Annotated in this window: 230 protein-coding genes, 5 tRNA genes, 3 pseudogenes and 1 riboswitch (2 of these 239 cut by a window edge); of the genes and pseudogenes, 143 read left to right on the top strand and 95 right to left on the bottom strand. The window is 59.4% G+C overall.

The genetic code is table 11. From position 1 onward, the window contains the following. Positions 1–286, bottom strand: the 5' portion of a protein-coding gene (locus CHH27_RS08795; RefSeq protein ID WP_094074613.1) for a putative quinol monooxygenase. It extends 23 nt beyond the left edge of the window; 286 of the gene's 309 nt are visible here — the first part of the coding sequence; the start codon lies at positions 284–286; its stop codon lies off the left edge, out of view. A 98-nt stretch (positions 287–384) separates the two neighbouring features. Here CHH27_RS08795 and CHH27_RS08790 point away from each other — a divergent pair, with 98 nt between their 5' ends. Beyond that, positions 385–1,305 (top strand): LysR family transcriptional regulator, encoded by a 921-nt coding sequence (locus CHH27_RS08790; protein ID WP_094071251.1) that lies wholly within the window; start codon positions 385–387, stop codon positions 1,303–1,305. Here the strand turns inward: CHH27_RS08790 and CHH27_RS08785 are convergent. From CHH27_RS08785 to CHH27_RS08755, 7 genes are all read right to left on the bottom strand, one after another. Beyond that, complete coding sequence (locus CHH27_RS08785; RefSeq protein WP_157738814.1) at positions 1,302–1,688, bottom strand: hypothetical protein; 387 nt, start codon at positions 1,686–1,688, stop codon at positions 1,302–1,304. The genes CHH27_RS08790 and CHH27_RS08785 overlap by 4 nt on opposite strands. A 192-nt stretch (positions 1,689–1,880) precedes the next feature. Continuing rightward, positions 1,881–2,960, bottom strand: coding sequence for a hypothetical protein (locus tag CHH27_RS08780; protein ID WP_094071249.1), 1,080 nt, complete (start codon positions 2,958–2,960; stop codon positions 1,881–1,883). A gap of 282 nt (positions 2,961–3,242) precedes the next feature. Beyond that, on the bottom strand, positions 3,243–4,835 hold the full coding sequence (locus tag CHH27_RS08775) for an ABC transporter substrate-binding protein (protein WP_094071248.1): 1,593 nt from the start codon (positions 4,833–4,835) through the stop codon (positions 3,243–3,245). 124 nt (positions 4,836–4,959) lie between these two features. Beyond that, positions 4,960–7,044, bottom strand: coding sequence for a S9 family peptidase (locus CHH27_RS08770; protein WP_094071247.1), 2,085 nt, complete (start codon positions 7,042–7,044; stop codon positions 4,960–4,962). Between the two features lie 65 nt (positions 7,045–7,109). After that, positions 7,110–7,925, bottom strand: coding sequence for an RNA polymerase sigma factor (locus CHH27_RS08765; RefSeq protein WP_094071246.1), 816 nt, complete (start codon positions 7,923–7,925; stop codon positions 7,110–7,112). A 4-nt stretch (positions 7,926–7,929) separates the two neighbouring features. Then, entirely contained in the window at positions 7,930–8,232 is a 303-nt protein-coding gene (locus CHH27_RS08760) for a hypothetical protein (protein ID WP_094071245.1), read from the bottom strand. A 134-nt stretch (positions 8,233–8,366) separates the two neighbouring features. Beyond that, a complete protein-coding gene (locus CHH27_RS08755) occupies positions 8,367–9,236 on the bottom strand; it encodes an ABC transporter substrate binding protein (protein WP_094071244.1) in 870 nt (289 codons plus the stop codon). 310 nt (positions 9,237–9,546) lie between these two features. On the opposite strand from CHH27_RS08755, the gene CHH27_RS08750 reads away from it, so the two are divergent. Next, positions 9,547–10,305 (top strand): hypothetical protein, encoded by a 759-nt coding sequence (locus CHH27_RS08750; protein ID WP_198338381.1) that lies wholly within the window; start codon positions 9,547–9,549, stop codon positions 10,303–10,305. Positions 10,306–10,339: 34 nt separating this feature from the next. On the opposite strand, the gene CHH27_RS08745 is transcribed toward CHH27_RS08750, so the two are convergent. Further along, positions 10,340–11,380, bottom strand: coding sequence for a cytochrome d ubiquinol oxidase subunit II (locus CHH27_RS08745; protein WP_256386439.1), 1,041 nt, complete (start codon positions 11,378–11,380; stop codon positions 10,340–10,342). Positions 11,381–11,398: 18 nt separating this feature from the next. Continuing rightward, positions 11,399–11,611: riboswitch (cobalamin riboswitch) on the top strand. Positions 11,612–11,717: 106 nt separating this feature from the next. Here CHH27_RS08745 and CHH27_RS27595 point away from each other — a divergent pair. From CHH27_RS27595 to CHH27_RS08725, 5 genes are all read left to right on the top strand, one after another. Beyond that, a complete protein-coding gene (locus CHH27_RS27595; protein ID WP_157738810.1) occupies positions 11,718–11,996 on the top strand; it encodes a hypothetical protein in 279 nt (92 codons plus the stop codon). After that, a complete protein-coding gene (locus CHH27_RS08740) occupies positions 11,986–12,390 on the top strand; it encodes a DUF1636 domain-containing protein (protein ID WP_094071242.1) in 405 nt (134 codons plus the stop codon). The genes CHH27_RS27595 and CHH27_RS08740 overlap by 11 nt, the downstream gene beginning before the upstream one ends. Continuing rightward, positions 12,387–13,160 (top strand): ABC transporter ATP-binding protein, encoded by a 774-nt coding sequence (locus tag CHH27_RS08735; RefSeq protein WP_094071241.1) that lies wholly within the window; start codon positions 12,387–12,389, stop codon positions 13,158–13,160. Before CHH27_RS08740 ends, CHH27_RS08735 begins: the two co-directional genes overlap by 4 nt. A gap of 15 nt (positions 13,161–13,175) precedes the next feature. After that, positions 13,176–14,111 (top strand): ABC transporter substrate-binding protein, encoded by a 936-nt coding sequence (locus CHH27_RS08730; RefSeq protein ID WP_094071240.1) that lies wholly within the window; start codon positions 13,176–13,178, stop codon positions 14,109–14,111. A 133-nt stretch (positions 14,112–14,244) separates the two neighbouring features. Continuing rightward, on the top strand, positions 14,245–15,210 hold the full coding sequence (locus tag CHH27_RS08725) for an iron ABC transporter permease (RefSeq protein ID WP_094074611.1): 966 nt from the start codon (positions 14,245–14,247) through the stop codon (positions 15,208–15,210). On the opposite strand, the gene CHH27_RS08720 is transcribed toward CHH27_RS08725, so the two are convergent. From CHH27_RS08720 to CHH27_RS08710, 3 genes are all read right to left on the bottom strand, one after another. Beyond that, entirely contained in the window at positions 15,170–16,408 is a 1,239-nt protein-coding gene (locus CHH27_RS08720; RefSeq protein WP_094071239.1) for an MFS transporter, read from the bottom strand. The two genes, CHH27_RS08725 and CHH27_RS08720, sit on opposite strands and share 41 nt — an antisense overlap. A 119-nt stretch (positions 16,409–16,527) precedes the next feature. Continuing rightward, positions 16,528–17,544, bottom strand: coding sequence for a prenyltransferase/squalene oxidase repeat-containing protein (locus tag CHH27_RS08715; RefSeq protein WP_157738808.1), 1,017 nt, complete (start codon positions 17,542–17,544; stop codon positions 16,528–16,530). A 54-nt stretch (positions 17,545–17,598) separates the two neighbouring features. Beyond that, the gene (locus CHH27_RS08710; RefSeq protein WP_094071237.1) at positions 17,599–18,474 is read right to left on the bottom strand and encodes an SDR family oxidoreductase; all 876 of its coding nucleotides are present in this window, start codon (positions 18,472–18,474) and stop codon (positions 17,599–17,601) included. Positions 18,475–18,606: 132 nt separating this feature from the next. On the opposite strand from CHH27_RS08710, the pseudogene CHH27_RS08705 reads away from it, so the two are divergent. Further along, positions 18,607–19,025, top strand: a pseudogene (locus CHH27_RS08705) (winged helix-turn-helix transcriptional regulator). A 22-nt stretch (positions 19,026–19,047) separates the two neighbouring features. On the opposite strand, the gene CHH27_RS08700 reads toward CHH27_RS08705, so the two are convergent. After that, positions 19,048–19,947: a hypothetical protein gene (locus tag CHH27_RS08700; RefSeq protein ID WP_094071236.1), complete on the bottom strand. Its 900-nt coding sequence runs from the start codon at positions 19,945–19,947 to the stop codon at positions 19,048–19,050. Continuing rightward, positions 19,944–20,762, bottom strand: coding sequence for a helix-turn-helix domain-containing protein (locus CHH27_RS08695; RefSeq protein WP_157738806.1), 819 nt, complete (start codon positions 20,760–20,762; stop codon positions 19,944–19,946). Before CHH27_RS08695 ends, CHH27_RS08700 begins: the two co-directional genes overlap by 4 nt. A gap of 150 nt (positions 20,763–20,912) precedes the next feature. Between CHH27_RS08695 and CHH27_RS08690 the strand changes: the two genes are divergently transcribed. Next, positions 20,913–21,299 carry an MAPEG family protein gene (locus CHH27_RS08690; RefSeq protein WP_094071234.1) on the top strand — a complete coding sequence of 129 codons (387 nt, stop codon included), beginning with the start codon at positions 20,913–20,915 and terminating at the stop codon, positions 21,297–21,299. On the opposite strand, the gene CHH27_RS08685 is transcribed toward CHH27_RS08690, so the two are convergent. From CHH27_RS08685 to CHH27_RS08675, 3 genes are all read right to left on the bottom strand, one after another. Next, positions 21,242–22,099: an ABC transporter substrate-binding protein gene (locus CHH27_RS08685; protein WP_208988719.1), complete on the bottom strand. Its 858-nt coding sequence runs from the start codon at positions 22,097–22,099 to the stop codon at positions 21,242–21,244. The genes CHH27_RS08690 and CHH27_RS08685 overlap by 58 nt on opposite strands. Before the next feature lie 160 nt (positions 22,100–22,259). Then, positions 22,260–22,718, bottom strand: a complete 459-nt coding sequence (gene msrB / locus CHH27_RS08680; protein WP_094071233.1) for a peptide-methionine (R)-S-oxide reductase MsrB — start codon at positions 22,716–22,718, stop codon at positions 22,260–22,262. Between the two features lie 85 nt (positions 22,719–22,803). Continuing rightward, a complete protein-coding gene (locus CHH27_RS08675; protein WP_208988717.1) occupies positions 22,804–23,739 on the bottom strand; it encodes a diguanylate cyclase domain-containing protein in 936 nt (311 codons plus the stop codon). A 447-nt stretch (positions 23,740–24,186) separates the two neighbouring features. Here CHH27_RS08675 and CHH27_RS08670 point away from each other — a divergent pair. The 8 genes and pseudogenes from CHH27_RS08670 (at position 24,187) to CHH27_RS08635 (ending at position 30,872) form a co-directional block, all read left to right on the top strand. After that, positions 24,187–26,579, top strand: a pseudogene (locus CHH27_RS08670) (putative monovalent cation/H+ antiporter subunit A). After that, positions 26,579–26,998 (top strand): Na(+)/H(+) antiporter subunit B, encoded by a 420-nt coding sequence (locus CHH27_RS08665; protein ID WP_094071231.1) that lies wholly within the window; start codon positions 26,579–26,581, stop codon positions 26,996–26,998. Before CHH27_RS08670 ends, CHH27_RS08665 begins: the two are co-directional and overlap by 1 nt. After that, positions 26,998–27,375, top strand: a complete 378-nt coding sequence (locus CHH27_RS08660; RefSeq protein WP_094071230.1) for a Na+/H+ antiporter subunit C — start codon at positions 26,998–27,000, stop codon at positions 27,373–27,375. The genes CHH27_RS08665 and CHH27_RS08660 overlap by 1 nt, the downstream gene beginning before the upstream one ends. Before the next feature lie 5 nt (positions 27,376–27,380). Continuing rightward, positions 27,381–28,970, top strand: coding sequence for a Na+/H+ antiporter subunit D (locus tag CHH27_RS08655; RefSeq protein ID WP_094071229.1), 1,590 nt, complete (start codon positions 27,381–27,383; stop codon positions 28,968–28,970). After that, entirely contained in the window at positions 28,967–29,443 is a 477-nt protein-coding gene (locus CHH27_RS08650) for a Na+/H+ antiporter subunit E (protein ID WP_094071228.1), read from the top strand. The genes CHH27_RS08655 and CHH27_RS08650 overlap by 4 nt, the downstream gene beginning before the upstream one ends. Next, positions 29,440–29,796: a cation:proton antiporter gene (locus tag CHH27_RS08645; RefSeq protein ID WP_094071227.1), complete on the top strand. Its 357-nt coding sequence runs from the start codon at positions 29,440–29,442 to the stop codon at positions 29,794–29,796. Before CHH27_RS08650 ends, CHH27_RS08645 begins: the two co-directional genes overlap by 4 nt. Continuing rightward, entirely contained in the window at positions 29,793–30,137 is a 345-nt protein-coding gene (gene mnhG / locus CHH27_RS08640) for a monovalent cation/H(+) antiporter subunit G (protein ID WP_094071226.1), read from the top strand. The genes CHH27_RS08645 and mnhG overlap by 4 nt, the downstream gene beginning before the upstream one ends. Before the next feature lie 318 nt (positions 30,138–30,455). Then, positions 30,456–30,872: a MucR family transcriptional regulator gene (locus tag CHH27_RS08635; RefSeq protein WP_094071225.1), complete on the top strand. Its 417-nt coding sequence runs from the start codon at positions 30,456–30,458 to the stop codon at positions 30,870–30,872. A gap of 81 nt (positions 30,873–30,953) precedes the next feature. Here the strand turns inward: CHH27_RS08635 and CHH27_RS08630 are convergent, their stop codons facing one another. Further along, entirely contained in the window at positions 30,954–31,385 is a 432-nt protein-coding gene (locus CHH27_RS08630; RefSeq protein WP_094071224.1) for a SufE family protein, read from the bottom strand. A gap of 303 nt (positions 31,386–31,688) precedes the next feature. Then, complete coding sequence (locus CHH27_RS08625; protein ID WP_208988707.1) at positions 31,689–32,360, bottom strand: DUF5330 domain-containing protein; 672 nt, start codon at positions 32,358–32,360, stop codon at positions 31,689–31,691. A gap of 163 nt (positions 32,361–32,523) precedes the next feature. Between CHH27_RS08625 and CHH27_RS08620 the strand changes: the two genes are divergently transcribed. From CHH27_RS08620 to CHH27_RS08610, 3 genes are all read left to right on the top strand, one after another. Further along, a complete protein-coding gene (locus CHH27_RS08620; protein WP_094071222.1) occupies positions 32,524–34,086 on the top strand; it encodes a hypothetical protein in 1,563 nt (520 codons plus the stop codon). A 9-nt stretch (positions 34,087–34,095) separates the two neighbouring features. Further along, positions 34,096–34,860: a peptidoglycan-binding protein gene (locus tag CHH27_RS08615; RefSeq protein WP_094074609.1), complete on the top strand. Its 765-nt coding sequence runs from the start codon at positions 34,096–34,098 to the stop codon at positions 34,858–34,860. 109 nt (positions 34,861–34,969) lie between these two features. Beyond that, positions 34,970–35,344 (top strand): DUF1491 family protein, encoded by a 375-nt coding sequence (locus CHH27_RS08610; protein WP_094071221.1) that lies wholly within the window; start codon positions 34,970–34,972, stop codon positions 35,342–35,344. Positions 35,345–35,411: 67 nt separating this feature from the next. On the opposite strand, the gene CHH27_RS08605 is transcribed toward CHH27_RS08610, so the two are convergent. Continuing rightward, a complete protein-coding gene (locus tag CHH27_RS08605; RefSeq protein ID WP_094071220.1) occupies positions 35,412–36,569 on the bottom strand; it encodes a DUF2336 domain-containing protein in 1,158 nt (385 codons plus the stop codon). 466 nt (positions 36,570–37,035) lie between these two features. On the opposite strand from CHH27_RS08605, the gene CHH27_RS08595 reads away from it, so the two are divergent. Further along, positions 37,036–37,899, top strand: a complete 864-nt coding sequence (locus CHH27_RS08595; RefSeq protein ID WP_094071218.1) for a hypothetical protein — start codon at positions 37,036–37,038, stop codon at positions 37,897–37,899. Positions 37,900–37,927: 28 nt separating this feature from the next. On the opposite strand, the gene CHH27_RS08590 is transcribed toward CHH27_RS08595, so the two are convergent. The 4 genes from CHH27_RS08590 to CHH27_RS08575 are packed head-to-tail and all read right to left on the bottom strand — an operon-like array spanning position 37,928 to position 41,768. Further along, entirely contained in the window at positions 37,928–38,239 is a 312-nt protein-coding gene (locus CHH27_RS08590; protein WP_094071217.1) for a hypothetical protein, read from the bottom strand. A gap of 60 nt (positions 38,240–38,299) precedes the next feature. Then, positions 38,300–38,860, bottom strand: a complete 561-nt coding sequence (locus tag CHH27_RS08585; protein ID WP_094071216.1) for a hypothetical protein — start codon at positions 38,858–38,860, stop codon at positions 38,300–38,302. Further along, positions 38,857–39,540, bottom strand: coding sequence for a DUF1214 domain-containing protein (locus CHH27_RS08580; RefSeq protein ID WP_094071215.1), 684 nt, complete (start codon positions 39,538–39,540; stop codon positions 38,857–38,859). Before CHH27_RS08580 ends, CHH27_RS08585 begins: the two co-directional genes overlap by 4 nt. Further along, positions 39,537–41,768 (bottom strand): transglycosylase domain-containing protein, encoded by a 2,232-nt coding sequence (locus CHH27_RS08575; RefSeq protein ID WP_094071214.1) that lies wholly within the window; start codon positions 41,766–41,768, stop codon positions 39,537–39,539. The genes CHH27_RS08580 and CHH27_RS08575 overlap by 4 nt, the downstream gene beginning before the upstream one ends. A gap of 217 nt (positions 41,769–41,985) precedes the next feature. Between CHH27_RS08575 and CHH27_RS08570 the strand changes: the two genes are divergently transcribed. Together CHH27_RS08570 and CHH27_RS08565 are read left to right on the top strand one after the other, a co-directional pair. Beyond that, entirely contained in the window at positions 41,986–42,468 is a 483-nt protein-coding gene (locus tag CHH27_RS08570; RefSeq protein ID WP_094071213.1) for a YcgN family cysteine cluster protein, read from the top strand. A gap of 141 nt (positions 42,469–42,609) precedes the next feature. After that, entirely contained in the window at positions 42,610–43,419 is an 810-nt protein-coding gene (locus CHH27_RS08565; protein WP_094071212.1) for a hypothetical protein, read from the top strand. Positions 43,420–43,440: 21 nt separating this feature from the next. Here the strand turns inward: CHH27_RS08565 and CHH27_RS08560 are convergent, their stop codons facing one another. Continuing rightward, positions 43,441–44,064, bottom strand: a complete 624-nt coding sequence (locus CHH27_RS08560) for a TetR/AcrR family transcriptional regulator (protein ID WP_094071211.1) — start codon at positions 44,062–44,064, stop codon at positions 43,441–43,443. 105 nt (positions 44,065–44,169) lie between these two features. Between CHH27_RS08560 and CHH27_RS08555 the strand changes: the two genes are divergently transcribed. After that, on the top strand, positions 44,170–44,763 hold the full coding sequence (locus CHH27_RS08555) for an NAD(P)H-dependent oxidoreductase (protein WP_371681838.1): 594 nt from the start codon (positions 44,170–44,172) through the stop codon (positions 44,761–44,763). Positions 44,764–44,776: 13 nt separating this feature from the next. On the opposite strand, the gene CHH27_RS08550 is transcribed toward CHH27_RS08555, so the two are convergent. The 4 genes from CHH27_RS08550 to CHH27_RS08535 all read right to left on the bottom strand — a co-directional run bounded on the left by CHH27_RS08550 (position 44,777) and on the right by CHH27_RS08535 (position 48,504). Beyond that, positions 44,777–46,249, bottom strand: a complete 1,473-nt coding sequence (locus CHH27_RS08550; RefSeq protein WP_094071210.1) for a transglycosylase SLT domain-containing protein — start codon at positions 46,247–46,249, stop codon at positions 44,777–44,779. Positions 46,250–46,342: 93 nt separating this feature from the next. Then, positions 46,343–46,852: a DUF3833 family protein gene (locus tag CHH27_RS08545; RefSeq protein ID WP_094071209.1), complete on the bottom strand. Its 510-nt coding sequence runs from the start codon at positions 46,850–46,852 to the stop codon at positions 46,343–46,345. A 66-nt stretch (positions 46,853–46,918) separates the two neighbouring features. Then, the gene (locus CHH27_RS08540) at positions 46,919–47,923 is read right to left on the bottom strand and encodes a P1 family peptidase (RefSeq protein ID WP_094071208.1); all 1,005 of its coding nucleotides are present in this window, start codon (positions 47,921–47,923) and stop codon (positions 46,919–46,921) included. Positions 47,924–47,976: 53 nt separating this feature from the next. Continuing rightward, positions 47,977–48,504, bottom strand: coding sequence for a flavin reductase (locus CHH27_RS08535; RefSeq protein ID WP_094071207.1), 528 nt, complete (start codon positions 48,502–48,504; stop codon positions 47,977–47,979). 235 nt (positions 48,505–48,739) lie between these two features. On the opposite strand from CHH27_RS08535, the gene CHH27_RS08530 reads away from it, so the two are divergent. Beyond that, positions 48,740–49,846 (top strand): branched-chain amino acid ABC transporter substrate-binding protein, encoded by a 1,107-nt coding sequence (locus CHH27_RS08530; protein ID WP_094074607.1) that lies wholly within the window; start codon positions 48,740–48,742, stop codon positions 49,844–49,846. 80 nt (positions 49,847–49,926) lie between these two features. Here the strand turns inward: CHH27_RS08530 and CHH27_RS08525 are convergent, their stop codons facing one another. Continuing rightward, a complete protein-coding gene (locus CHH27_RS08525; RefSeq protein WP_094071206.1) occupies positions 49,927–50,538 on the bottom strand; it encodes a YceI family protein in 612 nt (203 codons plus the stop codon). A 292-nt stretch (positions 50,539–50,830) separates the two neighbouring features. On the opposite strand from CHH27_RS08525, the gene CHH27_RS08520 reads away from it, so the two are divergent. From CHH27_RS08520 to CHH27_RS08510, 3 genes are all read left to right on the top strand, one after another. Next, positions 50,831–51,355: a L,D-transpeptidase gene (locus CHH27_RS08520; protein WP_094071205.1), complete on the top strand. Its 525-nt coding sequence runs from the start codon at positions 50,831–50,833 to the stop codon at positions 51,353–51,355. Positions 51,356–51,620: 265 nt separating this feature from the next. After that, positions 51,621–52,235 carry a sulfite oxidase heme-binding subunit YedZ gene (locus CHH27_RS08515; protein ID WP_094071204.1) on the top strand — a complete coding sequence of 205 codons (615 nt, stop codon included), beginning with the start codon at positions 51,621–51,623 and terminating at the stop codon, positions 52,233–52,235. A 22-nt stretch (positions 52,236–52,257) separates the two neighbouring features. Continuing rightward, the gene (locus CHH27_RS08510; protein ID WP_198338380.1) at positions 52,258–52,563 is read left to right on the top strand and encodes a PepSY domain-containing protein; all 306 of its coding nucleotides are present in this window, start codon (positions 52,258–52,260) and stop codon (positions 52,561–52,563) included. 12 nt (positions 52,564–52,575) lie between these two features. Here the strand turns inward: CHH27_RS08510 and CHH27_RS08505 are convergent, their stop codons facing one another. From CHH27_RS08505 to CHH27_RS08495, 3 genes are read right to left on the bottom strand one after another with little or no spacing between them, the layout of a single operon-like run. Beyond that, complete coding sequence (locus CHH27_RS08505; RefSeq protein WP_247646207.1) at positions 52,576–52,908, bottom strand: pyrophosphatase; 333 nt, start codon at positions 52,906–52,908, stop codon at positions 52,576–52,578. An 11-nt stretch (positions 52,909–52,919) separates the two neighbouring features. Continuing rightward, complete coding sequence (locus tag CHH27_RS08500) at positions 52,920–54,134, bottom strand: VWA domain-containing protein (protein WP_094071203.1); 1,215 nt, start codon at positions 54,132–54,134, stop codon at positions 52,920–52,922. 55 nt (positions 54,135–54,189) lie between these two features. After that, positions 54,190–55,128 (bottom strand): MoxR family ATPase, encoded by a 939-nt coding sequence (locus tag CHH27_RS08495; RefSeq protein WP_094071202.1) that lies wholly within the window; start codon positions 55,126–55,128, stop codon positions 54,190–54,192. Positions 55,129–55,286: 158 nt separating this feature from the next. Between CHH27_RS08495 and CHH27_RS08490 the strand changes: the two genes are divergently transcribed. Together CHH27_RS08490 and CHH27_RS08485 are read left to right on the top strand one after the other, a co-directional pair. Then, a complete protein-coding gene (locus tag CHH27_RS08490; protein WP_208988698.1) occupies positions 55,287–55,631 on the top strand; it encodes a c-type cytochrome in 345 nt (114 codons plus the stop codon). Between the two features lie 149 nt (positions 55,632–55,780). Beyond that, positions 55,781–56,053 carry an usg protein gene (locus CHH27_RS08485; protein WP_094071200.1) on the top strand — a complete coding sequence of 91 codons (273 nt, stop codon included), beginning with the start codon at positions 55,781–55,783 and terminating at the stop codon, positions 56,051–56,053. 17 nt (positions 56,054–56,070) lie between these two features. Here the strand turns inward: CHH27_RS08485 and CHH27_RS08480 are convergent, their stop codons facing one another. Together CHH27_RS08480 and CHH27_RS08475 are read right to left on the bottom strand one after the other, a co-directional pair. Then, complete coding sequence (locus CHH27_RS08480) at positions 56,071–56,871, bottom strand: tRNA1(Val) (adenine(37)-N6)-methyltransferase (RefSeq protein ID WP_094071199.1); 801 nt, start codon at positions 56,869–56,871, stop codon at positions 56,071–56,073. 1 nt (position 56,872) lies between these two features. Next, on the bottom strand, positions 56,873–57,109 hold the full coding sequence (locus CHH27_RS08475; RefSeq protein ID WP_094071198.1) for a DUF2007 domain-containing protein: 237 nt from the start codon (positions 57,107–57,109) through the stop codon (positions 56,873–56,875). Between the two features lie 175 nt (positions 57,110–57,284). Between CHH27_RS08475 and CHH27_RS08470 the strand changes: the two genes are divergently transcribed. Then, positions 57,285–58,301, top strand: a complete 1,017-nt coding sequence (locus tag CHH27_RS08470) for a polyprenyl synthetase family protein (RefSeq protein ID WP_094071197.1) — start codon at positions 57,285–57,287, stop codon at positions 58,299–58,301. A 63-nt stretch (positions 58,302–58,364) separates the two neighbouring features. Here the strand turns inward: CHH27_RS08470 and CHH27_RS08465 are convergent, their stop codons facing one another. Both CHH27_RS08465 and CHH27_RS08460 read right to left on the bottom strand, forming a co-directional pair. Further along, a complete protein-coding gene (locus CHH27_RS08465) occupies positions 58,365–59,246 on the bottom strand; it encodes a 4-(cytidine 5'-diphospho)-2-C-methyl-D-erythritol kinase (protein WP_094071196.1) in 882 nt (293 codons plus the stop codon). Between the two features lie 13 nt (positions 59,247–59,259). Next, positions 59,260–61,047: a tetratricopeptide repeat protein gene (locus CHH27_RS08460; RefSeq protein ID WP_094071195.1), complete on the bottom strand. Its 1,788-nt coding sequence runs from the start codon at positions 61,045–61,047 to the stop codon at positions 59,260–59,262. A 369-nt stretch (positions 61,048–61,416) separates the two neighbouring features. On the opposite strand from CHH27_RS08460, the gene ppdK reads away from it, so the two are divergent. The 3 genes from ppdK (at position 61,417) to CHH27_RS27590 (ending at position 65,562) form a co-directional block, all read left to right on the top strand. Then, positions 61,417–64,089 (top strand): pyruvate, phosphate dikinase, encoded by a 2,673-nt coding sequence (gene ppdK / locus CHH27_RS08455; protein WP_094071194.1) that lies wholly within the window; start codon positions 61,417–61,419, stop codon positions 64,087–64,089. A 41-nt stretch (positions 64,090–64,130) separates the two neighbouring features. After that, a complete protein-coding gene (meaB, locus tag CHH27_RS08450; RefSeq protein ID WP_094071193.1) occupies positions 64,131–65,096 on the top strand; it encodes a methylmalonyl Co-A mutase-associated GTPase MeaB in 966 nt (321 codons plus the stop codon). A 199-nt stretch (positions 65,097–65,295) separates the two neighbouring features. After that, the gene (locus tag CHH27_RS27590; RefSeq protein ID WP_157738804.1) at positions 65,296–65,562 is read left to right on the top strand and encodes a hypothetical protein; all 267 of its coding nucleotides are present in this window, start codon (positions 65,296–65,298) and stop codon (positions 65,560–65,562) included. 52 nt (positions 65,563–65,614) lie between these two features. Here the strand turns inward: CHH27_RS27590 and CHH27_RS08445 are convergent, their stop codons facing one another. From CHH27_RS08445 to map, 3 genes are all read right to left on the bottom strand, one after another. Beyond that, positions 65,615–67,897, bottom strand: a complete 2,283-nt coding sequence (locus CHH27_RS08445) for a bifunctional diguanylate cyclase/phosphodiesterase (RefSeq protein ID WP_094071192.1) — start codon at positions 67,895–67,897, stop codon at positions 65,615–65,617. Positions 67,898–68,060: 163 nt separating this feature from the next. After that, the gene (gene radC, locus CHH27_RS08440) at positions 68,061–68,771 is read right to left on the bottom strand and encodes a DNA repair protein RadC (protein WP_094071191.1); all 711 of its coding nucleotides are present in this window, start codon (positions 68,769–68,771) and stop codon (positions 68,061–68,063) included. 9 nt (positions 68,772–68,780) lie between these two features. Then, positions 68,781–69,611, bottom strand: coding sequence for a type I methionyl aminopeptidase (gene map, locus CHH27_RS08435; RefSeq protein WP_094071190.1), 831 nt, complete (start codon positions 69,609–69,611; stop codon positions 68,781–68,783). Between the two features lie 223 nt (positions 69,612–69,834). On the opposite strand from map, the gene CHH27_RS08430 reads away from it, so the two are divergent. After that, a tRNA-Leu gene (locus CHH27_RS08430) sits at positions 69,835–69,920 on the top strand. A gap of 180 nt (positions 69,921–70,100) precedes the next feature. On the opposite strand, the gene CHH27_RS08425 is transcribed toward CHH27_RS08430, so the two are convergent. Continuing rightward, entirely contained in the window at positions 70,101–70,991 is an 891-nt protein-coding gene (locus tag CHH27_RS08425) for a LysR family transcriptional regulator (protein ID WP_094071189.1), read from the bottom strand. 116 nt (positions 70,992–71,107) lie between these two features. Here CHH27_RS08425 and CHH27_RS08420 point away from each other — a divergent pair, with 116 nt between their 5' ends. The 7 genes from CHH27_RS08420 to CHH27_RS08390 all read left to right on the top strand — a co-directional run bounded on the left by CHH27_RS08420 (position 71,108) and on the right by CHH27_RS08390 (position 78,196). Continuing rightward, positions 71,108–72,262: an ABC transporter ATP-binding protein gene (locus tag CHH27_RS08420; RefSeq protein ID WP_094071188.1), complete on the top strand. Its 1,155-nt coding sequence runs from the start codon at positions 71,108–71,110 to the stop codon at positions 72,260–72,262. After that, a complete protein-coding gene (locus CHH27_RS08415) occupies positions 72,262–73,182 on the top strand; it encodes a carbohydrate ABC transporter permease (protein WP_094071187.1) in 921 nt (306 codons plus the stop codon). Before CHH27_RS08420 ends, CHH27_RS08415 begins: the two co-directional genes overlap by 1 nt. Beyond that, positions 73,179–74,114: a carbohydrate ABC transporter permease gene (locus tag CHH27_RS08410; RefSeq protein ID WP_094071186.1), complete on the top strand. Its 936-nt coding sequence runs from the start codon at positions 73,179–73,181 to the stop codon at positions 74,112–74,114. Before CHH27_RS08415 ends, CHH27_RS08410 begins: the two co-directional genes overlap by 4 nt. Positions 74,115–74,241: 127 nt before the next feature. Then, positions 74,242–75,507 (top strand): extracellular solute-binding protein, encoded by a 1,266-nt coding sequence (locus tag CHH27_RS08405; protein WP_094071185.1) that lies wholly within the window; start codon positions 74,242–74,244, stop codon positions 75,505–75,507. Between the two features lie 73 nt (positions 75,508–75,580). Then, a complete protein-coding gene (locus tag CHH27_RS08400) occupies positions 75,581–76,405 on the top strand; it encodes a phosphodiesterase (RefSeq protein ID WP_094071184.1) in 825 nt (274 codons plus the stop codon). Positions 76,406–76,562: 157 nt separating this feature from the next. Continuing rightward, complete coding sequence (locus CHH27_RS08395; protein ID WP_094074604.1) at positions 76,563–77,738, top strand: alpha-D-ribose 1-methylphosphonate 5-triphosphate diphosphatase; 1,176 nt, start codon at positions 76,563–76,565, stop codon at positions 77,736–77,738. Between the two features lie 167 nt (positions 77,739–77,905). Further along, positions 77,906–78,196, top strand: a complete 291-nt coding sequence (locus tag CHH27_RS08390; protein ID WP_094071183.1) for a GIY-YIG nuclease family protein — start codon at positions 77,906–77,908, stop codon at positions 78,194–78,196. A gap of 192 nt (positions 78,197–78,388) precedes the next feature. On the opposite strand, the gene phnE (CHH27_RS08385) is transcribed toward CHH27_RS08390, so the two are convergent. The 4 genes from phnE (CHH27_RS08385) to phnC form a co-directional block, all read right to left on the bottom strand. Further along, positions 78,389–79,252 (bottom strand): phosphonate ABC transporter, permease protein PhnE, encoded by an 864-nt coding sequence (phnE, locus tag CHH27_RS08385; RefSeq protein ID WP_094074603.1) that lies wholly within the window; start codon positions 79,250–79,252, stop codon positions 78,389–78,391. Positions 79,253–79,254: 2 nt separating this feature from the next. Then, positions 79,255–80,199, bottom strand: a complete 945-nt coding sequence (phnE, locus tag CHH27_RS08380) for a phosphonate ABC transporter, permease protein PhnE (protein WP_247646206.1) — start codon at positions 80,197–80,199, stop codon at positions 79,255–79,257. A gap of 37 nt (positions 80,200–80,236) precedes the next feature. Beyond that, the gene (gene phnD, locus CHH27_RS08375) at positions 80,237–81,148 is read right to left on the bottom strand and encodes a phosphonate ABC transporter substrate-binding protein (protein WP_094074602.1); all 912 of its coding nucleotides are present in this window, start codon (positions 81,146–81,148) and stop codon (positions 80,237–80,239) included. A gap of 88 nt (positions 81,149–81,236) precedes the next feature. Next, on the bottom strand, positions 81,237–82,058 hold the full coding sequence (gene phnC / locus CHH27_RS08370) for a phosphonate ABC transporter ATP-binding protein (protein WP_094071181.1): 822 nt from the start codon (positions 82,056–82,058) through the stop codon (positions 81,237–81,239). 298 nt (positions 82,059–82,356) lie between these two features. On the opposite strand from phnC, the gene CHH27_RS08365 reads away from it, so the two are divergent. Genes CHH27_RS08365 through CHH27_RS08350 form a run of 4 tightly spaced genes read left to right on the top strand, consistent with a single transcriptional unit; the run spans position 82,357 to position 85,541 of the window. After that, positions 82,357–83,229, top strand: a complete 873-nt coding sequence (locus CHH27_RS08365; RefSeq protein ID WP_094071180.1) for a phosphate/phosphite/phosphonate ABC transporter substrate-binding protein — start codon at positions 82,357–82,359, stop codon at positions 83,227–83,229. Beyond that, positions 83,229–84,044: a phosphonate ABC transporter ATP-binding protein gene (locus tag CHH27_RS08360; RefSeq protein WP_094071179.1), complete on the top strand. Its 816-nt coding sequence runs from the start codon at positions 83,229–83,231 to the stop codon at positions 84,042–84,044. The genes CHH27_RS08365 and CHH27_RS08360 overlap by 1 nt, the downstream gene beginning before the upstream one ends. After that, entirely contained in the window at positions 84,037–84,870 is an 834-nt protein-coding gene (gene phnE, locus CHH27_RS08355; RefSeq protein ID WP_094071178.1) for a phosphonate ABC transporter, permease protein PhnE, read from the top strand. Before CHH27_RS08360 ends, phnE (CHH27_RS08355) begins: the two co-directional genes overlap by 8 nt. Continuing rightward, positions 84,867–85,541: a class I SAM-dependent methyltransferase gene (locus tag CHH27_RS08350; RefSeq protein WP_094071177.1), complete on the top strand. Its 675-nt coding sequence runs from the start codon at positions 84,867–84,869 to the stop codon at positions 85,539–85,541. The genes phnE (CHH27_RS08355) and CHH27_RS08350 overlap by 4 nt, the downstream gene beginning before the upstream one ends. Before the next feature lie 50 nt (positions 85,542–85,591). On the opposite strand, the gene CHH27_RS08345 is transcribed toward CHH27_RS08350, so the two are convergent. Genes CHH27_RS08345 through CHH27_RS08335 form a run of 3 tightly spaced genes read right to left on the bottom strand, consistent with a single transcriptional unit; the run spans position 85,592 to position 90,324 of the window. Further along, a complete protein-coding gene (locus tag CHH27_RS08345; RefSeq protein ID WP_094071176.1) occupies positions 85,592–86,764 on the bottom strand; it encodes an osmoprotectant NAGGN system M42 family peptidase in 1,173 nt (390 codons plus the stop codon). Continuing rightward, positions 86,761–88,545: an N-acetylglutaminylglutamine synthetase gene (ngg, locus tag CHH27_RS08340; protein WP_094071175.1), complete on the bottom strand. Its 1,785-nt coding sequence runs from the start codon at positions 88,543–88,545 to the stop codon at positions 86,761–86,763. Before ngg ends, CHH27_RS08345 begins: the two co-directional genes overlap by 4 nt. 3 nt (positions 88,546–88,548) lie before the next feature. Next, the gene (locus CHH27_RS08335; RefSeq protein ID WP_094071174.1) at positions 88,549–90,324 is read right to left on the bottom strand and encodes an N-acetylglutaminylglutamine amidotransferase; all 1,776 of its coding nucleotides are present in this window, start codon (positions 90,322–90,324) and stop codon (positions 88,549–88,551) included. 84 nt (positions 90,325–90,408) lie between these two features. Between CHH27_RS08335 and CHH27_RS08330 the strand changes: the two genes are divergently transcribed. Beyond that, positions 90,409–90,885 carry a MarR family winged helix-turn-helix transcriptional regulator gene (locus CHH27_RS08330; RefSeq protein WP_094071173.1) on the top strand — a complete coding sequence of 159 codons (477 nt, stop codon included), beginning with the start codon at positions 90,409–90,411 and terminating at the stop codon, positions 90,883–90,885. Positions 90,886–90,922: 37 nt separating this feature from the next. Here the strand turns inward: CHH27_RS08330 and CHH27_RS08325 are convergent, their stop codons facing one another. Further along, complete coding sequence (locus CHH27_RS08325; RefSeq protein WP_208988689.1) at positions 90,923–93,109, bottom strand: EAL domain-containing protein; 2,187 nt, start codon at positions 93,107–93,109, stop codon at positions 90,923–90,925. Positions 93,110–93,420: 311 nt separating this feature from the next. Between CHH27_RS08325 and CHH27_RS08320 the strand changes: the two genes are divergently transcribed. Together CHH27_RS08320 and sfsA are read left to right on the top strand one after the other, a co-directional pair. After that, the gene (locus tag CHH27_RS08320; RefSeq protein ID WP_094071172.1) at positions 93,421–94,845 is read left to right on the top strand and encodes a TrkH family potassium uptake protein; all 1,425 of its coding nucleotides are present in this window, start codon (positions 93,421–93,423) and stop codon (positions 94,843–94,845) included. Positions 94,846–94,888: 43 nt separating this feature from the next. Next, positions 94,889–95,593 (top strand): DNA/RNA nuclease SfsA, encoded by a 705-nt coding sequence (gene sfsA, locus CHH27_RS08315; RefSeq protein WP_094071171.1) that lies wholly within the window; start codon positions 94,889–94,891, stop codon positions 95,591–95,593. 15 nt (positions 95,594–95,608) lie between these two features. On the opposite strand, the gene CHH27_RS08310 is transcribed toward sfsA, so the two are convergent. The 5 genes from CHH27_RS08310 to CHH27_RS08290 all read right to left on the bottom strand — a co-directional run bounded on the left by CHH27_RS08310 (position 95,609) and on the right by CHH27_RS08290 (position 99,376). Continuing rightward, positions 95,609–96,283 carry a L,D-transpeptidase gene (locus tag CHH27_RS08310; RefSeq protein WP_094074600.1) on the bottom strand — a complete coding sequence of 225 codons (675 nt, stop codon included), beginning with the start codon at positions 96,281–96,283 and terminating at the stop codon, positions 95,609–95,611. Positions 96,284–96,557: 274 nt separating this feature from the next. Next, on the bottom strand, positions 96,558–97,067 hold the full coding sequence (gene gpt / locus CHH27_RS08305) for a xanthine phosphoribosyltransferase (protein ID WP_094071170.1): 510 nt from the start codon (positions 97,065–97,067) through the stop codon (positions 96,558–96,560). Positions 97,068–97,094: 27 nt separating this feature from the next. Next, positions 97,095–97,838: a molybdopterin-binding protein gene (locus CHH27_RS08300; protein ID WP_094071169.1), complete on the bottom strand. Its 744-nt coding sequence runs from the start codon at positions 97,836–97,838 to the stop codon at positions 97,095–97,097. 74 nt (positions 97,839–97,912) lie between these two features. Next, positions 97,913–99,115 carry an FAD-dependent monooxygenase gene (locus CHH27_RS08295; protein ID WP_094071168.1) on the bottom strand — a complete coding sequence of 401 codons (1,203 nt, stop codon included), beginning with the start codon at positions 99,113–99,115 and terminating at the stop codon, positions 97,913–97,915. A 15-nt stretch (positions 99,116–99,130) separates the two neighbouring features. Then, positions 99,131–99,376, bottom strand: a complete 246-nt coding sequence (locus CHH27_RS08290; RefSeq protein ID WP_094071167.1) for a zinc-finger domain-containing protein — start codon at positions 99,374–99,376, stop codon at positions 99,131–99,133. 222 nt (positions 99,377–99,598) lie between these two features. Here CHH27_RS08290 and CHH27_RS08285 point away from each other — a divergent pair, with 222 nt between their 5' ends. After that, positions 99,599–100,354, top strand: a complete 756-nt coding sequence (locus CHH27_RS08285) for an alpha/beta fold hydrolase (RefSeq protein ID WP_094071166.1) — start codon at positions 99,599–99,601, stop codon at positions 100,352–100,354. A gap of 58 nt (positions 100,355–100,412) precedes the next feature. Further along, positions 100,413–101,297, top strand: coding sequence for an alpha/beta fold hydrolase (locus CHH27_RS08280; RefSeq protein WP_094071165.1), 885 nt, complete (start codon positions 100,413–100,415; stop codon positions 101,295–101,297). Between the two features lie 70 nt (positions 101,298–101,367). On the opposite strand, the gene CHH27_RS08275 is transcribed toward CHH27_RS08280, so the two are convergent. Beyond that, positions 101,368–102,180 (bottom strand): enoyl-CoA hydratase, encoded by an 813-nt coding sequence (locus CHH27_RS08275; RefSeq protein WP_094071164.1) that lies wholly within the window; start codon positions 102,178–102,180, stop codon positions 101,368–101,370. A 165-nt stretch (positions 102,181–102,345) separates the two neighbouring features. Here CHH27_RS08275 and cysE point away from each other — a divergent pair, with 165 nt between their 5' ends. Then, a complete protein-coding gene (cysE, locus tag CHH27_RS08270) occupies positions 102,346–103,179 on the top strand; it encodes a serine O-acetyltransferase (RefSeq protein WP_094071163.1) in 834 nt (277 codons plus the stop codon). A 90-nt stretch (positions 103,180–103,269) separates the two neighbouring features. Then, positions 103,270–103,485, top strand: a complete 216-nt coding sequence (locus CHH27_RS08265) for a DUF3126 family protein (RefSeq protein ID WP_094071162.1) — start codon at positions 103,270–103,272, stop codon at positions 103,483–103,485. Positions 103,486–103,584: 99 nt separating this feature from the next. On the opposite strand, the gene CHH27_RS08260 is transcribed toward CHH27_RS08265, so the two are convergent. Further along, positions 103,585–104,289 (bottom strand): hypothetical protein, encoded by a 705-nt coding sequence (locus CHH27_RS08260; RefSeq protein ID WP_094071161.1) that lies wholly within the window; start codon positions 104,287–104,289, stop codon positions 103,585–103,587. Between the two features lie 213 nt (positions 104,290–104,502). Between CHH27_RS08260 and CHH27_RS08255 the strand changes: the two genes are divergently transcribed. Both CHH27_RS08255 and CHH27_RS08250 read left to right on the top strand, forming a co-directional pair. After that, positions 104,503–104,829 (top strand): hypothetical protein, encoded by a 327-nt coding sequence (locus tag CHH27_RS08255; protein WP_094071160.1) that lies wholly within the window; start codon positions 104,503–104,505, stop codon positions 104,827–104,829. Between the two features lie 6 nt (positions 104,830–104,835). Further along, positions 104,836–105,363 carry a gamma carbonic anhydrase family protein gene (locus CHH27_RS08250; RefSeq protein WP_094071159.1) on the top strand — a complete coding sequence of 176 codons (528 nt, stop codon included), beginning with the start codon at positions 104,836–104,838 and terminating at the stop codon, positions 105,361–105,363. Positions 105,364–105,527: 164 nt separating this feature from the next. Here the strand turns inward: CHH27_RS08250 and CHH27_RS08245 are convergent, their stop codons facing one another. From CHH27_RS08245 to CHH27_RS08235, 3 genes are all read right to left on the bottom strand, one after another. After that, positions 105,528–106,142: a transglutaminase-like cysteine peptidase gene (locus CHH27_RS08245; protein WP_198338379.1), complete on the bottom strand. Its 615-nt coding sequence runs from the start codon at positions 106,140–106,142 to the stop codon at positions 105,528–105,530. A 516-nt stretch (positions 106,143–106,658) separates the two neighbouring features. After that, positions 106,659–107,294, bottom strand: a complete 636-nt coding sequence (locus tag CHH27_RS08240) for a PilZ domain-containing protein (protein WP_094071157.1) — start codon at positions 107,292–107,294, stop codon at positions 106,659–106,661. A gap of 336 nt (positions 107,295–107,630) precedes the next feature. After that, the gene (locus tag CHH27_RS08235) at positions 107,631–108,278 is read right to left on the bottom strand and encodes a PAS domain-containing protein (protein WP_094071156.1); all 648 of its coding nucleotides are present in this window, start codon (positions 108,276–108,278) and stop codon (positions 107,631–107,633) included. Between the two features lie 558 nt (positions 108,279–108,836). Between CHH27_RS08235 and CHH27_RS08230 the strand changes: the two genes are divergently transcribed. Together CHH27_RS08230 and CHH27_RS08225 are read left to right on the top strand one after the other, a co-directional pair. Next, positions 108,837–109,619, top strand: a complete 783-nt coding sequence (locus CHH27_RS08230; RefSeq protein WP_094071155.1) for a rhomboid family intramembrane serine protease — start codon at positions 108,837–108,839, stop codon at positions 109,617–109,619. Positions 109,620–109,754: 135 nt separating this feature from the next. Beyond that, a complete protein-coding gene (locus CHH27_RS08225; protein ID WP_094074599.1) occupies positions 109,755–110,186 on the top strand; it encodes a CBS domain-containing protein in 432 nt (143 codons plus the stop codon). 205 nt (positions 110,187–110,391) lie between these two features. On the opposite strand, the gene CHH27_RS08220 is transcribed toward CHH27_RS08225, so the two are convergent. The 3 genes from CHH27_RS08220 to folE all read right to left on the bottom strand — a co-directional run bounded on the left by CHH27_RS08220 (position 110,392) and on the right by folE (position 113,171). Further along, positions 110,392–111,588: a M10 family metallopeptidase gene (locus CHH27_RS08220; protein WP_094071154.1), complete on the bottom strand. Its 1,197-nt coding sequence runs from the start codon at positions 111,586–111,588 to the stop codon at positions 110,392–110,394. 447 nt (positions 111,589–112,035) lie between these two features. Continuing rightward, positions 112,036–112,491, bottom strand: a complete 456-nt coding sequence (gene hisI / locus CHH27_RS08215) for a phosphoribosyl-AMP cyclohydrolase (RefSeq protein ID WP_094071153.1) — start codon at positions 112,489–112,491, stop codon at positions 112,036–112,038. Positions 112,492–112,535: 44 nt separating this feature from the next. Then, complete coding sequence (gene folE / locus CHH27_RS08210; protein ID WP_094071152.1) at positions 112,536–113,171, bottom strand: GTP cyclohydrolase I FolE; 636 nt, start codon at positions 113,169–113,171, stop codon at positions 112,536–112,538. Positions 113,172–113,459: 288 nt separating this feature from the next. On the opposite strand from folE, the gene CHH27_RS08205 reads away from it, so the two are divergent. From CHH27_RS08205 to CHH27_RS08190, 4 genes are all read left to right on the top strand, one after another. Continuing rightward, positions 113,460–113,912, top strand: coding sequence for an iron-sulfur cluster assembly scaffold protein (locus CHH27_RS08205; protein WP_094071151.1), 453 nt, complete (start codon positions 113,460–113,462; stop codon positions 113,910–113,912). Between the two features lie 26 nt (positions 113,913–113,938). Continuing rightward, complete coding sequence (gene yidD, locus CHH27_RS08200; protein WP_094071150.1) at positions 113,939–114,289, top strand: membrane protein insertion efficiency factor YidD; 351 nt, start codon at positions 113,939–113,941, stop codon at positions 114,287–114,289. Positions 114,290–114,417: 128 nt separating this feature from the next. Beyond that, positions 114,418–114,933, top strand: a complete 516-nt coding sequence (locus tag CHH27_RS08195; RefSeq protein ID WP_094071149.1) for a bifunctional 2-polyprenyl-6-hydroxyphenol methylase/3-demethylubiquinol 3-O-methyltransferase UbiG — start codon at positions 114,418–114,420, stop codon at positions 114,931–114,933. A 106-nt stretch (positions 114,934–115,039) separates the two neighbouring features. After that, the gene (locus CHH27_RS08190; protein WP_094074598.1) at positions 115,040–116,797 is read left to right on the top strand and encodes a radical SAM protein; all 1,758 of its coding nucleotides are present in this window, start codon (positions 115,040–115,042) and stop codon (positions 116,795–116,797) included. On the opposite strand, the gene CHH27_RS08185 is transcribed toward CHH27_RS08190, so the two are convergent. Next, positions 116,792–117,691, bottom strand: coding sequence for a DMT family transporter (locus tag CHH27_RS08185; protein WP_094071148.1), 900 nt, complete (start codon positions 117,689–117,691; stop codon positions 116,792–116,794). The two genes, CHH27_RS08190 and CHH27_RS08185, sit on opposite strands and share 6 nt — an antisense overlap. Before the next feature lie 128 nt (positions 117,692–117,819). On the opposite strand from CHH27_RS08185, the gene CHH27_RS08180 reads away from it, so the two are divergent. From CHH27_RS08180 to CHH27_RS08170, 3 genes are all read left to right on the top strand, one after another. Next, positions 117,820–118,278 (top strand): Lrp/AsnC family transcriptional regulator, encoded by a 459-nt coding sequence (locus CHH27_RS08180; RefSeq protein ID WP_094071147.1) that lies wholly within the window; start codon positions 117,820–117,822, stop codon positions 118,276–118,278. Positions 118,279–118,454: 176 nt separating this feature from the next. Continuing rightward, entirely contained in the window at positions 118,455–120,425 is a 1,971-nt protein-coding gene (gene thrS, locus CHH27_RS08175) for a threonine--tRNA ligase (protein WP_198338378.1), read from the top strand. A gap of 163 nt (positions 120,426–120,588) precedes the next feature. Continuing rightward, complete coding sequence (locus CHH27_RS08170) at positions 120,589–121,437, top strand: lysophospholipid acyltransferase family protein (RefSeq protein ID WP_094071145.1); 849 nt, start codon at positions 120,589–120,591, stop codon at positions 121,435–121,437. Between the two features lie 271 nt (positions 121,438–121,708). Here CHH27_RS08170 and CHH27_RS08165 read toward each other — a convergent pair whose 3' ends face one another. Beyond that, positions 121,709–122,812: a hypothetical protein gene (locus CHH27_RS08165; RefSeq protein WP_208988683.1), complete on the bottom strand. Its 1,104-nt coding sequence runs from the start codon at positions 122,810–122,812 to the stop codon at positions 121,709–121,711. Positions 122,813–122,997: 185 nt separating this feature from the next. Here CHH27_RS08165 and CHH27_RS08160 point away from each other — a divergent pair, with 185 nt between their 5' ends. The 4 genes from CHH27_RS08160 to CHH27_RS08145 all read left to right on the top strand — a co-directional run bounded on the left by CHH27_RS08160 (position 122,998) and on the right by CHH27_RS08145 (position 127,094). Further along, entirely contained in the window at positions 122,998–123,594 is a 597-nt protein-coding gene (locus CHH27_RS08160) for a nitroreductase (RefSeq protein ID WP_094071144.1), read from the top strand. A gap of 3 nt (positions 123,595–123,597) precedes the next feature. Beyond that, entirely contained in the window at positions 123,598–124,200 is a 603-nt protein-coding gene (locus CHH27_RS08155) for a flavin reductase family protein (RefSeq protein WP_094071143.1), read from the top strand. A 335-nt stretch (positions 124,201–124,535) separates the two neighbouring features. Continuing rightward, complete coding sequence (locus tag CHH27_RS08150; protein WP_094071142.1) at positions 124,536–125,837, top strand: transglycosylase SLT domain-containing protein; 1,302 nt, start codon at positions 124,536–124,538, stop codon at positions 125,835–125,837. Positions 125,838–125,939: 102 nt separating this feature from the next. Next, positions 125,940–127,094 (top strand): DUF2336 domain-containing protein, encoded by a 1,155-nt coding sequence (locus CHH27_RS08145; RefSeq protein ID WP_094071141.1) that lies wholly within the window; start codon positions 125,940–125,942, stop codon positions 127,092–127,094. A 194-nt stretch (positions 127,095–127,288) separates the two neighbouring features. Here CHH27_RS08145 and CHH27_RS08140 read toward each other — a convergent pair whose 3' ends face one another. From CHH27_RS08140 to CHH27_RS08130, 3 genes are all read right to left on the bottom strand, one after another. Then, positions 127,289–127,528 (bottom strand): DUF559 domain-containing protein, encoded by a 240-nt coding sequence (locus CHH27_RS08140; RefSeq protein ID WP_256386438.1) that lies wholly within the window; start codon positions 127,526–127,528, stop codon positions 127,289–127,291. 11 nt (positions 127,529–127,539) lie between these two features. Then, on the bottom strand, positions 127,540–128,028 hold the full coding sequence (locus CHH27_RS08135) for an Hpt domain-containing protein (protein WP_208988681.1): 489 nt from the start codon (positions 128,026–128,028) through the stop codon (positions 127,540–127,542). Positions 128,029–128,158: 130 nt separating this feature from the next. After that, entirely contained in the window at positions 128,159–128,971 is an 813-nt protein-coding gene (locus tag CHH27_RS08130; RefSeq protein ID WP_094071138.1) for an NAD kinase, read from the bottom strand. Positions 128,972–129,185: 214 nt separating this feature from the next. Between CHH27_RS08130 and CHH27_RS08125 the strand changes: the two genes are divergently transcribed. From CHH27_RS08125 to CHH27_RS27585, 3 genes are read left to right on the top strand one after another with little or no spacing between them, the layout of a single operon-like run. Then, the gene (locus CHH27_RS08125; RefSeq protein WP_094071137.1) at positions 129,186–129,509 is read left to right on the top strand and encodes a hypothetical protein; all 324 of its coding nucleotides are present in this window, start codon (positions 129,186–129,188) and stop codon (positions 129,507–129,509) included. 20 nt (positions 129,510–129,529) lie between these two features. Beyond that, the gene (locus CHH27_RS08120; protein WP_094071136.1) at positions 129,530–129,853 is read left to right on the top strand and encodes a hypothetical protein; all 324 of its coding nucleotides are present in this window, start codon (positions 129,530–129,532) and stop codon (positions 129,851–129,853) included. 12 nt (positions 129,854–129,865) lie between these two features. Beyond that, positions 129,866–130,660, top strand: coding sequence for a hypothetical protein (locus CHH27_RS27585; RefSeq protein WP_157738801.1), 795 nt, complete (start codon positions 129,866–129,868; stop codon positions 130,658–130,660). A 296-nt stretch (positions 130,661–130,956) separates the two neighbouring features. Here CHH27_RS27585 and CHH27_RS08115 read toward each other — a convergent pair whose 3' ends face one another. The 7 genes from CHH27_RS08115 to CHH27_RS27580 all read right to left on the bottom strand — a co-directional run bounded on the left by CHH27_RS08115 (position 130,957) and on the right by CHH27_RS27580 (position 138,184). Continuing rightward, a complete protein-coding gene (locus CHH27_RS08115) occupies positions 130,957–131,784 on the bottom strand; it encodes a serine protease (protein WP_094071135.1) in 828 nt (275 codons plus the stop codon). Positions 131,785–131,859: 75 nt separating this feature from the next. After that, positions 131,860–133,353 (bottom strand): sulfatase-like hydrolase/transferase, encoded by a 1,494-nt coding sequence (locus CHH27_RS08110; protein ID WP_094071134.1) that lies wholly within the window; start codon positions 133,351–133,353, stop codon positions 131,860–131,862. Beyond that, on the bottom strand, positions 133,350–134,132 hold the full coding sequence (gene phnX / locus CHH27_RS08105; protein ID WP_094071133.1) for a phosphonoacetaldehyde hydrolase: 783 nt from the start codon (positions 134,130–134,132) through the stop codon (positions 133,350–133,352). Before phnX ends, CHH27_RS08110 begins: the two co-directional genes overlap by 4 nt. A gap of 25 nt (positions 134,133–134,157) precedes the next feature. Further along, positions 134,158–135,342 carry a 2-aminoethylphosphonate--pyruvate transaminase gene (locus tag CHH27_RS08100; protein WP_094071132.1) on the bottom strand — a complete coding sequence of 395 codons (1,185 nt, stop codon included), beginning with the start codon at positions 135,340–135,342 and terminating at the stop codon, positions 134,158–134,160. A gap of 347 nt (positions 135,343–135,689) precedes the next feature. Continuing rightward, the gene (locus CHH27_RS08090; protein WP_094071130.1) at positions 135,690–136,583 is read right to left on the bottom strand and encodes a LysR family transcriptional regulator; all 894 of its coding nucleotides are present in this window, start codon (positions 136,581–136,583) and stop codon (positions 135,690–135,692) included. 6 nt (positions 136,584–136,589) lie between these two features. Beyond that, positions 136,590–138,002 (bottom strand): AtzE family amidohydrolase, encoded by a 1,413-nt coding sequence (locus CHH27_RS08085; protein WP_094071129.1) that lies wholly within the window; start codon positions 138,000–138,002, stop codon positions 136,590–136,592. Then, on the bottom strand, positions 137,999–138,184 hold the full coding sequence (locus tag CHH27_RS27580; RefSeq protein WP_157738798.1) for a DUF4089 domain-containing protein: 186 nt from the start codon (positions 138,182–138,184) through the stop codon (positions 137,999–138,001). The genes CHH27_RS08085 and CHH27_RS27580 overlap by 4 nt, the downstream gene beginning before the upstream one ends. A 329-nt stretch (positions 138,185–138,513) precedes the next feature. Here CHH27_RS27580 and cyoA point away from each other — a divergent pair, with 329 nt between their 5' ends. The 10 genes from cyoA to cpaB all read left to right on the top strand — a co-directional run bounded on the left by cyoA (position 138,514) and on the right by cpaB (position 147,600). Then, positions 138,514–139,437, top strand: a complete 924-nt coding sequence (gene cyoA / locus CHH27_RS08075) for a ubiquinol oxidase subunit II (protein WP_094071127.1) — start codon at positions 138,514–138,516, stop codon at positions 139,435–139,437. Further along, positions 139,437–141,476, top strand: a complete 2,040-nt coding sequence (gene cyoB, locus CHH27_RS08070; RefSeq protein WP_094071126.1) for a cytochrome o ubiquinol oxidase subunit I — start codon at positions 139,437–139,439, stop codon at positions 141,474–141,476. The genes cyoA and cyoB overlap by 1 nt, the downstream gene beginning before the upstream one ends. A gap of 11 nt (positions 141,477–141,487) precedes the next feature. Beyond that, entirely contained in the window at positions 141,488–142,081 is a 594-nt protein-coding gene (gene cyoC, locus CHH27_RS08065; RefSeq protein WP_094071125.1) for a cytochrome o ubiquinol oxidase subunit III, read from the top strand. Positions 142,082–142,091: 10 nt separating this feature from the next. Then, positions 142,092–142,397: a cytochrome o ubiquinol oxidase subunit IV gene (cyoD, locus tag CHH27_RS08060; protein WP_094071124.1), complete on the top strand. Its 306-nt coding sequence runs from the start codon at positions 142,092–142,094 to the stop codon at positions 142,395–142,397. 71 nt (positions 142,398–142,468) lie between these two features. After that, positions 142,469–142,738, top strand: a complete 270-nt coding sequence (locus CHH27_RS08055) for a hypothetical protein (protein ID WP_094071123.1) — start codon at positions 142,469–142,471, stop codon at positions 142,736–142,738. A gap of 619 nt (positions 142,739–143,357) precedes the next feature. Further along, the gene (locus CHH27_RS08050) at positions 143,358–143,870 is read left to right on the top strand and encodes a M48 family metallopeptidase (RefSeq protein ID WP_094071122.1); all 513 of its coding nucleotides are present in this window, start codon (positions 143,358–143,360) and stop codon (positions 143,868–143,870) included. Further along, positions 143,871–144,497, top strand: coding sequence for a hypothetical protein (locus CHH27_RS08045; protein ID WP_094071121.1), 627 nt, complete (start codon positions 143,871–143,873; stop codon positions 144,495–144,497). Positions 144,498–144,915: 418 nt separating this feature from the next. Then, positions 144,916–146,382 carry a type II and III secretion system protein family protein gene (locus CHH27_RS08040; protein ID WP_198338377.1) on the top strand — a complete coding sequence of 489 codons (1,467 nt, stop codon included), beginning with the start codon at positions 144,916–144,918 and terminating at the stop codon, positions 146,380–146,382. Continuing rightward, positions 146,363–146,644, top strand: a complete 282-nt coding sequence (locus CHH27_RS27575) for a hypothetical protein (protein WP_157738795.1) — start codon at positions 146,363–146,365, stop codon at positions 146,642–146,644. The genes CHH27_RS08040 and CHH27_RS27575 overlap by 20 nt, the downstream gene beginning before the upstream one ends. Before the next feature lie 182 nt (positions 146,645–146,826). Next, positions 146,827–147,600, top strand: coding sequence for a Flp pilus assembly protein CpaB (cpaB, locus tag CHH27_RS08035; protein ID WP_094074595.1), 774 nt, complete (start codon positions 146,827–146,829; stop codon positions 147,598–147,600). A 242-nt stretch (positions 147,601–147,842) separates the two neighbouring features. Here cpaB and CHH27_RS08030 read toward each other — a convergent pair. Next, positions 147,843–147,918, bottom strand: a tRNA-Thr gene (locus CHH27_RS08030). A gap of 331 nt (positions 147,919–148,249) precedes the next feature. On the opposite strand from CHH27_RS08030, the gene CHH27_RS08025 reads away from it, so the two are divergent. Then, complete coding sequence (locus CHH27_RS08025) at positions 148,250–149,356, top strand: YHYH protein (RefSeq protein WP_157738792.1); 1,107 nt, start codon at positions 148,250–148,252, stop codon at positions 149,354–149,356. Between the two features lie 7 nt (positions 149,357–149,363). On the opposite strand, the gene CHH27_RS08020 is transcribed toward CHH27_RS08025, so the two are convergent. Next, the gene (locus CHH27_RS08020) at positions 149,364–150,056 is read right to left on the bottom strand and encodes a hypothetical protein (protein ID WP_094071119.1); all 693 of its coding nucleotides are present in this window, start codon (positions 150,054–150,056) and stop codon (positions 149,364–149,366) included. A gap of 314 nt (positions 150,057–150,370) precedes the next feature. Between CHH27_RS08020 and CHH27_RS08015 the strand changes: the two genes are divergently transcribed. Further along, positions 150,371–151,561, top strand: coding sequence for an MFS transporter (locus CHH27_RS08015; protein WP_157738789.1), 1,191 nt, complete (start codon positions 150,371–150,373; stop codon positions 151,559–151,561). Positions 151,562–151,815: 254 nt separating this feature from the next. Continuing rightward, the gene (locus CHH27_RS27570) at positions 151,816–152,505 is read left to right on the top strand and encodes a hypothetical protein (protein WP_157738787.1); all 690 of its coding nucleotides are present in this window, start codon (positions 151,816–151,818) and stop codon (positions 152,503–152,505) included. Positions 152,506–152,603: 98 nt separating this feature from the next. Here CHH27_RS27570 and CHH27_RS08010 read toward each other — a convergent pair whose 3' ends face one another. The 4 genes from CHH27_RS08010 to CHH27_RS07995 form a co-directional block, all read right to left on the bottom strand. After that, positions 152,604–153,419 carry an RNA methyltransferase gene (locus tag CHH27_RS08010; RefSeq protein ID WP_094071117.1) on the bottom strand — a complete coding sequence of 272 codons (816 nt, stop codon included), beginning with the start codon at positions 153,417–153,419 and terminating at the stop codon, positions 152,604–152,606. 74 nt (positions 153,420–153,493) lie between these two features. Continuing rightward, positions 153,494–154,114, bottom strand: a complete 621-nt coding sequence (locus tag CHH27_RS08005) for a hypothetical protein (protein ID WP_094071116.1) — start codon at positions 154,112–154,114, stop codon at positions 153,494–153,496. Between the two features lie 85 nt (positions 154,115–154,199). Beyond that, positions 154,200–154,697, bottom strand: a complete 498-nt coding sequence (locus CHH27_RS08000) for a PaaI family thioesterase (RefSeq protein WP_094071115.1) — start codon at positions 154,695–154,697, stop codon at positions 154,200–154,202. Positions 154,698–154,727: 30 nt separating this feature from the next. Beyond that, on the bottom strand, positions 154,728–155,228 hold the full coding sequence (locus CHH27_RS07995) for a MarR family winged helix-turn-helix transcriptional regulator (protein ID WP_208988679.1): 501 nt from the start codon (positions 155,226–155,228) through the stop codon (positions 154,728–154,730). Positions 155,229–155,647: 419 nt separating this feature from the next. On the opposite strand from CHH27_RS07995, the gene CHH27_RS07990 reads away from it, so the two are divergent. From CHH27_RS07990 to CHH27_RS07760, 47 genes are all read left to right on the top strand, one after another. After that, positions 155,648–155,732, top strand: a tRNA-Tyr gene (locus tag CHH27_RS07990). Positions 155,733–155,754: 22 nt separating this feature from the next. Next, positions 155,755–155,828 (top strand) — tRNA-Gly (locus CHH27_RS07985). 167 nt (positions 155,829–155,995) lie between these two features. Next, positions 155,996–157,186: an elongation factor Tu gene (tuf, locus tag CHH27_RS07980; RefSeq protein ID WP_094071102.1), complete on the top strand. Its 1,191-nt coding sequence runs from the start codon at positions 155,996–155,998 to the stop codon at positions 157,184–157,186. 109 nt (positions 157,187–157,295) lie between these two features. Continuing rightward, positions 157,296–157,371: transfer RNA gene (locus CHH27_RS07975), tRNA-Trp, on the top strand. A gap of 104 nt (positions 157,372–157,475) precedes the next feature. Continuing rightward, on the top strand, positions 157,476–157,673 hold the full coding sequence (gene secE / locus CHH27_RS07970; RefSeq protein WP_094071114.1) for a preprotein translocase subunit SecE: 198 nt from the start codon (positions 157,476–157,478) through the stop codon (positions 157,671–157,673). A gap of 54 nt (positions 157,674–157,727) precedes the next feature. Continuing rightward, complete coding sequence (gene nusG, locus CHH27_RS07965; protein ID WP_094071113.1) at positions 157,728–158,258, top strand: transcription termination/antitermination protein NusG; 531 nt, start codon at positions 157,728–157,730, stop codon at positions 158,256–158,258. 177 nt (positions 158,259–158,435) lie between these two features. Continuing rightward, positions 158,436–158,864, top strand: a complete 429-nt coding sequence (gene rplK, locus CHH27_RS07960; protein ID WP_094071112.1) for a 50S ribosomal protein L11 — start codon at positions 158,436–158,438, stop codon at positions 158,862–158,864. Between the two features lie 4 nt (positions 158,865–158,868). Continuing rightward, positions 158,869–159,567, top strand: coding sequence for a 50S ribosomal protein L1 (rplA, locus tag CHH27_RS07955; RefSeq protein ID WP_094071111.1), 699 nt, complete (start codon positions 158,869–158,871; stop codon positions 159,565–159,567). Positions 159,568–159,886: 319 nt separating this feature from the next. Next, on the top strand, positions 159,887–160,405 hold the full coding sequence (gene rplJ / locus CHH27_RS07950; protein WP_094071110.1) for a 50S ribosomal protein L10: 519 nt from the start codon (positions 159,887–159,889) through the stop codon (positions 160,403–160,405). A gap of 60 nt (positions 160,406–160,465) precedes the next feature. Next, entirely contained in the window at positions 160,466–160,843 is a 378-nt protein-coding gene (gene rplL / locus CHH27_RS07945; protein WP_094071109.1) for a 50S ribosomal protein L7/L12, read from the top strand. Positions 160,844–161,130: 287 nt separating this feature from the next. Further along, positions 161,131–165,270 carry a DNA-directed RNA polymerase subunit beta gene (gene rpoB, locus CHH27_RS07940; RefSeq protein ID WP_094071108.1) on the top strand — a complete coding sequence of 1,380 codons (4,140 nt, stop codon included), beginning with the start codon at positions 161,131–161,133 and terminating at the stop codon, positions 165,268–165,270. A 91-nt stretch (positions 165,271–165,361) separates the two neighbouring features. Continuing rightward, positions 165,362–169,561, top strand: a complete 4,200-nt coding sequence (gene rpoC / locus CHH27_RS07935; RefSeq protein ID WP_094071107.1) for a DNA-directed RNA polymerase subunit beta' — start codon at positions 165,362–165,364, stop codon at positions 169,559–169,561. 75 nt (positions 169,562–169,636) lie between these two features. Next, complete coding sequence (locus tag CHH27_RS07930; protein WP_094071106.1) at positions 169,637–169,930, top strand: regulator; 294 nt, start codon at positions 169,637–169,639, stop codon at positions 169,928–169,930. A gap of 672 nt (positions 169,931–170,602) precedes the next feature. Continuing rightward, a complete protein-coding gene (rpsL, locus tag CHH27_RS07925; protein WP_094071105.1) occupies positions 170,603–170,974 on the top strand; it encodes a 30S ribosomal protein S12 in 372 nt (123 codons plus the stop codon). 12 nt (positions 170,975–170,986) lie between these two features. Further along, complete coding sequence (gene rpsG, locus CHH27_RS07920) at positions 170,987–171,457, top strand: 30S ribosomal protein S7 (RefSeq protein WP_094071104.1); 471 nt, start codon at positions 170,987–170,989, stop codon at positions 171,455–171,457. Between the two features lie 25 nt (positions 171,458–171,482). Then, positions 171,483–173,558, top strand: coding sequence for an elongation factor G (fusA, locus tag CHH27_RS07915; RefSeq protein ID WP_094071103.1), 2,076 nt, complete (start codon positions 171,483–171,485; stop codon positions 173,556–173,558). A 46-nt stretch (positions 173,559–173,604) separates the two neighbouring features. Next, a complete protein-coding gene (tuf, locus tag CHH27_RS07910) occupies positions 173,605–174,795 on the top strand; it encodes an elongation factor Tu (protein WP_094071102.1) in 1,191 nt (396 codons plus the stop codon). 75 nt (positions 174,796–174,870) lie between these two features. After that, positions 174,871–175,179, top strand: coding sequence for a 30S ribosomal protein S10 (rpsJ, locus tag CHH27_RS07905; RefSeq protein WP_006936455.1), 309 nt, complete (start codon positions 174,871–174,873; stop codon positions 175,177–175,179). 24 nt (positions 175,180–175,203) lie between these two features. After that, entirely contained in the window at positions 175,204–175,914 is a 711-nt protein-coding gene (gene rplC / locus CHH27_RS07900) for a 50S ribosomal protein L3 (protein WP_094071101.1), read from the top strand. Further along, positions 175,914–176,534, top strand: a complete 621-nt coding sequence (gene rplD / locus CHH27_RS07895; RefSeq protein ID WP_094071100.1) for a 50S ribosomal protein L4 — start codon at positions 175,914–175,916, stop codon at positions 176,532–176,534. The genes rplC and rplD overlap by 1 nt, the downstream gene beginning before the upstream one ends. Continuing rightward, positions 176,531–176,824, top strand: a complete 294-nt coding sequence (locus CHH27_RS07890; RefSeq protein WP_029061773.1) for a 50S ribosomal protein L23 — start codon at positions 176,531–176,533, stop codon at positions 176,822–176,824. Before rplD ends, CHH27_RS07890 begins: the two co-directional genes overlap by 4 nt. 18 nt (positions 176,825–176,842) lie before the next feature. Further along, positions 176,843–177,676: a 50S ribosomal protein L2 gene (rplB, locus tag CHH27_RS07885; RefSeq protein WP_094071099.1), complete on the top strand. Its 834-nt coding sequence runs from the start codon at positions 176,843–176,845 to the stop codon at positions 177,674–177,676. Between the two features lie 11 nt (positions 177,677–177,687). Continuing rightward, positions 177,688–177,966: a 30S ribosomal protein S19 gene (gene rpsS, locus CHH27_RS07880; RefSeq protein ID WP_022998243.1), complete on the top strand. Its 279-nt coding sequence runs from the start codon at positions 177,688–177,690 to the stop codon at positions 177,964–177,966. A gap of 2 nt (positions 177,967–177,968) precedes the next feature. Continuing rightward, positions 177,969–178,349, top strand: coding sequence for a 50S ribosomal protein L22 (rplV, locus tag CHH27_RS07875; RefSeq protein WP_094071098.1), 381 nt, complete (start codon positions 177,969–177,971; stop codon positions 178,347–178,349). After that, the gene (rpsC, locus tag CHH27_RS07870; RefSeq protein WP_094071097.1) at positions 178,349–179,077 is read left to right on the top strand and encodes a 30S ribosomal protein S3; all 729 of its coding nucleotides are present in this window, start codon (positions 178,349–178,351) and stop codon (positions 179,075–179,077) included. Before rplV ends, rpsC begins: the two co-directional genes overlap by 1 nt. Positions 179,078–179,124: 47 nt before the next feature. After that, positions 179,125–179,538: a 50S ribosomal protein L16 gene (gene rplP, locus CHH27_RS07865; protein WP_094071096.1), complete on the top strand. Its 414-nt coding sequence runs from the start codon at positions 179,125–179,127 to the stop codon at positions 179,536–179,538. 18 nt (positions 179,539–179,556) lie between these two features. Further along, positions 179,557–179,757, top strand: coding sequence for a 50S ribosomal protein L29 (gene rpmC, locus CHH27_RS07860; protein ID WP_094071095.1), 201 nt, complete (start codon positions 179,557–179,559; stop codon positions 179,755–179,757). A gap of 10 nt (positions 179,758–179,767) precedes the next feature. Next, positions 179,768–179,998 carry a 30S ribosomal protein S17 gene (gene rpsQ, locus CHH27_RS07855; RefSeq protein WP_094071094.1) on the top strand — a complete coding sequence of 77 codons (231 nt, stop codon included), beginning with the start codon at positions 179,768–179,770 and terminating at the stop codon, positions 179,996–179,998. Between the two features lie 68 nt (positions 179,999–180,066). After that, the gene (gene rplN / locus CHH27_RS07850; protein ID WP_008191626.1) at positions 180,067–180,435 is read left to right on the top strand and encodes a 50S ribosomal protein L14; all 369 of its coding nucleotides are present in this window, start codon (positions 180,067–180,069) and stop codon (positions 180,433–180,435) included. Next, on the top strand, positions 180,435–180,752 hold the full coding sequence (gene rplX, locus CHH27_RS07845; protein ID WP_094071093.1) for a 50S ribosomal protein L24: 318 nt from the start codon (positions 180,435–180,437) through the stop codon (positions 180,750–180,752). Before rplN ends, rplX begins: the two co-directional genes overlap by 1 nt. Next, positions 180,745–181,302 carry a 50S ribosomal protein L5 gene (gene rplE, locus CHH27_RS07840; protein WP_094071092.1) on the top strand — a complete coding sequence of 186 codons (558 nt, stop codon included), beginning with the start codon at positions 180,745–180,747 and terminating at the stop codon, positions 181,300–181,302. The genes rplX and rplE overlap by 8 nt, the downstream gene beginning before the upstream one ends. Positions 181,303–181,323: 21 nt before the next feature. Further along, positions 181,324–181,629, top strand: coding sequence for a 30S ribosomal protein S14 (gene rpsN, locus CHH27_RS07835; protein ID WP_094071091.1), 306 nt, complete (start codon positions 181,324–181,326; stop codon positions 181,627–181,629). 12 nt (positions 181,630–181,641) lie between these two features. Further along, positions 181,642–182,040, top strand: coding sequence for a 30S ribosomal protein S8 (gene rpsH, locus CHH27_RS07830; RefSeq protein WP_094071090.1), 399 nt, complete (start codon positions 181,642–181,644; stop codon positions 182,038–182,040). Between the two features lie 41 nt (positions 182,041–182,081). Further along, the gene (rplF, locus tag CHH27_RS07825) at positions 182,082–182,615 is read left to right on the top strand and encodes a 50S ribosomal protein L6 (RefSeq protein WP_094071089.1); all 534 of its coding nucleotides are present in this window, start codon (positions 182,082–182,084) and stop codon (positions 182,613–182,615) included. Positions 182,616–182,628: 13 nt separating this feature from the next. After that, positions 182,629–182,991 (top strand): 50S ribosomal protein L18, encoded by a 363-nt coding sequence (gene rplR / locus CHH27_RS07820; protein ID WP_094071088.1) that lies wholly within the window; start codon positions 182,629–182,631, stop codon positions 182,989–182,991. A 42-nt stretch (positions 182,992–183,033) separates the two neighbouring features. Beyond that, positions 183,034–183,600, top strand: coding sequence for a 30S ribosomal protein S5 (rpsE, locus tag CHH27_RS07815; RefSeq protein WP_094071087.1), 567 nt, complete (start codon positions 183,034–183,036; stop codon positions 183,598–183,600). 41 nt (positions 183,601–183,641) lie between these two features. Then, positions 183,642–183,839, top strand: coding sequence for a 50S ribosomal protein L30 (rpmD, locus tag CHH27_RS07810; protein ID WP_006936433.1), 198 nt, complete (start codon positions 183,642–183,644; stop codon positions 183,837–183,839). A gap of 23 nt (positions 183,840–183,862) precedes the next feature. Beyond that, positions 183,863–184,330, top strand: coding sequence for a 50S ribosomal protein L15 (gene rplO / locus CHH27_RS07805; RefSeq protein WP_094071086.1), 468 nt, complete (start codon positions 183,863–183,865; stop codon positions 184,328–184,330). 47 nt (positions 184,331–184,377) lie between these two features. Next, a complete protein-coding gene (secY, locus tag CHH27_RS07800) occupies positions 184,378–185,709 on the top strand; it encodes a preprotein translocase subunit SecY (RefSeq protein ID WP_094071085.1) in 1,332 nt (443 codons plus the stop codon). Further along, positions 185,706–186,302, top strand: coding sequence for an adenylate kinase (locus CHH27_RS07795; protein ID WP_094071084.1), 597 nt, complete (start codon positions 185,706–185,708; stop codon positions 186,300–186,302). The genes secY and CHH27_RS07795 overlap by 4 nt, the downstream gene beginning before the upstream one ends. A gap of 177 nt (positions 186,303–186,479) precedes the next feature. Next, positions 186,480–186,848: a 30S ribosomal protein S13 gene (gene rpsM / locus CHH27_RS07790; RefSeq protein ID WP_094074593.1), complete on the top strand. Its 369-nt coding sequence runs from the start codon at positions 186,480–186,482 to the stop codon at positions 186,846–186,848. A 71-nt stretch (positions 186,849–186,919) separates the two neighbouring features. Further along, positions 186,920–187,309: a 30S ribosomal protein S11 gene (gene rpsK / locus CHH27_RS07785; protein ID WP_006936427.1), complete on the top strand. Its 390-nt coding sequence runs from the start codon at positions 186,920–186,922 to the stop codon at positions 187,307–187,309. Positions 187,310–187,399: 90 nt separating this feature from the next. After that, positions 187,400–188,422, top strand: a complete 1,023-nt coding sequence (locus CHH27_RS07780; protein ID WP_094071083.1) for a DNA-directed RNA polymerase subunit alpha — start codon at positions 187,400–187,402, stop codon at positions 188,420–188,422. 76 nt (positions 188,423–188,498) lie between these two features. Beyond that, a complete protein-coding gene (rplQ, locus tag CHH27_RS07775) occupies positions 188,499–188,924 on the top strand; it encodes a 50S ribosomal protein L17 (RefSeq protein WP_094071082.1) in 426 nt (141 codons plus the stop codon). 261 nt (positions 188,925–189,185) lie between these two features. Further along, entirely contained in the window at positions 189,186–191,288 is a 2,103-nt protein-coding gene (locus CHH27_RS07770) for a methyl-accepting chemotaxis protein (RefSeq protein WP_094071081.1), read from the top strand. Between the two features lie 143 nt (positions 191,289–191,431). Further along, entirely contained in the window at positions 191,432–192,883 is a 1,452-nt protein-coding gene (locus CHH27_RS07765) for a DegQ family serine endoprotease (RefSeq protein ID WP_094074592.1), read from the top strand. 9 nt (positions 192,884–192,892) lie between these two features. After that, on the top strand, positions 192,893–194,197 hold the full coding sequence (locus CHH27_RS07760) for a replication-associated recombination protein A (RefSeq protein WP_094071080.1): 1,305 nt from the start codon (positions 192,893–192,895) through the stop codon (positions 194,195–194,197). Between the two features lie 69 nt (positions 194,198–194,266). On the opposite strand, the pseudogene CHH27_RS07755 reads toward CHH27_RS07760, so the two are convergent. Then, a pseudogene (locus CHH27_RS07755) lies at positions 194,267–195,118 on the bottom strand (adenylate/guanylate cyclase domain-containing protein); the annotation flags it as partial. Between the two features lie 467 nt (positions 195,119–195,585). Between CHH27_RS07755 and CHH27_RS07750 the strand changes: the two are divergent. The 6 genes from CHH27_RS07750 (at position 195,586) to CHH27_RS07725 (ending at position 202,175) form a co-directional block, all read left to right on the top strand. Next, on the top strand, positions 195,586–197,979 hold the full coding sequence (locus tag CHH27_RS07750) for a patatin-like protein (RefSeq protein WP_094071079.1): 2,394 nt from the start codon (positions 195,586–195,588) through the stop codon (positions 197,977–197,979). Positions 197,980–198,080: 101 nt separating this feature from the next. Next, positions 198,081–198,860: a sterol desaturase family protein gene (locus CHH27_RS07745; protein WP_094071078.1), complete on the top strand. Its 780-nt coding sequence runs from the start codon at positions 198,081–198,083 to the stop codon at positions 198,858–198,860. After that, positions 198,860–199,633, top strand: a complete 774-nt coding sequence (locus CHH27_RS07740; protein WP_094071077.1) for a sterol desaturase family protein — start codon at positions 198,860–198,862, stop codon at positions 199,631–199,633. Before CHH27_RS07745 ends, CHH27_RS07740 begins: the two co-directional genes overlap by 1 nt. 73 nt (positions 199,634–199,706) lie before the next feature. Then, positions 199,707–200,495 (top strand): sterol desaturase family protein, encoded by a 789-nt coding sequence (locus CHH27_RS07735; protein WP_094071076.1) that lies wholly within the window; start codon positions 199,707–199,709, stop codon positions 200,493–200,495. A 157-nt stretch (positions 200,496–200,652) separates the two neighbouring features. After that, entirely contained in the window at positions 200,653–201,036 is a 384-nt protein-coding gene (gene crcB / locus CHH27_RS07730) for a fluoride efflux transporter CrcB (protein ID WP_094071075.1), read from the top strand. A gap of 119 nt (positions 201,037–201,155) precedes the next feature. After that, on the top strand, positions 201,156–202,175 hold the full coding sequence (locus tag CHH27_RS07725) for an RluA family pseudouridine synthase (protein ID WP_094071074.1): 1,020 nt from the start codon (positions 201,156–201,158) through the stop codon (positions 202,173–202,175). A gap of 17 nt (positions 202,176–202,192) precedes the next feature. Here the strand turns inward: CHH27_RS07725 and CHH27_RS07720 are convergent, their stop codons facing one another. The 3 genes from CHH27_RS07720 to CHH27_RS07715 form a co-directional block, all read right to left on the bottom strand. Then, a complete protein-coding gene (locus CHH27_RS07720) occupies positions 202,193–202,684 on the bottom strand; it encodes an ATP-binding protein (RefSeq protein WP_094071073.1) in 492 nt (163 codons plus the stop codon). 29 nt (positions 202,685–202,713) lie between these two features. Then, positions 202,714–202,884 (bottom strand): hypothetical protein, encoded by a 171-nt coding sequence (locus CHH27_RS27930; RefSeq protein ID WP_198338376.1) that lies wholly within the window; start codon positions 202,882–202,884, stop codon positions 202,714–202,716. 73 nt (positions 202,885–202,957) lie between these two features. After that, complete coding sequence (locus tag CHH27_RS07715; protein WP_247646204.1) at positions 202,958–204,193, bottom strand: tlde1 domain-containing protein; 1,236 nt, start codon at positions 204,191–204,193, stop codon at positions 202,958–202,960. Positions 204,194–204,716: 523 nt separating this feature from the next. Here CHH27_RS07715 and CHH27_RS07710 point away from each other — a divergent pair. Next, positions 204,717–205,397, top strand: coding sequence for an HAD-IA family hydrolase (locus CHH27_RS07710; RefSeq protein WP_094071072.1), 681 nt, complete (start codon positions 204,717–204,719; stop codon positions 205,395–205,397). After that, complete coding sequence (locus tag CHH27_RS07705; protein ID WP_094071071.1) at positions 205,397–206,170, top strand: ATP12 family chaperone protein; 774 nt, start codon at positions 205,397–205,399, stop codon at positions 206,168–206,170. The genes CHH27_RS07710 and CHH27_RS07705 overlap by 1 nt, the downstream gene beginning before the upstream one ends. Before the next feature lie 80 nt (positions 206,171–206,250). Here the strand turns inward: CHH27_RS07705 and CHH27_RS07700 are convergent, their stop codons facing one another. The 8 genes from CHH27_RS07700 to CHH27_RS07665 all read right to left on the bottom strand — a co-directional run bounded on the left by CHH27_RS07700 (position 206,251) and on the right by CHH27_RS07665 (position 213,955). Further along, positions 206,251–206,505: a hypothetical protein gene (locus tag CHH27_RS07700; protein WP_094071070.1), complete on the bottom strand. Its 255-nt coding sequence runs from the start codon at positions 206,503–206,505 to the stop codon at positions 206,251–206,253. A gap of 128 nt (positions 206,506–206,633) precedes the next feature. Continuing rightward, a complete protein-coding gene (locus CHH27_RS07695) occupies positions 206,634–206,978 on the bottom strand; it encodes a hypothetical protein (protein WP_094071069.1) in 345 nt (114 codons plus the stop codon). Positions 206,979–207,179: 201 nt separating this feature from the next. Further along, positions 207,180–208,604 (bottom strand): magnesium transporter, encoded by a 1,425-nt coding sequence (mgtE, locus tag CHH27_RS07690; RefSeq protein WP_094071068.1) that lies wholly within the window; start codon positions 208,602–208,604, stop codon positions 207,180–207,182. A gap of 76 nt (positions 208,605–208,680) precedes the next feature. After that, positions 208,681–209,412: a proteasome-type protease gene (locus CHH27_RS07685; RefSeq protein ID WP_094071067.1), complete on the bottom strand. Its 732-nt coding sequence runs from the start codon at positions 209,410–209,412 to the stop codon at positions 208,681–208,683. A gap of 75 nt (positions 209,413–209,487) precedes the next feature. Then, positions 209,488–210,309 carry a transglutaminase family protein gene (locus tag CHH27_RS07680; protein ID WP_094071066.1) on the bottom strand — a complete coding sequence of 274 codons (822 nt, stop codon included), beginning with the start codon at positions 210,307–210,309 and terminating at the stop codon, positions 209,488–209,490. Between the two features lie 24 nt (positions 210,310–210,333). Continuing rightward, a complete protein-coding gene (locus CHH27_RS07675; RefSeq protein WP_094071065.1) occupies positions 210,334–211,284 on the bottom strand; it encodes an alpha-E domain-containing protein in 951 nt (316 codons plus the stop codon). Between the two features lie 7 nt (positions 211,285–211,291). After that, positions 211,292–212,716 (bottom strand): circularly permuted type 2 ATP-grasp protein, encoded by a 1,425-nt coding sequence (locus tag CHH27_RS07670; RefSeq protein WP_094074589.1) that lies wholly within the window; start codon positions 212,714–212,716, stop codon positions 211,292–211,294. A 288-nt stretch (positions 212,717–213,004) separates the two neighbouring features. Further along, positions 213,005–213,955 carry an OmpA family protein gene (locus CHH27_RS07665; protein WP_094071064.1) on the bottom strand — a complete coding sequence of 317 codons (951 nt, stop codon included), beginning with the start codon at positions 213,953–213,955 and terminating at the stop codon, positions 213,005–213,007. A 349-nt stretch (positions 213,956–214,304) separates the two neighbouring features. On the opposite strand from CHH27_RS07665, the gene CHH27_RS07660 reads away from it, so the two are divergent. Together CHH27_RS07660 and CHH27_RS07655 are read left to right on the top strand one after the other, a co-directional pair. Then, positions 214,305–215,837 (top strand): acyl-CoA carboxylase subunit beta, encoded by a 1,533-nt coding sequence (locus tag CHH27_RS07660; RefSeq protein WP_094071063.1) that lies wholly within the window; start codon positions 214,305–214,307, stop codon positions 215,835–215,837. 72 nt (positions 215,838–215,909) lie between these two features. Beyond that, a complete protein-coding gene (locus CHH27_RS07655; RefSeq protein WP_094071062.1) occupies positions 215,910–216,968 on the top strand; it encodes a M48 family metalloprotease in 1,059 nt (352 codons plus the stop codon). Between the two features lie 10 nt (positions 216,969–216,978). On the opposite strand, the gene CHH27_RS07650 is transcribed toward CHH27_RS07655, so the two are convergent. The 3 genes from CHH27_RS07650 to CHH27_RS07640 all read right to left on the bottom strand — a co-directional run bounded on the left by CHH27_RS07650 (position 216,979) and on the right by CHH27_RS07640 (position 218,523). After that, positions 216,979–217,293 carry a hypothetical protein gene (locus tag CHH27_RS07650; RefSeq protein WP_094071061.1) on the bottom strand — a complete coding sequence of 105 codons (315 nt, stop codon included), beginning with the start codon at positions 217,291–217,293 and terminating at the stop codon, positions 216,979–216,981. 175 nt (positions 217,294–217,468) lie between these two features. Then, entirely contained in the window at positions 217,469–217,936 is a 468-nt protein-coding gene (locus CHH27_RS07645) for a hypothetical protein (RefSeq protein ID WP_094071060.1), read from the bottom strand. A 110-nt stretch (positions 217,937–218,046) separates the two neighbouring features. Continuing rightward, the gene (locus CHH27_RS07640) at positions 218,047–218,523 is read right to left on the bottom strand and encodes a hypothetical protein (RefSeq protein WP_094071059.1); all 477 of its coding nucleotides are present in this window, start codon (positions 218,521–218,523) and stop codon (positions 218,047–218,049) included. Between the two features lie 233 nt (positions 218,524–218,756). Between CHH27_RS07640 and CHH27_RS07635 the strand changes: the two genes are divergently transcribed. Next, positions 218,757–220,769, top strand: coding sequence for an acetyl/propionyl/methylcrotonyl-CoA carboxylase subunit alpha (locus CHH27_RS07635; protein ID WP_094071058.1), 2,013 nt, complete (start codon positions 218,757–218,759; stop codon positions 220,767–220,769). A 92-nt stretch (positions 220,770–220,861) separates the two neighbouring features. Further along, positions 220,862–221,001: the start of an HAD family hydrolase gene (locus tag CHH27_RS07630; protein WP_094071057.1), read on the top strand. Its footprint extends 511 nt past the window's final position; the window shows 140 of its 651 coding nt (coding positions 1–140); it begins with the start codon at positions 220,862–220,864; its stop codon lies beyond the right edge, outside the window.

Below are 221,001 nucleotides of genomic sequence, written 5' to 3'. Positions count from 1 at the left end.
CTCCGATTTCCGACAGTTCCTCGATGTAGTTGACCTTGGTCAGGTTGCGAGCCAGGAACGCCTTCGTGTGTGGCATTTCAAAATGGGCCTCCAGAGCTTTCTTGTCGGTCCAGCTTTCCCACAAGGTGAATTTCCGCGGATCTTTCCGGTTCTGCCGGATCTCGAACAGATGGCAGTCCGGTTCGTCCTGCGTCTTTAGCGCCAGGTCACGCAGTCCGGCTTCGGTTTCCCGCAAGTCCGCACCGTCCTGAAGTTCAATGCCTGCACTGATGAAATATCGGGTCATGTCGGTCTCCTTTGCGTGTGAGTGCAAGGCAGACATATTGATTGCTCTTTTCAGAATCTATATGCGTAAATGAGAGCTTAAATTGAGAAAATGAAATCATGTTGGATGATGTTGCCCTGTTTGTGCAGATTGCCCAGCTGCGTAGCCTGAAGGCGGCGGCGGATCGGGTCGGGCTGCCGCCGGCAACCGTTACCCGTCGCCTGCGCAAGCTGGAAGAGCGGATCGGAGCGCAGCTTGTACACCGGTCGGCGCGCAAATTTGCCCTGACATCGGCAGGGCAGGCCTATTTCGAGGCCTTTGCGGACCTGGTACAGCATGCGGAGGCAACGCTTCGCAGCCTGGACACCGACAGAACTGCCTTGCAGGGCAGCCTGAAGGCCGCAGCTCCGACCAATATTTCCGTCGGTATCCTGCAGCCGATGTGGTCCGGTTTTCTGAAAGCCTATCCGGATATCCGTTTGACGCTGACACTGAGCAACGAGAACCAGGATCTTCAGGCCAACCAGGTGGATCTGGCCTTGCGCGCCGGGCCTCAAACGGATGAACGCCTGTATCAGCAACGCCTTGGAACTGTAGCGACCATCCTTGTTGCGTCACCCGGCTATCTCGAACAGGCCGGTACGCCGATCGATCCGGCAGAGATCGAGTCCCAGGCCCAGATCCGCGTGGCTGCCTTGCCGGAGTGGCAGCTGCAGAACACAACGGGCGGGGAGCAGGCCAGAATCCCCATCTCTGCCAGGATCACGGTCGATGACATCGGCCTTGCACGGCAACTGGCGGCGGACGGCCATGGACTTGCCTTGTTGCCCGTCAGCGAATTGTCGGCGGACCTGCAAACTGGCCGCCTCGTTCCGGTGCTGCCGGGGTGGCAGGGCCAAAGGCGGGATATCTTCGCTGTCTGGCCGACCGGTCGCTTGTTAAGTGCCCGTGCAAAGTGCCTGCGGGATTACATCGCCGACTATCTGAGCGAACGACCGATCTTCCGCGGAGAGGTGCCAGAAAGCGGCCTTCGGCTTTAGGCGGTGTAGGTGTTGCAGCGCATGAAACGCGGGATGTCGATATAGCCGCGCATGTAGAAGATCCAGGCTTCGCATTCCTGCTGGGTCTTGAAACAGCCGGCCTGCGAAATCAGGTAAGTCTGGTCGAAATTGTTGACCTTGCCGCTGGCAATGCCCTTCCAGCCGCTGCCGGTGAATGTCCGGCAATCGTAGGGCGTGTTGTAGGTATAGGGAATGTTCTGCCGGGTTTTTGAGAAGGTCGGCGCGAACAGCAGATCCGAGGGCTGCTGAAACTGTGATTGGCAGCCGGCCATCAGAAGGGCCGCTGACAGTGTTGCCACGACGCGCAGACGTGCCTTCAATCCGGAGCTGTCGGGGCAGGCGAGGCGTGTCGAAACGGGCATTCTGGGCTCCAGTGATCGCGGCGGCCGACTGGCGGCCATCTCAGAAACTGATTTGCTTTTGCGTCAGATGAGCCGAAGACAGGGGCAAAATCAAGTCACGAAAACGAAGCCCCCCGCACTTGCGCGCGAGGGGCGGGAAGGGTGACTGGTAGCGCCAGTGGACGGCCGCAGTCCCGGAACGGCCAGACCTTGTCAGGCAAAGGGGTCGATATTGGGCAGATTGAAATCGAAGGGGTTCTCCAGTCCCTGACCAGCGTCTTCCCACGGCTGATAGTGTCCGTCTTCCTGCAACTGCAGCAAGACCGCTTCAAGGTGATCGCTGATCGTTCCGACCGCGTCCCAGGCATCGCCCATGCCGGCGGCGAAACGGGCAATTTCCTCGTAGAAGCCTTGTGGGAGGTCGCCGATTTCGATCTCGTCGAGGCTTGAAAAGTAGAACGGGAACGGCGTTTCGTACTCAAAATGATAGGCCCGTTCAGCGCCGTTCAGATAGACGATCTCACCCTCGAACAGAACCGACATCGTCAATTCGTATTGGCCGAAATCGTTCAACTGGATCTCCACGGCCATTTCGAAGACCATTTCGAATTCTTCGATCCCGTAGTCGAACGCTTCGCCGTAGATTTCAAGCATCTGCTCCTGGCCGAAGGCCGTCAGGACCGGGTCGCCATGTTCATTGAAGGTTTCTGCCTGAATTGTTGTCCCGACCTCGGAGGCCATTTCGATGTAAAGCTGTCTGAACTGGTTGTCGTAGAAGTTGCCTTCGAACTCGTGCATGAGTCCGCTCTGATATTCGACGGGAACTTCCTGGCCATTGTAGAAACTGGACTTGATTTCGGTCGCCCGCTCCTCTGCCAGCGTCATTATGTCCAGCGTTCCCTCCGAGGTGCGGAACGTATAGTCCATCATCTCCAGGCCGAAACCCAGTTGCTGTTCTCCAGCAGCGTTTGAAGAATCAACCTGGGCGCTGATGCCGCCCTGTGCGCCTTTTTCCAGTTCACCACCGAGCAGGTTCCCCTTGCCGTCGAGATCATAGGGATCGAGGTTCAGGAACGGCAGATCGTTGGAAGCGCCGTCACCCGGCGGTGCAAGATCCTGGTTCTGGGAGGATGAGGCAACTGGAGCGATGTAAAGGTCACCGTCCTGATCCGTAAGATGCAGTACAGGGGCAGGGGCTTTTTTGGTCGATGTCGTGCCGGTTTCCAGGTCGATGTCCAGCAGGGTGTCCAGGTCGATGCGGGTGCTGTTGCCGAATACTTGATGCTTGGTCATATTGTCTCCTCTCCAATTCGAAAGTTGCGCCCGGTTGAAATTTTGTTTCGTCCGGAGCCCTAGAGTTGGTGAGCAGAGGTGATGCGATCAATTTAACTTTGTTTCATGAACTCTTCGAAATATTTCGGTTCGAAGAAAAAATGGCAGATACATAAATCAGGAAATTTCTGAAAACGAAAAACACTAGCGAAGATATATTTGAAAAAATCTAGCGAAATCTACCGAGATAAAAAAATCGGCGCCGGAAGCGCCGATTCTTCGGGTTATGTATTCGGTGAGGGCTTAATTCACCGTCACCCAGCGCAGCATCAGGAAATTGTCGGCACGCTGTGTCAGGTCGATATTGGACTTTGACCCCCACAGCAGCGGCTGAATGTGCAAGGGCACATAAACCACGTCGTCGCGGACAATTGTCGCGACTTCGTCCAGCATGGTCTGCCGTTTCTCCGGATCGATTTCGCGCTGGATCTGCGGCAGGAGTTCATCGACACGGGCGTTGGAATAGCCGCCAAAGTTCCAGCTGCCGAGTTTCTTCTCGTCATTCTTGGTGGTGACCAGGAAGCGGATCGGGTGCTCCGCGTCGAATGTGCCGGGCGACCAGCCAAGCAGATACATGTCGAAATTGCCCGCGCGCAGCTCAGGCCAGTAGGTCCTGACCGGCATGGCATTCAGGTTGGCTTTCATGCCGGCCTGGGTCAGAAGGGCCGCCATGGCCTTGCACAGGGCTTCGTCGTTGATGTAGCGGTCATTCGGGCATTTGAGACCGAATGAAAACCCATCCGGATAACCGGCTTCCGCCAGCAGTGCCTTTGCCCCTTCGGGATCGTAACCGGTGCGATCGGAAGCGGCAGCGCTATAGCCTTTCATCTGCGGGCTGACCAGCTGGCTGGCGACTTCCGCATTGCCGCGCATGATCTTATCGACCAGTGCTTCCGCATTGATCGCCTTCTGTACGGCGGTGCGCACCTTCACGTCCTGAAACGGGTTCTTGTCGGCCGTTTCCTTGGAATATTTCAGGGCGTCGTGGCCATGGGCAAAGCCCAGCATGATCACCCGAGCCTCGATGCCCCGGTGCAGCGTGAGACCGTCCTGATCTTCAATGCGGCTGACATCCTGGACCGGAACCGGTTCGATCAGGTCCACCTGCCCGCTGAGCAGGCCGGAAACCGCGGTTGCCGGGTTGGCGATCGGCAGGAACGTCGCCTTTGTCAGGTTGTGCTGTTTCTCGTCCCACCAGCCGTCGAACGGTTCCAGCACGGTTTCCACACCCGGTTCGCGCGACGCCAGCTTGAAGGGACCGGTGCCGTTGGTGTTCAAGGTGGCGAAGGTTTCCGTGTCCCTTGCCGGCAGTTCCGCAGCATTCGCTTCAGCCCAGCCCTTGTCCAGGATCATGAAGTTGGCGATGGAGTCGGGAAAGATCGGGTTCGGCGCATGAGTCAGGAAGTCGACCGTGTAATCGTCCACGATCTTGACTTCCTTCACCGGAGCGAACCAGGAACTGACGTCGGACGCTTCCGAGGATGCCCGTTCATAGGAAAACAGCACGTCTTCCGCCGTGAAATCGGCCCCGTCGTGGAACGTGACGCCTTCACGCAACTTGAAGCGCCAGCCGTCCTCACCAAGCGGTTCCCAGCTTTCCGCCAGCGATCCTTCAATGGCCATGTCCTTGTCGCGCCGGACAAGGCCTTCATAAACATTGTTCAGGAAGCCCAGCACCGGTGCGGAGCTGACGGCGTGGGGATCCATTGTCTGCGGGTCGGTCGGCGAAGACCAGCGCAATTCAGCGGCAGAGGCGATGGAAACGGAAGAGAGCAGGGCAGCTGCAAGTGTAAAGCCTGCAGCAACATGTCCGGCTCGGTGTGATGACTTGGTCATGACATCCCCATTGGTGGTTTTGACTTTTTGGTTTGAAATCAGCCTAAGCCATTTCAGGGCAAAAGAAATACCGGGCCCGCATGCGGACCCGGTCCTCTTGTCAAAAACGCGTGATGAAAGGTGATCAGGTCTTGCCGGTCACCATCAGGGCAAAGGCCTGATTGCGGGCGACTTCCTTCAGACGATCAAACCGTCCGGACGCGCCGCCATGGCCGGCGTCCATGTTGGTGGTCAGCATCAGAAGGCTGTCACCGGTCTTGGTTGCACGCAGTTTGGCAACCCACTTGGCCGGTTCCCAGTAGGTGACACGTGGATCGGTCAGGCCGGCGATCGCCAAGATTGCCGGATAGTCCTTTGCCTCGACATTGTCGTAAGGCGAATAGGACGCGATGTAGTCATAGGCCGTCTTGTCGGCAATCGGATTGCCCCATTCCGGCCATTCCGGCGGTGTCAGTGGCAGCGTGTCGTCCAGCATTGTGGCGAGGACATCGACAAAGGGCACTTCGGCGATGATGCCGCCAAACTTGTCCGGTGCCATGTTGGCGATCGCTCCCATCAGCATGCCGCCGGCCGAACCACCATGGGCGACGATCCGGTCATGAGCTGTGAATTTCTCCGAGACCAGATGATCGGCGGCGGCGATGAAGTCGGTGAACGTGTTTTTCTTGTGCTCGCGCCGGCCATCCTTGTACCAGCGGAAACCCTTGTCCTTGCCGCCACGAATGTGGGCAATCGCATAGACAAAGCCGCGATTGACCAGGGACAGGCAGTTGGTGTTGAAGCTGGCCGGAATGGTAATGCCGTAAGAGCCGTAGCCATAGAGCAGCAGCGGCGCGGAGCCGTCGAGCCTGGTGTCCTTGTGATAGAGCAGCGACACCGGCACGGTTTCCCCGTCCGGCGCAGGCGCCATCAGCCGGCGCGTGACATAGTCGGACGCCTCGTGTCCGGAAGGCACTTCCTGTTCCTTGCGCAACACCCTTTCCCGCGTTTCGACATTGTAGTCGAAGGTCTGCGACGGGGTTGTCATCGAGGAATAGGTGAAGCGGATCGTGGTCGTGTCGAATTCATAGCCGTCGCCGAGACCGAGGGAATAGGCTTCTTCGTCAAAGGCGATTTCGTGTTCGACATTATCCGCCAGGCGGCGGATGACGATGCGCGGCAGGCCGTCCTCCCGCTCCAGTCGGGTCATGAAGGTCTTGAAGACACAATGGGAGAGGATCAGGCAGCCCGGCTTGTGGGCGACCAGGTCGGTCCAGTTGTCCCGGCCCGGATCCGATTTCGGTGCAGTGACGATCTTGAAGTCTTCCGCATCGCCCGCGTTGGTCAGGATGTAGAACTGATCGCCGTGATCGTCGACGGAGTATTCAACTCCGGTTTCGCGCGCCGCGATCAGCTTTGGAGCGGCTGTCGGTTCATCAGCGGGGATGGTCCAGACTTCCGAGGTTTCGTGGTCATGGATGTCGATGATGATCGTGTCGCCCGACTGGGTCTTGCCGACCCCCATGAAGAAGCCGGCATCCTTTTCCTCAAAGACCAGCACGTCGTTTGCCGGATCCGTGCCGATCTCGTGGCGGAACAGCTTCGATGGCCGGTGATTGGCATCCAGGCGGATGTAGAAGACATATTTGTCGTCTGACGAAAAGACTCCGCCGCCGCCCGTGTTCTCGATCGTATCGTCGAGATCCTTGCCGGTTTCGGCATCGCGCAGGCGCAGCGTGTAATATTCCGAGCCCTTGTCGTCATAGGCCCAGGCCAGAAGCTTGTGGCCGGTCGCCTGGCTGACCCCACCGAATTTGAAATAGGCCTTGCCTTCGGCTTCCTGGTCGCCGTTCAGGAGAATGGTTTCCTTGCCGCCGTCCCGCGGGGTGCGGAAAAAGATCGGCTGCTGGCCACCGGTCTCGAATCTCAGGCCATAGGCATAGGGGCCATCCGGAGAGGGGACGGAACTGTCGTCTTCCTTGATGCGGCCGCGCAGCTCGGCAAAGAGTTGCTCCTGAAGCGCCTTGGTCGGGGCCATCTGGGCTTCCTGGTAGGCGTTTTCCGCTTCCAGGTAGGCACGAATGTCGGCGTCGAGAACCGACGGGTCACGCATGACCTCCTGCCAGTTGTCGGCGCGCAGCCAGGCATAATCGTCCTGCCGCTTGATGCCATGGGTTTCAAAGGTGGCGGGGCGCGCTTCGGCGCGCGGGGGAAAAGCATCCTGTTTCATGGACTGGGAGGTAGGCGCTTTGCGGGGCGATGGCAAGAGGCGCAGGCTGTCAAAGTCCCGCGTGCCTATGACCGCGTTCCACTCGCGAAAACCGCTGTGATGCGGGGCAGGAGATGTTCGGAGATCGTGGTGTCCGGATCTGCCTGAAAAAGTGCGGCGGTGCGTTCAAGCTCGTCGAGGGCCGCGATCTTTTGGCTCAAGGCCGGGACGTCCAGTGCGACGGTGTCCCTGGGGTCCAGCCTTCCAAGACGCGTTGCCGGCGCGACGCGCCGACTGCATCGGCAGGCATTTTGGGGCGCGGCGATGCCACAACTGGCACGCAGGAGTGACTGGATTTTTGTCCGGGCCCGGGACAGGCGCTTGCGGAAATTGGCTGGCGACAGGCCGAGCGCGGCGGCGGCTTCCGATTGATCGAGGCCAAGGATTTCGCCCAGGACGTAGGCCAGCCGATGGTCGCCGTCGAGTACCTGCAGCATGGCCCGGCAGCAGCCGAGCTTGACCTGGGCGACCAGCAGTGCGGTTTCCGGATTGTCCGTGGCGGTCACATCCAGCCCCTCTTGCAGGTCCGACGCGAAACCTTCGGCGCTGATCGGGGCCTGCCGGGCCTTGCCGCCGCGAAAATCGAGAATGCACCTGGTGGCAATCGTCCAGGCCCAGGTCGAAAACCGGGCGTCGCCGCGAAAGGTCGACAGGTTTGTCGCCAGCCGGATGAGAACCTCCTGGGTGGCATCCTCGGCGTCTTCGTGCCGCTGAAGCATGCGCAGGGCGAGATTGTAGACCGGCCGCATGGCCTGCGACAGAATGCGTTCCAGGGCGGCGGCGTCACCGGAGGTCGCCCGCTTCACCAGAGCGTCGTCAATCAGATCAAGCGGGCGTCCCATGAGACTACTCTCCTGCGATCAGGTCCATAGGACCAGCCAGTTTCGGAGGCGCCGCCATCAGTGCCAGGAAGGCCGGTGTCGTGGGCAGGGACTGGAACAGGCGATTGCCTTCTTCTGCAGCCGCCGCATCGCGCCAGTGCATTCTGTCCATGAAGAGGTTGGGGGTCGCGGCTGAACGGTAGGTGGCGGAGGCCAGCAGCCCCGGCAACGAATGCGCCTCAGCAATCAGCTTTTCCTTGATGTCCAGAAAGGCCGGAATGTTCTCATCGCTGATTTCGTAGACATAGACTTCGGTGTGTTTGGTCATTGAGCTGTCCTGTTCCTGTTGAACGTTACACACCGTTTGACGGAGGCAGACACCAGTCTGTGACAAACAAAATCGCCTCGTCTTGAAAAAAACGATCAGGCGATTTTTTTCAGACGAACCGATCCGCTCAGGTTCTATTTCAGGACGATCGGATTGTTGGTCCGGCTCAAACGCAGTTTCGGCACGGACTGATGGTGGGTGTTGATGTAGAGGGTGGCTTCGTTGGCAGCGATTTCATCTATCGGGAGATCGTTGGGGGAGACGCCGTCCTGGAGGATCCTGGCAGCCATGTTAGCCGCGGCCTCGCCGCGTTCGCGATATTCCGTTCCGAATGCGAGCGTAATGCCTTCGTTGATATAGGCGGTCGAGGATCCCATGCTGACGACATCCTGGGGAAGGATCTGCTTCAAGAGATCGAAATAGGCAATGAAGGACGATGCCGCCGTGACATAGATGACGTCGGCGGATTTGAGCTGCGGTGTCAGGGCATCAATCTGCAGCCTGCTTGTCCTGGCATCGGGCGACAGGCGCAGCCGAAGCACTTCCTTGCCAAGCGCTTCGCTCACCGCAGTGATCTTGTCGAGTTCGGAGACAGAATTGTCTTCACGCGGATCGAACAACACGGCAATGCGCATGAAGGGGTAAAGTTGCTCAAGCAGCTGGATGTTGACTTCAGGGGACAGCGCCATCTTGGCACCGGTAATGCCGAAGGCCGGAGAGCCATGTGACGCTGCAATGCCGACCCCCACCGGATTGGCAACGATGTTGAACAGATGCGGGACACCGTCGGGATTGAAATTCTTGACGGTCTGCGTCGCCGTTGTCCCGAAGGTGTAGATCAGATCCTTCGATTTCAGTTTGTCTCGGCTCTCCCGCAAAAAACCGGCCAGCCTGTTCTGGTCGCGAGCGGCGTCGAAGATCTCGTACTCGGCGTCCACACCCAGGTCTTTCAGCCGCTGAATGAAACCGAATTCGGCGTCGGTCTGACCTCGCCAGGTGATCATCAGGATAGATTTGCTCTCAGCGTTCGCGCTGCCCGCAAAAAGGGAGCAAGCCACAAAAAGCAGACATATCAGCCGGGTCAACAAACGGGGTGCACTCCAATTGGCACTTGGGCTTGGTAGAGATTTGACATTGAGGTCATGAATCTATCCTGAATTTCCCAATGCTCCTAACGTGCTTTTTGCCTTGCAAAGTTAAAAATCAATTCTTTTGCCGGCGAAATTTTGCCTGTTTTTACCTGCGGTTGTCTTGTGTCGCGGAATCGTCTTTTGGCTGCGGTGTTGCTTGTCAAGGATCAGGAGCCCCGGCCGTGTGCAGGAACCGGTTTCGGGCAGCGCGTGTGGCGCGGCAGGAGGCCACCGAGGTTCGCAAAGCTCGGGTGCATTGCCTGTGTTTCCTAAAATTGTAAGGGCGAGGTTACCGAGTATTAAAAGTTGTGCCTTATCGATGTTTTCGACGATGGAGTTTGGTGTTTTGAAAGCTGTATTTGATTATTTTCTGATTTCAATCGTTGGGTTTGTGGCCGGGATCTGGATCATGATCGGCGCTGGGATGCTGTCCTTCGACACGAAATCGTTCGACCTGTCCGGTTACTTCGAACCGCAACCCGTCGAACCGACAATTGACGGGTCGGTTTTCGAGCGGATCCAGAACAAGACTGCGAAACCCGAAACGAATATCAACAGTCTTGAGATTGATCCGGAGGCCACGCTGGCATGGCTTGCAAATGGCCATCCGTTTGTTGAAGAGCTCAAATACCTCGAAGAAACGAACTGCTCCGATCATGCCATGCGGATGTACGGAGAGTTGCTCAGTGATCTCAACACAGATGGGTTCGACCGCAAGACGGGGCGATTGATCGACGCTGACGGGAAGGTGCTGGGCGGTTTCGGCTGGCGCATGATCTGGAAATCGCAAGCCTTCATGCTGCAGCCCTTGCAATACATGAAGGACGAACATGTTCCGTCCAACTTCAAGCATGTGATGCAGGCCATCCCGCGCGTCAAACGCAATTGGAAGACCTGCACCTTTGATATCCCTCTAAATGCGCGTCTCGGGGGCCTTCGATAGATACGGATTCTCTTTCCAAAAGACCGATCGATGATCAATCATAGCTGAGATCCGTCGCCTTGCCTCGAAACACCGTATAGGCCAATACCGTGTAGCCGATGATGACCGGAAGAACGATCAACGCACCAAGCAGGATGATGAAGAGGCTTTCCGGTGCACTGGCGCTTTCGTAAAGGGTCAGTTTTTCTGGCACCACGTAGGGATAGAAGGAATAGGCCAGTCCGGCAAATGCCAGGACAAACAGCAACGAAGACGCGGTGAACGGTACCCAGTTCCACCGGTCGAGCCGATCCGGCAAGTGTTTAAGAGCCATCCAGAGCACAACCATCAAGAGCCCGGACATCAGCGGCAGCGGCGCAAGCAGGATAATCGAGGGAAAGGAAAACCATTTTTCCATTATCCGGCCGCTGATCAGGGGACTTGCCGCGGACACCGCGCATAGTCCGACGAGGACACCCAGAAGGCGGCGGCGCGCCCAGGACACGGCCTTGATTTGCAGAGGGCCGTCGGTTTTCACGATCAGCCAGGTGGCGCCGATCAGACCATAGCCTGCGGTCAGGCAAAGCGCAGTCAGTGCGCCAAAGGCCATTGTGATGGCTGTTTGTTCCAAACCCATGATGTAAATGCCAAGCATGTATCCCTGGGCAAGAGAGGCCGAAAGCGAGCCCACGTAGAAGGAACGATCCCAAAGAGTTTTCTGTTTGCCGGTCGTTTTGGCGCGGAACTCGAAGGCAACGCCGCGCAGGATAAGTCCGATCAACATGACCGCAACCGGCAAATAGAGCGCAGTCAGCACCGTACCGTGGGCGAGGGGAAACGCGACGAGCAAAAGTCCGACCGCAAGCACAAGCCAGGTTTCGTTTGCATCCCAGAAAGGTCCAATGGCCGCCACCATTCTGTCCTGTTCGTGCTTTTCGGCAAGCGGAAAAAGAATGCCCACGCCGAGGTCAAAACCGTCCAGAATGACATAAACGAGGATCGACAGGCCCATCAGGGCAGCAAAGGCCAGTGGCAGCCAAACAGCGGGATCTCCGCCGTCGGTCCGTTCTGCGCTACCACGGGTCGTAATCCCGATTGACAGCAAGACCCTTGTTGGTCACAAGAAAGGGATGGTTTCCGAATCCGAAGCCGGATCGGAATTAAAAGGGAACACGGTGAGGCGTAGCCAACAGGCACCAAATCCGTGACTGCCCCCGCAACTGTGAGCGGCGAGCGACCCTGGAAGCGCCACTGGGAGACCCCCGGGAAGGACCAGGCAAGCTGCGACCCGCAAGTCAGGAGACCTGCCATTTCACCTGAAACTTCAACCCGGACGGGGTGTTCCGGAGGAGCGAGTGACATGGCAATTCAGCATCTGCTGATCTCAAGTGACATTCGGTTCGACAAGCCCCCGTGCAATCGCGGAGGGCGATATGAACCGGACAGACACAAGACAGACCTCTTTCACCACTGCTCGCAAGAGACCACCGACCAGCAGCCTTAGCGAACGTGCGGCCCGGGCCATGTGCCCGAACCGCTTCAAGGACGTGCTTGCAAAGAACAAGAATCGTAATGTAATAACATTACAAGATTCTCTTTCCAGTGCTGCAGCAGGAGGTTCCTTGAAAGCACCTGAAGCACAAGACCGTCTGGCCAAGCAGAACGAAACCGATCCCACTGTTTCGAAAAAGGGGACCGGGCATGAGCACTGAAACGCACAAGATTTTCGTCTGCACCTCCTGCCGGCACAAAAACAGCAATTGCCGGCCGGGCTACGAGCTGATCAAGAAGCTGCAGGACGCCCTGAAGCTTGCGGTGCCTGTGGTCGGTGACGACTTCGAGATCTCGGGTGTTGCCTGCATGGCCGGCTGTACCAGGCCGTGTACGGTGGCCTATCGGGCCAGCGGCAAGGCGACCTACCTCTTTGGCGATATCGATCCGGAAACGGATATCGATGATCTGGTTGCCTTTGCGGAGCATTACCGTGCCCTTGAGGACGGATGGTGCAATTCCGGCGAACGGCCCGGAAAGCTGCGCCGGACGGCACTTGCCCGGATACCGGCGGCCATGATCGTCACCGAAGCCGATACGGCCGCCGTCTCATGAGCGGTGCAACGCTTTCCGTTCGCGGCGTGAGCTGGCAACCGGGCAGGGGCAGACGGCTCCTGAGCGATGTCAGTTTCGAGCTTGCGGCTGGAAAGGTACTGGGAATTGCCGGGGCCAATGGCGCCGGCAAATCCACGCTTCTGCGACTGCTGTACCGGTTTCACCGGCCGGTCAGCGGTTCCGTTCATCTGAACGGCCGGGACATCTGGTCGTTGTCGGCGCGCGAGAGTGCCCGGCAGATTGCCGCCGTCCTCCAGGAGCAACCAACGGATTTTGCTTTGTCCGTTCGTGAAATCGTGGCACTGGGCCGGCGTCCGCATGGTTCCGGATTCGCAGGTGGTGGGCGTCACGACGCTGACATCATTGATGGTGCGCTGGACCGTATGGGGCTCTTCTCCCTGGCAGGCCGTTCCTTCGGCACCTTGTCAGGCGGCGAACGTCAGCGCGTGATGGTGGCCCGGGCGCTCGCCCAGGAGCCGCAATTGCTGATCCTGGATGAACCGACAAATCACCTGGATATCCGCCACCAGCTCGAAATCGTCGCGCTGATCAGCAGCCTCAACATCACCATCGTGACCAGCCTGCATGATCTCAACATGGCATCGCAAGTGTGTGACCAGGTGCTGTTGCTTCACCAGGGCAACCAAATCGCTCACGGCGCGCCCGAGGAAGTTCTGACGCCGGGACATATTGAACACGCCTATGCGGTGCGGGTCCTGCAACAGGAACTTGGTCCCGGCCGTAATCCCCATCTCAGTTTTCATCTCTAAGTCTGGAGTAGACACATGAAACGTCTGGCCCTTGGTCTGGCTGCAACCCTTTACGCGGGAGCTGCCCTTGCGCAGACCACCGTTCAAAGCTGTGACCGCAAGGTCACCTTTGACGCGCCGCCGAAAGCAGCTGTATCCAACGACGTCAACCTGACGGAAATGATGCTGGTGCTTGGCCTGCGTGACAGCATGGTCGGCTATACCGGCATTTCCGGCTGGAAAACGCTGGACGAGGAGATGCGCGAAGGCGTTGCCGAACTGCCGGAGCTGTCCGCCAAATACCCGACCAAGGAAGTGCTGATTGGGGCAGATGCGGACTTTTACTTCGCGGGCTGGAACTACGGCATGAAGGTTGGCGGAGAGGTCACGCCCGAAACCCTGGAGCCCTTCGGCATCAAGGTCTACGAATTGAGCGAGTCCTGCATTCATATCGGCGACAAGCCGAAGGTCTCCATGGACGACATGTATAACGACCTGATCAATCTCGGGAAGATTTTCGGCGTTGAAGATACGGCCTATGATCTTGTCGGCGCCTACAAAATGGAACTCGACCGGGTCACGTCAGCGCTCTCACCCGGTGACAAGCCGCTGCGCGTCTTTGTCTATGACAGCGGCGAAGACAAGCCGTTCACGGCCGGCCGCTACGCCATGCCGACGGCGCTGATCGAGGCGGCCGGCGGTATCAACGTGCTCGATGATTTCGAGAAGAGCTGGGCCAGGATCGACTGGGAGACAGTGGTCGAAAAGGACCCGGAAGTGGTCGTGATCGTCAATTACGGCAATGTCACAGCCGAGCAGAAGCGCGACTTCATGAAGAACAATCCGGCGCTTGCCGGCATTGATGCAGTCAAGAACGACCGTTTTGTCACTCTGGAATACGTGGAAGCGACGCCGGGACCTCGGAATATCAATGCGGTGAAGAAGCTCGCCGACGCCTTCTGGGGAGAATGAACCCTTGTTGCAACGACCGGCTTCGGATGGACTGGATCACTCGTTTCAGCCCGACCAGCGAAAATCCACCAAGCAGAGCGCGATCGGCCTGTGGATTCTGGCGGGCTTGAGCGTTCTTGTCGTGTCCGTGGTCATGGGCGTTTCGGTCGGGGCGGTGTCCGTCCCGTCCGGAACGGTGCTCGGGGTTGTTGCCAACAAGGTCTGGCCGGGACTGGTCGACGTCGACTGGTCCAGGGGCCGGGAAGCCATTGTCTGGGACATCCGCTTTCCGCGGGTGATCCTGGCCGCCTGTGTCGGTGCGGGGCTGGCGCTGGTCGGGGCGGCGCTGCAGGCGGTGACGCGCAATCCGCTGGCTGATCCACACCTGCTCGGCATATCGTCGGGCGGGGCAGCCGGTGCCATTCTGGCGCTTTTGCACACGGGGCTTTTTCTCGGTCTTCTGACCGTTCCCGTGATGGCCTTTGCGGGCGCGCTGCTGGCAACGCTGGTTGTGCTCAGCGTAACCCGGTTCACCGGCGCAACAAGCGCCGACAAGCTGGTGCTGGCCGGGGTTGCCGTGTCCTTCGTGATCATGGCCCTGGCCAATATTCTGATTTTCCTGGGCGATCCGCGCGCAACCCACACGGTGGTGTTCTGGATGCTGGGCGGTCTTGGTCTGGCCCAATGGAGCCATCTGCTTTATCCGCTCGCCATTCTGGTTCTGGCGACGCCATACCTCCTGATGAAGGCTGCGGATCTGAATGCGATGACCATCGGCGATGAAACGGCTGCAACGCTGGGCATCGCCGTTCAACGGTTCCGGCTGACGGTGTTTGTTGTTGGCGCTCTCATTACCGGCGTGATGGTCGCATTTTCCGGGATCATCGGCTTTGTCGGCCTGATGATCCCGCATATCGCGAGATATCTGGTGGGGGGCAGTTACACGCGTGTCCTGCCGATTTCACTTCTGCTTGGCGCGATTTTCCTCATCTGGGCGGATATTCTGGCGCGCACGCTGATGGCGCCGGAAGACATGCCCATCGGCATCGTCACCGGCCTGATCGGCGGGGTCTTCTTCATCATCCTGCTGCGAACGAAGTCCAGCGACGGCGGCCGCTGAACAGGATGAAGATCATCACGGCCATGTTCAGGAAGTTCCAGGCAATGCCGTTCAGGAAAGCGGCATCATAGGAACCGGTCAGATCGTAGATCAGGCCGGACAGCCAGCCGCCGAGCGCCATGCCGAGGATCGTTGACATGATCACCAGACCGACCCGCTGGCCGGCCTCGCGTGCCGGAAGGTATTCGCGCACGATCACGGCGTAACTCGGCACAATGCCGCCCTGGGCCAGGCCGAAGATCAGCGAGACCAGATAGAGCGATGCCAGCCCGTCGAAGGGAATATAGAGAAACAGGGCAGCGCATTGCAGGACGGAGCCGATCAGCAGCGTCTTCACGCCGCCGATCTTGTCGGCGACGAAACCGGAGGCAAGCCGGCTGATGACACCGGCGCCCGTCATCAGCGCGATCATGTCGGCGCCGGGGGCAACGCCGAAGCCGAGATCGACACAATAGGCGACGATATGCACCTGCGGCATCGACATGGCCACGCAGCAGGCCAGGCCGGCCAGAACCAGCAGCCATTGCAGCGCTGCCGGTGAAAGGCCGGTGCTCTGGTCACCGAAGGCCCGGGCGCTGGGTGCGGCCGAAAGGGCGCTTTCGGGCGGTCGCCGACGCAGGATCAGCGCAAGCGGAACCATGGTGACAATGCAGATCGCCGCAATCATCAGGTAGGTTTCGCGCCAATCGGTCGTGGCCAGGCTCCACTGGATGAAGGTGGGCCAGAGCACACCTGCCAGATAATTGCCACAGGCCGCACAGGCAACTGCGAGCCCGCGACGTTTCAGAAACCAGTGGGAGACATCTGCAATCAGCGGACCGAAGGTCGCCGCCGTGCCCAATCCGACAAGAACGCCCTGGGCAAGCGAGAACATCCAGACATCCGTGGACAGTGCCGCCAGCGCGAAACCGGCGCTGAGCGCAACGGCCGATCCGATCACAGGCGGCACGATGCCGAACCGGTCGACAAAACGCCCCAGCAGATAGTTGCCGGCGGCGAAACCCAGCATGGTCGCGGTGTAGGGCAGGGAGGCGCCGGCCCGGTCAATGCCAAAATCGGTCTGGACCGCCGGCAGAACGACCACAACCGCCCACATGCCGGCGCCACCAAGGGTGCTCAGCAGGATCGAGATGGCCAGGCGGAACCAGGCATAGGGCCCGTCCTGGACGTAAGGATCTGGCGCGGTGGCAACGGACATGATCGGCTTTCCGAAAACTCAGTCTTTCGTGCCTATCAGGTCGGCAGACCTGCGACCAACAAATTTCCTTGAAGCAATTTAACAGGATCTGAAATGAGTTCGATCTGTGCAAGCTCGGGCTATGACGCTTCGTCCTTCTCCGGAGCGTGCCCATAGGCCTTCAGGATACGCAGGGCAATCAGCGTGATCCAGCGGCTTGGCCGCCTCGGCGGTTCCAGCTCCAGATGGGTTTTACCGGGCAGGGCCGCGCTGCGCAGCCAGCGCCCGTCCTTGCGCCGCAATCCGGCCAGCCGGGTCAGAGCTTCCTGCATCCTCGGGTCGAAGGGCGTGCCGTTGGCGCGAAACGTGTCGAGGGCGCGCAGCGTGGTGTAACGCCAGCGGGCCGGGAAGGTCGGTTTCAGAAAGTCGAGCCGAATGATGTCACCGCTCCGGCGGGAGCGGAACAGGCGACGGGCCATGATGGTTTCCGTAGCTGTCCGGAGACTGTCCCTGATCTCGTCGGTGCGATAGGAGTGGCCCTGCGCCAGAAACCCGGACAAGCCTTCGATCACCGATAGTGTTGAGTGCAAAGAGCTGACCTTTGCACCGGACCTGTTGCGCATGCAGTTGAAACCGCCGTCTTGCATCCGCTCACCCAGAAGAAAGTCGATCAACGGTTCCAGGCGTTTTGCTGCTACTCCGAAATAGGCGGCATAGCTCAGAAAGAGCGCATTGATGCAGACATCGCTCTTCTTGTCTCCAGGGGATGCCGCGATGCCGCCGTCCCGGGCGCGCGGACGCCTGAGGATCAGATCAAGGCTCTTGGCGATTGCCGGATGATCAGGCGGGAAGGCAAAGGTCTTGAGGTCCAGAAGCGTGTAGTGGCTGGCAGTCCAGTAGGGCTTGTAAAAGCCCTTACCCCAGGAGCCATCGATGTGGCGCGCCTCCAGATAGGCCTTGCCCCAGCCTTCCAGAGGAATGCGTTTCTGAAGATCCGGGCGGTCTTCTTCAAGAAGATCCCTGTGAACCTGGAAGGCGATTGCCGGATCGCCGTCCAGCAGCCAGGCCACGACCGGATCGTCTTTTGAGAGATTGAACGAAGAGGAGGCAAATAGTGCAGGCGGCATTGGCGACGGGAGCGTTTCAGTGCTGCGCATTTTAGCCTTGCCTGACGGGGCCTTCCAGTTCGGAAGACCCCTGATGATCGGGTCTTACGCCGCGTTGTCGGCGACCTGGCTCGTTGCCAGCGTCTCGGCGACAAAGTCCCCGAGCGTTCGCGCGGGATGGCCGGTCAGGTCTTCCAGTGCTGTAGAGGCTGTTTCCAGTTCGCCTGCCGCAGCCCCGCGGTCCGCATCGGCAAGGGCCTTGGCGAAGCCGTCCGGCAGTCCCGCTTCCACCAGGATCCCGGCATAGGTGTCTTCCGGAAGATTATTGAACGGTATGTCGCGTCCGCTCTGGCGCGAGAGTTCGGCGGCGAGATCTGCGAGGGTGAAGGCGGGTTGGCCACCAAGGTCAAGGGCACGGGTGGACAGGTCATCACCTGCGATTACCCTGGCAGCCGCTTCGGCATAGTCCGAGCGTCCTGCCGCGGAGAACCGGCCGTTGCCGCTTGCGCCGACAACGGCACCATGGGCAAGGGCGGCTGCAACGGTGCCGGCGAAGTTTTCAAGGTACCAGCCATTGCGAAGAACGGCATGCGCAATGCCGCTGTCGGCAAGTCGCTGTTCCGTTTCGACATGTTCCGCAGCAAGGACCAGGCTGGAATGCGGCACGTTGAGCAGGCTGGTATAGGTAATGAACCGGACGCCGGCAGCCTTGGCGGCTTCGATGACCGCTGCATGCTGTGCCACCCGCTTGCCGACCTCGGAGCCGGAGATCAACAGCAGACGGTCGACGCCGGCGAGGGCTGCGCGCAGACTTTCCGGATCGTCGTAGTCGCCTTTGACAACAGAGACGTGAGCGGAGGCAAGATCCTGAGCCTTTTCCGGCGAGCGCACCAGAGCGCGCAGCGGTTCCGTGGTCAGGTTCTGGAGGTGTTTCAGGGCAAGGCGGCCCAGCTGGCCATTGGCACCCGTGACAGCGATCATCGTCTTTCTCCTTCAAACGATCGGTTTTGGTCGGATGCTTCCCATGTAGACGGGGTACTTACTTTTTGTTAGTACGTACAAAAAGGTTAGTTTTGAGATTTCCTGAAACTGGCCCTGAAAGTTTGGAGACCCATGGCAAATCCAAGATCCGAAAAGAAGCCGGACCCCTTGCTGCAGCCGTCCCGACCGCTGTCAGCCCTGGTTCGGCAGGGCGAACTGTTCAACCAGAACTGCCCGTCCCGAGACATCCTGAAACACCTGACCAGCCGCTGGGGCGTGCTGGTCCTGATCGCATTGCTGGAAAAGGAGCACCGGTTTTCCGAGCTTCGGCGCAAGGTCGGCGGGGTCAGCGAGAAAATGCTGGCGCAAACGCTGCAAACGCTGGAGGCCGACGGGTTCGTCAACCGGCATTCCCACCCCGTGGTGCCGCCCATGTTGACTACAGCCTGACCCCGATCGGCCGGGAAGTGGCGGCAAAGGTTCGTGATTTTGCCGACTGGATCGAAGTGAATATCGGCCGGATCCTTGCAGCGCAGGCACCACAAAGCTGAGCTTCCGGCGGCCTCGAGCTGATTAACCCGGCGGGCAGACCGTAGCGTCGTCACCGTTTTCAAGGCGAAAGCGGACACAGCCCGGTGCCTGACCCTTGGCAGGTGCTGCGCGTTTGAGGACGCGTGCGGGAAGATTGATCCGGTCCAGCTCCTCAAGGCTGTTTTCTGAAAATCCGACGATACGCAGGCTGCGCAGGTTGTTCGAAGGCACCACGAGCTCAGGCGGTCCCTTGCCGGCCCAGGCAATGTCGGCCGAAAGATCCTGATGGCGCGAGCCGATCTTGTGGTTGGAAAAGCCCCGAAGCGAGGCAAGGGGAACTAGCGTCTTGCCCTTCCAGTTCACGACATGGAGCGTGCCACCGATATGCGGGGTCTCGACATAGGCGATCTGCTTGCTGCCGCGTCCGGCATAGTCGGCGATGCCGGCAATATTCAGCCATCTGTTGGTCCGTCCGATCGGGGCCGTTGCTGCCAGTTCCCTGAGCTCGCCGTCCCGGATGCCGTAGAGGGCAACGCTGCCGCCCGCGTCTTGAAAAGACCGGATAGCAACGATCTCGATTTCACCGTCGCCATCCAGATCGACGATCCTTGGTGTGCGATCTTCAAACACCTGATCAAACGGCAGGAACAGGTCATAGTGCCGGCCATCCTGGAAAGCGAGATGCAGCGATCCGGCCTCAATGTCATCCCCCAGGATAGCGTGCTGGTAGCGCGCGGTGGGCGCGCCATACCAAGCAGCAACGCCTGTCCCGTCTGAAAGCCGGTCAAGCGCATAGTGCCCGTCGGGCAGTCCGTTGACCGGTCTCATGTCCGCGCCGTTCCAGACAGAGGCAGGCACGTTGTCCGCGGCCGATGCTGGTCCTGACGGAGACAGCAGCAGCCACCCCAAGGCGGCCATCGAAAGAAATCGACGTGCGATCATGTTGCCCCCCTCAATTCAATGCTTCTGGCCAATGCCTCTGGATCGTGCGGGGCATCAGCACCGTTGGCAGCCTGGCCCGCTCCGAGCAGACAGGCCTCGGTGCCGGCATCCATCGGTACCATCAGTTCAATCGTCATGCCCTCGATCACCGCGTCCTGCACGGATACGAGCTGACCCAGAAGGGAGGTGACGCGCAATCGGCTTCCGTCCGGGCCCAACACTTCAACGGGGACAAAGACCGGAACATTCTCGCGAAAGGTCTCGTCGAGGCCATCCAGAAGTCCTGCGTCGCGTGCTTCCTCCAGGAGCTCGTTCAGCTCCGGATCTTCGGCTGCTTCCTTGTAAAGGCGCGCGGCGAAAATCGGTGCGGCTTCAGTCCAGTTCAAAATGCGTTCCCGGAACGCCGCCGACAGGAAAATCCTGAACAGGTTGGGCGGTTGGTTCTGCTGTTCTGAAAACCCGGTGAGAAACAGCTTGCCGGGAAGATTGGTGCGCAGGATTGTCCAGCGTTTGTCGAGCACATAGGCCGGGAAGGGCCAGTGTTTGAGGAGTCTTGTCTCGATCAGGTCGAGCGCTTCGACCACATCCGGAGAATCCTCCGCGCGGCATTTGTATGGGCTGGAAAAACCGGCTGCCTGGTAGAGCACCTGGCTTCGGGCCACGGGCAGTGCCAGCTCCCGTTCAATTCTCTGGATCATGAAGGGGCTTGGCCCGGCGCGCCCGGTTTCCAGAAACGAGACGTGGCGCTGGGTCGAGCCGATCCGTGCTGCAAATTCGGCCTGTGACAGGCCGCGTTCACGGCGCAGCGCCTTCAAGGAATTTCCGAAAGGAGAAGTTTGCCCATTCATTCAAAAATCTGCCCTGGTCGCTGGAGCCGCTTATTCCCTTTGAAGGAATTGCCGAGAGTATCAGAAGATTTAGGCTCCGCCTCGTAGTCACGCAACACACGAAGACCGGAGCAACCGATGACCACCTGGATCCTGGCCGTTTTACTTCTCTACCTGGCCCAGATTTACCTCAGCGCGGCCCTCTACCTGCCGTCAGAAAGCATCTGGCAGCATGCCGGCGGTCGAGATGTTCTGCCCGAAAAAGGAAAATACAAGGGGCGCTCGGACAGGGCCCTGGTCAACATGAAGGAAAACCTGCCGTTCTTTCTGGTTCCAGCGGTGCTGGTGTATGTCATCCCGACAACGGACATGGCGCTGGCCATCACAGGCGCGCAGCTGTTTTTCTTCGGTCGCCTGCTCTATGTGCCGTCGTATCTCTCCGGCATTCCCGGACCGCGATCCCTGGCCTATGGGGTGGCCCTGTGCGGCAATATCATCATGGCGTGGGCGCTGGTTTCCGGATGATGCCGGACGCCCGCACGGTTAGAAGGCTCCGGCTCGACAAGAGCCGGTTCCGAAGGGGCATACTGGTCCACGATCTGCCAGTAGCGCTGGTCGCGCCAGACCCGTGAAACAGCCGAGGCCAGCCGGGCCCTGATCTTCGGATCCAGGTCCTTGTTGGCGGCGAGCCACTGGATGCCATGGGTGACCGGCGCCCCGACAACCAGTTTCTTGGGGTCCAGTCCCTGCTGCCGATAAACGAAATTCGCCCGGATTGACATGGTGTACCAGGCATCGATCCGGCCGGTATGCAGCATGGTGCTCATCTGCTCCGCGGTCGGGATTTCCTCGATGTTGCCCACGCCCAGTCGCTTCAGGATGCGGCTTCTCTGGCTGCCGAGATGAACTCCGATTACCTTGCCGCTTTCGATGGCTTTCTCGAAAGTGTCCAGTGGCTGGTCAAGCGTGATGAATGCGCTTTCGGTATAGATTAGCGGCGCGACATATTGAAATTTCTCGCCGCGCGCCCGCGAATAGGCTGCCGTGAACAGCAAGGAACCGGAGGTGTTTTCCGCAAGCACCTGTGCCCGCTTCCAGGGGGCAAAACGCACCTCGATCTCAAGACCTGCCTCTTCGGCAACAAGCTCCATGAGTTCAACGGCAATGCCCTTGTTTTCCGCATCAATGGACAGAGGCGGCAGATAGCCGGTAAAGGCGATCAGCTTGGTTCTTTCCTGCGCCTGCGCCGCAGTGCCACACAGAACGCCGAGCCCCAGCGCCAGGACACGCAGTCCAGTCCAGGATAACCTTCCGAAAAGATACAAGTCCGCCCCCAGAAACTTATTCGCTTCATCGCGAATAATGACTAGGTTTTGTAACTGAATTCTGAATCCTGATGTAAAAATTGACAGTATAGAAATTCAAAGACCCGGCCGAAGCTGTCGCCGGGTCTTCGATTAATTGGTTCCAACAGTCGAAACAGCTTTAGTCGCCGCTGTTCGAGTCTGCCGGTTTACGGCCGCCATGTACAAAATTCATTGCGTGTCCGTTCATGCAGTAGCGCAGGCCTGTGGGCCTTGGGCCATCCGGAAAGACATGCCCCAGATGGGCGTCACAGCTGTTACAGCGGATCTCCGTCCGAAACATGCCATGGGAATGATCGTCCAGCTCCCGGATGGCTTCGGGATGCACACTCTCGAAGAAACTCGGCCAACCGCAACCGGCATCGAACTTTGTGTCGGACATGAACAGGGGCGCGCCGCAGCAGACACAGTCATACCGGCCGATGAGCTGGTTGTCCCAGTAGGGCCCGGTAAACGGCCGCTCCGTTCCGGACTGCCGGGTGACATAGAACTGTTCGGGCGTCAGCTGTTCCATCCATTCGGCGGTGGTTTTCTTGATTTTCGGCGCTCCGTCAGCCTGACGCGTTTTCTGGTCGCTCATCTCACGATCCTTTTGGTGTGTTTTGTGCATGAAATAAGCGCGGTATCCATCGGCGGCAAGATTTGTCAGGTAACGTTACCGTCAGCTACCGTGACAGGACATTCATCACCGTTTTAACCCGATTGCCACCTTCCTGGCGGGCCTGGAAAACGCAGTTTTCCGCCGCTGCCAGTATGAATTCCGAGCTCTCAGATACGCCCGTTTGCTCGGCGACGGCGCAGGCCGCGCCAACGGAAGCGGTCATGATGCCATTTCCGGCCGTGTTGTCGGGATTGGGAATGGCGAGATCCTGAATGGCGACCTGCAGATAGGCGCTGATTGTCTCTGCGCCCATTTCGTGAGTCCGTGGCAGGAGCAGCGAGAATTCGGACGTTGCGGTGCGCGCTGCAATGTCGGCCGGCCGGCGGGCCGTTTCCTGCAAGGTGGAGGCGACCTTGTTGAGACAGTCTTCGGCAGCGCTGGGGCCAAGGTGCTCGGCGAGAGCGTCGAACCGGTCCAGTGAGACCTTGATCAGGCTGGTATGGGTTCTTTCGCGCAAGGCAATCGCCCACTCCCGCTTCAGGCTGTCCTCAAAGGCCCGGCGGTTAAAGAGGCCTGTCAGCGGGTCAGTCTGTGTGGCGGCTTCGAGCTGGTTTTCCAGATCCTTCCGTTTCGCGATGCTGCGGAAATAAACTGCAAAGGCGTAAGGCTCGCCGGTGGCGGTTTCCAGCAGATGGACGGACACTTCTGCCCAGATCAGCGAGCCGAACGCCGAACGCAGTTGCAGGTCCGCATGGGGAAGCGGGCCCTGTGGATCCGCGCTGCCTGACAGGATCCCTTGCAGGAGTTCCGCATCGGTGTTGGGGCTGCCCATATAGACAAGGTCGCTCAGATGATCCGCGAACTTGTCCGCATTCCAGCCGAAAAGCCGCTCTGCGGCCGGCGACAGAAACGCGGGGTCTCCGCCGAGAGACAGCAGCACGATGGCGTCGTTGCTGAGTTTGACCAGCGTTTCGAAATCAATGCTAGACGGGTGGAGCAAGCTCTGCCCGGAAGGAGTTTCCCTGTTGCCGTCCAACACCATTTTCGCCTCGCACAGAAATCTGACGGAAATGCTTCGTCCAAATGAAACTGAACGGTATTCACGTTGCGAAATCAAGTGGCAAGCGCTGCACATCGAATCGGAGGGGAGCGGCAAAACGCCAATTTCGGCGGTATTCCCATCCTGTGAGCGCAAAAATCACCGCATCAGATTGACAGCTAAGCAGAAATCACAGCGCAAAGTCCCTCGTAATTAGCGCGAAGTTTAGCCGGAACAAGTCAGCGGTTTGAAAATATCGAAAATCGTCTGCCATCAGCTTGAAGAGGCGGATTCAACTGCCTAAGACATGTCATAACCTGTTTCGGGCCGCTATCATCTGGCGGACCCGGGCTGATTCTATTGAATCGGCGGTCGCCGTTTCTTGATCAACTGCAACGAAAGTTCAGCATGACGCCTGCAATGATCGACGACACCACTCTTTATGCTGTCCTCGCGCCCTTTGCTGCCGCGGCAGTTGCACCGTTTCTGACCCGTTGGTTCAAGCACAACGCCGCCTGGCCGCTGGCAGTCGTGCCTGCGCTGATCTTCCTTCATTTTGTCGGCTTCATCGAGCCCGTGGCACGTGGCGAGACCTTTGTCGCCAGCATCGCCTGGATGCCGAGTTACGATGTCGATTTCTCCGTCTATGTGGACGGTCTGTCGACCCTGTTCGCGCTGCTGATCTCCGGCATTGGAACGTTCATCATCCTCTATGCCGGTGGCTATCTCAAAGGGCATCCGCAACAAGGCCGTTTCTTCTCCTTCCTGTTCCTGTTCATGGGCGCGATGCTCGGGCTTGTGCTCGGCAATAACCTGATTTCGCTATTCATTTTCTGGGAGCTGACGTCGATCACCTCGTTCCTTCTGATCGGGTTTGACCATCTGCGTGCCGCCTCGCGCCGCGCCGCCATCCAGGCGCTTGTGGTGACCGGGGGAGGGGGCTTGTGCTCCTGGCAGGCTTCCTTGTGATCATTCAGGCAACCGGCAAGTACGAAATGTCTGCCCTGCTTGGGTCTCCGGACGTGATCAAGGACAGCGGGCTTTATCTGGTGATCTTCATCCTGGTGCTCGGCGGGGCCTTCACCAAGTCGGCGCAGTTTCCGTTCCATTTCTGGCTGCCCAATGCGATGGAAGCGCCGACGCCGGTCTCTGCGTTCCTGCATTCGGCAACCATGGTGAAAGCCGGCGTTTACCTGCTGATGCGTATGCACCCGCTTCTGGGTGAAACCCCTGAATGGACGACCGTTCTGCCGATATTCGGTGGCCTGACGCTTCTGGTAGGCACGATCCTGGCTGTTCGCCAGACCGACCTGAAACTCATGCTGGCCTACACCACTGTGGCCTCGCTCGGCCTACTGGTCATGCTGACCGGCACCAGTGACGAAAGAGCCCTGGAAGCTGCGGTCCTCTATCTCCTGGCCCACTCGCTGTTCAAGGGTGCCTTGTTCATGGTCGCCGGCACGATCGACCACGAAGCCGGGACCCGGGACATCACCAAGCTTGGCGGATTGCGCTCAGCGATGCCGATCACGTTCCTGGCAGCGTGTCTGGCTGCCCTCTCCATGGCTGGTCTACCGCCCTTCATCGGCTTCATCGCGAAGGAAGTGCTTTATTACGGCACCTGGGGCTGGCTGGAATTCTGGGGGGTGCCGCTAACGCTGACGGCGCTTGTTGGCAACGCCCTGATGTTCATGATTGCCGCAGCTGTTGCGATCAAGCCTTTCTTTGGTCCCAAGGTGGAAACGCCCAAACATGCCCATGAAGGCCCGATTCTGCTCTTTGCAGGTCCTGTTGTCCTGTCTGTTCTGGGGCTCGGTCTGGCCCTTGTTGCGCATACGACCGGTGAGCTCTTCGTGGCACCGACCCTGGCATCGCTCCGCGGCGTCTTTTCCGAGATCGACCTTCACCTCTGGCCGACCTACATTTCCGGCAATGTTGCGCTTTACCTGTCAATCATCACGATTGGTCTTGGCATCGCCCTTTTCACGCAGCTCGACCGGCTGCGGGCAACCATCGCCGGTATCCTGACCACGATCGGCTGGGGGCCGGACAAGGGCTTCGACCAGTTCGTCTCCGGCATTGTCAGCCTGTCGACCCTGATCACGCGGCTTCTGCAGACTGGCAAGATGCAGACCTACATGGTGCTGACCTTCCTCTTCACCGGTCTCGCCGTTCTGTTGCCGGGTTACCTAACCAACAGTTTCCCGGCGATGCCCAAGCTGCCGGAGTACCGATTCTACGAGTGGGGCATCTTCCTGATTGCGGTGCTTGGCCTGTTTGCGGTGCTGATCGCCAAGACACGGCTGACCGCCATTGTCTCGCTCGGCATCCAGGGCTTTGCCGTGGCACTGATCTTCCTGATCTTCGGTGCTCCGGACCTGGCCTTCACACAGTTCATGGTGGAAACGTTGTCCGTGGTCATCCTGGCGCTGGTCATGACCCGCCTCAACCTGCATCCGAGCGATCACCGGTCCCTGCCGGCGGCGCTCAGCACGGGCGCGGTCGCTGCAGCCGTGGGCCTCGGCCTGTGCCTGACGCTGATGGCAATCACGCAGCAGCCGTTCGACAGCCGCCTGTCTGACTTCTTCACCGAGTTCAGCCGTTCAATCGCCCATGGCCGCAACATCGTCAATGTGATCCTGGTCGACTTCCGCGGCATTGATACGCTCGGCGAGATTGCCGTGGTGGTGCTGGCGGGTCTCTGCGTGCTGGCTCTGATCCGCGTGCGCACCCGACCGGAGAAACCGGACGAGGCGCCAGATGCCGAAGCGGCCCAGTCCAAACCGGCGGAGGCAAACTGATGCGTACGATCATCTTCCGCACCATCGCGCCGTATCTCTCCGCGCTCATGGTCCTGTTTTCGATCTTCGTGCTCCTGCGCGGTCACAACGAACCGGGTGGAGGCTTTATCGGCGGGCTGATCGCTGCCTCAGCGCTGGCGATTTTCGGCATTGCCTGCGGCGTCGCCTCCGTGCGCCGTGCCATTGTCTTCCACCCGATGGGCATTGCAGGCTTCGGCCTGTTCATCGGCGCCGCGGCCGGCATCATCTCGCTGTTTAAGAGCCAGCCTTTCATGACCAGCCAGTGGTGGTACGTGAAGGCGTTTGGCGTCGAGATCCCGCTGTCGTCACCACTGATCTTCGACATCGGTGTCTATCTGGTGGTCGTTGGGGCCATTGGCTCCATTGCGCTGGCGCTGGAAGAAAGGGAGGCCGACTGATGGAAACCGGTGTTGCAATCCTGATCGGCCTGTTCTTCACGGTGGCTGTCTATCTGATGCTGTCGAAGCAGCTGGTCCGGATCCTTCTGGGCATCGCCATTCTTGGCAATTCGGTGAACATGCTGATCTTCACCAACGGCCGCCTGACGCGGGAAGTCCCGCCGCTGATCCCGCCGGATCTCTATACGCCTGCCATCGCGACGGCGAACCCGCTGCCGCAAGCACTCGTGCTGACGGCAATCGTGATTTCGTTTTCGTTCTTTGCCTTCCTGCTGGTGCTGGCCTTCCGCGCCTATCAGGAGCTGGGCACGGATGAAGTCAACGAGATGCGCGTCGCCGAGCCCGACAACGATCAAACTCCGCCGCAAGGGTACTAAGCTTCATGGCCGGTTCCTCCGTTTCCGTCGACTATTCCCAGGCGATGAATCTCGAACCCGTTGCCGCGGGTGACTGGCTGGTGGTCGCCCCGGTGCTGATCACCATGCTGGGCGGTGCGCTGTGCCTGATGCTGCGCAAGAACACCGACCTGCAGCCCAAGCTTGGTGTCAGTTTCCTGGTGCTTCTTGTCGTGGCCAGTGCCGGGTTGCTGTTGCGGGTGCTCGACCAGGGTGTGATCACCATGGTGATGGGCGGCTGGCTGCCGCCATTCGGCATCGCCTTTACGGTCGACGCGCTTGGCGCAACGCTGACCATGATCGGCTCTGTCGTTGCGCTGTGTGCCGGCATCTTCGGCATGTCTACGGTCGACAGCACCGGGCGGCGTTATGGCTTCTACCCGTTCCTCCTGTTGCTGATGACCGGTGTTTGCGGCGCCTTCCTGACCGGCGATGTCTTCAACCTCTATGTCTGGTTTGAAGTCCTGCTCATTTCCTCCTATGGCCTGCTGGTGCTCGGCAATGACAGGATCCAGCTGGACGGCGCCGTGAAATACGGCGTTTTGAATCTGGTCGGCACCAACCTCTTTCTGATCGCAACCGGCCTGCTGTATGGCATGTTCGGCACACTCAACATGGCCGATATTGCCGGCAAGGTGGCGGAGCTGAACAATCCGGCCTCCGGGACACTGGCAACGGTTGCGGCACTCTATTTCCTGGCTTTTGCCATGAAGGCGGCCGCATTCCCGGTCAATTTCTGGCTGCCGGCCTCGTATCACACGCCGAATATCGTGATTTCCGCCGTTTTTGCCGGCCTGTTGACCAAGGTTGGTGTGTACGCCCTGATCCGGCTGTTCGTGCTGGTCTTTCCAAAGTCGCTTGAATACATGGCCGATGTTGTGGCGCTTGTGGCGATCGGTACGCTTCTGGTCGGGGCGATCGGCGCGCTTGCCCAAAGCGAAGTCCGGCGGCTTCTCGGCTATCTGGTGATCGCCGGCATCGGCTCCATGCTGGCCGGTGTCGCGATCGGCTCCGAGCAGGCGATTGCCGGGGCAATCTTCTATGCGGTGCATTCCATCATAGTCATGACAGCGCTTTATCTGGCGGCCGGTGTCATGAACCTGATGGCCGGGTCCTATGATCTGCGGAAGCTGGGCGGCCTTTATCAGAAGAACGCCGCCTTTGCCGCCGTGTTCCTGATCCTGGCTTTTGCCGTGTCCGGCCTGCCGCCCTTTTCCGGCTTCTGGCCAAAAGTGGTCCTTGTCGCGGAGGCCTTTGATGACAGCCGTGCCTGGCTGGGTGCCGCCATCCTGCTCAGCGGCTTCCTGACGACGCTGGCCATGGGGCGGGTCTGGATCTACGCCTTCTGGCGTGGCGGACCAGAGGGAACGCCGGATGGCCAGTCGGTGTCCGGCGATGGCGCTGCAAGCATGCATCTCAAGGGAGGAACCGTGTGGCTGCCTCTCCTAATCCTGACGGCACTTGTCGTCTATTTTGGCCTTCAGCCGGAATGGATGATGGAACTGTCACTGCGCGGCGGGTACAGCGTGGTCAATCCGCTTGGATACCTGCGATCGGTCTTTGGAGGTGAGGGATGACCAGTCTCTTTCTCATCAATATTCTTCTGATGCTTGCCTGGGCGGCGGTCACGGGCAGCTTTGCCGAAGTCAATCTGGCCTTTGGTTTCCTGCTCGGCTTCGGCGCTCTTTATCTGATCCGGGAACAGGTTGGCACGACCGAGTACACACAAAGAGTGACCAAGGGCGTCGGCCTCGCGTTTCTGTTTGTCTACGAGCTGATCAAGTCGGCCTGGCGCGTGGCGATGATCGTGCTGCGGCCGAAAATCGATCTGCAGCCGGGCATTATCGCGTTCCCGCTGACAGTGGACCGGGACTTTGAGATCACCATGCTGGCCAATCTGATCACGCTGACGCCTGGCACGCTTTCAATGGACGTCTCGGAAGACCGCAAGACCCTTTATATCCACTGCATTGACGTGCCGGATCCGCAGGCGACAATCGATGACATCAAGAACGGTTTTGAGCGCAAGATCCTGGAGGTGTTCCGATGACACCCATTGACAGTTTTGCCTCGCAGTTCCTGCATGTCTGCGTTCATATTGCCCTGGGCCTGCTCACTGTGTCGTTTCTGGTGATCGTCTACCGGACGCTCAAGGGGCCAACCCTGCCGGACCGTGTGGTGGCGCTCGACATGCTGGTGGCAACCGGGATCGGCTTCATTGCCGCGATCGGTGTCTCGACCGGTTTTTATCTCTATATCGATATTGCGATCACGCTCGGCCTGGTCGGGTTCCTGGCGACCGTTGCCTTCGCGCGGTTCATCCTCAACCGCGGATCGGCCGGGGACCAGACGATCATGGAAGAAGTCGAAGAGAGCATCAGACGCAGGGAGGCCGGAAAATGACGGCGCTTGTTGAAATCGTCACCGGCGTCATGCTTGTGATCGGTGCCGGTTTTGCCCTGGTGGCGTCTATTGGTCTCGTGCGCCTGAAGGACGTCTATATGAGAACCCATGCGGCCTCCAAGGCCGGCACGCTGGGGTCAGGTGTGATGCTTCTGGCGCTTGCAGTTCACGCAGGTGACCTCGGCGTTGTCACGCGGGCGATCGCAGGTGTGGTCTTCTTTCTTCTGACCGCCCCAATTTCGGCCCATTTGTTGGCAAAAGCTGCCTATTCGGCCGGGTACCGTCCCTGCGCCGATACCAAGGAAGACGCTCTGGCTGAAACAATGAGGCCCAAGGGCTGAGGCCGGAAGTTTGCTGCGCCGACGTGTTTAGTCTGCTTTCGAGACAATACTATCCATCCATTGTCTAACTAGGTGCACAAGATCCGGTCAATATTTATAGAATTTGATTTTTATTGAGACGAAGCGACTTTTATTTGAATTCCGGGGTTGTCGTTTCTGGGGGACAGCGATATAAGGCTGTGACGATTTCCTGCAAAGTAGAATCGTTTTCGATTTCCAGATCCGCAAGTAACAGATTTCTCAAAAGTGCTTTCGGAACAATCCTTTTGCAGGTAAACAGCGTATCAAATTTTGAAATCAGTAGAGAACGGGTGAAAAATGACTGACAGTCCGGTGGATACAAATCTGATTGATCTTACGGCAGACATCGTGTCCGCCTATGTGAGCAACAACACTGTTGCGTCAACAGACCTGCCAGGCCTGATCAACGAGGTATATGGCGCTCTTCAGAAGACAGCCAATGCCTCCAGCGAACCGGAGCCGGAGCCGCTGAAGCCTGCAGTCCCGGTCAAGAAGTCGGTCATGCCGGACTACATCATCTGCCTCGAAGACGGCAAGAAGTTCAAGTCGCTGAAGCGTCACCTGCGCACCCACTACAACATGACCCCGGAAGAGTACCGCGAAAAGTGGGACCTTGGTGCAGACTATCCGATGGTTGCTCCGAACTATGCAGCAGCGCGCTCCGAACTTGCCAAGAAAATGGGCCTCGGCCAGCAGCGCAAGCGGTCCAAGTAAGGATCGCTTCTGCCCCAGAGCAAAACGTCAAGAGCTGCCTGCCGGGCAGCTCTTTTTTTGTCTCGTTGGAATGCGCCTGATTCAGGCAGCTTCGAGGGCCTCTTGGGCGTCGGACCGGATGCGACCGACCATGGAGCGCAGTCCGTTGGAGCGTTGCGGGGTCAGGTGTTCCTGCAGTCCGAGCTTGCCGAAGATGCCCTCGACGTCGGTTTCAAGGATTTCCCGAGCCGGTTTGCCGCTGAAAAGTGTGGTCACGATCGCGACAAGCCCCTGAACGATCAACGCGTCACTATCGCCTTTGAAGGTCAGCACCGGGCCGCCATCTGCCGTCTTGTCGACGCTGGTAATCAGCCAGACCTGCGACACGCAGCCGCGAACCTTGTTGGCATCGGTTTTCTCGCTGCCGTCGAGCGGGGGCAATTCCTTGCCGAGGTCGATCAGATATTTGTACCGGTCTTCCCAGTCGTCGAGAAAGTCAAAGGTCTCAAGGATTTCGTCTAGGCTGGTCGTCATGGCACCGGTCTTTGAAGGTCGTTTGCGCCTTCATATAGCTCGCACATGCCGATCTGCAAATGGGTAAGTGGCCGGATCTTCTCCGCAGCCCGGGGCATCAGGCGATGAGATGGCGGCTTGGCCGGCAGCAAGACATAAAAATACGCCGCAGATGGAATGGGCAGCTTTCCATCTGCGGCGCAGCGGAACAAACCGCTGAAGTGAAGCCGTCTTTGCGATGCCGCCTTGCGGCACCGCTCCAGCGGGGGCGCAATCGGCCGTCTCAGACCCAGGAGGTCATAGGGTCGTCAACAGCCAGACCGCTCAGGTCTTCAGGCCTGAGCGGGGTTTGGGCCGTGGCACCGGCCCAAATTCTGTCTCCAGCGCGGAGACGTTGTTCAAGTCAGGTTGCCAGACAGGAGTGCCCGTCCGGGTTTCTTCGGCAGCAAGTTCGGTCACAGGGGTGGTCGAGCCCGTGAGCAGAGCGTCGGTCTCTGATTGGTCGGCCATCTGTGTGTCGAGATATTCATAAACGATGCGCGCACCGTCGCGCGCCCGGCTGCCGATTGCGGTGAGGGCATTGCCGCCCGTTTCGCAGGCTTGCGGATTTCGCCCGCAGAAACCACCGATGTCGGACACCGTCGCCTGTGCTGCCAGGAAGGCAGAAACCGGATCAACTTTTTCCACCGTGGTGCTTTCCTTCCCGGACCCGAGGGGAATCAGGGCCAGAACCAAGGTGAGCCAGAAGGCCGTCCTCAAGAGAAAGAACATGTCGCTACCCATAGTCTGTTCTGCTTTGCACGCCTTTGTGCCACTGGCGCGCTTGTTATGAGGGCACCATAACAGCGACATGAGAATGCCCGGTTGAGCGGGAAGGTCCAATTTTCGTAAAATAAAACAGGTATTTAAGTCGAGTTTTCTGACAAATTGATTCAAATTTGAATGATCTTGCACCAAGTCTCTGAAACCGCGCCCTTTTTTGGAAAAAATCGGCAAACCGAATTCATCCTTTATCGTTCCTTAAGTGCTCCAGACGACAATGCCTCTATCCAGGGTAAGAGCAATCCTGCGCGGTGTTGCGGTAGAGTTGAGTAGAGTGCGTAACCTTCTGAAATTGATGCGAAATACACTTGGGCAATGGGTGAGCCGCGTTGACGGAATGATTCATCCTGCTGCCGCTTCCGATCCTTTTCTGGCTCCGCTGCACCGTTCCTTCATGATCAGCAGTTTCGTGAGTGGCGGGGCGGCGCTGTTTGTGCTGCCGCTCCACCTTGCGCTGGCCGGCCCGCCTCATGCCGCCGTGCTGCTTGTTCTGGCCTGGATGCTCGGCCAATGGCCGCTGGCTCTTTACCTGTCCAGATCGGGAGCGCTCAACAGGGCCATTACCCTGTCATCCACCCTGTTTGCGTGTTTCATCGCTGCCATGTGTGTCTTGACCGGCGGGATGAGTTCCTTTGCGTTGATATGGCTCTTGATGCCGCTGATGGAAACTGCCTTTGCGACCGACCGAAAGGTACCCTTCGCGGTGGGCGCGCTTTGTGGTGCGCTCCTGGCTGCAATTGCCTTCCTGCCCATGCCGGACTATCAGATCGTGGTTCCTGCCACCGGAATGGCGCTTTACGCCACGCTCGGCGCTTTGCTCTATGCGGGCGTGCTTTCCCTTCGTCTGACGCTTGACAGGATGTTGGCGCAGAAGGTGGTGCAAAGGACGCAGTGCGATCGGGAACTGATCGCACAAGGCACCAGGGATGTCGTGTGCGAGGTTGCAGCCGACGGTACGCTTCGTCTTCTGGGCGGTTCGGTTTCGACACTGGTTGGGCCGCTGCCGCTCGCAGACGGAGAAGACTGGCTGTTCCCGCGCCTGCATGTCGCGGACCGGCCGCTTTATCTGACCCGCCTGTCGGAAGCGCGCCACAGTGGCAAGGCGCAGCGTCTCGACGTTCGGTTTCGGGTTGGCGCGACGCGCCCCGGTGAGATTGGGCTGGCTGACTACCGCTGCCTGTCACTCGTACTGCAATTGCCTTTGCAGTCCGCAGTGCAAACCGATGCGCACCAGGTTCTGTTGCTGACGCTTTCCGACGCCAGGCAGTCTGCATTGACTTCAGAGCCGGCTGATGTTCCTTCCGGTCGCTCGAGTGCGGATAGTGAAGATGCGGCCGAGATGATGGATGGCGCTGCGCCCGCGGCGATGTCGCGGCTGTCTGCGCCGGCCCCCACACCGATTGAGCAGGACGAAGCAGAAAAAGTCCTGGAGTCAGCTCCGAACGAGCCTCTTCATGCCGCGTGTGAACTGTCGGCCAGCCTGGAACAGTGCCGGGACCTTCTGACCCCCGTCGCTGCACGGCGCGGCATTCATCTGGATTTTTCCGTAGACGACAATCTGCCATTGGTCACGGTCGATCCGAAAGGCGTGCGGCAGGCACTGAACTGCCTGTTGGCGGACATGATCGAGACCTGCGGCGACGGGGCGGTTCTGTTGATTTCCGCAGAGATGACCGACACGGACGTTTCCTGTGTTGTGGCGGTCTCCGGGCGGCGGTCTGCACAGACCTGGCGCGTGGCGCATTCAAAGTCGGTGATCGACCGGGCGAAAGAATTGCTGGACCGTGCCGGTGCCCGCTTGTGCGTTCCAGAAGAAGCGGAAAAGGACAATCAGGTGATCCTTTTCCTTCCGCGGTCCGCTGCGTCCGACGGGGGCGTTATCCTGGCCAGGACGGCATAGGTGGGCGGCATGGCGAAAACGCGCAAGACCACGAAATCGACAAAAGCTCAGGCGGCCCAGCCCCCTGAAACCCTGATGTCCAGGGCTGGACATGTGGCGCTCGACAATCCCGTTGCCGCCGGTGGCACCGTTGTCATGGGACTGACGGCCTGCCTGATTATCGCCAACGCAATCGGTCTCCAGCCTGGCCGCCATCCGGCGCCGCTGTTTGCGACACGGGATCGACCTGAGGCTTTCCAGATGCCCGAGCCGGACGGCAGAAGTCCGGGACTGAAAATCCAGGAAATCTCGACGCTGGTGCTCGACCTGCAGATTTCCCTCAGGAAAATCGGATTGTATGAGGGACCGCTCGACGGGCTGAACGGTCCGGCAACGGAACGGGCGATCCGGTCCTTTGAGCGCCGGGCCGGCCAGGTGGAAACAGGCGATGCCAGCGAAGCCCTGCTGGCTCTGGTGCTCATGCATGGTGATGCTCCGGCGGAGGGACTGGTGCCGATCCCGCGCGCCAAGCCTGGCAGTATTGCCCCGCCGCCTCAGCCCGTTGGCGACGTGGGAGCCTCGCCCGTCGATTCTGATCCCAAACTCATGAAAATACAGAAAGCCCTGTCCGAGCTGGGCTATGGGCCGCTCAAGGCGGATGGCCTGATGGGGGCGAACACCACAGCTGCGATCCGGCGGTTCGAATTCGACCGGGGGCTGCCCATGACCGGAGAGCCTGGCCCGAAGGTCATTGAGCGACTTGAAATGGTCAGCGGGCGCAAACTCTCCGGATGAGGCCGGGCAGTTGCCCGGGAACCGTATCTGACCTAAACCTGCCGGAAATCATCGTTGGTAAGGAGGCAAGCCATTGCCTCTCCGCCAAATGTGGGTGTTGGGAACAGCTATGCGGGTCACGTCCGAGTTTTTTGTCAGCGCGCTGGTCCGGCGCATCTTCGGCGAAGGCGGGTTTGCCGCTGTAAGCAAGAAGGGCGCGCCGGAAGCAGGCGCTGTCTTTGTCTGTGTCGACCGGCTTGATGGAACTTTCGACTTTTACGGCCCTGCACCACAATCCATGTTCAGCGAATTGCCCCAGGGGCGCCTGTTCGAACAACTGTTTGAGCGAACTGACAGGGAAGCCATCGATCGTCGTCTGGCCAGCGAGGCTCGAATGGATCCGGATTACTGGCTGGTCGACATCGAGGCGCGGGAAGGGCAGGTTGACCTACCCCTGGTGCAGGAGGATACCCCCGATCCGGGAGCGGGCGTCTTCCGGTTCTAGAGCCTGCCGCCGATGCGGCTTGCCTTGAAGACTTCTGAAGCGTGAGTCTTAAGGACAGGCGTTTTGCTCAGGTACCGGACTTCCTGACGGCCTTGGTGACGCGAAAGAGTGGCTTGCCCTTTGCCCGGGTCTCGCGCCGCCCGTTTTCCTGATACTGCGGGGTGTGGTCGGGTGCAGACGTCTCGGCGGACTGGGCTCCTTGATCATGCAGGATCCACTGGCCAACCAGGACTTCGGCTGCGCCGGCGCTCAGTGTTCTGTAGAGGCGCAGCAGGCTACGCAGGCGTTCCAGGGAAAGATCATCTCCGGCCAGGCGTATCAGCACGGTCGTCAACTGACCGGCCGAGAAACCAAGCGCTTTCAGCGCCACTGTCAGGCCTTCTGCCTGATCCTGCTTGATCAACAGGTCGCAGGTTGAGCGTGGCAGACCAAGACCCTGGCCAAGCAGGTCGGCAAAGCGGCTGCGGTTTTGCTGAAGCGCTTCCTGAAGCAGGGCGTCCTGAAGTTTCAGGCGGCCGCTATTGGCAGCTGCTGCTGGCGTCGTTGCAGGCGCCTGAGCCTGTTTGACAAGGCTGGTCATCTCGGCGGCGGCGATGGCCTTGGCTTTCAACGGAGCCGGCAAATGCAGGAATTGTCCCATGAGTCCATCCGGGTTTAGCGCGTCCTGACCAGCCAATTCTAAACCAAGAGTAGCAACGATGTCACTACGGCAACTCAATTTCGCCTGATGCGCTTGCGTGAGGATGATGTCATCGCGGTCCAGAAGGATGCGGATCACGGCCGCGCCGGCATGTTCACACAGTGCAGAGATCACCGATTCGCGTAGTGACGGGCGGTTGGCGATCGCCTTCCGCAAGCTGTCCGGACCCGTTCGGGCGGTGCGCAAGAGGAGATCCACAGAAAGCCGGGGACTGTAACGAAGCGCTGGATAGGCGGTCAGGTCGTCGTCGTCGCCTGCCAGAAGTTCGAGCAGATCGTCCGGCATTTCCGGATGCCCGGCGAGCAACGTGGCAATTCTGCGTCGGTCGGGCAGGGAGGTCGACGGCAGGAGATTGCGGGCAAGTTCCAGAAAAATCTCTTTTTCATCAACATCATGCCGTGATCGGCCGGCAAATAGCTCGCTTGCGGCCAGCAACACACCGCGGTCGGAGCCGCTGGCTTGGGTGTGTTTGCGTTGGGACGAGAAAATTGGCACAGGCGAGTTGAAACGTTGGCGTTGGCGCATAAGACCCGTCTACAAAAAACAAAAGACCGGACCACCGGTTGGACTGACACCCTTCAAATTGAAGCAAAAGCGTTAGCATGCTGTTAACCCTGACGACTTCTTAATGGAGAAGCAGGAAGTAATGCGTCGCCCGTTTGACCGTTCCCCGTCGGTAATACGCCGTCCAGGGGAGATCGGAACCGAAGGAGGAGACGATGGGCACCTTGTTGGACTTTTCATCCGCACAACGGCCCACTGCGCGTGTGGGCCAGCGCTCAAATCAACGCCGCTCGACCAGCCGGGACAGCTTTGGGGAAGTTATCCTCTTCCCAGGTATACGCTACGAGCGTCACGACCTTGATCTTGCCGCACGAATCACGACCATCGGTAAGGCGGCCGGACCAGCTGGTTCCGACAAGGACTGACGGTCCAAGCCTCTCCAGCCGCATGTGCAGAGATTCAACGCAGCGGTCTGGAGACATGCCCGATGGGCAAAGGCAAAGCGGAACATAACGCTGCCGCGTCCTCAAGGGACGGCGGAACCGTTTGGGGAGTGCCCTCCCGGATTGCCTTTGTCGCGCTGGTGGCCCTTGGTCTTTCGGCCTGTGTGCGCCCTACCGGCGACTTCGACCGCGCCAGGCCCTCCGTCATTCATGACAAGGTGATGCCGACGGCCGGCGATGAGGCAGCGCGATTGCGCGGCGATCCGGTTTCCAAATTCAATTACACCGATGACGAAAAATTGATGCGCAACCGCGGCTGGACCTTGATCCGTCCCCCCTGGACCAAGGATTGGATCGGCGGAACGATGGTGGAACTGTCGCGCACGCGGGTCCTGCCGGAGACCGAGGGGCGGGTGCCGCCGGACCTTTACCTTATCTATCTGCGATCCGACAAATTCCGATCGTCCAACGCGCGCTACGACAAGATCGCCGCCGATGCCTCCGGTGATGCAGGGCTGGTGATGCCTTTTTGCGAGGTGGCGCTGCGCGTGAAGAAGGCCGATGATGAGCGTCTTCGGGTGCTTCAGCGTCAACCTGTGACCTCTGAAGAAACCTATGAAGGTGCCAAGGCCAGGGTCTGGGAAAACCGCGTGATGATCAAATGGGTCGGCCAGGCGCTCAGGTATCGCATCATAGCCTACAAGAAAGCGCTGGACGGTCTGGAAATCGAAACACCGACCCAGAACCGGGTCTGGAAGGTCAACAATGCCATCCGGGAGCTTGAAGGGCAGGTCCGGATCGCTGAAGCCGGCTGCGATCCGAATTCCCGGGGCGTTGCCGACCAGCCTGTCAAACGGTCCCGTATCTACAAGAACTGGAGCACCGAACGGCCGCCGGTTCAAAAGTGAGGTCCGGCGATGCCCGCGGGCTTTGCGTTCACAAGTAGTCTCGTCCTGATGCTCGTCCGGCAAAATAGGCAATGGCCGCGAAGCTGGCATAGAACAGGCCGAAGGACAGCATCTCGATTATCAGCAGCACCTCGTAAACGATGGTGAAGAAGCTTTTCGGAAAAACGAAGGAAAGCGCGATCCAGGCCAGGAGGGAGCCGGTGAACACCTGGCAAACCCGGCTGAGCAGCGTTCGTTTTTCGTGAATGACCGTGTCGAATCGACCGACGGCGAAACCCAGAACAAAGGGCAGAAAGTGCAGCACCGCTCCGGCGGCATAAAGTCTGTAGTCTGTGTCCATGCGCCGGGTTGAGGACCTCTCACATCGAAGCTGGGGGCGGTGTTTGAAGAGGTGTCGCCCTCATATTCCCCTGCAACTCGCCGCTTTCAGAGCCCGATCAACGGTGCCAGCGCGTGTGGGGTGCGGAACATAGGCGCGCAGCAGGGCAAAACCGCTGATCGGCTCCTCCGTTTCGATGACAATCAGGTCCTCCAGGTTCTCAGGAGGGTTTTCGCGCAGGATTGAGAGCTGCTCCGTTGTCAGGACCAGCATGGAAAGGCGTTCGGCCCCGGCGGTGCGGTTGTTGAGACTGTAGACGGCTTCACCGGCCGCGTTGAAGAGACCGATCGACCAGAATGGCACCGGGATGCTGGCGTCAAACAGGACCGGCCCCTCGCTCAACTGAAAACGGCAGGTCGCATGTTTCATCGCTGGATCGAGATCGGGCAGCGCTTCCGCGCCGGGGTTAACATCGGGAAGCAGATTGAACTGCCTGTCGGGACCGTGTGCGGCGACATTGTCGTAAGCACTGTGCTGGACATTGTGCGGTATGCTCAGCACCACAAGAATGTGAATGATCGCAGCCAGACACAGCGTGGCCAATAGTCCGACGGTCAGGGAAAAACGCGGTGACAGGGTCATGGGCAGCCCTGCCTGTCGATCACCGGCATGCTGACACCGTCCAGCGCGGCGCCGGTCGTGACCGGCGCATCATAGAGCCGCAGGACAAAGCGAAGGCCGTCGCTGGCTTTTGCATTGGCTGCCAGTGGCAACCAGTTTCCTGAATGAGGGCTGCGGGCGGCCATGATCTCGAAACTGCCGTCCGGAGCCCGCAAAAGGTTGTTGCTTGCCAGATTGGCGCGCCCCGACAGGGTTTCCACGAGACGCCCGTGCCCGTTTACCGCCGTCAGTGTCCAGAGGCGCGCGGAAGGTGTCTGGCCGGCAATGCGATAGACGCAGGTCGGATCGAGCAGGTGGCCCCGGCTGTCTTCGCGTGCAACCAGCGCCAATCCTTCGCCGGACGCCAAAGGAATGACGGCGCCGCGGGTGTAGATCGCAACGGAATAGGGATCTGCACTTGCCGTTCCCGCCTTGGGATAGGCGCGCCAGGGGCCGATGGTTTCCGCATTCAGCGGCTCTTCGCGTTCGATGATCAGATAGGCGGAACTGATGCCGATCAACGCGGCCAGGACCACGACAGTCGTTACCGTCGCGAGGGTCCGCAAGGGGTGGCCACGGTGCGGACGAATGATGCGCGGCAGACGGGTTTCGTACCAGTCGGCCTCGCCATGCGGCGATGGACGGAAAGACGTGTCGCTCATTGCACCGCCACGGTTTCGGCCGGTTCACTTGCAGGCACTGCGCTGGCACTTTGCTGGCCCATCAGACGGCGCAGATCGCGGCCGATCCTGAGCAGCAGAGACTGTGTGCGTCGTTTGAGTACCCTGGGCTGAGCCGTGTCTGACTGCCTGTCTGCCAGTTGGGCAGGGGCAGAGCGCGCAAGGCGCGGCAGGCTTTCTGCCTCAACGCCCGGCATGCGCGCCAGTTCGATGCCATTATGGGCAAAGGCCATGTATTTCTGCCAGGTCATGGCGGGCAGGCTGCCGCCGGTCACTCGCCGGGTGGATGAGAAATCGTCATTGCCGAACCAGACGGCGGTGGTGAAGTTGCCGGTGTAGCCGACAAACCAGGCATCCCGATAGGCGTTGGTCGTGCCGGTCTTGCCGGCGGCGACAACACCGTCTATCCGGGCCCGGCGAGCCGTGCCGGCTTCCACCACATTGACCAGGATATCGTTGATCTGATGAACCTTTTCTTCCGGTAGCACGCGGATCTGCTCCGGGCTGTCTGTGCCATGCCTGTAGAGCACCTTGCCGTTGCTGTTCTTCACTTCCAGGATCGCATAGGCGGGGGCCTTGAAGCCGCCATTGGCAAAGGTGGAATAGGCTGCGGCCATGTCGATCACAGAGACCTCGGACGATCCGATCGGCAGCGAGATGGAGTTTTCAAGCTCGTGGGTCAGCCCCATCGCGTAAGCCGTCTCGATGATCTTGTCACGGCCGAAATCCAGCGACAGGCGCACGGGAATGGTGTTGATCGACTTGGTCAGCGCGAGTTTCAGCGTGACCGGCCCTCGGTAGCTCCTGTTGTAGTTCTTCGGCGACCAGTTACCGATCCAGACCGGCCGGTCCGGCACGATGCTGGAGGGTTCATAGCCGTTCATGAAGGCGGTCATGTAGACGAAGGGCTTGAACGAGGAGCCGGGCTGGCGCAAGGCATTGACGGCCCGGTTGAACTGGCTTTCGCCATAGGACCGGCCACCGACCATGGCGACGACGGCACCGTCCGGAACCATGGAGACCAGGGCCGCCTCGTTGGCGTCGCGCAGCTTGCCGTTTTCGCGCAGGATCGTTTCAACTGCCAGGTCCGCCTGGCGCTGCAGGGCCGGGTCGAGCGTGGTGCGCACGGTGACGATGCGGTCCCGCGCCATGGCCGGATTGCGCCGGGCCAGTTTCTTGACCTCGTCCAGCGCCCAGTCGAGGAAATATTCCGGCAGTTGCTCCTGGGATCGGTCGACGGCCAGCGCCGGGTTGCGCCTGGCTCCGATCACCTGGCCTTCAGTCAGCAGGCTGGCCTGGACCATGTTGGTCAGCACCTCGTTGGCACGTGCGCGCGCCGCGGGCAGATTGATGTGGGGGGCATATTTGCCCGGCGCCTTGAAAAGGCCTGCAAGCATGGCGCTTTCGGCAAGCGTCAGCTCACGGACATTCTTGTTGAAGTAAAATTCGGATGCGGCTGTCACGCCGAAGACGCCACCGCCCATATAGGCGCGGTCGAGATAGAGCTTCAGGATTTCCTGTTTGCTGAGGTTTGCCTCGAGCCAGAGCGCCAGGTAGGCTTCCTTGATCTTGCGGCTGAGGCTGCGCTCATTGGTCAGGAAAAGGTTCTTGGCCAGCTGCTGGGTGAGGGTGGAGCCCCCCTGGACCACGCCGCCTGCGCGGGCGTTTTCCACCATCGCACGAAACGTGCCGACAAAGTCGATGCCGAAATGGCTGAAAAAACGCCTGTCTTCCGTGGCCAGCGTGGCCTTGATCATGGAATCCGGGATCTCTTCAAGCGGGACACTGTCATTGAGAACGATACCGCGTCGGCCGATTTCCTTGCCGAAGCGATCCAGGAAGGTGACCGCGAAATCGTCCGTCGTCTTCCAGTCCGCATAGCGTGTGGCCTCGAAGGCCGGTTGGGCAAAGGCCAGCACGACGATGAAGCCGGCCAGGCCATAGGTCAGCCCCTCCGAAGACACTTCGGCGAGCATCCGCCAGATTCCCTTGGCGCGGAAACGCCGCAAAAACGCGTCATAGCTTTCAAAGACACGGCGGATGGCCGAGCCGCTCTTCCAGAGCGCCGTATCGACAAAGGCGTCTATCGCCAGAAAGAACCGACGGATCCGGTGCCGCTTGCGGGGCGGTTCTTCCGCCGTTCGGCCCGCAGTCTTGCCTGCCGTTTCGCCGATCGGGTCGGTCTTGTCTGAGTTCACTTCGTTCTTCACGCGAACAGGGTCTCCGGGTCAAACTCGCTAAGGTCACGTTAGCCGTTATTCCGGAATTGGAAAACAGGCCGATTGCCGCGTCGTCGTGATTCCAGTTTACCGATTTTCCTTAGAAAATGCTTGCTTTTCAAACACTATTGCGTGCCCGTTGCTTGCCGGCTCCTCTCCGGCGTGCTAGGCGCCGGAAAACCGCGGCACCCAAAAGGCACCATCAGGCATGAGCGCGAACGACATTGCGGGCGACCTTCCGTTCTGGAAAACAAAATCGCTTGAGGACATGAGCGGATCTGAATGGGAGAGCCTGTGCGACGGCTGCGCCCGCTGCTGTCTGAACAAGCTGGAAGACTGGGATACAGGCGAGATCGTCTGGACAGACGTTGCCTGCACACTTCTGGATGGCGACAGCTGCCGGTGCCGGGACTATGAAAACCGGGCCGCGACCGTACCGGACTGCATCCAGCTGACACCTGCAGAAGTCAGGACACTCACGTGGTTGCCGCCGACCTGTGGCTATCGCCTCGTGTCCGAGGGCAGGGACCTTTACTGGTGGCATCCGCTGGTTTCAGGAGACCCTGAGACGGTCCATCAGGCAGGCATTTCCGTTCGGGGCAAGACGGTTCCCGAGGACGGCATGGCGCTGGAAGACTATGAAAACCATGTGGTTTCCTGGCCTGGCGAAGAACCGGACCAGTCTCGCTGAAGGCTTGTCCATGAACACCCTGGTTCGTTTTGCAGTGGTGCGCGAGCAGACTTGCCCGGAGGCGTTGATCGCCAATGTGACGGTTTTCAGCTAACCTTACGGAAAGTTGGGTTGTCATGTGGCTTTCGGAAGAGGTGGTTCATGCTGAACGGCGTGTTGGCGGTTATCTTCGCAACGGCCCTGGTCCTCTGGCAGCCGCCTGCACTGGCAGAAACAATCAAGTTGCGTGTTCCCGACGTCAGCACAACGGACTATGTCGTCGAACTGGTCACCAGCGCCCTTGAGAAAACCGGTCGGCAGGTTGAATTTGAGCGGATTGACGCTGATTTCAACATGGCTCGTCAAATGAAGCTGTTCGAGACCGGCGACGGGCTGGACCTGATCTGGCGGGGCGAGAGCCCGGATCTGAAACAGGAATATCTGGAGGTGGATGTCGACATCACCGATGGGCTGAAGGGCTATCGGGTCATGCTGATCCACCCCAGGGACCGGGATCTCTACAAGGGCGTTGCCTCCCTTGAGGAATTCCAGGCCATTGGTACCGTTGCCGCGCTCGGCGCCGGCTGGAACGACGTTGATGTCTGGCAGCAGAACGACCTGAAACTGCAGGAATTCAAGGGGGTCTGGAACCCCGAGATCTATCACCTCATTGCCCTTGGGGGGCGAGGGGTCGACTATTTCCCGCGCGGGATCACGGAGATTGCCGGCGAAGCCGCCCTGCATCCCGACCTGCTGATCGAACCGCATCTTGGTCTCGTCTATGCCAATGACTTCCGGTTCTATGTCACGAAAGAGAATGCCGAGCTGCATGCGCTCCTGACCCAGGCCCTGAAACAGGCTGAGCAGGACGGGACGTTGCTTGAGATCCTCAAGCGGGCCAATCCGGATGTTTACGATCCGGACAAGATCAATATCGACGGCCGCACGATCATCCCGTTGTCGATGCCGTGATCCGCTGGCCTCGGGCCTGACCTAGCCCTTTTCCGTCAGCAGAAACGCTTCGACGTGCCGCCGCAACCGCTCTTCCAGTGCCGTTCTGTCGGTCAGTTGATGGCTCTTCAGCAAAATGGCGCCGTGGATCATGAAGGCGATCAGTCCGTCTGTCAGTTCGGCAGCAGACCTGTCCCGCCGCAAAGCGGGTTTCAGCGTGCCGGTTTGCTGCCAGGCTTCAAGAAAGGTCGCAAGATCCTTGTCGAGACCGTCCAGTGTTTCGACGAAGGCTTCGGCGCAATGTGGCTTGGTCACACCGATATTGTCGAGAAACAGGCGCAAGATTGTCGGGCTGTCGGTGATCACCGCGATCAGGGCCATCATGCGCCGCATCAGAAGACCGACCGGGTCCTGCAGGTCGCTGCTTTCTGCCGCTTCTGCCGCGTTTGCAGCGCGCAGGGCATTCAAGCGATCCAGCAACACGTAGGACAGCAAGCCATCCATGTCGCCGAAATGGGAAAAGACCGTGCCCTTGGCCACGCCCGCTTCCCTTGCCACCGCGTCGGCGGTGACAAGTTCCAGGCCGTGTTTCTGGCTGAGGTCACGGGCCGCGGTCAACACGCGGGCGCGGGTGGCAATGCTGCGCTGCTGTGGTTTGCGTGTCATGTTTCCTCATTAAAATTGACCGCGGTCAAAAAATATCTTGACCCATCTCTATAACGCCGTCAAAAAATGACCGTGGTCAATTTTTGACTGATGGCGTAACCAGGTATGGAAACACAGATGAAACGCATACTCGTTCTTGACGGACATCCGGCCGATGGATCCTTTTGTGGAGCTTTGGCGCAGAACTTTGCCGACAATGCGGCTCAGGCCGGACAGGAGGTGAGAATGAGGCACCTGTCTGCCATGCACTTCGATCCGGATTTCGGACAGTCCGGTTTCAAGGATGCCAAACCGCTGGAGCCGGATCTGGAAGCGCTCTGGCAGGACATCCTGTGGTGCGAACACTTTGTCCTGGCCCACCCGCTCTGGTGGGGCGGGCTGCCGGCCAAACTGAAGGGCCTGTTTGACCGGGTGTTATTGCCCGGGACAGCGTTCCAGTATGTCGAAGGCAAGCCGTTGCCGGAAAAGCTGCTCAAGGGGCGGACGTCCCGGGTGCTGGTCACCTCGGACACGCCCGGATGGTTCTATCGCTGGATCTACGGGGCAGGATCCCGGAAGCAGCTTGAAAAGCAGATCCTCAATTTCTGCGGGCTGAAGCCGGTCGGCTACCACATGTTCTCACCCATTCGTGGTTCAACGGACAAGGACCGGGCGGCGATGATGAACCGCGCCGGCACACTCGGTCGCAAGGCCGCCTAGCCGAACGTGGAGGTTACTGCTGTGCCGTTGCCTTTGCGGCGGCATCAGCCTCGCGGCGTTGCTGCTCCTGCGAGAAAACGACGTAGTACTGATAGATGTTGCCGACATAGTCGACCGGTTCCCGGCCGATTTCAGAGGCGACGATCCATTCGACATTGCCGAACCATTTATCCGGATCGTAGCCGTGTTTTTTCGCTTTTTCGCGCATCCGCTCGAAGCGGCTCGGACCGGCATTATAGGCCGCCAGCGCAAAGAAGGTCTGGTTGGCCTCCTTGGGCTTCAGCTCCGCAAAATAGTGATCGGCGAGAAAACGCAGATATTTGACGCCGGCATGAACATTCTTGTCCGGATCCTTGTCGATGCCCTTGATGTTGATCGGATTGCCGGCCGCAGTCGCAGGCTTGATCTGCATGAGACCGACTGCTCCGGCGCGGCTGCGGGCCTTGGGATCGAACCTGGATTCCTGATAGCTTTGGGCGGCAATCAGCAACCAGTCGATCTCGTATTCCGTGCCGTATTTCCGGAAGACGGTCTGCAGCTCGTCTAGGGCGCTCTTGTAATGCGCGTCGCGCATGTCCTTCAGATAGGTCGCTTCCTTCAGATACCGCTTGAACAGGATGTTGCCGAGAAGGGTCCCTTTTTTCACCGTGGCGGCAAAGCCGTTGACCTCCTTCAGAAGGGTCGGTGCGTCTTTTCTGACGGCGATCGCGATTTCACCATCCGTGCGCACCGATGCCGCCGGATGCATTTTCAACCCGTCCAGAACCTGTAGCCAGAGTTCGGCCTTGTGCTGGTCGACAATCACCATGGGAAGAGCCCCGGCGGAGACCATTTCCAGGAGGTCGTCATCTTCCAGCTTTTCGTCGGCCGTGGTGATTTTCATCGGATCCTTGCCGGCCGCCTGCAGCGATTTGTTCAGATCCTGAAGGCTTTGATAGTAAGACGCGGATTGCCGCACGGTGACAGACTTGCCGGCCAGCGCGTCCGGCGAGGTGAGATCTGCCACGCTGTCCAGGGTGACCGGGACTTCATGAACACCGGTCAGAAGGGGATCGGAAAAGTCGGCGAGTTCCCGCCGTTCATCGGTGATGGTCAGATTGCCGAGCGCCAGGTCACCGCGCCCTTCGTAAAGGTCGGAGAACAGGCGATGGCGCGGGGTCGGAATCAGGACGATCTTCGCCTCGTTTACTTTCTTGTCGTGCAGCTTGTGCAGGTGCTTGTCGAATTCCGTCATCAGGTCAACGGCGCTGCCACGCTGAACGCCCTTGTCGATGAAATAGCCGGTTTTCGAAAACGGGATCAGCACCCTGATGTAACCCCGGTCGATCAGGGCATCGAAGTCGCCGGTAAAGGGATCGCGCAACTTGTCTTCCAGGGCGTCGGCAAGACCGGTGCCCATGGCCTGGGCCTGTTGTCCTGCGAAAGCCGTGGTCAGACCGACCATCAGCAACAGGCACAAGCGAAATGCGAAAAGACGCGACACCATCTGGAGCCTCCCAAGTGAACGTGCCTCTGGAGTAAAAGCAGGATTGTCGCGTCTGGCAAGGTTGAAGGATCGATCGCTTCCTTTCGATCCCGGCTATTTGGTAAAGGTGAGTTCCACAGTGCCGATGGTGAAGCCGGCTTTCATCACCCGGGCCGTGTTGCGCACCGTCCGGCGGTTCACCTGTTCCAGCGTGTCGTCGAAGCGCAGCAGCAAGGGGCCGTTCTCGGTCTCCAGCTGCGCGATATAGGAGAAGCGGATCGCGCCGTCAGATGTGGTGCGCACATTGGCGGGAGCAATCACATCCGATCGCTGGCCGACATAGCGTCCATCGGCGACCTTCTGGAAGAACCATGTCTTGGTGTCCCTTTCACCGTCGTCATAGACAAAGTCCTCGCGCAGTCGCAACGTGAAGGTCTTGGGGTCCCATTGGCCGTTCAGATACACGGTGAAGGGGCGATTGACGCCGGCGATCCTGCTTTCAAAAACCCCTTTGCCGACGGTTCTTCCCTTGAAGAACTCTTCCAGAACAAGGGTCTTGGCTGAAACCGGCGCGGCAAGGCCGGCGGCCAGAAGAAGGAACAGAACAGTCCTGAGGAGAAACATGGTCTTGCAAAGCCTCTGTCGATGAAGGTGCTCTACATACGGCGCCAGACGGCGGCCGGATCTGATTTAGCTGCCGAAGCGGGTCTGCCAGGTCGGCACCGGGTCGTCTTCGGCAGGCGTGGCGTGATAGATGCCCCGGGCAATGGCTCTTGCAAGGCAGGATGCCGCCGCCGCCCCGAGCTGGACCATGTCTTCCAGTCCGTTCTCGAGGCGCTTCTGTCCGGTGGAAAGGGCAAAGACGAGGTCGCCATCAAGCGGCGTGTGTGCCGGCCAGAGCGCACGGGCAAGACCGTCATGTGCCATGACGGCGAGACGCTTTGCCTCTCCCTTGGTCAGGATGGCGTCGGTGGCAACAGCCGCAATCGTCGTGTTGGCGCCGGCCTTCAGGCCATCCAGCTTCGTGCGTACGGTCGTGCTGTCTGCGGGCAGGGGGTGTGCCATGCCGTGGCCGCCGAATTCAGCTTCTTCCTCAAAGGGCGCCGCCCAGAAATGCGGTGTCTCGCCGACGGTGGCCCGCCCGAGCGCGTTGACGGCAACGATCGCGCCGACCGTAACCCCGTTGTCGAGTACCTGGGAGGCGGAACCGAGGCCGCCCTTCAGATTGGCCGTGGTCGCGCCCGTGCCCGCGCCGATGGAGCCGAGCGGAAAGTCATATCCGATGGCATCCAGCGCCGACCGGCCGAGGTCGCGGTAAGGCGCCGCCTGACCCCAGCTCTTGTCGCCACCATTGAGGAGATCGAACAGGATTGCGGTGGGCACGATCGGTACGCGCACGGGGCCGACCTGAAAGCCGTATCCGAGTTCTGCCAGACGGCCCTGCACGCCGGCGCCCGCATCCAGACCGAAAGCGGAGCCTCCGGCCAGAACCACCGCGTCGATCTTGTCCACGGTCTGCTCGGGCTCAAGAAGTGCAATTTCACGTGTGCCGGGCGCGCCGCCGTGAATGGCGACAGAAGCGACGGCCGGCTCGTCCGGAACCAGCACGGTCGCGCCGGACTTCAGGGACTGGTCAGAGGCATTGCCGACCTTCAGGCCCGGAACGTCGGTGATCAGATTGCGTTGGCCGGCCATGGAAGATGCGTCCCGAATATGACTGCTGGAGGATCAGTGTGCGCGTGGTGACGTCAGGTGTCGAGGCTTTTGTAGCCGCGCCGGACATAGAGCAGGGATTTGCCCGGGTCCGTCATGCGCAGGTCGGTGACGGTGCCGACAATGATGGAATGGGTGCCCATTTCGGTGGCCGAATGCACCTCGCAATCGACGCTCAGGCGAGCGCTGTCGAGCGCGGGGCAGCCGGTTGCCAGCGCCGTCCAGTCCCCCTTGGCGAAACGCTCCGGCATCTCCAGCTTGTGGCGTCCGGCAAAGGCATCGGAGATGTCTTCATGGTCGTCGCTCAAGGTGTTCAGGCAGAAACAGCCGTTCTCCAGGACTGCATCGTGGACGCGCGTTTCCCGGTTGAGGCAAATGAGAATGCTGGGCGGATTGTCGCTGACCGAGCACGCCGCGGAGACAGTTGCTCCCAAGCGGCCGGCGCTGCCGTCGGTGGTGACAACATGTACGGCTGCCGCGATCCGGCTCATGGCTTCGCGGAAGCTGGTGGTGTCCAGAGGCAACCGGTCCTGATCGGTCTGGTCCGGCGGGGAAGTGGACATGGTTCGGCTCCTTGACCGCTTGGCGCGGGAATCGTCTTGGGCGGTAGTCTATGCGCGCCGGGAGGGGCTGCCTAGGCTGTCTTAGCGAAATGGTTCGGATGCCGTCAAACGGTTCATCGACCACGTGTTCATGTGTCTTTTGAATAGACCCGGACAAGAAAACATGGGTTGTGGATTGAGCTTGGCAACCGCCCGCGCTAGGCATATCGGTGTGATGTAGATGCCGGAGATGTGGATGTTCTTGCAGAAACTTGGCCTTGCAGCAGGGCTCTTGGCCCTTGGCGCTCTCTCCGTGCCTGCCAAGGCCGATATCCGCATTGCGGTTGCCGGTCCGATGGAGGGCCAGTTCGGTGCCTTTGGCGAACAGATGCTCGCCGGAGCGGCACAGGCCGTTGCCGACATCAATGCGGCCGGCGGTGTCAATGGCGAACAGCTGATCCTGGAAGCGGTGGATGACGGCTGCGTGGCGGACAAGGCGGTTGCGGTTGCCAACCAGCTGATCGGCAAGGGGGTGGTCTTCGTTGCGGGGCACTTCTGTTTTGGAGCGTCGATTGCGGCCAGCGAGGTTTATGCCGATGCCGGGATCGTCCAGATCTCGCCCGCGACCACCTTGCCGAAATTCACGGACGATCGGCCTGGAGACGGCGTCTTCCGGTTGGCGCCCAGGGATGACAGCCAAGCCAAGGTGGCCGGACAGTTGCTCGCCAGGGACTTTGGTATTGAGCGCATTGCCTTGCTGCATGACAAGACCGCCTATGGCAAAGGCCTTGTCGATGCAGTCAAGGCGGAAATGAATGCGCTTGGCACCAGCGAAAGCCTGTCTCTTGGTTTTGATGCGGGGGAAGACGACTATCGTGGTCTTGTGTCACAGCTCGGCCTGCAGAATGTCGGTGTCGTCTATCTGGGCGGGTATCATCCCGAGGCCGGCCTGATTGCACTTGAGATGCAGCGCCAGGGTCTCGATGCCGTGCTGATTTCAGGCGATGCCCTGATGACGGACGAGTTCTGGCTCGTTGCCGGGCCGGCAGGAAACGGGACGCTTTTGACCTATCCTGAAATACCGCGGCAGCGCCCGGAGGCACAGAAGGTGGTGGCTGCGCTGGACGAGGCAGGATTGCCGGCCGACCGCTATGCGCTGACCAGTTATGCGGCGATCCAGGCCTGGGCACAGGCCGCTGAAAGCGCTGGCAACACCACCTTGAAGGATGTTGCAGCTGCGCTTGGCACCGGTGATCTGGCAACGGTGATCGGGCCGGTGCGGTTTGACGCAAACGGTGATGCAAATGCGCCAGCCTATGTCTGGTATGAATGGCGGGATGGGGTGCCGCAGCGCCGTCCCTGAGCTTTCGTTTCTGGCAGCAAAACGGAAAAGCGCGCGCCGTTTGACAGGACACGCGCTTTTTCGAAGGGATGAGCTGCCGGTCAGCTGCGGCGGCCAGTTCCGCTGATGACCAGATTGACCTTGTCGGCATAGATCGGCTGGCCGGCTTTCATGCCGTAGAAACTTCTGAAAAACCCACCGGTAACTTCAAAACCGACACCGCCACTGGCCTTGGCGCCTGTCAGCCTCACGGTCAGCTTGGTGCGCATGGTCTTGCCGCGCAGGGTCAGGTTGCCTTCCACTTCAGCGCTGCGGTCTCCGGTCATGCGCACCCGCGTGCTTTTGAAGACCGCGACCGGATGATTGGCCACGTCGAACATGGCGGCGCTTTTCAAGAAGCCGGTGACCTTGTCGTTGTTGGTCTGAACACTGCCCAGATCGACCTTCACACTGACGTGGCTCTTTTCAGGCCGGTTCTGATTGAGGACCATCTTGCCGGACACGCTCTTGAAAGCGCCGGTGACGGGCTTGCCGCCGAGGACCTTGACGGAAAATCCGGTGTTCACCTGGGAAGGTGACAATGTGTAGGTGCCGGTCAGAGGTCCGGCCGCGACCGGTTGAACCGCCAGGGAGAGGGCCAGCAGACCGACAAGGCCGGCGAACAGGGTTCTGATAGGACGACAACGGGCAGTCGGGAACGGGATACGGGGCATCTCGATATCCTTGAGCTAGGCCTTGATTCCGGCCATGAAACGGGTCTGTCGAAACAGGCGGTGCGGCTAGGCACCTTGTTCCGGAAAACTGTCTTCCCGGAGCCATGCCTGAAGTATCCCCGTTGCCACGGCCGGGCATAGTGATGCGCGTCACAAGCGAAAGACCAGGAACAGACGCTCATGGCGTCTATTAACCTTCTGTTAAGAAAATAGGGCGCTGCCCATTCTTTCAAGTCTTTGAGCAGGATAGGGTTGGGCAAGGTTGAATTCCGGTTGGGAATAGGAAAGTGCCATGCGTCCGGCCGATTTGTACCGCGTCTTCGCGCCGACAGTTCTCGTGCTGTTTCTCGTTTTGTCAGGGAGCGTCCCCGCTCGCGCGGCCGAGCTGGTCGGGTTTTCCGATCATCGTTTCAGGCCTGGGACGATCGTGATCAGAAACTCCGAAAAGCGGCTTTACCTGGTTCTGCGCGGCAACCGGGCCATCCGGTACAAGGTGGCTGTGGGCAAACGCCGCAAATCCTGGACAGGGCAGGCCTATATTACCGGCAAATACGTGCGGCCGGACTGGTCTCCCTCTGCCGAGGTGCGCCGGGATCACCCGCATCTGCCGACCCTGATCAAGGGAGGCGCACCCAACAATCCAATGGGTGTGGCCGCCATGACGCTCTCCAACGGCAACTACGCCATTCACGGCACCAACCGCCCGGGGTCCATCGGCCGTGCCGTTTCCTATGGCTGCATTCGCATGGCCAACCACGACATCCAGGATCTCTACCAGCGTGTCGGTATTCGAACACCGGTCATCGCGCTGCCGTAGTGGACGGCCAGCTTGCCGCAGGGACAGCTTGCCGCATCTAGTTTCATGAAATTGAATATAAGGTGAGGCCGGGTCTTCTCAGGCCCTTATCAATGGCCCCACCGGTCTCCAGTGCCCCAACACGATGCCGGTGGGGTTTTCATCCAGGAAACGCCGTTACATTTTGCGACAAAGTCGGGGGGCTCCCGGCACAGATGCGCGACACCTTCTTGCTAGTCTTTGAAACGTCAAAGGCACAGGATCTTTCATCCGGGCGAGGGGCGACATGCTGACCATCCTGAATTCACGCTACTTTCTATGGGCACTGCTGGCGCTGCCGTCGATCCCGATGATGGCAGCCCTGATCGGCGGGGCGGGACCAGACGACGGGCGTCCGGTCACGGAAGCCCTGCTGCACCCGACAGGTGAATTCGCCGCGCGCTTCATGATCATTGCCATGGTCATCTCACCATTCCGTCTGATGTTTCCGAAATCCAGGTTCTGGTTCTGGATGGCCAGACGGCGGCGCTATTTTGGCGTGGCCGCCTTTGCCTATGCGGTTTTGCACACGGTGCTCTACCTGGTCGATATGGGCTCGCTCAAAGCCGTGCTCGGCGAGTTCTGGAGCCTCGGCATCTGGACCGGCTGGCTCGCCTTCTTCATTTTCCTGCCCCTTGGTCTGACATCGAACGATGTCTCCGTCAGGGCACTCGGGCGGTACTGGCGGCCGCTTCAGCGCAGCGTCTATGTCGCGGCCATTGCGACGCTGCTGCACTGGATCTTCGTGCACAACAATCTGGGCCCGGCCCTGGTGCATTTCCTGCCGCTTGCCGCGCTTGAGGCCTACCGTGTGTTCCGTCTCTATCGGCCCGGCGCAAAACCAGCCCCTGTTTCGTCCTGACTGCCGACCGGAGGAGAATTCGATGAATTATACGCTCTACACCATCCAATCCATGCTGGCTGGCCTCTTCGCCTTTCCGGCCTATGCCACCGGCGTTTTTGAATGCGAACCGACCGATCGGGCCGCGTGGCTCTCTCAGGAGCAGGTGAGCGAAAAACTGACCGATGACGGCTGGCAGGTGCGCCGCATGAAAGAAGATGGCGGCTGCTGGGAAGTCTATGGCACGACCCCGGAGGGACAACGGGTCGAGGTCTATGTGCATCCGGTGACCGGCGAGGTGCTGTTGATCAACCAGCGCGGCACGATCCTCTATCGGAAGGAGGGGTAAGGCAGCCAGATGTCAGTCAGCCTGTTCAGCTGCTGACAGATAGCTCAGCCACTTGTCCCTGACGGCCTCTTGCAGATCAATCTCCCGATCCCTGCAAAACAAAAGCAGGTGCGCGAAGAGATCCGCGGCTTCATCTGCCAAAGCCCGCTTCAGGTTTTCCGCCGATTTGCCATTCGGTCTGCCCTTGCCCGCACATTTCAGATCGGCGGCCGTGAGTTCGCCGAGTTCCTCGGTGAGCTTGGCAAGATACCAGCCGCTGTCCCGTTCAATTTCGAAGCGCCGGGCATAGATGTCGGAGACCGCCGCAACGCCGTCTTCGATTTCGGACAAGCTCTTGTCGGTCACGTGAAGATCCTTCAGGCGGTGAGCCAGCGTTTCGGGTCGGTCTTTTCAGTGATGCCGCCGCTTCCGGAAAGCGCGGCAACAAGGTCTGCGACGGCATCCAGGGAATGGACGGCGCGGAATTCGTCGACATGGGGCAGCATGGCGCGTATGCCCTTCGCCTTGGCCTCGAAACCGTCAAAGCGCAGCAACGGGTTCAGCCAGATCAGACGGCGGCAGGAACGGTGCAGCCTGTCGATTTCCCGTTCCAGATCCTCATCCGTATCCCGTTCCAGCCCATCGGTGATGAGGAGAACGGTCGGTTTGCCGGAGAGCACGCGGCGCGACCAGTGGCGGTTGAAATCATGCAGCGCCGAGGCGATGCGGGTTCCGCCGGACCAGTCCTCCACCCCATCCGAACAGGCCTCAAGCGACTCGTCCGGGTCCTTCATCCGCAGCTGACGGGTGACATTGGTCAGTCTCGTGCCGAACAGGAACGTGTGCACGTCTCGACGTTCGGCTGTTGCGGCATGCAGGAAATGCAGCAGAAGCCTTGAATACTGGCTCATGGAACCGGAAATATCGCAAAGCACCACGAGGGGCGGTCGCTTCTCGGCCGGTTTGCGGTATTTGAGGTCGATGATATCGCCGCCTGCGCGCATCGAGGCTCTGAGCGTGCGGCGCGGATCGACCTTGCCTTTTGCGGAAGGGGTGAGCCGGCGGAGCCGGATTCTGTCCATCGGCAGGCTCATTGACCTGAGGGCCTGTTTGGCCGCGTCGATTTCTTCCGCCGTCATCTGGGCGAAGTCCTTGCTCTGCAGCAGTTCCTTGCCGGATACCGTGAACTTGGCGTCGATCTCGATCTGCGGCACCGTTTCTTCCGCCACCCGTTCCCTGGCCGCCTCAAAGGCCTGGGAAACCCGGGTCTGGCCGGCCTTCGGCTTTTCCGGTTCACCGCGCGGCGGGGCCACCGGCGAGAGCACCGCCAGCATTTTTTCAATCAGGCCGCGGCTTTGCCAGTAGATTCGGAAGGCCTCGTCGAACAGCACCTTGTGTTCATGCTTGCGGACGAACACGGCGTGCAGTGTCCAGTAAAGATCGTCCCGGTTCTGAATGCCGCTGACCTCGACCGCGGCAACGGCATCGACTACCGAGGCCGGACCGACCGGCACGCCCGCCTTGCGTAGCGTGCGGGCGAAATAGACGATATTGTCCGTGATGCGGGAGCGCAGCTCAGGCGAAGAAGACATGTTCGCCTCGCAGACCGCCCTGTTTATTGGCGAAAACGAAGATCATGCCGCTCGCTCACACGACCGGCATGGAGGGCTGCTGCGAAACGTCCTTGCGAATGTCGTCGATCATCTGGCGCACCTTGGAGCCGCGTACGCGCTCGATGTCGTCCTGGTATTTGAGCAGGACGCCGAGCGTGTCGGAGGCCATGTCCGGGTCGAGCGCAATCTCGTTGAGCTCGGAAAGGGCAGTCGCCCAGTCGAGCGTCTCGGCCACACCCGGCTGCTTGAAGAGATCCTCGTCGGCGCGCAGCTTCTGGACGAACGCGACCACCTCAAGCGCCAGGCGTTCCGCGGCCCCCGGAACCTTGCGGCGCACGATCTCAAGTTCCCGCTCGGCATCCGGGTAGTCGACCCAGTGATAGAGACAGCGGCGCTTCAGGGCGTCGTGGATCTCCCGGGTCCGGTTGGTGGTGATGATCACGATCGGCGGTTCTTCGGCCTTGATGGTGCCGAGTTCGGGAATGGAAACCTGGTTGTCGGCAAGCACTTCGAGAAGGAACGCCTCAAAGGCCTCATCGGCCCGGTCGAGCTCGTCGATCAGGAACACGGGCGCGCCGGACAGGGAAGGCTCCAGGGCCTGCAAGACGGGGCGCTTGATCAGGAACCGTTCGTCGAAGATCGACTTCGACAGTTCCGAGTGGTCCGTGTCGCCGGCAGCTTCCGCTACGCGGATCTCGACCATCTGGGCCGGATAGTTCCACTCGTAAACGGCGGATGCGACATCGAGGCCCTCGTAGCATTGCAGGCGGATCAGGTCGCGCCCGAGTGTCGTCGACAGCACCTTGGCAATTTCGGTTTTGCCGACACCGGCTTCCCCTTCCAGAAACAGAGGCCGCTTCATCTTCAGGGCAAGATGCAGGACGGTTGCCAGGGACCGGTCGGCGACGTAACCGGCCTGATCCATCAGCTGGAGCGTGTCGTCAATGGAAGCGGGCAGGGGCAATTGGCTCATGGTGTCTCCGGCGGGCAGGGCAATCCCAGATGTATATAGGCAGCATCACGGCATGGCCATGTGCAAGGGGGCATCGCAGCGGCCACGTGATCCCCCTAATGTGTTTCTGCTTCCGAACCTTCTATAAAAGCGCAACTGATTCAAGGGAGGAGAGAGTGTTGCCTGGCAAAACGATTCTTTGGGCGGCTGCGGTCTTGATGTGCGGGACTGCCGCCATGGCCTCGGACACCGGCTATCCGACCGATGCCGCCAGCCTGGCCTCCGGGCGGGAACTTGCGGAAATCCATTGTGCAGCCTGCCACGCCGTTGCCGTTGACGATGTCAGCGCACAGGAGGGAGCACCCGCTTTTCGCGATCTCTCCAAGCTCTATCCGCTCGAAAGTCTTGAGGAACCGCTGGCGGAAGGCATCGTGACCGCCCATGAAAACATGCCGGAAGTTGCCTTTGCGCCGGATGACATCGACGCCTTTTTGGGGTATTTGAGCTCCATCCAATCCAAGTAATCCGTTGCCCGCTCCATGGACGGCATTTTGTTAGCAGGCGCGCTGGAGTGCTGCTAAAGTGCTGGTTTTGAACAGGAATTGACCAAAAGTCGGGTTTGGTTAACCAGAGTTCCGTGACACTCTTTTCTTAGGCAAAAGAAAGGATTGGCATGACAACCAGCTCTGACTTTGAAAAACGGTTCCTGGGATATGGACTGCTCACCGCGGAGATCCTCTACCACTTGCCCGATCACCCGCGATTTCTGCAGAGTTTCCTTTGGCAAACCGAAGATCTTGCACCGAAATTTCCGGAACTGACCCGGTTTCTGACGTTCTGGGAACGGGAGATCGAAGGCAGCATTCACTCTGTTCGGATTGCCCATCAGAACCTGATCGAGCCGGTCGATTTCCGCTATGCGGATGGTGAAATCCTCATTCACTGAAGACGGCTGATCGCGGGTTATCGCGGGGTGAGGCCAAGGCCGGCCCCGTCGCGCATCACGGCGCGAGACTGGTCGGTGAAGTCCGATCCGCTGCCCGCGTGCAAGACAAAGCCGGGCAGCAGCTGCAAGGGCGCCTTGCTGGCGCGAATGGCACGAATGAGCACCCGCGTGGCCGGTGCCTCGGGCCTAGGACGCAAGGGTATGACGTCAATCGCGCCAAAGCGGCCCTGAAGCACGTCCAGAAGTTCGCGCAGACCGTCGGCGCGGAAGATGGCCGTCAGGCTGCCTCCGTCGCGCACGATATCCGTTGCCGTCTTGGCCCAGGGTTCCAGGCCGCGATCGTCCAGCATATGGGCGCCTGCCCGGGCCGTGTTCGGTGAAGCGCGGAACTTTTCGGCCTCGTAATAGGGCGGGTTCATGATGGCATGGTCGGCCATCGCGGGTGTCAGGCCAGCTGCGTGACGCTGGCTGCCCTTTGCGGTGATGTCGGCCTCCAGAAGGGAGATTCGGTCCGCGAAGGCGGCATTGGCCGGGTCGTTGAGGCCACGCCGGGCGAGATCCAGCACGGTCTGGTCGATCTCGACCAGCGTCACCTTGATGTCAGGCAGACGCGCCGCAGCACAAAAACCGGCGGTGCCGACACCGGCGCCAAGATCGACAACATGTCCCCTGGTTCCCTCCGGCAGCGCGGCGGCAAGATAGACGGCATCAAGTCCTGCACGGTGACGGCCACGTCTCGGCTGGTGGACATAGACCTTGCCGCCCAGAAAGGCGTCATGTGTGGTTTCCGGTTCCGAGGTCGCCGGGGGCGTCGTCATCTCAGGCCTGTCCGCGTTCCGGACGCAGTTCATGTTCAAGGCCGGCGTCACACACCAGCCTGCGCGCCTTTTGCAATTGATCGCCGTCGACAAGGACCCGCCGCGGGATCATGGCAAGCGATCCTTCCAGGATACTCATGTTGCCGTCTGCGACAAAATGCTTGATGCCGGCTTCCTCTAGAATCGATTCCAGGAACGAAATCAGCACTGGATCGTTGGTTCTGACGAGTTCTTCCATAGTTTTCCCGGCGTTAGCGGTTCAGCAATTCAATGTGTCTTGTCGGAGCACGGTCGACTGGTCTACAGCAAAACCTGCTGATCGTGGCAATTCAAGCGTTTGTCAACGGATTGGCGGCTTGCCCCGGAGGCCTTCGCGCCATATTGTCCGCTCAAATATTCAGGGAGTGCCATAAGTGGCCGTTGTTGCAACCTATTCTGACAATCAGGCGCGCCAGCCGAGCATTCAGCCGCTGGTGGACCTTGTGTCTTCTGGCATGGCGGATGTCAATGAACTGATCCTGTCCAAGGCCGGTTCAAATGTTGAACTGATCCCGGAGATCGCCAAACACCTGATTTCCTCAGGCGGCAAGCGGCTGCGGCCGATGCTGACGCTCGCCTGCGCCGACATGTTCGGTTATCAGGGCGAGGGGCATGTCACCCTGGCGGCCAGTGTCGAGTTCATGCACACGGCGACACTGCTGCATGATGACGTGGTCGATGAAAGTGACATGCGCCGCGGCAAACTGGCGGCCCGCAAGCTCTGGGGCAATCAGGCCAGCGTCCTGGTTGGCGATTACCTGCTCGGCCAGGCCTTCAAGATGATGGTTGATGTCGGTTCGCTGGAAGCACTGCGCATCCTGTCCACCGCGTCGGCAGTGATTGCAGAAGGCGAAGTGCTGCAGCTCGGTGCGGCCAAGAACATCGCCACCACCGAGGCGGACTATCTGCGCGTGATCGAGGCCAAGACGGCAGCCCTCTTTGCTGCTGCGGCCGAGGTCGGGCCGGTGATCGCAGATCAGTCGGAAGACATGAAAAAGGCCGCCCGAACCTATGGTCTTGAACTTGGCTATGCCTTCCAGCTGGTCGACGATGCCCTGGATTATGGCGGCTCCTCAGCCGATCTAGGCAAGGATGTCGGCGATGATTTCCGCGAAGGCAAGATCACGCTTCCCGTTGTGCTGGCCGTCGCCCGTGGCACGGATGCCGATCGCGCATTCTGGAAGCGCTGCCTCGAGGGCGAAGATGTTGCCGATGGCGATCTGGAACAGGCCATCGACCTCTTGAAGAAATACGATGCGTTGGCGGAGACGGTCGAACGGGCCAAGACCTATGGCAACAATGCTCTGAGGGCACTGGAAACTCTGCCAGCAGGTGCGCATAACGACGCCCTTGCCGATGCCGTTTCCTTCTGCATCTCCCGTGTGAGCTAACCGCTCCAAGTTTCTGAAAAACAAGAATTCTATTGGGCCTGTCTCTTGCGAGGCAGGCCTTTTTCATGCCAGCGGGCCGGAGGCAATCCACCAGTTTGGGTGTTCGGCCCTCAGGCTGCGCTCAACATCCATGGCGTGTTTTTGGTCGCACAGGCCAAAACAGGTCGCGCCTGAGCCCGACATGCGGCTGAATTCGATCCTTGTATCTTCCTGAAGGGCCGCGAGCACCGCACTGATTTCCGGACAAAGGCTTTCTGCCGGGCCCTGCAAATCATTGCGGCAGCTCGAGAGATAGGCGGTGAGCTGCGACAGGCTTTCGAACTTCTCCGGCACAAGCGGCAGGGCGTCATTGTCCCGATGGCTCAAGGCGGCGAAAACCTCCGGGGTCGAGACGCCAACCTTGGGGTTGACCAGCACGATACCGCAATTGGGCAGGACAGGGCCGGGTGCGAGTTCGTCGCCGATGCCGCTCATGCGCTGCGCTTCGGGGTAAAGGCAGACCGGAACGTCGGCGCCCAAAGACAGGGCAAGGGCATGCATGGTGTCTTCGGAAAGGTAGGTTCCGGTGAAGTCTTCCAGAAGTCGCAGGGTCGTTGCTGCATCGCTGGAGCCGCCGCCGATGCCGGAGGCAACCGGAAGGCGTTTGGTGAGCGTCAGTCTGACCGGAGGCAGGGTTATGCCGGCCCGGGCGGCAAAGCCGCTGACCGCTTTCAGGACAAGATTGTGTTCCGTCGGACCGTCCAGATCGCGGGCGAAGGGACCTTCCAGCCGCAGCTCCTGTTTGTCTGCCGGCTCGACGGCAATCCGGTCCCCGATTTGCGGAAAGGCTACCAGCGAATCGAGCAGGTGATAGCCGTCGGAGCGCCGTCCGGTGATATGCAGCGCCAGATTCACTTTGGCCCGGGCAAGCTCCACCCGGGCAGACGTGGCTGTTTGAAGGGACATTTCGTGTTTCCGGTCAGCCGCCGTTGTTGCCGGTTTCAGCCTTGGCAGCGTCGGTTCCTTCCGGATCTTTCAGTCCATTGGCGATCTTGTCGAGAATTTTCGGAAGTTCTTTTTCTTCCGGTCCGAGATCGCGGGCATGGTTCCACTGAAAGCGGGCTTCGTTCCGCCGGCCTACCATCCAGTAGGCATCGCCCAGATGATCGTTGATGACCGGATCCGCAGGGCGGAGCTCAATCGCCCGCTCCAGTTCCTTCACCGCTTCTTCGTAGCGGCCCAGACGGAAATAGACCCAGCCGAGACTGTCAACGATGTAACCATCGGTCGGCCGCAACTCGACCGCCGTCTTGATCATCTCAAGCGCCTCGTCGAGTTTCAGACCCTGATCCACCAGCGAATAGCCCAGGTAGTTCAAGACAAGCGGCTGGTTTTCGTTGAGCTCCAGGGCCTTGCGGAAGTCGGCTTCCGCCAGATCCCATTTGCCCAGGCGTTCCCTGGCAATGCCGCGGAAATAGAGCAGCAGCCAGTGCCGGTTTTCCAGTTCCTCGATCGTGTCGATGCCCTGGGTGTAAATGGCCTCGGCATCGTCATAGATCTCGTGGGAGCGCAGAACGTTGCCGAGCGCGATCACCGCTTCCAGGTCCGACGGGTCTTCGTCGATCAGGGCCTGGAGATGCTCGCGGGCGTCGTCGAGTTTTTCAAGCTGGTTGAAATTCATACCAACCTGGATCTCGGCCTCGCGCTTCAGCACACTGTCCGCCGGAACCATCATTAGCGCCTCGATGGCGCGATCGGGCTGTTCCATGCGCTCAAAGATGCTGCCAAGAGCAATCGCTGCAAATTCGGCCTTGGGATCCAGGAAAAGGGCGAGCTGCAGGTAGGATGTCGACAGTTCCTCGCCGCCGTCCCGGCCAATCACCGCACCAAGGCCATAAAGGATTTCGGACATTCCTTCCGACGGGTCGGTGACCATCGGCGGAATGACGTCACCGCTTGCGATGATGGCGCGGGTCTGGTCCAGCTTCGGGTGCCCCCGGAATTGCTCGTCGTAGAGATCGAGGGCTTCCAGAGCCTCCTTCTGCCTTCCGTTTGCCGCAAGCACACGGGCATAGGCGTCGACAACACGAATGGCGCCCTGGTCGATCGCATAGGCGCCTTCCGCCGCTTCAAGAGCGTCCGCGTTGCGGCCGGCGGCAAAGAGCAGGTGGGTTTTGTGCGTTGCCTTGAAAACCTCGAACCAGTCCGGTCCGCTCAGGGCGTCGATCGTGTCCAGCGCCTCGTCGATCCTGCCATTGCCATAAAGCGCCCAGGCCCGGGCAATGCCGATGGAGAGTTGCGCAAGCGGGCCGTTGCGGCCCTTGGAAAGCGTCTCGTCTGCCTTGGCGTACTGACCTTCGACCATGTCGGACGCACCGAGCGCGAGCTGTGCCAGGAAATTCTGCAGGCCGGCCTTTTCGAGCTCACCTGCATAATGAACGGCTTCCTCGACATCGCCATTGGCGAGTTTCAGCAGGAATGTCCGCTCCAGCAGCATGGTGTTGGTCGGGTCGGCGGCCAGCGTTTCCTCGTAGAAGGCGGCGGCCTGGCCATAGTCTTTTTCAAAGCCGGCAAGGCGTCCGGACAGGTAGCTGCCAGACAGGGTGAAGGGCAGGCCGGACGGTGTGCCGAAGACCTGCGATCCGGCGTTGGTGTCGGCAATCGCCAGAGCCGGCGACAGGGCAAGCACGCTGACCAGCGCAAGGAGCTTCAGCCGCAGCGGTCTGCGGTCCGTGTTCACAGCGGCGCCGGTCACGTTTGTCATCATTCCTCGCACTTTGATTACCCGTCACATCGATTGTTGCTTATTGCCTTTGACAATGGCGTCTTTAAGGCTGACCGGCAAGAAGGCCGGGGTAACTTTCTGAGGGTTTAAATCCTTTTGAATTTGCACATCGTCGGAATTACCCAGCCAAATGGCGCAAGGATACGGTTTTCCGGCAAAAAGGGCTTGAAGACAAACAAGCGCTGTCGCAGGAATGTGCGGTGCAATATAGCCGGGGGCGCACAATTTGCCCCAGGTCAAACTGATAATGTGCGAAAGCACATAGGGTAGACACCTGTTGGCCGGCGGTCGGGATTGGGCCTTGACCGCAGACGAACGGGTCTCCGGATGCCCAGGTGAGGAGAGTGGTAGATGACCAAATGGGTCTATAGTTTCGGTGATGGCGATGCCGAGGGTGCTGCGGAAATGCGCAATCTGCTCGGCGGCAAAGGCGCAAACCTTGCCGAAATGAGCAGTCTTGGACTGCCGGTCCCACCGGGTTTCACGATCACCACCGAAGTCTGCACCTGGTACTATGCGCACGAAAAATCTTATCCGGACGAACTGGCCGCCCAGGTCGCGGAAGCCGTTGAAAAAGTCGGTGCGATCACGGGACGTAAATTCGGTGACACCGACAGGCCGTTGCTATTGTCGGTGCGCTCGGGCGCCAGGGTTTCCATGCCCGGAATGATGGACACGGTGCTCAATCTCGGCCTTAACGACGAGACTGTCGAGGCCCTGGCTGTCGAGGCCGGCGACCGGCGTTTTGCCTATGACAGCTACCGGCGCTTCATCCAGATGTATTCCGACGTGGTGCTCGGGCTTGACCATCACGAATTCGAGGAGATCCTCGAAGACTACAAGGAGCGCAACGAGCTTACGCTCGATACGGAAATCGACGCGGATGCCTGGCTCGGCATTATCGAGCAATTCAAGGCACTGGTGGAAGAGGAACTGGAAAAGCCGTTCCCGCAGGATCCCCAGGAGCAGCTCTGGGGCGCAGTCGGAGCCGTTTTCAGCTCTTGGATGGTGCCGCGGGCGGTGACGTATCGCCGGCTCCATGACCTGCCGGCGTCCTGGGGCACGGCCGTCAATGTCCAGGCCATGGTGTTCGGCAATATGGGTGAGGATTCGGCAACAGGTGTCGCATTCACCCGCAATCCGTCCACCGGTGAAAAGGCGCTCTACGGTGAGTTTCTGGTCAATGCCCAGGGCGAGGACGTGGTCGCTGGTATCCGCACACCGCAGGACATCACCGAAAAGGCACGAATTGAGGCGGGCTCTTCCAATCCATCTCTGGAAAGCCTGATGCCGGCAGCCTTTGCTGAGTTCCAGAGCTACTGCGACAAGCTGGAAGCGCATTACAGGGATATGCAGGACCTGGAGTTTACCATCGAGAAGGGCAAGCTCTGGATGCTGCAGACCCGCAATGGCAAGCGGACGGCCAAGGCAGCCCTGAAGATCGCGGTCGACATGGTCGCTGAAGGCCTGCTGTCGGAAGATGTCGCTATCGGCCGGGTGGAGCCGGGCGCGCTCGACCAGTTGCTGCACCCGACCATTGACCCGAACGCTGAACGCGACGTGATCACGACCGGTCTGCCGGCCTCTCCGGGGGCTGCGTCCGGCGCCATCGTGTTCACCTCCGACGAAGCGGAAAAGGCCAAGGCCGACGGCCGCAAGGTCATTCTGGTGCGCGTGGAGACGAGCCCTGAAGACATTCACGGCATGCATGCCGCCGAGGGCATCCTGACCAGCCGCGGCGGCATGACCAGCCACGCGGCCGTGGTGGCACGCGGCATGGGCAAGCCCTGCGTGGCCGGTGCCGGTATGCTTCGCATCGACTATCGCAATGGCGTCATCAATGCTGCGGGACGGCAGCTGAAGGAAGGCGACACGATCACGATTGACGGGGCAACCGGCCAGGTCCTTCTGGGCGAAGTGAAGATGCTTCAGCCGACGCTCTCCGGTGATTTCGGCACATTGATGGGCTGGGCTGACAAAGGACGGCGCATGCGCGTGCGCACCAATGCCGAAACGCCTCAGGATGCCAAGGTGGCGCGTGAATTCGGTGCGGAGGGCATTGGTCTTTGCCGCACGGAGCACATGTTCTTCGAAGGTGAGCGTATCATTGCGGTGCGTGAGATGATCCTGGCGGAAACGGAAGAGGGGCGCCGGGCGGCGCTTGCCAAGCTGCTTCCGATGCAGCGGCAGGATTTCATCGAGCTGTTCGAGATAATGCACGGTCTGCCGGTTACCATCCGCCTGCTCGATCCGCCGCTTCACGAGTTCCTGCCGAAATCGGATGAGGAGCTTGCCGAAGTCGCAACGGCGATGGGCGCCGATGCGGAGCGCCTGCGCGACAGGGCGCTGGCGCTGGAGGAATTCAACCCGATGCTTGGCCATCGCGGCTGCCGCCTGCTGGTGTCCTATCCGGAAATTGCGGAAATGCAGGCTCGCGCAATCTTTGAGGCCGCCGTCCAGGCTGCCAAGGACACCGGAGCACCGGTTGTTCCGGAAATCATGGTGCCTCTTGTTGGCCTGAAAGGCGAACTCGATTTGGTGCGTCAGCGCATCGAGGCCATGGCCAAGGCCGTCATGGAGGAAAGCGGCGCGGAACTGACCTATCAGATCGGCACCATGGTCGAGTTGCCGCGCGCGGCTCTGAAAGCGGCCGAGATCGCACAGTCCGCCGAGTTCTTCTCCTTCGGTACCAACGATCTGACACAGACGACCTTCGGTATTTCGCGCGACGACGCGGCATCGTTCCTCGGCACCTATCAGAGCCGGGGGATCATGGAGCAGGACCCGTTCGTGTCGCTCGATCAGGAGGGCGTCGGTGAGCTGATCAAGATCGGCGTGGAGCGCGGCCGGTCGACCCGCCCGGACATCAAGCTTGGCATTTGCGGTGAGCATGGCGGCGACCCGGCCTCGATCACCTTCTGCGAAGGCGTGGGCCTGGACTATGTTTCGTGCTCGCCGTTCCGCGTGCCGATCGCCCGCCTGGCCGCCGCTCAGGCGGCGCTCAAGAAGAAAACCGCGGGCTGAGTGGTCTTGCTGACCCGAGCCCTGTTTGAGGAGCCGCGCAGGTGAGCGGCTCCTTCCCGGATCTGGCCGAACTGCGCGCAGGGGGCAAACGTCTGCTGTCGCGGGTGCTTACCCGTCTGGAAACACACGCAGCAGATCCGGTAACCGCGGCTTTTCTGGATGACGTCGCAAACAGGCCCCTTGGCCACGTGTTGGGTCTGACAGGACCTCCTGGTGTCGGCAAGTCCAGTCTGACCGATGCCCTGATCAGCGCATTCCGCGCTGACGGGCTTCGGGTTGGCGTGCTTGCGGTCGACCCGTCGTCCGCGCTGACGGGGGGCGCCCTTCTGGGGGATCGCACACGACTGAAGACAGACCCGGATGATGACGGCGTTTTTGTCCGCTCCATGGCTGCGCGCGACAGGCTCGGCGGTCTTTCCGACGAAGCGGTGGCTGCCATTGCGCTTTTAAGAGCGGTTTGCGATCGGGTGATCGTTGAAACCGTCGGCATAGGTCAGTCGGAAGGGGATCTGAAACAGGCGGTCGACAGTGTTGTCTTGTGCATTCAGCCGGGCTCCGGCGACAGCCTGCAATTCATGAAAGCCGGCATCATGGAACTGCCGGATGTCGTCGCGGTGACCAAAGCCGACATGGAGGTCCTGGCGCGCCGGGCCGCGTCGGATGTGAAGGGCGCGCTGTCCCTGAGCCGATCAACAGCAGAGGACTGGCAGGTACCTGTTTGCGAAGTCTCGGCCCAAAACCAGACAGGCATTGACGAGTTGGTCAGCCAGCTGAACCGGCACCAGGTGTTTCTGGAAGACTGCGGCCGATTGAGCGAGCGGCGCCGGGCCCAGCATGCGGCCTGGTTCGAGGATATGGTGCGGGCAGAATTCGGGGCAGCCGGGCTTAGGGTGATGGCTGCGGAGAAGACAACGGCCTGGCTTGAACACGCCGAAACAGCGCCTTTCAGAAGCTTTGCTGCGTTTTCTAGCAAACTGGTCAAGCGACTGGGTGTTGCGGGAGACTGACCTTTTGGATGTTTTTCTCCATAAGCTGGCTGTTTTCCTTGGAGTTCCCGCCCCATTTTTCTTTATTTTGGCTTTGCAGGTTCAAGGCGGCTTTCCATAGTTTTACAGAAAATGGAAATCCGGACTGTTCAAGTTCGAAACGCCCACGAAAAAAGAACTTGACGATACTTTGCCTTCTGTTTTTCTCTTTGGAGCGGCATTGCTTTCTGCTTATTTTCTTCACGAAATTACAGGCTCAAAGCTTACCATTTTGCTTATTCCTGCGGCAGGATATTTTTGTGGCTGGACCATTCGAAGAAAAGTGCAAACCGCATTTGGAGGTCCAATCGAGGATGGGGTGCTCTTCTATTTTTTCCCCTCGATTTCAAATGTGACAAGGCGTTGGCCGATGCTTCTGTTCGATGTATGGACGCTGGGAATTTCTTTTTCTATCGGCGCACTGGCGGCATTCAACCTGCCGAATTAGCTCATATGTCTTGCTCAGGAGCATGCTCTAGTTGGGGCAGCTCAGTGGCCGTTCAGCCCTTCGCCACCTGCGCCTGGTAGCTGAGATCAGCGCCAAAACCAGACGTGCCGCCATCGCCATTGAAGTCTTCCAGGAACTTGGTGAGGGCGGCTTCGGGCAGCGGCTTGGAGATGAAATAGCCCTGCATCCTGTGGCAGTCATGGGCCTGCAGGAAACGGATCTGCTCAAGGGTTTCGATACCCTCGGCAACGATGGTCATGCCAAGCGCCTTGCCGAGCTGGATGATCGACACGAGAATGGCTTCCGCTTCCTCGTTGCCATTCATGTCGGAGACGAAATCCCGGTCGATCTTGAGCGTGTCGAACGGGAACCGGCGCAGATAGCTGAGGCTTGAATAGCCGGAGCCGAAATCATCCAGTGCCACTTTGACACCAAGGTTTTTCAGGCGCCGCAAGGCCTTCAGAACCGAGTCATTGCGCCCGGCAAAGACGGTTTCCGTGACCTCGATTTCAAGCCGCTGCGGCGGCAGGTTGTTGGAAGCCAGGATCGCCATCACCTTTTCCACGAAGCGCGGATGCTTGAACTGGTTGGGCGATACATTGACCGACATGACAATGCCGGGCCATTCATGGGCCTGGGCGCAGGCCTTGTTCAGGACCCAGAGGCCCAGATCGTTGATCAGGCCGGTTTCCTCGGCAACCGGAATGAACTGGGCGGGAGAGACGACGGTGCCGTCTTCCTTGGTCCAGCGGGCGAGGGCCTCCACACTCACGATCCGCTCGGCGCTGGTGTCGGTCTGGGGCTGGTAGGCCAGGTCCAGCTCGTCGTTTTTAAGCGCTAGGCGCAGTTCGCGGGACAGCCTGTCCTTGGACTGGACATGGTGTTCCATGTTGGCTTCGAAGAAGGAACGCCGATTGCGGCCATTGGCCTTGGCATCGTAAAGGGCGATGTCGGCCTTGCGCAGAAGTTCGTCAGGATCATTGCCGTCGCGCGGGGCGATGGCAGCACCCATCGAGAGGCTGGCGTGAAGTTCCCGGCGTCCGATCATGATGGGGCGGGCGATTTCATCCTGTACCTGGTCCAGAACATATTCCAGCCAGACATCATCTTCGCAGTCCTTGATGACCATGGCGAATTCGTCGCCGCTGATGCGGGCAACGATGCCGGATTCCGGGATAACCCGTTTCAGACGTTGCGCAACCGCGACTATGACCTTGTCGCCGGCCGAATGCCCCAGCGTGTCGTTGATATCCTTGAAGTGATCAAGGTCGATATAGACGACGGCCGTGTTGCTTTGCCTGTGAATGCTCTCTTCCAGCGTGTCGGTCAGAAGCGCATGAAAGCGGGCCCTGTTGGGCAGGCCGGACAGCGCATCATGACGGGCGGCATGAACCGCCTTGGCTTCACTGTGAGCAAGGCGCCGGGTCATCTGGCGCGTGAACAGCGTCACCAGGATGACAACGGCTGCGATCATGAACGCTGCGAGCGCCAGAAACGGGTTGATCCGCTGCAGCATCAGGGTGCCCGGCTGCGTGGTTTGCCAGGCGATCATACCGATATCCGCATTGCGTGGTGACCGCAGCTGATAGCGGCCAACACCATCCCGGCCGGTCTGGGAATTGGTCAGGACAAAGCCGTCCAGCCGGGACATTTCGGAAATGTCCTTCAGCTTTTCGCCGCGCAATGGCACCAGGCTGACGAGAACCGAAGGCGGAAAACGCTCTTTTGCAATTGACTGGATCTGCGGCATGACCGCGGCCGCGCTGAACAGATGCGGTTCGCCGGCCAGAGCGACAACCCCCGTTTCGGCGATCGACCGGCGCGCGTCGCTGCTCTGCGGCACGAAACTGTACAGGCCGGACGGGGTGCGCGTGAAGGAGTTGATATAGCGGGCCCTGACCTTGGCAACTGACGGCGACAGGTCTCTGAAGAGCTGGTCGTCCATCCATTTGCTGGTGTGGTTCTGGGCATAGACGGAGGCGACTTCGAAGTCGCGGTTGATCAGAACGGATTTGGTGAAACCATGGTTCTGGAACAGCCAGTGCATGATGTTGTCATAGATCCAGCTCTGATCGGGATCCGGCTGGTTGATCCGGTGATAGGCCTCGTCCCAGATGACCACGCCGTTCTGCAGTTTGACCAGGTAGTTCTTGGTCAATTGCAGCGCGCCGGCAATGAGCTTGTGCTGGGACTGTTCCGCGGTTTCGTCCGACAATCTGGCAGACCAGTGCATCAGGCCAAAAATGCCAAAAACCGAAATGATGACCACCACGACCATCGGGATGATGATCGCGTTTGCTATCCGGCCGCCAGAGTTTTTGGACGATTTGTACATGCACCTGCCCAGTTGCTTCGGGCAGAGTATTGTCGAACTCGGTTAAGGAATGCCGCAGAACTATAGTAAAATATCGGTAAACCGAAAAAGGTGCCGATCTTTTTTCTCCAGGTCGATGAAGAGCTTTGCAGATTTCGAGACGAGGCCCTGGGCGGTGTTTGGATCAGATCAGTTGAAGACTTCGAAAACTGACATTTTTACGTAGGCCGACGATGATGTGATCATGCACGGTGATGCCCAGAGGCTCAGCTATCGAAATGATCTTCCGGGTCATCTGAATATCGGCCCGGGACGGCGTCGGATCGCCGGATGGATGATTGTGGACCAGGATGATCGCCGTGGCCGCATGCTCAAGCGCTCGCCGAATGACCTCGCGCGGATAAACCGGCGTATGATCGACCGTACCGGTCTGCTGGAGTTCATCGGCGATCAGTGCATTTTTCTTGTCCAGATACAGTACCCGGAACTGCTCGATATTGTTCTGGCCCATGGCGGCCTGCAGGTAGTCGATCACGCCCTGCCAGGATTCCAACACGGTTTTTTCGGTGATACCGGAACGGTGGTAGCGGATAATCGCGGCATGAACTGCCTGGAGCGTGTCGATGCTGATGTCGGACAGGCCTGGAATTTCCTTCAGCCGTTCGCGCGGAGCGGCAAGCGCGGCAGGAAAGGAGCCAAAACGTTGCAGCATGGCCTTGGCGATCGGCTTGGTGTCCTGGCGGGGCAGGGCAGAAAATAACAGGAATTCCAGAAGCTCATAGTCGGCGAGCCCTTGCTCGCCGGTTTTACGAAACCGCTCTCTCAGTCGCTGGCGGTGGCCCTTGTGGTCCGGTTCAGGTGAGCCGGCAATGCCATCAAAAGACTTCTGGTCCATTTACTCCTGTCAGTCGTTCGGCCGTCCCGGCTTGTGGAGGCCACCCGGCGAGGTGGTGAAGATCTGGCAGCCTTCAGGCGTGATGCCGATGGAATGTTCGAATTGGGCCGACAGCGAGCGGTCGCGGGTGACCGCCGTCCAGCCGTCGCTCAGCACTTTGACATGGGGGCGGCCGAGATTGACCATCGGTTCGATGGTGAAGATCATGCCGGGCTTGAGCTCAACCCCTTCGCCCGGGCGGCCGTAATGCAGGATGTTCGGCGTGTCGTGGAACAGAAGGCCGAGACCGTGGCCGCAGAAATCGCGCACCACGGAACAGCGCTGTGCCTCGACATAGGTCTGGATGGCATGGCCGATATCGCCGGTGGTGTTGCCCGGCTTGGCGGCCTCGATGCCGCGCATCAGGGATTCGTAAGTGACATCGATCAGGCGCTCGGCAGCGCGTTTCAGCTGGCCGACCGGATACATGCGGCTGGAATCGCCGTGCCAGCCGTCGAGAATGAAAGTCACATCGATATTGACGATGTCGCCGTCGCGCAGCGCCTTGTCGTTCGGAATGCCGTGACAGACAACGTGGTTGATCGAGGTGCAGCTGGACTTGGTATAGCCGCGATAGTTCAGCGTTGCCGGCAGGGCGTTGTGGTCGCGGCCATACTGGTAGACAAAATCGTCGATTTCCTGGGTGGTGGTGCCCGGCTTCACCATGGAGGCCAGCTCGTCGAGGCAAGCCGCCGTCAGTTGCCCGGCGCGCATCATGCCCTCAAAATCCTCAGGCCCGTAAAGGCGCACCTGTCCGGTGTTCTTCAGGGGAGCGTCGGCGGCGTCGATATAGCTGACCATGGGGTGTCCGTGTCTCGCACTTATCTGCGTGGCTGCTAGACCCGGCATGGTCGCTGCCTGCGCATTGTTCTTGGATTACCCTTCCACATACCGTTCAAAGCCGCCAATTTCCAGCGTCACTTGATGCAAAAACACGCGAACGTGGAAAGCGGCGCCCGGAAACCGCAATTGCCGGCCTTGCGTCTTGCGCTTTTTTTGCAAGGCAGCTAGGGGAATGGGATCCGCGGGCGTGGTGGAATTGGTAGACACAAGGGACTTAAAATCCCTCGGCCCTAGGCTGTACGGGTTCGAGTCCCGTCGCCCGCACCATTCTTGATTGCGCTATCGGCCTTCGGCCTGCTTGAGCGCGGTTTTGTTTGCGCTATCGCGCTTTGCGCAACATGAGCGCGGTTCCAGTTCGCTCCGCTCAGCTGCACCATTCTTGATTGCGCTATCGGCCTACAGCCTGCTTGAGCGCATCCAGGCGGCGCCACCCGTTTCGCAGATCTCTCACATTCCGCCGCCGGCCCGGACTTCGACCGCAACATCCAGAAAACTCCTGATCAAACGCAGTTCTCGCTTGTCGGCGGGGATTGCAATGCAGTCGCGATAGCCTTCCGGCATTTCTGTGACGGAGACGGCGGTCAGTTTGTCAGACGGGAAAAGGCTGTTTTCCAACAATAGGCCGATACCAAGATTGTGCAGGATGGCTTCCTTGACCATCGGAAAAGTGGTGGTGCGCAGGATCCGGGGCAGGCGCACCTCATGTTCCCTGAACTTTCTTCGAACGACTTTCTGGGTGAGAGACCCATCTTCGGGAAGAACCAGGGTCTCATGCTGAAGATCGGCGAGCAAGATCTTTTTGCGCCCGGCCAGGGGATGGCTTTTCAGCATATGGGCCTTGTAATTGGACCGTCTGAGCTCGTGCGTGAAAAGGGCTGGGCTCTCTTCGGGGTCCGTCACGATGGCGATGTCCACCTGGCGCTCGGCCAGAAGGGTCATGGCCGTGGTCCAGTTGTAAAGGGTGAAATCGATCTGGACCTGCGGAAAAAGCCGTCCGTATTGGGCGATGATCGGCATGGCCGGGCGCGGCGCGTTTGCGATCAGGCGAATGTGTCCGTCGGTCAGGGCGCTGTAGTCGCTGATCTTCTCGGTGACCAGCTGCTCCATGGTCGCCAGCCGGTCTGACACGGAAAAAAGCTCCTTTCCTGCACGGGTCAGCTCCAGGCCTGAGCGACGGCGGATGAAGAGCTGTGTGCCCATCCGGGTTTCCAGCTTGGCGATGTGCTGTGTCACCGACGATTGCGTGACGCCGAGTGCCTTCGCGGCAGCTGAGATCGACTCTTCGCGAGCGGCAAAGGTGAAAGCCTTGATCTGGTAGGGGCTTGGGGAGGCGTTCATGACAGTTCCATAATATCTGCGCTGCCAAACCGTAGCTCCTATTAGCGACGCTAATATTACGTCACAGACGGTTCAACCGGTGCCCCTAGTGTGCCCGCCAGACATTGGGGGCATAGATGACAGCCATATCCTTATCGGCAATCGAAAAGAGCTTCGGCGCGACCAGGGTTCTGGAGGGGATCAATCTCGACATCGCCGACGGTGAATTCCTGACGCTGGTCGGACCATCAGGGTGTGGCAAGTCCACCCTTCTTCGCATTCTGGCTGGCCTTGAGGCGCCGACTTCGGGACGCGTGGAGATCGGGGGCAGGGATGTCACAAACGTGCGCCCGGCTCACCGGAACCTGGCCATGGTGTTCCAGTCCTATGCGCTTTATCCGCACCTGACTGTCGCGCAGAACATGATGACCCCGTTGAAATTGCGGGACCTGTCGATGGTCCAGCGGCTGCCGTTTCTGGGGCCCCTGATGGCACGTGGCGCCTATCGCGCCATTCTCGGCCAGGTCGAGGACACGGCGAAGATCCTGAAGATCGATCATCTTCTTGATCGCAAGCCGGGGCAGCTCTCAGGCGGGCAGCGCCAACGTGCGGCGCTGGGCCGGGCCATGGTGCGCAAGCCGGTGGCCTTCCTGATGGATGAGCCGCTCTCCAATCTGGATGCCGCGCTGCGCATTCACATGCGATCGGAGCTTGCCGAGCTGCACCGCTCGCTCAAGACCACATTCGTCTATGTCACTCATGATCAGGCCGAGGCCCTGACCATGTCGGACCGGATGGCTGTCATGATGGACGGCAATATCCTCCAGCTCGGCGCGCCGGACGAGATCTACAACAATCCGCGGGACATTCGTGTTGCGGAATTTGTCGGGGCACCGAAGATCAATCTGTTGCCGGGCACGCTGGATGAGGCGGGGCATGCGCGTTGCGGGGAGATGGTTCTCGCCCGTGCTGCCGCCAATGGTGTCGTCGGCTGTGTCACCCTCGGCTTGAGACCGGAGCACCTTGCCCTTTGCGACAGGGGTGCGTCGGAATCCCTGAGCGGCCGCGTGGCGCACAAGGAAAATCTCGGCGCCGATATCTACCTGCATGTCTCCGTTCTGGATGGGGCGCAGCGGCTGGTGGTGCGTGTCTCACCGGTTGAAGGCGCTGAGATTTCCATCGGAGAAACCCGGTCCTTTCACAGATTGCACGGGCAGGCCATGGTCTTCGGCAAGGACGGCAAGCGCCTTGACCTGGCAGTTCCAGCCAGCGAAGTGGCGGAGGTGGCCTGATGCCGGATAGCAGGGCCCATCTGTGGTTTGTCGGACCGGCGCTCATTTTGATGGTGCTGATCCTGCTGCTGCCCATTCTGGTCGCCGCAGGACTCAGTTTCACCAGCTATAGCCTCGGCAATCCGGGGGCGGAGTTTGTCGGGCTGGAGAACTACGAAAAGATCTTCACCCGATCGACCTACGAGAAGATGTTCGGCGCCACCTTTCGCTATGTCTTCGTGGTGGTGCCGCTGTCCGTCGGGCTAGGTCTTGGGGCGGCCTTGCTGATCAATTCGACGAACCGCTTCGGCGATCTCTACAAGACGATCTACTTCCTGCCGGTGATGGCGGCCCTGATCGCAATGGCGATTGTCTGGGAATTCGCGTTTCATCCGACCATCGGCATTGTCAATTCCACGCTGGAACGCGGCTGCGGCTCATTTTTGGAAGCCTGGGGCTGGTTTGCCCATGGTTGCGAACGAGGTTTTCCGCTGTGGCTGACCGACCGCGACTATGCGATCTGGACGGTGGCCTTTATCGGGGTCTGGCAAGGCTTCGGGTTCAACATGGTGCTCTATCTTGCCGGACTGACATCGGTCCCGCGAGAGCTCTATCACGCTGCCGAGATGGACGGCGCCAGGACGGCGTGGGACCGGTTCCGGCTGGTGAAATGGCCGATGCTCGGCCCGACCACGGTCTTTGTGGTGACAATCTCCTTCATCCGCTCCTTCCAGGTGTTCGACACGGTCGAGGCCTTTTATCCGCAAGGCGGCGGTCCTTCCAAATCGGTCTACGTCATGATGTTCGCCATCTATGAAAAGGCCATTCAGCAGAACCTGATGGGCATCGGCGCTGCCATTACCGTGGTCTTCCTGGGCTTCGTCATGTTCCTGACCCTGATCCAGCGCTGGCTGGTGGAACGCCGGGTGCATTATTCATGAGCGACACAGCCCTTTCGCAACCCGGCGCGGTGAGCGTACCGAGCTTCCGGTTTTCTTCTGCCGAAACTCTGAAACATGTGGTGCTGATCCTCGGCAGCCTGATTGTGCTGCTGCCCTTCTACGTGATGGTCAGTTACAGCTTCAAAAGCCCGGCGGAAATCATGCAGAACACCGGCGGTTTCTTCGGCGCGCAGGAGCTGTTCCGGGACGACTATTGCATCAAGCTCGGCAGGGATGTCGCCGACTGCATGGTGACGCCGGTCATCTACAACTACTCTACGGCCTTCGAGAAGGCGCCGCTTCTGCGCTATCTTTTCAACGGCGTGGTGGTGACCGCCTCGATCTTTTTCATTCAGGTTCTCGTCGCGCTGCCTTGCGCCTATGCGCTTGCAAAACTGCGCTTCTGGGGCAGGGAGGCGGTCTTCGGCCTGGTGCTGTTCTGCCTGCTGATCCCGGTGCATGCGATTGCCCTGCCGCTCTACATCATGCTGGCGAAACTGGGTCTCACCAATTCCTACGCGGCGCTTGTCATCCCCTGGACGATCTCGGTCTTCGGCATTTTCCTGATGCGCCAGTTTTTCATGACCGTGCCGGACGACCTCATTGATGCCGCGCGCATGGACGGGATGAGTGAATTCTCGATCATCTGGAACGTCATGCTTCCGACCGCGATCCCCGCACTCCTGGCCTTTGCCATCTTCTCGGTCGTGGCGCACTGGAACGACTATTTCTGGCCGCGCATTGTCATCACCGGCGACCGCAGCCTGTTCACGCCGCCGCTGGGCCTGCGTGAATTCAAGGGCGACGCGGATGGCGACAATTTCGGTCCGATGATGGCGACAGCGACCATCATCGTCCTGCCGCTGATCGTGGCCTTTCTGGTCGCGCAGCGGCGCTTCATCGAGGGAATTACCTTGAGCGGGATGAAATGACCGCAAGAGGTTTTGAGGCGGGACCGCCCGTTGGAGGCGGCCCCGTTACCTGATCCTGCAAGGGATCATCCGGGTGCGGACAGTTTGGCGACCGGGCCGCACCCGTGGCAACACCACGGAGAGTTTCATGAAAAAGTGTCTCACTGCAATTGCTTTTCTTCTGGCCGCCGGCTCTGCCCAGGCTCAGGACGAGAAGATCACCATCGAATTCGCCTATCCCTATTCGCATCTCTTCGATGTGACCTATGAAAAGATCCTGCCGATGTTCAACGAGCAGTATCCGAACATCGAGGTGAAAATCCGCGCCGCTTACGAATCCTATGAAGACGGTACCAACACGATCCTGCGCGAAGCCGTTGCCGGCACGCTGCCGGATGTGACCATGCAGGGTCTGAACCGTCAGGCGATCCTGGTCGACAAAGGCATTGCCAAGTCGCTGGAGCCGTTCATCCTGAAGGAAGAAGACTTCGCCAAGGACGGCTACCATGATGCCATGCTGGCGCTGGGCACGTTCAACGACGACATCTACGGCCTGCCGTTCTCCGTCTCGCTGCCGGTCGGCTACTACAACATGGACGTGATGGCCAAGGCCGGTATCACCTCCACGGACCAGCTGCCGAAGACCTGGGAAGAGGTTGTTGCCACTTGCGGAAAGCTGCGCGAAGCCGGCGTCAAGAACCCGATGTTCTGGGGCTGGAACATCACCGGAAACTGGTTCCTGCAGGCGCTGATGTGGTCCCAGGACAAGCCGACCATGGAAGGCAACGACTTCCAGATCTCCTCTCCGGAAGGCCTTAAGTCGCTGGAAACCATGCAGTCCCTGTTCCGCGGTTGCGACATGCAGAACATCGAGTGGAAAGCCGCTCTGGCGTCCTTCTCCGCTGGCGAAATCGGCATGATGTTCTGGTCGACATCCGCTCTGGGTGCCGTTGAACGCGCGAAAGGCGATTTCGTTCTGAAGACCAACGAGTTCCCGGGTCTGGAAGCAACGGGTCCGAAGGGCCTGCCGGCTGGTGGCAACGCTGCTCTGCTGGTCTCGACCTCGGAAGACCCGAAAGAACTGGACGCTGCCTGGAAGTGGCTGAAGTTCATCACCTCCGGTCAGGGCGCTGCCGAAGTCGCACGCACCACCGGCTACATGCCGCCGAACAAGGCCGCCAACGAGGTGATCCTGGCCGACTTCTACAAGGACAACCCGAACAAGGAAACCGCCGTGCGCCAGCTGCCGCTGCTGCGCGACTGGCAGGCCTATCCGGGCGACAACGGCCTTGCTATCACCCAGGTGATCTATGACGGCATCGAAGGCGTCGTGACCGGTGAATATGACGACATGAGCGAACTGCAGGAAGCGCTTCACGAAGAAGTCCAGGACCTGCTGCCGTCCGCCAACTGATCCGCACTTTCAGGAAACGCCGCCCGGTTTCGGGCGGCGTTTTTTCATTCACAACAGCAATCTGGAGGAAGCGGTGAAACTTCTTCAACTCACAGACATTCACCTGACAAAACCGGGTGAGACCATCGGCGACCGGGAACCAAACGCGAATTTCCAGAAGGCCCTGGCGCATGCCGTTCATCTGCATGGCGACGCAGATGCACTCGTCATAACGGGCGACCTGTCTGACTGGGGTGATCGGGAAGACTATGTGCGGCTCAAGGAAATGTTGGCGCCGGTTCCGTTCCCGGTTCACCTGTGCATCGGCAATCACGACGAGCGGGATGTGTTCCTCTCCGTCTTTCCCGAGACAGCAGACGACAATGGTTTCGTGCAATCGGTCTTTGACCTTCCTGTCGGGACGGGGATTGTCCTCGACAGCTGGGGACCGAACAGCCATGCCGGCTTTTACTGCCAAACGCGCAGAGCCTGGCTGGAAACGCAGCTGGAGCGTCTGGAAGGACCGGTGTTCCTGTTCATGCATCACAATCCGGTGCCGATCGGCATTGCACCGATGGACCAGATCATGTTGCAGGAGGCGGAGGCCTTTGGTGAGCTCATTGCCCGGCATGCCCGCAAGATCCGGCACATCTTCCACGGCCATTGTCACTTGCCGCTCTGCGGGTCGCTCCACGGGGTGCCGTTCAGTGCGCCGCGGGGCACGAACCATGCGGGCTGGCCGGATTTCGGAAATGACCGGAGCCTGAGTGCGTCCGACCTGCCGGAGGCCTACGCCGTGATCCTGGCCGGAGACAGTTCGGTCATGGTGCATATGGTCGAGTTCGGCTACCAGGGGGAGATCCGCCGGGAAGGCTCGCCGGACTATGCCGACTGGGACCGGCTGACCATGGTGCGCTAGGGGCGCACTGATAATCCGACAATCAACAAGCCTGTCACGTTCTCTTTTCGAAACTGTCACATTCCTGGCCGGGAAAGGGAGTAGAAGGCCTCTTCACCGCAATGAACAGGACCAGCGCCGCTTCCTTCGGGCTGGTCCGATGCTGGAAGGACCCCGCATGACCTTTGCCGACAAACAGGTGCCGACCGGCAGCGAAGTGACTATCTTGAAAAACGCCAGGATCGTGCTGGGTGATGAGGTCGTGAAGGGACACCTGTCCGTCGCCGATGGCAAGATCGTTGCGGTCGATACAGGCGCTGCACCGCAATCCGGTCTCGACCTTGATGGTGACTATCTAGTGCCGGGTCTGGTGGACATTCACACCGACCATTTTGAGAAACACGTCTTTCCGCGCGCCCATGTACGCTGGGACCCGTTGCGGGCTGCCATGGCGCATGACGCCCAGATCATCGGCAGTGGCATCACCACCGTGTTCGACAGCCTGTGTGTGGGCGCGACCATCAAGAACCCGGAACGGCGCGAGATCCTGGCACCGATGATCGATGCTCTGGAAAAGGCCCAGGCAGCCGGCATGCTCAAATCCGAGCATCTGGTGCATTTGCGCTGCGAGATCACGGACGAAGAAGCAACCACCCTGACGGAAGAAAACATCGGCAAGAATATTGTCCGCATGGTCTCGGTGATGGAGCACCTGCCGGGCCGGCGTCAGAGCAAGAATATCGATGGCTATATCGAGCGACGGATGGCCGAAACGGGTGATAGCCGCAAAACGGTCGAACAGGCGGTGCAGGAGCTGTTGAACTTCTCAGACGATATCAGCGCCAGGGTGCGCCCGGCGGTCGTTGCTCTCGCTCATGCGCACAGGTTGCCGCTGCTCAGCCATGATGACACAGAGCTGGAACATATCGATGAGGCTCTGGCCGAGGGCATCTCCGTTTCGGAGTTCCCCTGCACGCAGGAGGCGGCGCGCAAGGCAAAACGCCATGACATGCATGTCGTCGGTGGCGCGCCGAACATCATCCGGGGCGGGTCCCAGTCGGGCAATGTCGCTGTCAGCGATCTGATGGCGGAGAACCTGGTCGACATTCTGGCCTCTGACTATGTTCCGCGTTCGCTGCTGGACAGCGCCTTCATGATCGCGGCGGAAGAGGCCCTCGACGTCGACCTGCCGCGGGCCGTGCGCATGGTGTCAAAGACGCCCGCACGTGTGGCCGGCCTGACGGATCGGGGTGAAATCGCCCAGGGGCAACGCGCCGATCTGCTGCATGTCGGGCTGCATGACGGTCATCCCTTCGTCAAGCAGGCCTGGCGGGCCGGACAGCGGGTGCTTTAGGAACGCTGTGGCACCTATCTGGTGGTGTTTCCGAGGTTAGGGCACGGCATGGATCCCATGGTCAAGCCATGGGATGACGAAGGTAGGGTGAAAGCCTGAAGCCGCTATTTTTTAACTGCGTCATTGCAGGGCTTGACCCTGCAATCCAGGCCGTTTCCTATCATTGGATGAAACGGTTCTGGGTCTACATGCTCGCCAGCCGTAAAAACGGGACGCTCTATACAGGCGTGACCAACAACTTGGCCTACAGAATATACCAGCACGAAACAGGACAAGGCTCTCGCTTCGCAGCCCGATACGGCGCCACACGGCTTGTCTGGTATGAGGAGCACCCGTACGCCCCGCAGGCGATTGCGCGCGAGAAAGCGATCAAAAGTTGGCCACGCAAATGGAAAACTGAACTCATTGAGGGAATGAATCCGGAGTGGTTCGATCTGAGACGCTTTTTGAATTCTTGAGGTGAAATACTGAGTAGGATTGGAAAAGCAACGGCCTGGATTGCAGGGTCAAGCCCTGCAATGACGACGTAGGGTTCGTCACTCTGACTTCCCCCACCTTCGTCATCCCATGGCTTGACCATGGGATCCATGCCGTGACCTTTGGGCTAGTTCAGGACTTAGCTACAACTCTCCGAATAGACGGCTCCGAACTCACCCCTGCCGCCCGTTTTCCTGACCGCCAATGATCCGTTTTCTCAGGAACCCGGAAAAGCCGTCGATCACGTAAACCGTCAGGATGATCAGGAAGATGATCGTCCACGCTTCCGGCCACTTGTAGGCGCTGATGCGGTCGGCGAGCAGGAAGCCGATGCCGCCGGCGCCGACGATGCCCAGGATCGTGCCGGAGCGGGTGTTGGATTCGAAGTTGTAGAGAATGATCGACAGGATCACCGGCAAGGCCTGGGGCAGAATGGCGAAGCGGATGGTCTGCAAGTTGCCACCGCCGGAAGCCTTGACACCATCGACCGGTTTCTTGGACGTGTTCTCGATTGCTTCCGAAAACAGCTTTGAAAAGGTGCCGATTTCCGAGACCGCAATGGCGAGGATGCCGGCCAGCGGACCAAGACCGAAGGCGCGGATGAAAATCAGCGCCAGGATGATCTGCTCGACAGCGCGCAGGGCGTCGAAGCCGCGCCGGGCGCTCAGGCGCAGCCAGCTGAAGGGCATGATGTTCTTGGCGCCCAGAAAGGCGAGCGGGAAGGCGATGATGGCCCCCAGAATCGTGCCCATGAAAGCCATGGCCACCGTTTCGCCGAGACCCTTGAGAATTTCGCTCCAGTCCTGCCACGTGGTCCAGATATGGGGCGGAAACATGAAGGAGAGCACGTTTCCAAAGCGTGTCAGACCTTCCAGGATACGCCCAGGCGAGAAGTCGAACGCCCACAGGCACCAGCCGGTCAGGGCGGCGAAAACGGACCAGGCGGCGATCCTGACAAGTTTCGCCTGAAGCGGCATCCCGAAGGCACCGGGTACCAGGTCCCTGGCAGCGTCAAGGGAGAGAGGTGTCTTGTTCATGATCATACTCCCTTGCCGGTCAGGCCGATGATGCGGTGGCGAACTTTTTCACTGACCGTGTCAATCACGATCACGGTGACGAAGATGATCAGGAAGAGCGCGGAGAGATCCGTGTATTCCTGCAAGGACATGGCGACCCGGATTTCCTGGCCAAGGCCGCCGGCGCCGACGAAGCCGATAATGGAAGACGCCCGGACGTTGATTTCGAACCGCAGCAACGTGTAGCTGATGATGTTCGGAACGACCTGGGGGACGATGCCGTATCTGATCTGGTCGAACCAGGATCCGCCGGAGGCCTTGATGCCCTCCAGCGGCCGCATGTCCGCATTTTCATTGGCTTCGGAATAGAGCTTGCCGAGCGCGCCGGTGGCATGCAGGCCAATGGCAAGGACCCCAGCGAGTGGACCGACGCCAAAACAGAAAACGAAAATCAGGGCCCAGACGAGTTCCGGAACCGTACGAACGATTTCCAGATAGCGCCGGGTCAGATTGAGCACAAAGCGATTGGGTGCAAGGTTCCGGGAGGCCGGAAAGCTTAGTAGAAAAGCTCCAACCACACCGAAGAGCGTTGCCATATAGGCAATCAGGATCGTTTCGAGCAGAAGCTGCAGCCAGACCTTCCAGCGCCAGAACCAGTTGGCAATGTCGGATCCGAGCGTCTCCCAATGGAGCACCGGCAAGGTCTTGTAGAGATATTCCCCAAGACGCGGCAAACCGGCCCAGATTTTCCACATGGAGACCCGGTCGCCATTGGAGAGCGTCACGTCGGTCATGTCGAAAAATCCGCCGATCCAGGCGGCGGCCACGAAACAGACCGCAAAGAGCGCTGTCGAGACCGTGTTGATGCGCAGCGCAGATTTACGCGCGGCAGCATAGTCGCGTTCGAACTGGTCGATCGCCGGAGAAAGAGCCGTCATGGGAATGCCGTAAAAGGGGATGAGGGGCAAGAAAGGCGCCGACCGGCGCCTTTCTCGTGTGGTTGGCTTAGCCGCCGCGGCGCTGCTTTTTCAGCCAGTCGCGCATGTCGACGATCCACTGGTAGCGCTCATGGTCGACGCGCTTCCAACCCTTTTGCGGGCTGTCGTCTCCGCCGCGCATGGAGTTGAAGGCCGCCGGATCTTTTTCCGGGATGGTTTCAACGGCAACGGTCATGTCGGCGATCAACTCTGCCGGCAGATTGACGCGGGCGGTGAACGGGCCGCTCGTGATTTCAGGGCTTTCCCAGATCGGGCAGACGACGCCTTCTTCGATCATGCCCTTGGTGATCATGCGCTGCCAGCGGCCATCGGTGGCGTTGTTCTGCCAGGTGGCGGCACTGTCATACTGTTTGTTGACAACACCGAGAACGCCGGTCTCGTGGCCACCGGAGAACGGGATGGCGGCAAAGTGGGTTTTCGGGTCGTAGCCCTGCTGAACCATGTTGAAGTAGGGCACGGCGAAGCCCGACGTGGAATCCGGATCGGCAAACGCGTGGACCTTGCCTTTGAGATCGTCCAGGGAGGTGTAGCCGCTGTCGCAACGAACCATCACGACGGAGTAGTAACCGGTGGAACCGTCCTTGTTGAGACGGGTCAGGAGCGGAACGACACCGCCATTGGTTTCGGTGTAGGCAGCTGCATAGGAAGACGAGCCAAGGAACGCGAATTCGATCTGGTCGGCGGCAATCGCCTGGATCACACCGTCATAGGAGCCGGCGGTGAAGATCTCGACTTCGACGCCGAGTTCCTTTTCAAGATATTCTTCAAATGGCTTGTAGCGAGCGATCCGGTCTTTCTCGTTTTCGCCGGACAGAATGCCGAACTTGAGGGTTTTGTACTGGTCTTTCCAGCTGTCAGCCAGGGCCGGGGAGGCGGCCAGAACGACTGCGGAAACTGCTGCTGCGAAGAGTGCCTTCATGGTGATGCTCCTGTTGCGCCGGATATCCGGCTCATCGGCGGCACATGCCGCCCTGTTGCGCTTGATCGGGAAGCCCGGCCTGGCGCGGTCAGGCCCCAACCGCCTGCCTGGCGGGCTGGGACGAAACGTCTGTGATTGCGGTAGAAGTCACGCTCTCGTCGATGTCGGCGCCAAGCGTGTCGGTGCCATAGATCTGACGGACGCGTTCGGTCGTGAGCGCCTCCGGCGTGCCATCGAAATGCACCCGGCCATCGCGCATGGCGATGATGCGTTCACAATAGGCGCGGGCCGTATCCAGCGTGTGCAGATTGACCAGCACCGTGAGACCGTCCGTTCGGTTGATTTCGCGTAGCGCGTCCATCACGCGGGTGGCATTGGCCGGGTCGAGCGAAGCGATGGGCTCATCTGCCAGCATGATGCGCGGGTTCTGAACCAGTGCCTTGGCAATGGCGACACGCTGTTGCTGGCCGCCGGACAGCGTCCCGGCCCTCTGCAGGGCCTGGGGGGCGAGATCCAGCCGATCCAGCGCCTCAATGGCCCGTGTCCGATCCTCGTCGGTAAAGCTGCGGCTCATGGAGCGCAGGAAACCCGTATGGGCGATGCGGCCGACCATGACATTGGTCAGCACATCCATCCGTTCCACCAGATTGAACTGCTGGAAAATCATGGCACAGGAGGCCCGCCAAAGGCGCAGGTCACGGCCTTTCAGGGCGGTGATATCCTGGCCGTCATTGACGATCGTGCCGGTGCTCGGATCTGTCAGCCGGTTGATCATGCGCAGCAAGGTCGACTTGCCTGCGCCCGAGCGTCCGATGACGCCTACCATCTGTCCCTTGGGGATTGCCAGGGACACTGCGTCCACTGCGGTCAGGTCCCCGAATTTCTTCGATAATTGCTCAATGACAAGCATTACGCCCTCCAAAACCGGAGTGCGACCTAGCAAAAATCTGCGCTTGGCAGATGTCTATATGATTATACTTTTATGAAGTTTTACGACAGTCTCGATGTATTTGTTTGCCGGTGAAAAAATAAAATCATGAATCTGAAGCGTAATATCAAATTGTATTTTGTGTCATTGGAAATCAGGTCAGTTTTACTGTCGTAATTGTCGTCATTTCTACACAATAAGTTCATTTTCGACGCCGCTCTTGTCGTTACGCTCCACGCGCCTTGCCGGACCTGACCCGGCAACAACAGGAGCTTCCGACATGCGTTTTTTGAAAACCGCCGCCATCGCGGCTGCAGCCCTGGCTGTATCGCTTACGTCTTCTTTTGCCGACACATTCAAACTTGCCGTCACCGACGTTGAGGGCCTTGAGCGCTTGCAGCTGGAATGGGGGCCGTTCAAGCAGGCTCTGGAAAATGCCACCGACCACACATTCGAGTTCTTTCCGGTCACCAGCCGGACGGCAGCCGCCGAAGCGTTGCGCGCAAAACGCGTTGATTTTGTCGTCACCGGTCCGGCTGAATACATCGTCATCAACAAGCTGACGGAAGCCACCCCGCTGATCGGTCTCGGCCGTCCGGACTACTTCTGTGCGATCGTCGTTCGTGCCGACAGCGGCATCACCCGCCCGGCCGATCTGAAAGGCCAGAAGGTTGCCTTCGGTGACATCGGTTCCACATCCAACATGCTGTGCCCGATGCAGCTGATGGCCGACTATGGCGTTGATCCGGTCAAGGACGTCAACAAGCTGCACACCTCTCGCAACATTGCGCATGAAGCCCTCAAGAAGGGCGACGTCGCGGCGATCGGCACCAACCACAATTCCTGGCTGCGGGTGCGTAACAAGGACGAGAGCGTACCGAACGGTTTCTTCCGCGTGATCGCACGGTCCGGCGATCTGCCGAACGACATGCTGATGGTTGCTTCCCATGTCGACCCGGCCAAGGCCGAAGGCGTGCGCAAGGCCATCCTGGACAACAAGGATGCGATCATCGCCGGCATTCTCGCGCATGAAGAGAATGACAAGTATGGCGGCATGGACCTGGTTGCCATCGAAGATGGTGCCTATGACCTGGTGCGCTCCATGTATACCACCGCCGGCTTCCCGCAATACGACAACTTCATCGGCGAATAATGGCCCAGGCCCAGTTTCAGACCATCGGCGCTCCGGCGCCGGTGGTTCCCGTTGCCAAAGAGATTGCCTCGCGCGCCTGCGAGCTGTCAGTGACGGGGCTTTGCAAGAGCTTCGGAAAGAACCGGCCGGTGTTGCGCGGCGTTTCCTTTGCCGTTCATCAACGGGAATCCGTCGCCCTGATCGGGTCGAACGGGGCAGGCAAGTCGACCGCTCTACGGTGTGCCCTGCGCCTCCTGGAGCCGGAGACCGGATCCATCTCGCTTTTTGATCAGGACATTACAAGCGCCGGGTTGCGTCAGCTCAGGACCGTCCGGGCCGATGTCGGCTTTGTTTTCCAGAAACACAATCTCGTGCCGCGTGTGTCGGCTTTGACAAATGTGATTCACGGCAATCTCGGCCGCAGGGGCGGGGTGCGTGGCTGGACCCATTTTCTGGCCACCTCCGGTCTGAGAGACCGGGCCATGGCCTGCCTGGAACGTGTCGGCCTGGCTGACCACGCGCTGAAACGCGCGGATCAGCTGTCCGGTGGCCAGTCTCAGCGCGTCGCGATTGCCCGGGCTCTGATGCAGCAGCCAAAGATGATCGTGGCGGACGAGCCCGTGGCCAGTCTCGACCCGGTCGCCGGGCAGGAGGTGATGGATCTCTTTCACCAGCTGACCCGTGAAGAAGGCATTACGCTCCTGTTCACCTCGCACAATGTGCAGCAGGCGCTCGACTATTCGGACCGTGTTCTGGCCATCAAGCAGGGCGCGATCGTGCTGGACGAGAGAAGCGGTGCGCTGAACGCGGCCGATATGGGCAAGCACTATGGCTGAGACAGCAAACATCAAATCCCGTCAGGTGCCCGACCGGTTCGAGCGACCGGGTGTGTTCAAGTTCACGGCCTACGTGGCGCTCGCCGCCTTCGTGATCTGGTCGTTTCAGGGGGCTGGCTGGTCCTTCTCCGCGCTCGTATCCGGTGGTCCGGCAATGGCCGATTTCCTGTCACGGGCCTGGCCTCCGTCCCTGGAGCGGTTGCCGCAGCTCTCCGGTGCGCTGGTCGAAACCTTTCAAATGGCGCTGGCCGGTACGATCATAGGTGTCGTGGTCAGCGTGCCGCTCGCCATTCTGGCCGCCAAGGGGCTGACGCGGCAGGGGATCCTGTCCAGATCGGTCTATACGGCGTCGCGTCTCCTGATTGCCCTGTTCCGGACGGTTCCGGACTTGGTCTGGGCCCTGGTGTTTGTGATTTCGGTCGGTCTCGGCCCCTTTGCCGGCACGCTGGCGATTGCGGTCGACACGATCGGTTTCTGCGGCCGCTTCTTCGCCGAAGCCATGGAGGATGTCGAAAAGGGGCCGAGCGAGGCTCTGACTGCGGCAGGCGCCAGCCGGACCGACACGATCTTCTGCGCGGTCATTCCGGCAGCCATGCCCTCGTTCATCACCACCTCGCTGTTTGCCCTGGAAAAGGCAACTCGGTCCTCTGTCGTGCTCGGCCTTGTCGGGGCAGGCGGGATCGGCATCGAACTGAAGGTGGCGATGGATTTCTTCGACTACCAGCTCGCCATGACCATCATCCTGATGATCTTCGTGCTGGTGCTTCTTGTTGAACGGCTCGGCAGCATCGCCCGAAGCCGGATTTTGGAAGGAACTTCTCAATGAGTGACACACAGACCCTGGAGCGCACGGATACGGCGCATTTTGCCTGGGACAAACGCTGGCAGACCGAAGCGGGCCGTGCGGACTGGCTCAAGCCGGCCGACGATGTGGCCATGCTGATCGCTTCCCTGCAGCAGGACGGACCGGTCAAGGCGCTGGATCTCGGCTGCGGTGTCGGTCGTCATGCGCTTGCCTTTGCGCGTGCGGGCTTCGAGACCCACGCGGTCGACCTGTCCGAGGCGGGCTTGCAGGAGCTTGAAAAAAGCGCGAAGGCTGGCGGCGTGGAGGTTGCCGCGCAACTGGCGCCGATGACGGAATTGCCTTTTGAAGACAACACGTTCGACTATGTTCTATCCTTCAACGTTATCTATCACGGTGACCCGGATATCGTGAAAAAGGCCATTTCGGAAATTGCCCGCGTTCTGAAGCCGGGTGGCGTCTACCAGGGCACCATGCTGTCCAAGCGGAACGGCAATTTCGGACTGGGAACCGAGGTCGCGCCCGACACCTATGTGCGCGAGGGCGACGACGACAAGGACCACCCGCATTTCTATTGCAACGCGGCTGAACTGGTGGCGCTTTTCGACGGCTTTGAACTGCGTTCGCTGGAAGACAAGCTGCACAGCAAGCCGGGCTCCTGGCACTGGCACCTGGTGGCCGAACGGCTCGCCTGACCCGAGACGGGCTGGATCTGGACAGGTCCGCGTCGGACCTGTCCAGGCGCCTAGTCGACAGCCGGCTCCGGGAGCGGTTCGTCCGTTTCCGGCGCCAGTGTCTGGTCGGCATCTGCCGTGGGCTGGCTTGTGAAGCCCTTCAGACCGCCGAACTCGCGCGCGTCGCGCTGGATTTCCACCGGGCTGAGCGCATACCCCGTCGCAAGCTCGGCAAGAGAGCGCAGCGCATGCATGTGAATGCGCTCATAGCCGTGGCTGGCATCGACACCAAAGGTGATCAGCGCCGTACGCACATCCGCGCCCGCCTCGATTGCGGTCGCTGCGTCGGAACGGTAATACCGGAAGATATCCTTTTGAAACTTGATATCGTTGTCGCGGCAGAGCTGGGCCATCTTGCGGGTCAAGTGGTAGTCGAACGGGCCGGTCTGGTCTCCCATTGCAATCGTGACGCCAAACTCGTCGGAGTTCTGGCCGGGCGCTGTGGTGCCATTGTCGATGGCCACCAGTGACGCGATTTCCGGCGTCAGGATCGACTGGGCGCCGTGACCCGTCTCTTCGGCGATGGTGAACAGCCAGTAGATGTCGACCGTCGGTTCGATCTCCGTTTCAACCAGGGCCTTCAAGGCCGCCAGCATCACGGCGACGCCGGCCTTGTTGTCGAGGTGACGTGAAACAATGAACCCGTTTTCCAGAAACTCCGGTGCCGGATCAATGGCAACAAAGTCACCAACATCAATGCCGAGCCGGTGTAGATCGTCACGGGTCTTGGAATAGGCATCGACCCGGAGCTCGACATAGTCCCAGCCCACCGGCAGCTTGTCGACCTCTTCGTTAAAGGTGTGACCTGATGCCTTCAGGGGCAGGATGGTGCCGGAATAGGCGCCGTTCTCGGAAAAGAGCGTGGTCCGGGCACCTTCGGCAAAGCGGGCCGACCAGTGCCCGATCGGCACAAGTTCAAGGCGGCCATTTTCCTTCAGCGACTTGACCTGCGCACCGAGCGTGTCGAGGTGCGAGACAAAGGCCCGGGCCGGTTTGCGGCTCTTGCCCTCAATCCGCGCCCTGACGGCGCCGCGCCGGGTGATCTCGAAAAACACGCCGAGGGATTCAAGTTCCTTGCAGACATGCCGCACGATTTCATCGGTATAGCCGGTTGGGCTGGGTATCTGCAAAAGCTCGTTCAGTTTATCCGTGAGATAGGAGATATCGATGTTCAAGAGCGTCATGATCCGGCCCGGCTCAATGTCGTCCTGACGGGCTGGGGCACCGACAGGGGGAAGAGGAAATCTACGAAGCGCTCTGCTGTCGGCTGCGGTTCGTGATTAGCAAGCCCCGGCCGTTCATTCGCCTCGATAAAGCGATATTCCGGTTGTCGGGGGTCCTTGACCATCAAGTCAATGCCGGTGACAGGAATTTCGATCGCGCGCGCGGCCCGAATGGCGGCATCTATCAGCGCATGATGGGTTTCTCCGGTGACATCGTGGATGGTGCCGCCGGTATGAAGATTGGCGGTGCGCCGAACGGCCAGCACCTGGCCTTGAGGGAGAATATCGTCCAAGGCCAGATCATGCGCGTCGAGGCAGCGATCCACTTCGTCGTCAATAACGATCGTGGATTCGCCGCCGGTTGCCGCCGACCGTCTTCTGGACTGGGTCTCAATGAGTTCCCGGATGGTGGCCTTGCCATTGCCGGTGACTTCCGCCGGCTTGCGCAAGGCAGCCGCAACGACCTTGTAGTCGATGACGACAAGCCTGAGGTCTTGCCCGGAAACACATTCTTCCACCAGGACATCGTTGGAAAAGGTCCGCGCCACGTCTATGGCGTCCATGACCTGGCTGACAGAGGTCAGGCCGATGGCAATGCCCTTGCCCTGTTCGCCACGTGCCGGTTTGACCACCACGGATCCATGTTTTTCCAGGAACAGCGCGATGTCGTCGGCGCCACCCGCCAGGATCTGGTCGGGGACCTCGACACCGGCGCGCTCGACAATACGACGGGTGGTTGCCTTGTCGTCGCAGATGGACATGGCAACGGCGCTGGTAAACTCGCTCAAGGATTCCCGGCATGCCACCGACCGGCCACCGTAGGACAGGCGGAAGAAGCCGCCTTCCGCATCGAGGATCTCCGTCTGGATTCCCCGCCGCCGCGCCTCATTGACGATGATCGTGGCATAGGGATTGAGCTTGTCCTCCAGGGCAGGTCCGGCAAACAGAGCCTCGTTGATGGTGTTCTTGCGCTTGACCGTGAAAAAGGGCACCCGCTCGAAGCCGAGTTTTTCGTAAAGGCCAATGGCAAGGTCGTTGTCGTGGAGAACAGAGAGATCCATATGGGGCAGGCCCTTGCCCTTGAAGACTTCCGCAAGGCGGCGCGCCAGCGCCTCTCCAACACCGGGAAAGCGGGCTTGTGGTGACACGGCGAGACACCAGAGCGAACTGCCCTGATCGGCGCCACTGGTCGCCCGGCTGTGATCGATGCCCATGGCTGTGCCGACGATGCTGCCGGTGTCGTCCTCTTCGGCAACCAGGATCGTCGTGGTCCGGGGGTCGAGTTCCGACCAGAAGAACTCCGGGGGCACCGGCACCATGCCGCGGCGGATATAGAGCTCGTTGATGGCCTCCGCATCACTGCGCGAGGACAGCCGGCGGACCGTGAAACCCTTGCGCCGGCTGCGGGCAGGGCGGTAGGTCGCCAGATTGAGCCGGAACGTGTGGGACGGATCCAGGAAAAGCTCCTGCGGGGCGGACCCGACCAGGACATGAGGGTCGCGGACGTAAAAGGCGATGTCGCGCCGGTCCGGGCGCTCATTGCGCAGGACCTCGATCAGCTTGTCCATGTCCTGGTAGGTGTTGGCAAAAACGAGCCGGCCCCAACCGCAATTGATGTAGCGGTTTTTCTGGGCCTCCGTTTCTTCCTCCAGTCTGAACTCGGGTTTCAGGCCATGTTCGCGCATCCGCTTCAGCCGGTGGTCAAAGGCCCCCTTGGGGCGTGAGGGATCGTTCTCAGCCAATGGTCAGACCTCCTGTGCCTGCAGCCACATTTCCAGAAGGGCGACTTGCCAGAGTTCCGAGCCACGCAACGGCGTGATGTATTTGGTCGGATCGGCATAGAGCTTGTCGAGATAGGCCTGGTTGAACAGGCCGCGGTCTCGGGCGGCACGGCTTGAAAGCGTGTCGCGGACCATGTCCAGGTAGTCGCCCTGAATGTATTTGAGTGCAGGCACCGGAAAATAGCCCTTGGGCCGGTCAATCACTGCGCTCGGGATCACCTGACGGGCCGCTTCCTTCAAAACGCCCTTGCCGTCCTGAGCGAGCTTGAACTCGGCCGGAATGCGTCCGGCAAGCTCGACGAGTTCGTGGTCCAGGAAGGGCACGCGTGCCTCAAGCCCCCAGGCCATGGAGTGATTGTCGACGCGTTTGACCGGGTCGTCCACCAGCATGACATTGGTGTCGAGACGAAGCGCCTTGTCGACCGGGTCTTCGGCGCCGGCTCCTGCAAAATGGGCCTCCACGAACGCAAGGCTTTCGTCCCGTTCGCAACGATAGTCAGGGGCAACGGCCTCGGCCATCTGCGCTTCCGTCCGGTCGAAAAAGGCGGCGCGATAGTCCTGGACGGGCCGGTTGGAGCCGGACAGCTTGGGATACCAGTGGTAGCCTGCAAAAACCTCATCCGCGCCCTGGCCAGACTGGACCACCTTGATGTGTTTGGAGACTTCCCTGGAAAGCAGGTAGAAGCCGATATTGTCATAAGAGACCATCGGTTCCGACATCGCGCGGATCGCGCCCGGCAGGTTTTCCTGCAAGTGCGAGGAGGGGATGAAGATCTGGTTGTGACTGGTGCCGTAGTGCTCGGCAATCAGGTCCGAATACTGGAATTCATCCCCCTTCTCGCCGTGGGCTTCCTCGAAGCCGATCGAGAAAGTTGCCAGTCCCTTCTGGCCTTCTTCGGCAAGGAGGCCGACGATCAGGCTTGAATCGACACCACCCGACAGGAGCACACCTACCGGAACATCGGCCACCATACGGCGGCGGACGGCGGTGCGCAGGCTTTCCAGAACCGCATCGCGCCAGTCGTCGGCACTGCGTGCCAGGTCTTCTGCCGATTTCTCGAAATCCGGCGCCCAATAGGTGTAGTCGCTGGCAGACCCGTCGGCCTCGATGCTGCGGACCGTGGCCGCCGGCAGCTTGCGCACTCCGTTCAAGATGGTGCGCGGAGCAGGAACAACTGCGTGCCAGCTCATGTAGTGGTGCAGGGCGACACGGTCGATCGACGTATCGATCCCGCCGCCCGCCAGAAGCGCCGGCAGGGAGGAGGCAAACGCGAGGCGGTTGCCGGCTTCGCTCAGGTAAAACGGCTTGATACCGAAGCGGTCGCGGGCCAGGTGGATGCGGCCACTTTCATGTTCGTGAATGGCAATGGCAAACATGCCGTGAAAGCGTGCAAAACAATCCTTGCCCCATTCCGCCCAGGCTTTGAGGATGACTTCGGTGTCACTGGTCGAAAAGAAGGCATAGCCTTTTGCCGTCAGGTCTTCGCGCAGCTCCTGGTAATTGTAGATGCAGCCATTGAACACCAGTGACAGGCCCAGGGCCATGTCGGTCATCGGCTGTGCGCCGCGTTCACTCAGATCGATAATTCTGAGACGCCGGTGGCCGAAGGCGACCCGGCCACGCTGGGTGACACCCATGCCATCGGGACCGCGGGCTTCCATTGCATCGGCCATCCGGGAGACCCGGACAACATCCGCCTGTTCGCCACCAAAAACCACTTCGCCGCAAATGCCGCACATATTGACAAATAACTCCGTTCCTTGAGAAGACGGAGACTATATAGAACTCTAATCGTTAGAGTTCAAATGAATAGAGGTGTAACGATGCAGGCGATGGAGTCATCGCAAGTGGTCAAGGCCATCCGGAAAATCGTTCGGGCCATTGACTTGCGCTCTCGGGAGGTGTCCAGGCAGACAGGTCTGACGATCCCGCAAATTGTTGTTTTGCAAGGCGTTCGCGACCTTGGTGAAGTCACGACGAAAGCCCTGTCCGAGAATGCCGATCTGAGTTCGGCGACCGTCGTGACAATTCTCGACAAGCTGGAGGAAAAAGGGCTTATCGAACGCTACAGGTCGGTCTCCGACAGGCGAATCGTGCATGCGAGGCTGACCGCTGACGGGGAAACGATTGCGTGCGATCTACCGGGCCTGCTGCATGAAGAGTTTGAAAAAAAATTCGATGCCCTCGACCCGGAAGATCGTGCGCAACTGGTTTCCTCCATTGAGCAGATTGCCGAAATGATGAATGCCCACAAGCTGGATGCCGCCGCAATTCTGGTAACGGGCAAGTTGCCTGACTGACGGCCTGTGGATCCGCGGAAGGAACTGGGGCCCTTGGTCAGGCCCGCTTTCTTTCGGATATCCCAGACAATGGTTTGCCAGAATCAGCAAGGGTCTTCTGAAAGGCCGAGACGCGGTCCCGGAGTTCTCCGGCAGGAACGGCCGGTGAGCAGTAGAAGCCCTGGAGGCCGTCGCAGCCGAGCGCCGCGGTCAGGGCATATTCTCCGGCAGTTTCCGCACCTTCGGCGATCACCCGGAGGCCGAGGCTGCGGCTGAGGCCGACAATGGCTTCAAACAATTGTCGCTTTTGCGGATTCTCGTCGGCTTTCGTGAGGAACGCCCGGTCGATCTTCAGTTCCTGGAAGGGGAGCCTGTGAAGATAGATCAGGGAGGAATAGCCGGAGCCGAAATCGTCGAGGGACAGCTGGACACCAATCTGTTGCAGGTCTGACAGGATATCGAGAACCGTCACCTCGCTGGTGTCGAAAAAGACGTTCTCGGTGACTTCCAGGCAAAGAACATGCGGTGGCAGGCCGTAGGTGTCGAGTACGTTGCGGACCGTATCGGCGAAGCTTGGCTGACGGAATTGCAAGGGTGAGACATTGACCGACACCTGACGGAAGTCGAAGCCTTCCTGGCGCCAGGCTGCCGCCTGCTTGCAGGCCGCTTCCAGCACATATTGACCCAGTTCCAGCACAAGGCCGGTTTTTTCGGCAATCGGGATGAATTCTCCAGGTGGAATAAAACCGCGCTTTTCGCTCGGCCAGCGGATCAGGGCCTCCACGCCAACCAATCGTCCGTCCACTGGCCGGATTTGCGGTTGGTAATGCAAAAGTAGCTGATCTGTCTTCAACGCGGCACGCAAAAGCGTTTCCGTCAGCATCTCCTTCTGGATGCGTTCGTTGAGGGGCGGCGCAAAAAACTCGTAGCGCGGGCCTTCCTTCTTCTTGGCCGCTCGAAGCGCAAGGCCAGCGACGCGGTGGGCCGTTTCAACATCCTCGGCGTCCCTTGGAAGGAGCGCAATTCCGATGCTCGGCTCAACCCGGATTTCCCCTTCTTCCAGGTGAAAGGGGGAGGAAAGCAGTTCAAGCGCCTTGATCGCGTAGTCCTCTGCAATGGCTCCCTGGCTGTCAAATGGCAACAGAATGCAGAAGTCATCGGCCGAAATCCGGGCGATCTGGGCCCTGGGACCAAAAATGTTGGCAAGACGCGCATAGGCCTGAAGCAGGATCCGGTTGCCGACCTGCTGGCCGAATGTGTCGTTGACCTTGGCGAAGCCGTTGAAATCGAGATGGATCAGGGACGCCGAGGCCCTGTTCTGCTTTGCGCGCAGCAGGGCCTTGCGAAGATCCGAGAAATACTGGGCGCGGTTGCCCGCTGTCGTGACAGGGTCGGTATAGGCAAGCTTGTGCAGCTTGTCCTGCAGATCCGTCACTTTCTCAAGGCCGTGTGCAAGGTCGCCAATTTCGTCGCGGCGTTCCGTGTGTGGAATGTTCTTGGTCTTGGTGCCTCCCGCCAGGTCGTTGGCAACACCTGCAAGCTGGCGCAGGGGCAACAGCTCGAACCGCAAAAGGAGGCCGCCAATCAGAATAACCGCCGTCAGGATGACAATCGCCGCCGACAGGATCCGCGTCTTCAAGCGGTTCTCCGCATGGGTCAGATCATCGACCCAGCCGACATCGACGGCAACGGCGCCCGCAACCTTGCCATCCGCCGTCAGGATGGGCGTCAGATAGGCCAGCCGAAGGCGGCCCTGCACGGGCACATTGCCGATATAGGGATGGCCTGCAGCCAGGCTGGCATAAGCCGGATGGCCCTCGCCCAGCGAAAAAGCGGGCGCCGGACCGCCGTCAGGAGCCTTGAAGGTGGTTGCAAACCGGTCGAAGGTGGCCGTTTCCTCGGACCACTTGAACAGGTTGGCAGCTCCCTGATTGGTTCTCCCGATCGCAGTGACCAACTGGTTGAACTGGTCGCTCGGTTGCAGCGGGAACCGGGTGGCGTCAGCAGCAATCCTCAGCGATACCGGGTTGTTGTTGCTGTCGAACTCGGGGTGGAAAACGAAGTCTGTGCCAAAACAAAGAATCGCGACGGCGCTCCGCGCGGCGCGGTCGATCCGGATGGAGGCGTTTTCCTTGGTCGTTCTGGAGAGCTCAAAATAGCTCAGGCCGGAGACAAGGCCGATACTGCAGAGGACCAAAATGACCAGAATGGAGCTGATCCGGAATACAAGCGTATGTAGACCCAACCGTTTAATTTCACCAATTCCTTGTCAAATTCACGTATAGATCGTTCTTTTTGGGTAGACACGTAAAAGTAAAATCCAATCGCTACGAAATTCTGAACGCGCGGTAATAAAATACAACTTACTCTGGGTCAGGTTGTGGTTTTTCGTGCCAGCCTCTTCTCCCCGCCTGTGTTCTGCCGGGGAAGGCGCAAGCCCCCCCATTGGAAAATCAGCCGAAAACGGGTAGGACGGGGTCTGAAGCGGGCTATCGATCGCCAACCGTCCGCGTCGGTTTTTGGGATGAGTGCCGCTTGATTTCTTTGCGACCCGTATTGAACGTCCTTGGCTTCCTGTATGTCGGGCTTGCCACCGCCATGCTGATTCCGGCGATTGTCGACGTTGCGCAGAAAAACGCGGACTGGCAGGCCTTTGTGTTTTCGGCGCTGCTGACCGGGATGGTCGGCATGCTCTTGTCCATTGCCGTGGGCGGAGCCCTGCGTGAAGGCCTGGACACACGGCAGACCTTCATTCTGACTACGCTTGCCTGGACGACGCTGCCCGCTTTCGGAGCCTTGCCGTTCTTGTGGCTGGGCGTTGGGTATGCCGATGCCGTTTTTGAGGCCGTATCCGGCTTTACGACCACAGGTTCGACCGTTCTGACGGGCCTTGACGGCTTGCCGCCGGGTCTTCTTGTCTGGCGGTCCCTGATGCAGTGGATGGGCGGTATCGGGATTGTCGTTATGGCGATCGTGCTTTTGCCCTTCCTCAGAATCGGCGGAATGCAGCTGTTTCAGAGTGAAAGCTCGGACAGGTCGGAAAAGATCGTCAGCCGTTCCGTGGAACTGATCCGCCTGATCGGCCTGGCCTATCTTTTCCTGACGGTCTCCTGCATCGCGGCCTATCTGGCGACGGGCATGGAGCTGTTTGATGCCTTCAACCATGCGCTGACCACGATTGCGACGGGTGGATTTTCCACCCATGACCTGTCCTTCGGGTATTTCACCAACCCGGCATCCGGCTGGGTGGCAGTGTTTTTCATGGTGGTCGGCGCCTTGCCCTTCGTGCTGATCGTGCAGGCCTTGCGCGGTCATCCGCTGTTGCTGTGGCGCGACCCACAGGTTCGGGCGCTGCTCGGCTTTCTGGCGCTCGTCTCGCTGACGCTGACGGTCTATCTCGGCATCAACATGCAGTTTCCCTTCGATGAGGCGCTGCTGCGTGCCACTTTCAACGTGGTGTCGGTGGTCACCGGGACGGGCTATGCGCTCGGCGACTTTTCGCAATGGGGCGCGCCGGTTGTCGGCATCACCTTGCTGCTGATGTTCGTCGGTGGCTGCACCGGATCGACAACGGGCGGCATCAAGATCTTCCGCTTTCTTGTCTTCTTCGGCACGGTCAGGGCGCATCTGCGCCGCATGGTGCGCCCGCACCGGATCATGTCGGAAGAATATGGCGGCACGCGGCTGACACCGGAATTGTCATTCTCGGTCCTGGCGTTCCTGGTGGTCTATCTGGGGTCCGTCGGCATCATTACGGTTGCGCTGTCGTTTTTTGATCTCGATCTGGTCACGGCCGTCTCCGCCGCGGCGACGTCCGTCGGAAATGTCGGGCCCGGGCTCGGGCCCATGATCGGACCGGCTGGTCATTTCGCGCCGCTGCCGGACGGCGCAAAGTGGTTGTTGTCCTTTGCCATGCTTTTAGGCCGTCTTGAACTGTTCACGGTTCTGGTGCTGCTTGACCCGGATTTCTGGTCCAAATAGGCCTGAAGCGTCTTTCCACCTTCCTGCATGAGGATTGCCCCGCATGAAGTTCACCGCGCCACTGGTCGGCGGCCGGCTCGAGAAACGTTACAAGCGCTTCCTTGCCGATGTTGTCCTTGAGGACGGCAGTGCAGTTACGGCCCATTGCGCCAACCCGGGCTCCATGCTGGGGCTGAAGGAACCGGGGTCCCGGGTCTGGTTGTCGCTTTCGGACAATCCCAAACGGAAGCTCAAATACTCCTGGGAAGTGATCGAAGCAGACGGCGCGCTGGTCGGCATCAACACCGCGCATCCCAACAAGCTGGTGGAGGAAGCCCTGGAGGCGGGCCGGATCGACGGGCTGTCCGGCTTTGCTTCCCTGCGCCGGGAAGTCAAATACGGCAAGAATTCCCGCATCGATATCCTGCTGGAAAGCGATGCCGGGGCAAAGACCTATGTCGAGGTCAAGAATGTTCACCTCATGCGTCAGCCGGGGCTTGCGGAGTTTCCGGACAGCGTGACGGCGAGAGGGGCCAAGCATCTCGGCGAGTTGGCGGACATGGTTGCCGACGGACATCGCGCTGCCATGGTCTTCCTGGTCCAGCGGCCCGATTGCGATCGCCTGAGCCTTGCAGGCGATATCGACCCGACCTATGCGGCAGCATTTGCAGCCGCGCGTGCCGCAGGCGTGGAGACCTATGCGATCGGTTGCGATGTCCGGCTTGACGGGATCGACGCCATCAGGCCGGTGACCCTCGAGATTGCCTGAATGTTTTTTGAGAGTTCAGGCCTGACGGACCACGATCGGCGTGCCGTTCGGGACGCGGTTGTATAGATCGATCACGTCCTGCTGCAGCAGACGCACACAGCCGGACGAAACGGCTTTCCCGATCGACCAGGTATCTGCAGTGCCATGAAGGCGGTAAAGCGTGTCGCGGTTGCCTTCAAAGATGTAAAGCGCCCGTGCACCAAGCGGATTGTCGAGGCCGGGCGGCATGCCTTCCCGGTATTTTTCAAGGTCGGGCTGACGCGCGATCATCTCTGCCGGAGGCGTCCAGGTTGGCCAGGCCCTCTTGTGCTGGATCCTGGCGCGGCCTCCCCAGGCAAAACCGGCACGGCCGATGCCGACGCCATAGCGCATGGCCTTGCCGCCCGCCATGGTCAGGTAAAGAAACCGGTTCGGCGTGTCGACGATGATCGTTCCGGCAGGTTCAGGGGCAGAATAATCTACCAGCTGGCGGTAGTAGACCGGATCAATCTTGCTCAGGTCGATCGCCGGAAGCGGGAAACGCTCCCCGGGCATGGCCCGGTACATCTGTGCAAAATCCGAGGAGACCTTCACACCATCGGCACCAGGGGTGCCCGGACGCGCGGGCCGGGGCGGCAGCTGCGCCTGGTTCTGGCAGCCTGCTGCGAATGCCGCCGTGGCAAAAGCAAGAAACTGGCGTCGGTTCAGCATTCCCATTTCCATTCACGTGCTGACACACGGGGTCACGCGGAAGCCCGGGCACAGGATAGGCGACTGTTTGCCTGTGTCACCCGATTGGCCTTGGCTTGTTTCACGTCAGTTTGCAGCGATTCGGTGTCGCAGATGCAAATCGACCGGTCAAACATGTGTCCGACCGGTCGATGGATGCTTGTTCAGGATGTTCTCTGCGAATGCGCAACAATGGCGTCACCTCCAGGTGACATCCGTATTTGAGCCCGCAGCCGGTTTTTCCCGTTCGGGCGGATCAGCCGGCGGTGTCCTTGGAAAGTGGCGGCTGGAACTGCCAGCCCATGTCCCAGGGGAAATAGATCCAGGTGTCCTGAGACACTTCGGTGATGAAGGTATCCACCATGGGCACGCCAACCGGCTTTGCATAGACGGTGGCATAATGGGCCTTGGGCAGCATTTCCCGGACCACCTTGAGGGTCTTGCCCGTGTCGACGAGATCGTCGATCACCAGAACGCCGCTGCCTTCGCCACCTTCCAGATCCACAACTTTCGGGTCGATCGGCTTGATGACCTGCAGCGAGCCCTGGTTGTCATAGTCATGATAGGAGGCAATACAAACGGTCTCGATCGTTCGGATGCCCAGCTCACGGGCGACGATGCCGGCCGGCACCAGGCCGCCGCGGGTGATGCAGACGATGGCCTTCCACTCACCCTCACTCGACAGCCGCCAGGCGAGGGCCCGCGAGTCCCTGTGGAACATGTCCCAGGAAACCGGGAAAGCTTTGTTTTGGGCGGGGTTTTCCATATCTCTTCCTTCAAATTGTCCGGCAAATTATCCGGTGAGCTCGGCAACGGCAGCGGCGACATCGCCAACAGCCGCCTGCAATACGGCCTCGTTGCGCGAGCGTATGACGATCTGGGTGGTGAATTTTCCATCGCTGGCCCGCGGGTAGGACCCGATCAGCGTTTGGGGATGCGCATCCTGGATGGCGGCCAGGCGTTCGGCGATCCGGCTCTCCGGCATGTCCGCCGCGACGGTTTCCGACAGCATCTTGGTGCCGGTTGCAAGAGACGGGGCCAGTGCATCCATCATGGCCTGCATGATGGACGGCACACCTGCCATCACGTGAACGTTGCCAATTCTGAAACCAGGGGCCTTGGAAACCTTGTTCTCGATAAGGTCGGCGCCTTCCGGGATGCGTGCCATGCGCTGGCGCGCCGGGGTGAACTGGCCCGGCAGATAGTGCTTTTCAAGAATGGCGACGGCACGCGGGTCAAGGTTCAGCGGCACTTCGAAGGCGTCCGCAATGCTCTCGGCCGTGATGTCGTCATGGGTCGGACCGATGCCGCCGGAGGTGAACACATAATCGTATTTCTGCCGGAGGCTGTTCACCGCGCCGACAATCTCGGGCTTTTCGTCCGGCACGATCCTGACTTCCTTGAGGTCGATGCCAAGGGAGGTCAGGTAGTCGGCCAGGAACCCAATGTTCTTGTCCTTGGTACGGCCCGACAGGATCTCGTCGCCGATGACCAGAAACGCTGCGGTTACAACGTTGTCTGCGTTCTGACCGGTCATCTTGAAACTCCCTGACATCTGATTGGGGATTGGCTTTAGCCCAGCTTATCGCACGGCTCAAGCAAAAGCGCTGTCTACTGGTGCAGCGTCCAGCCATAAATATCGTCGTACCGGCTTGCCAGGGACGTGGGTTTGGACAGACGCAGAACCATATCGCGTGCAAAGGCCATGGCGCCGGAATAGTGGAACGTACGGGCGTTGCCGAAGGAAATGTCCTGCACATGCGCCACGCGCGATTTCCGTTCGCGCTCGAAGGCTCTCAGGGCAGCCGGAATATTGGTTGCGTCTGCGGGCAGGTGGTTGGCAAGAACGGCGGCATCTTCAATGGCCATTGCCGCACCCTGGGCCATGTAGGGCAGCATCGCATGCGCGGCGTCGCCGAGGAGGGCGATATGGCCGTGAGACCAGGGGGCAGTGGCCTTGACGCTGCACAGGGCCCATTTGAGCCAGTGATCCGAGGACCTCAGAAGATTGCGGACATCCGTCGGCCAGTTGGCGAACTGGTGCAGCAGGGCTTCCTTGTCTGCCGGTGCGGACCAGGTTTCATCCTGCCAGGCTTCCGAGGTCAGCGCGACAATGTTGAGTTCCCGGCCGCCCTTGACCGGATAGTGAACCAGATGCGAGTCCTCATTGAGCCAGAGACCCGCATCGCCGAGCCAGCGTTTGGGGACGGCATCGACAGGCAAGGTTGTGCGGTAGGCGACTTGCCCGCTGAAATGAGCATTCTCATGGCCCGGCACAAGCTGTCGCACCTTCGACCAGACACCGTCCGCACCGATCAGGGCCTTGCAGTTCTGATGACCTGTGACCTGATCGTCCTGGAAAATGCATGACAGGTGGTCATAGGGGGAGGAGGTCAGATCCACGATCTCGCAGCCGAGCCTGAGCTCGATGCCTTCCACCGACTTTGCTTTTCTGAGCAGCACCTGTTGAAGGTCGGCACGGTGGATCTGCCAGAACGGGTGGCCGTGACGTTCTTTCAGGAAATTCCCAAGACGCACAGTTGCCAGTTGCCGGCCCGACGCCCCTGACCAGATACGCAGATTGTCCGGGGCACAGGCGTGGGGGGCGAGATCTTCCAAGACACCGAGCTGGTCGAGAACCGAGCAGGCATTCGGAGACAGCTGAAGTCCGGCGCCGACTTCCTTGAGAGCCCTGGCCTTGTCCATCACGATGATGGAATGACCGTTTGCCTGCAAGGCGAGTGCGGCCGCGAGGCCGCCTATGCCAGCGCCAGCAATGACGATCGGGTGGTCAGCCTCACCATTCGTGCTCATGTCACCGCTTATAGCTTATGCGGCGGCCGGCGCCCAGCTGCAATCAGCAGGCGAGGACTCGGTTGCCTGCAAAGTTGCATCGAACTTGTAAAGCGTGGAGCAATAGGGGCAGACCACTTCGTTTTCGCTGCCCATGTCGAGGAAGACGTGAGGGTGGTCAAACGGCGGATTCGCGCCAATGCACATGAATTCCCGTGCACCGATGGCTACGGAGTCATGTCCGCTAGAATTCTGAAAGTGCGGGACGACCTGATCCGCCATTGTCAAATTCCTCTTTATCTCAAGGGCCAGCTCTCAAATCCGGACCCCGATACCAAATCTTGCGGACCATATCCACTCCTGCCCGGTCTGTGTAGAGGCTTTGTGCCGCGGTTCACAGGCGAGGGGCGTGGCGCATTTTGATTTGGGCTTTGCCAAGAGGCGGTAAACCGCTTAGGGTAGGGACTAATTGCGTTTTCCGTTTACGTAAGGGTTAACTTGTTCATGCCGCAGTTTGAGTTTGATGGTGTCAGGATCGCCTATCTGGACGAAGGGGAAGGCGACCCGATCCTCCTGATCCACGGTTTTGCATCCAACAAGCAAGTGAACTGGCGGTATCCCGGATGGGTGGATCTCCTGGTGAAGGACGGACGCCGTGTCATTGCGATCGACAATCGCGGTCATGGCGACAGCCAGAAATTCTATGATCCTGCCGCCTACGGGGCACCCGTGATGGCGGAAGATGCGCGCCGGCTGCTGGATCACCTCAAGATCGAACAGGCGGATGTGATGGGCTACTCCATGGGAGCCCGGATTTCCGCGTTCCTGACGTTGAACCATCCGGGCCGGGTGCGCCGGGCCGTCTTTTCCGGACTGGGCTACGGCATGATCACCGGGATCGGGGACCCGGAGCCGATTGCAACAGCCCTTGAAACCGAACGACTGCAGGATATCAGCGACCGGACCGGGCGGGCCTTCCGTGCCTTTGCCGAACAGACGGGGTCGGACCGACGCGCGCTGGCGGCCTGCATGCGGTCGTCGCGCCAGAAGATCAGCGAAGAGGATGTCGCCCGGATCGAACGGCCGGTGCTGGTTGCCGTCGGGACCAAAGACGATGTTGCCGGTTCTCCGCAAAAACTGGCGGCCTTGATCCCGCATGCGGATATTCTGGAAATCCCGGGGCGCGACCACATGGTCGCCGTTGGCGACAAGGTTCACAAGCAGGGCGTGCTGGCCTTCTTGAACAACGTTGACGCTTAGAAGCTGGTCCTGGTGCTGGAGGAGCACCTGCCAAGGCTATTGATCGGTGGGAGGTTTTATGGGTCCGAAACGGGTTGAATTCCAGGGAGCGGAGAAAAACGGTCTGATCGCAGACCGCTATGGCGCGGGTGAGCAGCCGGTTATCATGCTGCATGGCGGCGGTCAGACGCGTCACTCCTGGGACGCTGCCTCAAAACGCATCGCCGATCTTGGTCATCCGGTCTATTCGCTGGACCAGCGTGGACACGGAGAAAGCGGCTGGGTCGCTTCGGGCAATTATGCCTTCGACGATTTTGCCCGCGATCTTGTGGCCGTCACCCGGCAGGTTGGCGCCCTGCATCGCCAAAAACCGGTTGTGGTCGGCGCGTCGCTGGGTGGGTTTGCCGGTATGCTTGCGGAAGGCCGCGAAAATCCGGGCGGACTTGCCGCTCTTGTGCTGGTCGACATCACGCCGAGGATCGACATGGACGGCGTCAGCAAGATCCTCGGCTTCATGGGCGACCGGGTCGATGTCGGGTTCGACACGGTCGAAGAGGCAGCCGATGCCATCGCCCGCTATCTGCCCAACCGGGCCCGGCCGAAGGACCTGTCGGGCCTGTCCAAGAACCTGCGTCTTCACGAGGATGGCCGGTATCGCTGGCACTGGGACCCGGCTTTCCTGAAGACGGACCGTCACAGCAATCCGGATCAGGCGGCGGCTGCCCAAGATGAAATGAGTGTTGCGGCCGGTAATCTGAAGCTGCCGGTGCTGCTCATTCGCGGCCGGAACTCCGAGCTCGTGTCCATGGATCACGTGAAGGAGTTCCAGGCGCTGGTGCCACATGCCAGGTTCACCGACATCCACGATGCCGGTCATATGGTGGCCGGTGACAAGAATGATGTTTTCGCCGGAGCGGTGGAAGACTTCCTGATCGCGCTGAAGGCCGATGCCGAGCCTGCGTGAGGTCAAAGGCGATTCTTTTCAAAGGGATGCGGGAGCACTCTGAGAAAGTGAATCCGGTCGGCTGCCGGCATCAGGACCCGTTGAAACGAGGCCGTCGCTTCTCCAGAAAGGCCCGGCAGCCTTCCCTGTAGTCCTCGCTGTCAATGCAGCGCTCCGCGTCACGCCGGAGCTCGGCGAGCTTGCCGTCAGTCCCTGTTGCCGCCAACTGGTTGATCGCCTGCTTTGCAGCTTTCAGCGACAGCGGAGCGTTGGCGCACAGCGTGGCCGTGAGGGCTTCGATCCGCTCGTCCAGCTTGTCATCCGGCACGACTTCATTGATCAGGCCGATGGCGAGCGCCTGATGCGCCGCAAGCCTTTCAGCCGAAAAAAGCAGTTTCTTCGCTTCGGATGGCGAAACGGCTTCAAGCAGATCGCCAAGTGCTTCCGGCGGATAGGCAAGCCCCAATCTGGCCGCCGGTATGGCGAAGAAGGCCGATTGTGCAGCGATCCTGAGATCGCAGGCAAGCGCAAGCCCGAGCCCGCCGCCAAGGCAAGGGCCCTCAATGGCGGCAATGACGGGAACCGGCAGGCTTTTCAGGGCCCTGAAGGCCGCGACATTGATGTCGTCATACCGCTTTGCAGCCTCTGGCGTGGAGCGTATGGCTTCGAATTCGGAGATGTCGGCTCCTGCACAGAAGCTCTTGCCGCCGCTGCCGCGGACCACGCAAACACGGATCTCCTTGTCTTCTCGCAGCTCTTCAAGTCTGGCGGGGAGCGCCTGCCAGGCGGCCAGGGGAAGCGCATTCTTTTTCGACGGCGCATTGAGCAGCAGTTCCGCCACGGCGCCGCGCACCGTCAGCCGCGGGTTGTCCGTTGATGGACCATCAGGGGAAAGCAGGGTCATGCATGAGCCTCGAATAGGGAAATCATATATGCAACAGGTAGGAATTCTTGAACCTTGCGGGTTCATTTAAGGGTTTCATATCTGATATCAGCAAGTTTGATTTTGGAATATCAGACGACAGTCCTATGTTTAGGCTGTTGTGACGGCTTGAAAAGGAGACAGGCCATGTCGGCACCGATCAGCAAGTCCGACTTGAAACAAGTTCCGACCCATGATCCGGTCTGGCGGCAATTGCGGGAAGAAGCGCAGGCAATGGTGGCGGATGAACCCGCCCTGTCATCCTTTGTCTATGAGACGGTGCTCAATCATGACAGCCTGGAAGAGGCCGTTCTGCACCGCCTGGGCGACCGTCTTGGACGGGACGTCGTATCCGCATCGCTGATCCGCCAGACCTACCTCGAAGCCCTTGCAGACGAGCCCGAGCTCGCCAAGATCTTCCGGGTCGATATCGTGGCGGTGTTCGATCGCGACCCGGCCTGCTTCCGCTATCTGGAACCGGTTCTCTATTTCAAGGGTTTCCACGGGTTGCAGACGCACCGTCTGGCAAACTGGCTCTGGCGCAAGGGGCGCAAGGATTTTGCGCTCTATCTGCAGAGCCGCGCGTCCGAAGTGTTCCAGATCGACATCCATCCGGCCGTTCCGGTTGGTCGGGGCATCTTTATCGACCACGGCACCGGCATTGTTGTCGGTGGCACGGCGGTGATCGAGGATGAAGTCTCCATTCTGCAGGGCGTTACGCTTGGCGGTACGGGCAAGGTCGGGGGCAACCGTCATCCCAAGATCCGACACGGCGTGTTGCTCGGTGCAGGCGCCAAGGTGCTCGGCAACCTGGAGATCGGCCATTGCTCGCGGATTGCCTCCGGCTCCGTTGTTCTGAAGGATGTGCCGGCGAACACGACCGTGGCGGGCGTTCCGGCGAAAATCGTCGGGGAAGCAGGGTGTCCGGAACCCGCACGAAGCATGAACCAGCTTCTTGGCGAGGAAGACGGGGATAGCTGACGGAAAGGCTTTGGCAAAGCGGCCCGGTCCTGTAGGGTCCCGGCCAGTCAAAGCCCCAGTCACTGTCAATGGCTACAACAGGAGATCGCCGTGAAGCCTGATGAAATCCGCAAGATCGAAGCGTATCTGCGTTCGAAATTCGAGTTGCAGAGCCTTCAGGTCCGCGCTCGCCCGCGCAAGGACGACTCCGCCGAAGTCTATATCGGCGAAGAGTTTATCGGCGTGATTTTCCGGGACGATGAAGATGAGGATCTGAGCTGGAACTTCCAGATGGCGATCCTGGAAATCGACTTGGAAGACGTCTGAACGGCGCAGTTCGATAGATTGAATGCGTTAGGCGGTCTCCCCGGAGGCCGCCTTTTTGCTTTTTGAACTGCCGGTGGTGCGTCAGCTTGTTCGCCGAAGTCAATTGGCTGGGATACGCAAGTCCGAGACACGCTTGAGGATGTCCCGGTCCAGCCGGCGCCAGTCCGGCAACAGGGACTGGTCGAAGCGATAGCGGAGTTCCAGACCGGCCTCGAGCCGGAGCGCGCGATGACAAAGTGCGGATTGGCTCGATGCTTCGATCCGGCATCTTGCAATGAACCCGTTCTGTCTTGCCGGGTCAAAAGCAACAAGGTCGGTCACCGGGGCGCCCCGAGACGACAGAGTGAGGATTTTCAATCCGTCCGGCCCTGTCAGTTCACCGCCTCTGGCAAGGCGCCTGAAAAAGGGCTCAAGACGCGCCCGCAAGCTCTCCCGTCCCGGATTGCTGTCCAGATCGATGACGATGAGATCCTGGTCCGTCCTGTCAAGCAGACCCTGTTCAGCCGTGAGACCCGGCCACTGCACTTTAAGACGCAGTGCACTCAGGCGGGTAATGTCCTGCTGCGACAGGAACCTTTGGTGGCCGGGCGCAACAAGATCGCTTGTCAGGCGAAATTGCGCCGGGCCGATCGAAACCGTGACCGGTTCCGCCATCTGAGCAGGGGAAGAGGGAGCCCAGGTTCCCGTAAATTTCAGCGTCTTTTGCGCCAAATGCGCCGCACCGAGAATGAAGAGTGCCAAAAACAGCAAATTGAAAAAGCGCGGTTGGAATTTGCTGGGTTCCGGCAGCGTGACGGGGATCATTGTTCCGCCGTCCCATTCAGGACCGCCCCCTTTTGGCACGACATGTCCAAAAACGGCACAGATGTCCCGTGCGGAGATGTCATGTCATCCGCGGAAACCGGCAGAATGTCTGGATTTTCGCCCATTTGCCTTTCCGGCACAGTCTTTGCACTTGACCCTTTAGGAATTCTTAATCACTTTCCAAGGGAAAGAGTTAACAAGGGGTTAACGGGCGTGCTGTTCAATCTTCTAATCGTTGGATACATTGCCTGCGCGGGCTTTGTCGCCGCCGGCGTTCTGGGCAGCCTCTATCAGCTGGTTACCCAGGAGCCTCCGAAATTCAGCCTGGCCGGCGAAGGTTTGCTGGCGTTTCTTGCGGGCATCTTCCTGTGCGTCTTTGCCGGTCCTTTCATCATCATGCGAAATGCCATTCGGGGCCGCCGGATTGAAAAACGGCCGCTCGGCTGGCTGGTTGCCTCTTCCACGATCGCGGGCATGTGGAGCATGTGCTCCGGAGTGATGGTGATGAATGTGGCCCTTGTCATTGTCGGCTACAGCTGATCCGTCATGCCGATTTACGCTCTGGATGGCCGATCCCCCGCTTTCCCCGATACGGGAGATTACTGGGTTGCACCAAACGCGACGCTGATTGGCGACGTGGTTCTGAAAGACGCGGCGAGCGTCTGGTTCGGAGCGGTGCTGCGGGGAGACAATGAAACGATCTCCGTCGGTGCGCGTTCCAATGTGCAGGACGGCTGCGTGTTCCATACCGATATGGGCTATCCGCTGACCATCGGCGACAACTGTACCATCGGCCACAAGGCCATCCTTCACGGATGCACCATCAAGGACAACAGCCTGATCGGCATGGGCGCAACGGTGCTCAATGGGGCTGTCATTGGCTCCAATTGCATCATCGGCGCCAATGCGCTGATCGCGGAAGGCAAGGAAATCCCGGACAATTCTCTGGTGGTCGGCGTTCCGGGCAAGGTGGTAAAAACCTTGCCGGACGAGATCGCAATGAGCATTGCCAATTCGGCCGACGGTTACGTGCGCAATTGGCGCCGTTTCAAGGCCGGTCTCAAGGCCGTCTGAACGGCATCGGGCGCAGGCTCGCTCACATCCACGATCTGAAAAAAACGGGAACCGGCCTGCGGGGGGCGGGCCGGTTCCCTGGATCCGGTCGTGGTAGGGATGGGGAGGGTGGGGACGCGACCGGATCGTCCTTTTGACCGGCATTGCCGGCCAATCCCGAATTGTCAGTTCGACACGCTGCTGACCGTGGTCACGCGCGTGTCTGAAATGCCGGTCCACTTGACAGGCGAACTGGCGGACTGGCGCTTGATGTAGCGGTAGGGGGTTGAGTACCAGGGCAGAACGGCCTCGATCTGGTTGTCGAGGATCATGTCGCCGTGATCTGTGCGCACCGTCAGGACCGCATGCCCGGAATTCTGGGTGTCCTTGGCAACCGTGATCAAGAGGGCGCTCTTTGGCCAACCGGCCTTGATCAGGACGCGTTGTTTCTCAAGGACATATTCCTCGCAATCGCCATATCCATTGACCGGATAGGACCAGTGCTCTTCCTTGCCGAAAAGATCGGTGTCCGTCATCGGGTGGATGCGGCGGTTTACGTCCGCGTTGATGGCAATGAGTTCGTTCCACCTGGCTTCGTCCAGCCGGACGACCACAGGTTCATAGCGCTCGTTGGGACAGGCCCAGCCATTGTCCCTGCAGAACTGCACGTGACCGATCGGTGCCTTCACCGATTTGTGCATGTCCATGAAACGGCCAGGATCGGCCAGCGCCGAGGTTCCCGATCCAATCGCAGTGAAAACCAGAGTTGATGCAAGTAAAGTCGATTTAAGTAGTTTCATCGTAACGCCCTCCCCAAGGCTGACGCAACGATGCCGGAATGACTTTTACTTCAAGAAAATCTTCAAAGTAAAACTAGATGAATATTTGAGTTTAATTCTAATATTGTTTGATTTAAATTTGAGTATTATTTGAATAAAGATTGACTCAAACTTGTCTAAAATTGTTTCCAATCTCCCATAAGTCATTGAGTGGGAGCGCGAAAATAGGAAGGATTCTGATCTTGGAAAGGTCGTAATCAGGGCAAGGCGATTACAGTCGAGTAACGGGAGATGGGGTGTTTGTGCAGCGAAACCACGCTGAAAAAAGTTGATTATCTTGAAAAAAGGACAGGCTAGCTTTCCGCGGACCTGCAAAAATTAACAGGGTCGCTGCCGGTTGCTCAGGCGTAAAATCAAATGGGTATTGTGTTCGGCGGCACTTGCGGGCCGGAATTCGAGCGTAGACACGGTGCGCCCGTGCCCTAAAGCCTGGCCCCCGCTGAAAACGGGGCCGTGGACGTCAGTCTCGTGGGAAAATCAGTCGTCTTCCGGGGCGGAAATGTGAAGTTCCAGCAGCTCACGGCTCTGGACAGCGGCAAATTCAACCGCAATTCCACCTTCGATGCGGCGGATGACACGGGCGGTCATCTTGCCTAGTGTGATCTTGTCACCCATCTCCGGAACGATGTCCGTGGCGATAGCCGCGCCCGAAAGCGATACGTCGATGATCCGACAAACATGTTCCGAACCGTCAGGCAGGATCATCTTGGTCATCGGGTTCTTCGGCACAAACCGATCGTGGCGCCGGTCCTCGGGCAGATTGAGCTCGTCCCGGTTGGCAAGCCAGGTCAAAACATTGGCGATCTTGTCGCGTTTACGCACCGTGTTGCGCAGTTCCACGGCAAAACCGCCATCGATCAATCGGGAAATTCGCCCTTCGACGCGGCTCAGATGGTCGAGATAGGCAATGACGCGTTCGCCGACCTTGCCGGTCACCGGCGTGATCATGGCCATGCCACCTGGGGACATGTCGATCACCTGGCATGGGTATTCGCGCCGGTCCTCAAGCATGAACCGGCCCAGAATGTTCACCTGAACGCGTTGGTGTCGCCGGCGATCAGTGACTTGAAGCGATTTGCTTCCCTCTGGTGCTGTTGCCAATCCGGCGCTCATGCCTGTTCTATCCAAAACCGTGCGCAAATCGCACTTCCCCGGCTGAGATGCGATTCAAAAGACGTCTCTCGATCACTTTAGGCAGCTGGGGTTAATGATGTGTAAGAGTGTAGCCGTTACGGCGCCAAGGTCTAGGCTCGGAACCGACAAAAATGACGAGCGGCTCAATAAGTGCGCCTGTTTTGCCTTCAGACTGGCAAAAATACTAGGGATGGTGCAGCTGAGGACCATTGATCCCGGCATCATCGAATTGTGGAAAGGTGACGTCGGGCAAAACAGTCCCGGATCAAAACGAATCTCGATCCGGGACAGGGGAAATGATTGGCAGGCGGCTTGTCAGGATTTGCCGCCGGAATAGACGGTCAGGTGCCCGACTTTGCGTTCGGCGCCCTTCGGCAGGGGCGGGGTCGGCATCGTCAGTCCTTCCGCGGTGAAGCGCGGCAGAATGGGATTGATCGTCGTTGCCGGCGCGTCGACGAAATACGGCCGTTCGTCCGGCCACACCAGACGCAGGCTGCTGACGGTCTGGTTCAGGATGGGATGCAGGCCGATCCAGTAGGGTTTTTCCATCGGCGTGCAGCTGCCGAGGATGCGGATGCGGCCTTCTCCGGGCACATTCAGCGGTACCAGCAGCATCTCCATCTGAAGGATCTGGCCGCGTTCCGTGTGTCCGTTGACGCCGATAACGGCGGCAGCGGCGTCTTCCGTGATGGCGGCGATCAGGCTCTCGAGAGCTTCGCGATCCTTGACACTCCAGCCCCGCAGGAAATTGCGGCCCTTCAGTTCCCGGCAGTGTGCTGAGCACAGGCGGGTTCCGGCCAGGCGATAGCGGACATCCTGCGGACCGTTGGTCTCCAGGATGAAGGTATCGCCCAGAAGGCCGCGGATTTCTCCGGGGTCGACTTCACTGCGATTGGGAGCCGGGCGTGCGCCGCGAAGATTGTCCCAGTAGTTGTAGAGTGTCTGCGTTACGCCGTGTTTCATCTGGTTACGCCTCGTTGCCAATCTGCGTCCGGTGTTTCGTCTCAAGACAGGGCTTGTTTCAAAACGGGACGCTTTCTTTTCCCTGTTTGTGTTTGGCTGTTACTAAGCAGGGGGCGTGCCAAGTCTCTGGGAGGGCGTCACTTTGCGTCGCGTGGGCGCGTTAAGGTTAATTCTTGGTAAAGCTTGTTTTGCCTGCGCGGTGCTGGCAGCTTAACGCTTAGTTCATGAAGACGGCGGGTGGGAGGAACCTGTTGTTGCTGGCAAGGCTGCGGACCGCTAGGAACGGCCACGAAGAGCTGAATGCGTGAAAACAAGCGCCGGCCACATTGAACACATGTCCGAATACCGGGAGCGTGGGGACGCGACCGATAGGTGGGGGGCATCACAAGGCGCCGGCTATCGCGAGATAGTCGGCGTTTTGTTTTCAGCGTCGCCGCATTGCCAACCGTGCCCTATTTGCATTCACCATACTGCGGGTTCGGTGCTCGCAGGCGCTGGACCGCCCTTGTTTTGTCCCGGATCTTGCTTAGAAAAGAGAAACAACAAGGCTGAGGTTTCATGAACGTATACCGGTTTGACGAAGAGCGCGCCCGACGTGAAAAAGCCAGGAAGGCGCAGGAGCCTCAGCGTCCGCCGTCTCCCCGTGCCGTCAATCTTCCGGATGTGATCCTCTGGCTTGGCGGTGTGATGGTTGTCATTCACGCTGTCCGGTCTCTGCTGCTGCCCGAAAACCTCGATCGGTGGGTGCTGGCCCTGTTCGCTTTCTGGCCGGAGAAATACGCGGCATTCTTCAATCTGTCGCCGCTGGCGCTCCTGTCCAGCATCTGGGGCTTCGTCAGTTACAGCCTTCTCCATGGCGGTGTCACGCACATCATGTTCAACCTGGCCTGGATGGCGATCTTCGGAACGGCCGTGGCACGCAGGTTCGGAACAGGCCGATTTCTACTGTTGTCCGCCCTGTGCGCAGTGGGCGGGGCGCTGGCGCATCTGGCAACCAACTGGGGCAGTCCGTCGCCGATGATCGGCGCATCCGCGGCCGTGTCCGGACACATGGCGCTTGCGATTCGGTTTGTCTATGAATTTGGCGGACCGTTGGGGGTCTTCAGAACAAACGATCCCCGAGCCTATTTCGTTCCCGCACAATCGCTTCAGAAATGCTTCCGCGATCGGCAGGTGCAGGTCTTTGTCGGCATCTGGTTCGGACTGAATCTCATTATCGGCCTGACGAGCAGCGCGGGAGCGGGGGCGCCGGCCAGTGTTGCCTGGCAGGCCCATATCGGTGGTTTTCTGGCCGGTCTCGCCCTGTTTCCCTTGTTCGATCCGGTGCCGCGCCGGCGGTAGCGGCAACCAGGCGAATTGCCACCATTTGCGGATCAAGCCCGGGCAGTGCCTCAACGGTTTGCGCGAACTGTTTTTTTTGCCATGATGGGTTTGTTCCGCATTCAGCGGGGCGGAGATGCCATGGGAGGTGTTTGGATGACCGTAGCCGCAATCCTCAGTGGGAAGGGCCACGAAACGATAACCGCGCAAAGCAACGCGCTGCTTGGCGAAATCTGTGAAACCCTGGCAAAACACAAGATTGGTGCCGTGGTTGTCTGCAACGGCGACAACGAGATCGAAGGTATCATTTCCGAACGCGATATTGTGCGTGTGATCGGCACGCAGGGGCCATCGGCGCTTCAGCTGCCAGTGTCCGGCATCATGACCAAGAATGTTGTGACCTGTACGGAGGAGAACAACATCAACGAAGTCATGGCGCGCATGACCCAGGGCCGCTTCCGCCACATGCCGGTCGTCAAGGATGGCAAGCTCACCGGCGTGATCTCGATTGGCGATGTGGTCAAGTTCAAGATTGCACAGGTCGAGCTCGAAGCCGAGCAGATGCGCAGCTACATCACGATGGCCTGATCTGGCCAACTGGTCAGGAAACCTGCTTATAGCGCCCGTCCGGACAAAACGGGCGCCAGTCAGCGGCGTGACCGCTGCCGGGCCGACACTTCGGTGTGACCTTACATGCTTGAGGCTGAAACGGCCGGCGTCCGGGTAACTGGACGCCGGCCTTTCCGGTCCGGCAAGGGGCGTCGTCGGGACCGGAATGTTGGTGGTGGCGGCGCTAGACGAACAGGAAGTCGTTCACGTCCAGGCTCGCGAGACTGACATTTTCCAGAAGGATCCGGTCGTCGTTGAATTGGATGCTCACATCCGAGCCGACAGCAGAGAAATCCAGAAGTCCGAAACTGAGCGCAGGCCCGAAGTCATCATCGACGAAACAGATGAGATCGCTGCCGTCTTCGAAGTCCGTGATCGTGTCAAGGTTCGCTGAGTGACTTGCCGCGTCATGGAAAACGAATCTGTCGTTGCCAGCGCCCCCCGTCAGGACGTTCTGAAGATCATTGGCGACGATCAGGTCGTTCCCCGACCCTGAGATGGCGTTTTCAATTCGGGTCCCCTCGGCAATGATCAGATTGCCGTCGACACCGCGGACGCTTGATATGGCCTGTTCCCGCAGATCAATGGTCTGGTCCTGACCCGTGTCCGCGAAATTGAGGGTATCGGTTCCGCCGTCATCCACGATCGTATAGGTCGTCGGCGTGCTGTTGCCGATGATGTGATTCATGATCGACCCGGCGGTGCCGTTGTCACCGTAAACGGTGTCAGAGGTTCGCGTGTCACCGGAGCTGCCATAAAGTTCGCGAATTGCCATGACGTCGGCGACCTGCGGCGTGGCGACATAGGCAAAATCGGCGAGGATCGCGGTGTTTTCCGTCTGGCTGAAATAGGACATGACCGTCGCTTGCCAGCTGTCATTGGCATAGTCGTTGTCGATGCCATAATCGGCGGAGCCGTTGTAATTGCCGGCATGTCCCAGTCCGAGTGCGTGGCCGATCTCGTGAATGTAGGTCTGAAACGAGTAGTTGCTCAGATTGTAACCGTCGCTGGAAATCCAGGATGTCGAGACATTGACAAAGGACTGGTCGATGCTTCCGTCCGATTTGAGGTTTGAGTGGGCGTAGGCGCCGCTGTCCCAGTCATCGAACATGATGTCTGCCTGGCCGCGGGTGGTGACGAATTGAATGCCAGTCACGTCTGACCACAGTTCCAGGGCGTAGTGGGCGTAGAACTGACCCTTTTGCGTCAAACCCGCATAATTGACGGTGATGGTCCCGCCAACCGGGATGTCGAAGTGTCGCGTGGGCTCTCCTTCCCTGATCCAGAAATTGTCGGTCAGCTGATGGGCGATCTGTTCGTTCGTGAAGCTGGGTTTTGGTGCCGCGGCGGAGGCAGGCTTTGCGGAATTCTGGTCCGTCATGAGTGTGGTCCCTTTTCTGAAAGTGTGGCCCTTTCCCTCTTTTCCGGTCAGCCCGGGGGGCGTTGCGAGCCTGGAGATGACCTTGCTGCAAGTCGGGGTTGCCGAACCGAGCAGTCATCAACGAAAAGCAACCTAAAATTGTAAATACAAGAAAAGCAATATAAAATTGTATTACGGATGACCACACCTCGGTTGGAACCGAGGCTGCTGGTAGAGCTGGGCGTTCTTAAAAAGGGGGAGGCGCCGCCTTACGGTTCAGGCGCGCTGGTTGAGGCCAGGCAGGTTGCAGCCAAGATTTGTGGCCGGGTGCACGTGGCACATCAGCCATGCAATCCCCGGAAGCTCTCGATCCCGGACAGGTTCGGGGCGAGGCATTCAGGACAAGTTTACGCCCCTTTTTGCCGGAGCTTGGGTTACGCCGGGGCGAGTTGGTGGGCGGGTGCTGCTTCAGGACTTGCCGTAGACCTCGGCCGGGTCATAGACCTTTTCGGCCTCGACACGTTCCAGCCGCACGGTGCCGTCTTCCGCTTTGGCCACCTTGCGGTAAAAACAGGAGCGGTAGCCAACATGGCAGGTGGCGCCGTTCCCCGCGACGGAGACTTTCAGCACCAGGGCGTCCTGGTCGCAGTCTGTCAGGATTTCATGAACCTGCTGGATCTGGCCGGACGTTTCACCCTTCTTCCAGTATCCTTGGCGCGAGCGGCTCCAGTACCAGGCCTCGCCGGTTTCGATCGTGCGCTTGAAGGCTTCGGCATTCATGTAGCCGACCATCAACACCTCTCCGGACGACACTTCCGTGACGACGGCGACGATCAGGCCGTCGCCGTCAAATTTCGGCATCAGCAGATCACCGTCTTCAACAGTCTTCTTGTCGCCGCGGTCGGAGAGTTCAATTTGGGACATTTTCAGGAGCCCTTGCCAGAATGAAGTCAGGCAAGGGAAGAAGGTTAGAGACCCTTGCCACGCACCAGGGACATGAACTTGGCCTGTTCGGCCGGGTCGTCCTGGAACACGCCGGTAAATTGAGTGGTGATCGTGGAGACCCCCGGTTTCTGGACGCCGCGCATGGTCATGCACTGATGTTCGGCTTCGAGCATCACGGCTAGGCCGCGCGGTGCCAGAGCATCGTCAATGACCGATGCGATCTGCGCCGTCAAGTTTTCCTGCGTCTGCAGGCGCTTGGCGTAAATGTCGACGACGCGGGCGAGCTTGGAGAGGCCGACCACACCTTCCGCCGGATAGTAGGCGATATGTGCTTCGCCAATGAAGGGCAGCATGTGGTGTTCACAATGGGAATGGAACGGAATGCCGCGCACCAGCACGATGTCCTGGTAACCACCGACATCTTCGAAGGTGCGGGCCAGATGTTCGGCCGGGTCTTCGAAATAGCCGCTATAGAGCTGGCTGATGGCCTTGACCACGCGCTTGGGCGTGTCGAGCAGGCCTTCGCGGTCCGGATCGTCGCCGGTCCAGGCGAGAATCGTACGCACCGCCGCTTCCGCTTCCTCGCGGCTCGGCCGATGCAACTGGTCCGGTGTCTTTCTTTCGAAGGATTTTTCAACCGGCTTCAGGACTGCGTCCATTGGGATCCTCGCAACTTTACCCTTGTCACTCGTCATACGGCGCTCGCCTGTGCACAGATCAGGATACCCGGGCATTTGGGCCGCGGACGTGTATCATACTCCACACAAAATGCGAACGCACAGTTTCTGAGAGGGAGAAGCCGGTTTCAAGCGCCATTGCGGCACCCGATATGACCAACTGCGACCACTCTGCCCCTTGCGAAATTGCCGTGGCGTCTGATCTATATATAGAAAAGCTATGCGCCATCAATGTGTCGCGCATCACAGGCATTCACGAAGAGGCGAGTTATGCTCGACGACATCTATAACGCCAAGATCCTGGAATTTGCGGGAAACATCCCGCGGATCGGCCGGCTTGATCATCCCGACGCTACTGCAAAAGCCCATTCGAAACTTTGTGGATCAACGGTCATCGTGGATCTTTCCATGAAGGACGGCGTGGTGTCCGACTTCGCTCATGACGTCAAAGCCTGTGCCCTCGGGCAGGCGTCGTCTTCGATCATGGCGCAAAATATTATGGGTGCCAGCGCGGCTGAACTGCGTGAGGTCCAAAAAAGCATGCGCGCCATGCTGAAGGACGGCGGTGAACCACCCCAGGGCCGGTTTGCGGATCTGAAGTTTCTGGAACCCGTGCGGGAATACAAGGCGCGGCATGCGTCGACCCTGCTGACCTTTGATGCCGTGGTCGATGCGCTCGACCAGATCGAGGCGCGTGCCACGGAAGACAGCGCGGTCGCCTGACCGGTGCGACGAGATGCCGCTGCGTCATGTGCTCCCCGAAAACCAGCCCGCAACCCGGCGGTAGACCACTTTCGCTACCTGGCCGGCTGGCCATTGGCCTGATCTGGCTCTACCGCCATTCCCTGTCGCTGATCATGGGGCGAGGGTGCCGGTATGCGCCGACCTGTTCCGACTATACCGAGCAGGCCATCCGCAGGTTCGGCTTCTGGGCTGGCGGCTGGATTGGTCTGTCCCGGATCCTCAGATGCAACCCGTTGGGGGCCTCTGGCTTTGACCCGGTTCCGGAGGAGCTGCCGGAAAATGCTCGCTGGTTTCTGCCTTGGCGCTATGGCCACTGGACAGGGGTGCACATTCCCGAAGAGCACAGGCTTGGCTGAAAGCGTCGATTGCGAACAGCCCTCCAGCGTAGCGCTTCGAACCCGAGCATGCTGGATCTTGTTGAGAATTTTGCGCATTGGCCGTGTACGCTTGACCAGCCACAACGGGGCACATTATCCGGGTTGCCATGGCCTATGATTACGACGAACTCTACCGCACGACGCCGCACGCCCTCGGAGAGCCGACCGGTGTGATCGCGGATTTCTTCAAACAGCTTGGGACTGGCAGTCTGTCCATTCTCGATATCGGCTGCGGGCAGGGCAGGGATGCGCTGTTTCTTGCGCGGTTGGGTCATTCCGTCACGGGTGTGGATCTGGCCCCTCACGGCATCGAACAGCTGCTTGCCGATGCCCGTCTTGAACGCCTTGCCATTGAGGGGGTTGTTGCCGATCTCGCGCAGTACTCCCCCGACCGTGCGTTTGATGTCGTGTTGATCGACCGCACCTTGCACATGTTGAGTGAAACGGAGCGCCTAGATGCGCTTTCTCGGCTCCTGACGGCCGTGAAGATAGGCGGCTGGCTCCTGATTGCCGATGAGAAGTCTAACATGCCTGGCTTTCAGAAGGTTCTGGCTGAGCATGGCGCCAGTTGGAAGCCTCATACCGCCAAACGCGGTTACCTGTTTGTTCAGCGGCAGTGCTGACCGTCTTGTCGGGTTAACAAAAGGTTGACCTGACGGAATGCGGGTGCAACGCTTTGTCTTCAGCCAGAAGGCGGAGGGCAGGAGCGTGCGCGACTTTCATTTCGTTATGATCAAGCCAACTCATTATGACGATGACGGCTACCCGATCCAGTGGCTTCGCTCCGCCATTCCTTCCAACACACTTGCGAGCCTCAATGGCCTTGCAGAGGCCGCCCGCGACCGGAAGGCGCTGGGAGAGGATACGCGTATCCATCTGCACACCTACGACGAGACCAACAAGCGGGTCCGGCCCGATCGGATTGCCCGGAAGATCCGCAGGAGCGGCGGCAAGGCCCTGATTGCGCTGGTGGGTGTGCAATCGAACCAGTTTCCACGAGCAACGGACCTGGCGCGGAAATTCGTAAAAGAAGGACTGCCGACGGCGATTGGCGGATTTCACGTTTCCGGCTGCATTTCCATGCTCGACGAGATGCCAGAAGAGATGGTCGAACTGCAAAAGGAGGGGGTCAGCTACTTTGCCGGGGAGGCGGAGGACCGGCGGCTCGACATGGTGTTTCGGGACGCCGTGGCAGGGGCCTTGAAACCGCTTTACAATTTCATGGCGGACCTGCCGTCGCTTGAAGGCGAGCCGACGCCGATCCTGCCGTCGAAACATATCCAGTTCACTGCCGGATCCCATTCCAGTTTCGACCTGGGACGCGGTTGTCCGTTTCAGTGTTCCTTCTGCACGATCATCAACGTGCAGGGGCGCAAAAGCCGGTTCCGCTCTGCCGATGACCTGGAACAGATCATCCGGGACAATGTTGCCCAGGGCATCGACCGGTTTTTCATCACGGACGACAATTTCGCCCGCAACCGGGAATGGGAACCGCTGTTCGACCGGTTGATCGAACTGCGCGAGAAAGACGGCTTCGACATCAAGTTCATCATCCAGGTGGACACGCTCTGCCACCGGATCGAGAATTTTATCGAAAAGGCGACGCGCGCCGGTGTGAACCGGGTCTTTATTGGCCTGGAAAACATCAATCCGGACAATCTGATGGCGGCCAAGAAACGCCAGAACAAGATCACCGAATACCGCGAGATGCTGCAGAAATGGCGGGCGCACGGTGCAACCACCTACGCGGGCTACATCATCGGCTTTCCGGGCGACACCAAGGCGTCGGTGCTGCGGGATGTCGAGATCATCAAGAGAGAATTGCCGCTTGATCTTCTGGAGTTTTTCTACCTGACACCGCTGCCGGGTTCGGAAGACCACAAGGTGCTGCTTGACAAGGGTATCTGGATGGATCCGGACCTCAATAAATACGACCTCAATCACCGTGTCAGCCACCATCCGAAAATGAGTGACGACGAATGGGAAGAGGCCTATCGGTCTGCCTGGGCCAGCTACTATTCGGATGCGCATATCGAAACGGTTCTGCGCCGGGCCGCTGCGCATCGCAGGGGGCGTCCGGGTAACAAGCTGTTCCTGATGATGTGGTTCAAGCTAATGGTGGAATGCGAAGGGGTGCACCCGCTTGAAGGTGGCTATTTCCGTCTGAAACACCGCACAGACAGGCGGTCGGGTCTTCCGCGCGAAAACCCGCTGGTTTTCTATCCCCGTTTTGCCTTCGACAGCCTTCGAAAGCACTGGGCCTATCTGTCGTCTGTCTGGCGGGTTTACCGGATCTACCGAAAGGTGAAGGCCGATCCGGCAAGGCGCAGCTATTCCGACCTTGCGATCGCGCCGCTGGACGGCAACGATACGGAAGATCTGGCGATGATCCGCGAAACGCGGGGCGGCGCGGAAGCTGTTGCCAAGCAACTCCGCGACGCCGCCATCAGAAAACGTGGCAAGGACCGGGCCGCCGCAACGTCATGAAGCGCAGGCTTCTTTGTTGCGGCTGCGGATCAGCTGCCAGCCGAATGTCATGCCCATGGCGGCCACCAGGATCGCGGCCGCGCCGCCCAGTTGCGGCAATTGGAGCTTGTAGCCAAAGACGGCGTAGTCGACCAGGAAGGCGACAACCGGGTTGATGAACGAAAATGCGCCTTGCAGATAGGTCGGCAATTTCTGAACCGCGCTGTACATGACGATATACATGATCCCGGTGTGGACCGCGCCGAGCGTGATCAATGAACTCCAGGCAATCGTGCCTTCCGGCAGCGCGTTCCAGCTGACAAACGGCGCCAGCATCAGGATACCGACGCAGACCTGGACCAGGGCGATCAGCTGTGGCGGTGTGCCGGTGAGTTTCTTGGTGAGCAGGGCCGCGACCGCCCAAAAGAAAGCCGCTCCAATCGCGAGCAGAATTCCAAGCGCGAGATTGGAACTTGCGTAACTGGCTGCTTCGGGCTTGGACAGGACAATCACCACCACCCCCGTAAAGGCAATGGCCAGCCAGCCAAGCTTGTTGGCGGTGATCCTTTCCCCCAGAAAGAGGGCGCCGAACCCGACGAGAATGAAGGGCTGGATGTTGTAGACCGCTGTCGCGACGCTGATGGAGATCTGGCCAATTGCGCTGAAAATCATGGCCCAGTTGACGACGATGGCAACACCGCCGATCGCGGCGACGAAAAGCTGTTTCCAGGTGATTTGCTTCCGGAACAGGCCCATCGCAGCGCAGATGATCAGGAGCGTCAGCGCCCCGAAGGTGCAGCGCCAGAAAACGACATCAATCGCGGGCTGGCCCGAGAGCACCGCGAAAAGGCCGATGGTACCGAGGATCGCCATTGCCGTTGTCATTTCGGCGGCACCGCGAAGAGTTCTGTCCATGTGAGCCTCCTTTTGCTTCAAGTTGTGACAAGTCTGGCAAAGGCGCGGGCAGGGCTCTACATTCAGAATTAGGTTGTTTCTGGCTTTTGGTTTATTTTGGAAGGCGGCGAGGCGGCAGAGTTGAAAATATGAAGCTGGATGAAACGGATCGGAAAATTATCGAAGCGTTGATCAGGGACGCGCGGATGTCGCTGAAGGAGCTGGCGACCCAAGCCGGACTTTCCTCCCCGGGAGTGTCCGAGCGCATCCGGCGGCTGCAGGAAAGGGGCGTCATCCGCGGTTTCACGGCGGATATCGATCCCAAGGCGCTTGGATACAGCCTGCAGGCGATCGTGCGCATCCGGCCCCTGCCGGGCAAACTCCACATCGTCCGGCAATTGATCCAGGACATCCCGGAGTTTTGCGAATGTGACAAGGTCACCGGCGAAGACTGTTTCATCGCCCGCCTGGCAGTGCCGTCGATCGAGCTTTTAGACGGTATCCTGGACAAGATCTCCGACAAGGCGGAGACCAGCACCGCTATCGTGAAGTCGCAGCCGATCCAGAGACGGCCACCGCCCCTGGTGGTAACGGAAGCGGGAGACTGAAACCTCGCGTCAGGGTTTTCGGGGCAGACGCATAATCAACACACTCGCGCTGAAAACGAGCGGAAAGCCCGGGTAAAGCTTGCCGGATCAGTCTGAATCCCGTATGCCACCCAGCGTTCCCGAACCTTTGAAAAGCTTACCTGCCTTGTCTGCAGGAGTGAGCAGGAGACATGACTATGATTCAGCTGACTTTCCCCGATAATTCCGTGCGCGAGTACGAGCAGGGCACCACCGGTCTTGCCGTTGCCGAGGGCATTTCCAAATCGCTGGCCAAGAAGGCCGTTGCGATGACCCTTGACGGAGAACTGAAGGATCTCAGCGATCCGATCACCGCAAACCACAAGCTTGAGATCGTCACCCGCGACGATCCGCGTGCCCTGGAACTGATCCGCCACGATGCGGCCCATGTGATGGCCGAAGCCGTGCAGGAACTGTGGCCGGGCACCCAGGTGACCATCGGGCCGGTGATCGAAAACGGCTTTTACTATGATTTCAAGCGGGTTCATCCGGATAGCGGTGACGACTGGCCGTTCCATCCGGACGACCTGCCGGTGATCGAGAAGAAGATGCGCGAGATCATTGCGCGCGCCGCCCAGTTTACCAAGGAAGTCTGGACCCGCGAGGAAGCCAAGACCTATTTTGCCGCCAAGGGCGAGCACTACAAGGTCGAGCTGGTTGATGCGATCCCGGAAGACCAGGACATCAAGATCTACAAGCAGGGCCAGTGGCTGGATCTCTGCCGCGGACCGCATATGGTCTCCACCAAGCAGATCGGCGACGCCTTCAAGCTGATGAAGGTGGCCGGCGCCTATTGGCGTGGCGATTCCAACAACGAGATGCTGTCCCGCATCTATGCGACCGCCTGGCACAATGAGAAGGAGCTGAAGGGCTACCTTCACATGCTGGAGGAAGCCGAAAAGCGCGACCACCGCAAACTCGGCCGGGAGATGGACCTGTTCCATTTCCAGGAAGAGGGGCCAGGCGTCGTCTTCTGGCACCCCAAGGGCTGGGACATGTTCCAGAGCCTTATTGCCTATAAACGCCGTGTGCTGCGGAACGACTACAAGGAAGTCAACGCGCCGCAGGTGCTGCATACCTCGCTTTGGGAGACCTCCGGGCACTGGGGCTGGTACAAGGAGAACATGTTCTCCGTGCAGTGTGCCGATCCGGAAAGCGAAGACGACCGGGTTTACGCCCTGAAGCCGATGAACTGTCCGGGCCACGTGCAGATCTTCAAGCACGGCCTGAAGAGTTATCGCGACCTGCCGCTGCGCATGGCGGAGTTCGGCGTGGTGCACCGCTATGAGCCGTCGGGCGCCCTGCACGGGCTGATGCGCGTGCGCGGCTTCACCCAGGACGATGCCCATGTCTTCTGCACCGAAGAGCAGATGGCCGACGAGTGCATGAAGATCAATGAACTGATCCTCTCGGTCTACAAGGATTTCGGCTTTGACGAGATCGTCGTCAAACTGTCGACCCGGCCGGAAAAACGGGTTGGCTCCGACGAGGCCTGGGACCATGCCGAAGAGGTGATGGCCGACGTTCTCAAGAAGATCGAGGCGGAATCCGAAGGCCGTGTGAAAACCGATATCCTGCCGGGCGAGGGGGCCTTCTACGGTCCGAAGTTCGAATATACCCTGCGTGATGCCATTGGCCGTGAATGGCAATGTGGCACCACCCAGGTGGACTTCAACCTGCCGGAGCGGTTCGGTGCGTTCTACGTCGACAACAACGGCGAGAAAAAGACGCCGGTGATGATCCACCGTGCCATTTGCGGCTCGATGGAACGGTTCCTCGGTATCCTGATCGAGAACTATGCCGGTCACTTCCCGCTGTGGTTCGCGCCGTTGCAGATCGTCGTGGCGACGATCACCTCTGAGGCCGATGCCTACGGACAGGAAGTCGCCGACATGTTGAAGGCCCAGGGCCTCAAGGTGGAAACCGACTTCCGCAACGAGAAGATCAACTACAAGGTCCGCGAACATTCGCTGGCCAAGGTACCGGTGATCATCGTTTGCGGCATGCGGGAAGCCGAAGAGCGGACTGTCAACGTGCGCCGTCTTGGCTCCAAGGACCAGAAATCCTTTGGGCTTGACGAAGCCGTGGCAGCTTTTGTCGAGGAAGCGACCCCGCCGGACTTGAAATAACCTGGTTACCTCCGATTTAGGAGAAAACTGACAGGTTGCGCATTGCCCTTCCCTTGGGGCATACCCCCTTGGTGATGGGCAATGCGTTGTCACATTCGTGAAACAGAAGTTCTGGTAATGGGTTCCAGATTTGCCGGAAACTTCTCAGGGTCAGACGATCGCCGTGGATTACGCTGAATTCAGTTATGCCAATCCGGACCATCCGCCGCTGAAGCGGTGGACCATTCGTGCCATTGAAGGCATGTCGGGCCGCCGCAAGCTGGTCGACATCTACGAGGTCTGGAAAGAGACGATGGTCGGCACGTCCGACTATATCTGGAGTGACCTGCTCGGCCTGATCAATCTGAATGTCGCCGTGGAAGACGGCGAGTGGCCGCCGAAAAACCTGCCGGAAGGTCCACTGGTCTTGATTGCCAACCATCCTTACGGAATTGGCGATGGTCTTGCGATCCTGGCCCTGGCTGAGAAACTCGGCCGTCCGTTCAAGATCCTCATCAACAATGAACTTCTGAAGGTTCCCGAAGTCCGTCCGTTCTCGTTGCCGGTAGATTTTGAGGAAACCAAGGAAGCGCTCAAGACCAACATGGCGACCCGCAAGGAGGCCCTGCGCCTGCTTGAGGAGGGGACCACCATCATCGTGTTTCCCGGTGGCGGGGTCGCAACGGCTGCCAAGCCTTTCGGGCGCGCGGAGGAGCTTCCCTGGAAGACTTTCACCGCCAAGATGATCCGCTCTTCAAAGGCGACCGTGCTGCCGCTCTATTTTGACGGCCAGAACTCCTGGCTGTTCCACCTGGTCAGCAAATATTCACTGACCCTGCGCCTGTCGCTGCTGGTGCGTGAGTTCCGGCGCATTCTCGGTTCCGTTATCACCGCCCGCGCCGGAAATCCGATCCCGTTCGAAACCCTGTCCGGCTTTCGGGACCAGAAGGAAATCATGGATTTCCTGCAGACCAAGGTGATGGAAATGGCACCTGCGGATGCCAAGAAACGGCTGCTGGGCCGTCGCGGCTGAGCAGACCACTTTGACGGTGCTTTCAGGTGACGCGAAGCGGAAGTTTCCGCCTATGTGAGGATGACACCTGATTGCCGGTCGCTCGCCGAGATCCAGATATCTCTCTTCCAGTGCCCCTGCCGGGCCTGATCCGGCAACTCATGCCGTGACCGCAGCCGAATGCGCAGGACATGCCATGGGCAGTCGCAACGGGTCCTGTCCCATGGTCAAGCCATGGAACGAGGGAAGGAAAACGATCGCTGGCGCAGCGTGAGGCGTTAAGTCGGCGAAATCAGTTGTTTGCGGTCGTTTGTTGACCTGACAGTTCACTGATTGAGGTGACCACTTCGACTTCCCGGTCGTTGCCCGGATCAACCTGGAACGTGTGCAGGTAGGTCTTGCCGTTGTTGCGTGCGAGCGCTTCATATTCACCCTCGGCAAGGACGAAATCCGGAAAGGCGCCGGTTGCCTCGACCACGACGTCACCACCCGGGCTCAGGACCGACCATGTGGTGTTGGCGATGGCTTCGCCGCCGCGTTCATTGACCAGCTTGAGCGTGATATCGGCGGCCTTGTGGAAGATCGTGGCCTCGGTCAGCTTGCCCGGCAGAACCTGAATATCGGCGCGGACTACGGCGTTGACATCACCGTAGCGGCTGACAACGTGATAGGTATCGGCGCTGAGGCGGACTATGGATCCGGGTTTCACGTTCCTGGCGATCACGTTGCGTTCGCCGCGCTGGTTGAACTCCATGCCGAAGATGTCGAAGGAAACCGGTTTGCTGTCGAGCGGGTCGCCATCCTTGAGCGCTGCGCCGAACTTGATGCCGCCGGCATTGAGCGTGACCATCTTCGACTGGACTTCCTTGCCGATGACGATGCGGTTGGTTGCCTGCGCAAAGCCGTAAGCGGTATGGATCAGATAGGCACCCGGGTCGAGCCGGAACTCGGCATCACCGCCTCTGGAGGTAGCGACCAGCTGCAACCGGCCATCGGCATTGGTGGTTTCGGAATAGATCCGCCAGATCAGGTCGTCATTGAGGGGAGGGCTGTCCGCCGTCAACTTGGCCATGAGATAGAGCGCGCCCTGGTGCAGACCGCCCTTGACCCCTGTCGCCTTGAATGAGGTCGGTGCATAGGGGGACTCCACCACGATGTCGGAAAAAAGCGGTTCCGGCTCACGGTCGAGCAGATTGACGATTGGCGAGTCGGAAATGGTGGGCGGCGCTTTCGGGTCCGGTTTTGCAGCCGGAACCGGCGGCAACTCGGCATCTTGTGCAAAGGGTGTGCTTGCAAAGCCCATCAGGAGCGTGGCGCAGATCAGCGCGCCAATGGCGCCATTCTTGACGGTGCGTGTCCATCGGGACAGGGCTGATACGGTTGCGGTCTTCAACATGCCCACTTCATTATCATTATGGCTCGAGAAATATAACCAGTGATTTGAGTCGCAAACCCCGAAGGCGCTCCAAGCCTGCCTAAAGGCCCTGAAATTCGGGCAAATTCAAGACCCAGTCATCAAAGTTGACAATTACGGTCAATGAATTACGTGGATCATAACACAACAGGCGGGACAGGACATTCATGTCGGATTTCAAGACCGGTTCGCCGGACACCCTGGCGTTCTTGCGAAAGCGCCGCTCTCACCCGGCCATTACCATGTCGGAACCTGGTCCGGATGATGATGAGGTCAGGGATCTTCTGACGATCGCCGCGCGCGTGCCCGATCATGGCAAACTGGCGCCCTGGCGCTTCATCCTTTTCAGGCCGGACGACGGCCAGAAGATAGGGGCCTGGCTGGCGCAGAGATACGGTGAGCTCAACGGGCCGCTGGACGATGATCAGAAAAACAAGGAACTGACCCGGTTCACACGTGCGCCGCTGATCATCGGTGTGGTCAGCCAGGCGGCAGAGCATCCCAAGATTCCGGTCTGGGAACAGCAGCTCTCCGCAGGCGCGGTCTGCATGAACCTTGTGACCGCCGCTGCTGCTGCGGGCTACGCGTCCCAATGGCTGACCGAATGGTACACTTTCGATGAACGGGCCGCTGCCTATCTGGGAGCGCGCCCGGGCGAACGATTTGCCGGCTTCATTCAGATCGGGACTGCAACGCAGCCACCGGTCGAAAGGCCGCGTCCCGACCTAGACGACCTGATTTCCAACTGGACCGAGACTGACTGACCCATGTTCTACGAAACCGAGAAAAACGACCACGGCCTGCCGCACAATCCGTTCAAGGCCATCGTCGCGCCGCGGCCCATCGGCTGGATCTCTTCGCTGGATCAGGAAGGCAAACCCAATCTCGCCCCCTACAGTTTCTTCAACGCCGTTTGCGACACACCGCCGATCGTGATGTTTTCCTCCTCCGGCTACAAGGACAGCGTCGGCAATGTGGATGCGACGGGTGAATTTGTCTGCAACATGGTCAGCCTGGACCTGAAGGACCAGATGAACCAGAGCTCGGCCGCGGTTCCGCATGGCACGTCCGAATTCGACCTGTCCGGACTGGATATGGCACCGTCCCGGCTGGTGAAGGCACCACGGGTTGCAAATGCAGTCACCGCGCTGGAATGCAAACACCTGCAGACGCTTCGTATGTCGGGCCTGGATGGCACAGAAACGGACAGTTATGTCGTGTTCGGGCAGGTTGTCGGCATTCACATCGACGACAGCGTCCTCGTTGACGGTCTTGTCGATGTGACGCGCTATAAGCCTTTGTCGCGGCTCGGCTACATGGATTATGCCGCTGTCGGTGAGGTTTTCCAGATGGGGCGGCCCAAGGTCTAGCCGGTTCGCACGCGATTTCTAACCGCCAACAGCCCAGGGCGCCGGCCGAGTCGGCGCCTTTTTTCATGAAACGGTTGCCGACTCGGTTTCAGCCGGTTAAGAAGCCGTTGCTTTGCAGATTTTTCTTGGCGCGTTTTTCCCAAGAAAAGGTCCGGATTTCTCTTGATGTCCACACTGCCGGACCCATCCATCAGTAGATCTGCCCAGGCTGAAACGAAAAAGAACTCAGCTTGAGACCTCTATAAGCGCCTCCTGTGTGTTGTTAAGGTTTTGTTAACCATTTGGGCGCGAAAGTTAACGAAGTAATAACTTAGTTCCGTCGAGGAGAAAGCGCCATGCGGGTTGCTGATACTGCCTCGGTCGCGTCTCGGATCGAGCTTGCGTTTCAGTCTGCGAGTACTTCTACGGGTACGTCCTTCGACTACCTGGTGAAGACGGCCGCACGGGAGTCGTCATTCAACCCGTCTGCCAAAGCAAAGACATCCAGTGCAACAGGGCTGTTCCAGTTCATTGAATCCACCTGGCTGGAAACAATGAAGGAAGCCGGGCCGAAACACGGGCTGGACAAATACTCAGACCACATCAAGCGGGCCAAGAGCGGCAAATACTATGTGAGCGACCCTCAAATGCGGCGCGAGATACTGGATCTGCGCAAGGATCCGGAAATCTCGTCGACCATGGCAGGGGCGCTGACACAGAAGAATGCCCAGTACCTGGAGCGCAAGATCGGCCGTGAGCCGACCGACGGTGAACTCTACATGGCGCATTTCCTGGGGGCCCATGGGGCGAGCAGGCTGATCGACGCCACCAACGCCAATCCGGACATGCGCGCGGACAAGATGTTCTCCGCGCAGGCTCGTGCCAACAAGCCCATCTTCTATGAGCGCAATGGCAAGGCCCGGTCGATGCAGGAAGTCTACGAAGTCATTGTGTCCAAACATGACGCGGTGACCATGATTGCCCAGGCCAGCGGCAAGAAGGACCTGCGCAACTCCGGAGAACTGCTTCAGGTCGCGACATTGCCGAATGCCAAGCCTGTGCGCGGCGTCCCGGTCGCACCGCAGAATTTCGATCATCTTGCCGGTGATCCTGCAGCGGCCTTTGCCATGCGGTCCAAGCCGCAACCTCCTGTTCAGGTCGCAGCTGCCGAACCTGCGGTTCCGCAATTGCCGGAAGACAATCCTCTGGAACTGGCTGTGGCCAAGGTCCCGATACCGGACGCGCGCCCGGGCAAACCTGTCGAGACAACACCCAGTGCGACCTTCCTTGAGGAAACAGTTGTGGCAGCGGCCACTCGGCCAACGCCCCAGAACCCTCGGGAAGCGTCCATAGAGGGGACGGATTTTGACGCCACCACACGTGTTCTGTCTGCCTTCCAGGCAACGGAGACCGCCAACCCGTTTGAAGCCCTGTTCCGCAATGACCAGGGGTCTTCCCAGGCTGACGTCAATCCGCGATTTGCATCTGCCTTTGCAGCGGTCGAGGAAGCGGCTCTCTACAGTGCGCTTTCCGGGGCTTCCAGCCAGGTGCAGGCCCAGGAGCTGGCATTGGCCAATCAGGGTGGCCCTCTGGATCTGACCCGCTTCTTGCGGCTGAAGGCCGAAGAGGAACAACGGGAATTGCTGCCGCCCGCGTGAGCCGGCAGTAATTTTTGAACCTTGGCAAAATTATGGTGAACCGATCGTTAAGCCTTTGATGTCAGGATTAACCTGTACATATGGGAAGATCGTTTTACCGCCATGACCCAACAAAACATTCTGCACGCCAGCGACGATGACGAGCGCACCTTGGACATACAGGCCGCACAGGAGTTTGCGGAGCGGTATTTGGCCGCCGACCCGGGCAGCCAGGAACGGACCAGCATGGCCGCAGCCCTAACGATTCTTCTCGACGATCCGAGCCGGCCGGTGCGCAAGGCCATCGCCAGCGTGCTTGCCGCAAGCGCTCATGCGCCGGGACATGTCATCCGATGCCTTGCGCATGACGTCGATGAAGTTGCCATTCCCGTTCTGACCCAGTCGCCGATTCTCACCGACATCGAACTGGTCGATCTCCTGGCGGAGGGCAGCGATGCAGTTCAATGCGCCATTGCGGCGCGGGATACACTGCCGGCCTCTCTTTGCGCGGCCATCTGCGAAGTCGGCTGCGAGGCAGCTTGCCGGACGCTTCTGGAAAATAGAACGGCCAAAGTGCTGCAATCCTCGCTTCTGCGTCTGGCCCAGCGGTTCGAGGACCGGCCGGATCTGTGCGATCAGCTGCTGAAGACCCGTGACCTGCCGCTTGCCATGCGCTTCCAGCTGCTGATGCGGCTGGCGCAGAACCTGGACGACCATCCGATCGTGATGGAGCGGGTGCCGGAACACCAGCGCGCGGCCTTCCTCAGTGATGCGGAGGACAAGGTTGTCTTGCGTCTGGCGCTGGAAGCCGGAGCGGAAGACTTGCCGGATTTTGTAGAGCATCTGCGCCAGAGCGGCAAACTGACCACAAGGCTGTTGCTGCGCGCCGTCTGCTGTGGCCGCTTGCGGTTTTTTGCAGCGTCACTGGCCAATCTCGGTGGTGTGCCGCTGCCCCGTCTGTGCAAGCTGCTTGTGAGCGTGCGCCGGTCGGCGCTTCAGGCAATCCTCAGAAAAGCCGGCCTGCCACTGCGCGCGCACCAGGCCTTTCTGCTGGCCATCGACATTGCCCGTCAGGCCGATGCGGATTTCACCTATGACCTGCCGCTGGACGAAGCGCGCATGCTCACCGAAACGCTGCTGGCCGAGATGCAGGACGGTGCGCTGGGGGCGGATGAAGACGTCGTTGCGTTCCTGCGCCGCTTTGCGATTGATGTCGCCCGCCTTGAGGCGCGGTTGCTGCTGAAGAACAGCGGATTGCAGGTGACGGCTGCTGCCTGAGGCAACAGCTGGCCGCAAACGCCAAGGCCTCTTCAGCAGATCAGCATCAACCGATGACAGCGTCCAGTTTCCTGTGAAGCGGAAGCTCTTGGGCCGCTAACGGCAGCTGAACCAGAGTCACCTCTCCCGTGGGGTGGGGAAGTCGGGTCGAGCCGCCTTTGTGTGCCCTGCATTGGAAACTTCTCGAAGCAGCGTCATTTGCCGTGTTTGAAGTGTGACAGGATGTCTTCCTGCACGGCTTTGATGTCTGGCGACACGTCCGCACTCCAGCTGCGGATAACGCGAAAGCCACAATTTTCCAGGATGTCTGTTCTTGCCCGATCGGCTTGCAAGTCGTCCGCCTGCTGTCCGCTATCAAGTTCAGCGGTCATCCTGGCGTTTGAGCACAGGAAGTCGACTAGAAACCGGTCAACGGGCGTTTGTCGTTGGTCAATGAGGTAAGACCTCAGGCCTCTTCTTGCTTCTTCGGAAACTGCGCCAGGTAGTCATCCGTTACGCTTAGCAGCGTCTGCAAAAGCTCCACCCCGGTCTTGTTGGCATCGTCCTTGGCGCCTTCCATGACCATGGCACGGATGGCCTCGACATAGCGGCCGGCAAGTTCGAGCGGTAGCTTGTCCGGGGAGGGGATGTTCTCGATCAGGTGGCAGAAGCCAGCGGCAACCTCGCCGACCAGCGGAAAGCCGAGGGTCAGGGCCTGTCCCTTGATGTTGTGGGCGGCCTGGAACAGCGTGGCGAGGCTGTCCTCGGTGAGGCCGTCGATCTTGATGCTTTCCCAGGCGCTCAGGAGGTCGCGGGTCTCGTTGTCCATCCAGTTGCCGAAATGGGAGGAAATCCGCTGCAGGGCGGCTTCCGCGGCCTTGACCGGGTCGAATTTCTTGGCCTCACGAGGCGTGAGTTCACGAACCTTCGATCTGAGATCGGTCGGAGGGGTCAAGATTTCGTACTCCTGATCCTTGGCTGTGTCGGCCATAACGCGGAATGCCCTCATTGTTCGGCTAAAAAGCCTTTGGCGGCAGTATGGTCAATCATGCTTAACAGGGAGTTTCCGCAACCGGGTCCGGCACCTAATAACGGAACATTTCCGTCAGGATGCGCTCGTCCCAGCCATGGTCGGAATCGAACATGATCAACCCTTCCGTGTCTGTGGCCTCGCGCACCGAAACACAGGTGACCCGCCGGATTTCGATGTGATCGGCGGAGGCGCTGACCGGGCGTTTGCCGGCGTCGAGAATGTCGATATCCACCTGCGCCCAGTTGGGCAAGAGGGCGCCCCGCCAGCGGCGCGGCCGGAACGCGCTGATCGGGGTAAGTGCCAGAAGTTGCGCGGTGATCGGCAGGATCGGGCCATGGGCGGAGAGGTTATAGGCCGTGCTGCCGGCAGGTGTCGCCACGATGATGCCGTCGCAGACGAGTTCCTCCAGCCGGGTGCGGCCATCCACCGAGACCTGCAGGCGGGCGGCCTGCGAGGTCTGGCGCAGCAGCGAGACTTCGTTGATGGCAAGCGCCCTGTGCACCGTGCCGTCCTCATCCGTCGCCGTCATTTCCAGCGGTCGGATCGTGGTGACGTCTGCCTTCGACAGACGGTCCCTCAGGTCCTCGTCGCGGTATTCGTTCATCAGGAAGCCGACGGAGCCGCGATTCATGCCGTAGATCGGCGTGCCGCTGCCCATATGGGCATGCAGCGTCTGCAGCATCAGGCCGTCACCGCCAAGCGCCACGATCACATCGGCATCGGTCACCGGCACGCTGCCATAACGGTGCGCCAGTTCCCGGCGCGCCTTCATGGCTTCCTCCGTGTCGCTGGAGACAAATGCCAGCTTTTCCGTCGAAACCGGCTGCGCTTTTTCAGGACTGGGCGGTGGTGGGGACTGGTTCATGGCCTGCGACGTGTTTTGCCTGACGGTCTTGCCGGGATCGCTTGCCCCCAGCTCGGAGACCGGCTCTGTCCGGACATCGGATCAGCACCATAGCCGGGGTTGATGCCCAGGGGCAGTGAAAAATGGGTGGGAGTTGTCAGAAGAGCGGAAACTGCGCTACTGCGATCTGCATTCTGAAAAATGACAATGCCGGTGACCAGGGAATTTGAACGCGATGACTTACAAGGAAACACTGCCCGTCTGGTGGAGCATCTTCTGGCGCTTTTGTCTGGTTTGGTTCGTGCTGTCGACCGCAATGGGGTTTGTGTTCATCTGGAATTCCGGTTTCTGGCAAATGGAGTTCTGGGAAACAGGTGACCTTGCGAAATTCAAGGAACAGTCCGAGGCCATTCTGAATTCGCTCATGTTTACCGTGGTGTCACCGGTGCTGGATCTCATGCTTGTTGTTCTGGTCTCCTGGTGGACGGTGCGGGCCGGTTTGAAGAAACACGGTTTGAGTACAAAGCTCGTTGGTCGTGTTGAAAAGTTGTCTGGCTGAGGGGCTACTAAAGGCTTGAAATGAAGAGGCTTGTATTTGAGGACGACCGTGCTGCGGAGCGAAACAGTCACGGCGTCTTTCTTGTCCGCTGTCCTTCGGAATTCGGCAGCAATATCTTGTTCTATTGCGCTGAATGGAATTGGCTTTGGGCGGACATTCGTGATGTCGGAGATCCCGACCGGGCTTTGGAGTTAAATCCGAAAGGGCTGATCTTTGTGGATGAAAATGACTTCGTGCCCGAAACTGTCGCGAGAAAGGTCAGTTACATGCTGGAAAATGGAGAACATGAGGATCGGCGCCTTTCTTACGCGCCGGAAGTACAGGTTCTGAAAAAGGAGGATTAAAGAGCGCCCGCAATGCGAATACTTCATAATGTTTCTTTGAACATCGACGCCACGTCTCGGATCGAGTTAGCAAACTTGGGATTCGATTGCGAACCTGGTTTTGCTTCCTTTAAAGTATTTGAGGACGATCCGAGGTGGCCAGCCTTTGAGAGCTTAATTGAAAAATACCAAGCCGTCGATATCGCCGAGACAAGATTTACAAGGTCGGAATTAAAGAGCGCTCAGTCGCTAGAAATTCGGTCTTCTTGGCATTTTGGATACCCGCAACCTGATGACGATTTTGGCTATCGAAATGAAACATACGATGATAGTCAATTCTGTCCTTCGTGCGGCATCGGATTAAAACAAAAAGCTCCATTTCGAATGTCAAAGCAACCTTCTTGGGGTGCTAAAACAATGCTTCAATTGAACTGGGTATTTGATGAGTATTTTGTTAGAGAGAACATTTATAGCCAAATATTCAAGCCGCTCGGAATTGGCTGTCGTACTGTTATTTACCACAAGAGCGGATCGACAATTGATGATATCGTCCAATTGAATATTGAGTGTGAGGTTGAGCTGGATCTGGGGACTGAATACGCACCAGTGCGATGTGAAAAGTGTGGGGGCATGAAATACCCCTATAATCCGAAAGGCTTTCAACCAGTTCCAAAAAGTAAAGTCGAAACAGCAATGTTCAAGTCAAAACAATGGTTTGGCAGTGGAGCGCTTGCGCACAAATTGGTATTTGTGAGCTCTGAGGTTTATGAAAGGACCACATCATTGAATGTGAAGGGAGCTACCTTTGCCGCTTGCCGCAGTCTTTGATCATAAACCTTTTGTGCTGAAGCAGTTTTGACCTAATCGCAGCCACTGATTGGGCCGGGTAATGCGGCTCTGGTTTAAGGCAGCCTTTTCTTCTTCAGTTGTTGTTCGTGACGGAACCAGAGCACCTTCGATGCATGGTTTGTGCGATGAAGATTTTTGGGTGTCTTTGTCGAAAGTCGAAGGTTAAGCAAAGGAGTAACCTCGTTTAACCATTCTGACGCATCTGCGCGAACAAAGATTGACTGCGGTTTTCGGCGCTGCTTTCTCAACCGTCTTTGATGGGGTTGGGGCGAGGCTCAGTCGCTCGCGTCCGTCGACAACCTCAGTGCTGGCACCTCGGCCCCTTCTGCCCCGCCGCAACTCGGCTTCTCCAACAATTCCTGCCATTCGAAAAACGGCACGATCGCTGAGCGCACATCGTCGATCTTGGCCGACATCACGCCGGCGACGCGGAGACCATCCGGGGTCTGAACCAGAAGCGGTCCGCCGGAAGCACCGGCCTCGGAGGCGCAGTTGGTGACCCAGCTGTCTTCAGCCGTGCCCATGACCTTGCAGTCCTCTACGACGGTCGGCAGGAAGCGGCGGCTGCGGCGATAGCCGACAGACTGGAAACGTGTGTCCTTGGTCAGGACGGCAGCTTCTTCGAGCGATAGGGCCGGGACCGGCGGCAGTGTGCTTGGTTCCTTCAGGACGATCAGGCCGACATCGTCATGGACATCGCGCAGTTTCGGCCGCTTGCGCGGGACATAATCGGCATCGGGATGGACGCAGGCGATTTCGAGCCGGGCCGCATATTCGTCGCGGCGAACACCGGCCATAAAAAGCAGATCGTCGACCGGGAAGGGGCGTAGGGTGTTCTTGTTGTAGAGGCAATGGGCGGCGGTGAGCACGAGATTGGGCGCAATCAGCGTGCCGGTGCACATGGAGGTCGACCGGTAGCCGGCCACATTCACCCGGCCGATCGAGGGCCAGGGCGCGTCGGTGCTGTCGATGACCTTCAACTCGACGGCCTCGGCGGGCAGTGCGACGAGTGCCGATAGCATCAGTCCCGCAAGACGCGCGCTTCTCCGGATGCCGCCGTGAGCCGGCCTCTTGCCACTGGTTTTCCTTGACAACTTGCGCATGTTCTCAGGTCCCGTTTCTGCGTCATTCTCAGCGACACGGTTTAACGGGACCTAAAACTAGGCAGATAAGTGCGTCTATTGCGCGTAATAGTCCCAGACCAGGGTCCGCGCGAGGGTTTCGTCATTATGGGCCAGACGTTCCGACAGCATGGCTTCCAGCTGCGCCAGAACGATCTCCGGGTGCGTTGCGGCCTTGTTCTCCAGAGAACTGCCGGTAGCGTCCATCAGAAGACCCGGCAGCCCGGACGCGTGGACATAGTGCCAGTCGGTGCCGAGGCGCGAGACGACGGCTGTTGATCCCTTGCCGGCGGCGTCCGACAACAGGTCCGGATTGGTTTCGGCCAGCTGCCGGTAGTCAAATTCGAACAGCGCCGCGTCTCGCCAGTCGAGCGGTGTCTCGCCGGACAGATAGGGCAGAAGGCTGGCGCCATCCGGTGCGTGTTCCGGGTCGAGTTCCAGGAGATCGAGCAGCGTCGGGAAGATGTCGGTGGCCGAGGTGAAGGACGAGACCCGGTTGGCCCTGGCATTGCCGGGTGCCTTGATCATCAGCGGGACATGATAGCTTTCGCGGTAGAACCCGCCTTTGCCGAGCATCCTGTGATCACCCATCATTTCCGCATGGTCGGAAGTGAAGATGATCAGCGTGTTGTCCTGCGGCGCCAGTGCGTCAAAGATCCGGCCAAGCTGGGCGTCAACCTCGGAAATCATGCCGTAATAGAGCGCGCGGAGGCGTTTCAGATCGTGCCGCGTCAGGTCGCGCACATGTTCTGTCGCGCCCGGGATGTGGCTGGCCAGGCGCTGGTGATTTTGAAGCGCGGCAATCAGTGGGTGGAAAGCAGCTTCCTCTTCCGGGGTGGCGCTGCCTGCGAAATCCGGCCCGTCTGCCGGGTCATACAATGTGTTGTAAGGCGCCGGGACGGTGATCGGCGGATGCGGGCGCAGGAAGGAGATATGCGCCATCCACGGCGTCTCGCTGTCCTGTTCGGTGAGCCAGGACAGGAACCGGTTGGTCAGGAAAGCCGTCTGGGTCTCCTCCTTTGAATAAGCGGGCGCTTTCCGGGAGATCCTTTCGCCATCCTCCGGCTCGACCTGGTGGATCGTCTCGAAGCTGCCTGGATCATGGCCGCGTGTGGCGAGCCAGGAGAGCCAGGGCTTGTCGTCTTCTGGCAGGCTTTGGCCAACTTCGAAGCCGGGAAGCACACCTTCGTAGGTCTGAAGAGCCGGATCGTTCGGGTCATGCAGGCGCGGATCCGGCGAGGTGTCGGTATAGCCAAAGAGTGTCGGCGTGTAGCCGGCCCGGCGGGCGGCGCGGGCGATATTGTCGAAACGGTCGTCCAGCGGCGCGCCGTTCGCAACAACCCGGTGATTGCGCTGATAGAGCCCAGTATAGAGCGAGGCGCGCGCCGGAGAGCAGGGCGCTGTCGCCGCATAATGCTGTTCGAACACCGTTGCGGTCTCTGCAAAGGCATCGAGATTGGGCGTCCTGACCACGGGGTGACCGACCGTGCCGAGGCAATCACCCCGCCACTGGTCCGCCGTGATCAGGAGAATGTTCGGCCGGTTCGTCATGCCGCCTCGAGCTGTTCCAGCAGCGCCGGGAGATCGGCGACCGTATCGATCACGTAGTCCGCGCCGGCTTCCTTGAGTTTTGCGGTGGCGTGAAGTCGAATGGCCTCGACTTCGGCGTCCGGCAGGGCGGCGAGTTCTTCCGGTGTCTTGCCGGCGTAGTTTCCGGAGAGCGCCAGTCCGACCGTCAGGCAACCGGCGGCAACGCCTTCGGCAATGCCGGGTTCGGTGTCGTCGACCTTGATCACGGCGCTCGGCGGATAGGCGACGAGATCGACAAAACACTGATACATGCCGAGCGGGCCCGGACGGCCTTCCGGCAGGTCATCGGCACAGATCAGGTTGTCAGGTTCATAGCCCTGTTCGGCAGCGCGTGGCAGAACGCGTTCCATGATCGAGCGGGTGTAGCCGGTGGTGGACCCGATCTTGATGCCCCTGGAACGCAGATTCTTGATCACATCGTTCGCGCCCGGAACGAGATCGGCAAAGTCGGCCACGACGTCTTCGTTCATCGGCACGAAGACCTCATAGACCTTGTCGACATCCGCGTCCGTCGGGGCTGCACCGTATTTGTCTGCCCACTGCGCGGCGATGTCGGGGTCGTCCATCATGGAGCGGATGTGGTCCCATTTCGGCTTGCCCATCGGCGCGCGCGCCTGGGCGATGGAGGCGGTGATGCCGAAAGTCTCAAACGCCTTGACGAAGACGCCCATCGGGGCGAAGGAGCCGAAATCGATCATGGTCCCGGCCCAGTCAAAAACGACAGCCTTGAATTTGCTCATGGGGTTTTTCCTTTTTCTTGTCGGGTCAGGCGGCGAGACGGGCGCGTTCCACCAGGGCCTCGGCCGGTGGTGCGGCACTTTCAACGCCCATTTCGGTCAGAACGTCGCGGGCAGCGGCAACGACGTCGCGCATGATGTGTTCGTCCATCTGGCCGATGCAGCCGACGCGGAAGCTTTCAACGACGGTCAGCTTGCCGGGATAAAGAATGAAGCCGCGGGTTTTCATCCGGTCGTAGAACTCTGGGAAGGCGAAAGCCGGGTCGGCCGGGCAGAAGAATGTCACAATGATCGGCGACAGCCACCTTGAATCGAGCAGGGTTTCGAAACCCAGCTTGCGCATGCCGGCAACCAGCACGTCGCGGTTTTGTGTGTAGCGCGCGCCGCGGCCGGCAACGCCACCTTCTTGCTGGTGGCCCTTGAGCGCTTCCAGGAAGGCGGCAACAACATGGGTCGGCGGCGTAAACCGCCACTGGCCGGATTTTTCCAGATGCGCCCATTGGGCATGGATGTCGAGGCTGAGCGAATGGCTGTTGCCTTTTGCTGCTTCCAGGGCGGATTTCCTGGCCAGGACAAAGCCAAAGCCGGGAACGCCCTCGATGCATTTGTTGGCCGAGGACACAATCGCGTCGAAAGCAAGTTCTGAGGGTTCCAAGGGGACAGCGCCAAAAGCTGACATGGAATCGATCAGGAGCGTGCGCCCGGCCGCCGCAACCGCATCCGAGATTTCCCTGATCGGATTGAGAATGCCGGAACTGGTTTCGCAGTGGACGGCGACCACATGCGAGATCTCCGGGTCGGCGGCGAGCAGGGCTGCAACCTCGTCGCCACGGGGCGGCAGGTAGTCGCCCTTGTCGAGAAGTTCGACCGGGCGTCCGAGATAGGCCATCGTCTCGGCGGCGCGTTTGCCATAGGCGCCGTTGCTCAGGATCAGGGTCTTTTTGTCCTTGCGGGTAAAGCTGGCAAGCATTGCTTCAACGGCAAAGGTGCCGCTGCCCTGCATCGGAACGCAATCAAAAGCGTCAGCACCCTCGCCGAGCAGCTCCAGGAGCGAAGCGCGCAAGGAAGCGGTCATGGCCCGGAAATCACCGTCCCAGCTGCCCCAGTCTCTCAGCATGGCCTCCTTGACGGCGGCCGAGGTTGTCAGCGGCCCGGGTGTCAGAAGAAAGGGCTCACCGAGTTTGGGGCGATCTAAGGCGTCTTTTGTTGTCATCGTTTCACCTGGAGGCTGGAGTGGTTTTCCCGCAAGGCTGCGGAAAGCCAGGGCATTTCCATCGTGCAAAGGCTGCCGATTTCGGCGCAGTCTCAATTGATCGAGCGCGATCTCAGGCGCCACGATCTTGTTGCCTGCGGCTGGCGTTCGATCGTTCAACAAACACCTCTTTTGCGGTTCATGGAGCTTATGATCCTGGGTGCGTTTGAGACTTGGCGTTTGTATGATCATCGCAGGGCTTTCGACCGGATATGCTTCGAAGCCTAATCAAGCATTGAATTCGTCATTTCAATGTAATTCGGAGAAGTATAGCTTTTTATTATAGAGTGAGCTCTGACACCGAAGTGTCAAACACCCTTGAGACTTTTGCGAAAGGCCTCGACCGCGGCGACATTGGCCATGTCCCTGTGCCAGACCACATAATGATGGGCGACCAGGGACGGGTCGTCGATCTGGATCGCAATACAGCCGTCGCGATCGGTGATTTCCGCTTCCATGGCGATTCCCACGCCGACACCGGAGCGGATCAGGGTGGCAATGGACCCCCACGACCCGAGCGCCAATATGGTATTGGGTTTCTGGCCGGCTATGGTCGCGGCGGCCTCGAAGATTTTCCGTGTGCCCGACGATCCTTCGCGCTGCAAGAACGAGAGTTTGCCGACATCGGCCCAGGTGACCTTGTCTTGAGCGGCCAGAGGGTGATCGGGCGGAGCGGCAATCACGATACGGCTCTTGACCAGAAGTTCGCCGTCGAGGCCCGCCGGAACTTCCCGGCCGGTGATGAAGCCGATGTCGATCTCGCCTTCCTCGAAGAGATCGAGAATATCCTGGGTGGCAAGCGCCCGGGCTTCGATGGCGATTTCCGGATGGCTGGACATGAAGGTCGAGATCCTGGGTATCGCCAGCTGATAGGTCGAGTAACCGATCCGAAGTTCGCCGGAGGCGAGCGCCCGCTGGTGTGAAAGCTCCGTTTCCAGATCACCGACCAGGGCCAGAACGGCCCTGATACGCGGCAACAGGCCCTGAAGTGCGGGTGTTGCGGAGACACTGTAGCCGACCTTGGCGAGCAGCTTGGTCTTGAAGCGGCTTTCGAGGCCCTGGACATGGTTGGAGATGGAGGGTTGTGAAACGCCGATCTCCTTGGCTGCGGCCGAAAAACTGCCCGTACGCACCACGGCTTCCAGCGCGCGCAGCTGAACCAGCGTCAGGGTGTTCCTGGGTTTGGGTGGAGCAGAGGCCATGGAAGGTCAGCCGGCAAGATCTGCAACGGGGGCCCTGGCAACACCTGTGACCTCAAGATGATGCGCCACCCGCAAGGCGAGGTCTTCGCGCCAGGCCGGGGCAATCACCTGAACACCAATGGGCAGCCCGGCGCCCTGTAGCCAGATCGGGACGGTGACCGCCGGCAGGCCGATATAGGAAATAGGCTGGGTGAAGAGCCCGATATTCGGCCGGGCCGGCATGGTCTCTCCATTGATGGTGAAGGTCTTGGTGCCGGAGGCAAGGGCCGGGAAAGGCGTTGCCGGGGCCAGAAGAATGTCGACCTTTTCGAAGATCTTGCGGAAGAGATCCCGGAACCAGGACCGGAACCGCTGCGCCTGTTGCAGCCAGACGGCAGGGACCATCGTGCCGGCCAGGAAGCGGTCGCGGGTTTCCGGGTCAAAATCCCGAGGCCGTTCCCGGATCCGCTGCAAGTGCAGGCTGGAGCCCTCTGCCGCGGTGATCACATAGGCCGCGGCACGTGCCCGGGCGGCTTCCGGAATATCGATTTCCAGATTGGCCCCGAGGGCCTTGGCGACGAGATCGGTTGCGTTGAGGGCTTCGGGGAGGGCCTTGTCCTTGAAATATCCACCCGCGACGGCGATCCTCAGCTGGTCGATGCCCTGGTCCAGATGCGCAAGGGTTTCGATTTGCGGATGAGGTGCCTGGGCCGGGTCCGCCGGGTCAGGGCCCTGCAACACATCGAAGATGAGCGCCAGGTCTTCCGCCGAACGGGTCAAGGGCCCCAGGTGATCCAGGCTGCCGACAAAGGGATAGGTACCGGCACGGCTAAGGCGGCCATAGGTCGGCTTCAGTCCGAAGAGGCCGCAGAAGGAGGCCGGCACCCGGATCGAACCGTTCGTGTCCGAACCCATGGCGAGCGGCACCATGCCGGCTGCGAGGGCTGCGCCGGAGCCGGAGGAGGACCCGCCGGTCATGCGGCTGAGATCATGCGGATTGCGGCAGATGCCGTCATGCGCGCTTTCGCCGGTGAAATCATAGGCGTATTCGCCCATGTGGGTGGCACCGACGAGGACAGCGCCGGCTTCTTTCAGCTTGTGGACGAGCGTTGCATCGGCACTTGCTGGCGGATTTTCGCGGTTGATCCTGGCGCCCGCGCGCGTGGTCAGGCCTTCAACGTCATAAAGGTTCTTGACCGCATAGGGGACGCCGGCCAAGGGCAGCGTCCGGCCGTCGGCAAGGGCGTCATCCACCGCGCGTGCTTCGAGCAGCGCCCGTTCGGAGAGAATATCCGTGAAGGCATTGACCTTGGGATTGAGCGTTTCGATGGACTGCAGAGCCGCATAGGCAACTTCGAGGGCCTTGGTCTCGCCGCTGGCAACGGCTGAGGCGGTTTGTGTCGCTGTCCAGGAGCGCAAGGTGTCGTCCGCCCCGCTCATGGCACAAAGACCGGCGCGGCTTCGATATCGGCGTCCATCGGGAAGTCCAGAACCTGCTCGGCCGCCTTCTCGATGGCTGCGATGTGCATTTCTACCACAGGCCGCCAATTGTCCTCGATGGTCAGGTGCATCACGGCTTCCATATGAGCCACGTGCTCTTTTACGTTAAATGATTTCGGCATCCTTCGGTCCTTCCCACCCGGTCGATAGCGTCCTGTTTCATCTTTCAAATTGCGTTGGGCTTGTCCAGCCTCGTTCACCGTGCTGCGGTCGCTGCGGGAACCGAATTGAGACTTCCGAGAGGGGAAATCACATGCCCCGGTAAGGCTCTTTTGAATTTCTTGATCACATGGCTTTCCATGCCGGATGGGCTCGGCTACGCTTTCTCGCAAGACTTATTCCGATTCAGGCGGTGCAGTGCCGCCAGCGATTTTCATCGAGCCCTTTGTCCTTCGTTCTGACGCGTCGGGCTCATCCATTGACTGTCTCTGTCCTTTGAAAAGGAGGAGCCATGTTGGACGCGATTGCCGGAATTATCTCCCGACGGCTTCATGGCGTGGCGCGGCTGAGCCTTCTATTGGTCTCCTGTCTTCTTCTCACCGGTTGTGCGCTTTCCGATGCGCCGGTGCTCAATCCAAAAGGCCCTATCGCCCTGGCGGAACGGAACCTTCTGTTCACGGCCTTCTGGCTGATGATGATTGTGGCGATACCCGCCATCCTTCTCACGCTGGTCTTTGCCTGGCGCTACCGGCGCCGCGAAAACGGCGCGGCCTATACGCCCGACTGGGAAGGCTCTTGGACCATCGAGGCCGTTGTCTGGCTGGTGCCCGCGGCCATCGTGATCGCCATCGGCACCCTGGTCTGGGAATCGACTCACCGGCTCGATCCTTACAAGGCGCTCACTTCCGACAAGCCCGAATTCAAGGTTCAGGCCATCGCACTCGACTGGAAGTGGCTGTTTCTCTACCCGGAACTGGGCACTGCCAGTCTCAACGAACTGGCCTTTCCAGCCGATCGGCCGCTCAGCATCGAAATTACATCCGACACGGTGATGAATTCGCTGATGATCCCGGCCCTTGGCGGTCAGATTTATGCCATGGCCGGCATGCGCTCCGAGCTCAACCTGATTGCCGACGAGCCGGGCGTCTTCATGGGCCGCAACACCATGTATTCCGGAGACGGCTTTTCCGACCAGCATTTCAAGGCCCATGCCATGAGCGAGGCCGACTTCAAGGCCTGGAGTGGCAAGGCTGGTGGCAGCGGTTCTTCTCTGGATGCGGCCACCTACGCGGAGCTGCACAAGCAGAGCATCGCCGATCCGGTTACTTATTACAGCAGCTACGAGACGGACCTCTTCAAGACGATCTTGAAAAAATATGCGCCGGTCTCAGCGCCGGCTCATCAGGGCCATGCCGACGGCGAGGGGGATTCATAATGCTGGGACGTCTGACCATCGATGCCCTGCCGTTCTATTCCTGGGTGGCCATGGGCGGCGCGCTTGTCACGGTGGGCGGCGGTGTCGTCGTCTTTCTGCTGATAACGTATCTGCGCGCCTGGAAGGTGCTCTGGACCGACTGGCTGACCAGCGTCGATCACAAGAAGATCGGCATCATGTATGTGGTGCTGGCACTGGTCATGCTGGTGCGCGGGTTCGTTGACGCCATCATGATGCGAGCCCAGCAGGCGATTGCGCTCAACAGCGAGGGCTATCTGCCGCCGGAGCATTTTGAACAGATCTTCTCGTCCCACGGCACGATCATGATCTTCTTCGTGGCGATGCCGTTCCTGACCGGTCTGATCAACATCATCGTGCCGCAGCAGATCGGTGCCCGCGATGTTGCCTTTCCCTTTCTGAACTCCGTCAGTTTGTGGATGACCGCTGCCGGGGCCGCGCTGGTGCTGGTGTCGCTGGTGATCGGCAAGTTCTCGCAGGCCGGCTGGACGGGTTATCCCCCGTATTCCGGCATCGAATACAGTCCCGGTGTCGGCGTCGATTACTGGCTCTGGGCCCTGATCGTCAGCGGTGTCGGCTCGACGCTGTCGGGCATCAATTTCATTGTCACCATCGTCAAGAACCGCTGTCCGGGCATGACCTTCATGCGCATGCCGCTGTTCACCTGGACGGCGCTGTGCATTTCTATCCTGATCGCCTTTGCCTTTCCGGCGCTGACCGTTGTTGCCGCCCAGCTGACGCTGGACCGGACGCTCGGCTTCCACTTCTTCACCAATGGCGATGGCGGCAACATGATGATGTACGCCAATCTGCTCTGGATCTGGGGTCACCCGGAAGTCTACATCCTGATCCTGCCGGCTTTCGGCATCTTTTCCGAAGTGGTCGCGACCTTCTCGCGCAAACGCCTTTTCGGCTATGCCTCACTTGTCTATGCCACGGCCTGTATCGCGCTTCTGTCCTTCACCGTCTGGCTGCATCACTTTTTCACCATGGGCTCCTCGGCCAATGTGAACGCGGTCTTCGGCATCGCCACGATGATCATCGCAGTGCCGACGGGCGTGAAAATCTTCGACTGGCTGTTCACGATGTTCAGGGGGCGGATCGAGTATCACCCGTCCATGGTGTTCACCATCGGTTTCATGGTGACCTTCGTCATTGGTGGTGTCACCGGCGTGCTGCTGGCGCTGCCGCCCGCCGACTATCTGATGCACAATTCAACCTTCCTGGTCGCGCATTTTCACAACATGCTGATCCCCGGCGCCCTGTTCGGCTATTTCGCCGGCATGAACTACTGGTTCCCCAAGGCCTTCGGCTTCAAGCTTGACGTCAAATGGGGGCTGCGCTCGTTCTGGTTCTGGATCATCGGCTTCTATCTCGCCTTCATGCCGCTTTACGTGCTCGGTTTCATGGGCATGAGCCGGAGGATGGAGCACTATGCCGACCCGAACTGGCAGCCCTACCTTGTGGTGGCCGCGCTGGGCGCGGTCTGTGTGCTGATCGGCATCGTCTGCATTGCGGTCCAGCTGATTGTCTCTGCCCGCAACTGGGGCTCGGCCCGGGACGTCACCGGTGATCCCTGGAACGGCCGCACCCTGGAATGGGCAACGTCGTCGCCGCCCGCGCCCTATAATTTCGCAGTTCTGCCCGAGGTGCGGGATCTGGATGCGTTTCACGACATGAAAATCCGCGGGGAAGCCTACCTGCCGCCGGCAAGTTATGAAGACATTGTCATGCCAAAAAACACCTGGATCGGGCCGGTGCTCGGTGCGCTGGCCTTCGGTCTCGGCTTTGCCTTTGTCTGGTATATCTGGTGGCTGGTTGCGCTCTGTTTTGTCCTGTCGCTGATCTGCGTCGGCATCAGGGCGTCGGACGACAATTCCGAATATGTACTGCCCGCCGCCGACGTGGCAAAGATCGAGCAGGCAAGGCTGGCGCAGATCTCGCCGGCGGACATGCACGACATGCGTGAATTCGTGCCACGCGGGGCCGCCTCCGGCGCACCGCTGCCCGGATCGGTTTGAGGAGAGGCCGGATGTCCGTATCAGCCGTTCTGGAAGAAGAAGAGAAGAAGTCGCTGGAAGCCCGGGAATTCGGCTTCTGGATTTACCTGATGACCGACGCAATCATTTTTGCGTTGCTGTTTGCGACCTATGTGGTTCTGTCTAAGAACTCCGCCGCCGGGCCGACCTCCAATGAATTGTTCGACCTGCGGCACACGGCCGGGGAAACGGCGCTTCTGCTGATTTCCAGTCTCACCTTCGGCTTTGCGTCGATCGCCCAAAGGGCGGGGAACCAGACCCACGTGGTGCGCTGGCTGATCGTGACGCTGCTGCTCGGCCTTGGGTTCCTGGCCATGGAGATGGTCGAGTTTCAGGGCATGATCGCCAAGGGGGCGGGGCCGGATGTGTCCGGGTTCCTGTCGGCCTTTTACACGCTGATCGGCACCCATGGTTTGCATGTCGCCTTCGGCTGCCTCGGCATCGTGGTGATGATTGGCCAGATCCAGGTCAAGGGCCTCACTCAGCCGGTGCGTTCCCGGGTCTTCCGGTTGGGGCTGTTCTGGCACTTTCTCGATATTGTCTGGATCGGGATCTTCTCGGTCGTTTACCTGCCCGGCGTGATGTAGGAGCAAAGTCATGCACAGATTTGCCGATCGGCCGGCCGCCCGTTACATCATCGGATTTGCCCTTGCGGTGATCCTGACGGCCATTCCCTTCACGGTCGTCGGTGCCGGGCTGCTGACCGGACCGCCAGCCTATGCGGTCATTGCTGCTGGTGCGGTGATGCAGGTCATCGTGCACCTCGTCTATTTTCTTCACCTCGACCTCAAATCGACGCCAGTCGAAAATGTCTTTTTTCTGGGATTTGCAGCGGTTCTGATCTTCATCATGGTCGGCGGCAGCCTCTGGATCATGACGGATCTGCACCATCGGATGATGTAGAGAGAGTTCAGGAGAGGGCAGGCTTCATACGCCTTCGGTACCTTCGCCGCGCAGCAGCTAAAGGAGATCCCATGCGCATCAGTCGTTTGATCCGGACTGGCCTGGCCGTTTTTGCGCTCAGTCTGGTGGCGGCCCCCACCACCGCCGCTACGCAGTGTAGCAAGGATATCAGCAAGGTGGAACATGCGGTCGATCACCATCAGCGCGAGGGCATCGACATCACCACGGCAGAAAAGATGCGCGCGCTGCTTCAGGAAGCCAACAAGGAACGGAAAGCGGGCAACGAGACGAAGTGCCAGCAGCTGATCGACCAGGCCAAGTATATGGGCGGCGTGGAGTAGAAGACAGCGATCAGGCCCTTTGCTGGCAGCATTTGAAAACATGCCCTGCCAAAATCTTTGATCGGTGGGCAGTCTTCATTCGGACTTTGCCCTTGCCCCGGGCGCCGTATTGCTTTCAGTCATTTTGTGAAAGGCGCGCGTCCTGGTCCGGTGCTGCAGCAACGAGACCTCTTCCTGGGATGATGCGTTCTTGCCCGCGAAGGTTTCGACGGCGTTCATAGGCGCTGGAATGGTGCGGCAAGACAAAATATACGGCCTGGCCACGCGGCTCCAACGGTGACCGGTTGTGCTGTTGGGGCAGAACCAGTCTCCGTGAGACCATTGACCCGTTCAAGTTCGGGCATTCAGTCAAGGTGCTGATTTTACATGGAATAATCCTGGTGTATGGACTTGCGAAAGACAATCTAAAGTAGAAAGGGGGGTATTTGTTTGGCAATCTTTGATATTGTTAGAATGACGGAGGCGCAATAGGTAATTTTATCTATTAAAATTTTTTGCCAATATTTAATATTTTTGATCGATAGTTATTAATTGCTATGAAGTGGAATTTAATTACTGTGAATTCTGCGGAGTGTCTGTTTCCGTTTGTGTCTTGAGTGGATAGTCAGGGTAAAAGTAGATGTCGCTCAGTCAAAAGGTCCCGCTCGTTGCAGCGCTGCTCATCATCCTGAGCGGCTGTCAGTCGGATAACCTGGGCGACCTTTCGACTTACGGTGACAAGGCCTTCACGAACGACGATCTGTCGGATGTCTCCTATTATCGAGATGACGAATTGCTGAAGCAGGGGCAGGTCCAGTTCAAGGCGAAGAACTACGGAAAGGCCTATTCGATCTACAGAAAGGCAGTCGCTGTTTATCCCAAGGATCCGGTGGCGTGGATCGGTTTTGCGGCATCTGCCGACATGGTCGGGCGCTTCGACAGTGCAGATCAGGGCTACAGGGTTCTTGCGGGAATGATCCCCGGCCGTCCCGAATATCTGAACAATGTCGGCTATTCCTATCTTCTGCGCGGCAATCTCGTGGCTGCACGTCGCTATTTTCTGAAGGCCTACGAACTCGATCCGAACAATCAGACCACAGTAAACAATCTGCAGCTGTTGGGTAACAGTGTGTCGTTTGCGAAGCGGGGATGAATGAAACACAGCGCGATCCCCCCGGACTTCACCATTGTCAGGAGCCGCAGCCTGTCCAGGCTGGTCCGGTCCGGGGTTTCGGCCGAGGATCCGGCAGGGCAGGATAATACCCGCTTCAGCCAGATCCGCGTCGTGATCGCGCTGAACGTCGTTTCCATCGTGCTTGCCCTGCTGCTGTTTGGCGGGTTGTTTCTGTCCTGGTCGCTCAATTCCGAACTGAACGCGGTCAGAAAAGAGCTCGCGGGCTTGCAGGAGTTCGAGAAGCGGATACTGGCGCGCGTGGACATCATGAACAACGGCGTTCAGCACAGGCTTTCAAAAATGGATCAACGCATGGGGGCCATCCGGTCCGATGTCAGTCTTGTTACGAGGGGGCGCAGGGATCCGGCCTCCACGGTGGAGCGTATTTCCACAATGATCCGCAATGACGGCGCCTATTTCGGAACGGCGACGGCAGAACTCCTGCTGACCCCGGAACTGTCCGGGCAGGACACTCAGCGGTTCGTCCCGAGCCAGCCCTCAGGTGGTCCCGCGATCTCGTATGGAGGGCCGCCGGAAGATGCGGTCGCGCTCTTCAGCAGGGTTACGACCGCAGACGGGAAAGTCCGCTATGAAATGAAGAGGTAACGTGACGGGCCAACATGCCGAACATGGTTCTTCTGAAGGTTGCCGCGTTCGAGACATTGAACAGTGCCCGGAAACAATATCGATGCCCCGCAAGGAGAGGAGATACACCGAGGTTGGACTGGCAAGCAGAGTTCTGACCGTTTGGCCGGTTTGAAGAGCAGGTGCGGCGGGGATTGAGAAAAATACTAAGTCCTGTGAAGAGTAGAATCAAATCTCCGTCCCGAAGGCACGTTTCGACTCAATGTTTTCTATGGTGTTTCACGGGGTATTAATCGCCAGGACTACAAGATGGTCAGTAACGAGTCGGCGGAGGCGTCCCTGATCTGACGCAGATAAAAACAAAATCTTGAAGGGGACGTGGTTTCATGTCGCGTGAGAATTGAAAAGCCTCAGCAACATCAAGCTCCAGCGAGCCCGGTTGCTTCTGACAGCAGCCTCGCTGGCTACAGGGCTCGTGCTAGGCATTTGCGCCACGCAAGTGGCTCGGGCGCAGGTCGACGAGGTGACGCTGGTCGTCAACGGCGGCGGAGTGTCGAAGGTCACCATGCCGCCGGGCACAACCAGAACCGTCCGGACCAACCGTACCTTTTCCGACCTGGTCGTCGGCAATCCGGATGTTGCGGATATTGTCCCGCTTTCAAGCCAGTCTCTTTACATTCAAGGCAAGTCCCCGGGGCTGACCAACATCTCGATCTACAATGACCGCAAGGCATTGCTTGGCGTGATTGAGGTTCGAGTCCAGCTGAATTTCAATGATGTTGCGCAGGCGGTCCGCGCCGTGGCGCCAACTGCACAGGTTCGCGTTTCCAATGTCGGCAACCGCATAAGACTGGTTGGAAGCGTCAACGACGCGACCGAGCTGACAAAGGTTATCGAGGTCGCACAGCAATTCTCGGAATCCCCTGTGATCAACGCGCTCAGCGTTCGTGGTCCGCAGCAGGTTGCACTGGAAATCAGGGTGCTGGAGGCCAGTCGTGCGATCGGACGGGATCTCGGCGTGAACTGGATCGGGCGGTCGGACAACGGAAACGTCAGCACGGTTGGTGCCCGGGTTCAGACCGGTGTCGATAGTTCCTCAGGTGGGCTGATTGCGGTTCTTGGGTCAGGTGCCAGCGTGGCCCAGCAGGGGGCTCTGCCCTTTGGCACTCTGGTTGCAAAGGTGCTCGAGACCGCCGGTCTACGCATCGATACCATTATCGATGCGCTGGAAGGCAAGGGGCTCGTGCGCCGGCTTGCGCAGCCCAACCTGACGACGATCAGTGGAGAAGCCGCGCGTTTCCATGTCGGCGGCGAAGTCCCGATTCAGACGGCTGTCTCCAACTCAGGTGGTGTTGCGACGTCCACCGACTATCGCCCCTTTGGTGTTCGGCTGGAATTCGTTCCGACGGTCCTCGACAACAGTCGTATCAACCTGCGTGTCATGACCGAGGTCAGCGATATTGACGGATCGATCAATGTCAACGGAAATCCCGGCTTCCGTTCCCGGCGCGCCGAAGCCGTGATTGAGCTTCGCGATGGCCAGAGTTTTTCCATGGCGGGGCTTCTGGACAACATTGACCAGCGGGATATCAGTCAGGTTCCCTGGCTGGGGCAGGTTCCGGTACTCGGCACACTGTTCAGGTCGACGAGCTTCCAGAAGCGGGAAACGGATCTCGTGATTGTGGCAACGCCACGCCTCGTGCGTCCGGCAAATCCCAGTGAGAATCTTGCCTCTCCGCTGGACAGCACCCGGCCTGCCGATGATGTCGAGATGTTTGCGCTTGGTCTGCTGGAGGTCAACAAGGACATGCTGCGCAAATATCGCGAAGGGGCGGGGCTCATTGGACCATACGGTCATATTGTCGATCTCGAACTTGAGGCGGGCTATGTCTATTCGAAAAACTAGGTGGGTCTGTGTCCTGCTGCCGGCAGCCCTGCTTGCCGGTTGCGCGGACTATATGAGCCATCGCGACACGGTCACGTTCGGTGCCGGAAACGCGATGGAGGCAAATATGGCCATTCACACCGCAAGGCCCTTTCCACCTCGAGCGTACAACACGAACCTGAATCGTGACGGCAAATCGGCGGTTCTTGCCCAGGAGCGTTACCTGACACCTGGGGATCCGGCGTTGCCCGGAGGCAGTGGGGAAGCTCCGGCAGCTCAATAGACCCGTATTCTTGTAAGTTCAGATCGGATATTTTCTTCTTGTGACCTAGGGTAATTTCGATCCGGTGCCAAGTTTCGGAACTATTAATTCGAATTTTCACTTTCTCATAAGTCTTGTTTTGACGCGATGGTCCTAGAGTGTCTCCAGGCGACATTCGGTTTCTGGAAGCACTGGACCTGGACATGAAGATCCTTCGATTGCTGGTATTGCTGTTTGCAGCAGGTGCGGGCTTTATGGCGTACAGGCTCGTCATGGACAATCAAACCCAGCCACCTGCCATGGTGGAGCCTGTGGTTGTCTCGAAAAAGGTGTTGATCGCGCTGAACGACATCCCCCTGGGAAAGAAGATCGAGGCGACCGATATTGCCTGGCGAGAGTGGCCGGAGGGAACCCTCGCAAATGGGGTCATCCTTCAAACAGGCGATCCGGCTGCCAGCAAAAACTATGTCGGCATGATCGCAAGGGACCGAATCTATTCAGGGGAACCGATCCGGGCTGAAAGACTTATCAACACGGACAAGGGCTATATGGCTGCGATCCTGCCAAAAGGAAAACGTGCGATCGCTGTCAGGGTGGAACAGGAGACGTCGGCTGGCGGGTTTATCCTTCCCGGTGACAAGGTGGATGTCATCCTGACGAGAAAGCTCGTCGACAAGAATCTGATCAGCGACACGATTTTGCAGAACATCCGTGTTCTTGCCATCGACAGCACGACAGCCGGCGAACAGGAGACCAAGAATCTGTCGCCCAAGAGAACCGCAACACTGGAGTTGAGCCTCAACCAGTCCGAGATCATTGTGCAGGCGCAGCAGGTGGGCAGCATTGCCCTGGCGCTGCGCAGCGCCGAAGATTCATTTGATGTCTCGGAAGCGGAACAGACCCGGAAGCGGGAAACGAAGTTCGTGCGGGTGAATTCCGGTCGCTGGTCTACTGTCGCAGACGACACCCTGTTCTGATCCGTAGTCCAGGTCGTACGGCGCCCGAATTGCCCTTTGAACTTTCCGCAGACCTTTTGCGGAGCTGCCGGATATCGCAAAGGCAAACGTTCCAGCGACTTCGTGAACCGTGGGTCCAAGTTGCGCCGTCGCAAGGGAAGGGGGCTCAAGGCAGCTGATCACCCAGGTATAACGGAACAATCGCGGACAGTTTTCACCATGCCGTTCCGGACGTTTGTAACGTTAGAGAATTTTGGGAAAACTGGTGCCGGCAGCAGGATTCGAACCCGCGACCCCGAGATTACAAATCACGTGCTCTACCAGCTGAGCTATACCGGCGCCGGGAATGGCTTCTACCAGATTGCGCGCGCTTGTCCATGCCCGGGCCGCATTTTTTGCATTCCGATTCCGGAAATTCCTCTAAGTCTCTCACTTTTCAGCCAAAACGGCTTAGCCGCTGTGGATAAACGATAGAGGTGTTGATCAAGCCTACCTCCCTGAGGGCTGGAGCGGAACTTCCAAGGGACGTCTCGGTTTCCCTCTGAGTGGAAATGCTATTCGACGGGAAAGAAACAGGTTACGCCATCAAATGGGCTCCAAACCCGGTTGCTCTGTGGCCGGTGACCGCGCATGCTCGGTCTTCGGTCGTGAGAGAGGACTGGAGATGCGAGTGATCAGGTTGGTTCGGTGCATGGGGCTTATCGCAGCCCTGATCGGCAGTCTGCCGCTGGCCGCCCGTGCGCATGACATCAAGGTCTGCAAATGCGACGAGGCCTGTTACACCGATGAAGTCAGCCGGGTATCATGTGAGCGTGGCAAGGTTCGTTTCCAATCACACGGACTGCCCGACCCGGAAGACCCGATGATGCGTGGCATCACCGCCACCAATCAGCAGTTTCCGGCCAAACACAATTACGAGTTTGAAATCCTCCTGGAACCGGAACTGGCGCGGCAGCCGACGCCGACCGAGGCCGGACCGGTCGGGGTCGCAATCAATGGCGTGCCGATCTTCGATCCGAGTACGCAAGGACCTGTCAACCGCAAGACGGGGCGGCGGCCGAGTGCCTTTGATGCCGGTGAACTGGATGTTTGCGGCGGTCACGCCGGCCGCGGCGATGACTATCATTATCACGTCGCGCCGAAATGCCTGATCGAGGACCTGGGGCCGGCCTGGGTGGACCAGGGCAAGAAGCCGATCGGCTACGCGATGGACGGTTTTCCGATCCTGGCTCTTGGCTGGTTCGACAAGACGAACACCGTCGAACAGGATCTCGATCCCTGTCGGGGCATGAAGGATGCCGCCGGACAGTACTTTTACAACGTCAAAACCACCTCAAGCTGGGATGTTCTGAATTGCCTCGCCGGCCGGCCTCAGCATTTTGCCCGGGACCGCTGGCGCCATCGGATCGACCGGACGGGCAAGGAGATCACGGGTATTCCGATCCGTTTTGCCATCAAGGACAGCACACGCACATCCTACGGCCGGGACGTCTGCCATGTGATGACCGGAACGCTTCAGGGCGAGCAGATCCTGCAAAGCAATGGCCAGGCCAGAAAAATCAGGGCGCAGGAGGGCAGCCTCTTTTATTGCAACAGGTCCTGCTACGGTCTCTTCTTTGAAGCTGACAAGAGCCGCGCCTTCCGGGGGCGGGCGATCTATTACGACCACATCACGGATGGTTGTCCCGCCGGATTTGGTGTCGCACGTTTGACGACCTTCACACCTTACGAGGGGCCGGCGCAGACCCGGAAAGGGCCGCCACCAACCCGGAAGTGATGATCGGTCAAAGCCGATAGATTTTTCCAGACAGCACCTTGCTGTGCAACCGCATCAACGCGGCGGCATCTGCTGCAGGCGGAATGCCGCTTTTGAACGCGAGCACATTGCCGTCAATGTCCTGCGCAAGCTGAATTGACGGCGGCACGCCGATCTTTGCGGCGAGCACGCGCGCTTTCAGTTGCAGGCGGTCCGATTTCTGCATGTCACCAAGCCGAAGATCGGCGGAGGCACTGTTGAGATCGGCGCTGAGGTCGCCGACCCTGCCATCAATGTTGAGGGCAGCGTTTTGTCCGGTCACGACAAGTTCGCGAGCCGTTCCGGACAAGGACAGGCTCAGCTGTGCGCAATCGGCCCTGATCCTGGAATAGTCTCCTTTCAGGTCGATCTTGCCGGCGGGTTGGCGCACCGCGAGCGAGACACCTTCGGGCACAAGTCCTCTAACACCCAGAACGCTAGACGTATTGGCAGTGTCGCCGTTTGAGCTCTTGATCTGGACATGAAGAATGCCTTCGCGTTGACGCATCTGGACGCGTGGCTGTCGCTCATGCGGTTCCAGGTCGATTGCCTCCGTATGCAAGGAAAATACGCCTGCGCGGGCCGTCGACAAGGATATGGAACAAGGCGAACCTTCAAAGACCAGACCGGAAACCGTCTCAAAATCGATCTCGCTCGACGGATCCAACGTTGTTGGAAACATTTATGTGTCCTCCGGATCAGACAGCATTTCGCAGCACAGAATGTCGTGAAAGGAGAGGCGTTGCAATTTTAAATAGTGAAATTTGCGGGAAAACTTTTTGATTGATCGAGCTGCCTTTTGTCAAGAAACAAGTCTGCCCCTGGGGGACTTTGATCCTGGCAGCGCGTCAGGGCTTTCAGGGCTTGATTCCCCGGCAGGTTCCGTGTCTGGTGTCTGCCTGTCTCACCTTGCCCTTGGCGCCATCCTTTTCGAAAAGAACAGGCGGCAAGCGGATTTCACCTCGTCACCGTGTCGAAAGTGTCCGGATCAGTTTCATGACCGAATCCCAGCGGATTTGCCTGATTTTCTATCTGCAACCGATCGCGCTCGGAGCCTGGCTTCCTCATATTCCAGGCGTCCAGACCGAACTCGGATTGAGCAACAGCGCGTTGGCGCTGGCGCTGATCGGTGGGCCCATCGGTACCCTGACAACATTGCTCGTGGCCGGGCGTCTTGCCAACTGGCTCGGTGCGAAGCGCATCACGCTTGTCTGGTATCCGCTGTTCCTCATCGCCATGTTGCTGCCGTTCCTGTCGCCGAACGAATGGGCCCTGATGGCAGCACTGGCCCTTGTTGGCAGCACCATGTCGGTCCTGGAGCTGGGGCTGAACGTGCTGGCCGATGAATATGAGGCGCGGACCGGCCACAAGATCATGAGCCGGGCGCATGGCTGCTGGAGTTTCGGCCTCCTGTCGGGGACGCTGATCGGTTCGGCGGTGGCCGGCATCGGTCTGGAACCGCTGCTGGCAGGCATAAGCATTGCGGTGGTCGTACAGGCGCTGGTGCTGCCGGCGATCCGGCGCCTGCCGGTGGCCGCCCCCAAGGACAAAAGCACTGATAAGACGACCGGGTTCCGCCTGCCGCATCCGCTGCTTCTGGGCATTTGCGTCTTTACCTTTGGTACCACCCTTGTGGAAGGCGCCGTTGCCGACTGGGCGGCTGTCTATTTGCGGGACGCCTTCCTCGCCCATCCGGGTCTTGCCGGTCTCGGCATTGCGATCTTTTCTCTCTGCCTTGCCTCGACCAGGCTGGTCGGAGACCGCCTGCGCCAGCACTCGTCACCGGGCCGGTTGGGGCAGGGGCTCGCTCTCATTGGCCTGATGGGGCTGTTTCTGATCTGGTGGGCGCCAAGTGTTCCGGTTGCTCTTCTGGGCCTTGGAATACTGGGTGTCGGCGCGGCACTTGCCTTTCCGCTCGGCGTGACTGCGGCATCCTCGGCACCGGGACCAAGTGCGGCGGCCAATGTCGCGGTTCTGTCCTTCATCGCGCTGCTCGGATTTCTCGTCGGGCCACTGGCCATCGGCCCCCTGGCAGATGCCTTTGGGATCCGGACAGCGTTGATGGTCATGGCACCGATGATCGGGCTCAGTCTTGTGCTCGCCCCTTGTCTGACGAGGGCACAGAGGTTGCGGTCGGCTGAGGGGGGAAGTGGCCAGGGCACACCAACGCCCCAAGAGCCGCGCTGAGCGGCGGCGGCGTTCGAACGAGCAATCGCCATTCCCGGAATTAGAGGGGAAAGGCAGCGGGTAACGTCAACGGGGCGGTGAGGGCTTCACTCGGTTGCTGCCGGTCAACTGGAGATCAGATCGAATTTCAGCAAAAGGGGTTTTCTAATCCGGCTTTGGACGTTCCCACCAGCGCATGGCCTTGATCTTTGGATTTCAAAAAATACAGTCGGTGGCATTGACCAACAGAAAATTGAACCGGGCTGCGTTCGTTGATGAGTGACCTGTCAAAAAGGCATGAGAAAGAACGGGATTTGGGCTGGAGCCCAAAAACTGCAGCGGGTTTTGCACCCTGGTTGCAGGACCCAACCTGGTGGCCTTTGAAGCGGTTTCGACAGTGGAGAAGATACCCTGTCCCTGAACCCTACACCCCTCGGAAACAGGATGTTGGAGAAACGGGCAGCACATATGGCGACCTTCAATCTCAAATCTGCGAACAACGGCTATATGAACATTCCGCGGCTGGTGGCGCGGTTTCGGGATTTATTATCTACGAATTGAGGGGCACAGAGCGCTTCGCAAAAGAGCTTTCATTGTGGCTGCAGGGCGACGAAAAAAATCATGACCGCGATGTTGAGAGATTTCTCTCAATGGCTGACCGCCTGAGCAAAAGAGCCACGGGGTATGTGCTGCCGGACCCGACAAGAAACAGGGTTCTGGACAGAAACTCCCGATCTCAGGAATGGTCAGGGGGAGACATTCACATCGGCACTGCAGGGCATGGATACCGTTTTGCAAACTACAATGCCGCCAGTTCCAGGGAAACCTGGGCGAGGCAGTATCTTTTGAAGATCATCGCCCCTGACAGAACCAGGGTATTGGTTGAACGAAGGGCACAGAGTGCAAACTCTGGAAGAGTTTATGCAGGCTCTGATCCGGAAGCCTGGGGTCTGAAGACCTCTTAGCGGGTTTTCTCCCTCTATCGGGAACCGTGTCCGTCTTTCGGGAAGCGCTTGGGTTTGCCCGGAACGGGAAGAGCAGTCGACGGGAGGCGCGACGGGGCTCAAAGCCCCATCTTCATGCGCGCCACATAAAGCGACAGCACGGCCGCATTGGAGACGTTGAGGGACCGGATCTCGCCGGGCATGTCGAGGCGGGCAGTGAGGCCACAGGCTTCGCGCACGCCTTGCCGCACGCCTTTGCCTTCCGAGCCGAGCACCAGCACGGTCTTGTCGGTAAACGGCGTGTCTTCAAGGCTTGCTGGCCCGTCGCTGTCGAGCGCGATGCAGGAGAAGCCCTGGTCCTTCATCTCGGTGACGAAGCGGGCCATGTTCTTCACACGCACATGCTTGATCATGTCGAGCGCGCCGGAAGCGGCCTTGGCAAGCACGGAACCTTCTTCCGGAGCGTGGCGTTCGGTGGTGACGACCGCGTCGGCATCAAGGGCGACGGCGGAGCGCAGGATGGCACCGACATTGTGCGGGTCGGTCACCTGGTCGAGGGCCAGGATCAGCCGGGCGCCTTTGAGGTGCTCTGCGCCATAGGCGGGCAGGGGATCGGCTTCCAGGATCATGCCCTGATGGACGGCGTCCTTGGTGACCATGCGGTCAAGCGCGCGCGGCATCATGGTTTCGACCGGAACGTCGATCCTGACGCCCCGCTCTTCCAGGCGGCGCTGCGCATTTTCCGTCGCATAAAGCTTCAGCCGCTTGCGGTCGGTGTTGGCAAAGGCGGCTTCCACGGTGTGGAGACCATAAAGCAGCACCGGACCTTCCGGTGGCAGGCCGGGTCGGCGCGGCGCAGGCTTGCCGGCAAAACGCTTGTTGCCGCGATAGGCGGGCTTGTTGCCCGGGCGGGTAGGTTTCTTGTCGTCACTCATGGCGCAGCTCTAGACCCAAACGCGGTGGAGGGGAAGGGAAAGTGTACCAACGGTCAATGAGAATGTTTGCGGGCTTATTCTTGCGACTCTTCGCGGTGCCTGGACTTTAGAAATTCATGCAAAATGGTACATATGACGAAGACAGGAAACAATATGAACCAAGTTGCGACCATCCCATAGGAGATAACCTGAGCGAGGGTAAAGATTTCTCTCGAGACTTCTGTGAACGCATTGCGATCCTCGACAAAATACCGGCCGTTTTCAACATAACTTCCGAACGCATCGCCGCCGACAAAATACCAAAACACAAATTGTGCATACAAGGTGCCAAAGCAAAGCAGCAAAGCGCAATGGTTCGCCACCAAAAGGTAGTGCTGAAAGGGCCTCTTGGTGTATAGGGATCTTGATTTGAAGTAGGCCAACAGGCTGCCGCTTATGAAGAGCCCGGGAATGAGAATGAGCCACGCGGTGACAGTCCCATAAGAGACAATCAGAGATTGGAAATAGGCACTTTTTGACACTTCGGTGTAATTGCCGAGGCTCTCGACGAAATATCTTCTGTTTTCGATGTATCCATCAACCGCATCTCCTCCCAAATGACCATTATATGCAACGCGTCCTATGAAGGTGAGTATGAGAAGCGGAATAGAACCGACGTAGATTATTCGAAGAAGCGTTTGAATATTCCCGTTCATTCTACCCCTGAATGTTCCGAGCCGACGAATGCGTTCATTCCTATGTTATGCACAAGTCGGCCTGGAATAAATGGATTGGCCCAGTTCAGCTCGGCTTCATGATCATGCAGCTGACCGTGCCATGGGCGATCAGTTTGCCATTGGCATCGCGCAGGTCACCTTCGGAAGTGGCAAGGCGCGAGCCGCGATGGACGATGCGGCCTTCGCAGATGACTTCACCGCTGGTGGCCTGAAGCGGGCGGACCATGTTCACGGTCAGCGACGTGGTCGTATAGAACTCGCCGGGCTGCAACGTGGTATGGACCGCGCAGGACAGGGCCGTATCGATCAGCGTTGAAATCCAGCCGCCATGAACCGTGCCGAGCGGGTTGAGAAATTCCTTCGCCGGCTGACCGGTAAAGACGGCGCGGCCGTCGGAAAACGCCTTCATGCGGATATTGGAGTGCACCATGATCGGCGGCGCCGGCAATTCGCCCGCCATCATGCGTTCAAAGATGTCGAGGCCGGTCATTTCATGAAAGGCCTTCTTGGGCAGGGCGCCAAGCGTGTGGGTCTTGCCGTTTTCGGTAATCGTGTCGCTCATTTTGAAAATCCTGAAGTGAAGGAAACGGAACTAGGTGGGGGTGCCGGAAGAAGCGGGACGGACAGACGCCTCCCTGTCTTCCAGGATATGGACGGCCTTTCTGAGGGCGGACATCTGGCTGCGCACCGCGTCTGCGCCTTCCGGGCCGAGAAGTGTGTTCAATTCTTCCTGGGCTTTCAGCCAGGTCTGGTGGATCTCGATGACCTTTGTCTCACCCGCCGGTGTCAGGACAGGCAGCACCTTGCGGCCGCGGCCTTCCTGCCGGGTGATCAGGCCGGCAGCCTCAAGCGGCTTGAGATTGCGGGCGAGGGTGGAACGGTCGATTCCCAGGAACCTGGCGATTTCGGCTGCGGAGGACGCGGAGCCGTCGGCAATGGCCGCCAGCAGCTGCGCCTGTGTAAGCTCCAGGCCGACTTCCACCATATGCCTGTTGTAATGACGGGTCAGCAGATTGGCCGTGCGGCGGGCCGCATGGCCCAGGCATGTGCGGCCCATATGCAGGAAGTCGATGTCATCAAGGGATATGCTCATATGTTGTAGATACAACAATGAAAGAATCCCGGCAAGGCTGATCGCCGGCACAATCCGGTTTTTGAGACGGATCAGGCGAGCCTCGACAGGCAAGCTCGTGGCGTCCCTGCGCAAATCGGGCAGTGGCAAAGTTGTCCACAGGTGCGGGCTGTGCGAGGCAAATCACGGGAAGAACCTGAGGCAAACCGTGACTTTCGAGCAGTTGCCAGGCACTGTGAGAGGAATGGATGCAAGAGCATTCCGTCGCGTTCGAAGCAGCTGTTTCGAGCGTGCTCATGATTTTGTTCAATTCTTTGCAAAATCAGCGTTGACACACGAGGTCCGCATCTGCATAACACGCGCCACGGGATTGCTCGCCCCTTCAAGGCGGGCTCTTCGGTAAGCCATCCTGATCGCTTCGGCGTGAAGCAGGACGAGATGGAGGAGTGCCCGAGTGGCTAAAGGGGACGGACTGTAAATCCGTTGGCTATGCCTACGTTGGTTCGAATCCAACCTCCTCCACCATCGTTCCTGGTTCTCTCGTTGTGCGGGTGTAGCTCAATGGTAGAGCAGCAGCCTTCCAAGCTGACGACGAGGGTTCGATTCCCTTCACCCGCTCCATCATGGGTGCTGATCGGAGTGTCCGGAACGGAAGGCTCTTTCGCCCGGAAATCCTGAAAAGTTCTACGGGAAGTAGTTCGTCGCTCGCGGATCTGTCCAAGGCGCCGGATTGCGGCCCGCCTCGACCCGTATCGACCGAACTGAGTATTGGACAGAGAGCGACGCCGATGGCGAAGGAAAAGTTTGAGCGCAATAAGCCGCACGTTAACATTGGCACGATTGGCCACGTTGACCACGGCAAGACCACGCTGACCGCTGCAATCACCATGACGCTGGCTGAAGCCGGTGGTGCTGAAGCGAAAGCCTATGATGAGATCGACGGCGCGCCGGAAGAAAAGGCACGCGGCATCACCATCTCCACGGCACACGTTGAGTATGAGACGGACAACCGTCACTACGCCCACGTCGACTGCCCGGGCCACGCTGACTACGTGAAGAACATGATCACCGGTGCTGCCCAGATGGACGGCGCGATCCTGGTGTGTTCTTCCGCAGACGGCCCGATGCCGCAGACCCGTGAGCACATCCTGCTCGCCCGTCAGGTTGGCGTTCCGGCTCTGGTTGTCTTCATGAACAAGGTCGACCAGGTCGACGATGAAGAGCTGCTTGAGCTGGTTGAAATGGAAATCCGCGAGCTGCTGTCTTCCTACGAGTTCCCGGGTGACGACATTCCGATCGTCAAGGGTTCTGCTCTGGCAGCCGTTGAGAACCGCGATCCGGCCATCGGCCGTGACGCGATCCGTGAGCTGATGGCTCAGGTTGACGACTACATCCCGACGCCTGAGCGTCCGAAGGATCAGCCGTTCCTGATGCCGATCGAAGACGTGTTCTCGATCTCCGGCCGCGGTACCGTTGTGACCGGCCGTGTTGAGCGCGGTGTGATCAACGTGGGTGAAGAAGTCGAGATCGTCGGCATCAAGGACACCACCAAGACCACCGTTACCGGTGTTGAAATGTTCCGCAAGCTGCTGGACAGCGGTGAAGCAGGCGACAACATCGGCGCCCTGATCCGCGGCATCGGCCGCGAGGATGTTGAGCGTGGCCAGGTTCTGTGCAAGCCGGGTTCTGTGACCCCGCACACGAAGTTCAAGGCCGAAGCCTACATCCTCACCAAGGAAGAAGGTGGTCGTCACACCCCGTTCTTCACCAACTACCGCCCGCAGTTCTACTTCCGTACGACGGATGTGACCGGTGTGGTGTCCCTGCCGGAAGGCACGGAAATGGTGATGCCGGGCGACAACGTCTCCGTTGACGTTGAGCTGATCGTGCCGATCGCCATGGAAGAAGGCCTGCGCTTCGCTATCCGCGAAGGTGGTCGTACCGTCGGCGCCGGCGTCGTCGCATCCATCATCGAATAAGATGATTTCGGGCCGTCGGGCTTGTGCCCGGCGGTCCCGCCTCCTAAGTGTTGCCATGTGCGGCTTATGGAGGTATCAGGAGCTGGTTCGCTGAAGGCGGACATCTTGAAGGGGTATAGCTCAGCTGGTAGAGCGACGGTCTCCAAAACCGTAGGTCGCGGGTTCGAACCCTGCTGCCCCTGCCATTTAGCTCTTGATTAATTTGCCTCGAGGGCTTAAAGAGTTTCCTCGAGTGAGGCGCGCGAAGAATTTTCGCGCGCCCACTCGTATTTAAAAGACCGGAATCGGAATGGCCAAGACCAATCCCTTTAAATTCATCCAGGAAGTGCGCGCCGAAACGTCCAAGGTGACCTGGCCGACGCGCAAGGAAACCGCTGTGACCACCGTCATGGTGTTCGTCATGGTGCTGATCGCCTCGATCTTCTTCCTGTTGGCTGACCAGCTGATGGGGTGGGGGATCGGCTATATCCTGGGTGTCGGCAGCTGATTTTGCGCTGCTCCCCGGTTTGAAGACAAAGAACAAGAAGCGGAACTGAAATCCATGGCCAAGCGCTGGTACATTGTGCACGCCTATTCCAATTTCGAGAAGAAGGTCGCCGATTCCATCCGCGAGAAGGCCGAACAGAAAGGCTTGACCGATCTGTTTGAGGAAATCCTGGTTCCGATGGAAAAGGTCGTCGAAGTGCGCCGTGGCCGCAAGGTCGACACGGAGCGAAAATTCTTCCCGGGCTATGTCCTGGTGAAGATGGAGATGACGAACGAGGCGTTCCACCTGATCAAGGACACGCCGAAAGTCACCGGGTTCCTGGGCGCGGATCAGAAACCGATGCCGATCCCGGAAAAAGAGGCAATGCGCATAATCAACCAGGTGCAGGAAGGTGTCGACCGGCCGAAGCCGTCCGTCAGCTTCGAGGTTGGTGAGCAGGTGCGTGTCTCCGACGGTCCGTTCGCGTCCTTCTCCGGCCTTGTCGAGGAAGTCGACGACGAGCGCGCACGTCTCAAGGTGGCCGTGTCCATCTTCGGCCGCGCAACGCCGGTCGAACTGGAATTCGGTCAGGTCGACAAGCTCTGACTGTTTGCTGCCCTGGAAAGGGTGGCGTGAATGCCTGGCATGCCGCTCCTGAAGCGTGCGGGTCAGGATCCCTAAGGTGGAAGGTTCTGGGGCTCATCGCCGGGTCCCGTCAAGGACCAGACCACCACCTCCCAGGCAACCGGATTGCCGTTCGGTTGCAAATGATTGGAGAGACACATGGCGAAGAAAATTGAAGGCTTCCTGAAGCTTCAGGTGCCGGCAGGTTCCGCGACCCCGTCGCCGCCCATCGGGCCGGCACTCGGTCAGCGTGGTCTGAACATCATGGAATTCTGTAAGGCGTTCAACGCGCAGACCCAGGATGTTGAAAAGGGTGCTCCGTGCCCGACCGTGATTACCTACTACTCCGACAAGTCCTTCACGTTCGAAGTGAAGACGGCTCCGGTCAGCTTCTTCCTGAAGAAAGCTGCCAAGCTGCAGAAGGGGTCCCAGACCCCGGGCCGCGGCACTGTCGGTTCCGTGACCCGTGACCAGGTCAAGGAAATCGCAGAAGCCAAGATGAAGGACCTGAACGCCAACGACGTCGATGCAGCAATGCTGATGGTCGAAGGCTCCGCCCGTTCCATGGGCCTTGAGGTGAAGGGGTAAGATCATGGCGAAGGTTGGAAAGCGTATCAAGGAAGCGCGTGACGGCATCGACCGCAACAAGCTCTATGCCCTCGACGAGGCAATCGGTCTGGTCAAGGGCCGGTCCAAGACCAAGTTCGACGAAACCGTCGAAGTGGCGATCAACCTCGGTGTTGACCCGCGTCACGCAGACCAGATGGTCCGCGGCGTGTGTGTGCTGCCGAACGGCACCGGCAAGACCGTCAAGGTTGCCGTCTTTGCGCGTGGCGACAAGGCTGACGAAGCCAAGGCCGCCGGCGCCGACATCGTTGGTGCGGAAGAGCTGGTCCAGGAAGTTCAGAGCGGCAAGATCGACTTCGATCGCTGCATCGCGACCCCGGACATGATGCCGCTCGTCGGTCGTCTCGGTAAGGTTCTCGGCCCGCGTGGCCTGATGCCGAACCCGAAGGTCGGCACCGTGACCCCGGACGTCACCGCAGCTGTCAACGACGCCAAGGGCGGCGCTGTTCAGTTCCGCGTCGAAAAGGCCGGTATCGTTCATGCCGGCGTTGGCAAGGTGTCCTTCTCCGAAGAAGCGATCTCTGAGAACGTCAAGGCTCTGATCGACGCTGTTCAGAAGGCCAAGCCGTCCGGTGCAAAAGGTTCCTACCTGAAGCGCATTGCCGTGTCCTCCACGATGGGCCCGGGCGTGAAGATTGATCTCGCAAGCGTTGCTGGCGAGTAATCCGGGGTTCCGGATTTTGTGAAGATTTCGGCCGTAAGGCCGGATAGACCCGGCGGCAAGCCGCCGGGTTGCCCTGTCCGAGACTGCAGGTGCCGGGTGACCGGCTTAAGCTTTTTGGCCTGCATAGATGGGTGAGAACCGAATTCTCCGCCGACTGGCGGGCAACCCGGTTCGAACCAGACCTTGCCGCACGCTTGAAGCGTGAGGGTGAGGGGACAGGACCCTGAGCGTCGCCTAGAGGCGGTTCCGGGTTCGGGACCTCTTTCCGAGGCGGCAAAGGTAAACCGGCGGTGGAAACGCCGCCAAATGGAGAAGGCAAGTGGAAAGAGCGGAAAAGCACGAGTTCGTGACGGCTCTCAACGCCGAGCTGGGTAACACCGGTGTTGTTGTTGTCGCGCACTATGCAGGTCTTTCGGTTGCACAGATGACCGCGTTGCGGGCATCGGTGCGTGAAGCCGGCGGCACTGTAAAAGTCGCAAAAAACCGCCTTGTGAAACTCGCCCTTCAAGGCACCGACCTTGAGCACATCTCCGACCTGTTTCAGGGCCCGACCGTCATCGTCCATTCCGACGATCCGGTAGCCGCTCCGAAAGCAGCCGTCGACTTCGCCAAGGCAAACGACAAGTTTGCGATCCTTGGTGGTGCTCTTGGTACGACCAACCTGAACCCGGATGGGGTCAAGTCTCTGGCAACCATGCCGTCGCTCGATGAGCTGCGTGCGAAACTGGTTGGCATGATCCAGACCCCGGCTTCCCGTATGGCTCAGGTTACCGCCGCACCGGCCGGGCAGCTTGCCCGTGTCTTCGGCGCGTACGCCAAGAAGGACGAGGCCGCATAAGGCGTCCAAACACACTGTCTCACGTAACCAAACACTGGTTCGAACTAAGGTACTAAGAAAATGGCTGATCTTGAAAAGCTCGTAGAAGAACTGTCCGCACTGACCGTCATGGAAGCTGCAGAACTTTCCAAGCTTCTGGAAGAAAAGTGGGGCGTTTCCGCTGCTGCTCCGGTTGCTGTTGCTGCTGTTGCCGGTGCTGGCGGCGAAGCTGCTGCTGAAGAAGAGAAAACCGAATTTGACGTTGTCCTGGCTTCTGCCGGCGACAAGAAAATCAACGTCATCAAGGAAGTCCGTGCCATCACCGGCCTGGGCCTGAAGGAAGCTAAGGAACTCGTTGAGTCCGCTCCGAAGCCGGTCAAGGAAGGCGTTGCCAAGGACGAAGCTGAAGAGCTGAAGAAGAAGCTGGAAGAAGCTGGCGCTTCTGTCGAGCTGAAGTAATAAGGCTTTTCAAGCCTTTGGCGGTCCCGGCCTGGCCGGGACCGTTGCTTGCCCCGGCGGGTCTGACCCGTTTCCGGGGCGAACGTCCCACTAGGGCATGGTGTTGCGGTTCCCATCGAACCGTCATGTTCTAGACCCCACAGACCGATCAACGCGTCTGCTTCTTGTGAGGTCACAACAAGCAGGTTGATCTGAGGGGGACGGTTTTCCGAAGCGCCTGGGCAGTGAGCCCGATTGGACAAGGGGCGTTTCGGGAAGCCGTTACCCGGCCGATACGAGGAGCGACAATGACCCAAACGTTCAACGGTCGCAAAAAGGTCCGTAAATATTTCGGATCGATCCGCGATGTCGCGGCTATGCCCAATCTCATCGAGGTACAAAAAGCATCCTACGACCAGTTTCTTCAGGTCGACGAGATGCAGGGCGGTGGTCGCAAGAATGAAGGCCTTGAAGCGGTCTTCCAGTCCGTATTTCCGATCTCCGATTTTGCAGGCACGTCCCTGCTGGAATTTGTTTCCTACGAATTCGAAGCCCCCAAATACGACGTCGACGAGTGCCGCCAGCGCGACATGACCTTCGCAGCGCCGCTGAAGGTGACCCTGCGCCTGATCGTGTTTGATGTCGATGAAGACACCGGTGCTAAGTCCGTCAAGGACATCAAGGAACAGGATGTCTACATGGGCGACATGCCGTTCATGACCGACAACGGCACCTTTATCGTCAACGGCACCGAGCGCGTTATCGTCTCCCAGATGCACCGGTCTCCGGGCGTGTTCTTCGACCATGACAAGGGCAAGACCCATTCTTCCGGCAAGCTGCTGTTTGCCGCACGCGTGATCCCGTATCGCGGCTCCTGGCTCGACATCGAGTTCGACGCCAAGGACATCGTGCATGCCCGTATCGACCGTCGCCGGAAGATCCCGGTCACGTCGCTGCTGATGGCGCTCGGCCTGGACGGTGAGGAAATCCTCAACACGTTCTACAACCGGATCGACTACACCCGCCAGAAGGACGGCTCCTGGCGCATGCCGTTTGACGGTGCGCGTCTGAAAGGCACCAAGGCGTCCTACGACCTGATCGACGCAGACAGCGGTGATGTGGTGGTCGAAGGCGGTCGCAAGATCACCGCGCGCACGATCCGTCAGCTCGAGGAAAAGGGCATCACCGCCCTGAAAGTGACCGACGAAGATCTGCACGGCCAGTACCTGGCCGAGGACATCGTCGACACCCAGACCGGTGAGATCTATGTGGAAGCCGGCGATGAAATCACCGGCAAGGTGCTCGAGGAACTGGTCGAGCGTGGGTACCACGATCTGCCGATGCTCGACATCGACCACGTCAACACGGGCCCTTACATCCGCAACACGCTCAATGTCGACAAGAACGAATCCCGGGAGGATGCGCTCTTTGACATCTACCGTGTGATGCGTCCGGGTGAGCCGCCCACCATCGACACCGCCGAAGCGATGTTCCAGTCGCTGTTCTTCGACGACGAACGCTACGACCTGTCCGCGGTCGGTCGCGTCAAGATGAACATGCGTCTTGATGTCGAGTGCGAGGACACCGTGCGTGTTCTGCGCAAGGAAGACATCCTGGAAGTTATCCGCGTTCTTCTGGAGCTGCGTGACGGCAAGGGCGAGATCGACGACATCGACAACCTCGGCAACCGCCGTGTCCGTTCCGTCGGCGAGCTGATGGAAAACCAGTACCGCGTCGGTCTGCTGCGCATGGAACGTGCGATCAAGGAGCGTATGAGCTCCGTCGAGATCGACACGGTCATGCCGCAGGATCTGATCAACGCCAAGCCGGCTGCAGCTGCCGTGCGTGAATTCTTCGGCTCTTCGCAGCTGTCGCAGTTCATGGACCAGACCAACCCGCTGTCGGAAGTCACCCACAAGCGCCGCCTGTCGGCCCTTGGCCCGGGTGGTCTGACCCGTGAGCGCGCAGGCTTCGAAGTCCGCGACGTTCACCCGACGCACTATGGTCGTATCTGCCCGATTGAAACGCCGGAAGGCCCGAACATCGGTCTGATCAACTCGCTTGCGACCTTCGCCCGTGTCAACAAGTACGGCTTCATCGAAAGCCCGTACCGCAAGGTGAAGGACGGTGCCGTCACCAACGACGTCGTCTACCTTTCCGCCATGGAAGAAGCCAAGCACTACGTGGCGCAGTCCAACGCCGTCTATGATGACGAAGGCCGCTTCACCGAAGAGCTGATCACCTGCCGTCACGCGGGTGAAAACATGATGGTTCCGTCCGACAAGGTCGACCTCATGGACGTTTCGCCGAAGCAGCTTGTCTCCGTCGCCGCGGCGCTCATTCCGTTCCTTGAGAACGATGACGCCAACCGCGCACTGATGGGCTCGAACATGCAGCGTCAGGCCGTGCCGCTGGTGCGCGCCGAAGCGCCGTTTGTCGGCACCGGCATGGAGCCGATCGTGGCCCGCGATTCCGGTGCGGCCATCGGTGCCCGCCGTGCAGGTGTGGTCGACCAGGTCGATGCAACGCGTATCGTTATCCGGGCGACCGAGGAACTCGACCCGGGCAAGTCCGGCGTCGATATCTACCGGCTGCAGAAGTTCCAGCGTTCCAACCAGAACACCTGCATCAACCAGCGTCCGCTGGTACGTGTCGGTGACCGGGTCCACAAGGGTGACATCATTGCCGACGGTCCGTCGACCGATCTTGGCGATCTGGCACTCGGCCGGAACGTGCTTGTCGCGTTCATGCCCTGGAACGGCTACAACTTCGAGGATTCCATCCTCCTGTCCGAGCGCATCGTGTCCGACGATATCTTCACCTCCATCCACCTCGAGGAATTCGAAGTGATGGCGCGTGACACCAAGCTCGGCCCGGAAGAGATCACGCGCGACATTCCGAACGTTTCGGAAGAAGCGCTCAAGAACCTCGACGAAGCCGGTATCGTCTATATCGGTGCCGAGCTGAACCCGGGTGATATCCTGGTCGGCAAGATCACGCCGAAGGGCGAGAGCCCGATGACGCCGGAAGAAAAGCTTCTGCGCGCCATCTTCGGTGAAAAGGCCTCCGACGTTCGCGACACCTCCCTGCGCCTGCCGCCGGGGGTTTCCGGTACCGTCGTCGAAGTGCGCGTCTTCAACCGCCACGGCGTTGAAAAAGACGAGCGCGCGATGGCGATCGAGCGTGAGGAGATCGAACGCCTCGCGAAAGACCGCGACGACGAACAGGCAATCCTTGACCGCAACGTCTATGGCCGCCTGGCCGAGATGCTGATGGACAAGACCGCCGTTGCAGGCCCGAAGGGCTTCAAGAAGGACACGCAACTGACCGGGGACGTTCTGAACGACTTCCCGCGCTCGCAGTGGTGGCAGTTTGCCACCGACGACGAGAAGTTCATGTCCGAGATCGAAGCTCTGCGCGGTCAGTATGACGACAGCCGCAAGCGTCTCGAGCAGCGTTTCATCGACAAGGTCGAGAAGCTGCAGCGCGGTGACGAACTGCCGCCGGGCGTCATGAAGATGGTCAAGGTCTTTGTTGCGGTGAAGCGCAAGCTGCAGCCGGGCGACAAGATGGCCGGCCGTCACGGCAACAAGGGCGTGGTCTCCAAGATCAACCCGTGCGAGGACATGCCGTTCCTGGAAGACGGCACGCATGTCGACATCGTGCTCAACCCGCTCGGCGTTCCGTCGCGCATGAACGTCGGTCAGATCCTTGAAACCCACATGGGTTGGGCCTGCCGCGGCATGGGCCTGCGCATCGGCGAGATGTATGATGAGTACCGCAAGACCGGTGAGATCGAGAACCTGCGTGGCAAGGTCATCGAGATCTATGGCGACAACCTGAAGGGCGACAACGTCAAGGAGTTCGACGACGAAGGCGTCGTGCGCCTGGCGGAACAGCTGAAAAAGGGTGTGCCGATCGCAACGCCGGTCTTTGACGGCGCGCGTGAGCCGGACGTGGTCGAGGCGCTCAACATCGCCGGTTACAAGCCGTCGGGTCAGTCGACCCTCTATGACGGCCGGACCGGTGAAGAGTTCGATCGCCAGGTCACGGTGGGCTACATCTACATGCTGAAGCTCCACCACCTTGTCGATGACAAGATCCATGCCCGTTCGATCGGCCCGTACTCGCTCGTCACGCAGCAGCCGCTGGGTGGTAAGGCGCAGTTCGGTGGCCAGCGCTTCGGGGAAATGGAGGTCTGGGCACTGGAAGCCTACGGTGCAGCCTACACGCTGCAGGAAATGCTCACCGTCAAGTCGGACGACGTGGCCGGCCGTACGAAGGTCTACGAGGCCATCGTTCGCGGCGACGACACGTTCGAGGCGGGCATTCCGGAAAGCTTCAACGTGCTTGTGAAGGAAATGCGGTCCCTGGGTCTCAACGTTGAACTGCAACGGACGGACGCCCCAGCGATTGCCGAGGAAGAAACTGCAGACGCTGCAGAGTAACCCCGGCAACGGACCAATATGACTTGGCATGCCGGTCGCGGGGAGGGGCAAGAAAGTCCCGTCCCCGGCCGCGCATCGAAGGAGATGGATCATGAATCACGAAGTCATGAACCTGTTCAATCAGCAGGCTCCGACACAGACCTTCGACAATATCCGGATCTCGCTGGCGAGCCCGGAGAAGATCTTGTCCTGGTCTTTCGGCGAAATCAAAAAGCCGGAAACCATCAACTACCGTACGTTCAAACCGGAACGGGACGGCCTGTTCTGCGCGCGTATCTTCGGCCCGATCAAGGACTACGAATGTCTTTGCGGCAAATACAAGCGCATGAAATACAAAGGCGTCATCTGTGAAAAGTGTGGCGTTGAAGTCACCTTGTCGCGGGTTCGCCGCGAGCGCATGGGCCACATCGAACTGGCCGCACCGGTTGCGCATATCTGGTTCCTGAAGTCCCTGCCGAGCCGCATCGGTCTGCTGCTCGACATGACGCTGAAGGATCTGGAGCGCGTTCTCTATTTCGAGAACTACGTGGTTCTGGAGCCGGGCCTGACCCCGCTCAAGCAGCACCAGCTGCTTTCGGAAGAGGACTTCGTTGCCGCTCAGGACGAATATGGCGAAGACGCATTCACCGCCATGATCGGCGCGGAAGCGATCCGCGAGATCCTGATGAGCATGGATCTTGAGCGCGAATCCGAAAAGCTGCGCCAGGAAATCGCCGAGGCGACCACCGAGCTGAAGCCGAAGAAGCTGGCCAAGCGCCTGAAGGTCATCGAAGCCTTCATGGAATCCGGCAACCGCCCGGAATGGATGATCATGACCGTGGTGCCGGTGATCCCGCCGGATCTGCGTCCGCTGGTTCCGCTGGACGGCGGCCGCTTCGCGACCTCGGATCTGAACGATCTCTACCGCCGCGTGATCAACCGGAACAACCGTCTGCGCCGCCTGATGGAACTGCGTGCTCCGGACATCATCATCCGGAACGAGAAGCGCATGCTTCAGGAATCCGTTGACGCCCTGTTCGACAACGGCCGCCGCGGCCGTGTCATCACCGGTGCCAACAAGCGTCCGCTGAAGTCGCTGTCCGACATGCTGAAAGGCAAGCAGGGCCGCTTCCGTCAGAACCTGCTCGGCAAGCGCGTCGACTATTCCGGCCGTTCGGTGATCACCGTGGGTCCGGAACTGAAGCTGCACCAGTGCGGTCTGCCGAAGAAGATGGCGCTTGAGCTGTTCAAGCCGTTCATCTATTCGCGCCTCGACGCCAAGGGCTTCTCCTCGACGGTCAAGCAGGCCAAGAAGCTGGTTGAAAAGGAACGTCCGGAAGTCTGGGACATCCTCGACGAGGTGATCCGCGAGCATCCGGTTCTCCTGAACCGCGCGCCGACGCTTCACCGTCTTGGTATCCAGGCGTTCGAGCCGACCCTGATCGAAGGCAAGGCCATCCAGCTGCACCCGCTCGTCTGTTCCGCGTTCAACGCCGACTTCGACGGTGACCAGATGGCTGTTCACGTGCCGCTGTCGCTGGAAGCCCAGCTGGAAGCGCGGACGCTGATGATGTCGACGAACAACATTCTGCACCCGGCAAACGGTGGCCCGATCATCGTGCCGTCGCAGGATATCGTTCTCGGTCTCTACTACCTCTCCATCATGGCGGAAGGTGAGCCGGGCGAAGGCATGGCCTTCTCCGACATTGGCGAGATCCATCACGCGCTGGCCAACAAGGTCATCACGCTGCACACCAAGATCAAGGGCCGTTTCCGCTCTGTCGACGCCGAGGGCAACCCGACGTCGGAGATCATCGAAACCACCCCTGGCCGGATGCTGATCGCGGAACTTCTGCCCAAGCACCACGAAGTGCCGTTCGAGGTCTGCAACAAGCTGATGACCAAGAAGGACATCTCCAAGATGATCGACACGGTTTACCGTGCCTGCGGTCAGAAGGAGACGGTTATCTTCTGTGACCGGATCATGCAGCTCGGCTTCAAGAATGCCTGTAACGCCGGCATTTCCTTCGGCATGGACGACATGGTCATCCCGGACACCAAGCAGAAGCTGGTGGCCGAGACCGCGTCGCTCGCAACCGAATACGAGCAGCAGTACAATGACGGTCTGATCACCCAGGGCGAGAAGTACAACAAGGTTGTCGACGCCTGGGCGAAATGTACCGACAAGATCGCCGACGAGATGATGGCCCGCATTAAGGCGGTCCAGGTCGACGAGGAGAGCGGACGCCAGAAGCCGATGAACTCGGTCTACATGATGTCCCACTCCGGTGCCCGTGGTTCGCCCCAGCAGATGAAGCAGCTTGCCGGCATGCGCGGCCTGATGGCCAAGCCGGACGGCTCCATCATCGAGAACCCGATCATCTCGAACTTCAAGGAAGGCCTGTCGGTTCTGGAGTACTTCAACTCCACCCACGGTGCCCGTAAGGGTCTGGCTGACACCGCCTTGAAGACCGCGAACTCCGGTTACCTGACCCGCCGTCTGGTGGACGTTGCCCAGGATTCCATCATCCTTGAACCGGATTGTGGCTCCGAGCGCGGCATCACCGTGGCGCCGATCGTTGATGCCGGTAACGTCATTGCCTCTCTGGGCATGCGTGTTCTCGGCCGCACGACCGCTGAAGACGTCATCAACAACCAGACCGGCGAAGTGCTGGTGCCGAAGGGCACGCTCATCGACGAGAAGGACGTTGATGCCATCGAGGCCGCCAAGGTTCAGCAGATCAAGATCCGTTCGGTTCTGACCTGTGAAACCGAGACCGGCGTCTGTGCGACCTGTTACGGTCGTGACCTGGCACGCGGTACGCCTGTGAACATGGGTGAAGCTGTCGGCGTCATCGCCGCGCAGTCCATCGGTGAGCCGGGCACCCAGCTGACCATGCGTACCTTCCACATCGGTGGTACGGCGCAGGTTGTCGACAGCTCGTTCATCGAGTCCAATGTCGACGGCACGATCAAGATCCGGAACCGGTCGGTCAATCGCGACAGCGAAGGCAACCTGGTTGCCATGGTCCGCAACATGTCCATCGTTGTCATCGACAGCGACGGCAACGAGCGTGCCGTGCACCGTGTCGCCTACGGCTCCAAGCTGCATGTCGACGAGGGCGACAGCGTCAAGCGCGGCCAGCGCATCGCGGAATGGGATCCTTACACCCGTCCGATGCTGGCCGAAGTCGACGGTGTCGTGGACTTCGAAGACCTGGTCGATGGTCAGTCCGTTCAGGAAACGGCCGACGAGGCAACCGGTATCACCAAGCGTGTCGTCATCGACTGGCGTTCCTCGCAGCGCGGTGCCGATCTGAAGCCGGCCATCGTCATCAAGGACGCCAAGGGGGCGGTTTCCAAGACCGACCGTGGCTCCGATGCTCGCCTGATGCTGTCCGTTGACGCGGTTCTCTCGGTTCAGCCGGGTGCCACGGTCAAGGCCGGTGACGTTCTGGCGCGTATTCCGCTGGAAAGCGCCAAGACCAAGGACATCACCGGTGGTCTGCCGCGCGTTGCAGAACTGTTCGAGGCTCGCCGTCCGAAGGATCATGCGATCATCGCCGAAATCGATGGTACGATCCGCTTCGGCCGCGACTACAAGAACAAGCGCCGCATCATCATCGAGCCGGCGGAAGAGGGCGTCGAGCCCGTCGAATATCTCATTCCGAAAGGCAAGCACTTCCACCTTCAGGAAGGCGATGCCATTGAAAAGGGTGAGTATATCCTCGACGGCAACCCGGCACCGCACGACATCCTGGCGGTCAAGGGCGTGGAAGCGCTCGCCGCGTATCTCGTCAACGAGATCCAGGAAGTCTACCGCCTGCAGGGCGTGACCATCAACGACAAGCACATTGAAGTGATTGTCCGCCAGATGCTGCAGAAGATCGAGATCACCGATCCGGGCGACACGGAGTTCTTCTCCGGCGAGCAGATCGACAAGCTCGACTTCGAAGAAGCCAACCGCAAGGCGATCGACAACGCACGCGATCCTGCCAAGGGGGTTCCGGTTCTGCTCGGTATCACCAAGGCATCGCTGCAGACCCGTTCGTTCTTCTCTGCCGCCTCCTTCCAGGAGACGACCCGCGTCCTCACCGACGCAGCGGTCAACGGCAAGACCGACCCGCTGGTCGGCCTGAAGGAAAACGTGATTGTCGGCCGTCTGATCCCGGCCGGTACCGGTGGGGTCATGAAGCGCATCCGCCAGATTGCAACGCACCGTGACGACCTGATCCAGGAAGCGCAGCGTCAGCAGTCTTCGGACAGTGCCGAAGAAGGCCTCCTGGAAGACATGACGGGTGCAGCCGAATAATCGGTGCATCCTTGAAAGTTCGGAAGGCCGCCCTCGGGCGGCCTTTCTTGTATCAAGAGCTGGAAGGGGAAACCCATGAACGACAATGACCTCGAACTCGACCCGACCGTTTACATCGTGATTGGCCGGGTCTGGGAAGGTGAAGACGCTTCTCCGGAAGCGGCCATCACCATCCACGCGCTGCTGATGGCGCCCGATGACGACGATGCCGTGCGCAAGACACTGGAATCCCTGTCCGCGCAAGGTTTTGCGGAAGCGGAACTCGACCAGATCGGTGTCATGGACGGTGAACCGGATGATCCGGTCTATGAGGGCGCCTATCAGGATGCGCTTGCCGGTAATGTTGCGATCGTGACCTTCACCGAATAGCGGCATCGAGGACCTGCTCGGCCGGAAGGCAGTTCTGCGGTGAGGGACTGGCTGCAATGCGTTTTCGCACCAGCTGGGACCTTGGGCCGGCGAACGGGCAGGGGAGATCGGGTCGCATCTGGAATCAGGCCGCTTTTTCAAGGAGCAAGATGAGTCGACGGTTGGTCGAACTGATCTGTATTGATCCAATTTGACTGACCTGATTCAGACTTGGTTCAGACTTGTGACGAGTGGAAGAATCCCTCTGCGAAATATTGTTTCAAAAACCGCGTCACAAAGCTGTCGTAAAGTCGCTTATCTGTCGGAAAACGTTCCGGAAATTTGGATTGCCAAAGCGTAAGGCGCAGAAACGCGGTTTTTTGGACAAAGCACTTGACGCAAAGGGTGCATATGAGTAGGTTCCGCGCATCCCAAGGGCAGGCGGTAAGAGTGAAGCCGTCCAGCGCTGAACAAGGCGCAGGACCAAGTCCTCTTAAACGCTGCCGGGTTACATAGGCGAATACGCGTCGATTGCATGACCGCGAGGCAACTCGTGGTCCTCTGGTTTTTCGCAGCGCCTGCCGCTCTTGTCTGAGCGCGCGGGCGCGATTTTGCATGCTTGTTGGCTTGCGGATCAGCGGAGGACTGCAGTTGCATACGAATTTTTTGGATGGACAAGGTAAAGGGCACAGAATGCCGACCATCAACCAGTTGATCCGCAACCCGCGGAAAGTTCCGGCGAAGCGGAACAAGGTGCCGGCCATGGAGGCCTGCCCGCAGAAGCGTGGTGTTTGCACCCGCGTTTACACGACGACGCCGAAGAAGCCGAACTCGGCTCTGCGTAAGGTGGCCAAGATCCGCCTGACCAACGGCTTCGAAGTCATTGGCTACATCCCGGGTGAAGGTCACAACCTTCAGGAACACTCGGTGGTGATGATCCGCGGCGGCCGCGTCAAGGATTTGCCGGGTGTGCGTTACCACATCATCCGTGGTGTGCTTGACACCCAGGGCGTTAAAGATCGTAAGCAGCGTCGTTCGAAATACGGCGCCAAGCGGCCGAAGTAAGGAGCACGTCAGATGTCCCGTCGTCACCGCGCAGAAAAACGCGAAATCAACCCGGATCCGAAGTTCGGGGATATTGTCGTCACCAAGTTCATGAACTCCATCATGTATGACGGCAAGAAGTCTACCGCCGAGCGCATCGTCTACGGTGCCTTCGACGTAGTCGAAAACAAGACCCGCGAGAACCCGATCGAGGTGTTCCACGCTGCTCTTGAGAACGTCATGCCGCAAGTGGAAGTTCGGTCCCGCCGTGTTGGTGGTGCGACCTACCAGGTTCCGGTTGAGGTTCGCACCGATCGCCGTCAGGCGCTCGCAATCCGCTGGTTGATCGCCGCAGCGCGCAACCGCAATGAAACCACGATGGTTGACCGTCTCTCCGGCGAACTGCTCGATGCAGCAAACAACCGTGGTACCGCAGTTAAGAAGCGCGAAGACACGCACCGGATGGCAGACGCCAACCGCGCATTCTCGCACTATCGCTGGTAATAAGTTACTTCGAAGGGCTGACGCTATGTCGCGCACGCATAATATCGAGGACTACCGCAACTTCGGCATCATGGCTCACATCGATGCCGGCAAGACGACGACCACCGAGCGGATCCTCTACTACACGGGTAAGAGCCACAAGATCGGCGAAGTTCATGACGGCGCAGCCACCATGGACTGGATGGAGCAGGAGCAGGAGCGTGGCATCACGATTACCTCTGCTGCGACCACCGCTTTCTGGAAAGAAAAGCGCCTGAACATCATCGACACCCCGGGCCACGTTGACTTCACGATTGAAGTTGAGCGTTCCCTGCGCGTGCTCGACGGTGCCGTCGCTCTTCTGGACGCCAACGCTGGCGTTGAGCCGCAGACCGAAACTGTCTGGCGTCAGGCCGACAAGTACAACGTCCCGCGGATGATCTTCGTCAACAAGATGGACAAGCTGGGCGCAGATTTCGACCGTTGTGTCGAAATGATCCGCAAGCGCCTCGGCTGTACGCCGCTGGTCATGCAGCTGAATGTCGGTGCCGAGAACGAATTCGCCGGCGTTATCGACCTTCTGGAAATGAAGGCCCTGATCTGGCAGTCGGAAAACCTGGGTGCTGCCTGGGACGTTGTCGACATCCCGGCCGATCAGGTTGACCGTGCCCAGGAAGCACGCGATGCGCTGATCGAAACCGTTGTCGAAATCGACGAAGCAGCCATGGAAGCCTACCTGGAAGGCGAAGAGCCCTCCATGGAGACGATCAAGAAGCTGATCCGCAAGGGCACCATCAACAACGACTTTGTTCCGGTATTCTGCGGTTCCGCGTTCAAGAACAAAGGCGTTCAGCCGCTGCTTGACGCTGTCGTCGACTACCTGCCGAGCCCGGTCGAAGTTCCGGCCATTAAAGGCATCGATCCGAAGACCGAAGGCGAAGTCGAGCGCAAGTCCTCTGACGACGAGCCGCTTGGCCTCTTGGCATTCAAGATCGCCAACGACCCGTTTGTCGGTTCCCTGACGTTCTGCCGCATCTACTCCGGTGTCCTGAACAAGGGCGTGTCCCTGCTCAACACCGTGAAAGACAAGCGTGAGCGCGTCGGCCGGATGATGCAAATGCACTCCAACTCCCGTGAAGACATCGACGTGGCCTATGCAGGCGACATCGTTGCGATCGCGGGCCTCAAGGACACCACGACCGGCGACACCTTGTGTGACCCGCTGAAGCCGGTGATCCTGGAGCGCATGGAATTCCCCGAGCCGGTGATCGAGATCGCCGTCGAGCCGAAGACCAAAGGCGACCAGGAAAAGATGGGCCTCGCGCTCAACCGCCTGGCTGCTGAAGATCCGTCCTTCCGCGTCAAGACGGACGAAGAATCCGGTCAGACCATCATCGCCGGTATGGGCGAACTGCACCTGGACATCATCGTCGACCGCATGAAGCGCGAATTCAAGGTCGAGGCCAACATCGGTGCACCGCAGGTTGCCTACCGTGAAACCATCACCAAACAGGCTGAAGTGGATTACACCCACAAGAAACAGTCCGGTGGTTCTGGCCAGTTCGCCCGCATCAAGCTCACCATCGAGCCCGCTGAGCCGAATGAAGGCTATGTGTTCGAGAGCAAGATTGTCGGTGGTAACGTTCCGAAGGAATACATCCCGGGCGTGACCAAGGGTATCGAAAGCGTTATGTCGTCCGGTCCTATTGCCGGCTTCCCGATGCTGGATATCAAGGCGATCCTGACCGACGGTGCATACCACGACGTTGACTCCTCTGTGCTCGCCTTCGAAATCGCCGGCCGTGCCGGCTTCCGCGAAGCGATCCAGAAGGCCGGCCCGAAACTGCTCGAGCCGATCATGAAGGTCGAGGTTGTCACCCCGGAAGACTACATGGGTGATGTGATTGGTGACCTGAACTCCCGCCGCGGCCAGATCGCCGGTACGGAAAACCGGGGCATCGTGACTGTCATCACCGCAATGGTACCGCTGGCCAACATGTTTGGTTACGTGAACAACCTGCGTTCCATGTCCCAGGGCCGCGCGCAGTACTCGATGGTGTTCGATCACTACGAGCAGGTGCCGCAGGCTGTCGCCGAAGAGGTTCAGGCGAAATACGCCTGATCCCACCTCTTGAAGTCAAAAAGAATTAGAGAAACGGAGTAATCCGATGGCGAAAGAAAAATTTGAGCGCAATAAGCCGCACGTTAACATTGGCACGATTGGCCACGTTGACCACGGCAAGACCACGCTGACCGCTGCAATCACCATGACGCTGGCTGAAGCCGGTGGTGCTGAAGCGAAAGCCTATGATGAGATCGACGGCGCGCCGGAAGAAAAGGCACGCGGCATCACCATCTCCACGGCACACGTTGAGTATGAGACGGACAACCGTCACTACGCCCACGTCGACTGCCCGGGCCACGCTGACTACGTGAAGAACATGATCACCGGTGCTGCCCAGATGGACGGCGCGATCCTGGTGTGTTCTTCCGCAGACGGCCCGATGCCGCAGACCCGTGAGCACATCCTGCTCGCCCGTCAGGTCGGCGTTCCGGCTCTGGTTGTCTTCATGAACAAGGTCGACCAGGTCGACGATGAAGAGCTGCTTGAGCTGGTTGAAATGGAAATCCGCGAGCTGCTGTCTTCCTACGAGTTCCCGGGCGACGACATTCCGATCGTCAAGGGTTCTGCTCTGGCAGCCGTTGAGAACCGCGATCCGGCCATCGGCCGTGACGCGATCCGTGAGCTGATGGCTCAGGTTGACGACTACATCCCGACGCCTGAGCGTCCGAAGGATCAGCCGTTCCTGATGCCGATCGAAGACGTGTTCTCGATCTCCGGCCGCGGTACCGTTGTGACCGGCCGTGTTGAGCGCGGTGTGATCAACGTGGGTGAAGAAGTCGAGATCGTCGGCATCAAGGACACCACCAAGACCACCGTTACCGGTGTTGAAATGTTCCGCAAGCTGCTGGACAGCGGTGAAGCAGGCGACAACATCGGCGCCCTGATCCGCGGCATCGGCCGCGAGGATGTTGAGCGTGGCCAGGTTCTTTGCAAGCCGGGTTCTGTGACCCCGCACACGAAGTTCAAGGCCGAAGCCTACATCCTCACCAAGGAAGAAGGTGGTCGTCACACCCCGTTCTTCACCAACTACCGCCCGCAGTTCTACTTCCGTACGACGGACGTGACCGGTGTGGTGTCCCTGCCGGAAGGCACGGAAATGGTGATGCCGGGCGACAACGTCTCCGTTGACGTTGAGCTGATCGTGCCGATCGCCATGGAAGAAGGCCTGCGCTTCGCTATCCGCGAAGGTGGCCGTACCGTCGGCGCCGGCGTCGTCGCATCCATCATCGAATAATCGACAGCCGGGCCTGCCGGCGAAACTGAATTTGGTTACGCGGGCAGGCCCGCAGATTTGTTGGGAACAATAACAATGAACGGTCAGAACATCCGGATCCGCCTCAAGGCGTTTGACCACCGTATTCTGGACGCCTCCACCAAGGAGATCGTCAATACGGCCAAGCGGACCGGTGCTCAGGTACGGGGTCCCGTGCCGCTGCCGACGCGGATCGAGAAGTACACCGTGCTTCGCGGACCGCATATCGATAAGAAAAGCCGCGATCAGTTCGAGATGCGTACGCACAAGCGTCTTCTCGACATCGTCGATCCGACTCCCCAGACCGTGGACGCGCTGATGAAGCTCGACCTGGCGGCTGGTGTCGACGTCGAGATCAAGCTGTAAGCCGGTTCGAAGGGGACACATCCAATGCGTTCTGGAGTGATCGCTCAGAAAGTGGGCATGACCCGCATCTACAACGATGCAGGTGAGCATGTTCCGGTCACCGTGCTGCGGCTGGAAAATTGCCAGGTCGTTGCTCAGCGGACTGATGAAAAGAATGGTTACACTGCACTGCAACTCGGTGCAGGTACCCGCAAGGTTAAGAACACGCCGAAGGCGCTGCGTGGCCACTTTGCAGTTGCAAAGGTCGAGCCGAAGCGGACCGTCGCCGAATTCCGCGTTTCCGCGGACAACCTGATCGACGTTGGTGCGGTGCTGACCGCTGACCACTATGTCGAAGGTCAGTTCGTCGACGTGACCGGCACCTCCATCGGTAAGGGTTTTGCCGGTGCAATGAAGCGTCACAACTTTGGTGGTGGCCGCGCATCGCACGGTAACTCGATCTCGCACCGTTCGCACGGTTCCACCGGTCAGTGTCAGGACCCGGGCCGCGTGTTCAAGGGCAAGAAAATGGCCGGTCACATGGGTGATGCCCGCGTGACCACGCAGAACCTGAAGGTTGTGCGCACTGATGTTGAGCGTGGCCTGATCATGGTCGAGGGCTCTGTTCCGGGCGCCAAGGGCGGCTGGATCCTGGTCCGCGACGCGATCAAAAAGGCGCTGCCGGAAAACGTTCCGGTTCCGGGTGCTTTCAAGGCGTCCGAAGCGACTGAGGCTGCCGGGAAGGAGAGTGAGTGATGGAACTCCAGGTCAAGACCCTCGAAGGTGGGGCGGCCGGTTCGATCACGGTGTCTGACGAGATCTTCGGTCTCGAGCCGCGCACCGATTTGATCCACCGTGTGGTGCGCTGGCAGCTGGCGAAACGCCAGGCCGGCACCCACAAGACGCTGCAACGTTCGGAAGTTTCCGGCACGACGAAGAAATTCGTTCGCCAGAAAGGCTCCGGCGGCGCACGTCACGGCAACAAGAAGGCCCCGCAGTTCCGCGGTGGTGGCAAGGCATTCGGCCCGATCGTTCGCGATCACGGCCATGACCTGCCGAAGAAGGTTCGCGCCCTCGGCCTGAAGCACGCTCTGTCGGCAAAAGCAAAGACAGACAGCATCGTTGTCGTTGAAGACGCCAAGGCTGCTGAAGCCAAGACCAAGGCTCTGAAGGCCCAGCTGAACAAGCTCGGCCTGACCAGCGCTCTGGTCATCGACGGCGCCGAAGTCGACAACAACTTCGCACTGGCCTCCCGCAACATCCCGCATCTGGATGTGCTGCCGGTTCAGGGCATCAACGTTTACGACATCCTGCGGGCCAACACCCTGGTGTTGACCAAGGCTGCGGTGTCCGCACTTGAGGAGCGCTTCAAATGAGCAAACTTCCTCATTACGACAAGATTGTCGGCCCGGTGATCACCGAAAAGTCGACGATGGCTTCTGAAGAGAACAAGGTTGTCTTCAAGGTTGCAAACGATGCGACCAAGCCGGAAATCAAGGCCGCAGTCGAAGCACTGTTCGGTGTCAAGGTCACGGCAGTGAATACCCTGGTCCGCAAGGGCAAGGTGAAGCGCTTCCGCGGTCGCCTTGGCCGTCAGTCCGACTTCAAGAAGGCCGTCGTTACGCTGCAGGAAGGTCACGGCATCGACGTGACCACCGGGCTCTAAGACGGGGACCAGAAGAAAATGGCACTTAAGACATTCAACCCGACGTCCCCAGGCCGCCGTCAGCTGGTACAGGTTGACCGCTCCGGTCTGTGGAAGGGCAAGCCGGTCAAGACCCTGACCGAAGGCCTGTCCAAGTCCGGTGGCCGCAACAACACCGGCCGCCTGACGTCTCCGAACCGCGGTGGCGGTCACAAGCGGACTTACCGTCTTGTGGACTTCAAGCGCCGCAAGTGGGACGTACCGGCAACGGTCGAGCGCATGGAATACGATCCGAACCGGACCGCGTTCATCGCTCTGATCCGCTACGAAGACGGTGAACTGAGCTACATCCTGGCGCCGCAGCGCCTGGCTGAAGGCGACACCGTTGTTGCTGGCGAAAACGTCGACGTGAAGCCGGGCAACGCAGCACCGCTGTCGCGCATTCCGGTCGGCACGATCGTGCACAACATCGAACTGAAGCCCGGCAAGGGCGCTCAGATCGCCCGCTCTGCCGGTGCGTTCGTTCAGATCGTTGGCCGCGACCAGGGTTACACCACGCTTCGCCTGATGTCTGGCGAACAGCGCCGTGTGCTCGGTACTTGCATGGCAACCATTGGCGCCGTGTCCAACCCGGACCACGCCAACGTGAACCTCGGCAAGGCTGGCCGTTCCCGCTGGCTTGGCATTCGTCCGCATACCCGCGGTGTTGCCATGAACCCGATCGACCACCCGCATGGTGGTGGTGAAGGCCGGACTTCCGGTGGTCGTCATCCGGTTACCCCTTGGGGCAAACCGACCAAAGGTAAGCGCACGCGGCGCAATAAGCAGACTGATAAGTATATCGTCCGCAGCCGCCACGCGCGTAAGAAGTAAAGGGCAAGATCGTGGCACGTTCGATCTGGAAAGGTCCGTTTGTCGACGGGTATCTGCTGAAGAAAGCGGACAAGGTACGTGAGTCCGGCCGGAACGAGGTCATCAAGACCTGGAGCCGCCGCTCGACGATCCTGCCGCAGTTCGTCGGTTTGACCTTCGGCGTCTACAACGGTCAAAAGCACGTTCCGGTGCTGGTGTCTGAAGAGATGATTGGTCACAAGTTCGGCGAGTTCTCGCCGTCCCGGACCTACTACGGACACGGCGCCGACAAGAAGGCGAAGAGGAAGTAACGATGGGCAAGCCGAAGAGTGAGCGGACGCTCGCTGACAATGAGGCTCGGGCAATGACGCGGATGATCCGCGTCTCCCCCCGTAAGCTGAACCTCGTTGCGGCCTCGATCCGTGGCAAAAAGGTCGGCTCCGCGATTGCGGACCTGACATTCTCCCGCAAGCGCATCGCGCAGGATGTCAAGAAGACCCTGATGTCCGCCATTGCCAACGCGGAAAACAACCATGACCTGGACATCGACAACCTGGTGGTTGCCGAAGCTCATGTTGGCAAGGCTTTTGTCATCAAGCGTTTCCAGGCCCGTGCACGCGGACGTGTTGGCCGGATCGAGAAGCCTTTCTCGAACCTGACCATCGTCGTGCGCGAAGTTGAGGAGACTGCCTGATGGGACACAAGACAAACCCGATCGGCATGCGCCTCGGGATCAACCGCACCTGGGATTCCCGCTGGTATGCAAACAAGAACGAATACGGCGATCTTCTGCACGAAGATTTCCGCATCCGTGAACTGCTGCTGAAGGAACTGAAGCAGGCTGCGGTGTCCAAAGTGGTCATCGAACGTCCGCACAAGAAGTGCCGCGTGTCCATCCATTCCGGTCGTCCGGGTGTGGTCATCGGCAAGAAGGGTGCTGACATCGAGCGTCTTCGCAAGAAGATCGCCGACATCACCAATTCCGAAGTGCACATCAACATCGTTGAAGTGCGCAAGCCGGAAATCGATGCGACCCTGGTTGCCGCGTCTATCGCTCAGCAGCTGGAACGCCGTGTTGCCTTCCGCCGCGCCATGAAGCGGGCCGTTCAGTCCGCCATGCGTCTCGGCGCCCAGGGCATCCGGATCAACTGCGGCGGCCGTCTCGGCGGTGCGGAAATTGCTCGTATCGAATGGTATCGCGAAGGTCGCGTGCCGCTCCACACCCTGCGTGCCGACATCGACTACGGTGTTGCCAGCGCTCACACGGCTTACGGCGTGTGCGGTGTGAAGGTCTGGATCTTCAAGGGTGAAATTCTGGAACACGACCCGATGGCGTCTGAACGCCGTGCGACGTCTGCTTCCGAAGGTAACCAGGGTGATCGCGGCGGACGCCGGGATCGGGGCCGCGAGCGCGCAGCTTAATTCAAGCTGCCTGCCGCTCGTAAGATAAGAAAGACGAGAGAAGAACGATGCTGCAACCGAAGCGCACTAAGTTCCGCAAGCAGCACAAAGGCCGCATCCACGGCTTGTCGAAGGGGGGCACCGACCTCAACTTCGGCGCGTTCGGTCTGAAGGCTGTTGAGCCGGAGCGTGTGACTGCACGTCAGATCGAAGCGGCCCGTCGTGCTATGACCCGCCACATGAAGCGTGCGGGTCGTGTTTGGATCCGGATCTTCCCGGACGTGCCGGTTTCGTCGAAGCCTGCTGAAGTCCGCATGGGTAAGGGTAAGGGTTCTCCGGATTACTGGGCTTGCCGCGTCAAGCCGGGCCGGATCATGTTCGAGATTGACGGTGTGTCGGAAGAGATCGCACGCGAAGCGATGCGTCTTGCCGCTGCCAAACTGCCGATCAAATGCCGTTTCGTTCAGCGTATCGGCGAGTAAGGCAGAGGAGTTTAAGCCATGAAGGCGACCGATGTACGGGCTAAGACCCTCGACGAGCTCCGCACGGAACTCGAGGGCCTGAAGAAAGAGCAGTTCAACCTGCGCTTCCAGAAGGCTACGGGTCAGCTTGAAAACACTGCGCGTGTCCGGCAGATCCGCCGCGACATCGCGCGTATCCAGACGATCATGCGCGAGAAGCGCGTGTCGGCGAACGCGTAAGGAGACGGCCATGCCGAAGCGTATCCTGCAGGGCACCGTTGTCAGCGACGCCAATGACAAAACGGTGACGGTGAACGTGGAGCGCCGCTTCACGCACCCGCTGCTCAAGAAGACTGTGCGCCGGACGAAGAAGTACCGCGCACATGACGAAAACAACCAGTACAAGGTTGGCGATTCTGTTCAGATTGAAGAGTGCTCGCCGATCTCGAAAAACAAGCGTTGGACCGTGGTCACTCAGTGACCGCTGTTCAATAGTGAGCATCAGGCGCTCGTGACCCGAGCGCCAAGAAAAGAACAAGGCAGCCAGTCATGATTCAGATGCAAACAAACCTCGACGTCGCCGACAATTCCGGCGCCCGTCGTGTCATGTGCATCAAAGTGCTCGGCGGCTCCAAGCGTAAATATGCCCAGGTAGGCGACATCATCGTCGTCTCCGTCAAAGAGGCTATTCCGCGGGGCCGCGTCAAGAAGGGCGACGTGATGAAGGCTGTCGTCGTGCGCACGGCAAAGGATATCCGCCGTCCCGATGGCAGCGTGATCCGGTTCGACCGCAATGCGGCCGTGCTGGTCAACAACAACAAGGAGCCTGTCGGCACCCGTATCTTTGGTCCGGTGCCGCGTGAACTCCGCGCAAAGAACCACATGAAGATCATTTCGCTCGCGCCGGAGGTGCTCTGATGGCTGCGAAAATTAAAAAAGGCGACACGGTGGTCGTGCTGACCGGCCGTGACAAGGGTAAATCCGGCGAAGTCGTTCAGATGCTGCCGGCCGACAACAAGGCCCTGGTCCGCGGAATCAACATGGTCCGCCGTCACCAGAAGCAAACCCAGACGCAGGAAGCTGGCATCGTGGCCAAGGAAGCTCCGATCCACCTGTCCAACATCGCGCTGGCCGATCCGAAGGACGGCAAGGCGACCCGCGTCGGCTTCAAGGTGCAGGAAGACGGCACCAAGGTTCGTGTGGCCAAGCGCTCGGGAGACCTGATCGATGGCTGAGACCACTTACGTGCCGCGTCTCAAGACGCATTATGATGAAGTCGTGCGCAAGCAGCTTCTTGAGAAGTTCCAGTACAAGAACGTCATGCAGGTTCCGCAGCTGGAAAAAATCGTCCTGAACATCGGTGTCGGTGAGGCAGTTGGCGATTCCAAGAAGGCGCGCACCGCTGCTGAAGACCTTGCGGCAATCGCCGGTCAGAAGCCGGTCATCACCAAGGCCAAGAAATCCATCGCGACCTTCAAGGTCCGCGAAGGCATGCCGCTGGGTGCCAAGGTGACCCTGCGCCGCCAGCAGATGTTCGAATTCATGGATCGCCTGATCACCATCGCGCTGCCGCGCGTTCGTGACTTCCGTGGTCTGAATCCGAAGAGCTTCGACGGTCGCGGCAACTACGCCATGGGCATCAAAGAACACATCGTGTTCCCGGAAATCGAGTACGACAAGGTCGACCAGATCTGGGGTATGGACGTGATCGTTTGCACCACGGCGCCGACGGATGACGAGGCGCGCGAGCTTCTGCGCGCGTTCAACTTCCCGTTCACGAAGTAACGGGCAAGGAAGGGAACGACGATGGCGAAGAAAAGCGCAGTCGAAAAAAACAAGCGCCGCGAGAAGCTTGTCAAGAAATACGCTGAGAAGCGCGCTGCTCTGAAGGCAATGGCTAAAGATGAAAGCCTGTCCCTGGAAGAGCGCTACAACGCCCGCCTGAAGCTGGCGAAACTGCCGCGGAACTCCGCGCCGAACCGCGTTCGCAACCGTTGCGAAGTGTCCGGCCGTCCGCGCGGTTTCTACCGCAAGCTGAAGATGTCGCGTATTGCGCTTCGTGAACTGGGCTCCCTGGGCAAGATCCCGGGCCTGGTCAAGTCGAGCTGGTAAGGAGAAACTCCGATGGCAATTTCTGATCCGTTGGGGGATATGCTGACCCGGATTCGCAACGCGCAGATGCGTCGCAAGAACAAGGTCAGTTCACCAAAATCCAAATTGCGTGCACATGTACTTGATGTGCTGGCAAAAGAGGGTTACATCCGTGGCTACACCACGGTGGAATACGAGGGCGGTAAGTCCGAGTTGGAAATCGAACTGAAGTATTTCGACGGTGAGCCGGTTATCCGCACGATTGAGCGGGTATCCAAGCCGGGTCGCCGCGTGTACTCGTCGGTGAAAAACATCCCGCATGTCTCTAATGGCCTGGGCGTGTCGATCATTTCGACCCCGCGCGGTGTCATGAGCGACCATCAGGCGCGTGATGAAAACGTAGGTGGTGAGGTTCTTTGCCGCGTCTTCTGACGCGGCATCCTCGCTTTTGAAACAACGACAAGGTTGGTCAAATGTCTCGTATTGGCAAAAAGCCAGTCCCCGTGCCGAGCGGGGTAACGGCATCGATCGACGGTCAGACAGTTGTGATCAAGGGCCCGAAAGGCGAAAAGTCTTTCGTGCTTAATGATCTCGTTCTGGCCGAAATGACGGATGATGGGATCAAAGTCGATCCGGTCAACAACTCCAAGCCGGCCCGCTCCATGTGGGGCATGAGCCGGACCATGGTGCAGAACCTGATCACGGGTGTCACCGAGGGCTTCAAGAAAGACCTCGCCATCACCGGTGTCGGTTACCGCGCACAGGTCCAGGGTCAAAATCTTCAGCTGGCGCTGGGTTTCTCGCACGATGTTGTCTATCCGATTCCGGAAGGCATCGAAATCAAGTGCCCGAAACCGACGGAAATCAACATCACCGGCACCGACAAACAGCGTGTCGGCCAGGTGGCTGCTGAAATCCGCGAATTCCGCCCGCCGGAGCCGTACAAAGGCAAAGGCGTTCGTTATGCAGACGAGTTCATCGTCCGCAAAGAAGGCAAGAAGAAGTAACGGACCTTAGATCATGGCGAATAGCAAACAAGCTTTCGAGCGCCGCCGCGATCGCGTGCGTCGTTCGATCCAGAAAGCCGCGAACGGTCGTCCGCGCCTTTCTGTCTTCCGCTCGTCCAAGCAGATCTATGCCCAGATCATCGACGATGCGAAGGGGCACACCATTGCCTCTGCTTCTACGATCGAGTCGGATCTCAAGGGCAGCCTGAAAACAGGCGCCGACGTTGCAGCTGCTGCTGCCGTTGGCAAGCTTGTTGCCGAGCGCGCAGTCGCTGCCGGCGTCAAGCAAGTCGTGTTTGACCGTGGCGGGTACATGTTTCACGGGCGCGTCAAGGCGCTTGCTGATGCGGCCCGCGAAGGTGGACTTGAATTCTGATCAGCGCTCTTGAAGCGCTCTTAAGAACGGAAGACAAATAAAATGGCGAGACAGGAAAATCGCGATCGCGACGAGCGAGACAGCGAATTCGTCGACAAGCTCGTTCACATCAACCGCGTTGCCAAGGTGGTCAAGGGTGGCCGTCGTTTCGGCTTTGCCGCACTGGTAGTGGTTGGTGATCAGAAGGGCCGTGTCGGCTTCGGTCATGGCAAGGCACGTGAAGTGCCGGAAGCCATCCGGAAAGCAACTGAAGCTGCAAAGCGCACCATGATCCGTGTGCCGCTGCGCGAGGGCCGGACCCTTCACCACGATGTGGAAGGCCGTCACGGCGCTGGCAAGGTTCTGCTGCGTGCGGCTCCGGCCGGTACCGGTATCATCGCAGGCGGCCCGATGCGTGCCGTTTTCGAAACGCTCGGTGTTCAGGACGTTGTGGCCAAGTCGCTGGGGACTTCCAACCCCTACAACATGGTTCGTGCAACCTTTGACGCACTGACCAAGGAAGACAGCCCGCGCTCCGTCGCTGCCCGCCGTGGCCTCAAGGTCTCGGTTCTGCAGTCCCGGCGTCGTGACAACACCGATGATGCGGCTCCGGCTGCTGCCGAGGCTTGATCTCGGCGGCTCCGGTCCCCAGCTGATAGAGGGTAGGTTCCATGGCGAACACCGAAAAGACTGTAACGGTCGAACAGATCGGCAGCCCGCTGCGCCGTCCTAAGGACCAGCGCGCGACGCTTGTCGGTCTCGGCCTGAACAAGATGCACCGCCGTTCCACACTGAAGGACACTCCTGAAGTGCGCGGCATGATCAATAAGGTCCAGCATCTCGTTCGCGTCGTCGAAGACAACGCATAAGAACGGGGTGAGGAGATAAGAACATGAAGCTCAACGAACTTCGTGACAATGAAGGTGCCGTAAAAGACCGCATGCGTGTCGGTCGCGGCATCGGGTCCGGCAAGGGCAAGACTGGTGGCCGTGGTGTCAAGGGTCAGAAGTCCCGTTCCGGCGTTGCCATCAAAGGCTTTGAAGGCGGTCAGATGCCGCTTCACCGCCGTCTGCCGAAGCGCGGCTTCACGAACATTTTTGCCAAGGACTACAACACTGTGTCCGTCGGCCGTGTTCAGAAGGCGATCGACGCAGGCAAGCTGAACGCGTCCGAGACGGTTACCGTCGAAGCGCTGAAGGCTGCAGGTGTAGTCAAGCGGGTCCGCGACGGTGTGCGCATCGTTGCCAACGGTGAACTCACCGCTGCAGTGACCTTCGAAGTTGCCGGTGCCTCCAAGGGCGCTGTTGCAGCGATCGAAAAAGCAGGCGGCAAGGTAGCCGTCCTGGGAGCTCAGGCTTAACAGCCTGGGCTTCACCCATTTCCTGGGCAAGCATACCGGAGTAGGGCATGGCATCCGCCGCCGAGCAACTGGCGTCAAATCTCAATTTCTCAGCTTTCGCCAAGGCTGAAGAACTCAAAAAGCGCATCTGGTTCACACTGGGGGCGCTTTTGGTTTATCGACTGGGCACTTACATTCCGCTGCCCGGCATCAATCCTGAAGCTTTCGCGCAGGCCTTCAGCCAGGCCCAGTCCGGCATTATCGGCATGTTCAACATGTTTGCCGGTGGTGCGGTCGAGCGCATGGCGATCTTCGCCCTCGGCATCATGCCGTATATTTCCGCCTCCATTATCATGCAGCTCATGACGACTGTCGTCCCGACGCTTGAGCAGATGAAGAAGGAAGGCGAGCAGGGCCGGAAAGTCATCAACCAGTACACCCGCTACGGAACTGTCATCCTGGCAGCATTCCAGGCCTACGGCATTGCGGTCGGACTGGAAAGCGCGACCAACGTCGTCACCGATCCGGGCTGGTTCTTCCGGGCGTCCACGGTGATCACGCTGGTCGGCGGAACCATGTTCCTGATGTGGCTGGGTGAGCAGATCACGTCGCGCGGCATCGGTAACGGTATCTCGCTGATCATCTTTGCCGGCATTGTCGCCGGTCTGCCGTCGGCGGTGGTGCAGACGCTTGAACTTGGCCGTCAGGGCTCTCTTGCGACCTGGATCATTTTGGCCGTCATCATCCTGGCAGTGGTCGTCATCGGCTTTATCGTGTTCATGGAACGCGCGCAGCGCCGGCTTCTGATCCAGTATCCGAAGCGCCAGATGGGCAACCGCATGTTCGAGGGCAATACCTCGTTCCTGCCGCTCAAGCTGAACACCGCCGGTGTGATTCCGCCGATCTTTGCTTCGTCTCTGCTGCTGGTGCCTGCGACCTTGTCCGGGTTCGGCCAGGGCGGCGGCAATGAATGGCTGACCTACATCACTGCGGCGCTTGGTCACGGGCAACCGCTGTTCATGGTCTTTTACGCAGCCATGATCATCTTCTTCTGTTTCTTCTACACCGCGATTGTCTTCAATCCGAGCGACACCGCGGACAACCTGAAGAAACATGGCGGTTTCATTCCGGGTATCCGCCCGGGTGAGCGTACGGCGCAGTACATTGACTTCGTTCTCACGCGCATTACGGTGGTAGGTGCCATTTACATCACCATCGTTTGTCTATTACCCGAATTCCTCATTTCGGCGACAGGCGTTCCGTTCTATTTCGGGGGAACCTCTCTGCTGATTGTCGTAAGTGTGACAATGGATACCGTGTCACAGATCCAGGGTCACCTGCTTGCGCATCAGTATGAAGGTCTGGTGAAAAAAGCGAAGCTCAGGGGGAAACGTCGATGAGGCTAATTCTGGTAGGACCGCCAGGAGCGGGGAAGGGGACGCAGGCAGCGCATCTTGTTGCCAAATACGGCATCCCGCAGCTCTCCACCGGAGACATGCTGCGGGCGGCGGTTGCGGCCCAGACCCCGGTCGGCCTCAAGGCCAAGGAAGCAATGGATTCCGGTGGCCTTGTCTCCGACGAGATCGTGGTCGGCATTATCCGGGACCGGATTGCCGAAGACGACGCCAAGGGCGGTTTTATCCTGGATGGTTTCCCGCGGACCGTGGCTCAGGCCGATGCGCTTGCGCAGATGCTTCAGCAGGGCAACGTGAAGATCAACGCGGTTCTCGAGCTGCGTGTCGACCAGAACAACCTGGTCGACCGGATCATCAAGCGGGCAGAAGATGCCAAGGCAGCCGGTCAGCCGGTGCGCAAGGACGACGACCCGGAAGTGTTCAAGCAACGTCTTGAGGAATACAACCGCTACACCGCAGATGTGGTGCCCTATTACGAGAAGGCAGGTCTGCTTTCCGTAATCGATGGCATGCAGTCCATTGAACAAGTAACGGCCTCGATAGAATCCGTTCTTCAAGGACTTGACGAAAAGGTTTAGAGCCGTTAAACGACGCGCTCTACCTAACAGTTGAGCCGGTTCCATGTAAGTGGGACCGGCATTCTCTGTGCCGGGGCTAACCCGGCATTTTCGTACCCGCAAGGGCCGGACTCCACCGGACGCGGGCATTACCCACTGCGATCAGGCCTTGGCCCGACGCATAACATGGAGACGAACGTGGCACGTATTGCTGGCGTTAACATCCCGACGAACAAGCGCGTTGTCATCGCGCTTCAGTATATCCACGGCATTGGCAAGAAATATGCCCAGGAAATCATCGAAAAGAACAACATCGATGCTGCCCGCCGTGTGAACGAGCTTTCCGACGCAGAAGTGCTGTCCATCCGTGAAACCATCGACCGCGACTACCTCGTGGAAGGTGATCTTCGCCGCGACACCGCCATGAACATCAAGCGTCTGATGGACCTTGGCTGCTACCGCGGCCTGCGTCACCGCCGCGGCCTGCCGGTTCGCGGTCAGCGGACGCACACGAACGCCCGTACCCGCAAGGGTCCGGCGAAACCGATCGCTGGTAAGAAGAAATAATCATCGCCCCGCGATTGGTGGTGGAGCTGCCGGCATTACGGCAGTGACGAGATCAATACAAGGATAACAGAATGGCTAAAGACACGACGCGCGTGCGTCGCCGCGAACGCAAGAACATCTCTTCTGGCGTTGCGCATGTGAACTCCACGTTCAACAACACCATGATCACGATCACCGATGCCCAGGGCAACGCGATCTCCTGGTCGTCCGCTGGTGCACTCGGCTTCAAGGGCTCCCGTAAGTCCACGCCGTATGCCGCCCAGGTTGCTGCTGAAGACGCTGCCAAGAAAGCTGCCGAACACGGCATGCGCACTCTGGAAGTTGAAGTCCGTGGTCCCGGTTCTGGCCGTGAATCTGCTCTGCGCGCCCTGCAGGCTGCCGGTTTCCTGATTACGTCCATCCGTGACGTGACGCCGATTCCGCACAATGGCTGCCGTCCGCGTAAGCGTCGCCGCGTCTAAGGCTCTTCGGCTTTAGGTACCTGTTTCTCCAAATGGCAAAGAATGGCTCGGCCTTGATCAGCCGGGCGGGATAGCCGAAGGGACGAAAACGTGACCATTCAGAAAAACTGGCAAGAACTGATCAAGCCGACCAAACTCGAGATCAAGCCGGGTGAAGATCCGCGCTTCTTGGCAACTGTTGTTGCCGAGCCGCTCGAGCGTGGCTACGGGCTGACACTGGGCAATGCCCTGCGCCGTATCCTGCTGTCCTCGCTTCAGGGCGCAGCAGTGACCGCGGTTCAGATCGATGGCGTTCTCCACGAGTTCTCGTCGATCCCGGGTGTCCGGGAAGATGTCACCGACATCGTGCTCAACATCAAGGAAATCGCCATCCGCATGGAAGGTGAAGGTCCGAAGCGCATGGTCGTGCGCAAGCAGGGCCCTGGTGTTGTGACCGCAGGTGACATCCAGACCGTTGGCGATGTCGAGGTTCTCAACCCGGAACTGGTGCTCTGCACGCTCGATGAAGGCGCTGAAATCCGCATGGAATTCACCGTCAACACCGGCAAGGGCTACCATTCTTCCGACCGGAACCGTCCGGAAGATGCGCCGATCGGCCTGATCCCGGTCGACAGCCTGTACTCCCCGGTCAAGAAGGTCTCCTACAAGGTGGAAAACACCCGTGAAGGCCAGGTTCTTGACTATGATAAGCTGACCCTGACCGTCGAAACCGATGGTTCCGTCAAGCCGGATGATGCCGTGGCGTTCGCTGCTCGCATTCTGCAGGATCAGCTGTCCATCTTCGTCAACTTCGAAGAGCCGCAGCGCGAAGTCGCCGAGGACACTGTCCCGGAACTTGCGTTCAACCCGGCCCTTCTCAAGAAGGTCGACGAACTGGAACTGTCTGTCCGGTCTGCAAACTGCCTGAAGAACGACAATATCGTGTATATTGGCGATCTCATTCAGAAGACCGAAGCGGAAATGCTGCGGACCCCGAATTTCGGCCGCAAGTCGCTCAACGAGATCAAGGAAGTTCTCGCCCAGATGGGTCTCCATCTCGGCATGGAAGTCGCCAACTGGCCGCCGGAGAACATCGACGATCTCGCCAAGCGCTACGAAGACCATCAGTACTAAGGGGCGCACGCGTCCCTGTTAGGATCAACCGGGAAAGTGCTTCAGGCAGACTTCCCGAAAGGAAAAGGAGAGGGCCATGCGCCACGGTAAATCCGGCCGCAAGCTCAACCGGACCTCTAGCCACCGCAAGGCTATGTTCGCAAACATGGCAGCGTCGCTGATCAAACACGAACAGATCGTCACGACCCTGCCGAAGGCTAAAGAAATGAAGCCGATCATCGACAAGCTCATCACCCTGGGCAAGCGCGGTGATCTCCATGCACGTCGCCAGGCCATTTCGCAGATTCGCGACACGGCCATGGTTGCCAAGCTCTTTGAAACGCTCGGCGAGCGTTACAAGGACCGCAACGGCGGCTATTCCCGCGTTCTGAAAGCCGGCTTCCGCTATGGCGACAACGCTCCGATGGCTGTCATCGAGCTGGTCGATCGCGATCCGGAAGCACGCGGTGCTGAAGACCGTGCACGTGTAGAAGCTGAAGAAGCTGCTGAAAACGCAGCGTAAGTTTCTCCACATCGCAAGTATCTGAAAAGGCGGGCGCTATGCCCGCCTTTTTGTTTTGCCGGTATAGTGCCCGATCTGCCGCGCTGTGCCGGATAGTGAGACCGCCGATTATCAATGATTTAAGGAAAACTGCCTAACCTGAAAGCATGCCTCGTGGAGATGTGCGAGAGGCTGGGGAGAACTACTGTGATCGGCTCAAAGAATTCTGGTGCGAAGAAAAGCTCGCCTTCTCTTCGTCTTTCATTTGTCATTCCGGCATTGATGATCGTTGTAACCGTTGCGGCTTGCACGGCGGTCGGCGTTATCGGTTACATGACCGGGCGTGACGGCTTGCAAAAAGCGGCCGAAGCGGAACTTGGCATGGTCATTACGGCGCGCAGTGCGCTGTTGGAATCCCGCCTGCATGCGGCCGAATCCGAGATTGTGAATCTTGCCTCCAGTGTTGCTGATCCGCTCAGCAATCTCGGCAACGCCACGATGAATCTCTCCAAGGAAAAGGAAGAGATTCTGAGCCTGTTCCACGCCCCAACGACACCGGAAGAACGTGCGGCCGTTACGGGAACCGAGCAGAAGACCATGTATGCCTGGCGCCACTCCGAAGCGCACCCGGCCTTCTACAACGTCTGGAAGAATGGCGGTTACGCGGATATCTACCTGCTCGACCCGGCAGGGCTGGTTCTCTATTCCGTGACAAAGGGCGATGAATTCCTGTCCAAGCTGGGTGAGGGCAGCGCCGCCGACAACACAGGTCTTCAGACCGTTTTCAACGCAGCCAAGGAACTGGGAGAGGGCGAGATCGCCTCCAGCAGCTTTGAACAGTATGGCCCGGCTGGTGACGAAGGGTCCCTGTTCATCGCTTCTCCGGTTTTCATGAATTCATTTGGTGCAGTCAGCCTGAGCGGCGTTGCCGTGATGCGCCTCGATGCCGGCTTCCTGAACAACGTCGTTGCCAATCGGGATGACCTGGGCGAAACCGGCCAGGTCTATGTGGTTGACGGCGAGGGCCTCGTCTTGAGCGACATGCCGCTCGCGGACGCACCGACGGCGCTCGTGGCAACCACGGACGCAGCACCCGTTCTGGCGGCGACCGGCGGTCTGGAAACAGCAGAGATTGTCACCGGCGCCGACGGTGTGGCCGACCTGATGGTGGCGCGGCCGCTGTCCTTCCAGGGGCAGAGCTGGGCGATCGTGGCCGAGAAGAGTGTCGAGGAGACACTCTCTGCCGTCACCAACATGCGTGACCAGATGTTCATGTGGTCGCTGGCCACTATTGCCGTGGCGACGGTTATCGCGCTCCTGTTCTCGCGTTCCATCACCGGACCGCTGACAACGCTTGTCGGTGCCTTGAATGCGATTGCATCCGGTGATCTCGGTGCGGAAATCAAGGCGGCAAACCGCAAGGACGAAATCGGTGACATTGGCCGTGCCGTTCTGCAGATCCGCCAGAATGCGGCTGAGGAAAACGAACGCCGTGCCGCTGAAGAATCTGAAGAAGCGCAGCGGCAGGCAGAGCAACGCCAGGAAATGCTGGCGAGCCTTGCGGGCGATTTCGAAGCGACCGTCGGCACCGTTGTTGATCGTGTTGCACAATCGGCCGGCAAACTGCGCGAATCGGCCAACAACATGCGCAGCATGACCGACAGTGCCGGCGAAACGTCAGCCAATGCGGCGACCATGTCGGAAGAGACGCTGGCGGAAGTGGAATCCATCGCCGCCGCGTCCGATCAGTTGTCCAGCTCGATCCAGGAAATCTCCACCCTGATCGAACGCTCCTCGGGCGTGGCAGCGGAAGCCACCAAGCGGGCCGAGACGACCAACGAAACCGTCAAGTCGCTCGCGGAAGCCGCCAACCGGATCGGTGAAGTTGTGACGTTGATCTCCGACATTGCCGATCAGACCAACCTGCTTGCGCTCAATGCCACCATCGAGGCGGCCAGAGCCGGTGAAGCGGGCAAGGGCTTCGCGGTTGTTGCTTCCGAGGTCAAGGACCTGGCAGCACAGACCGGCAAGGCGACCGGCGAAATCCAGCAGCAGATCGATGCAATCCGCGGTGCGACGGACGATGCCGTGGGTGCTATCGGCGACATCCAGAAAACCATCGACGACATCACGCAGTCGGTGAGCGAGGTCGCGGCAGCGGTGACAGAGCAGAGTTATGCGACCCAGGGCATTGCGGAAAACACCCAGCGGGCAGCCGGCGGCACCTCCAAGGTGACCGAAGACATCCGCAACGTGTCGTCGCTGTCCAACGACACCAACATGGCGGCGCAGAACTTCTCCGAAGAAGCTGCCGATATGGCCAACCAGGCTGACGAGCTTGACCGCGAAGTGCGCAGTTTCCTGTCCCAGGTTCGCTCCGCCTGACGGCCAACGGCCAGAGCCAGGCACAAAAGACCGTGAAGGCCGCCGGAAACCCGGCGGCCTTTCGCTTTTGTATTTGCCTCTCTTCCACCCTATCTGCCATGTATCGCCATGGTCACGAAAGAATCGAAAAAGAGGCACCCCCCATGCGCCTGACACTCTCCGGCTCCGTCCGCTCGCTGACGACCTTGCTCCTGGCAGGCCTGATCGGCGTGTCTTCGGTCTCAGCACAGACGGCCCAACCCTCCGCTGCGGATCTGCGCCTGGTTCCCCAGAGCGATGCCCAGATTAAATTGTCCTTTGCACCGATCGTGAAACAGGTCGCACCGGCCGTGGTCAATGTCTATGCGAGCCGCAAGGTCGTGCAGCGACAGCGTGTGTCGCCGTTTTTCGATGACCCGTTCTTTCGCCGTTTCTTCGGCCAGCCGGGAGGTCGCTTCGACCGCCCGCGGGAACGCGTTGAATCCTCGCTCGGATCCGGTGTGATCATCTCGGCGGACGGCACCGTGATCACCAACCACCACGTCATCAAGGATGCGGACGAGGTCCGTGTGGCGCTGAACGATCGGCGGGAGTTTGATGCCGACATCGTTCTGCTGGACGAGCGCACCGACCTTGCGGTTCTGAAGATCCGCGGGGAGGGCCCTTTCGAGCACGTGGCATTTGCCGCTTCCGACAGCCTGGAAGTTGGCGACATCGTGCTGGCGATTGGCAACCCGTTCGGTGTCGGGCAGACGGTGACCCAGGGCATTGTTTCTGCAACCGCACGGACACAGGTGGGCGTAACCGACTTTCAGTTCTTCATCCAGACCGACGCGGCCATCAATCCAGGCAATTCCGGTGGTGCCCTGGTCGACATGACCGGTCGGTTGGTTGGCATCAACACGGCGATCTTCTCGCGCTCCGGCGGCTCCAACGGCATCGGTTTTGCAATCCCGGCGCATATGGCCCGGTTTGTGGCCCGTGCGGCCGATCAGGGCGGCAAGGTGCAGCGGCCGTGGCTTGGCGCAACGGTGCAGCAGGTCAATGCCGAAATTGCAGAGGCCCTGTCTCTCGACAGGCCGCAGGGCGTTCTCGTCACCGCCGTTTTCGAAGGTTCGCCTGCGCATGAGGCAGGGTTGCGGGTCAGCGATCTGGTGATTGCGATTGAAGGCAAGGAGGTCACAGACCCGAATTCCTTCGGCTACCGGTTTGCCACCAAGATGATTGGTGAGGAAACGGAATTTCTTGTTGTCCGGAGCGGCAAGGAAGTGGTTCTGCCCGTTTCCCTGAAACCCGCACCGGAAACCGTGCCGCGTGACACGCGGGAGCTGCTTGAGTTCTCGCCCTTTGAGGGGGCGACCGTCATGAACCTGTCTCCGGCCGTGTCCACCGAGCTCGGACTGGACGGCCTGTTTGAAGGTGTCGTGATTGCCGCGGTCAACCGGGGCAGCACGGCGAATCAGGTCGGTCTGCGGCCGGGCGACATCGTGCGCGCCGTGAATGATCAGCAGATCAAGACGACGCGCATGCTGGAAACCGTGACCAAGACACCTCCGCGCGTCTGGCGGCTGGAGATCGAGCGCGACGGCAAGGTGTCCCAACTCGTTCTGCGCTAGGATTACCCCGTGAGCGACCTTTTTGAAGCGTCCGGATTGAGCCAGGCCGGTCCGCGTCCGCTTGCTGACCGGATGCGGCCGACGCAGCTTGCCGACGTGGTCGGGCAGGATCACCTGCTTGGACCGGATGGCACTCTGACGCGCATGCTGAAAACGCGGTCGCTCGGGTCGCTGATCTTCTGGGGGCCACCTGGGACAGGCAAAACCACGATTGCCCGGCTCCTGGCCAATGAGACGGATCTGGCGTTCGAGCAGATCTCCGCGATCTTTTCGGGCGTTGCGGATCTCAAGAAGGTTTTCGAGGGAGCGCGGGCGCGGCGCATGGGCGGCCGGGCGACGCTGCTCTTTGTCGACGAGATCCATCGTTTCAACCGGGCGCAACAGGACAGTTTCCTGCCGGTGATGGAAGACGGCACGATCACGCTGGTCGGAGCAACCACGGAAAATCCGTCCTTCGAACTCAATGCGGCCTTGCTGTCACGGTCACATGTGATGACCTTTCAGTCCCTGTCGCTGGAAGCGATTGAAAAGCTGCTCGGCCGGGCCGAGGAAGAAGAAGGCAAGTCCCTTCCGCTGGACGAGGAAGCGCGGCAGGTTCTGATCCGCATGGCGGACGGAGACGGCCGGTCTTCGTTGACACTGGCCGAGGATGTCTGGCGGGCCGCCGATGAGGGCGAGGTGTTTGATGCCGAGCGCCTGCAGGAAATCGTGCAGCGGCGGGCACCGATCTACGACAAGGGCGCCGACGGTCACTACAATCTGATCTCGGCCTTGCACAAGTCTGTTCGCGGCTCAGACCCGGATGCCGCGCTTTACTGGTTCTGCCGCATGCTGGATGGCGGTGAGGATCCGATGTTTCTCGCCCGGCGTCTCATCCGAATGGCCGTGGAGGATATCGGTCTAGCGGATCCGAATGCGCTGGTACAGGCAAATGCCTCGCGCGATGCCTATCAGATGCTGGGATCTCCAGAAGGAGAGCTGGCCCTGGCGCAGACGGTCATCTATCTGGCAACAGCGCCCAAGTCCAACGGGGCCTATGTCGCTTACAAGGCCGCGATGCGCGATGCCAAATCCAGCGGTTCGCTGCTGCCCCCAAAACACATCCTGAACGCGCCGACCAAGCTGATGAAAGAGGAAGGCTACGGTACGGGCTACCAATATGATCACGATGCGCCGGACGGTTTTTCCGGTCAGGACTACTTCCCGGAACAGATGGGCCGCAAGAGCTACTACGACCCGCCGCAGCGCGGGTTTGAACGTGAACTGCGGAAGCGGCTGGACTACTGGGACAAGCTCCGCAAGGAACGCGGCTGAGATCGCCTCGCAATCAACGATGCCGACCCGCGTGGCTTCGCCCCGCAGGACACAGTCAGGTCCGTTCCATCAGGACTTGTCGGTGCTGAGCCGGTCGAGCGCCGTCTTGAGGGACGCAATGAGATTGTCACGCACATCGGGACTGATGGTGTCAGGCAGCCCCTGGGCAAGGTCGGACAGTTGCTGGGTGACGGCGGAGAGGTCGAGAACGCGCTGTTCGCTCACCGGTTCCTTTAATCCAATCACTTCATAGGTGGTCACCGGATAGGCAATGCCCTTGACTGTGACTTCACCGTTCTCGGCGCATTTGATGTGGTCCTTGACCTGGGAATAGGTCTCGAAGGAGATCAGGACCGAACCGGGCATTGCCAGGCTTTCCAGACGGGACGCCGTGTTCACCCCGCGGCCAATGATCGTGTAATCGAGCCTGTTGTCGCTGCCGAAATTGCCGACCGTGCAATAGTCCGTGTGGATGCCCATGCGGCATTTCAGCGGTTTTGCAATGCCGGCTTCCTGCCAGACCGCCTGAAGGTCTTTCATGCGCGCCTGCATCTCGATCGCCATGCGCACGCAGGCGAGGGCGTCTTCCGTCACGCCACGGGTTTCCGGATCACCGAAGAAAATCAGAATCGCATCGCCGACATACTTGTCGATGGTGGCGCCATGTTTGAGCGCGATATTCGACATCTCCGTCAGGTATTGATTGAGGACGGAGGTCAGTTCTTCCGATTCAAGCCGGTCGGCAGTCTCCGTGAAATCCGCGATATCGGAGAAAAACACGGTTAGTTTCTTGCGGCTCGACTCGATCTTGACTTCCTGGCGGCCTTCGAAAATCGATTGATACACCTGCGGCGACAGGTATTTGGCCAGTTGCTGGGAGAGATTTTCCAGCCGGATGGACTGATCGGCCAACTGGTCCTCGACCGCTTCACCATGCTCGATCGTCGCCTCGTAAAGGACACGCAGATCTTCCAGCTCGGATCGCAGATTTTCGTTTTCCTCGCGCAGATCAAGAAGAACAGAAGAGTCCGCGCCGTCTGCTTTCGCATCGGAGGTCTGCGCTTTTGTCTTGCTTGCCTTGGCCATATCGGTCTGCGTGGTCGTCATCGGGGCGTCGATGTGGTTCCAGTAAAGTGAAGAAATCAGAATCACCTTGGAAATCTAGGAGCATCTTAGCGGAAGACGACTGGCAGGACTGCGAAATTTGTAATCTTTTGTATCGCGTTGGTTTCTCGCGACGATGTTTTACACTTTTCCCCACCAGTAAAGTGATCGGAAATGATCGCTGTTGGAGAACGTGCCTCTTTGGTGCTCCAATTTGATAGCCAGATAAAGAATGTAACCATTTTTTTGATCCAGAATCGCACCCTGGCTGTCATGGTGATTGCATGAAGGAAATCGAACTCAGACTGGCGCTTGTGCTCTATGGCGGTGTTTCGCTGGCCATCTACATGCATGGGGTCAGCCGCGAGATCCTGAACCTTGTGCGGGCCTCAAGTTTCCGGCTGGACCGCAAGAGCACCAACCAGGTACAGCGGGCGGATTCTCAGGAGCTGCCTCCCGTGCAGAGCGCCTATCGTGACCTGCTCGATCTCCTGTCCTCCGTCGCCGATATCAGGGTCGTCGTCGATTCCATTGCCGGTGCGTCCGCAGGCGGCGTCAATGGCATCATGCTGGCGCGGGCGTTGGCACATGACCTGCCGCTCGACAGCCACAGTGAGATGTGGCTCAAGAATGCCGATGTCACGCGCCTGGCGCGTCCGCAAAACGGTCTTTCCCGCTATCTGAAGATCTCGATTTCCCCGGTGCTCGACCAGCTGATCTCTTCGCGGCTGGACAAGCAGATCGAAAGCGCCGAAACGCGCGAAAAACTGCGCCTGTTCATGCAGGCGCGCTGGTTTTCACCGCCGTTTTCCGGCGAGCGGTTCATTGGCTGGATGCTGGATGCGTGCCAGAAGATGGAACAGGAGGCGAAGCCGGGTCGGAGCCTCATTCCGCGCGGCCAGACACTGGACCTTTTTGTCACCATCACCGACTACAACGGCGTCAAGCGCAGGATCCATCTGGATGACCCGGACTATGTTGAGGAATGGGATCACCGGCGGATCCTGAAGTTTCACGCAGCGCATCGCACGCCAGGTTATGTCGACAGTCAGTTTGACAGGGAAAACATTCCGGAACTTGTCTTCGCTGCCCGTGCGACTTCGTCATTTCCTGGCGCGTTTCCGCCGGCAACGGTGGCTGAAATGGAGCGGGTGCTTGCGGATCAGAACCTGAACTGGCGTCACAAGGACGCCTTTCTGGCGCGCGGTCTGAACCTCACCAAAGACACCATGGGCCAGCATTGTTTTGTCGATGGCAGCGTGGTGATGAACAAGCCGTTTGCTCCGGTCATCGATGTGATCCAGGACCGGCCGGCTGCTAGGGAAGTCGCGCGCAGGCTGATCTATGTGGATCCTGCTCCCGTTGAGACCGCCAGGGCAGGACAAGGCGGCGCAGAGCTTCCCGGCTTCTTCCGGGTCATCCTTGCGTCTCTGGCCCATATTCCGCGCAACGAGCCGATTGGCGACGACCTGATGGAACTGGAACGGAACAACCGGCGCAGCCGCTGGCTCTCCCAGCTCATCGACAGCGCCAGCCCGATGGTCGACCAGGCGGTGTTCGGCCTTTTGCCCAAGCGGCGCCAGGTGACCACGGACCTGCTGTCGAAATGCCGAAGGCAGGCCACGGTGGCAGCGTTCGAGCAGGCGGGCTTTGCGTTTCTGAACTACCAGTCGTTGAAACTGCACTCGCTTGCGGACAGGCTTGCGCAGCTGACGGCAAGGCTAAGTGGTCTTGAGCATGCGCGCGGTCAGGAAGAGGCGCTGCTCGGGCTGATCTCGGACCATTTCAACCAGATGACCGCAGCCAGTAAGGACCTGCTCGGTCGCACCGATCCTCACATTGTCGCGCTGTTGCGCGGTCTGGATGTCGACTACCGGATCCGGCGGCTTCGTGTTGCCATCCGCAAGCTGAACGGTTTCTACCACTATCGCCCGGGAGAAGATCTGCCACCGCCGGACACGGCGTCGCTCGACCAGATGAAGGCGCTTCTTTACGAACAGATCGATCATCTGGGCTGGCGCTGGAACGATCGCTTCTTCGGCGGTGCCAGCCGGGAACTGGCCAAGACCTTTCTCGCAGACCTGGAAGCGGGGTCGAGTGCAGCACACGAACATGTTGAACCGCTGCTGAATTCCTATGTCCAGATGATGGGACTTGCCGATCTCGACCGGCTCCAGGATGAGCTCTTCTCGGAAAGGGCGCGAGATCTGCTCGACAAGGACCGGCACATGTCCCTGATGCGGTCCTATATCGGCTTTGGTTTCTTCGACCTGATCACGTTCCCGGTCTTGCAGCGCAACGACTTTTCGGAAGTCACCGAAATCCTGGTCGACCGGATCAGCCCGCGCGATGCGACCAGCCTTTATACGGAAGGCTTTGATCTGAAAGGCAAGTCGCTCAACACCTTCGGGGCCTTCTTCAACCGGGGCTGGCGCGAGCATGATTACCTCTGGGGACGGCTCAATGCAGCAGACCGGCTGGTCAGCATCGTGTTGTCAGCTGCTGGAGAGGGCACTTTGCCGCAGCCGCAGGTCAATCAGGCAAGGGCACGGATCTTTTTGGCTGTTCTTGAGGAAGAGCGCGGTAAACTCACTGAAATACCAGAGGAAATTGAGCGCATCGATGCTCTGGTCCGATCGATCTTTCCCGATTTTGCCCATGTCGCTGAGGAGGTCTAGCGCAACATGAGCCAAAATCGGCAAGGGATTCCTTGACGTGAGGTCTGCAGGTTGGCTACCCACTGATGACAAGAGTGCAGTAGCCACGGATTGTCAGTTGAATGGATTTTTTCTTCGATAGTGTCGGGCGTGGCCCGCTGGCCTTTCTGGCCCTTTTCGGCTGTCTCTATGCCGCAAGCCTGGTGATCCTTTTCACCACCGGGATCACGATGACGCTGCTCAACCGCCGGCACCCGGACAGAAAGATCCAGAAGCGCGAGCCGACCCATGATGCGCTGAGAGATATCCGCTCCTCCATGGTGCAGCTGTCGATCACCAGTTGCTGTCTGTCGATCGGTCTCTATGCCCAGATGCGCGGCTGGACGCTGTTTGAGCCGGTCGCGCTGTCCTGGTGGTCGGTGCCGCTGTTCTTCGTCTTGTCCCTGATGCTGCACGACACCTGGTTCTACTGGGGACACAGGATCCTGCACACCAAGCTGTTCTATCGGTTCCACAAACCGCATCACATGACAGTCACACCGACGGTCTGGTCCAATGATGCCGGCTCGAGCGTCGATACGCTGTTTGCGCATTCCTATTACGCGCTGGTGCTGTTCGTTGTTCCAATGCCGCCGCTGGTGTTCCTGGGGCACCGGCTCTTCGACCAGGTCTCCGCGGCGATCGGTCATTGCGGCTATGAGCATTTTGCAAGCCCGAGCGCGCGCAAACCCTGGCCTTTGCTGTGCACGCTCTACCACGACCAGCATCACCAGTATTTCGTCTATAATTACGCCAACTATTTTTCCTTCTGGGACAGGTTCTGCGGCACCATTCACCCCACTTATGACGATCGGGTCGAAGGCTTTGAGGAGCTGTATGCCGGCAAGAGGGATCAGGCGTGATGGAGCTTCTGGTTGACTATCTGGTCGTGTTCGCGCTGACCTACCTTGCGATGGTGGCGGTTTATTTCGCGACCGGGTTCACGTTGCTGGCGATCAATGCGCGCCATCCGGAACGGCGCATCCAGAAACACCGCGATGGGATGAAACGCCAGGCGGAGGAGATCAAGGCATCGCTGTCGGCGCTGGCAACATCCTCCGTGCTGATGTCCGCCGGCTTTTTTGCGCAGCTGCGAGGCTGGGTACTGTTCGCGCCGCTGGAGCTCAGCTGGTGGTCGTTTCCGCTGATGTTCGCGGTCTGCTTCGTTCTGTTCGATGCCTGGTTCTACTGGGGACACCGGCTGCTGCATGTGCCGGCGCTTTACAAGTTTCATGTGCCGCATCACCGCTCGATCGCCCCGACCGCCTGGAGCAACGACTCCTCCACCACGGTGGATACTCTGATTGAGCACTTTTTCTATTTTCTGGTCTGGTTCGTGCTGCCGGTGCCGGCCCTGAGCGTGTTCGCGCTGCGGCTGTTCGACCAGATTTCCGGAATGGTCGGTCATTCGGGGTTTGAATATTTCGCGTCGAAATCGTCGCGTTTCCCGTCACCGCTGATTTGCACGACCTTCCATGATCTGCATCATTCGCAGTTCCACTACAATTACGGTAACTTCTTTTCGTTCTGGGACCGGGTCTGCGGCACGGTGCATCCGAAATATGATGCGCTGGTGAAGTCGATGGAAGAGACCGGCGAGATTCCGGACACGGAAGAAACCAAGGTCAAGGCCTGACCTCAAGACAACCGGGTAGCCCGCACGCTTTTGGCCGTGTCAGCCAACCGACCAACTGGATGTAAGACAAGACATGCTTGATCAAGCGCTGACAGTATTGCTTGAGTTTTTGCCGATCTATGCGGCTTGCTACGGCGTGAACGTGTTTCTGTATTTTGCGACCGGCTGGGTGCTGGTGCAGATCCAGAACCGCCACCCGGAGCGGCGTATTCAGCAGAACCGGCGCGGCGAAAAGCGCATGTGGAAGGAAATCCGCGCGAGCGTCTGGTCGTTGACGGTGACCGCCGGCTGCCTGGCAGGCGGGATTTTCCTGTCGATGAAAGGCTGGACGCTGGTAGCACCGCTGGAACTGACCTGGTGGTCGGCCATCCTGATGTTCGTGGTGTCCATCATTGCCTTCGACACCTGGTTCTACTGGGGCCATCGGCTGATGCACACCAAGTGGCTCTACCGCTTTCACGCCGAACATCACCGCTCGGTCGCCCCGACCGTCTGGAGCACCTATTCCGACGATCTGGTCGATGCCTTCGTGATGCAGAGCTATTACCTGTGGGCCGTGATCTTCCTGCCGATTCCGATCCCGGTGCTGATCGTTCACCGCCTGTGGGATCATTTCAACGGCACCATCGGTCACTCGGGTTTCGAGTTCTGGGCCTCGCCCATGTCGCGCATGCCGTCGCCCATGGTCTGCGTCACCTTCCACGACCAGCATCATTCCCGGTTCAAGTACAATTTCGCCAATTTCTTCTCGTTCTGGGACCGGGTCTGCGGCACGATCGACCCGAAATATGACGAGCAGGTCAAGGTGTTCGAGAAGCTGGGACAGCCGGTTGAGCAGAAGCCCGCTGCGCCGGGCGAATAGCCTACTCTTGTCATCCCGGTCTGACGCGCAGCAGCAAGACCGGGATCCGGTACCCCGACGCTTTTGTTGTCCGACTCGATAATCAAGTGAATACTGGATCCCGGCTCTGCGTTGCGCTTGGCCGGGATGACAAATTCAACGGATATGGGGCGCGGGTTTGAAACATCTCCTTCTGGTCATGCTTGGCGGCGGTCTCGGGGCAGGGGGGCGCCATCTGGTGTCGCTGCTTTCGGTGCGGCTGTTCGGCCTGGGGTTTCCGGTCGGTACGTTCACCGTCAACGTGGTCGGTTCTCTGCTGATGGGCCTGTTCATCGGCTGGCTGGTGAAACATGAAACCGGAAACCTGCAATCCTTGCGGTACTTCTTCGCCACCGGTTTCCTGGGAGGCTTCACCACCTTCTCGGCGTTTTCCCTGGACACGTCGGTCCTTTGGGAACGGGGCGACACCCATTTGGCCCTGGTCTATGTTCTGGCTTCTGTTCTCCTCTCCATCGGGGCTGTTTTCGCCGGTCTCATGATCATGCGGCACGTTGCTAGCTAAGAACTGCTTTCTTTCCGCAGCGATTCCGCCTATACGCAGCGGAATGATTTTGCCCCGCATGTCCGCGGTGGCCGGGGATTTGCGCGGCGACAGGCCCGCAAGCCAAGACTGAGAACAATATGTCCGCGATTGAACAGATCAAAGTGACCGCCGACGAGGCGGGCATGCGCCTCGACCGTTGGTTCAAGTCCCACTATCCGGGGCTCGCCTTCGGCCGACTGCAGAAGCTGCTGCGCACCGGTCAGGTGCGCGTCGATGGCAAGCGTGCCGAGACCAACACCCGCATCGCCAAGGGCCAGTTGATCCGCATTCCGCCGCTCGGCGTCGATCTGCCTGCGGATGACAAGAAAAACGCCCGTCCGAAATCGACTAAGCTGATTGCCGATGACCGCAAGGCCATCGAGGACATGCTGCTGTTTGAAGACAATCAGGTGATGGTCCTGAACAAGCCGGCAGGTCTGGCAGTCCAGGGCGGTTCCGGCCTGAAGCGTCATCTGGACGGCATGCTGGAAGCCTTTGCCGACCGCAAGGGCAACAAGCCGCGCCTTGTGCACCGGCTCGACAAGGAGACCTCCGGCATCATTCTGGTGGCGCGCACACGCCAGGCGGCGCAGGAACTCACCAAGGCGTTCCGTCACCGCAACACGCGCAAGATCTACTGGGCCATGCTGGCCGGCGTGCCGAAGCCGTTCCAGGGCCGCATCTCGACCTTCCTGGCCCGCAATGAAGGCGATGAACGCATGCAGGTCGTGCGTCAGGGCGACGACGATGCCCAGCACGCCGTCTCGCTTTATTCGGTGTTTGAGAAATCCGGACAGAAGCTGTCCTGGGTAACGATGAAGCCTGTCACCGGCCGGACCCACCAGCTCAGGGCCCATGCCGCGCATATCGGTCACCCGATCATTGGCGACGACAAGTATTTCAACATCGAGAACTGGGAGCTGCCGGGCGGCATTCAGAACCGGCTGCATCTGCTCGCCCGCCGGATCGTGATCCCGCATCCCTCCGGTCATGGCCAGATCGATGTGTCCGCGCCTCTGCCGCCGCATATGCAGCAGACCTGGAACCTGCTCGGGTTCGATGCAACGGACTACGATCCGGAAGTCGATGATCCGGACGATGCGCTCAACAAGCGGTAAGGAATAGGGTCAGAGCCCTAATCCGCGATGTGATGGATTTCGAGGGTGAAACCCTCGTCGTCCGTCGGGCGCTGGAAATGGGCGCTGATCCGGTCGAACTGGTCTTCTGTCACCGAAAACTGGTGTGTGCCGGCAGCGTTCCGCTGCCTGAGCCGCTCCTTGCAGACCGCGTCCGGAATGTCGAGAACGTGGAGCCGGTGCGTGCATCCCGACTTTTCGATCAGTTCCTTCATCCAGAGCCTCGCCTCAATCGTGTTGGCCTGAAAATCGAGCACGACTGATGTGCCGTTTTCCAGCAGCGCGATGATGTGAGGCGCCATGGTGCGCCGGAGCCGGCTGGAATAGGTCACGAAATCCCTGAGCGTGCGCATCTCCTCGCCGAAGAGACCTGCGAGCCAGGCGTCCTCGCGCAGCACCATGGTGCCGGGCGCATCGCCAAGCCTGTCGGCCAGCGTTGACTTTCCGGAGGCAACCTTGCCGCACAACAGGTGAAGGATAGGCGTGGTCATGGCGTGGGATACCAGCTCCTGGTCGGCTCTCAGAGACCCTGAAACAGGGCGGTCAGGATCACGGAAGCTATGGTCACCCCAACGACCCCGGCGACAAGCTTCCAGGCGTCCTTTCGCTGTTTGAGGCCCGGCCAGCCGATCGGTTTGATGACCTGAACGGCGGCGACCAGAAACAGCAGAAAGATAAGGATCTTGGTCAAGAAGACCTCCGGCGGGGCAGGAATGGCATGTGCCTTTCGGGCATAGCCAATCCGGGCCGCCGCCGCAAGGCGATTAGGCGCCTGCGCCCCGGTTCAGCTTGGCCAGATAGGTGGGCAGCTTTTCCATGGACGGCACAACGATCATGGTCTTGACCTTGCCGGCCTTGAACGCTTTCAGGAACTTGTTGTAGTCGCGGAAGGCAACGCAGCCATGAGAGCCCTTGGAATTGCGGAGCAGGGGAGTGTGGGCGAGCATGCCGTCGCGCCCTTTCATGGCAGCCCGGTCCTGGGGCAGCATGCGGATGGCCTCAACGCCATGGAACCGCCGTTCCCGCATGCGCAGGCGATAGATATTCGGCGGGGTCGGGCCGAGATTTTTCACATAGGCGTATTTCGGATTGTCCATCCGGTGACCAATGCCGGAATGTGCCTTCAGCTTGGTGCCGTCGGGCATATGCACCGTCGCGGCGCTGATGTCGTAGACAGCGACCTTGCTGGCGGGACCCGGCATACCCTTCGGTCCGCTGAACAGTTTTCCGAGGCCGCCAAAAACGCCGTTTTCGTCGTCTTCCGGGTTACCCGGGCGGGCATAGGCCAGAACAGGAGACGCATCTTCCGGCTTGGCTGTGCGGCGCGGCTTGTCTGCGCTGGCCACACGGCGCGGCGCGGCCGGTTTGGCACCTGGTGGCGGTGGAACAATTGCGCCCGGTTTGTCCGGAACCGATGTGGAAAGGCCGGCGACCAGGTTCGTTGCCGGGGCGGCTTTCACGTTAACTGTCGCCGAGGCGGCGGTGCCGACCGTTTGCAGCGCCGCGACCGTTATCGTCGGCGCCGGCAGATTGTGTTCTGTCTCAGCGAACTGATTAGGCTGTTCTGCTTGTGTGCGAGCCTGGGCAGCAAGCAGGGACCGCGCCAGCTTCAATCTGGCAAGTTTCACCGCCAGGGCAGACTTGGCTGCCTGCCGGGCTGCGTCCGCCTTCTGCCGCTCGACCTCCAGGAGATCGATGGAGGCTTGCGCCAGGCCTCCGCCGGCAAGGGGCGCCCTTGCGGCTGCGGCGACCTGCACCTGCAGCGTCTCTGAGCCGGCGTTGAAGGGGGGCGTTTCAATCTGCGTGAGTGTCAGGCTGCGGGAAGGGGCCTTGTCGGCCGACAGATGTGTCGGAGACAGGGTTGCTCCGATCCCGACAACCGTGGCCGCAAGGCCGGACATGAGCAGGGTTGCGCCTGCAAGCACAGCATAGAAGGTCCGGTCGCCCTTGCGCATCGCGTGACCTTTTTGCCGGCTGGTTTCCCGTTTTTTCCCTAGCATTCAGACAAAACCATTCTGTCGCGCAGCCTGTCATGGCCGCGTGTGTCAATTCGTATGTTTTGGTGACAAGCTTGCCCCAAACGATCGTGCCCACCCGCGCTTATGATTATCAGCCGTTAAGGTAACCAGTGCGTTTAGAAACGTGGTTAACCAATCCTGAAGCGCCGGATCGTGTGTTCGTTTCCCAAGATAAAGAGGCAATTTTCGGGCGCCTGCCCAAAATAGTCGATATCCAAAGATTGGCGGTTAATTGAAGGTTAATGCCGGTAATCTTTGCCTATTGTTAAAAGTACTAGGATCAGGCGTGAATTGGAACGATCGTCTGACGAGAATTGCCCCGTAGATGTTTTGGGCGACCGATTTCCTGTTGGTCACCGTTTTGGCGTTGGAGCATGATCTGCGTGTTTGGATATGCGGGGAGGGCGCTCCTTGTTTCAACAGGTGAACTTTCACAGGCAGATCTTGACGTTTCCCGCGAAACCCTGCACATGCGGGCCGCAACAGCCCCAAAGCCAGGTCCTTCATGTATCTGATCCTGTTTGATGTCGACGGCACGCTGGTAGACAGCCAGAACACGATCCTGCACGGCCTTGAGGTGGGATTTGAAGCGGTCGGTCTGGAGATGCCGGACAGGAAAACGGCTTTGTCCATTGTCGGCCGGTCGCTGGAGGAAGCCTTTCTGGATCTGGTCGGTCCGGAGCAGGCGGACAAGGTGCCCGCCATGGCAGCCGCTTACCGGCAGGCCAAAGTCAGCCGGCGGCAACAGGGACTGGATCTGGATCCGCTTTATCCGGGTGCGCGCGAGGCGGTTGACAGGCTGCATGGCCGTGACGAGATCCTCTTGGGGATTGCCACCGGAAAAGCCATGCGCGGGGTACGGCACATGTTCGACAAGCATGATCTGCATGGACGCTTTGCAACGATCCAGACGGCGGACACCTCGCCGTCGAAGCCACATCCGGACATGGTGCACCAGGCGATGGCGGAGACAGCTGTTGCACCTGAGCACACCGTAATGATTGGTGACACCGGTTTTGACATGGCCATGGCAAAGGCTGCCGGGGCGCATGCACTTGGGGTGACCTGGGGCTATCACGATCATTCCCGCCTTCGGGAAAATGGTGCTGACCGCATTATCAGCTCTTACTCAGACCTGGATGAGGCTCTGAGGGACATTCTGAAATTCGACAAGGAAACAATCTGATGCGTGACTTTCTTGAAGTTTTGCAGGAAGACGCGGCGAAGGATCCGGAACAGCGTGCCCGGGAACTGTCCCGGCGCGAATTGCCCAAGCGGTTCTACAAGGACGCAGCGCATGTTGCCGTCGACGGCGGCTACGCCATTCACCTGGATGGCCGCCCGGTCAAGACGCCAGGCAAAACGCTGCTCCTGCTGCCGAACCAGGTGCTGGGATCTGCCGTTGCCGCCGAGTGGCAGGCGCAGGAAAAGGAAATCAATCCGGCAAACATGCCGCTGACGCGGATTGCCAACTCGGCGCAGGATGCCGTCAGTGTCCGGTTTGACGAAGTCGCGGACGATATCACGAAGTTTGCCGGCAATGACGCGCTCTGCTATCGCGCAGACGATCCGGAAAGCCTGGTGGAGACACAGCGGCGCCTCTGGGACCCGGTCGTGGACTGGGCCGGGGATCTGCTGGGCGGCCGGTTCGTTCTGATCGAGGGCCTGATCCATGCACCGCAATCCGAACAGCTGCTGGCTGCTTATCGGGCCCGCATTGCCGACGAGACACCGCTCCGCCTTGCCGCCTTGCACACGGCGACCAGCCTGACAGGATCGGCCTTGCTGGCGCTGGCGCTAAAGGAAGGCCGGCTGGAGGCAGATGCCGTCTGGGCAGCGGCACACGTGGAAGAGGACTTCAACATCGAACGTTGGGGCGAAGACGCCGAAGCCACCCAGATCCGTGCCTACAAGCGGACCGAGTTCGCCGCCGCCGCGCTTGTTCTCAGGGAAGGGTGAAGGGCACTGCCTTTCGAGGAAATTCGGTTGATGATGAAGAGTCCTGGGTCCCCGCTTTCGCGGGGATCCAGGAAAGCTCATCACTTAAGCAGTTCAAGGCAATTCCCAGACAAGTAGACCCAGAGCATGCCTGGCACGAGAATTGTTGCTGCGTGCATCAGGTTAATTTTCCAGTTACGGCGGATCGATCTGAGGCCAACCACTGCCGCCAGTACCTGGAATAACGTCAGTTTTTCGTTCAACTTGATGTAGGCCGCAGTCGCAATCACTCCAAAAAAGAAAAGCAGGAAAGGGTACTGCGAAGTTGCTTCTACGCACGCAATTTTCGTGTCCATTTGATCCAATCTCAATGAGGTGTCTGTCAGCTAGAAAGAGCAGTTGAACCACCGTTCCTGTTCCAGCGCGTGAAACGGTTTCACCGTGAAGTGCGATGGGCATAACGCGAGATGATCGGTCGAAGACCTCAGCTGTCACAGTGATGGCCGGCATTGCCGCGCTTGTGAAACCGTCCAATCCAGTCACTTGCCTGGCTCTGTGAAATTCCAAGATTTTTGCTTAGGCTGAGAGCGAATGAGTGATCGGTCCGGTTGGGGTGCTTTTTTTCGTAAAGCGCCGCTACCTCTCGCATTCTTGCTTCCGGAAAATCCTCAAAGAAGGCACCGAACTCGCTGAGTGCCATGCTCCAGTGAACCCGCAGTGCTTTGCGAATGAACAATTCAGCATGGCCGTCGTCTTCCAACCGTTTGCAATAGGACTGGCAGGTCGCGTCGGCCTTTGGGAATAAAAGCCCATAATCTGATTTGCTCATTCACCGATTTTGAATTCATCCTTCGGACCGTGCAAGCGAATTTGCCGGTTGTTCTGCTTGCGGTCTGTCGGTCCGATTGAATGACCAAGGGGCGCTGCCTTTCGGCGAAATTCCGCTGATGATGAAGACACCAGGGTCGGGGATCCAGGAGACCTCATCATTTCAACAGCTTGAACTGGTGGCTGGCAAAATAGTCCTGTCTCACCCCAGATAGAACGTTGTCGCCATCAGGAAGAAGATCAGCACACCGAGCACGTCGTTTGACGAGGTGATGAAGACGCCGATGGCCATGGCGGGGTCGATGCCGATCTTGTCGAGTATGATCGGAACCGTGGCACCGACCATGGCGGCGAGGGTGGTGACGCACAGGAGCGACAGGGATGTTGCTAGCGCGAGGCGCATGGGCTCTTCCAAGGGAACCACAAAGGAGGCGATCAGCACCAGGCAGCCCAGGATCGTGCCCGCAATGGCGCCGTTGAACAACGCTGCCGCCAGTTCCTTCATCAGACGGAAGAAAATGTCGCCGGACCAGAGGGCCCCGGTGGCAATGCCCTGAACGGCAACGGCAGAGGCCTGAAGACCGGCATTGCCGGCCATGGACATGGTCACCGGGATGAAGGCGGCGAGGATCGCCGCCTCCGCCAGCTGATCCTCGTAGGAACCGACGACAGTCGCGGCAACACTGGCGCCGACCAGGCCGGCGAGCAGCCAGGGCAGGCGCCGGCGGACGATTCTCAGAACCGTGTCGTCCGCCCGCGATTCCCCTGAGACACCGCTCATCAGCAGCATGTCTTCATTGGCCTCGTCCGAGGCAATGCGCGTAAGCTGCTTGGGGGTCACGCGCCCGATCAGATGTCCTTCCGGGCTGACCACCGGAACGGTGCGCATGTCGCGTTTTCGCGCCACACGCAGAACTTCCTCCTGGTCGGTGTCGGCAGAAACCGTCAGGACGTCCCTGTTCATGATGTCCCGAAGTGGTGTGTCGGCAGGGGCAAGAAGCAGCCGGCCGACTTCGATGGTCCCGGTCAGCTTGCCTTCCCGGTCGGTGACATAGACGGTGAACACGCGGCGGATGCGGTCTGCTTCCGCGCGCATCTGGGCAACGGCCTCACCGGTTGTGCAATCTTCGGGCAGGGCAACGAATTTCCGGGCCATCACGCGGCCGGCCGTGTCGTCGGCATAGCTGCCGCGCGTGCCGATCTCGTCAATGTCCTTCAGGCGGGCGATCAGTTCGTCGGCGACGTCGTCCGGAAACTCGTTCAGAATTTCGACGGCGTCTTCCGGATCCAGTCCGTCCAGGATGTCGTGAAACTGTTCAAGCGTGGATTCCTCCATGAGAATGGAGCGAAATTCCGGTCGCAGCTCCGCAACCACCTTGATGGACGGGTTTGCCGGCAGCCACTGGAACAGTTTGCGGGCATGTTTGAGGCGCAGCCTTGTGATCAGCTGCATGACGTCAATCGGGTCCCAGCGCTTGAGAAGCTCGACCACCTGATTGCGCTTGCCGGCCTTGATCAGTTCGCGCACCGCAGTCTGGACCGCGTCGTTCTCCTCGAGCGGTTCCTGTGCAGGTTCGCGGGTCCAGGACAGATCCTGTAGGTCAGTGACAGTGCCTGAACTGTTCATGGATACGCACCTTACCGTTTGATCGAACCGCTTCTACTGCCGCATTGTGACGATCCGCTGACAGCGCGCGCGTTGCTCAGACCTCGAATTCGTCGATGTCGGCAAAGGCCTCGCGCAGCTTGTCGGACCAGCCCTGGGAGAGCTTCCTGAAATAGGGATCATCCTGCTCGATCCGGACCTGACGGTCCGTGGAATAGCTATCGGTGTTGTAAAGCAGCATGTCGATCGGCATGCCGACCGAGAGGTTGGACCGGAGCGTGCTGTCGAAGGACAGCAAGACGAGCTTGGCCGCTTCTCCGAGGCGCATGTCGGCCCGTGTCACGCGGTCCAGAATGGGCTTGCCGTATTTGTGCTCGCCGATCTGCAGGAAGGGCGTGTCGCTGCCCACCTCGATGAAGTTTCCGGCCGCGTAGACCTGGAACAGGCGCGGTTCCTCGCCCTTGATCTGGCCGCCGAGAATGAAGGTGACGAAGAAACTCTCTGCACTTGTGGCCAGGGCCTCGCCGTCAATCGCCTTGACCTCGCGCACGGCGCTGCCGACCAGCCGCGCCACCTGGAACATCGTCTTTGCGGTCATCAGGGTTGTGCGGTCTTTCTCCGCAGAGGAAATATGCTCCGTCAGCAGCGAGATGACGGCCTGGGTCACGGCCAGATTGCCGGCGGACATCAGCGTGATGACCCGCTCCCCGGGCTCTTCCCAGACATGCAGCTTCTTGAAAGTGGCGATGTTGTCGACGCCGGCATTCGTGCGGGTATCGGCGGCGAACACGAGGCCGCGATCCAGTTTCAAGCCAACGCAGTATGTCATGCAAATGCCCTTCGGGAACCGTTCAGTCAGTCTGGATCAGGAGATAAACGGTTTGTGGCGTCCGGAGCATGACGGTCACTGCTGTTGCTGCTGAAACGCGGCCTGCGCCACGTCGACCTCAACTTGCAGGTTTTCCTCCAGCCCGCCGAAACGGATCCCCCTGATCGGCGCAGCAGAACGGGAATCCAGGCCGACCGTCAAGCGAATATATCGATCCGTGGGGCACATTGTGTTGGATATGTCGAAGCCGGTCCAGCCGAGGCCGTTGATCATCACCTCGACCCAGGCGTGGTGTGCTTCGGAGGCCTGTTCATCTTCCAGCAGCATGTAACCCGACACGTAACGTGCGGGAATGGAAAGCGAGCGGGCGGCCGCGATGAAAATATGGGCGTGATCCTGGCAGACGCCTTCGCCTGCCGCCAGAACGGACGCGGCCGGCGCATGAGTTTCCGTCACGCCCACCTTGTAGTCGACCTTGTCGCGGATGGCATGCATCAGGGCATGGAAGCCGGCAATCTTGTCATGGACATCGGCGAGCGAGGCAAGCTTCCGGATTGCCTGATTGGCCTGGGTGAGGGGGGTGACACGCGTGTAGATCCTGTTGGGGGCACTTGCACCGGGATCATGGCCGATGACGCCGCTGGTATCGACCGTGTCGACGGTCCCAGTCGCCGTGATTTCAACGTCTTCGACGGGCTCGCTGCGTGAGACCATGTGAACCTGGTTGTCGAAAGCATCCTTGTATGTGGTCGCACGTTCGATCCCGGGGGCTTCGATCGTCCAGTTGACGATGGTTTGCGTCGGACCGTTCTCCGGCGTCAGCCGCAATTGCTGCATGGCGTTGGCCAGCGGCGTTTCATAACGGTATCGGGTGGTGTGTCGGACGGTCAGTCGCATGAGGCACCGGGTCGGGTTGAAGGGTCAGGCAAAATTATAGTCTTCGGAGAGCTGTCTTGCGAAGGCGTTGTTCTTTCCAATGAAGTCGTTCAGGAAGTCATGCAGACCCATTTGATAGATTTCACGCATCTGCTTTTCGGTGAGTTCCCGGGAGAGATCGGCTGCGAGATCGAGACTGGGTTCTCTTGAGCCGTAGAACTGGGCAAGGTCTTCTGCCGTCTCCGCGATCCAGTCGTAACAATGGGCAAGGGACCGGGGCATTTCGGTTCGCAGGATCAGGAACTCGGCGATGTTGTGAGCCTTGAGCCTGGAGTTCGGATAAGCGAAGCGATAGCTGCGGCGGCCACCAAGCGCGCGCAGGATCGCAGACCAGTGGTAGCGCTCCATGGCGCCGTCATCCACGATGTCGTTATCGGGCAGAAGCGCCCAGTACTGGGTGTCGAGGATCCGGGCGGTGTTGTCGGCACGCTCCACAAAATTGCCCAGCTGGCTGAAGAAATAGCCGTCGTCGCGCAAGATCGTGTTCAGCAAGGCACCGCGGAACAGATGGGCCCGCTGGTTCACCCAGGCCAGGAAATCCGGCAGCTTGTCCTGGGTGATCGACTGCGGGCTGGCTTCGGCAAATTCGATCCAGGTGGTGTTGATCGCTTCCCAGAGTTCAGCCGTGATCCCGGTGCGCACAGCGCGTGCGTTGTTGCGCGCCAGTTCCAGGCAGGAGCGGATGCTGGTCGGATTGTCCTTGGAAAAAATCATGTAGGACGTGACATGACGAAGCTGCAGTTCGTCGTATTTTTCCCTGTAGCCGGCTTCTGATCCTGTGTTTGCGAGGGCGAAGGTCCAATGGGTGCCGTGTTCCTGTCCGGAGTGGGACATGATGGCGCCGCGATAGGCGACTTCCAAAAGGCGCGTGATGTTCTGGGCGCGCTCGTGATAGCGGGACATCCAGAACAGGGACGAGGCGGTTCTTCCGAGCATCTGTCTTTCAGTCCTCCAGAACCCAGGTGTCTTTGGTGCCGCCGCCCTGACTGGAATTGACGACGAGCGAGCCTTTCTTGAGGGCAACGCGGGTGAGGCCGCCCGGCGTGATGCGCACCTGGTCGCCGATCAAAACGAACGGACGCAAATCGACATGGCGGGGGGCGACCCCCGAATTGACATGCGTCGGACAGGCCGACAGTGCCAGGGTCGGCTGCGCAATATAGTTGGACGGATTGGCCTCAAGCACCTTGCGGAACTCCGCTATCTCCCGCTTGGAGGCCGTCGGGCCGATCAGCATTCCATAGCCGCCTGAACCGTGGACTTCCTTGACAACAATGTCTTCGAGATTATCGAGCACATAGGCCAGATCGTCGCTACGCGAGCAGTTCCAGGTCGGCACATTGTTCAGGATCGGTTTCTGGCCGGTGTAGAACTCGATGATGTCCGGGACATAGGCATAGATGGCCTTGTCGTCGGCAATGCCGGTGCCCGGTGCGTTGCAGATGGTGACATTGCCGGCACGATAGGCATCGAACAGGCCGGGCACACCGAGCATGCTGTCCGGATTGAAGGTGAGGGGATCGAGAAACGCGTCGTCGATGCGCCGATAGATGACATCGACCTGCTTCGGTTCCCGCGTCGTGCGCATGTAGACATGCCCGGCATCCACGAACAGGTCGCGGCCCTCCACCAGTTCCACGCCCATGGAATCGGCCAGGAACGCATGTTCGAAATAGGCGGAGTTGTAAATTCCGGGCGTCAGCACAACGATGGTCTGGCTGGACTTGGCCGGATCCGGGGCAACGCTCTCCAGGGTCTGCAGGAGGTTCTCCGGATATTGTTCGACCGGGGCGACGTGATGGGTCTGAAAGAGTTCCGGAAACAGCCGCATCATCGTTTCGCGGTTTTCCATCATGTAGGAGACGCCGGACGGCGTGCGGGTGTTGTCCTCCAGAACGTAGAATTCGTTCTCGGAGACCCGCACCAGGTCCGTTCCGATGATGTGCGAATAGACTTTGCGGGCCGGGGTGAACCCAGCCATTTCCGGCAGGAAAGCTTCGTTCTGCAGGACGAGGTCAGCAGGGATTCTGCCGGCGCGCAGGATTTCCTGGCGATGGTAGATGTCATGAAGGAAGGCATTGAGTGCGCGCACCCGCTGGTCAATGCCCGCCGACAGGCGGCGCCATTCGGACGCGGAAATGATGCGCGGGATCGGATCGAAGGGGATCAGCCGTTCGGTGGCCTCATCGGCGCCATAGACGGCGAAGGTGATGCCGAGGCGTCGAAAAATCGTTTCAGCATCTTTGCTTTTGCGGGAGAGAAAATTGGAGGGTTTGTCTTCCAGCCACCTGGCAAGCCTGGAGTAGCACTGGCGTGGCCCCCCGGTCTCGTCGAGCATTTCGTTAAAAAACGTGCGGTCGTTCGACATTGCCTCCCCTTTGTCACTGCTACCTTCTTGAGCAATCATGACAAAATTCTGAAGGGTGTCAAAGTGCAATGTCGCGGCGTTGCTGCCTAGAATTTAGGCGGATACAAAAAATTGCGGCAAACCAATCGGTTTCCCAATCAAACACGCCCCTTGAGGTGAACGGCTTTGCAAGTTGCACGGCATACGGGCACCGGCCGGCTGGCGGACGGTGGGCCTTGCTGTTCAGTTTGTCAGCAGTCCGGCGATGGGCAAGATCTGTGGTGCACGTCTTGCCCGATGTCCGATAGCCTAGGTCATCTTGGTGCGGCCGGTCGAGATGACCGTCACGTCACCGTATTTTCGACCCGTCCAGACGTGGAGGCCAGTGCCGACACCCAGCATGGGGATCGTGTAAAGGCCCTTTTTCACGAATCCCTTGTTCTTGGTGATCTCGATCGCCGCATGGCTCAGTTCTTCGTATTTCTCCATGGTCGAGACGATCTTGCCGATCCCTTTCAGGCCCTTCAGCACATCGCCTAGCTTGCCGCCGATCGCCAGGTCGAGGTCCCAGTCCGACCATTCACCCTTCTTGTTGAACTCATGCGGTGACTTCACACCATGGGCCACGATGACAATCGCCCCGACGCTGCCACCCAGACCGCCACCGATTTTCCAGCCATCGGCCATCAGGTCGACATAGTCGACAAAACCGCCATCATCCGCGCTTGCCCGGTAGATACGCCCATTCCAGTTGTAGCGACCGACCGCGACCAGATCTCCAGAGTGGCTTTCACCGATGCCGACCCACATGGTGGAGGCCTTTTTCGGCTTCGGCTTCATCTTTTTCGGGGTCTTGATGACCTTGGGATTGGGCGGTGTCGGAATGGAATGCACGTAGATCATGACCGCCCGGAACTGGCCGTCCTCGACGCCGTCTTCCTGGCCCATTTCCTCGGCCAGCGATTCCCCGAGACCATCGACCAGGTCGAACGGAAAACTTTTCTGCAGGGCCTCTTCAAGGAAGAGCTGGACCGCGGTGGCCCTTTTCTTGGACAGCGCCTTGTTGAAGGCGGCCTTGCCGCTTCTGCTGGACAGGCCGACCACGCTGATGCTGCCATTGCCGCGCAGCAGTGGAACGACGTGGCGCCGGAGCCAGGCCTTGTGCTCTTCCTTGAGGCTTGACTGGCTGATGTCAAAAAACTGGAGGCGTGCGAGTGTGACAGGGCCTTCACTGTGTTCTACAACGAACTTTTCGGACATGATTTACTCCGACTGAAAAAACGGGAACCGTCCTTGATGCGGCGCGTTTGAGAAGTCTGGCCGAAACGGCCGAAATGCAAAGGTTCCCGCAACTAAATCGACAGGTATCGTAACGCCGTAACGCTACGTCAGAACGATGGCGAGGCAAAGCACATCCTGGTTCACATCCGGAAGAATTTGGCAGGAGTGTGATGAAGATCACCCGGCGTCGTCGTCAGACGGAGTTCCAGAACAGGGTGCGCGGGATCTTCCAGGAGGTCTGGAGGTTTTCCCATAAGCCCATGTGCTGACTAGGCTTCCGGGGTCGGATCATGATACGCCGTCACCAAGTGAGATTTGGGAGGTCCCGATGAAAGAAGTTCTGGCCGAATTGGAACAACGCCGGGAAACGGCCCGGCTGGGCGGTGGGCAGCGCCGTATCGATGCACAGCATGGCAAGGGCAAGCTGACCGCGCGTGAGCGGATCGAAGTGTTGCTGGATGAGGGCTCTTTCGAGGAGTTCGACATGTTCAAGCAGCATCGTTGCACCGATTTTGGCATGGAAGACCAGCACATTCCGGGCGATGGTGTTGTCACCGGCTGGGGCACGGTCAATGGCCGCACCATTTACGTCTTCTCAAAGGACTTCACTGTCTTTGGCGGTTCCCTGTCGGAAACGCATGCGGAAAAGATCACCAAGCTTCAGGACATGGCGTTGCAGAACCGTGCGCCGATCATCGGCCTGTTCGATGCCGGCGGTGCCCGCATCCAGGAAGGGGTCGCGGCGCTGGGCGGTTATGGCGAGGTGTTTCAGCGCAATGTGCTGGCCTCCGGCGTCATTCCGCAGATCTCGCTGATCATGGGGCCCTGTGCCGGCGGCGACGTCTATTCGCCCGCCATGACCGATTTCATCTTCATGGTGCGCGACACGTCCTACATGTTTGTGACGGGCCCTGATGTCGTGAAGACGGTGACCAACGAAACCGTCACGGCGGAAGAACTGGGTGGTGCCTCCATTCACACCACCAAATCGTCCATCGCCGATGGTGCCTTCGACAATGATGTCGAAGCGCTCCAGGAAATGCGTCGGCTGATCGACTTCCTGCCGATGAACAATCAGGCCAACCTGCCTGAGCTGACCAACTATGACGATCCCGACCGGATCGACACCAGCCTGGACACGCTGATCCCGGACAACCCGAACAAGCCCTACGACATGAAGGAACTTGTTCTGAAGACCGTCGACGAAGGTGATTTCTACGAGATCCAGGGCAGCTTTGCCGGCAATATCCTCACCGGATTTGGCCGCATCGAGGGGCGTACGGTCGGCATTGTTGCCAACCAGCCGATGGTGCTCGCAGGGGTTCTGGACTCAGACGCCAGCCGCAAGGCGGCGCGGTTCGTTCGCTTCTGTGACTGTTTCGGTATTCCGATCGTGACCTTCGTCGATGTTCCAGGTTTCCTGCCCGGGACGGCGCAGGAATATGGCGGCCTGATCAAGCACGGAGCCAAGCTGCTCTTTGCCTATGCCGAGGCAACCGTCCCGAAGATCACCGTGATCACCCGCAAGGCCTATGGCGGCGCCTATGATGTGATGAGCTCCAAGCATATCCGCGGTGACATCAACTATGCCTGGCCGAGTGCGGAGATTGCTGTCATGGGCGCGAAGGGCGCCGTTGAAATCCTGTACCGGTCGGAACTGGGCGATCCGGACAAGATCGCTCAGCGCACCAAGGATTACGAAGACCGGTTCGCCAATCCCTTTGTCGCGGCCGAACGCGGTTACATCGACGATGTCATCCGGCCGCATTCGACCCGCAGGCGGGTCGCCAAGGCACTGGCTCTGCTGCGCTCGAAACAGGCGGAAACGCCCTGGAAAAAGCACGACAACATTCCGCTTTGAGCCTGCATTTCTCAGGGAACGGCGTTTCTTTCGGCACTGAAGGAAACGCCGTTCCTGTTTGAGGCTTTTTTATTGATTCGTCTGGCTAAGCGCTTCGGCCGGTTCACCAGCATATTTGTGTTCGCCGCGGCTTTTGTGATCCTGGCCTTATGGCTTCAGTTACTGGAGCTGGCGCCAATCGTCTGTCTTGTACTGGCTCCGGTCGCGATCCTGGTGTTTTGCGCGTCCTTTGCGCTTCTGGCGGGCATGCTTTTCGTGAAGGCACCAGCCCCTTCCGGCCGCGAGCTGAGCAGGTCCGAGGCGCCGTTGATCTGGGCAATCTGGGACGCATTTGATCCCGATACCACCGGCCAAAGGGTCCTGTGCATCGACGATCCGCTGAATGCTTCGATTTCCGAGCGGAGACGATGGTTTGGGCTGTTCGGTCGCCAGACGACGATGACAATCGGTCTTGAATTGCTGCTTCTTGCAGATGAACGGCTTCTGAAAACGGTGATTGCCCATGAAGTAGGACATGCGCGTCACCAGCACACGACCGGTGCCACCAATCTGGCGGAGTTTCTGCAGACTTTCGACACGCTGTTCGAGTTTGCCGATCCGGAGACGACGATCGTCGGACGCCTTGCCAACTTGGGCGTTGGTGCCTGGCTTGACCGCGCAAACGGTGAACAGATGCGCCTGTCGCGGAAAAACGAACTTGAGGCGGACCGTGTTGCAGCCAAACTGTGCGGTCGTGACGCTGCGGCCGATTCAGAAGTTTTCATGGCGACCGTGACGAAGGCGCTCCAGACGGAGATCTATGATCCTCTGGAAAAAGAACTCGTCAGCGCGATACGGGCGCCTGAACCGCCTCATGAGCGGGTCCTGGGCAAACGCATTTCTCTTGTGTCAGAAGCCACACAGGAACGTTTTCTGCCGGAAGCCTGGGCAGAAACGGTCGATGAAGACGCATCGCACCCGTCCTTTCGGCAGCGGTTTGAAAACATCGCGCCGGGAACCGAGCCCCGACCGGTGCGGGTTGGCGCATCGGCGGCCCGTACCTTGCTGCAACCGGAGCTGCTCAGGACCTTGCAGGACGAGGCAAGAAAATCCTGGACCGACCAGATCGAAGAAGCCGTCGGGATCTATTGATGGCGCCCGGTCAGTTCCAGCGATTGAAGCCGCCGCGCGGGAACAGGGGCTCCTTGCATTCATAGGCAACCGGGCATTTGCGGGCATCCCGGGTCTGGCCATACTGCGTGAAGAGAACCTGGTTTCTGTCGCAATAGCTCAGGTTGGAGACGAACATCGAATAGGTGTGCTGACCTGTGGTGAACACAACGGCGCCGTGCTGGAGAACCATCTGCTGAGCCTGTGCGCAGGTCATCTGCCGCAAGTCCGGCCGCGCTTCGGCAACGGACGTCATGGCAAGGCCCGCGAACAATCCGGCCGCCGAACAAGTCAAAAATTTCCGCATGTCTACCTCCTGACAGGGGGGGCTTCGCAATCAGAGTGCGCTGGGAGCGATCACGCCAGCATTGGCCGGAATGATCTTACTCCGCACAGATACTCGAGCGCCAGTATGCCGCGATCAGGCTCGTGGAAGTGTGACCGGCAACACCAAAATGCCGGTCAGGCAGGAGGATCTGCATTTATTGGCTGTTTTGCGCGACCTGGCTGGCGCACACCGAATGCGGCATGGCTTCGCGGACACCGCGCAGGGAGAAGCCGGCATAGCGCCTGTCCTCCAGTTGCACCTTGAACCGGAACGAGGTTCGGAGGCGATGCCAGAAGTAGGTCAGATTGTCTGCGCAGGCAGGGCAATCGTTGCGGATGTATCCGTCGGAGCCAGCCCTGAACTTGACGAGCTTGTGGTCGAGTTCGATCCTGACAAGCGTGTCGGGAGTTGGGGGCTTTCCCTTGATATCGACGCTGATCAGAACACCGCGAGGATTATGGTTGGGTGGGCACCATATGGTGAAACGTGCACCGGTCGTGTTGACGGTCCAGTAGCGGTCATACCCATGGGCCCTGTCGCTGTGCCATCTGCCAAACTCCGCAGCCTGCGAAGAGAACGCAGTGGTCAGAAAGGCCGTCAGAATTAGAAAGGTTCTCAGCATTTGTCCTACCAATACCGTCCTTGGCACAATTGCTGATGGTGTCTAAAGTTTTCGTAAAATTTTAAGCAAAATTGCAGCCTGCAGCGTGAAGGCCACGGTCCGGCATGCCCTTAACTGTTGGGATTTTTCTTCTGCCAATCGGTCGGACAGACGGGACCAGGAAGGATCTCCTTCGCGCCCTTCAGCGAGAAACCGGCATAGCGATTGTCATGGAACTTGACCGCCATCGTGTGAGCTGCTCTCAACCGGTGCCAGACATAACCGAAACTGTCCGAGCAGGTGGCACAACCGCTGTCGATATAGCCCTGCTCGTTGACAGGCAACTCGAGGATCTCCTGATCCATGATCAGCTTGATCCGCGTGTTGGGTGTCGGCGTTTGACCGTCGACTTCGATATGCAGCAGCGTGCCGTTGACCTTGCGTTCCGGATGACACCAGATCACGAAATTGTCGCCGACATTATTGGTGGTCCAATATCGCGTAAAGCCGTTGATTTCGCCGCTGTTCCACTTGCCAATGCTGGCAGCGGACGCAGTACCCGACAGCAACAGTCCAACGAGAATGGCACCTTGAAGGCGTTTCATCATTCAGTGTTTCCTTTTCCCTCCGTAATTTCTGCAATAGGAGTGTTAATATTCAGATAAACGGTGCTGAACGACGCTCGATACGAAAGATGTTCTGGTCACGCATGCGTCAGGCAGAGAAAAAGATCTGCAGACTGGATCCGCCTCCGCACAAACACGTCTCGCCCTTTGGATAAGTTGCGTGCCTCTTTGGCGCGCCTTACAAAAAGCAAAACGATCCAGTCGGGTGGAAATCCATGTTCTCGAAAATACTTGTCGCCAACCGGGGTGAAATCGCTTGCCGGGTTATCAAGACAGCCCGCCGCATGGGCATCAAGACCGTTGCGGTCTATTCCGATGCCGACCGGGATGCCCTTCATGTGGAGATGGCAGATGAGGCGGTCCATATCGGTCCGGCTGCGGCCGCAGAATCCTATCTGATCGCGGACAAGATCATCGCCGCCTGCAAGGAAACTGGCGCAGAAGCCGTGCATCCGGGATATGGTTTCCTGTCTGAGCGTGCCAGTTTTCCCGAAGCGCTGAAGAAGGAAGGCATTGTCTGGATCGGTCCGAACCCGCGTGCCATCGAGGCCATGGGCGACAAGATCGAATCCAAGAAATTCGCAAACGAGGCAAAGGTCAGCACCGTCCCTGGTTATCTCGGGGTAATCGAAAGCCCGGATCAGGCGGTGGAGATCGCCGAGGACATCGGTTATCCGGTGATGATCAAGGCTTCGGCCGGCGGTGGCGGCAAGGGCATGCGCATCGCCTGGAACGCCGATGAAGTGCGCGACGGATATACGCGCTCCAAATCTGAAGCCGCTTCTTCCTTCGGCGATGACCGGGTGTTTATCGAGAAATTCATCGAGAACCCGCGCCACATCGAGATCCAGGTGCTCGGCGACAAGCACGGCAATGCCATCTATCTGGGCGAACGCGAATGTTCGATCCAGCGGCGCAACCAGAAGGTCATCGAGGAAGCGCCGTCGCCGCTTCTGGACGAGGAAACCCGTCGCCTGATGGGCGAACAGGCCGTCGCGCTGGCCAAGGCCGTGGATTACGACAGCGCCGGCACCGTCGAATTCGTTGCCGGACAGGACAAGAGCTTCTTCTTCCTGGAAATGAACACCCGCCTGCAGGTGGAGCATCCGGTAACGGAGCTGATCACGGGAGTTGATCTGGTCGAGCAGATGATCCGCGTGGCCGCCGGGGAAGCCCTTGAACTGAAGCAGGAAGACGTCAAGCTGAATGGCTGGTCTGTGGAAAGCCGCATTTATGCGGAGGACCCTTACCGGAACTTCCTGCCGTCGATCGGACGGCTCGTGCGCTATCAGCCGCCGGAAGAGATGACCTCCGACGGCATCACGGTCCGCAATGACACGGGCGTGGTCGAAGGGTCGGAGATCTCCATGTTCTACGACCCGATGATCGCCAAGCTGATCACGCATGCACCCAGCCGTGAGGAAGCCATTGATGCTATGAGCCAGGCGCTGGATGCGTTTTACGTCGATGGCATCCAGCACAATGTGCCGTTCCTGACGGCCCTGATGAACCACCCACGCTGGCGCTCCGGAGAGCTCGCCACCAGTTTCATTGCCGATGAATATCCGGACGGTTTTGCCCCGGCGGTTCCGGACGCGGAGGCTCATGCGGTGCTGGCTGCTGTCTCCCTGTCCATGGGCGCCTTGCAACGGGAACGGCTCGACCATCTTCCGGGACGCCTGCGGCCGCATTCCGGCGCAATCCGGGAAGACTGGGTGGTCAAGCTCGACAAGACCTACGTGCCGATCCGTCTGGCGGCCGGTTATCCGGGCACGCCCGTGGAAATCGACGTCGCGATCGGCGATGGCCCGGTGATGAATGTGGAATCCGACTGGTCTCCCGGCGATCCGATGTGGTCCGGTCAGGTCGGTGGCCGTGATGTCACGGTTCAGGTTCGCCCGGTCAGGGGCGGGTATCGTCTCGACTGGCAGGGCTATTCCGTTGTGGCCAGCGTGCTGACACCGCGGGTTGCCGAACTCGATCAGTTGATGCCGGAGAAACTGCCCCCGGACACGTCCAAGATGCTGCTTTGCCCGATGCCGGGCCTTGTGGTGTCGATCGCGGTCGCCGAAGGGCAGGAAGTCAAGGCGGGCGAACAGCTTGCCGTTGTCGAGGCCATGAAGATGGAGAACGTATTGCGGGCTGAACGCGATTGCACGGTTTCCGCGATCAAGGCCGAGCCTGGCGACAGCCTGGCAGTGGATGCCGTGATCATGGAATTTGCCTGAGGGCGCTGATTGACAGCAAATCGAATCCGGCGATAGTGCAGCGGCCTGCGATCATCTGCAGGCCGTTTTCTCTTGCAGGTTAGGGTGCGCGCATGACGGTTTCTGCGGTTTTGTTTGATCTCGACGGAACCCTGACAGACCCGTTCGACGGCATTACGCGCTCCATCCAGTACGCCCTGGAGAAAATGTCGGCCAAGGTGGTCGCCGCGGCCGATCTGCGCTGGTGCATCGG

The organism is Labrenzia sp. VG12 (assembly GCF_002237595.1).
In the GTDB taxonomy this organism is placed as follows: Bacteria; Pseudomonadota; Alphaproteobacteria; order Rhizobiales; family Stappiaceae; genus Roseibium.
The sequence above is the reverse complement of the archived record's forward strand: the minus strand, read 5'-3'. Positions and strand labels throughout refer to the sequence as shown.

What these genes read in the sequence shown, in the direction of transcription:
- CHH27_RS08510 (WP_198338380.1), top strand. Translation starts at nt 52,258, where the DNA reads ATGAATTATACGCTCTACACCATCCAATCCATGCTGGCTGGCCTCTTC.
- CHH27_RS08240 (WP_094071157.1), bottom strand. Translation starts at nt 107,294, where the DNA reads ATGAGCGCCGGATTGGCAACAGCACCAGAGGGAAGCAAATCGCTTCAA.
- CHH27_RS08535 (WP_094071207.1), bottom strand. Translation starts at nt 48,504, where the DNA reads ATGTCCACTTCCCCGCCGGACCAGACCGATCAGGACCGGTTGCCTCTG.
- CHH27_RS08475 (WP_094071198.1), bottom strand. Translation starts at nt 57,109, where the DNA reads ATGGAAGAACTCGTCAGAACCAACGATCCAGTGCTGATTTCGTTCCTG.
- CHH27_RS08710 (WP_094071237.1), bottom strand. Translation starts at nt 18,474, where the DNA reads ATGATCGCTGTCACGGGTGCCAATGGCCAGCTGGGCCGCCTTGCCCTG.
- CHH27_RS08635 (WP_094071225.1), top strand. Translation starts at nt 30,456, where the DNA reads ATGACTGACAGTCCGGTGGATACAAATCTGATTGATCTTACGGCAGAC.
- gpt (WP_094071170.1), bottom strand. Translation starts at nt 97,067, where the DNA reads ATGGAAAACCCCGCCCAAAACAAAGCTTTCCCGGTTTCCTGGGACATG.
- CHH27_RS07725 (WP_094071074.1), top strand. Translation starts at nt 201,156, where the DNA reads ATGTCCGCGATTGAACAGATCAAAGTGACCGCCGACGAGGCGGGCATG.
- thrS (WP_198338378.1), top strand. Translation starts at nt 118,455, where the DNA reads ATGATTCAGCTGACTTTCCCCGATAATTCCGTGCGCGAGTACGAGCAG.
- phnC (WP_094071181.1), bottom strand. Translation starts at nt 82,058, where the DNA reads ATGCTTGTCATTGAGCAATTATCGAAGAAATTCGGGGACCTGACCGCA.
- CHH27_RS08780 (WP_094071249.1), bottom strand. Translation starts at nt 2,960, where the DNA reads ATGACCAAGCATCAAGTATTCGGCAACAGCACCCGCATCGACCTGGAC.
- CHH27_RS08110 (WP_094071134.1), bottom strand. Translation starts at nt 133,353, where the DNA reads ATGACGAACCGGCCGAACATTCTCCTGATCACGGCGGACCAGTGGCGG.
- CHH27_RS08160 (WP_094071144.1), top strand. Translation starts at nt 122,998, where the DNA reads ATGTCGGATTTCAAGACCGGTTCGCCGGACACCCTGGCGTTCTTGCGA.
- CHH27_RS07710 (WP_094071072.1), top strand. Translation starts at nt 204,717, where the DNA reads ATGTATCTGATCCTGTTTGATGTCGACGGCACGCTGGTAGACAGCCAG.
- CHH27_RS07720 (WP_094071073.1), bottom strand. Translation starts at nt 202,684, where the DNA reads ATGACCACGCCTATCCTTCACCTGTTGTGCGGCAAGGTTGCCTCCGGA.
- CHH27_RS08245 (WP_198338379.1), bottom strand. Translation starts at nt 106,142, where the DNA reads ATGAAACTACTTAAATCGACTTTACTTGCATCAACTCTGGTTTTCACT.
- CHH27_RS08735 (WP_094071241.1), top strand. Translation starts at nt 12,387, where the DNA reads ATGAGCGGTGCAACGCTTTCCGTTCGCGGCGTGAGCTGGCAACCGGGC.
- CHH27_RS08595 (WP_094071218.1), top strand. Translation starts at nt 37,036, where the DNA reads ATGGGCAAAGGCAAAGCGGAACATAACGCTGCCGCGTCCTCAAGGGAC.
- rpsL (WP_094071105.1), top strand. Translation starts at nt 170,603, where the DNA reads ATGCCGACCATCAACCAGTTGATCCGCAACCCGCGGAAAGTTCCGGCG.
- CHH27_RS08545 (WP_094071209.1), bottom strand. Translation starts at nt 46,852, where the DNA reads ATGTTTCTCCTCAGGACTGTTCTGTTCCTTCTTCTGGCCGCCGGCCTT.
- CHH27_RS08730 (WP_094071240.1), top strand. Translation starts at nt 13,176, where the DNA reads ATGAAACGTCTGGCCCTTGGTCTGGCTGCAACCCTTTACGCGGGAGCT.
- CHH27_RS08610 (WP_094071221.1), top strand. Translation starts at nt 34,970, where the DNA reads ATGCGGGTCACGTCCGAGTTTTTTGTCAGCGCGCTGGTCCGGCGCATC.
- rplL (WP_094071109.1), top strand. Translation starts at nt 160,466, where the DNA reads ATGGCTGATCTTGAAAAGCTCGTAGAAGAACTGTCCGCACTGACCGTC.
- rpoC (WP_094071107.1), top strand. Translation starts at nt 165,362, where the DNA reads ATGAATCACGAAGTCATGAACCTGTTCAATCAGCAGGCTCCGACACAG.
- CHH27_RS08115 (WP_094071135.1), bottom strand. Translation starts at nt 131,784, where the DNA reads ATGCGCAAGTTGTCAAGGAAAACCAGTGGCAAGAGGCCGGCTCACGGC.
- CHH27_RS07670 (WP_094074589.1), bottom strand. Translation starts at nt 212,716, where the DNA reads ATGTCGAACGACCGCACGTTTTTTAACGAAATGCTCGACGAGACCGGG.
- CHH27_RS08715 (WP_157738808.1), bottom strand. Translation starts at nt 17,544, where the DNA reads ATGCGCAGCACTGAAACGCTCCCGTCGCCAATGCCGCCTGCACTATTT.
- CHH27_RS08760 (WP_094071245.1), bottom strand. Translation starts at nt 8,232, where the DNA reads ATGACCAAACACACCGAAGTCTATGTCTACGAAATCAGCGATGAGAAC.
- rplF (WP_094071089.1), top strand. Translation starts at nt 182,082, where the DNA reads ATGTCTCGTATTGGCAAAAAGCCAGTCCCCGTGCCGAGCGGGGTAACG.
- secE (WP_094071114.1), top strand. Translation starts at nt 157,476, where the DNA reads ATGGCCAAGACCAATCCCTTTAAATTCATCCAGGAAGTGCGCGCCGAA.
- CHH27_RS08605 (WP_094071220.1), bottom strand. Translation starts at nt 36,569, where the DNA reads ATGCGCCAACGCCAACGTTTCAACTCGCCTGTGCCAATTTTCTCGTCC.
- CHH27_RS08130 (WP_094071138.1), bottom strand. Translation starts at nt 128,971, where the DNA reads ATGAACCAGTCCCCACCACCGCCCAGTCCTGAAAAAGCGCAGCCGGTT.
- CHH27_RS27595 (WP_157738810.1), top strand. Translation starts at nt 11,718, where the DNA reads ATGAACCGGACAGACACAAGACAGACCTCTTTCACCACTGCTCGCAAG.
- map (WP_094071190.1), bottom strand. Translation starts at nt 69,611, where the DNA reads ATGGTCAGCTATATCGACGCCGCCGACGCTCCCCTGAAGAACACCGGA.
- CHH27_RS08520 (WP_094071205.1), top strand. Translation starts at nt 50,831, where the DNA reads ATGCGTCCGGCCGATTTGTACCGCGTCTTCGCGCCGACAGTTCTCGTG.
- CHH27_RS08740 (WP_094071242.1), top strand. Translation starts at nt 11,986, where the DNA reads ATGAGCACTGAAACGCACAAGATTTTCGTCTGCACCTCCTGCCGGCAC.
- CHH27_RS08390 (WP_094071183.1), top strand. Translation starts at nt 77,906, where the DNA reads ATGAAACGGTTCTGGGTCTACATGCTCGCCAGCCGTAAAAACGGGACG.
- CHH27_RS08085 (WP_094071129.1), bottom strand. Translation starts at nt 138,002, where the DNA reads ATGAGCGGGGCGGACGACACCTTGCGCTCCTGGACAGCGACACAAACC.
- rplE (WP_094071092.1), top strand. Translation starts at nt 180,745, where the DNA reads ATGGCTGAGACCACTTACGTGCCGCGTCTCAAGACGCATTATGATGAA.
- CHH27_RS08770 (WP_094071247.1), bottom strand. Translation starts at nt 7,044, where the DNA reads ATGAAACAGGATGCTTTTCCCCCGCGCGCCGAAGCGCGCCCCGCCACC.
- rpsK (WP_006936427.1), top strand. Translation starts at nt 186,920, where the DNA reads ATGGCTAAAGACACGACGCGCGTGCGTCGCCGCGAACGCAAGAACATC.
- CHH27_RS07995 (WP_208988679.1), bottom strand. Translation starts at nt 155,228, where the DNA reads ATGAGCATATCCCTTGATGACATCGACTTCCTGCATATGGGCCGCACA.
- CHH27_RS08755 (WP_094071244.1), bottom strand. Translation starts at nt 9,236, where the DNA reads ATGATCACCTGGCGAGGTCAGACCGACGCCGAATTCGGTTTCATTCAG.
- rpsE (WP_094071087.1), top strand. Translation starts at nt 183,034, where the DNA reads ATGGCGAGACAGGAAAATCGCGATCGCGACGAGCGAGACAGCGAATTC.
- secY (WP_094071085.1), top strand. Translation starts at nt 184,378, where the DNA reads ATGGCATCCGCCGCCGAGCAACTGGCGTCAAATCTCAATTTCTCAGCT.
- CHH27_RS08790 (WP_094071251.1), top strand. Translation starts at nt 385, where the DNA reads ATGTTGGATGATGTTGCCCTGTTTGTGCAGATTGCCCAGCTGCGTAGC.
- CHH27_RS27585 (WP_157738801.1), top strand. Translation starts at nt 129,866, where the DNA reads ATGCGAATACTTCATAATGTTTCTTTGAACATCGACGCCACGTCTCGG.
- radC (WP_094071191.1), bottom strand. Translation starts at nt 68,771, where the DNA reads ATGGACCAGAAGTCTTTTGATGGCATTGCCGGCTCACCTGAACCGGAC.
- rplA (WP_094071111.1), top strand. Translation starts at nt 158,869, where the DNA reads ATGGCGAAGGTTGGAAAGCGTATCAAGGAAGCGCGTGACGGCATCGAC.
- cysE (WP_094071163.1), top strand. Translation starts at nt 102,346, where the DNA reads ATGTCGGCACCGATCAGCAAGTCCGACTTGAAACAAGTTCCGACCCAT.
- CHH27_RS08725 (WP_094074611.1), top strand. Translation starts at nt 14,245, where the DNA reads ATGGGCGTTTCGGTCGGGGCGGTGTCCGTCCCGTCCGGAACGGTGCTC.
- rplX (WP_094071093.1), top strand. Translation starts at nt 180,435, where the DNA reads ATGGCTGCGAAAATTAAAAAAGGCGACACGGTGGTCGTGCTGACCGGC.
- rplK (WP_094071112.1), top strand. Translation starts at nt 158,436, where the DNA reads ATGGCGAAGAAAATTGAAGGCTTCCTGAAGCTTCAGGTGCCGGCAGGT.
- folE (WP_094071152.1), bottom strand. Translation starts at nt 113,171, where the DNA reads ATGGACGCAGTCCTGAAGCCGGTTGAAAAATCCTTCGAAAGAAAGACA.
- CHH27_RS27575 (WP_157738795.1), top strand. Translation starts at nt 146,363, where the DNA reads ATGTCTATTCGAAAAACTAGGTGGGTCTGTGTCCTGCTGCCGGCAGCC.
- mgtE (WP_094071068.1), bottom strand. Translation starts at nt 208,604, where the DNA reads ATGAACAGTTCAGGCACTGTCACTGACCTACAGGATCTGTCCTGGACC.
- CHH27_RS08465 (WP_094071196.1), bottom strand. Translation starts at nt 59,246, where the DNA reads ATGTCCCTTCAAACAGCCACGTCTGCCCGGGTGGAGCTTGCCCGGGCC.
- CHH27_RS08125 (WP_094071137.1), top strand. Translation starts at nt 129,186, where the DNA reads ATGACTTACAAGGAAACACTGCCCGTCTGGTGGAGCATCTTCTGGCGC.
- rplN (WP_008191626.1), top strand. Translation starts at nt 180,067, where the DNA reads ATGATTCAGATGCAAACAAACCTCGACGTCGCCGACAATTCCGGCGCC.
- CHH27_RS08280 (WP_094071165.1), top strand. Translation starts at nt 100,413, where the DNA reads ATGGGTCCGAAACGGGTTGAATTCCAGGGAGCGGAGAAAAACGGTCTG.
- CHH27_RS08310 (WP_094074600.1), bottom strand. Translation starts at nt 96,283, where the DNA reads ATGCTGAACCGACGCCAGTTTCTTGCTTTTGCCACGGCGGCATTCGCA.
- CHH27_RS08620 (WP_094071222.1), top strand. Translation starts at nt 32,524, where the DNA reads ATGATTCATCCTGCTGCCGCTTCCGATCCTTTTCTGGCTCCGCTGCAC.
- CHH27_RS08540 (WP_094071208.1), bottom strand. Translation starts at nt 47,923, where the DNA reads ATGGCCGGCCAACGCAATCTGATCACCGACGTTCCGGGCCTGAAGGTC.
- CHH27_RS27580 (WP_157738798.1), bottom strand. Translation starts at nt 138,184, where the DNA reads ATGCCGAAATCATTTAACGTAAAAGAGCACGTGGCTCATATGGAAGCC.
- cpaB (WP_094074595.1), top strand. Translation starts at nt 146,827, where the DNA reads ATGAAGATCCTTCGATTGCTGGTATTGCTGTTTGCAGCAGGTGCGGGC.
- rpsC (WP_094071097.1), top strand. Translation starts at nt 178,349, where the DNA reads ATGGGACACAAGACAAACCCGATCGGCATGCGCCTCGGGATCAACCGC.
- CHH27_RS08415 (WP_094071187.1), top strand. Translation starts at nt 72,262, where the DNA reads ATGCCGGATAGCAGGGCCCATCTGTGGTTTGTCGGACCGGCGCTCATT.
- fusA (WP_094071103.1), top strand. Translation starts at nt 171,483, where the DNA reads ATGTCGCGCACGCATAATATCGAGGACTACCGCAACTTCGGCATCATG.
- CHH27_RS08525 (WP_094071206.1), bottom strand. Translation starts at nt 50,538, where the DNA reads ATGCCCCGTATCCCGTTCCCGACTGCCCGTTGTCGTCCTATCAGAACC.
- CHH27_RS08405 (WP_094071185.1), top strand. Translation starts at nt 74,242, where the DNA reads ATGAAAAAGTGTCTCACTGCAATTGCTTTTCTTCTGGCCGCCGGCTCT.
- CHH27_RS07750 (WP_094071079.1), top strand. Translation starts at nt 195,586, where the DNA reads ATGAAGGAAATCGAACTCAGACTGGCGCTTGTGCTCTATGGCGGTGTT.
- CHH27_RS08615 (WP_094074609.1), top strand. Translation starts at nt 34,096, where the DNA reads ATGGCGAAAACGCGCAAGACCACGAAATCGACAAAAGCTCAGGCGGCC.
- CHH27_RS08775 (WP_094071248.1), bottom strand. Translation starts at nt 4,835, where the DNA reads ATGACCAAGTCATCACACCGAGCCGGACATGTTGCTGCAGGCTTTACA.
- rplP (WP_094071096.1), top strand. Translation starts at nt 179,125, where the DNA reads ATGCTGCAACCGAAGCGCACTAAGTTCCGCAAGCAGCACAAAGGCCGC.
- CHH27_RS07735 (WP_094071076.1), top strand. Translation starts at nt 199,707, where the DNA reads ATGCTTGATCAAGCGCTGACAGTATTGCTTGAGTTTTTGCCGATCTAT.
- rpoB (WP_094071108.1), top strand. Translation starts at nt 161,131, where the DNA reads ATGACCCAAACGTTCAACGGTCGCAAAAAGGTCCGTAAATATTTCGGA.
- rpsQ (WP_094071094.1), top strand. Translation starts at nt 179,768, where the DNA reads ATGCCGAAGCGTATCCTGCAGGGCACCGTTGTCAGCGACGCCAATGAC.
- CHH27_RS08295 (WP_094071168.1), bottom strand. Translation starts at nt 99,115, where the DNA reads ATGAGCACGAATGGTGAGGCTGACCACCCGATCGTCATTGCTGGCGCT.
- CHH27_RS08560 (WP_094071211.1), bottom strand. Translation starts at nt 44,064, where the DNA reads ATGACACGCAAACCACAGCAGCGCAGCATTGCCACCCGCGCCCGCGTG.
- CHH27_RS08055 (WP_094071123.1), top strand. Translation starts at nt 142,469, where the DNA reads ATGCGCATCAGTCGTTTGATCCGGACTGGCCTGGCCGTTTTTGCGCTC.
- CHH27_RS08445 (WP_094071192.1), bottom strand. Translation starts at nt 67,897, where the DNA reads ATGTACAAATCGTCCAAAAACTCTGGCGGCCGGATAGCAAACGCGATC.
- CHH27_RS08010 (WP_094071117.1), bottom strand. Translation starts at nt 153,419, where the DNA reads ATGAGTGACGACAAGAAACCTACCCGCCCGGGCAACAAGCCCGCCTAT.
- CHH27_RS08580 (WP_094071215.1), bottom strand. Translation starts at nt 39,540, where the DNA reads ATGAGCGACACGTCTTTCCGTCCATCGCCGCATGGCGAGGCCGACTGG.
- rplC (WP_094071101.1), top strand. Translation starts at nt 175,204, where the DNA reads ATGCGTTCTGGAGTGATCGCTCAGAAAGTGGGCATGACCCGCATCTAC.
- CHH27_RS07660 (WP_094071063.1), top strand. Translation starts at nt 214,305, where the DNA reads ATGAAAGAAGTTCTGGCCGAATTGGAACAACGCCGGGAAACGGCCCGG.
- CHH27_RS08530 (WP_094074607.1), top strand. Translation starts at nt 48,740, where the DNA reads ATGTTCTTGCAGAAACTTGGCCTTGCAGCAGGGCTCTTGGCCCTTGGC.
- CHH27_RS08565 (WP_094071212.1), top strand. Translation starts at nt 42,610, where the DNA reads ATGCTGAACGGCGTGTTGGCGGTTATCTTCGCAACGGCCCTGGTCCTC.
- CHH27_RS07635 (WP_094071058.1), top strand. Translation starts at nt 218,757, where the DNA reads ATGTTCTCGAAAATACTTGTCGCCAACCGGGGTGAAATCGCTTGCCGG.
- CHH27_RS08480 (WP_094071199.1), bottom strand. Translation starts at nt 56,871, where the DNA reads ATGACGACGCCCCCGGCGACCTCGGAACCGGAAACCACACATGACGCC.
- CHH27_RS08350 (WP_094071177.1), top strand. Translation starts at nt 84,867, where the DNA reads ATGAGTGACACACAGACCCTGGAGCGCACGGATACGGCGCATTTTGCC.
- CHH27_RS08205 (WP_094071151.1), top strand. Translation starts at nt 113,460, where the DNA reads ATGCTCGACGACATCTATAACGCCAAGATCCTGGAATTTGCGGGAAAC.
- rpmD (WP_006936433.1), top strand. Translation starts at nt 183,642, where the DNA reads ATGGCGAACACCGAAAAGACTGTAACGGTCGAACAGATCGGCAGCCCG.
- CHH27_RS07700 (WP_094071070.1), bottom strand. Translation starts at nt 206,505, where the DNA reads ATGGACACGAAAATTGCGTGCGTAGAAGCAACTTCGCAGTACCCTTTC.
- CHH27_RS08785 (WP_157738814.1), bottom strand. Translation starts at nt 1,688, where the DNA reads ATGCCCGTTTCGACACGCCTCGCCTGCCCCGACAGCTCCGGATTGAAG.
- rplV (WP_094071098.1), top strand. Translation starts at nt 177,969, where the DNA reads ATGGGCAAGCCGAAGAGTGAGCGGACGCTCGCTGACAATGAGGCTCGG.
- CHH27_RS08720 (WP_094071239.1), bottom strand. Translation starts at nt 16,408, where the DNA reads ATGTCCGTTGCCACCGCGCCAGATCCTTACGTCCAGGACGGGCCCTAT.
- rplB (WP_094071099.1), top strand. Translation starts at nt 176,843, where the DNA reads ATGGCACTTAAGACATTCAACCCGACGTCCCCAGGCCGCCGTCAGCTG.
- CHH27_RS07665 (WP_094071064.1), bottom strand. Translation starts at nt 213,955, where the DNA reads ATGTCCGAAAAGTTCGTTGTAGAACACAGTGAAGGCCCTGTCACACTC.
- CHH27_RS08120 (WP_094071136.1), top strand. Translation starts at nt 129,530, where the DNA reads ATGAAGAGGCTTGTATTTGAGGACGACCGTGCTGCGGAGCGAAACAGT.
- msrB (WP_094071233.1), bottom strand. Translation starts at nt 22,718, where the DNA reads ATGAGCGACCAGAAAACGCGTCAGGCTGACGGAGCGCCGAAAATCAAG.
- CHH27_RS07640 (WP_094071059.1), bottom strand. Translation starts at nt 218,523, where the DNA reads ATGATGAAACGCCTTCAAGGTGCCATTCTCGTTGGACTGTTGCTGTCG.
- CHH27_RS08690 (WP_094071234.1), top strand. Translation starts at nt 20,913, where the DNA reads ATGACCACCTGGATCCTGGCCGTTTTACTTCTCTACCTGGCCCAGATT.
- CHH27_RS07685 (WP_094071067.1), bottom strand. Translation starts at nt 209,412, where the DNA reads ATGACATACTGCGTTGGCTTGAAACTGGATCGCGGCCTCGTGTTCGCC.
- phnE (WP_094074603.1), bottom strand. Translation starts at nt 79,252, where the DNA reads ATGAACAAGACACCTCTCTCCCTTGACGCTGCCAGGGACCTGGTACCC.
- CHH27_RS07675 (WP_094071065.1), bottom strand. Translation starts at nt 211,284, where the DNA reads ATGCTCGGAAGAACCGCCTCGTCCCTGTTCTGGATGTCCCGCTATCAC.
- rpsJ (WP_006936455.1), top strand. Translation starts at nt 174,871, where the DNA reads ATGAACGGTCAGAACATCCGGATCCGCCTCAAGGCGTTTGACCACCGT.
- CHH27_RS07680 (WP_094071066.1), bottom strand. Translation starts at nt 210,309, where the DNA reads ATGCGACTGACCGTCCGACACACCACCCGATACCGTTATGAAACGCCG.
- CHH27_RS08300 (WP_094071169.1), bottom strand. Translation starts at nt 97,838, where the DNA reads ATGACCGGTCAGAACGCAGACAACGTTGTAACCGCAGCGTTTCTGGTC.
- CHH27_RS08500 (WP_094071203.1), bottom strand. Translation starts at nt 54,134, where the DNA reads ATGTCTTCTTCGCCTGAGCTGCGCTCCCGCATCACGGACAATATCGTC.
- tuf (WP_094071102.1), top strand. Translation starts at nt 155,996, where the DNA reads ATGGCGAAGGAAAAGTTTGAGCGCAATAAGCCGCACGTTAACATTGGC.
- rpsG (WP_094071104.1), top strand. Translation starts at nt 170,987, where the DNA reads ATGTCCCGTCGTCACCGCGCAGAAAAACGCGAAATCAACCCGGATCCG.
- mnhG (WP_094071226.1), top strand. Translation starts at nt 29,793, where the DNA reads ATGACGGCGCTTGTTGAAATCGTCACCGGCGTCATGCTTGTGATCGGT.
- CHH27_RS08290 (WP_094071167.1), bottom strand. Translation starts at nt 99,376, where the DNA reads ATGGCGGATCAGGTCGTCCCGCACTTTCAGAATTCTAGCGGACATGAC.
- CHH27_RS07770 (WP_094071081.1), top strand. Translation starts at nt 189,186, where the DNA reads ATGATCGTTGTAACCGTTGCGGCTTGCACGGCGGTCGGCGTTATCGGT.
- CHH27_RS08250 (WP_094071159.1), top strand. Translation starts at nt 104,836, where the DNA reads ATGCCGATTTACGCTCTGGATGGCCGATCCCCCGCTTTCCCCGATACG.
- CHH27_RS08395 (WP_094074604.1), top strand. Translation starts at nt 76,563, where the DNA reads ATGACCTTTGCCGACAAACAGGTGCCGACCGGCAGCGAAGTGACTATC.
- CHH27_RS08045 (WP_094071121.1), top strand. Translation starts at nt 143,871, where the DNA reads ATGAAACACAGCGCGATCCCCCCGGACTTCACCATTGTCAGGAGCCGC.
- CHH27_RS08050 (WP_094071122.1), top strand. Translation starts at nt 143,358, where the DNA reads ATGTCGCTCAGTCAAAAGGTCCCGCTCGTTGCAGCGCTGCTCATCATC.
- ppdK (WP_094071194.1), top strand. Translation starts at nt 61,417, where the DNA reads ATGACCAAATGGGTCTATAGTTTCGGTGATGGCGATGCCGAGGGTGCT.
- CHH27_RS07695 (WP_094071069.1), bottom strand. Translation starts at nt 206,978, where the DNA reads ATGAGCAAATCAGATTATGGGCTTTTATTCCCAAAGGCCGACGCGACC.
- CHH27_RS07890 (WP_029061773.1), top strand. Translation starts at nt 176,531, where the DNA reads ATGAGCAAACTTCCTCATTACGACAAGATTGTCGGCCCGGTGATCACC.
- rpsN (WP_094071091.1), top strand. Translation starts at nt 181,324, where the DNA reads ATGGCGAAGAAAAGCGCAGTCGAAAAAAACAAGCGCCGCGAGAAGCTT.
- tuf (WP_094071102.1), top strand. Translation starts at nt 173,605, where the DNA reads ATGGCGAAAGAAAAATTTGAGCGCAATAAGCCGCACGTTAACATTGGC.
- CHH27_RS08330 (WP_094071173.1), top strand. Translation starts at nt 90,409, where the DNA reads ATGCAGGCGATGGAGTCATCGCAAGTGGTCAAGGCCATCCGGAAAATC.
- CHH27_RS08765 (WP_094071246.1), bottom strand. Translation starts at nt 7,925, where the DNA reads ATGGGACGCCCGCTTGATCTGATTGACGACGCTCTGGTGAAGCGGGCG.
- yidD (WP_094071150.1), top strand. Translation starts at nt 113,939, where the DNA reads ATGTGCTCCCCGAAAACCAGCCCGCAACCCGGCGGTAGACCACTTTCG.
- CHH27_RS08550 (WP_094071210.1), bottom strand. Translation starts at nt 46,249, where the DNA reads ATGGTGTCGCGTCTTTTCGCATTTCGCTTGTGCCTGTTGCTGATGGTC.
- CHH27_RS07765 (WP_094074592.1), top strand. Translation starts at nt 191,432, where the DNA reads ATGCGCCTGACACTCTCCGGCTCCGTCCGCTCGCTGACGACCTTGCTC.
- CHH27_RS08220 (WP_094071154.1), bottom strand. Translation starts at nt 111,588, where the DNA reads ATGACGGACCAGAATTCCGCAAAGCCTGCCTCCGCCGCGGCACCAAAA.
- CHH27_RS08360 (WP_094071179.1), top strand. Translation starts at nt 83,229, where the DNA reads ATGGCCCAGGCCCAGTTTCAGACCATCGGCGCTCCGGCGCCGGTGGTT.
- hisI (WP_094071153.1), bottom strand. Translation starts at nt 112,491, where the DNA reads ATGTCCCAAATTGAACTCTCCGACCGCGGCGACAAGAAGACTGTTGAA.
- CHH27_RS08260 (WP_094071161.1), bottom strand. Translation starts at nt 104,289, where the DNA reads ATGATCCCCGTCACGCTGCCGGAACCCAGCAAATTCCAACCGCGCTTT.
- CHH27_RS08145 (WP_094071141.1), top strand. Translation starts at nt 125,940, where the DNA reads ATGACCCAACAAAACATTCTGCACGCCAGCGACGATGACGAGCGCACC.
- CHH27_RS08660 (WP_094071230.1), top strand. Translation starts at nt 26,998, where the DNA reads ATGGAAACCGGTGTTGCAATCCTGATCGGCCTGTTCTTCACGGTGGCT.
- CHH27_RS08485 (WP_094071200.1), top strand. Translation starts at nt 55,781, where the DNA reads ATGACAACCAGCTCTGACTTTGAAAAACGGTTCCTGGGATATGGACTG.
- CHH27_RS08225 (WP_094074599.1), top strand. Translation starts at nt 109,755, where the DNA reads ATGACCGTAGCCGCAATCCTCAGTGGGAAGGGCCACGAAACGATAACC.
- rplQ (WP_094071082.1), top strand. Translation starts at nt 188,499, where the DNA reads ATGCGCCACGGTAAATCCGGCCGCAAGCTCAACCGGACCTCTAGCCAC.
- CHH27_RS07715 (WP_247646204.1), bottom strand. Translation starts at nt 204,193, where the DNA reads ATGCTAGGGAAAAAACGGGAAACCAGCCGGCAAAAAGGTCACGCGATG.
- rplO (WP_094071086.1), top strand. Translation starts at nt 183,863, where the DNA reads ATGAAGCTCAACGAACTTCGTGACAATGAAGGTGCCGTAAAAGACCGC.
- sfsA (WP_094071171.1), top strand. Translation starts at nt 94,889, where the DNA reads ATGAAGTTCACCGCGCCACTGGTCGGCGGCCGGCTCGAGAAACGTTAC.
- CHH27_RS08700 (WP_094071236.1), bottom strand. Translation starts at nt 19,947, where the DNA reads ATGATCGCACGTCGATTTCTTTCGATGGCCGCCTTGGGGTGGCTGCTG.
- CHH27_RS08495 (WP_094071202.1), bottom strand. Translation starts at nt 55,128, where the DNA reads ATGAGCCAATTGCCCCTGCCCGCTTCCATTGACGACACGCTCCAGCTG.
- CHH27_RS08590 (WP_094071217.1), bottom strand. Translation starts at nt 38,239, where the DNA reads ATGGACACAGACTACAGACTTTATGCCGCCGGAGCGGTGCTGCACTTT.
- CHH27_RS08585 (WP_094071216.1), bottom strand. Translation starts at nt 38,860, where the DNA reads ATGACCCTGTCACCGCGTTTTTCCCTGACCGTCGGACTATTGGCCACG.
- CHH27_RS08195 (WP_094071149.1), top strand. Translation starts at nt 114,418, where the DNA reads ATGGCCTATGATTACGACGAACTCTACCGCACGACGCCGCACGCCCTC.
- CHH27_RS08420 (WP_094071188.1), top strand. Translation starts at nt 71,108, where the DNA reads ATGACAGCCATATCCTTATCGGCAATCGAAAAGAGCTTCGGCGCGACC.
- CHH27_RS08665 (WP_094071231.1), top strand. Translation starts at nt 26,579, where the DNA reads ATGCGTACGATCATCTTCCGCACCATCGCGCCGTATCTCTCCGCGCTC.
- cyoD (WP_094071124.1), top strand. Translation starts at nt 142,092, where the DNA reads ATGCACAGATTTGCCGATCGGCCGGCCGCCCGTTACATCATCGGATTT.
- CHH27_RS08005 (WP_094071116.1), bottom strand. Translation starts at nt 154,114, where the DNA reads ATGAACGGGAATATTCAAACGCTTCTTCGAATAATCTACGTCGGTTCT.
- CHH27_RS08425 (WP_094071189.1), bottom strand. Translation starts at nt 70,991, where the DNA reads ATGAACGCCTCCCCAAGCCCCTACCAGATCAAGGCTTTCACCTTTGCC.
- phnD (WP_094074602.1), bottom strand. Translation starts at nt 81,148, where the DNA reads ATGAAGGCACTCTTCGCAGCAGCAGTTTCCGCAGTCGTTCTGGCCGCC.
- CHH27_RS07650 (WP_094071061.1), bottom strand. Translation starts at nt 217,293, where the DNA reads ATGCGGAAATTTTTGACTTGTTCGGCGGCCGGATTGTTCGCGGGCCTT.
- CHH27_RS07705 (WP_094071071.1), top strand. Translation starts at nt 205,397, where the DNA reads ATGCGTGACTTTCTTGAAGTTTTGCAGGAAGACGCGGCGAAGGATCCG.
- CHH27_RS08155 (WP_094071143.1), top strand. Translation starts at nt 123,598, where the DNA reads ATGTTCTACGAAACCGAGAAAAACGACCACGGCCTGCCGCACAATCCG.
- cyoB (WP_094071126.1), top strand. Translation starts at nt 139,437, where the DNA reads ATGCTGGGACGTCTGACCATCGATGCCCTGCCGTTCTATTCCTGGGTG.
- CHH27_RS08180 (WP_094071147.1), top strand. Translation starts at nt 117,820, where the DNA reads ATGAAGCTGGATGAAACGGATCGGAAAATTATCGAAGCGTTGATCAGG.
- CHH27_RS08230 (WP_094071155.1), top strand. Translation starts at nt 108,837, where the DNA reads ATGAACGTATACCGGTTTGACGAAGAGCGCGCCCGACGTGAAAAAGCC.
- CHH27_RS07740 (WP_094071077.1), top strand. Translation starts at nt 198,860, where the DNA reads ATGGAGCTTCTGGTTGACTATCTGGTCGTGTTCGCGCTGACCTACCTT.
- phnX (WP_094071133.1), bottom strand. Translation starts at nt 134,132, where the DNA reads ATGAGCAAATTCAAGGCTGTCGTTTTTGACTGGGCCGGGACCATGATC.
- CHH27_RS08460 (WP_094071195.1), bottom strand. Translation starts at nt 61,047, where the DNA reads ATGATGACAAACGTGACCGGCGCCGCTGTGAACACGGACCGCAGACCG.
- CHH27_RS08275 (WP_094071164.1), bottom strand. Translation starts at nt 102,180, where the DNA reads ATGACCCTGCTTTCCCCTGATGGTCCATCAACGGACAACCCGCGGCTG.
- CHH27_RS08020 (WP_094071119.1), bottom strand. Translation starts at nt 150,056, where the DNA reads ATGTTTCCAACAACGTTGGATCCGTCGAGCGAGATCGATTTTGAGACG.
- CHH27_RS08285 (WP_094071166.1), top strand. Translation starts at nt 99,599, where the DNA reads ATGCCGCAGTTTGAGTTTGATGGTGTCAGGATCGCCTATCTGGACGAA.
- CHH27_RS08410 (WP_094071186.1), top strand. Translation starts at nt 73,179, where the DNA reads ATGAGCGACACAGCCCTTTCGCAACCCGGCGCGGTGAGCGTACCGAGC.
- CHH27_RS08555 (WP_371681838.1), top strand. Translation starts at nt 44,170, where the DNA reads ATGGAAACACAGATGAAACGCATACTCGTTCTTGACGGACATCCGGCC.
- CHH27_RS08345 (WP_094071176.1), bottom strand. Translation starts at nt 86,764, where the DNA reads ATGACGCTCTTGAACATCGATATCTCCTATCTCACGGATAAACTGAAC.
- CHH27_RS08655 (WP_094071229.1), top strand. Translation starts at nt 27,381, where the DNA reads ATGGCCGGTTCCTCCGTTTCCGTCGACTATTCCCAGGCGATGAATCTC.
- CHH27_RS07930 (WP_094071106.1), top strand. Translation starts at nt 169,637, where the DNA reads ATGAACGACAATGACCTCGAACTCGACCCGACCGTTTACATCGTGATT.
- rplR (WP_094071088.1), top strand. Translation starts at nt 182,629, where the DNA reads ATGGCGAATAGCAAACAAGCTTTCGAGCGCCGCCGCGATCGCGTGCGT.
- rpsH (WP_094071090.1), top strand. Translation starts at nt 181,642, where the DNA reads ATGGCAATTTCTGATCCGTTGGGGGATATGCTGACCCGGATTCGCAAC.
- CHH27_RS08570 (WP_094071213.1), top strand. Translation starts at nt 41,986, where the DNA reads ATGAGCGCGAACGACATTGCGGGCGACCTTCCGTTCTGGAAAACAAAA.
- CHH27_RS08645 (WP_094071227.1), top strand. Translation starts at nt 29,440, where the DNA reads ATGACACCCATTGACAGTTTTGCCTCGCAGTTCCTGCATGTCTGCGTT.
- CHH27_RS08630 (WP_094071224.1), bottom strand. Translation starts at nt 31,385, where the DNA reads ATGACGACCAGCCTAGACGAAATCCTTGAGACCTTTGACTTTCTCGAC.
- CHH27_RS08185 (WP_094071148.1), bottom strand. Translation starts at nt 117,691, where the DNA reads ATGGACAGAACTCTTCGCGGTGCCGCCGAAATGACAACGGCAATGGCG.
- nusG (WP_094071113.1), top strand. Translation starts at nt 157,728, where the DNA reads ATGGCCAAGCGCTGGTACATTGTGCACGCCTATTCCAATTTCGAGAAG.
- cyoC (WP_094071125.1), top strand. Translation starts at nt 141,488, where the DNA reads ATGTCCGTATCAGCCGTTCTGGAAGAAGAAGAGAAGAAGTCGCTGGAA.
- CHH27_RS08650 (WP_094071228.1), top strand. Translation starts at nt 28,967, where the DNA reads ATGACCAGTCTCTTTCTCATCAATATTCTTCTGATGCTTGCCTGGGCG.
- CHH27_RS08335 (WP_094071174.1), bottom strand. Translation starts at nt 90,324, where the DNA reads ATGTGCGGCATTTGCGGCGAAGTGGTTTTTGGTGGCGAACAGGCGGAT.
- CHH27_RS07645 (WP_094071060.1), bottom strand. Translation starts at nt 217,936, where the DNA reads ATGCTGAGAACCTTTCTAATTCTGACGGCCTTTCTGACCACTGCGTTC.
- CHH27_RS08015 (WP_157738789.1), top strand. Translation starts at nt 150,371, where the DNA reads ATGACCGAATCCCAGCGGATTTGCCTGATTTTCTATCTGCAACCGATC.
- CHH27_RS08165 (WP_208988683.1), bottom strand. Translation starts at nt 122,812, where the DNA reads ATGTTGAAGACCGCAACCGTATCAGCCCTGTCCCGATGGACACGCACC.
- CHH27_RS08090 (WP_094071130.1), bottom strand. Translation starts at nt 136,583, where the DNA reads ATGGCCTCTGCTCCACCCAAACCCAGGAACACCCTGACGCTGGTTCAG.
- CHH27_RS08000 (WP_094071115.1), bottom strand. Translation starts at nt 154,697, where the DNA reads ATGAGCGACACGATTACCGAAAACGGCAAGACCCACACGCTTGGCGCC.
- CHH27_RS08365 (WP_094071180.1), top strand. Translation starts at nt 82,357, where the DNA reads ATGCGTTTTTTGAAAACCGCCGCCATCGCGGCTGCAGCCCTGGCTGTA.
- cyoA (WP_094071127.1), top strand. Translation starts at nt 138,514, where the DNA reads ATGTTGGACGCGATTGCCGGAATTATCTCCCGACGGCTTCATGGCGTG.
- CHH27_RS07795 (WP_094071084.1), top strand. Translation starts at nt 185,706, where the DNA reads ATGAGGCTAATTCTGGTAGGACCGCCAGGAGCGGGGAAGGGGACGCAG.
- rpmC (WP_094071095.1), top strand. Translation starts at nt 179,557, where the DNA reads ATGAAGGCGACCGATGTACGGGCTAAGACCCTCGACGAGCTCCGCACG.
- CHH27_RS08150 (WP_094071142.1), top strand. Translation starts at nt 124,536, where the DNA reads ATGCGGGTTGCTGATACTGCCTCGGTCGCGTCTCGGATCGAGCTTGCG.
- CHH27_RS07745 (WP_094071078.1), top strand. Translation starts at nt 198,081, where the DNA reads ATGGATTTTTTCTTCGATAGTGTCGGGCGTGGCCCGCTGGCCTTTCTG.
- CHH27_RS08515 (WP_094071204.1), top strand. Translation starts at nt 51,621, where the DNA reads ATGCTGACCATCCTGAATTCACGCTACTTTCTATGGGCACTGCTGGCG.
- CHH27_RS27570 (WP_157738787.1), top strand. Translation starts at nt 151,816, where the DNA reads ATGAGTGACCTGTCAAAAAGGCATGAGAAAGAACGGGATTTGGGCTGG.
- CHH27_RS08190 (WP_094074598.1), top strand. Translation starts at nt 115,040, where the DNA reads ATGATCAAGCCAACTCATTATGACGATGACGGCTACCCGATCCAGTGG.
- CHH27_RS08235 (WP_094071156.1), bottom strand. Translation starts at nt 108,278, where the DNA reads ATGAAACACGGCGTAACGCAGACACTCTACAACTACTGGGACAATCTT.
- rplD (WP_094071100.1), top strand. Translation starts at nt 175,914, where the DNA reads ATGGAACTCCAGGTCAAGACCCTCGAAGGTGGGGCGGCCGGTTCGATC.
- phnE (WP_094071178.1), top strand. Translation starts at nt 84,037, where the DNA reads ATGGCTGAGACAGCAAACATCAAATCCCGTCAGGTGCCCGACCGGTTC.
- CHH27_RS08100 (WP_094071132.1), bottom strand. Translation starts at nt 135,342, where the DNA reads ATGACAACAAAAGACGCCTTAGATCGCCCCAAACTCGGTGAGCCCTTT.